A 226,980-nucleotide genomic window follows, 5' to 3' on the forward strand; every position below is an offset into this window, starting at 1 on the left:
AACATCGACTTGGTGGCGCTCAACCCCGAGCGCGACACCACCCTGCGTGCAGGCGCCGTGCCGGCCACCGTCAAACAGCCATTGGCTGCGTGAACGAGGCGACAACTACCTTGACGCGCACCGCCGAAACCAGGGCTCCGAGAGAGCCTGTCTTATCACCCAGGCGGCTTATCCAAGACAAAATGTTGCTCATGGTTTTGTACTCAGCGCTTGACGCTGGACGGATAGCCCGCGTCTTCGGTCGCCTTGGTCAGCTTCTGCACGCTGGTCTTGGCATCGTCGAAGGTCACGACCGCTTCGCGTTTCTCGAAGCTCACGTCCACCTGGCTGACGCCTTCGACCTTGGAAAGCGCCTTCTTGACCGTGATTGGGCAGGCGGCGCAGGTCATGCCGGGCACGGACAGAGTGACCGTCTGCGTCGCGGCCCACACGGGGGCAACAACGGCGGCGAGAACGACAGAGGCAAGCAACTTTTTAGCTTGCGCCCAAACAGGCGTTTTCATGGTGAACTCCTCATCAATAGAACAATGGCAACACGTAGGGGAAACCGAGCGCGACCAGCACGAGGGCGGCCACGATCCAGAACATCAGCTTGTAGGTGGTGCGAACCTGCGCAATCGCGCACACCTCGCCCGGCTTGCAGGCGGTCATTGGCCGGAAGATGCGCCGCCAGGCGAAGAACATGGCCACCAGCGCTGTGCCGATGAAGAGCGGGCGATACGGCTCCAGTGCCGTCAGGTTGCCGATCCATGCGCCTGAGAAGCCCAGCCCGACCAGGACCAGCGGCCCCAGGCAACAGGTGGAAGCCAAGATGGCGGCCAGTCCCCCGGCGGCGAGCGCGCAGCGCCCGCGTCGCGTCTCCGACATGAGGTTCTCCTTTCGAGATTTCGCTGGACACGGTAACGTTACTTCCGTAGTCATGTACGGAGTCAAGCGGAATGGAAAAAAAACCGGAGAGCCTGACCATCGGGGCCTTCGCCAAGGTCGCCGGGGTCAATGTCGAGACGATCCGCTTCTATCAGCGCAAGGGCTTGCTGGTCGAACCGGACCGGCCTTACGGCAGCATTCGCCGCTACGGCGGGGCCGACGTGGCGCGGGTGAAATTCGTGAAATCAGCCCAGCGCTTGGGCTTCAGCCTGGACGAGATCGGCGAGCTGCTGAGGTTGGAGGATGGCACCCATTGCAGCGAGGCGGCCCAACTGGCCGCTCTGCGGCTGGCCGACGTGCGTAGCCGCCTAGCCGACCTCACGCGGATGGAGGCGGCACTGTCAAAGCTGGTAAGCGAGTGCTGCGCTCATGATGGCCGCGTCTCCTGCCCGCTCATCGATGCCTTGCATAGCGGCTGAACGTCGAAACGGTGGCTGCTGGCACGACCAGATCATGAGTAGGCATGGACATCAGGGCAGTGCAGCCGACGCCTGATATCCCGTGCAATTGCCTTCTGAAAACGACAGCTGACCTTGCCAAAAAACATGCTATAGTGTCGAGCTTCTTAGGCGCGTAGCTCAGCTGGTTAGAGCACCACCTTGACATGGTGGGGGTCGTTGGTTCGAGTCCAATCGCGCCTACCAGATACAGAACCCGGTCAGTCGTTGAGATTCAACGGCTTTCCGGGTTTTTCGTTTTTCGCCACAACTGCTCGGGGAACTTCCAGGCCAATATCGGCTGTGCCTCCTGCGTGCGAGCGCGCCAGCTTGTCACGCTCGCTACCGCCGTCCGCGCCGGGGATCCAGCGAGCATAGGTGTCCAGCAGCATTCTTCAGGCTGTGACCCGTCTGGGAAGCGATGTATGCCGGGTTGCCGCCTGCCATGAGGGCAGTAGTGCAGTCGGTGTGGCCGGTGGCGTAGGTTCGGCCCGTGGCCGGGCAGGTACTCATGGACCCGGCGACCGTGCAGCTGATTGAACGAGACAATGCGCTGCCGGAGCTGGCCGTGCTTGGCGCTTATCGGGTTCGCGGACGCGAGATCTTCGTCAAGCTGGCCTACCGTTGGACAGGCAAGGCATGGGATGGGTGGTCGGCGTTTGCGCCAGACGCGAAGCATTGGGCCGGTTATGTCTCAGAGGGCGTGCCCATCTGGCGCAGAAGGTAAAAAACCCAGCGCGTCCGCACGCCTGGGTTCGTGGCCGGGTCTGGTTCGTTTGCGGAAACATCGCCCCCGACCGGCTTGCGCAGTATAGCGTGACTGCGACTACACAAGTCATGGCTTCAGAGATGAAGGGAGCCCCGGGACGGCCGTCCTTCTGCCTGGCATCTCGAATGCACCTCCACCGCATGTATGCCAGATCGCAAGCGCAAGGACAGCCTTCGCGGCAGACAGCGACGACTACCTGTACAACAAGCGGGACGAACTCTTGCGGAGGACAGCTTGGGTTCGGTGGGTGGAGATGTGATGAGCGCCGGCGGTAACCCTCACCCCAAGACGTCACTCGAATGACGTTAATCCGCCCGCATAAAGACGCCTTGTTACACGGCCTCAGTGTAGCGGGTCTCCTGCTTGGCAGCCAAGCCAAGGCTCCCATCGCCAGGCGTGAACCCGTTCCCGCTGCCTCAGCCTGAGCGCATCGCCACCATGCGCGCATGCAACCTCAGGTCCTCTCGATCACGTTTGCCGCCCGGGCCCAGCCCGATGCGCCGCGCCGGTTCTCCGGCGTGGCTTACTCCGGCGGGGTGATCCCGTAAGCTCCCCCCAAACGTAGACAGCTGAAACTGGAGAATGCGTCCTCGACAAGAAAGACTGGGAGCGGTGGGTGAGGGAAGTCAGCGCAGCAGCCGGCCGATGAGGGCCGCCGCAACGCCAAAGACCAGCGCTGCGCCCACCAGCAAGACAGGAACGGCCAGCAGCCACCCGGCCAGCCAACCCAGCGACGGGAACCACAGGGCCAGCACCAAACCCGCGCCAAACATCAGAGCCAGCGCTGGGCTCAGGGCCAGCAAGGGATCGAAGCGTTTGGGATGACCGAGCATGCTAAAACGGTAGCAAGGCTGAAGATCCAGATCAAGCTCGACAGCGCGGGCCGCATCGGCGCGCTTTGCCGACCTCGGCCGCATCAGCGGGGAGCTCAGGAGCCGCCTGGCCCAAGTCGGCGAGCAGATTGCCACCGCTTGCTGGATGCGATCGTGTCCCGCCGCGTGGTGTAGGTCCACAGCCCGGAAGGGCCGAGACGCACACGGGTCTCAGCGCTGCACAGCAGACAGCCGAGGCTGAGCAGTATCTTTGTAGCCAGTGTGCGCGGGGGAAGCCCATGTAGGCCAGCACTTCGTGCTCGGCGCTGGCCATGAGCGCGCCGATCTTGGGGAACTTGCCGCGCACTGAAGGACGTACACCACTTCCTGGGACGCCAGCCCGATCGCGCCTACCAGACACACGAGGTCCCGTTGGGTGATTCCGCGGGGCTTTGCTATTCGTCACGGGTGCGCCGTGGGGCGTGGCGAGTTGCGCACACACTCGTGCATACCGTGGGGAAACCCCCCTGCGGGCAGCGCCGGCCAGCCCCCTAGAATGATCTTTTACAGTGCACCGTCGTGCACCTGCCCGGTTGTTGGAGAACCCCATGGCACAGGCCAAACGTGGCGCCGCGTCTGCTGCGGGCGCTGGCGCCGCCCCGCAGTTGCGCACCCTCAAGAAGTATCCGAACCGCCGCCTGTACGACACGGCCACGAGCAGCTACATCACGCTGGCCGACGTGAAGAAGATGGTGCTGGCCGGCGAGGATTTCGTCGTGCGCGACGCCAAGACCAACGAGGACCTCACCCGCAGCATCCTGCTGCAGATCATCCTCGAGGAGGAAAGCGGCGGGGTGCCCATGTTCTCGACCCACATGCTGGCCGACATCATCCGCTTCTACGGCAACGCGATGCAAGGGCTGATGGGAGCCTACCTGGAGAAGAACATCCAGGCCTTCGTCGAGATGCAAAAACGCTTTGCCGAACAGTCACGCGGCATGGTCGAGGGCAAGGGCTTCTCGCCGGAGATGTGGACCCAGTTCATGAGCGTGCAGGCCCCCATGATGCAGGGGCTGATGAGCAACTACCTCGAGCAGTCGAAGAACATCTTCGTGCAGATGCAAGAGCAGATGCAGAAACAGGCCGAGACGCTGATGCCGCCGGGCTTTCCCGGCTTTGGGCCGCCCAAGCGCTGAACCCCGGGCGCGGCCGGGGCGGATCGGCGAAAATCCGTTCATGACGCAAGAATCCCTCGTGGTGGACGCCGCCGCCTCCCCCCCCAAGATCGGTTTCGTCAGCCTGGGCTGCCCCAAGGCGCTGACGGATTCCGAGCTCATCCTCACCCAACTGCGCGCCGAAGGCTACGAAACCTCCAAGACCTTCCAAGGCGCCGATCTGGTGATCGTCAACACCTGCGGCTTCATCGACGACGCCGTGAAGGAAAGCCTCGACACCATCGGCGAGGCCCTGGCCGAGAACGGCAAAGTCATCGTCACCGGCTGCCTGGGCGCCCGCGCAGGGGAGGGGGGCGGCAACCTGGTGAAAGAGGTGCATCCGAAGGTGCTGGCCGTCACCGGCCCGCATGCCACGCAGGAGGTGATGGATGCCGTGCACCAACACGTGCCCAAGCCCCACGATCCTTTCGTCGACCTGGTGCCGCCCACCGGCATCAAGCTCACGCCCAGGCACTACGCCTACCTGAAGATCAGCGAGGGCTGCAACCACCGCTGCACCTTCTGCATCATCCCCAGCATGCGCGGTGATCTGGTCTCGCGGCCCATCGGCGATGTGCTGGGCGAGGCCCGCCGCTTGTTCGAAGCGGGCGTGAAAGAGCTGCTGGTGATCAGCCAGGACACCAGCGCCTATGGCGTGGACGTGAAGTACCGCACCGGCTTCTGGGACGGCAAACCCGTGCGCACGCGCATGCTCGAACTTGTCCAGGCCCTGGGCGACTTGGCCGCCGCGCACGGCGCCTGGGTGCGGCTGCACTATGTCTATCCCTATCCGCACGTCGACGAGATCGTGCCCCTGATGGCCGAGGGTCGCATCCTGCCGTATCTGGACGTTCCCTTCCAGCATGCGCACCCTGACGTGCTCAAGCGCATGAAGCGCCCGGCCAGCGGCGAGAAAAACCTCGAGCGCATCCGGCGCTGGCGCGAGATCTGTCCCGAGATCGTGATCCGTTCGACCTTCATCGCCGGCTTTCCTGGCGAGACCGAGGCCGAGTTCGAGACCCTGCTCGACTTCATCCGCGAAGCGCAGATCGACCGCGCGGGCTGCTTTGCCTATTCCCCGGTGGAAGGCGCCGCGGCCAACGAGTTGCCCGGAGCGTTGCCGCAGGCCGTGCGCGAGGAACGGCGCGCCCACTTCATGGCCGTGGCCGAAGCCGTGTCCACTGCCAAGCTGCAGCAGCGCGTGGGCGCCACGATGCAGGTGCTGGTGGATGCCGCGCCCGCCATGGGCCGCAAGGGCGGCATCGGCCGCAGCTATGCCGACGCCCCCGAGATCGACGGCACGGTGCGCCTGCTGCCGCCCGAGAAGGCCTCGCGCACGCTCAAGGTGGGTGAGTTCACCCGGGCCCGCATCGTCGGCACGCAGGGCCACGACCTGATCGGACTGCCGGTCTGACCTGCGGCTTGGGGTATGGTCACGGGCATGAAGATCCTGCTGCTGACCCACCCGCTGCCTGCCGACCCCTATCTCGACGCCTTGCGCCGCCGTCGCCCGACCGACGAGCTCGTGGTCTGGTCGCGCGATCTGCCCGTGGCCCGCTGGGCCGACGCCGAGGTGGTGCTCGGCTGGCGGTTCCCAGCTGGTGTGGCCAACGCGCTGCCACGCCTGCGCTGGGTCTGTTCGGTGGCCGCTGGCGTGGAAAAACTGCTGGTGAGCGAGCTGCCGGCGGCCGTGCCGGTCTCGCGCATCGTCGACCCGGATCAGGCGCTGGGCATCGCCCAATATGTCACGGCCATGGCTCTGCGCTTCGCGCGCGAGCTGCCGCGTTATGACGTGCAGCAACGCGAGCGCCTCTGGAAGCGCCACCCGATGGCCGCGGCCCACCACCGCGTGTGCGTGCTGGGGCAGGGCGCCACGGGGCAGGAGATCTCGCGCATGCTGGCCGCCTGCGGCTTCGACGTGCAGGGCTGGCGGCGAAGCCAGGGCCGATCGCTGCACGAAGCCCTGCGCGAGGCGCAGATCGTCGTGTGTGCCCTGCCGCTCACGCCCGAGACCACCGGCCTGATCGACCGCGAGGCGCTGGCGTCGATGCCACGCGGGGGCGCACTGATCAACATCGCCCGGGGCGCGCACGTGGTCGAGGACGATCTCGTGGCGGCGTTGCGCAGCGGGCACCTGGCCTTCGCCGCGCTGGACGTGCAGGTGAACGAACCGCTGCCGCCCGAATCGCCCCTGTGGGACGCGCCGAACCTCGTGATCACGCCGCACATCGCGGCGCAGTCCTCGGTGGCGACCATCATCGCCCAGTTCGTCGAAGGCTTGGAGGCTCTGGAGGCCGGCCGGCCCTTGCCTCGCCCCGTGGATCGCCAACTCGGTTACTGACACCCCCACCCATGACCTCCCGCCCGCCCCGCCTGAGCACGCAGCTCATCCACCATCCCTACCGGCCGCCATCGGAGTTCGATGCGACGGTGCCGGGCGTGTACAAGGCCTCGTCGGTGTTCTTCCCCAACGTGGCAGCCCTGCGCCAGCGGCGCTGGGACGACAAGAGCGCCTACACCTACGGCCTGCACGGCACGCCCACCACCTTCATGCTGGAGGAGCGCCTGGCCACGCTCGAAGGTGCCCGCCACGTGCTGCTGGCGCCCAGCGGCCTGTCGGCCATCACCACGGTGGATATCGCGCTGCTGCGCCAGGGGGACAGGGTGGTGCTGCCCGACAACGTTTACGGGCCCAGCCTGAACTTCGTCGAGCACGAGCTCGCCCACTGGGGCATCGAGCACCGGCTCTACGACCCGATGGACGCGGCCTCGCTCGCCGCCGCACTGTCGCCCGAGGTGAAGCTGGTGTGGTTGGAGGCGCCCGGATCGGTGACGCTGGAGTTCCCCGACCTGCGCACCCTGGTGCGCACGGTGCGCGAGAAGGCGCCGCAGGCCGTGGTGGCGCTGGACAACACCTGGGGCGCGGGCCTGGCCTTTGCGCCCTTCGATCTGGGCGAGGGCCTGGGCGTGGACCTCACGGTGCATGCCTTGACCAAATACCCCTCGGGCGGCGGCGATGTGCTGATGGGCTCGATTGCCTGCCGCGACCCCGCGTTGTACCAGACCCTGGCCTGGGCCCACAGCCGCCTGGGTCTGGGCGTGGGCCTGAATGATGTGGAAGCCGTGCTGCGTTCGCTGCCTTCGCTGGAGCTGCGCTATCACGCCCAGGACCGTGCGGCACGGCGCATTGCGCAGTGGTGCAGCGCTCAGCCCGAGTTCGTGCGTGTGCTGCACCCGGCCACGCCGGGCTCGCCGGGCCATGAGCATTGGCAGTCGTTGTGTTCGGCTGCGGCCGGGCTGCTGACGGTGGAGCTGGACCCGCGCTTCACGCCGGCGCAGGGGGATGCTTTCGTGGATGCGCTGAGGGTGTTTCGCATCGCCTGGTCGTGGGGCGGGCCGGTGAGTCTGGCGGTGCCCTATCACGCCTCGCGCATGCGGCGCCTGCCCACGCCCTACCAGGGCACGCTGGTGCGCCTGTGCATCGGCCTGGAAGCCGTGGACGACCTGATCGCCGACCTGGCGCAGGCGAAGGACTCAGTCCTTCGGGCCGGATGAGACCTTGTGCCGCATCAGGCGGCCTTTCTCTCTTTCCCAATCGCGCTTCTTCTCGGTTTCGCGCTTGTCATGCAACTGCTTGCCCTTGGCCAGCGCGATCTCGGCCTTCACCAGGCCGCCCTTGTAGTGCAGGTTGAGCGGCACCAGGGTGTAGCCCTTTTGCTCGACTTTCCCGATGAGCCGCCGGATCTGGTCCTTGTGCATCAGCAGCTTCTTGGTGCGGTCGGCCTCGGGGCGCACGTGGGTGGAGGCGGTGCGCAGGGCGTTGATACGGCAGCCGATCAGGTAGAGCTCGCCGTCCTTGATGACGACGTAGCCGTCAGTGAGCTGCACCTGGCCGGCACGGATGGCCTTGACCTCCCAGCCGGACAGCACGATGCCCGCCTCGAATCGTTCTTCGATGAGGTAGTTGAAGTGGGCCTTGCGGTTTTCGGCGATGGTCATGACAGCGAAGGTGGGGGCACGGGGTCTCACTACAATCCCGGCATTGTATGAAGCACGTCAAGAAGTCCGTCCTGCTGTGGTACTCGCCGCGCGAGATGTACGACCTCGTCACCGGCGTGGCGCAGTATCCGGCCTTTCTGCCCTGGTGCGAGAAGGCGGAGATCCTGTCCGAGACCGAGCACGAAATGACGGCACGCCTGACGCTGCGTTACGCCGGCCTGCATCACGCCTTCACCACGCGCAACACCCATCAGGCGCCCGAGCTGGTGGTGGTCGAACTCGTGGACGGGCCCTTTTCGGAGTTGGCCGGCGAATGGCGCTTCCTGCCCCTGGGCAGTGGCCCATCCGGGCCTGCGGCCTGCAAGGTCGAGCTCGATCTGCGCTACGCCTTTGCCAGCACGGCGCTGCAGGCTCTGGTGAGCCCGGTGTTCGACCGCATCGCCAACACCCTCGTCGACTCTTTCGTGCGGCGGGCCGAGCAGGTTTACGGAGCGCGCTGAGGTGAGGGTCGAGGTGGTCTATGCCCGTGCCCCCCACGCCGTGGAACGGGTGATGCTCGACCTGCCCGAAGGCGCCACCGTGCGCCAGGCCTTGCAGGCCAGCGGCCTGCTGGAGCGCCATGACGGGCTGCTCGATCCCGTCCGACACCGCGTCGGGGTGTGGGGGCGCCTGGTCGGGCTGGACGATGCCCTGCGCGAGCGTGACCGGGTCGAGGTCTACCGCCCGCTCACGGTCGATCCGAAGGAAGCCCGGCGGCTGCGCTACCGCAAGCAGGCCCCCAAGCTTCGGAACGCCAAAGGCCGCCGCTCAACGCCGGCCTGATCAGTCGCAGTTGGCGGCGATGATCTCGCGGGTACGGGCCGCTTCCGCGGCACGGGCCTCATCCCCGAGAAACTCCCGCTCGCCTTTGGCATTGGTGCGCGCGATACGCACCCCGCTGTCGAGCGTCTGCATGTAGCTGCGAGCCCGGGTGCAGTTCTCGGCGCGCACCTGGGCCATGCGCTCCTTCTCGGCGCGTGCCTTGGCCTCGCGGTCCTGTTCTTCCTGCCGACGACGGGCCTCGAGGTCCTTGTCCACGCCGGTGGGGGATGCGGCCGGCGCTAGCGCGGCGGCGGCCTCTGCCGGCGGGGGCGCGATGCTGCGGGCATTCGAAGGGCGCTGCAGGATGTCGCGCTCCGGCACCGAGGCGGGCGGGGGACGGTCGCTGTACTGCACCTTGCCGGCGCTGTCCTTCCACTTCCACTGCGCCGCCGCCGGCAAGGCCGACGCCAGCCCCAGGGCCAGCGCAAGCCCGGCCCGCAGCACGAAAGACGTGGAATTTTTCATGTGGGCAAGTGTAGCCCTGGGCCGCGCCGCCGCCGCATGCCGGCGGCGCACACGGGCCGCGGTTCGTGACGGATCGCACATCCTGCGGCCGGCACGGTGGGGCCCTCCCACACGGCAAGGGGGAAAAGGGGGTTCCGTATAATCATGTTTTGCGTCTGGAGTTTTCCTCATGCGCCTCCTCGGTAAAGCGCTCACCTTCGACGATGTGTTGTTGGTGCCGGCGTTCTCCCAAGTCCTCCCGCGCGACACCTCACTCGCGACCCGTCTGACCCGCAACGTCACCCTGAACCTGCCGCTGGTGTCCGCTGCCATGGACACCGTCACCGAGTCGCGGCTGGCGATCGCCATCGCCCAGGAAGGCGGCTGCGGCATCATCCACAAGAACCTTTCGCCGCGCGAGCAGGCTGCCGAGGTGGCGAAGGTCAAGCGCTATGAATCGGGCGTGCTGCGCGATCCGATCACCATTTCGCCCGACACCACGGTGCGCCAGGTCAAGGCCCTGTCCGACCAGCACGGCGTCTCGGGCTTCCCGGTGCTCGAGGGCAAGACCGTGGTGGGCATCGTCACCGGGCGCGACCTGCGCTTCGAGACTCGCATGGATGCGCCGGTGCGCGAGATCATGACGCCGCGCGAGCGGCTCGTCACGGTGAAGGAGGGCGCTTCGCTCGAAGAAGGCAAGGCCCTCATGCACAAGCACAAGCTCGAACGCGTGCTGGTGGTGAACGACGCCTTCGAGCTGCGCGGCCTGATGACGGTGAAGGACATCACCAAGCAGACCAATTTCCCCAACGCCGCGCGCGATTCCCAAGGCAAGCTGCGCGTGGGCGCAGCCGTGGGCGTGGGCGAAGGCACGGAAGAGCGCGTGGAACTGCTGGTCAAGGCCGGTGTGGACGTCATCGTGGTGGACACGGCCCATGGCCACAGCGCCGGCGTCATCGAGCGCGTGCGCTGGGTCAAGAAGAACTTCCCCGGCGTGGACGTGATCGGCGGCAACATCGCCACCGGCGCGGCCGCCCTGGCCCTGGTGGAAGCCGGGGCGGATGCGGTGAAGGTCGGCATCGGCCCCGGCTCGATCTGCACCACCCGCATCGTGGCCGGCGTGGGCGTGCCGCAAATCACCGCGATCGACAACGTGGCCAGTGCTCTGCACGGCTCGGGCGTGCCGCTCATTGCCGACGGGGGGATCCGTTACTCGGGCGACATCGCCAAGGCCATCGCCGCGGGTGCCAGCACCGTGATGATGGGGGGCATGTTCGCGGGCACGGAAGAGGCGCCCGGTGAGGTCATCCTCTACCAAGGCCGCAGCTACAAGAGCTACCGCGGCATGGGCTCGATCGGCGCGATGAAGGCCGGCTCGGCCGACCGCTACTTCCAGGAAAACGACGAGACCACCAACCCCAACGCCGACAAGCTCGTGCCCGAGGGCATCGAGGGGCGCGTGCCCTACAAGGGCTCGGTGGTGGCCATCCTGTACCAGATGGCCGGCGGCTTGCGCGCGGCGATGGGCTACTGCGGTTGCGCCACCATCGAGGAGATGCGCAGCAAGGCCGAGTTCGTCGAGATCACCGCGGCCGGCATCCGCGAAAGCCATGTCCACGACGTGCAGATCACCAAGGAAGCCCCGAACTACCGGGTCGAGTGATCGGCGCCACAAACTCACACAGGCAGCACCGGGTGCTGCCTTTTTTCCTTTTCAGTACAGGCCCGAACCGTGCAGCACGACAAGATCCTCATCCTCGATTTCGGCTCTCAGGTCACCCAACTGATCGCCCGGCGCGTGCGCGAAGCTCACGTCTACTGCGAAATCCACCCCAACGACGTCTCGGATGACTTCATCCGCCGCTTCGCGCCCAAGGGCATCATCCTGTCGGGCAGCCACGCCAGCACCTACGAAGACCATGAGCTGCGCGCCCCGCAGGCGGTGTGGGACCTGGGCGTGCCGGTGCTGGGTATCTGCTACGGCATGCAGACCATGGCGGTGCAACTGGGCGGCAAGGTCGAGTGGAGCGACCAGCGCGAGTTTGGCTATGCCGAAGTGCGCGCGCGGGGCCACACCCGGCTGCTCAACGGCATCGAGGACTTCCGCACCGCCGACGGCTACGGCATGCTGCAGGTGTGGATGAGCCACGGCGACAAGGTCACCGAGCTGCCCCCGGGCTTCAAGCTGATGGCCTCCACCCCCAGTTGCCCCATCGCGGCAATGGCCGACGAGACGCGGGGCTACTACGGGGTGCAGTTCCATCCCGAGGTCACGCACACCGTGCAGGGCAAGGCCATCCTGACCCGTTTCGTGCGCGACATCTGCGGCGCCCGGGCCGACTGGATCATGGGCGACTACATCGAGGAGGCCGTGGCACGCATCCGCGAGCAGGTGGGCGACGAGGAGGTCATCCTCGGCCTGTCGGGCGGGGTCGATTCCAGCGTGGCTGCCGCGCTCATCCACCGTGCCATTGGCGACCAGCTCACCTGCGTGTTCGTCGACCACGGCCTGCTGCGCCTGAACGAAGGCGATATGGTGATGGACATGTTCGCGGGCAAGCTGCACGCCCGCGTGGTGCGCGTCGATGCGAGTGAGCTGTTCCTGGGCAAGCTGGCGGGCGTCAGTGACCCCGAGGCCAAGCGCAAGATCATCGGCGGCCTGTTCGTCGATGTGTTCAAGGCCGAGGCCGCGAAGATCAAGGAAACCCACGCCCGCCACGTGGCCTGGCTCGCGCAAGGCACCATCTACCCCGACGTGATCGAATCCGGTGGCGCCAAGACCAAGAAAGCCGTCACCATCAAGAGCCACCACAACGTGGGCGGCCTGCCCGAGCAACTGGGCTTGAAGCTCTTGGAGCCGCTGCGCGAACTCTTCAAGGACGAGGTGCGTGAACTGGGCGTGGCCCTGGGCCTGCCGCCCGAGATGGTTTACCGCCACCCCTTCCCGGGCCCCGGCCTGGGCGTGCGCATCTTGGGAGAGGTGAAGAAGGACTACGCCGACTTGCTGCGCCGGGCCGACGCCATCTTCATCGAGGAGCTGCGCAACACCAAAGATGAGGCCACCGGCAAGAGCTGGTACGAGCTCACCAGCCAGGCTTTTGCCGTCTTCCTGCCGGTCAAGAGCGTGGGCGTGATGGGCGACGGCCGCACCTACGACTACGTGGTGGCCCTGCGCGCGGTGCAGACCAGCGACTTCATGACGGCCGACTGGGCCGAATTGCCCTACAGCCTGCTCAAGCGCGTGTCGGGCCGCATCATCAACGAGGTGCGTGGCATCAACCGCGTGACCTACGACGTGAGCTCGAAGCCTCCGGCGACGATCGAGTGGGAGTGAAGTGGGCGGCCGCCTGTCGACGACGAAGAATTTGGCCCTGATCTGATCTGGCATGCGGCCCTGGGGCTGCAGCGTATCGGGTGTTTGTCCCGCCCGATGGGGAACCTGTGAGCTGGGTGGTGACACTAAGGCTCCTCAAGGAGAACCCTATGACCGCTGACGAAACCCGGGCGATCGTGACGATCAGCTTATTGGCAGCGTTTGCCGATGGCAGCAAGCACGAGCGCGAGCGCGCCGAGATCCGGCGCATTGCCGAGGGACTGGCGGGCGACGATGGCCTGCACGTGCCCACGCTCGTGCAGGACGTGCTGATGAAGCGCGTGTCATTGGCCTCGGCGGCTGCGTCCTTGTCCAGCGCTGAATCGAGGCAGCTCGCTTACGAGATGGCCGTGGGCGTGTGCGACGCCGACGGGGCCCAGTCGAGCGTGGAGCAGGCCTTCCTGGCCGATCTGGCCCGGGCTCTGGGCCTGGAGGCGGGCGTGGCCGCCACCATTTCACAGCAGGCCGAAGCCTTGGCGACCGTGCCGATGAGCGCACCCGCGCCTGCGCCGGCGCCGGCTGGCGCGGCAGCAACGGCCCGACCGTCCGTGAACGAGGCCGAACTCGACGCGGCCATCCTGAACGCGGCCATCCTCAATGGCGCGCTGGAATTGCTGCCGGAGTCGATCTCGACCTTGGCCATCATCCCGCTGCAGATGAAGCTCGTGTACCGCATCGGCAAGGCCTATGGCTACGAGCTGGATCGTGGGCATGTCAAGGACTTCCTGGCCACCGCCGGCGTGGGCCTGACCTCGCAGTACCTTGAGCAGGCCGGGCGCAAGCTGATCGGCGGCCTGCTGGGCTCGGTGGGCGGCGGGCTGCTGCGCGGCCTGGGCAAGCAGGCGGTCAGCTCGGGCATGAGCTTCGCGGCGACCTATGCGCTGGGCCATGTGGCCAAGCGCTACTACGCCGGCGGGCGGGCGCTGTCCGCACAGATGCTCAAGGACGCCTATGCTGGGATGACGCGCGAGGCCCAGGGTCTGCAGGCGCGTTACCTGCCGCAAATGCAGGAACGGGCACGCACGCTGGACGCCGCGCAGGTGATGAATCTCGTCCGCCAGGGTTGAGCATGGCGGGCACGCCGTCCCCGCCTTCGCCTCGGGGCGGCGACAATTTGTTCTTTGCCCTGCTGCCGGACGAGCAGGCGCAGGTTGGGATCCAGGCCGTGGTTGACCATCTGATGCGTCGGGGGGTGTTCCACCGCCGCCCGGTGCCGAGGCACTGCTGGCACATCACGCTGCTTTACATCGGTCGCTTCGATGGGCTGCCGGCCGAAGTGATCGAGGCGGCCGGCGTCGCGGCCCAGCGTGTCGTGATGGAGCCTTTGCGCATTTGCCTGGACCGGCTGTTGAGCTTCGACGGCCGGCCCGGCTATCACCCCCTGGTGCTGTGCCCGAGCCGGGACAATGCACCGCTGCGGCGTCTGCACGTGGCGCTGGCCGGGCATGGACGGCGGCTGGGGTTGGTGCGCCATCCCGGGTCTTTCACGCCCCACCTCACGCTCGGCCGCGAACCGGTGCATCTGCTGCCCGAGGACGTGGCGCCCATCTGCTGGCAGGCGCGGGATTTCGTCCTGGTGCACAGCCTGGCCGGGCTGCGCCGTCACGTCGTGCTTGGGCGCTGGGGGGGCTGAGTGCAGTGTCTGAGGCAACGACGGGACCCCTGCCGGGGTGAGCCCTGCGCCGGATCGTGCTAGAAACAGGGCTTTGCAAGAATCCGTCCCGTCGATGCGTGTCCTTTTCAGTCTCGCCGCCGTGCTGGCCGTTCTGGCCCTCGTGGCCGTGTTGGCGAAGAAATCGCTGACCCAGGTGGCGCTGCCTGCCTCGCCCGCCGCCGAGACGCCTGCGTCCGCGGCCCCCCGGGGCACCCCGTCGCAGCAGCTCCAGCAGTTCCGCCAGGGGCTGGATCAGGCCCTGCAGCAGCCCGCGCGCAAGGTGGATGAATGAGCGAGGAGCAGCGTCTGCAGGACGAGTACGCGATGCGCATCGCGCTGGACCAGGCCCACAATGCCTGGCTGGTGGGCGAAGTCCCGGTGGGTGCGGTGGTGATGCGTGAAGGCAAGGTGATCGCCACCGGCTACAACCGGCCCATCACCGAACACGATCCCACGGCGCACGCCGAGATCGTCGCGCTGCGCCATGCGGCCCAGTTGCTCGGCAACTACCGCCTGCCCGAGTGCGAGCTCTACGTCACCCTCGAACCCTGCGCGATGTGTGCGATGGCCCTGATGCATGCACGCCTCAAGCGCGTGGTCTTCGGTGCTGCCGACCCCAAGACCGGCGCGGCCGGCTCGGTGGTGGACCTCTTCGCCGAGGGCCGGCTGAATCATCACACCCAGGTTCAGGGCGGTGTACTGGCGCCGGCCTGTGGGCAGGTGCTGCGAGACTTCTTTGCCGAACGTCGTGCCGCCTACCGGCTGCGGCGCCAGCCCGAGTCATCGCAGCCTGGTCAGGATGAGCCTGCCACGGACGACGCCCCCATTCCGACCGGCGAGGTCAGCGAGTTTCCCGATCTGGAGCCCCCCCGTTGAAGTTTCATGAACACGCCCACGCCGCCCCGGCGCCCCGCAGCCTGGTGCTTTTCTCGCCCTCCGGTGTGGTGGCGCACCGTGCGGTCGCCCGCCGGGCGATGGCACGGCTGCGCCGGCTCGGTTTCGAAGTGAGCCTGGACGAGGACGCGCTGACGCGCCACCAGCGCTTTGCCGGCGATGACGACACCCGCCTGGCGGCGCTGTACCGCGTGGCCGACGGGGGCAGCGACATCGCGATGGCGCTGCGCGGTGGCTACGGCCTGACCCGGCTGCTGGACCGTCTGGACTACCGCCGCATCGGGCGCAGCGTCGAGCGCGGCACGCGTTGGGTCGGCCACAGCGACTTCACCACCCTGCAACTGGCCCTGCTGGCCCATGGGGTGGAGGGGGTGACCTATGCCGGACCGATGGCCTGCTTCGATTTCGGCGCCGAGGTGGTGGACGAGGTCACGCAGGACTGCTTCCTCGAGGCGATGCGCGGCGAGCTCGAGGCCGTGGGGTTTCGCACCGAGGCCGGTTTCGACGGGCTGGAGGTCAAGGGGCGCCTGTGGGGGGGCAACCTGTGCATGGTGAACGCCTTGCTGGGCACGCCGCACTGGCCCCGGGTCAAGGGTGGCGTCCTCTTCCTGGAGGACGTGAACGAGCATCCCTACCGGATCGAGCGCGACCTGCTGCAACTGCGCCAGGCTGGCGTGCTCGATGCGCAAAAGGCCATCGTCCTGGGGCGTTTCACCGACTTCAAGCCTTCACCGCTGGACCGGGGCTACACGCTGAAGTCGGTGGTGGCGCATGTGCGCGCCCTCACCCGCACGCCGGTGCTCACGGGATTGCCCTTCGGCCATGTGGCGACCAAGGTGACCCTGCCGGTGGGTGCCAAGGTGCAACTGGTGGTGCAGGGGCGAGATGCGCTGATCGCATGGTGAGTTTCTCCCGAGCTGCCCGCGTGGAGGAAGCCTGCGGGCTTCATGCAGAATGCGCCACATGAGATGCGTGTGGGGTCTGCTGCTGTGGTGCGTGGCGCTGCCGGTGTGGGCGGCACACGGATACGCATTGTGGGGCGACCTGAAGTACCCGGCGGGTTTTGCCCATTTCGACTACGTCAATCCCGAGGCCCCCAAGGGCGGTGAGCTGCGCCTGGTGAGCAACCTGCGCGTGTCCACCTTCGACAAGTACAACCCCTTCACCTTGCGAGGCAATGCGCCGGCCTACCTGTCGACCTTGATGTTCGAGTCGCTGCTGATCGGCTCGCTCGACGAGACGGCCAGCGGCTATGGTCTGCTGGCTGAAAGCGTGGACGTGGCCCCCGACGGCCTGAGCGCGACGTTCCGGCTGCGGCGCGAAGCCCGTTTTCACAATGGCTCGCCCGTGCTCGCCAAGGACGTCAAGCACAGCTACGACATCTTGATGGGGCCCCATACCTCGCCGGCTTACAAGACGCTGCTGGCCGATGTGGCGGGCCTGGACGTGCTGGACGAGCGCACTGTGCGCTATCGCTTCCTGCGGCCCAATCGCGAACTGCCGCTGACCGTGGGCGGCCTGCCGGTGTTCAGCCACGAATGGGGGCAGGGCAAGCCCTTCGACCAGGTGGTGATGGACACGCCCATCGGCAGCGGGCCCTACCGGATCGGCCCGGTGCGCTTCGGCAAGGACATCACCTATGTGCGCGACCCCGACTACTGGGGGCGCCACCTGAATGTGCGCCGCGGCACGGTCAATTTCGACCGCATCACGGTGAAGATCTACAAGGACAACACCGCCCGGCTGGAGGCGCTCAAGGCCGGCGAGTTCGACATGATGCGCTTCTTCTCGGCGGGCGACTGGACGCGGCGTGTCACCGGCCGGCGCTTCGATTCGGGCGAACTGGTCAAGGGCGAGTTCCGGCACCGCCTGCCTTCGGGCTTCCAGAGCTTCGTGCTCAACACCCGGCGCGACCAGCTCAAGGACATCCGCGTGCGCGAGGCCCTGGGCTTGGCCTTCGACTACGAGTGGATGAACCGGCAGCTCTTCTACAACAGTTACCAACGGGTGACGGGTCTGTTCGGCAACACCGCCTGCCAGGCCCAGAATGAGCCTTCGCCCGAGGAGCTGGCCCTGCTCGAACCCTGGCGCGGCCGGCTGCCCTCCGCCGTGTTCGGCCCCATGTACGTGCCCCCTCGCACCGATGGCGACCATTCGCTGCGAGGCAATCTGCGTCGCGCCAAGGCCTTGCTGGCCGAGGCGGGCTGGACGGTGCAAGACGGGGTGCTGCGCAATGCGCAGGGGCAAGCCATGGTGCTGGAATATTTGGACAGCAACGAAGCCGGCGCGCGCATTGTCATGCCCTGGGCCCGCAACCTCGAGAAGCTCGGCATCCGGCTGGTCTATCGCGCGGTGGATTTCGCTCTCTTCCAGCAGCGCCTGCGGGAGTTTGACTTCGACATCATGACGATCGCCTTCCAAGGGACGCACAACCCCGGCAGCGAGTACGCCGACCTCTTCGGCAGCCAGGCAGCCCGCACGCCCGATTCGGGCAACTACGCCGGCGTGAGCCATCCGGCCGTTGATGCCCTGATCGAGCGCATGAGTGCGGCGCGCACCCAGGCCGAATTGCTGCCGGCCTGCCGTGCGCTGGACAGGGTGATCGCGCACAGCCATTACCTCATCCCCCAATGGACCGCGCCCACCCACCGCATTGCCTACAACCAATGGCGCCTGGCACGTCCGCAGACGGTGCCTCCTTACATTCAGGGCGAGGATTGGGCCATGTTCACCTGGTGGGCCAAGTAAGCCATGTGGTCGTACATCCTCAAGCGAGTGCTGCTGATGGTCCCCACGATGCTGGGGGTGCTGCTCATTACTTTCATCGTGGTGCAGTTCGTGCCCGGCGGCCCGGTGGAGCAGTACCTGGCCGAAGCCCGTGCCGCGCCCGGCACCGGCGGTGAGGGCGGGGCCTTTGCCTACCGCGGCGCCCAAGGCGTGGACCCGAAGCGGCTGGAGGAGATCAAGGCGCTCTACGGCTTCGACAAGCCCGCCCACGAACGCTTTGTGCAGATGCTCGGCCAGTTCATCCGCTTCGACCTGGGGCAGAGCTTCTTCCAAAACAAGGACGTGTGGGCATTGATCGTCGAGAAGCTGCCGGTGTCGATCAGCCTGGGAATGTGGACCTTCCTGCTCAGCTACGGTGTGGCCGTGCCGCTGGGCGTGGCCAAGGCGGTGCGTGCCGGCACGCGCTTCGACCTCGTGACCACGCTGCTCGTGCTGGTGGGCTATGCGATTCCGGGCTTCGTGCTCGGTGTGGCACTGCTGGTGATCTTTGGCGGACAGCTCCAGTGGTTCCCGCTGCGCGGCTTGACCTCGGCCAACTGGGAGGAACTGAGCTGGGGCGCACGCATCGTGGACTATCTCTGGCACATCACGCTGCCGGTCACGGCGATGGTGCTGGGCAGCTTTGCAGTGACCACGATGCTCACCAAGAACGCCTTCCTCGAAGAGATCCGCAAGCAGTACGTGCTGACCGCGCGCGCCAAGGGCCTGGGCGAGCGCCAGGTGCTGTGGAAGCATGTCTTGCGCAATGCGCTGATCCCCATCGTCACGGGCTTTCCGGCGGCTTTCGTCGGCGCCTTCTTCACCGGCGCGCTGCTGATCGAGACGCTGTTCTCCCTCGACGGCCTGGGCCTCCTGAGTTATGAGAGCGTGATCCGGCGCGACTATCCGGTGGTGCTGGGTACGCTGTACCTGTTCACATTGATCGGCCTGGTCACCAAGCTGATCAGCGATCTCTGTTACGTCTGGGTGGATCCGCGTGTCAAGTTCGACTGACCCCGTGCGCGCCGTGGCTTCGAACAGCCCCACACGGCGGGCCTGGCGGCGCTTCCGCCACAACCGGCTGGGATTCTGCAGTCTGGTGATTTTCTGCACCCTGGTCGTGCTCAGCCTCTTCGCCGAGGTGTTGTCGAATGACCGGCCGCTGCTGGTGCGCTACGAAGGCCGGTTCTACGTGCCGCTCCTGCATGACTATCCGGAAACGGTGTTCGGTGGTGACTTCGAGACGCCCACCGACTACCTGGATCCCTTCATCCGCGAGCGGCTCAACCAGGGCAGCAACTGGGCGATCTATCCGCCCAACCCCTACGGCCCGCGCACGATCAACTACTTCGCCAAGGAACCCAACCCCTCGGGCCCGTCGCGCGACAACTGGCTGGGCACCGACGACCGGGGGCGTGACATGTTGGCCCAGCTCATCTACGGTTTTCGGGTGAGCGTGCTGTTCGCGCTGGCGCTCACGGCCATCGGCGTGGTGCTGGGCGTGGTCGCCGGGGCGGTGCAGGGCTTTTTCGGCGGGCGCATCGACCTGACGATGCAGCGCCTCATCGAGATCTGGGCCTCGATGCCGGAGCTGTATCTGCTCATCATCTTCAGCGCGATGTTCTCGCCCAGCCTCGGGCTGCTGCTGGTGCTGCTGAGCCTGTTCGGCTGGATGGGGCTGTCGGACTACGTGCGTGCCGAGTTCCTGCGCAACCGGCAGATGGACTACGTGCGCTCGGCGCGTGCGCTGGGCGTGAGCAATGCCCAGATCATCTGGCGTCACATCCTGCCCAACAGCCTCACCCCGGTGGTGACCTTCCTGCCTTTCCGCATGAGTGCCGCCATCCTGGCCCTGACCTCGCTGGACTTCCTGGGCCTGGGGGTGCCAGCCGACACACCGTCGCTGGGCCAGTTGCTCAACCAGGGCAAGGCCAACATCGATGCCTGGTGGATCTCGTTGGCCACCTTTGGCGTGCTGGTGCTGACCCTGCTGCTGCTGACCTTCATGGGCGATGCGCTGCGCAATGCCCTGGATCCGCGTGTGCCCGACCCGCCGCAACCGCAGCCCACACCCCCGGCAACGACCGCCCCCAAGGAGGCCCAGGCATGAGCGGGATGCTGCTGGAAGCGCGCGGCCTGCGCGTGAGCTTTGGCGGCAAGGCAGTGGTGCACGGCGTGGACCTGCACGTCAAGCCAGGCGAGAAGCTGGCGCTCGTGGGTGAGTCCGGCTCGGGCAAGACCGTCACGGCCCTGAGCCTGCTGCGTCTGCTGCCGTCGGCCCAGGTGGAGGGCCAGGCCTGGCTGCAAGGCGATGGCGGCCAGCGGCGCGACCTGCTCGCCCTGAGCGAGCGCGAGCTCAGGGGGGTGCGCGGCCAGGAGGTGGCCGTGATCTTCCAGGAGCCGATGACGGCCCTGAACCCGCTCTACACCGTGGGCGATCAGATCGTCGAGGTGCTGCAGCTCAAAAAGGGCCTCCCCCCGGCTGAGGCGTGGGAGCGGGCCGTGCAATTGCTGGCCGACACCGGCATCCCCGAGCCCGAACGCCGTGCGCGTGCCTACCCGCACCAGCTCTCGGGCGGCCAGCGCCAGCGCGCGATGATCGCGATGGCGCTGGCGGGCGAGCCCCGCCTGCTGTTGGCCGACGAGCCCACCACCGCGCTGGATGTGACCCTGCGCGGCCAGATCCTGGATCTGCTGAACGAACTGCAGCGCCGTCGCGGCATGGCGGTGCTGATGATCACGCACGACCTCCATCTGGTGCGCCGCTTCGCCGACCGGGTGGCCGTGATGGAGAACGGCCACCTCGTCGAGGAGGGCGCGGTGGCCGAGGTGTTCAGCCGGCCCCGGCATCCCTACACCCGCAAGCTCATCGACAGCCGGCCCGAGCGCGACGTCGTCGATGCGGTGGCCGCGCCACTTTCGCAGGACGGGCTGCTGCACACCCGCGACCTCCGGGTGGTCTACTCCATCCCACGGCCTGGCTTGCGGGGCTGGTTCGGCCGCGGCGAGTTCGTGGCGGTCAAGGGTGCGAGCCTGATGCTTGCGCCGCGGCAGACGCTGGGGGTGATCGGCGAATCGGGGTCGGGCAAATCCACCCTGGCCCTGGCGGTGCTGGGGCTGCTGCCCAGCGGGGGTGAACTGCGTCTGGCCGGGAAGTCCTGGCAGGGTTCGCCGCGGGCTGACCGTCCCCTGCGGCGCGTGGCCCAGGTGGTCTTCCAGGACCCGTTTTCCTCCCTGTCGCCGCGCATGACGGTCGAGGAGCTCGTCGGCGAGGGCTTGCGGGTGCATGAGCCCGCGCTGGATGCCGGCGAGCGCCGCGAGCGGGTCCGGCAGGCCCTGGCCGATGTGGGTCTCACCGAAGCCCAGTTCCCGGGTTTGCTGGCGCGTTATCCGCATGAATTCTCCGGGGGGCAGCGCCAGCGCCTGGCGATCGCGCGAGCGCTGATCGTGAAGCCGCAGTTGCTGGTGCTGGACGAACCGACCAGCGCGCTGGACGTGACCATCCAGAAGCAGATACTCGGTCTGCTGCAGAGGCTGCAGCGCGAGCACGGTCTGGCCTACTTGCTCATCACCCACGATGTGGACGTGATCCGTGCGATGGCCCACCGCGTCATCGTGATGAAGGACGGTGTGGTGGTCGAGTCCGGCGAGATGCATGAGGTGCTCGATGCGCCGCGCCATCCGTACACGCAGCGGCTCGTGGCCGCGGCCACCGTGCCCGTCTCCGCCTGAGCGTCGAGAGCACCCCGTCACCACGGCTCAGGCTGCCAGGGCTCAGGCTGCCAGGGGCCACCCCTCGTCTTCCCGGCGCGCCAGGCGCTCGAGTTCGTCACACACCTGGGCCAAGGTGCCGCACAAGGCCGTGCGGCGCCGGTCGGCCGGATCGACGGCCACCTTCAGAGCGGCCATGGGTGCGAGGCCCATTGGCGGCTTCACGCCGCCTTCGTCATCCAGCGACACCCGAACGAGCACCGCGGCCGCACTGGCCGGGGTCTGCACACGCACATCCCAGTGGCAGCCTCGGCCCGGCAGCAGGCTCAGACGAACCTCCGCCGGGCTGTCGTCCCAGCGCGTTAGGGCCGGACGTACGAGCAGCACATGGGCGGCGTGACGGCGGGCGGCACGCGAGAGCGCACGCCAGGCGGAGGCAGACATCTCCTGGGCCCACAGCAGCAGCAGGCCTGCGGGGTGGGCCTGAAGCCACTGGACGCCGGCCTGGACCGGGCTCTGCGGCGCGGCGCCCGGCCAGCAGCAGGTGAGAGGCCCGTCGAGCGACAGCAGCCCCGGGTGGTGGGGCAGGCTACGCGGCGGCTGGACCAGGGCCAGGGGGCGCCCCTCTTGCACGCCGCGTCGAATGGCGTTTTCGAACAATCGCCATTCGGCCTCACCGGCCTGGGGGGTGCACACTTCCAGCACTTGACCGGCCAGCCAGCCCCCGCCGGGCAAAGCGGCATCAAGGCGAGCATGGCCCGTGGGCAGGCAGCGGGGCAAGGCGGGCCGGGGCTGCAGCCGCATGCGTTGCCACCACGGTGTGGGAAAAGCCGAGTCGTTCATGTCCATCTCCGAAGATCAACCAACCACATGACATTCGGCAGGATTGGGACGGGTGCTGCGCCCAAGGCGCAGCGGGCCAGGCTGCAGGGCCTGTGCGAGGGGACACCCCTTCGCACCTGCGCCCACCACCTGCAGCAGGCCGGAAGCGGCAGCGGCTACATCAGCATGGTGTTGCGGATCAGGCCCACGGCGATGCCTTCGAGCTCGAAGTCCTGGCCGGGCTCGACGACGATGGTGGGGTAGTCGGGGTTCTCGGCCACCAGTTCGATGTGACCCCGTTGGCGGCGCAGGCGCTTGACCGTGACCTCGTCGCCCAGGCGGGCCACGACGATCTGGCCGTTCTTGGCCTCGCGCGTGGCCTGCACGGCCAGCAGGTCGCCGTCGAGGATGCCGGCGTCGCGCATGCTCATGCCGCGCACCTTCAGCAGAAAGTCGGGCTTGCGCTGGAACAGGCCGGCCTCGACGTGGTAAGTCTGGTCGATGTGCTCCTGCGCCAGGATGGGGCTGCCTGCGGCGACACGGCCCACCAGGGGCAGGGCGAGCTGGGCCAGGCCGGGCAGCGGCAGGCTGAACTGGCGGATGCGCGACTCGGCCAGCGATCGCAATGTGTCAGACTTCAGCCTGATGCCCCGCGAGGTGCCGCCTACCAGCTCGATGACGCCCTTGCGGGCCAGGGCCTGCAGATGCTCCTCGGCGGCATTGGGCGAGCGGAAACCCAGTTCGGCAGCGATTTCGGCCCGCGTGGGGGGAGCACCGGTGCGCTCGATCGCGCTCTGGATGAGCTCGAGGATCTGCTGCTGGCGGGCCGTGAGCTTGGGGGTCTCGAACGTGTCCATGGGCGTGGGTCGGGTGGTGGGTGGCGGCCATTGGCCGGGCTGATGGCGATCGCCCCGGCCCGGTGTACGTCCTGGCTGCACACTGACTGGTTGCGCATCCAGTATCTGTATTTTTATCCAGCTTCCAGAAAAATGCAAAACATGCACCAGACCGTCGTGGTCATCGGCACGGGCGGCACGATTGCCGGCACGGCCGCCAGCGCGGCCGACCATACCGGCTACACCGCGGCCCAGATTGGCGTGGCGCAGTTGCTGGCGTCCGTGCCAGCGCTGTCCGGCCAGCCTCTGGAGATGCTCCAGCTCGCCCAGGTGGACAGCAAGGACATGGACTTCGGTGTGTGGCGCGAGCTGGCCCGGGCCGTGGACCGTGCGGTGGCGCGGCCCGAGGTGGCCGGGGTCGTCATCACGCATGGCACTGACACCCTGGAGGAGACCGCCTGGTTCCTGCAGGCCGTGCTGGCGCCGGCCAAGCCGGTGGTGCTGACGGCGGCGATGCGTCCGGCCACGGCCTTGTCGGCCGACGGGCCACAGAACCTGGCCGATGCCGTGACGGTGGCGGCTTGGCCGCAGGCCCGGGGGGTGGTGGCCGTGCTGTCGGGCCGGGTGCACGCGGCGGCCGATGTGCGCAAGGCTCACACCTACCGGGTGGACGCTTTCGATTCCGGCGATGCAGGACCGGTGGCGCTGGTGGAGGCAGGCCGGTTGCGCATTCTGCGCCCCTGGCCGCAGGGACCTGCGCTGGGCCTGCAAGCCCTGCTGGCCCTGGAGCCCACGGCGTGGCCCTGGGTGGAGATCGTCACGAGCGGGGCCGGTGCGCGGGCACAGGCCGTGCAAGCCCTGGTGCGCGCCGGTGTGCGCGGCCTCGTGGTGGCGGGCACCGGCAACGGCACCATCCATGTGGCCCTCGAAGCCGCCTTGACCGAGGCCCAGGCGCAGGGGGTGACGGTGTGGCGTGCCAGCCGTTGTGGCATGGGGCCGGTGCTCGGGGAGCATCCGCGGCAATGGCCCTCGGCCGGCACCTTGACCCCGGCCAAGGCCCGCGTGGCGCTGATGCTGGAGCTGATGCGGGCCTGAGCCCGGGGCTCAGACCAGGTGCAGTCGCACGTCGATGTTGTTGCGCGTGGCGTTGGAATAGGGGCACACCTGATGGGCGGCATGCACCAGGGCTTCGGCCTGGGTGCGTTCCATGCCGGGAAGGGACACGGCCAGGTCGACCTCGATGCCAAAGCCCTGGGCCACGGGCCCGATGCCCACCGTTGCCGTGATGGCGGTGTCGGCTGGCAGGGCGATCTTGCGCTGGGCGGCCACGAACTTCATGGCGCCAATGAAGCAGGCGGAGTAGCCCGCCGCGAAGAGTTGCTCGGGGTTCGTGCCGGGGCCGCCGGCACCGCCGAGTTCCCTGGGAGTGCTGAGCCGCAGGTCGAGGGCGCCGTCGGAGGACACCGAACGGCCGTCGCGGCCGCCGGTCGAGGTGGCTTGGGCCTGGTAGAGCACTTTTTCGAGAGGCATGGTCTTCCTTTCAGTGGGTGGGTGGGAGGGCAGGGGGCTCAGGCGGCCCGCCGTTTCACGGGGGCGATGGCCGAGGGGGTGGTGTGCAGGCTCAGACGCTGGCGCAGCCCGTGCAGGCGTTGACGCAACTCGGCGATCTCCTCCAGGCTGCACCGGGTAGCACAGGCCACTTCGACGGGCACCTGGACGGCGGCTTCACGCAGGGCCTCGCCCGCCGGGGTGAGGTGGACGATCACGCGGCGCTCATCGGCGCTGTCACGGCGGCGGTCCACCAGACCGGCCGACTGCAGGCGCTTGAGCAGGGGCGTGAGCGTGCCGGAATCGAGGAACAGCCGCTCGCCCAGTTCGCTCACCGTCTGCTCGCCATGCTCCCAAAGGACCAGCATCACCAGGTACTGCGGGTAGGTGAGGCTCAGCCGGTCGAGCAGGGGTTTGTAGAGCTTGGTCATCGCCAGTGACGTGGCGTAGAGCGCAAAGCACAACTGCTTGTCGAGCTGCAGCAGGCCCTGGGTGTCGGCGATGGGAGGGGTGGAATTCGGCATGGCTCAATTGTAATGCGCAATTTAATTGCGCGCAATTTAATTGTCGACAGAGAGGCCTATACCGGCCAGCCCGGCACCGGCTGGTGCCCGGCGCCTCAGGCTTCCAACTGGTCCAGCTGTTCGCTGAGTTCGAGCCAGCGCGTCTCGAGTTGCTCTATCTGTTCGCCGATCTCTTTGAGCCGGCGGCCTTGCTGAGCCCATTGCTCCGGCGTGCCTTCGCCGCCGGACAACGCCGCTTCGAGGGCGGCCTTCTCCTGACCCAGGGCGGCCAGCCGTTCGTCGATGGCGACCCGTTCCTTCTTCAAGGGCCGGGCCTTTTCGAGACGTTGCTGACGTTGCGGGTCGCGCCGGTCCTGACGCGCAGGGCGGGCGGCCGCGGCCGTTGGTGCTGCGGCGGCCGGCGGCTGCCGGTGTGCCTGGGCCCGCTCGCGGCCCTGGTCCAGCAACCAGCGCTGGTAGTCGTCGAGGTCGCCGTCAAAGGGGGTCACGCTCCCGTGCGCGACCAGCCAGAACTCGTCGCACACCTCGCGCAGCAGTGCACGGTCGTGGCTGACCAGCATCACCGTGCCCTCGAACTCGTTGAGGGCCATGCTCAGCGCTTCGCGGGTGGTGAGGTCGAGGTGGTTGGTGGGTTCGTCCAGCAGCAGCAGGTTGGGGCGCTGCCACACGAGCAGGGCCAGCACCAGGCGGGCCTTCTCGCCGCCGCTCATGCTGCCCACGGGCTGCATCACCATGTCGCCCACAAAGCGGAACTGGCCGAGGAAGTCGCGCAGCTCCTGCTCGCGGGCCTGGGGGCCTACGTCGCGGGCGAGACGGATCATGTGCTGCAAGGGGGTGTCGGCCGGGTGCAGCACGTCCAGCTCCTGCTGGGCGAAGTAGCCGATGGCCAGGCCCTTGCCTTCGGTGATGCGCCCGCGCAGCAGCGGCAGGCTGCGGGCGATGGTCTTGACCAGCGTGGACTTGCCCTGGCCGTTGGCGCCGAGGATGCCGATGCGCTGGCCGGCCAGCACCGATCGGTTCACGTCGCGCAGGATGAGCGTGTCGCCCTCGGCGTTGCGATAGCCCATGCCGGCACCATCGAGCACCAGCATGGGGTTGGGCAGGTGGGCCGGCTCGCGGAACTCGAACTGGAAATCGGCCGCGGTGAGCACCGGGGCGAGCTTTTCCATGCGTGCCAGCGCCTTGACCCGGCTTTGCGCCTGGCGGGCCTTGCTGGCCTTGGCCTTGAAGCGCTCGATGAAGCGCGAGAGCTGCGCAATGCGCTCTTGCTGACGCTCGAAGGCGGCCTGCTGCTGGCTCATGCGCTCGGCGCGCATCTCCTCGAAACGGGTGTAGTTGCCACCGTAGCGGGTCAGGCGAGCGTCTTCCAAGTGCACGGTCACCCGGGTGACCGCATCGAGGAACTCGCGGTCATGGCTGATGACGATCAGCGTTCCCTCGAAGCGCTGCAGCCAGGCTTCCAGCCAGACCAGGGCATCGAGGTCCAGGTGGTTGGTGGGCTCGTCCAGCAGCATCAGGTCGGCCGGGCACATCAGCGCGCGCGCCAGCTGCAACCGCATGCGCCAGCCGCCCGAGAAGCTGTTCACCGGGGCATCGAGCTGTCCGGTGGTGAAGCCCAGGCCCAGCAGCAGCGCTTGCGCGCGGGCACGCGCGTCGAAGCCACCGGCCTGCTCGATGCGGTGATGGGCCTCGGCGATGGCCAGGCCGTCGTCGGCGGCCTCGGCCTGGGCCAGCGCTGCCTGTGCCGCCTGCAGCATGCGGTCACCGGCCAGCACGAAGTCGGTGGCGCCCTCGTCGGTCTCGGGCATGTCCTGGGCCACTTCGGCCACTTGCCAGTGGGCGGGCACCTCGGCATCGCCGGCATCGGCCTGCAGCCTGCCGGTGAGCAGGGCGAAGAGCGAGGATTTGCCGGCGCCGTTGCGGCCCACCAGGCCCACCTTTTCCCCGGGGTTCAGGGTGAGCCAGGCGCCTTCGAGCACGACCTTCGTGCCGCGGCGCAGGGTGAGGTTCTTGAGCTGGATCATCAGGGCAGGCTCTGGGCGGCCAGGGCTTCGCGTGTGAGCAGCACCACCATGTCGGGGCCGGCGCTGGTGTCGATCCACACGGCTTCGAGCAAGGGGAAGGCTGCCTCGAAATGGGCACGCTCGTGGCCGATCTCCAGCACGAGCACGGCGTGGTCGTTCATGTGGGCCGGGGCCTCGCGCAGGATGCGACGGATCAGGTCCATGCCATCCTCGCCGCCGGCCAGGGCCAGGTCGGGCTCGGCCTGGTATTCGGCCGGCAGGGCTGCCATCGACAGCGTGTTCACATAGGGCGGATTGCACAGGATGAGGTCGTAGCGGCCGGGCAGGACCTCGAAGAGGTCGCTGTGCACGAGACGGATGCGATCGGCCAGGCCATGGCGCTCGACGTTGATGCGCGCCACCGCCAGGGCGTCCTCACTCAGGTCGGCAGCATCCACGTGCACGTCCGGATAGGCCATGGCGGTGAGCACCGCCAGGCTGCCGTTGCCGGTGCACAGGTCGAGCACTGCGCGGGTGTGTTCACCCAGCCAGGGGTCGATGCTGCCATCGGCCAGCAGCTCGGCGATGAACGAGCGCGGCACGATGGCGCGCTCGTCGACGTAGAAGCGCACGCCTTGCAGCCAGGCCTCCTGCGTGAGGTAGGCCGCCGGCACGCGGCTGGTGATGCGCTCGTCGATCAGGGCGTTCACGCGGGCCTGGTCGGCGCGGTCGAGCTCACGTGCCGCGACGCTGTCGAGGTCGTCCAGCGGCAGGCCCAGGGCCCACAGCGTGAGCCAGGCGGCCTCGTCGCGGGCGTTGGTGGTGCCATGCCCAAATGAAACGCCCGCCTCGTCGAGGCGGGCGGCCATGCGCTCGATCATCTCGAGTACGGTCATGCGATCAGTGCTTCCAGGGTCTTGCGGTAGATATTCTTCAGGGGTTCGAGGTGGGCCACTTCCACGCCTTCGTTGATCTTGTGGATGGTGGCGTTGCGCGGCCCGAACTCGATCACCTGGGGACAGATCTGCGCGATGAAGCGGCCATCCGAGGTGCCGCCGGTGGTGGACAGCTCGGGCGTGAGGCCGGTTTCGGTGCGGATGGCGGCCACCACGGCTTCGCTCAGGTCGCCCGGTTCGGTGAGGAAAGGCAGGCCGCCCAGCGTCCAGGCGAGGTCATACTCCAGGCCGTGGCGGTCGAGCACTTCGTGCACCCGGGCCTTCAGGCCTTCGGGGGTGGATTCGGTGCCGTAGCGGAAATTGAAGTCGACGACGAGCTCGCCGGGGATGACATTGGTGGCGCCGGTGCCGGCGTGCAGATTCGAGATCTGCCAACTCGTGGGCGGGAAGTAGGCGTTGCCACGGTCCCATTCGATGGCCGCGAGTTCGGCCAGGGCCGGTGCGGCCTGGTGCACCGGGTTGCGCGCCAGGTGAGGGTAGGCGATGTGGCCCTGGAGGCCCTTGACCGTAAGCCGGCCCGACAGCGAGCCGCGACGGCCGTTCTTGATCATGTCGCCCAGGCGCTCGACCGAGGTGGGTTCGCCGACGATGCAGTAGTCCAGGCGTTCGCCGCGCGCGCGCAGCCAGTCGCAGACCTTGACGGTCCCGTCGTTGGCCGGGCCCTCCTCGTCGCTGGTGATCAGGAAGGCGATGGAGCCACGGTGGTCGGGGTGGGCGGCCACGAACTCCTGCACGGCCACCACCATCGCGGCGATCGAGCTCTTCATGTCGGCGGCACCGCGGCCATGCAGCAGGCCGTCGCGGTGGGTGGGCGTGAAAGGGTCGCTGAGCCAGCGCTCCAGGGGCCCGGTGGGCACCACATCGGTGTGGCCGGCAAACACCAGCAGCTTGCCCTCGTGGCCGGCGCGGCCCTCGCGCTTGGCCCACAGGTTGGTGACGCGAAAGTCGGACGGGCCGAAGACCAGCGTCTCGCAGGCAAAGCCCAGGGGCGTGAGCCGCTCGGCGATCAGGGCTTGGCAGCCGGCATCGGACGGTGTGACCGAAGGCCGGGCGATCAGGGCTTCGGTGAGGCGCAGGGTGTCGGTCATGGGGTGGGGGCCGCAGCGTGCCGGGCCTCAGCGCAGCACGCCGAAGCCGGTGGTGCCATAGCCGCTGGGGCGCTCGTCGTTGCGCACGTCCAGCGTGATCTCGGTGAAGGACGGTCCGTCCTCGACCTCTTCTTTTTTCGGGGTGAGCTTGCTCTGGGCGCTCATGTCGTTCTGCAGCCGCCACATCAGGTTGGTGGGCGAATCAGCGTAGGCCAGGCCTTCCTCGCGGGTGACACGGCCCTCGTTGATCAGGCGGGCGATATCGGCTTCGAAGGTCTGCGAACCCTCGGCCAGGGATTTCTCCATCGCCTCTTTCACGCCGGCGAGATCGCCCTTTTCGATCAGCTCGGCCACGAGCTTGGTGTTGAGCAGCACCTCCACGGCCGGGATGCGTCCGCCGGTGACCGCACGCATCAGGCGCTGCGAGACGATGGCCTTCAGCCCCGAGCCCAGGTCCGACAGCAGGGCAGGGCGCGCCTCGGGGGTGTAGAACGACATGATGCGGCTGAGCGCGTGATAGCTGTTGTTGGCGTGCATCGTCGACAGCACCAGGTGACCGGACAGGGCGTATGACAGGGCCGCGGTCATGGTTTCGCGGTCGCGGATCTCGCCGATCATGATGCAGTCGGGGGCCTGACGCAGGGCGTTCTTCAGCCCGATCTGCAGGGACTGGGTGTCCCGTCCGACTTCGCGCTGGTTGATCACCGACTTCTTGTTCGTGAACAGGAACTCGATCGGATCCTCGATGGTGAGGATGTGCCCGGCCAACTGCTGATTGCGGTGCTCGAGCATGGCGGCCAAGGTGGTGCTCTTGCCCGTGCCGGTGGCGCCTACCAGCAGGATCAGCCCGCGCTTTTCCAGGATCAGGCTGGTGAGGATGTCGGGCACGTTGAGCGATTCCAGCGAGGGAATCGTGCTCGGAATGCAGCGGAACACCGCGGCGACCGAGCCGCGCTGCTTGAAGGCGCTCAGGCGGAAGCTGGCCACGCCGGGTAGCACCACCCCCAGGTTCAGCTCGCCTGTTTCGTCGAGCTCCTCCATTTGGGCAGGGGTGAGCACCTCGGCGAGCAACTGGCGCGGCTGCTGGGGGGTGAGGGGCTGATCGCTGACTTGCAGGATCTGCCCGTGGATCTTGATGAGGATGGGCGTCTTGGCCGACAGATAGACATCCGAGGCCTGCTTGTCGGCCATCAGGCGCAGCACGCGCTCCATGTTGCCACCGCTCATCGCCATCCTCCTCGTCGTGGGTGTGTCGGGTGTGCCGCAGTGTGCCTCAGGCGCGCAGCAGGTCGTTGATGCTGGTCTTGGAACGGGTCTGGGCGTCCACGCGCTTGACGATCACCGCGGCATACAGGCTGTAGGCCTGGCCGGCAGCCGTCGTCTTGGGCAGGTTGCCGCTCACGACCACCGAGCCGGCCGGCACGCGGCCGTAGGTGATCTCGCCGGTCTCACGGTTGAAGATGGGGGTGCTCTGGCCGATGTACACGCCCATGCCCAGCACGGAGTTCTCTTCGACGATCACGCCTTCCACCACCTCGGAGCGCGCGCCGATGAAGCAGTTGTCCTCGATGATCGTGGGGTTGGCCTGCAGCGGTTCGAGCACACCGCCGATGCCCACGCCCCCCGAGAGGTGCACATTCTTGCCAATCTGGGCGCACGAGCCCACGGTGGCCCAGGTGTCGACCATGGTGCCTTCGTCCACATAGGCGCCGATGTTCACGTACGAGGGCATGAGCACCACATTCCTGGCGATGTAGCTGCCACGGCGCGCCACGGCAGGGGGCACGACACGCACACCGGTGGCTCGCATCTCCTCGTCGCTGAGGTGGGCGAACTTGGTGGGCACCTTGTCGAAGAAGCCCAGGTCGCCGGCGCGCATGGCGACGTTGTCGTGCAGGCGGAAGCTCAGCAGCACGGCCTTCTTGATCCACTGGTGGGTGGTCCAGGCGCCGTCGATCTTCTCGGCCACGCGCAGGCGGCCCTTGTTCAGGTCGGCGATCACGGATTCGACGGCCTCGCGCACCTCGGGGGCGGCAGCGGAGGGCGACAGGGCGGCGCGGTCGTCCCAGGCCTGGTTGATGACGGCTTCGAGGGCTTGACTCATGGATGCGGACTCTTGAGTGGATCAGAGGGAACGGACATAGGCGGCGATGCGTTCGGCGGCCTCGACGCATTCGTCGAGCTCGGCCACCAGGGCCATGCGGATGCGGCCGGCGCCGGGGTTCAGGCCGTGCGCCTGCCGCGCAAGGAAGCTGCCCGGCAAGACCGTCACATTGTATTGAGCGAGCACCCCCCGGGCGAACTCGGTGTCGCTTTGCCCCAGGGCCTCGGGCACCTTGGCCCACAAGTAGAAGCCGGCATCGGGCAGGGCCACCTCCAGCACCTCGGCCAGCAGGGGGGTGACGCGGGCGAACTTGGCGCGGTACTGCTCGCGGTTGGCCACCACGTGGGCTTCGTCGTTCCAGGCGGCGATGCTGGCCTGCTGCACCACCGGGCTCATCGCGCTGCCGTGGTAGGTGCGGTACAGCGAGAAGGCCTTCAGGAGCCGTGCATCGCCGGCCACGAAGCCCGAGCGCAGGCCCGGCACGTTGGAGCGCTTGGACAAGCTGGTGAAGGCGACGAGGTTGCGCAGATCCTGGCGGCCGAGCCTGGCGGCGGCTTCCAGCCCGCCCAGCGGAGGCTCGTCACGGAAGTAGATCTCGGAATAGCACTCGTCCGAGGCGATCACGAAGCCGTGCCGGTCGCTCAGCTCGAACAGCCGCGCCCATTCGTCCAGGGGCATCACCGCGCCGGTGGGATTGCCCGGCGAGCACACGTAGACGAGCTGGGTGCGCGCCCAGGTGTCGTCCGACAAGGCCGACCAGTCGCAGGCAAAGTTGCGCGTCGGGTCGCTGTTGGCAAAGGCCGTGTCGGCACCAGCCAGCAAGGCGGCGCCTTCGTAGATCTGATAGAAGGGATTCGGGCAGACCACGATGGGCCCGCCGGCCTGGCGGTGCCGCGTCGGGTCGATGACGGTCTGGGCAAAGGCGAACAGCGCCTCGCGCGAGCCGTTGACCGGCAGCACCTGGGTGGCCGGATCCAGGCTCACGCCGTAGCGGCGCTGCACCCAGCCGGCCATCGCCTCGCGCAGGGCCGGCTGGCCCACCGTGGCCGGGTAGTGGGCCAGGCCGTCGAGGGCATGGGCCAGCGCCTGGCGGATGAAGAGCGGCGTGGGGTGCCTGGGCTCTCCGATGCCCAGGCTGATGGGCCGCAGGGCCGGGTTGGGCGTGAGGTCCTGGGTGAGGGCGCGCAGCCGTTCGAACGGATAGGGCTGGAGGCGGGCGAGCAGGGGGTTCATGGACGGCGATTATCCCCGTTCGACGCACCGGGACACTGCGCTTGACGGCTCGCCGGGGGGCTCCGATCATGGATCCATGAACACGTTGCGGTGGCGCGATCTGCGTTTTGCGCTGGCCTGGGCCATGCCCTGGGGGATCGGTACGGCCGCGTGGTATTCGCCCTGGGCGGCCTGGGGTGTGGCCCTGGGCGTGCTGACGGGCGTGGCGGTGCTGGAATGGGTACTTCCCTCGTGGCGGCACTCGCCCGCGGCGCGCGAGCCGCATCCGTGGTTCGTGGCCTGCCTGCGCCTGCATGTGCTGTGGCAGGCCGGTCTGTTGGCCCTGGGCCTGCTCGTGGCCCGGGAGCAGTCCAGTGCGGCGGCGGTGCTGGCCCTGGGGCTGGCCGTGGGGACGACCACCGGGTCGCAGGGCATCACCTTCGCTCACGAGCTGGGCCATTCCCGCTCCCGGCTCGACCGCGCCCTGGGCTGGGCGCTGATGATCAGCGTGGGCTACGCCCACTTCATGGTGGAGCACTATCGCGGGCACCATGTGCGGGCGGCGACCGCCGACGATCCGGCCAGTGCTCGCGCCGGGGAATCGTTGTGGCGTTTCCTGCCGCGCACGCTGGCCGGCAGTTGGCGCAGCGCCTGGGCGCTGGAAGCGCAGCGGCTGGCGCGGCATCGCCAGGGCTGGGCGCACAGCCCGCTGGCCTGGGCGATGGTGGCGCAGGGGGCTTGGATCGGCGTGGTCGCGGCGGTGGCGGGCTGGCAAGGCCTGCTCTTCTGGGGGGTGCAGGCGGCCCATGCCGTGTGGCTGCTGGAGACCGTGAACTACATCGAGCACTATGGCCTGCAGCGCCGTGAGGTGCAGGGCCGGCCCGAGCGCTTCGGGGTGGAGCATGCCTGGAATGCCGACACCCTGATCAGCAACTGCCTGCTGGCCAACCTGCAACGGCATTCCGACCACCACATGCACGCCGGCAAGCCCTATGCCAGCCTGGAGCCCCTGCCGGGGCCCCAGTTACCTACCGGCTATGCGGGCTGCATCTGGCTGGCGATGGTGCCGCCGCTGTGGTTCCGTGTCATGCATCCGCGTCTGGACCGGTGGCGACTGTCGCCGGCCTGAGCCCTGCGCGGCCTTTCAGCCCAGCAGGCCCGATTCGGACGCATGCTGCGGCAGCTCGATGCGCGGTTGGGGCTTCCAGCCCTTCTTGCGATGCTCGACCACCACGTTGGTGTAGATGCCGCCGCGCACATACCACTTGGCCGTGATGCGCAGAAAGCGCGGCTCGATGGCCTTGACGATGTCGTCGAGGATGTCGTTGGTGACCTTCTCGTGGAAAGCCCCCTCGTTGCGGTAGCTCCACATGTACATCTTCAGGCTCTTGAGCTCGACGCACAGCTTGTCGGGGATGCAGTCGATCGTGAAGTGCGCGAAGTCGGGCTGGCCGGTCAGCGGGCAGTGGCAGGTGAACTCGGGGACCTGGAACTGGATGACGTAGTCGCGCTTCGGGCTGGGGTTCGGGAAGACATGCAGCTCCTTCGAAGGCGCCGAGGGCGGGTTGGGCGGCATCTCGCGCTGCCGGGGAGGGGTGCGGGCGGGGGAGGAAGGGCGTTTGGCCATGGCAGTGTGACGGTTGGAGACGAAGGGGCGCCCACGGGCTGGGCGGCAGGGGGGCGATGGTATCATCCGCGCTTCCGTGGAACCGGTCGATGGGTCGGTTTTCGTATACGAATCAACGACTTAGCGCGAGGCCGCCGGTGGCGGCCCGGCGCGGTGCCCCAAGCAGCCCATGCGCCTGAACTCGATCAAGCTGTCCGGCTTCAAGTCCTTCGCGGAGCCCACGCATTTCCAGTTGCCCGGGCAACTCGTCGGCGTGGTGGGGCCCAACGGCTGCGGCAAGTCCAACATCATGGATGCGGTGCGCTGGGTGCTGGGCGAGTCCAAGGCCTCGGAGCTGCGTGGCGAGTCGATGCAAGACGTGATCTTCAACGGCTCGGGCACCCGCAAGCCGGCCAGCCGGGCCAGCGTGGAACTGGTGTTCGACAACTCCGACGCGCGCGCCGGCGGACAGTGGAACCAGTTCACCGAGATCTCGGTGCGACGCGTGCTCACGCGCGATGGGACGTCGAGCTATTTCATCAACGGGCAGCCCGTGCGCCGCCGTGATGTCCAGGACGTCTTCCTCGGCACGGGCCTGGGGCCGCGGGCCTACGCGATCATCGGCCAGGGCACGATCAGCCGCATCATCGAATCACGCCCCGAGGAGCTGCGCATGTTCCTCGAGGAAGCCGCCGGCGTGTCCAAGTACAAGGAGCGCCGCCGCGAGACGGAGAACCGTCTGAAGGATACGCGCGAGAACCTCACCCGGGTGGAGGACATCCTGCGTGAGCTGGGCCACAACCTCGAGCGTCTGGAACAGCAGGCCGAGGTGGCGCAGCGTTACCGCAGCCTGCAGGAGCAGGGCACGCTCAAGCTGCATCAACTCTGGTTCCTCAAGCACCGCGATGCGGCCGCCGAGCAAGAGCGCGTGCACCGCGAAGTGCTGGAAGCCACCAATGCCCTGGAGGCGAGGCTGGCCGAGCTGCGCCACGTCGAGGCCGAGCTGGAGACCCTCCGGCAGGCGCATTACGCGGCCAGCGACGAGCTGCACGCCGCGCAGGGCGCGCTGGCCGAGGCCAGCCTCGAAGTCAGCCGGCTCGAGGAACGCATCCGCTATGTGGTGGAGGGGCGTCAGCGCGTCGAGCAGCGGTTGATCGAGCTGAAAGCGCACAGCGGCCAGTGGGCCGAGCGTCGCGCCCAGGCCGAAAGCGAGCTCGAGACGATCGCCGAGCAGATCGCGATGGCGCAGGAGCAGGCCGAGGTCCTGGCCGCCCAGGCCGAGGAGGAGGCAGCCAATCTCCCGGCTCTGGAGGACGCGGTACGCGCCGCCGTCACTCGGGCCAACGAGCAGCGCAACGCCGTCTCCGGCGTGCAGCAGCAGATCCAGTTGCTGGCGGTGGAATCGCGCAACCTGGACGAGCAGGGCCGGCAATTGCAGACGCGGCGTGAGCGCCTGGCCGCCGAGGCCAAGGGCCTGGCCGCCCCTGACGAAGCCCGGTTGGGCGAACTGCAGCGCCTGCACGAGCAGGCGGCCCAGGAGCAGGCCGTGGCCGACGAGCGCCTGCACGAGCTGACCGAGCGGGTGCCGCATCTGGACGAGGAGCGGCGCGCCCAGCAGGAGCGGGTCAATGCCGAGTCGGCCCGGCAGGCCGACCTGGCGGCCCGGCTGGAGGCTCTGAGGGCGCTGCAGGAGAAGGTGCAGACCGAGGGCAAGCTCAAGCCCTGGCTGGCCAAGCACGGCCTGGACGGGCTGCAGGGCCTGTGGACGAAGGTGCACATCGAGCCGGGCTGGGAGACGGCCCTGGAATCGGCGCTGCGCGAGCGGCTCAACGCGCTGGAGGTGGGCCGTGTCGAGACCGTGCGGGCTTTCGCCAGCGACGCGCCGCCGGCCAAGCTGGCCTTCTACACGCTGCCCTCGGCCGCCATCAGCAACACCCACCACACGCTGCCACGCCTGTCCGACTTGCTGCGCCTGCACGATGCCGGGCTCAAGGCCCTGCTGAACGACTGGCTGGAAGGGGTCTACACCGCCGGCTCCATCGATGAAGCCCTGGCCCAGCGCGACAGGCTCACCCACGGCGAGGTGATCATGACCCGCGAGGGCCATGCGGTGTCGCAGTTCGCGGTGGCGTTCTACGCCCCCGACTCCGAGCAGGCCGGCATGCTCGCCCGCGCCCAGGAGATCGAGAACCTGGAGCGACAGGTGCGCGCCCAGGCCCTGATCGCCGACGAGGCGCGCTCGGCCCTGGTGCGGGCCGAGGCGGCGTACACCGAGGCCTCCCAGCGTCTGGTCACGGCCCGCCGCGAGGCGGCCGAGCTGCAAGCGCGCACCCATCAGCTCCAGGTGGAGTTGCTGCGCCTGACGCAGCAGGCCGAGCAGACCAGCAGCCGGCGCGGCCAGATCGAGGAGGAACTGGCCGAGATCGATGCGCAGCTCGAGGAACTGGCCGAACGGCGAGCCACCGGCGAGGCGCGCTTCGAGGAACTCGACATGCTGCTGGCCAACGAGCAGGAGCGCCACGCCGAGCTCGAAGAGGCCGTGATCGAGGCCGAGCGCAAACTCAACCAGGCGCGTGAGCAACTGCGTTCACTCGAACGCGAAGCCCAGGAGTCGCAGTTCTCGGCCCGCGCCCTGGCCTCCCGCCGCGGGGAGCTGCAGCGCTCCATCGAGACGGCGGTGCAGCAGATCCAGGCCAACGAGCGCTCGGCCGAGCAGTTGCAGGCCGAGCTCGACGGCTTCAACGACGCTGCGGCCCAGGCCGGCCTGCAGGAAGCGCTGGCGCTCAAGATGGAGCGTGAGGCAGCGCTGGCGGCCAAGCGCAGCGAGTACGACGATCTGTCGATGCGACTGCGCCGGGCCGACGAGCAGCGCCTGGAGTTCGAGCGCAGCCTCGATCCGCTGCGTGAGCGCATCACCAAACTGCAGCTCGAGGAACAAGCCGCTTCGCTGGGCGGCGCCCAGTTCCTCGAGCAGCTCACCCAGGCCGAGGTCGATCTCGAGGCCCTGGCGCGCACGATCGAGGAAGGCGGGGTGCGACTGCACGGCCTGCAAAGCGAGATCGACCGCATCAACCGCGAGATCAATGCCCTGGGGGCGGTGAACCTGGCGGCTCTGGACGAGCTCACCGCCGCGCGCGAGCGCAAGACCTTCCTGGATGCCCAGAACGCCGACCTGACCGACGCGATCAAGACGCTCGAGGATGCGATCCACAAGATCGACATGGAAACCCGCGAGCTGCTGAAGAAGACCTTCGACTTCGTCAACGAGCACTTCGGCAAGATGTTCCCGAGCCTGTTCGGCGGCGGCACCGCGAAGCTGGTCATGACCGGCGACGAGATCCTCGATGCCGGTGTGCAGGTGATGGCCCAGCCGCCGGGCAAGAAGAACAGCACGATCCACCTCCTGTCCGGTGGCGAGAAGGCGCTGACGGCCATCGCGCTCGTGTTCGCGATCTTCCAGCTCAACCCGGCGCCCTTCTGCCTGCTCGACGAGGTCGATGCCCCGCTGGACGACGCCAACACCGAGCGCTACGCCAAGCTGGTGACCGCGATGTCCAAGGACACCCAGTTCCTGTTCATCTCGCACAACAAGATCGCCATGGAGATGGCCGAGCAGCTCATCGGCGTGACGATGCAGGAGCAGGGGGTCTCGCGCATCGTGGCCGTGGACATGGAAGCGGCCGTGGGCATGGCCGAGGCGGCCTGAGCATCATGGGCAGCCTGCAACTGGCCTTGCTCGTCCTGGGCGTGCTCGTCGTCGGCGCGGTGGTGGCCCATGGGGCCTGGCAGGCCCGCAAGGCGGGTGTGCGCCGAGCCACCCCCCGCAGCGAGGCCGTGCCCCAGCGTTTCGAGGAACCCGTGCTGCGACTCGAGGACTTCGAGCCACCGCCGGCCGACGCGCTGGAGAGCGCGCTGGCACCAACCCCCGCGCGGCGGCAGACCGGGCCGCGTCTGGACCCTTTGATCGATGCCATCGTCCCGCTGAGCGTGGAGCTGCGCTTCACCGGCGACAGTGTGATGCACCACCTGCCTGCCACCCGGCGTGCCGGCAGCAAACCCTTCTTCATCGAGGGGCTGAATGACGCCACCTCCGAATGGGAGCCGCCCCAGGCCGGTCAGACCTACCGCGAGTTCCAGGCCGGCGTGCAGTTGGCCAACCGCACTGGGGCGCTCAACGAGATCGAATACTCCGAGTTCGTGCAGAAGGTGCAGGCTTTTGCCGATGCGATCGGCGCGACGGCCGATTTCCCCGACATGCTCGACGTGGTCGCGCGCGCCCGCGAACTCGACCAGTTCGCCAGCCAGCACGATGCCCAGCTCGCCTGCCGTCTGGTGGCCCGCGGAGCGGCCTGGTCGGTAGCCTACATCCAGCAGCATGCGGCGCGCCATGGCTTTGTCTCCGGGGCCGTGCCGGGCCGTCTGGTGCTGCCGGGCAGCCAAGAAGGCGCTCCGGCCATGCTGATCCTGCAGTTCGACGCCCAGGCCGCCTTTGCCGAAGATCCCAACCGGGCGGCGGTGCGCGATGTGAGCCTGGCCTTCGACGTGCCTCAGACGAGCGCCGACGAGGCCCCCTTCCAGGCCTGGCAGGCCAGCGCGCAGGCCCTGGCCCTGGGCATGGAGGCCGCGGTGGTGGACGATGCCGGCCAGCCCCTGGGCCCCCAGGCGTTCGACGCCATCGGCCGCGAGCTCGAGCGGCTCTACGCCACATTGGAAGCGCGTGGCCTGCCGGCGGGTTCGCCGGCAGCGCGCCGCCTGTTCAGCTGAAGTCGCGCACCACGCGCGCGGGTTCGCGCATGAGCACGAATTCCTCGGCGGCAGTGGGATGCACGGCCAAGGTCCGGTCGAACTGGGTCTTTGTGGCACCGCAGCTCAGTGCTACCGCCAGGCTCTGCACGATCTCCGGGGCGTCGGTGCCCAGCATGTGCACGCCCATCACCCGGTCGGACACATCGTCGACCAGCAGCTTCATGTAGCAGCGCTCAGCGCCCCCGAAGAAGGCCTGGCGCATCGGGCGGAAGTCGCTCTCGTAGACCCGGTAAGGCTGGCGGCGCTGCCGCATCGCGGCCTCGGTGAGGCCGATCGTGCCCACGGGCGGCAAGGTGAACACGGCTGTGGCGGTCAGGCGCAAGTCGGGGAAACGATGGGTGGGGCCAAAGAGCGCATCGGCCAGCGCCCGTCCCTGGGCGATGGCCACCGGCGTGAGGTTGAGCCGGTCGGTCACGTCACCGATGGCGTAGACCCCCTCGGCTGGGGTCTGCAGCCGCTCATCGACCGGGACAGCACCGTGGCTGCCCAGCGGGATGCCCAGCGTCTCCAGACCCAGCCCGGCCGTGTTGGGCCGTCGGCCCGTGGCGTTGAGCACGAAGCTGGCCGCGAGGCAGCGGCCATCGGCCAGCACCACCTCCCAGCGGCCCGGCCCGCCGCGCACGGCCTTCACGCCCTGGCCCGAGATCCGCTCGATGCCCGCCTGCTCCAGGGCTGCCGCCAGGCGGCGCCGCACGTCTTCGTCGAAGCCCCGCAGGGGCAGGTCGGCACGGTGGACCAGCCGCACACAGACCCCCAGTCGGGCCAGCATGCTCGCGAACTCCAGCGCGATATAGCCGGCGCCGATCACCGTCGCGTCGGCCGGCAGCTCGCGCAGGTCGAGCAGCTCGTCGGAGGTGGGGCAATCGGCGATGCCCTCGATACTGTCGCGCACCGGCGAGGCCCCGGTGGCGATCAGCAGCCGTCGCGCGCGCAGCGTGCGCGCACCCACCTGCACCGTGTGCGGGCCCAGCACACGGGCCCGGCCTTCGAAGAGGGTCACGCCGGAGCTGGCCAGCAACTGGCGGTACACGCCTTCGAGGCGATCGGTCTCGGCCTTCTTGCGTGCAGCCCAGCGGGCCATGTCGAAGCGTGGGGCCCCATCGGGCAGCACCCAGCCGTATTCGGCCGCCTCGCGCAAGGCATCCCCATACTGTGCGGCGTACATCAGCAGCTTTTTCGGCACACAGCCGCGGATCACGCAGGTGCCGCCCACGCGGGAGGCTTCCACGATGCCGACCTTGGCGCCATGGGCTGCGGCCCGGCGCGAGGCCGCCACACCGCCTGAGCCGGCGCCCAGGGTCAGGAGGTCGAAATCGAAGGTCTCGGACATGGCAGGCTCTCCGGTGGCCATGCGCGCAGCTTAGCGCCCCCATGGCGAGGGCGTGCGCCGTGCGGGACAATGCCGTTCCATGAGCCAGCCTTCCCTGTTCGACCCGGCCCCGGCCTCCAGCGCCGAAGCGGCCCGGCGTGCCGCGTGGTTGCGCGAGCAACTGCATCACCATGCCCACCTGTACTATGTGCTCGATGCGCCCCAGATCCCGGATGCCGAGTACGACCGGATGTTCCAGGAGCTGCAGGCCCTGGAGGCCGCGCATCCCGAACTGTTGACGCCGGACTCGCCCACCCAGCGCGTGCTGGGCCGGGTGCTCGAGGGCTTCGAGCCGGTGCGGCATGCGGTGCCCATGCTGTCCATCCGCACCGAGACCGACACCGAACCCACTGGCGCCGCGAACTTCGACGCCCGCGTGCGACGCGAACTCAAGCTGACCGAGGCCGATCCGCCCATCGAGTACCAAGCCGAGCTGAAGTTCGACGGCCTGGCCATCAGCCTGCGTTACGAGGGTGGTGTGCTGGTGCGTGCGGCCACGCGGGGCGACGGCGAGGTGGGTGAAGACGTGACCCAGAACATCCGCACGATCCGCCAGATTCCGTTGCGCCTGAGCGGTGCGGCACCCGAGGTGCTGGAGGTGCGGGGCGAGGTCTACATGCGCCGGGATGATTTCGAGCGGCTCAACGCCCGCCAACGCGAGCTGGGCGAGAAGACCTTCGTCAACCCGCGCAACGCGGCGGCGGGCGCGGTGCGGCAGCTCGATCCGGCGATCGCAGCCCGGCGGCCTCTGAGCTTTTTCGCCTACGGCTGGGGCGAGGTGTCGGGCTGGCCTGAGCAGCCCGACACACAGTCCGGTGTGCTCGATGCCTTTGTGGCCCTGGGCCTGCCGGTGTGCGAGGAGCGTGCCGTGGTGCAGGGCGCGCAAGGCCTGATCGAGTTTCACCGTCGCATCGGCCAACGGCGTGATCAACTGCCTTTCGACATCGACGGGGTGGTCTACAAGGTGAACCGTCTGGACCTGCAGCGGCAGCTCGGCTACGTCACCCGCGAGCCGCGCTGGGCCGTGGCGCACAAGTATCCGGCGCAGGAGCAGATGACCACGGTGCTCGACATCGACATCCAGGTGGGCCGCACCGGCAAGCTCACGCCGGTGGCCAAGCTCGCGCCGGTCTTCGTGGGTGGCGTCACCGTGACCAACGCCACGCTGCACAACGAAGACGAAACCCGCCGCAAGGACGTGCGCATTGGCGACACGGTGATCGTGCGCCGCGCCGGCGACGTGATCCCCGAGGTGGTGGCCGTCGTCCTGGAACGCCGGCCGCCCGATGCCGGCGAGCCCTTCGACCTGTACCGGCGCCTGGCCGGCCGCTGCCCGGTGTGTGGCAGTGCCATCGTCCGCGAGGAAGGCGAGGTGGACTGGCGCTGCAGCGGCGGGCTGTACTGCGCGGCCCAACGCAAGCAGGCGCTGCTGCATTTCGCCCAGCGCCGGGCCATGGACATCGAGGGTCTGGGCGACAAGCTCGTCGATCAGCTCGTCGATGGAGGCCTCATCCGCACCCTGCCTGAGCTCTACACGCTGGGCGTGGCCAAGCTTTCGGCACTGGACCGGATGGGAGACAAGAGCGCCCGCAACCTGGTCGAGGCGCTGGAGAAATCCAAGCAGACCACGCTGCCGCGCTTTCTCTTCGCGCTGGGCATCCGCCACGTGGGTGAGGCCACGGCCAAGGACCTGGCACGCCACTTCGGCAGCCTGGACCGCATCATGGATGCGCGCGTGGAAGAACTGCTGGAGGTCAACGACGTGGGCCCCGTGGTGGCCCAGAGCATCCGCACCTTCTTCGATCAGCTGCACAACCGCGAGGTGGTCGAGCAGTTGCGCGCTGCGGGCGTGCACTGGCCCGAAGGCGAGGGCACGGCCAGCGACGCCCCGCGGCCGCTGCTGGGCAAGACCCTGGTGCTGACCGGCACCTTGCCCACGATGAGCCGGGACGAGGCCAAGGCCTTGATCGAGGCGGCCGGCGGGAAGGTGGCCGGCTCGGTGAGCAAGAAGACCCACTACGTGGTGGCCGGCGCGGAAGCCGGCAGCAAGCTGGCCAAGGCCGAGGAACTGGGCGTGCCGGTGCTGGACGAGTCGGGCCTGAAAGCCCTGCTGGATGGGAAGGACGTCTGAAATGGCTGTTCGAGAGATCCTCAAGATGGGCGACCCGCGCCTGCTGCGCGTGGCCAAGCCGGTGCTCGAGTTCGATACCCCCGAGCTGCGAGCCCTGGTGGACGATCTTTTCGACACCATGCGTGCCGCAAACGGCGCCGGGCTCGCCGCCCCCCAGATTGGTGTGGACTTGGCCGTGGTGATCTTCGGCTTTGCCCGCAACGAACGCTATCCCGAGGCGCCGCCCGTGCCCGAGACCGTGCTGGTCAATCCGCAGATCGAGCCGCTGGGCGATGCAGAAGAAGAAGGCTGGGAAGGCTGCCTGTCGGTGCCCGGCCTGCGCGGCGTGGTGCCGCGCTTTGCGCGCATCCGCTACAGCGGCTTTGACGTGCAGGGCCGGCGCATCGAGCGCGAGGCCGAGGGCTTCCACGCCCGGGTGGTACAGCACGAATGCGACCACCTGATCGGCAAGCTCTACCCGATGCGCGTGCGCGACTTCACCCGCTTCGGCTTCACCTCGGTGTTGTTTCCCGGCCTGGACGCCAGCGCCGAGGATTGACCGGGCTTACGCCACCGGCATCGGCGACGGTGGCTTGATCTCTTCCAGGCAAATGGTCGAGCGCACATTGTCCACACCGGGCACCTGCATCAGCCGGTCAGTGAGGAACTGCGACAGCGTCCGCAGGTCAGGAGCCACCACCTTGAGCAGGTAGTCGTGGTCGCCCGACACCGAGTGGCACTCGATGACTTCAGGGAAGTCCTGGAACACCTTCTCGAGCTCGCGCACGCGGGTGAACTGCTCGCGGTCGATGCTCAGGCCCACGAAGGCCATCACCGCCAGGCCCAGCGCCTCGCGGTCGACCTGCGCGGCATAGCCGCGGATCACACCACGGTCCTCGAGCGAGCGCACGCGGCGCAGGCACTGCGGCGCCGACAGATGCACCCGCAAGGCCAGATCGACATTGCTGATGCGACCCTCGGCCTGCAGCACCTCCAAAAGGCGCCGGTCGATGGCATCCAGGCCGCTTGCGGGGGTTGGTTGCATGAAACAGCCCTATCCATGAAATTTTGTTGTGCTTGCAAGGTTATACACACAACAAATGGAAATCAAATTTCCTGCCCACCGGCCTAGAGTGACGCTGAAACACATCCTTTCCACCTGGAGACACCATGTCCCTGCGTCCAGCCGAATTCACTGCCAGCCCGCGCGAACTGGAAGAGCGCTTTGGTGCACGCAACTACCACCCCCTGCCGGTCACCCTGGTGCGCGGTGAGGGCGTCTTCCTCTGGGATGACCAGGGGCGGCGTTACCTCGACATGATGTCGGCCTACTCGGCCGTCAGCTTCGGACACAGCCATCCGGTGCTCGTGCAGGCCCTGACCGAACAGGCCGCCCGTCTGGCCGTCACCTCGCGGGCCTTCCATACCGACCGTCTCGGACCCTTCCTGGCCCGGCTGTGCCGCCACACCGGCATGGACCGTGCCCTGCCGATGAACACGGGCGCCGAGGCCGTCGAGACCGCGATCAAGGCGGCCCGCAAGTGGGGCTACAAGGTCAAGGGCGTGCCCGAGGGCCAGGCCCGCATCCTGGTGGCCCAGGGCAACTTCGCGGGACGCACGACGACGATCGTGGGCTTCTCCAGCGAGCCGCAGTACCGGGACGGCTTCGGCCCCTTCGCCCCCGGCTTCGTCTCGGTCCCGTATGGCGACGTCGCTGCATTGGAGCGCGCCATCACCCCGCAGACCGTGGCCTTCCTGGTCGAGCCCATCCAGGGGGAGGCCGGCATCATCGTGCCGCCCCCGGGCTACCTGCGGGCGGCACGCGAGCTGTGCACCCGGCACCGGGTGCTGCTGATTTGCGACGAGGTGCAGACCGGCCTGGGTCGCACCGGGCGGATGCTGGCCTGCCAGCACGAGGACGTGGTGCCCGACGGCATCACGCTGGGCAAGGCCTTGGGCGGGGGGCTGTTGCCGGTGTCGGCCTTTTGCGCGCGCGAGGAGGTGATGGGAGTCTTCCGCCCCGGTGACCATGGCAGCACTTTTGGTGGCAACCCGCTGGGTGCGACGGTGGGCTTGGCCGCGCTGGAACTGCTCGAGCGCGAGGGGCTGTGTGAGCGGGCCTTGCATCTGGGCGAGCGCCTGATGCAGGGGCTGCGGGCTCTGCGTCACCCGGCCATCCGGGAGGTGCGTGGACGGGGTCTGCTCGTCGGGGTGGAGATCGACCGTGACTTTGCGCATGCCCGCAGCGTCTGCGAGGCCTTGATGCGCGAGGGCGTGCTGAGCAAGGACACGCACGACACCGTGGTGCGCTTCGCACCGCCGCTCACGGTGAATGCCGCCCAGGTGGACGAGGCCGTGGCCGCCTTTGGGCGCGCGCTGGTCGCGGTTCAGGCTCTGCGGCCGCAACCGGGTCGCAAGGCCGCCTGAGACATTCGGGCTCAATCATCGGGGTCGCCCGGGGCCTGGCCGTCGGGCGCGTCGGACGGCCGGCCCCGGCGCACCATGCGCTGGAAGAACAGGTTGTTGGGCACCTGCAACTTCGTGCCCTGGTCTTCCAGCAGCGTGGTGTAGACGACGTTGATATCGATCACCACGCCCTTGAGACCGGGCTTGTCGCCGCTTTCCAGCACTTCGATGTGGTCGTGCAGGCGGAACAGCCGGGTGCTGAAGATCAGGATCGTGCAGAAAATGTTCGACAGCACGCTCCAGGCGGCGAAGAAAGCCACCGCCGCCACGGCGGCAAAGCCGGTGAAGGCCGTCCACAGCACGCTGCCCGAGACGCCCAGCCGCTCCAGGATCAGCAGGATGGCCGCGGCGTAGACGAGGAAGCCCAGCACGCGCCGCGCGCCCATGTGCACCTCGGCGGGCAACTGGTAGTGCGAGCACACGCGCTTGATCGCCAGCCGCAGCGCGGCACGCAGCACATACGCGGCCACCAGGATCAGGAGCACCTGGCTGGCCGGGATGATGAGGTCCAGCCACTCCAGGATCCATTGCGGCAATTGCGTCTTCAGCTCAGCCAGCCAGCGCATCGAGCAGATCCGACTCCATGGAAAGTTGCACCTTGGACTGCTGCAGCGCCGGCCCGTCGATCAGGAAGGTGTCCTCGACCCGTTCGCCCAGCGTGGTGACCTTGGCCAGTTGCAGGTTGACGCGGTACTTGGCCAACACCCGGGCGATGGAATACAGCAGGCCCGAGCGGTCGCTTGCCGAGACAGTGAGCAGCCAGCGCTGGGCCCGCTCGTCCGGGCGCAGCAGCACACGCGGCTGCACGGGGAAGGACTTCACCCGCCGCGACAACCGCCCGCGGCTGGGCTCGGGCAGCGGCCCGCCGCGGGTCAGGGCCTGATGGAGCTGGTTTTCCACCAGCGAGATCAGGTCGCGGTGGTGCAGGTCGAGGCTGGGGGCGATCACCTGGAAGGTGTCCAGCGCGTAGCCGGTGCGCGTGGTGTGGATGCGTGCGTCCAGGATGTTGAAGCCGGCACTGTCGAAGTAGCCGCAGATGCGCGCGAAGAGGTCGTCCTGGTCGGGAGCGTAGACCACCACCTGCAGCCCTTCGCCCGCGGCCGACGGCCGGGCCTTGACCACCGGGTAGCCGGCATCCACGTGGCGCCACAAGGAGCGGGCATGCCAGGCGATGTCGGCGGCCTCGTGGCGGGCAAAATAGCTCAGCTCCAGGGTCTGCCACAGCGGTTCCTGCACCCCAGGCAGCATCGAATACAGCGCCAGCATCTGCAGGGCTTCCTGCTTGCGGGTCTCGATCTCGGCAGCCAGGTTGGGCTGCGCGCCGCCCAGGGAGCGCAGGGTCAGGCGGTAGAGGTCTTCGAGCAGCTTGCCCTTCCAGCCGTTCCACACCTTCGGGCTGGTGCCGCGGATGTCGGCCACGGTCAGCAGGTACAGCGCGGTGAGCCGGCGCTCGGTCTGAACGAGCCGGGCAAAGCCGGTGATCACCTCCGGGTCGCTCAGGTCCTCCTTCTGGGCCACGCGCGACATCGTCAAGTGGTGCTGCACCAGGAACTCGATGAGCCGCGCGTCCTCCTTCGGGACGTCATGGTCGCGGCAGAAGCGCCGCACCTCGACGGCGCCCAGGTCGGAGTGGTCGCCGCCGCGGCCCTTGGCCACGTCGTGGAAGAGGGCGGCCACGTACAGCACGTAAGGCCGGTCGAACTGCGAGGCCAGCTGCGAGCAGAAGGGGTATTCGTGCGCATGCTCGGGGATGAAGAAACGCCTGACGTTGCGCAGCACCATCAGGATGTGCTGGTCCACGGTGTAGACGTGGAAGAGGTCGTGCTGCATGCGCCCGACGATGCGCCGGAACACCCAGAGGTAGCGCCCCAGCACCGAGGTCTGGTTCATCAGCCGCAGCACATGGGTCTGGCCCAGCGGCTGCTGCAGGATCTGCATGAAGGTGGCGCGGTTGACCGGGTCGCGGCGGAACTCGGCGTCCATCAGCTCGCGGGCGTTGTACAGCGCGCGCAGCGTGCGCGCCGACAGGCCCTTGATGCCCGGGGTGCGCTGGTAGACCAGGAAAGTGCGCAAGATGGCATGACGGTCGCGCTCGTAGAGATCGTCGCTGACCACCTCGAGCATGCCGCCGCGGTCCAGGAAGTGCTCGTCGATGGGGCGCATGGGCGTGTTCTGCGAGCCCAGGATGCGCTCCTCGATGTTGAGCATCAGGATCAGGTTGAGCTGGGTTACCGCCTTGGCCGCCCAGTAGTAGCGGTGCATCAAGGCCTCGGAGGCGCGCCGGGCCTTGGTGGGCCGGTAGCCGAAGCTTTCGGCCACCGCGGTCTGCAGGTCGAACACCAGGCGGTCCTCGCGTCGGCCGGCCACCACATGCAGCCGCGCGCGGATCAGGCGCAGCAAAGCCTCGTTGCGCTGCACCTGCTTGAGCTCGAAGGGGGTCATCAGCCCGCTGGCGGCCAGGGCCGGCCACGTCCTGCCCAGCCCGGCCGCCTTGGCCACCCACATGACCACCTGCAGGTCACGCAGGCCGCCGGGACTTTCCTTGCAGTTGGGCTCCAGCGAGTAGGGCGTGTCCTCGTACTTCTGGTGACGCTGACGCATCTCCAGCGTCTTGGCGCGCAGGAAGGCACGCGCGTCCATGCGCGTGTCGAAGGCCTTGCGGAAGCGCTGGAACAGGCTGCGCGAGCCGCACAGCAGGCGCGACTCGAGCAAGGCCGTCTGCACCGTCACGTCGCGCGCGGCCTCGTCCAGGCAGTCCTGCACGCTGCGCACGCTGGAGCCGATCTCCAGGCCGATGTCCCAGCAGGCGGTGATGAAACCCTCGATGCTGGACTTCCAGGCCGCATTGTCCTGGACGCCTGTGCCCGGCTCGTCGGGCAGCAGCACCAGCACGTCCACGTCGGAATAGGGGTAGAGCTCACCTCGCCCGTAGCCTCCCACGGCGACCAGGGCCGCCCCTTGGGGCAGGTAGGCATGGGTCCACAGGCCGGTCAAGGTCTGGTCCACATGACGGCACAGCTCGCGCACCAGTCGGGTGGCCGCCGAGGTGGTGGGACGGCCGTCGCGGAAGGCCTGGAGCAGGGCCTGCTTGCGCTGTCGGAACTGCGTGCGCAGGTCGGCCACGCGGGCCGCGCCGTCCTGGGAGTGCGCCTCCGGGGGCGCTGTGCTCGCAACGGCCATGCAGACTCCCGGTCTCAGGCGTTGGCGCGGATGAAGTCGGGCAGGGGCGGGTAGCCCGCCGACAGCGTGAGGATCTCGTAGCCGGTGTCGGTGACGGCCACGGTGTGCTCCCATTGGGCCGACAGCGAGCGATCGCGCGTCACGATGGTCCAGCCGTCGGGCATTTCCCGGATCTCGCGGCGCCCGGCGTTGACCATGGGCTCGATCGTGAAGACCATGCCCGGTACCAGTTCGTCCAGCGTGCCCGGGCGACCGTAGTGCAGCACCTGCGGCTCCTCGTGGAACTTGCGGCCGATGCCGTGACCGCAAAACTCGCGCACCACCGAATAGCCGGCATTCTCGACGAAGGTCTGGATCGCATGGCCGATGTCACCCAGCCGGGCGCCTGGCCTGACCTTGGCGATGCCGCGCCACATGGCTTCGTAAGTGATCTGACACAGCCGCCGGGCGGCGATCGACCCTTCGCCGACGATGAACATGCGGCTGGTGTCGCCATGCCAGCCGTCCTTGATCACGGTGACGTCGATGTTGACGATGTCGCCGTTCTTCAAAGGGCGGTCGTTGGGGATGCCGTGGCAGACCTGGTGATTGACCGAGGTGCAGATCGCCGACGGGAAGGGCGGGTAGCCGGGAGGCTGGTAGCCCACCGTGGCCGACGTGGCGCCTTGGACGTTCTCGATGTAGTCCAGTGCCAACTTGTCGAGATGGGCCGTCGTGACGCCGGGCTTGACGTGCGGCGTGAGGTAGTCCAGCACCTCCGAGGCCAGGCGGCCGGCCACGCGCATGCCTTCGAGGTCTTCGGGCGTCTTGATGGTGATGCTCATGTCCGGATTATCTCAGGCCCATCCCCGGGCCGGGCGCCCCGGTAAAATCCCGGCTTTGCGTCCGGTGTCATCCGCCAATCCAGCGGACCGGGCGACCGCTCCACCCGCACGAGTTCCCCCACGTGACTGCCTCTGCCAAACACCTCCTGCACTTCGAGGGCGGCAATGCCCTGTCCGCCTTCCGGGCCCAGGCCCTGCTGCCGCGTCTGCAGGCGATCGCGGCGCAGATCGTGGGCGTGAGCGCCCGTCACGTGCACTGGGTGTGGTGTGACGCCCCGCTGGAGCGAGCAGCACAGGACAAGCTGGCAGCCCTGCTCGACTATGGAGACCCCTACACCGCTGGCTCGGACGGAGCGCTCGTGGTGGTGATGCCGCGTCTGGGCACCGTCTCGCCCTGGGCCTCCAAGGCCACGGACATCGCCCACAACTGCGGCCTGGCCGTCAAGCGCATCGAGCGGGTGACCGAGTACCGGCTGAAGCTCCAAGGCGGCCTGCTGCGCGGCCCCAAGCCGCTGGAGGCGACCACCCTGCAGGCCCTGGCCGCCGAGCTGCACGACCGGATGACCGAAAGCGTGGCCTTCGAACGCGAGGCCTGCGTCCACCTCTTCGACGAGCAGCCCGGCAAGCCCATGGAGCACGTGGACGTGCTGGGCCAGGGCCGCAAGGCGCTGGAAGCCGCCAACCGGGACTTCGGCCTGGCGCTGTCCGATGACGAAATCGACTACCTGGTCGAGGCCTTCCGCGGCCTGCAGCGCAACCCGAGCGACGTCGAACTGATGATGTTCGCCCAGGCCAACAGCGAGCACTGCCGCCACAAGATCTTCAACGCGAACTTCACGATCGACGGGCAGCCCCAGGAACGCTCGATGTTCGCGATGATCCGCAACACCCACCAGCTCGCGCCGCAGTACACCGTCGTGGCCTATGCCGACAACGCCGCGGTGATGGAAGGCGGCCCGGTGAGAGCCTGGCGCCCCCAGGGCTACACCAACGCGCCGCGCTATGCGGCCCACGACGAGGTGGCTCACGTGCTGATGAAGGTGGAGACCCACAACCACCCCACGGCCATCTCGCCCTTCCCGGGGGCCGCCACCGGCGCCGGCGGCGAGATCCGCGACGAAGGCGCCACCGGCCGGGGGGCCCAGCCCAAGGCGGGCCTGACGGGCTTTTCGGTGTCCAACCTGCACCTGCCCGGCACGGATGAACCCTGGGAACGTGCCCCCTACGGCAAGCCCGCCCACATTGCCAGCGCCCTGCAGATCATGATCGAAGGCCCGCTGGGCGGCGCGGCCTTCAACAACGAATTCGGCCGGCCCAACCTGGGCGGCTACTTCCGGGTCTACGAGCAGGATGTGGACGGCGTGCGCCGCGGCTACCACAAGCCGATCATGATCGCCGGGGGCCTGGGACGCATCCGCGAGGGACAGACCCACAAGCTGCCCTTCGGTGCGGGCACCTTGCTGATCCAGCTCGGCGGCCCGGGGATGCGCATCGGCATGGGCGGGGGAGCGGCCAGTTCGATGGCCGCCGGGGTGAATGCGGCCGACCTCGACTTCGATTCGGTACAGCGCGGCAACCCCGAGATCCAGCGCCGTGCGCAGGAGGTCATCAACCACTGCTTCGGTCTGGATGAGAAGAACCCCATCCTGGCCATCCACGACGTGGGAGCGGGGGGCATCTCCAACGCCTTCCCCGAGCTGGTGGACGGTGCCGGCGTGGGCGCCACCTTCGACCTGCGCAAGGTGCCGCTGGAAGAGAGCGGCCTGGCGCCCAAGGAGATCTGGTGCAACGAAAGCCAGGAGCGTTACGTCCTGGCGGTGGCCCCTGAGGGCCTGCCGCTGTTCGAGGCCCTGTGCGAGCGGGAACGCTGCCCGTTTGCCGTGGTGGGCGTGGCCTCCAGCGACAAGGCCCTGGTGCTGGAAGACGGCCCCGGCGGGGAGCGGGCCATCGACATGCCCATGGATGTGCTGCTGGGCAAGCCGCCGCGGATGCACCGCAACGTGCAGCGCGTCGCCCGGCACTCGCCGCCGCTGGACCTGACCGGCGTGAGCCTGCAGCAGGCCGCCTTCGACGTGCTGCGCCACCCCACGGTGGCCAGCAAGCGCTTTCTGATCACCATCGGCGACCGCACCGTGGGCGGCATGAGCCACCGCGACCAGATGGTGGGCCCCTGGCAGGTGCCGGTGGCCGACTGCGCCGTGACCCTGGCCGACTACACGGGCTTGCGCGGCGAGGCCATGAGCATGGGCGAACGCACCCCGCTGGCCGCGGTGGACGCCCCCGCCTCGGGCCGCATGGCGGTGGCCGAGGCGATCACCAACCTGTTGGCCGCCCCGATCGACCTGGCGCGGGTCAAGCTGTCGTGCAACTGGATGGCCGCCTGCGGCGAACCCGGCGAGGACGCGGCGCTGTACGACACCGTGAAGGCCGTGGGCATGGAGCTGTGCCCGGCGTTGGGCATCAGCGTGCCCGTGGGCAAGGATTCCCTGTCGATGCGCACGCGCTGGCATGACGGCGGTGTGGACAAGCAGGTGACGGCGCCGGTCTCGCTGATCGTCTCGGCCTTCGTCACGCTCGATGATGTGCGCGGCACCCTCACCCCCCAGTTGCAAGGGGGCGACACGACGCTGCTGCTGGTGGATCTGGGCCAGGGCCGCCACCGCCTGGGTGGCTCCATCCTGGCGCAGGCCCTGGGCGGCTTTGGCGGCGAGGTGCCCGACCTGGACGACCCGGCGCTGCTGAAGTCCCTGGTGGCCGCCGTCAACGAACTGCGCGCCCAGGGGTGGCTGCTGGCCTACCATGACCGCAGCGACGGTGGCCTGTGGGCGACGGTGTGCGAGATGGCCTTTGCCGGCCACCGCGGCGTGAGCCTGAACGTGGACCTGCTGGTGACCGAAAGCGACGGCATCGGCGACAGCCGGGCCGACTATGGCGACTCCAAGAACTGGGCCCAGCAGGTCAGCGAGCGTCGCAACGAGCTCACGCTGCGCGCGCTCTTCAACGAAGAGCTGGGCGTGGTGCTGCAGGTGCCCACGGCCCGGCGCGATGAGGCCTTCGCCGTGCTGCGCCGCCATGGCCTGTCGCGCCACAGCCATGTGATCGGCAAGCCCAACGACCGCGGCACCGTGGAGGTCTGGCGCGACGCGAAGTCGGTCTTCTGCGCACCGCTGCGCGACCTGCACCAGGCCTGGGACGAGGTGAGCTGGCGCATTGCGATGCTGCGCGACAACCCGGCCTGCGCACAAGCCGAGCACGATGCGGCCGGCGACCCGGCCGATGCCGGGCTGCAGGTCAAGCCGAGCTTCGACCCGGCCGAGGACGTGGCCGCACCCTTCCTGAACCTCGCGCGTCCCAAGGTGGCGATCCTGCGCGAGCAGGGCGTCAACTCGCATGTCGAGATGAGCTACGCCATGGACCAGGCGGGCTTCGACACCTACGACGTGCACATGAGCGATCTGCAGTTCGGCCGCGCTCGGCTGGACCAGTTCCAGGGTCTGGTGGCCTGTGGCGGCTTCAGCTACGGCGACACCCTGGGAGCCGGCGAAGGCTGGGCCCGCTCGATCCTGTTCAACCCCCGGCTGGCCGAGCAGTTCGCCGCCTTCTTCCAGCGCACCGACAGCTTCGCCTTGGGCGTGTGCAACGGCTGCCAGATGATGGCGGCCCTGTCGCCCCTCATCCCGGGCACGGCAGCCTGGCCGCGCTTCACGCGCAACCGCAGCGAACAGTTCGAGGCCCGCCTGAGCCAGGTCGAGGTGCTTGACAGCCCCTCGATCTTCTTCACCGGCATGGCCGGCAGCCTGCTGCCCATCGCGGTGGCGCATGGGGAAGGTTATGCCGACTTCTCCCGGCGTGGCGATGCCAAGGCTGTGCACGCGGCGATGCGCTTCGTCGACAGCCAGGGCCGGCCTACCGAGGCTTACCCGGCCAACCCCAATGGCAGCCCGGGCGGCCTGACGGCGGTCACCACCGCCGACGGGCGCTTCACGGCACTGATGCCGCACCCGGAGCGGGTGTTCCGCAACATCCAGATGAGCTGGACCTCGGGCGACCCGGCGGCCTTCAGCCCCTGGATGCGGATGTTCCGCAACGCGCGTCGATGGGTGGGCTGAGGTTCGAGCGGCTGGATGCCCTGCGGGCAGCCGCCATCGTCTGGATGGCGGCCTACCACTTCTGCTACGACCTCAACCTCTTCGGATTCATCCGCGAGAACTTCTACAGCGACCCGTTCTGGACGACACAGCGCACGGCCATCGTGTCGCTGTTCCTCTTCTGCGCGGGCCTGGGCCAGGCGGTGGCCTGGCAGCAGGGGCAGGGCTGGCCGCGCTTCTGGCGGCGCTGGGGCCAGGTGGCCGGCTGTGCGGTGCTGGTGAGCCTCGGCTCGTACCTGATGTTCCCGCGCAGCTTCATCTATTTCGGAGTGCTCCACGGGATCGCAGTGATGCTCATCGTCACGCGGCTGACCGCCGGCTGGGGACGCTGGCTGTGGCCGCTGGGCCTGGCCGCGATCGTGCTGCCGCAGTTCGTGCAGCATCCGTTTTTCGACACGCGATGGACGAACTGGTTGGGCCTCATCACCCGCAAGCCGGTCACCGAGGACTATGTGCCACTGCTGCCCTGGCTGGGCGTGATGTGGTGGGGCTTGGCCGCCGGGCAATGGATGCTCGCGCAGCGGCCCGGCTGGCTCGCCGGCGGCGTGCCGCGCACCCTGGCGCCCTTGGCGCGGCTGGGGCGGTGGAGCCTGAGCTTTTACATGCTGCACCAGCCGGTGTTCATCGGGGCCCTGGCGGCGCTCGTCTGGCTGTCGCGCTGAGCCCATGAAAAAGGGCGCCCCGCCAGGCGCCCCGATCTCAGGCGTGAAGCCGACTCACTGCTCGAACTTGTAGTCCGTGCGGGCTGCCTTGCGCAGGCCTTCGCGGAAGTCGATCATCTTTTGCTGTTGCAGGCGTTGCTGGATCTGCGGCTTGACGTCGTCCAGCGGCGGGAACTGGGCCTCGCGCACATCTTCGAGCTTGATGACGTGGTAGCCGAACTGAGACTTGACCGGCGCCTCGGTGACCTGGCCCTTGTTGAGCTTGACCATGGCCTGGGAGAACTCGGGCACGTAGGTGCTGGCCTCGGCCCAGTCGAGGTCGCCGCCTTTGGCCGCGGAACCGGGGTCTTTGGAGTTCTTCTTGGCCAGCTCCTCGAAGCTCGCACCGCCCTTGATCTGGGCGATCAGACGCTTGGCCTCATCTTCCTTCTCGACCAGGATGTGGCGGGCGCGATATTCCTTCTCGCTGCCGGCCTGGGCCTTGAACTTGTCGTACTCGGCCTGGATCTCGGCGTCCGTGACGGGGTTCTTCTTCTCGAAGTCCTGGAACAGCGCCTGGATCAGCACGTTCTGGCGCACCAGCTCCATCTGGCGGCGGTACTCGGGTGTGGCTGCCAGGCCACGACGCTCGGCTTCCTGCGTGTAGATCTCGTTGAGCACGATCTGGTCGCGGGCCAGGCGTTCGATGTCCGGAGGCAGGGCACGGCCGGACGCATCGGCCTGGCGCTTGACCTGCTCGAGCAGGGCATCCACGCGCGCCTTCGGCACGGCCTTGCCGTTGACGATGGCCACGTTCTGGGCCGTCGCCGTGGCCGGCAGCAGCGCAGCGCCCAGGGCCAGGCTCAACGCACCGATGGCGAAAACAGACTTCTTCATGCAGGAAACCTCGTGATTGGAAGGAAAGTGCGGGCGACAGCCGCGGCTCGCGCAGGGCCCAGGCGGCATCACCGCCGGGCTGGATCCTCAGACCTCGTCAGGGGCATGGGTTTGCAAGGCCAAAGCGTGGATGCCCTGAGGGATCAGTGGGGCGAGGGCATCATACACGAGGCGGTGCCGGGCCACACGTGACAAACCGTGAAACCGTGCGCTCACGATGCGCACGCTGAAATGACGGCCTTCACGCGCACCGGCGTGGCCCGCATGGAGGTGGCTGTCGTCCTGGACCGACAGGCTCAGCGGCTCCAGGGTCTCGCGCAGTCGGCTCTCGATCTGGTGGGCACTCACGGGCATCTCAGGAAGCTTCCTCGTTCTTCAGGTGGCGGCTCAGGTAGACCGCCTGGGCGAGCAGAAAAAGCAGCATCAGGCCGAGCGAGCCGAACACCTTGAAGTTCACCCAGACGTCCGTGGGGTAGCTGTAGGCCACGTACACGTTGAGCAGGCCCATCAGGCCGAAGAAGGCGATCCAGGCGAAGTTCAGGCGCTGCCACACCAAGGCGGGAAGATCGATCTGCCCGCCCATCAGCGCGTGGAGCAGGTTGTGGCGAAAGATGACATGGCTGACCCACAGGCTGGCTCCCATGATCCAGTACAGCACACTGGGCTTCCACTTGATGAAGGTTGCACTGTGGAACCACAACGTGGCACCGCCCAGCGCCAGCACGAGCACCAGGCTGACCCACAGCATCGCGTCTACACGCCGCCCCCGCGCCACCAGGACGCCGATCTGCACGGCCGTGGCCGCCATGACCACGGCGGTCGCGAGCAGGACGGGGGCGGTCTGCGCATCCACCGCCGGGCCCGTGCCCAACGGGCCGAACCAGGCCGTGGCCAGTTCGACGGCGGGCCCAGGCTGGGATTGCGCCAGCTTGTAGCTGCCAAAGAACAGGATGAGCGGCAGGAAGTCGAAGAACAGTTTCATCGGGTGGCAGCAGCAGGCACGGTTCAGTCCTGACGGGGCACGAAGTCCAACGCGGCCGAGTTGATGCAGTACCGTTCGCCGGTGGGCGCCGGCCCGTCGTCGAAGACATGGCCCAGGTGGGCACCGCAGCGGCTGCAGCGCACCTCCACGCGCACCATGCCGTGGCTGTAGTCCATCACCCGCTCGATGCGCCCCTCTTCGATGGCTTGGTAGTAGCTTGGCCAGCCGCAGCCCGCGTCGAACTTGGTGCTGGAATCGAAGAGTTCCGCATTGCAGCATATGCAGCGATAGACCCCGTCGGCATCGTGCCGCCAGTAGCGGCCGGTGAAGGGCGCCTCGGTGGCGGCCTGGCGGGTCACGCGGTAGACGAGAGGGTCGAGCTGAGCCCGCCACTCGTCATCGGACTTGCGGATTTCGTAGTCGCTCATGATGAACAGGACACCTCGATGCTGTGAGCCCAGTCGGGGGGCAGGGCAGCGTAGGCCTCGTGCTCGGGCTGCTCGTCGTAGGGGCGCTCGAGCACGCGCAGCAGCCGCCGCACCTCGCCGTCGTCCCCGGCCTGGGCTTGGCGGATGGCGATCTCGGCCAGATGGTTGCGCAAAATGTACTTCGGATTCACCCGGTCCATCGCGGCGCGTCGCTCGCCGTCGTGGCTGGACTCACGCAGCAGCCGTTGCCGGTAACGGGCCGCCCAGGCATCGAAGGCCGCGCGGTCGATGAAGAGGTCGCGCACCGGACCCGCCCCCCGCGCGGCGTCCACCGGGAACTGTCCCAGACGGCGCCAGGCCAGGGTGTGGTCCACCCGGTCGCGGGCCAGCAGGGTCAGCCAGGCGTCGACGAGCTCGGCATCGCCGTCCTCCCGCGTGCGCAGGCCGAGCTTGGCGCGCATCAGACGCATCAGCGCGTCCGGATAGGCGCTGCGGTAGGTCTCCAGTGCCGCCAAGGCCAGATCGGTGTCTTCGATCAGCGGCATCAGAGCCTGCGCCAGGGCGTGCAGGTTCCACAGGGCGATCTGCGGCTGGCGGTGGTAGGCGTAGCGGCCGTTCGTGTCGGAGTGATTGCAGATGTGGGTGGGATCAAAGGCATCGAGGAAACCGAAGGGGCCGTAGTCGATCGTCAGGCCCAGGATCGACATGTTGTCGGTGTTCATCACACCATGGCAAAAGCCCACGGCCTGCCACTGGGCCACCAACTCGGCGGTACGGCGCACCGCTGTCTCGAGCAAGGCCGCATACGGATGCGCCTGGCGCCGACATTCAGGCAGGTGGTGGTCGATCACGAAATCGGCCAGGCGACGCAGCGCTTGCGGCTGCCCATGGTGACAGAAATGCTCGAAATGGCCGAAGCGCACGAAGCTCGGCGCCAAGCGGGTCACGATGGCTGCCGTCTCGACCGTCTCCCGGATGACGGGTTGGGGCGAAGCCACCAGGCACAGGGCGCGGGTGGTGGGAATGCCCAGGGCGAGCATGGCCTGCGAGCACAGGAACTCGCGGATGGACGAGCGCAGCACCGCGCGGCCGTCACCCATGCGGGAGTAGGGGGTTCTGCCGCTGCCCTTGAGCTGGACCTCGATGCCGCCGTTCGGGGTCTGCACCTCGCCCAGCAGCAGGGCCCGTCCGTCGCCGAGCTGGCCGGCCCACACGCCGAACTGGTGTCCGCTATAGACCGTGGCCAGCGGATCCATCCCAGGCCACAGCGCGTTGCCACTGAACACCGACAGCGCGTCGGGCCAGGCCCACCAGTCCTGCGGCCAGCCCAGCTCCTGCGCTGCCGCGTCGCTGGTGGCCACCCAGCGGGGCTCGGGCAGGCCCTGGGCCGGCAACCGAGTGTGGAAGGCCTCGCCCAGGGCGGCGTAGCGGTTGATCCACTGCAGGCCGTTGGGCAGGCCAAGCTCACGGGGGGCGTTCATGCCGGCAGTGTAGCCACCGACCCAAGGCAGGGACGCACCCAGGGCCATGCCGGGCTGTCGTGACCGCGACAGTTCCTCAGGGAAAACCGCAGGCGCTGCAGTGCAGCACGGTTCCTATCATCGAAAACGAACGACCGTTCCACCCCGATTCCCCACCCGCCATAGCCAAGGAGTCCTCCGATGCCGCGCCTGATGGGCCAGATGATGCAGATGCCCCTGATGATCTCGTCGCTGCTGACGCACGCCGCGCGCCACAGCGCCGACACCGAGATCGTCTCCAAGAGGGTGGAGGGGGATGTGCATCGCTACACCTACCGCGACGCGGAGTTGCGCGCGCGCAAGCTGGCCCAGGCCCTGGCGCGGCTGGGCTGCGAGATGGGCGACCGCGTCGGCACCCTGGCCTGGAACGGGTACCGGCACTTCGAGATCTATTACGGCACGTCCGGCTCCGGGCTGGTGTGCCACACCGTCAACCCGAGGCTCTTTCCCGAGCAGATCGCCTGGATCATCAACGACGCCGAAGACCGCGTCCTGTGCTTCGACCTGAACTTCCTGCCGCTGGTCGAGAAGCTCGCGCCGTCGCTGCCGACCGTGAAGCACTTCGTCCTGATGAGCGACCGCGCCCACATGCCCGCCCAGACGACGTTGCCAGGGCTGCTGTGCTATGAGGAGCTGGTCGAGGCCGAGGACGGGCGCTACACCTGGCCGCAGTTCGACGAGAACACCGCCTCGAGCATCTGCTACACCTCGGGCACCACCGGCAACCCCAAGGGCGCGGTCTACAGCCACCGCTCTACCGTGCTGCATGCTTACGCCTCGGCCCTGCCGGATGCGATGGGCTGCTCAGCCCAGGACGTGATCCTGCCGGTGGTGCCAATGTTCCATGTCAACGCCTGGGGGCTGCCCTACTCGGCCGCGCTGGTGGGCGCCAAGCTCGTGATGCCCGGGCCGCACCTGGACGGCAAATCGCTGTACGAGCTCTTCGAGACCGAGAAGGTCACCTTCAGCGCCGGTGTGCCCACGGTCTGGCTGGGGCTGATCACCCATGCCAAGCAGAACAACCTGAAATTCAGCACCTTCAAGCGCACCGTGATCGGCGGCTCGGCCTGCCCGCCGTCGATGCTGCGCACGCTCGAAGACGAGTTCGGCGTCAACGTCATCCATGCCTGGGGCATGACCGAACTGTCCCCGCTGGGCACCCTGTCCAAGCTCAAGGCCAAGCACCTGGATCTGCCGCTCGAAGCCCGCCGCCGCATTTTGGAAAAGCAGGGCAAGGTCATCTATGGGATCGACATGCAGATCACCGGTGACGACGGCCAGCCACTGCCTTGGGACGGCAAGTCCTCGGGCAATCTGGTGGTGCGCGGGCCCTGGGTCATCCAGAGCTACTTCCGCCGGGACGAGTCGCCGCTGCAGGACGGCTGGTTCCCCACTGGCGATGTCGCGACGATCGACCCGGACGGCTACATGCAGATCACCGACCGCTCGAAGGACGTGATCAAGTCCGGTGGCGAGTGGATCAGCTCGATCGACCTGGAGAACATCGCCATGGCCCATCCCGCCGTGCACGAGGCGGCGGCGATCGCCTGCCGGCATCCGAAGTGGGACGAGCGACCGCTGCTGGTGGTGGTGCGCAAGCCCGGCGCCTCGCTCACACGCGAGGAAATGCTGGCCTTCTATGAAGGCAAGATCGCCAAGTGGCAGATCCCGGATGACGTGGTCTTCGTCGACGAGATCCCCCACACCGCGACCGGCAAGATGCAAAAGCTCAAGCTGCGCGAGCAGTTCGCCAACCACGTGTTGCCGAGCTGATCGAAGAGCTGTCGCGGACAGCCTGTCGCCAGTGAGACACCCGCTACGGGCATTCCCTGTACGAGCCGCAAACGAAGTTCTGTAGCCTCACGCTCACCCGCTGCCAACAGCTCAAGGAGACCTTCCATGATCAACCGCCGCACTCACATGAAACTGTCGATCCTGGCCGCGGCCGCGCTGTGCTGCGGTACGGCCTTTGCCCAAAAGGGCGAAACCGTGAAGATCGCCTGGATCGACCCGCTGTCCGGTCTGATGGCCACGGTGGGCCAGAACCAGCTCAAGAGCTTCCAGTTCATGGCCGAGTACTTCAACCGCAACAACCCGGCCGGCGTGAAGTTCGAGGTCATCGGCATCGACAATAAGCTCAGCCCGCAGGAAAGCCTGAACGCGCTGAAATCGGCCATTGACCAGGGCATCCGCTACATCGTGCAGGGCAACGGCTCCGGTGCGGCGCTGGCGCTGTCCGATGCCGTCACCAAGCACAATGAGCGCAACCCTGGCAAGGAAGTCGTCTATCTCAACTACGCTGCGGTCGACCCCGACCTCACCAACAGCAAGTGCAGCTACTGGCACTTCCGCCTGGATGCGGACACCTCGATGAAGATGGAGGCGCTGACCACCTTCATGAAGGACCAGGCCGACATCAAAAACGTCTACCTGATCAACCAGAACTACGCCCACGGCCACCAGGTCGCGCGCTATGCCAAGGAGAACCTGGCCCGCAAGCGCCCGGACATCAAGATCGTCGGCGAGGATCTGCATCCGCTGGCCCAGGTGCGCGACTTTGCGCCCTACATCGCCAAGATCAAGGCCTCGGGCGCCGATTCGGTGATCACCGGCAACTGGGGTTCCGACCTCACGCTGCTGATCAAGGCGGCCAACGATGCCGGCTTGAACGCCAAGTTCTACGTCTACTACGGCGGTGTGAGCGGCACCCCCACGGCCATCGGGGCGGCCGGTGAAGGCCGTATCTACCAGGTGTCGTACAACCACTACAACATGGGGGGCGAGGTCGCCAAGATCCAGGACGAGTTCCGCAAGCGCTTCAACGACGACTGGTACACCGGCGCCACCTACCATGCCTTCGCGTTGCTGAGCAACGCCATGGCCAAGGCCAAGTCGACCGATCCGGTCAAGGTGGCCGCCGCGATGAGTGGGCTGAAGTTCAAGAGCTTCAACGGCGAGGTCGAGATGCGTCGCGCCGACCATCAGCTCCAGCAAGGGCTGTACATCTCGCGTTGGCAAAAGACGGATGCAAAGAACACGTACAGCCCGGAAAACACCGGTTTCACCTTCGTGCCGGTCAAGTACTTCGAGCCCTATGTGTCCAGCACCCCGACGTCGTGCCAGATGAAGCGTCCCTCTTGATCTGCATCCAGGGCAGTCTCGCGCTCCCGGGCCCGATGGCATCTTCCTGTCGGGCCCTTTTCTTTGACCACCGCGCCCCTGGGCGCTGACCGTCGATGGACCTCCAGTTCCTCACGATCTCGATGCTCAACGGCCTGAGCTACGGGCTCTTGCTGTTCATGCTCAGTTCGGGCCTGACGCTGATTTTCAGCATGATGGGCGTGCTCAACTTCGCTCATGCCAGCTTCTACATGCTGGGCGCCTATTTCGCCTACACCACGATGCAGATCGTGGGCTACTGGCCGGCCTTGGTGGTCGCGCCCGTGCTGGTGGGCCTGTTGGGCGCCTTGTTCGAAAAATACTGCCTGCGCCGTGTCCACAAGTTCGGCCACGTGCCCGAGCTGCTGATCACCTTCGGGCTGAGCTATGTGATCCTCGAACTGGTGCAACTCGTGTGGGGCCGCTCGGCGGTGGACTACCGCGTGCCCGAGGCGCTGCAAGGGCCGCTGTTCACCATCGTGGGCTCCACCGCCGGGGCGCTGGACGTGGTTTGGGGCCTTGCCCCGACGGAGATGTGCCGCTCGGCCGAAGAGGGTGTGCGCATCGTCTGCACCCAGTTTCCGAAGTACCGCGGCTTCATGATGCTGGTGGCGGTGCTGATGCTGGTGTCGCTGTGGCTGCTGCTCACACGCACGCGCGTGGGCCTGGTGATCCAGGCCGCACTCACGCACCCTGAGATGGTCGAGGCCCTGGGGCACAATGTGCCCAGGGTGTTCATGCTCGTTTTCGGTGGCGGCGCGGCGCTGGCCGGGCTGGCGGGCGTGATCGGCGGCAACGCCTTCGTCACCGAGCCCGGCATGGCCTTCACGGTGGGGGCCATCATCTTCGTGGTCGTGGTGGTGGGCGGCATGGGCTCATTGGCCGGCGCCTTCTTGGCCTCGCTGCTCATCGGCATCATCCAGACCTTCGCCGTGGCCATCGACTACTCGTTCATCAACTTCTTCGCGAAGTTCGGCTGGACGATCACGCCCGAGACCTTCGGCTACCCCGTGTTCAAGCTGACGATCTCCCAGGTGGCGCCGATCCTGCCCTACCTTTTCCTCGTGCTGATCCTGATCTTCCGTCCCAAGGGTCTCCTGGGCACCCGGGAGGGCTGACCTCATGCAAGCGCATTCCCTCAACGCCCCCGGCTCGGCTGCCGCGACTGCCGCCCGGCCGGTCTACCACTTCAAGCCCTACAACGTGGGGCGCTGGATCATCTGGACGCTGTATGCCCTGGTTTTGCTGGTCAGCCCGCTGATCTTCACCAGCGGCCTGTCGATGACCATGCTTTCGCAGATGGGCATCGCCATCATCGCCTGCCTGGCCTACAACATGCTGCTGGGCCAGGGTGGCATGCTCAGCTTCGGGCACGCCGTCTATTCCGGGTTGGGCTCGTTCCTGACCATTCACACCCTCAACATGATCTCCGCGGGCACGCTGGCGGGCTTTCCCGTCAGCCTGCTGCCCTTGGTGGGCGGCCTCTCAGGGCTGTTCTTTGCGGTACTGCTGGGTTGGGTCACGACGAAAAAGGCCGGTACCCCGTTTGCGATGATCACGCTGGGCATCGGTGAGCTCGTGTGGTCGATGTCGCTGATGTTCCCCGAGTTTTTCGGTGGCGAAGGCGGCATCACCGGCAACCGCGTGACAGGCGCCCAGCCTTTTGGCATCACCTTCGGTCCGCAGGTGCAGTTGTACTACCTGATCGCCATCTACACCTTCATCTGCACGGCCGCGATGTATGCCTTCACGCGCACCCCGCTGGGGCGCATGCTCAATGCGGTGCGCGACAACCCCGAGCGTGTCGAGTTCATCGGCTACAACACCCAGGTGGTGCGTTACCTGGCCTTTTGCGCCTCCGGTTTCTTTGCTGGTATTGCCGGCGGACTGGGCGCGCTGAACTTCGAGATCGTGACCGCCGAGGTGGTCGGCGCGGCCCGATCGGGGGCTTACCTGCTGTTCGTCTTCCTGGGGGGGGCCACCTTCTTCTTCGGTCCAATCATCGGGGCGATTCTGATGGTGGTGGCCTTCGTGCTGCTGTCGGAGATGACGGCCGCCTGGCTGCTCTACCTGGGCCTGATCTTCCTCTTCATGGTGATGTATGCGCCCGGGGGCATTGCCAGCCTGATCATGATGAACCTGCGCGTGGCCGCCTTCGGCAAGCTGCGGCGGCTGTGGACGTCCTACCTCGCTCTGGGCGGCACGGGCGCGGTGGCCATCACCGGGGCGGCAGCCATGATCGAGATGATCTACCACATGCAGCTCAACGTGGCGCTGGGCCCTGAGCTGAAGTTCATGGGGGCCACGCTCAACGCACACAGCTTCGACAGTTGGTTCGGTTCGGTCTTCGTGCTCGCCACCGGCGTGGCCCTGTTCGAAGTGGCGCGCCGCAGCTTTGTCCAACAGTGGAACCAGATCCAGGAGGAGATCGAGTTGGAAATCCGTCGCCGGGAGGCCCTATGAGCTTCGCTGTCGAACTGAGGGACGTGCGCAAGAGCTTCGGCAAGACCGAGATCATCCGCGGGACCAGCCTGCAGGTGAAGGCCGGCGAGCGGGTGGCCATCATCGGTCCGAACGGGGCGGGCAAGTCCACGCTGTTCAACCTGATCAGCGGGCGTTTCGCCCCCACAAGCGGCGAGATCCTGCTCCATGGCGAGCGCATCGACGGGCTCAAGCCCTACGAGGTCAACCGCCGGGGGCTGTCGCGCAGTTTCCAGGTCTCCAACCTGTTTCACCGCCTCACGGTGTTCGAGAACGTGCGATGTGCCGTGCTGTGGTCCATGGGCTACCGTTACGCCTTCTGGAAGTTCCTGGCTGACCTTGAAGACGCCAACGAACGCACCGAAGAAGTGCTGGAGATGCTCAAGCTCGACCGCAAACGCGACACCCAAGTGATGAACCTCACCTACGCCGAGCAGCGTGCGCTGGAGATCGGCCTGACGATCGCCGGTGGCAGCAACGTCATACTGCTCGATGAACCCACGGCCGGCATGAGCAAGTCCGAGACCAAGCGCTTCATCCAGCTCATCCGCGAGGTCACCGAAGGCAAGACCCTGCTCACAGTGGAGCACGACATGGGCGTGGTCTTCGGCCTGGCCGACAAGATCGCGGTGCTGGTCTACGGAGAGGTGATCGCCTACGACGAGCCCGATGCGGTGCGCGCCAACCAGCGCGTGCAGGAGGCCTATCTCGGGTCGGTGCTGGCCGAGCAGCAGGCTGCCGCCGCCACTGCAGGAGCCTGAGACCATGCTGCACATCGAGAACCTGCATGCCTTCTATGGAAAGAGCCATGTGCTGCACGGGGTGCACATGGACGTCAAGCCCGGCGAGATCGTGAGTCTGCTCGGCCGCAACGGGTCGGGCCGATCCACCACCGTCAAGACGGTGATGGGCCTGGTCGAAGGGCAGGGGTCCATCCAATGGAAGGGCGAAGAGATTCTGGGCCGCCATGCCTTCGACATCGCCCACCGCGGCATCGGCTACGTGCCCGAGAACCGCGACATCTTCCCCAAGCTCACGGTGCACCAGAACCTGATGTTGGGCCAGAAGAAGCAGGGCCAGTCGGGGCGCTGGAGCTTCGACGACATGTACAAGCTGTTCCCGCGCCTGAAGGAGCGCCAGCACACTGAGGCCGGGGTGCTCTCGGGAGGCGAGCAGCAGATGCTCACGCTGTGCCGCACGCTGATGGGCGACCCCGATCTCATCATGATCGACGAGCCCACCGAGGGCCTCGCCCCCAAGATCGTCGAGCAGGTGGCCCAGTACCTCAACGAACTCAAGCGCCGCGGCGTGAGCGTGCTGCTGGTGGAGCAAAAGCTCACCATCGCGCTGGAAATCTCCACGCGGTGCTACGTCATGGGCCATGGCCGCATCGTCTTCGAGGGCACACCTGACGACCTGCGCGGCAACGCCTATATTCGCAAGGAATGGCTGGAGGTGTAGCACCCTTGGCTGCCGCGCCGCGACGGCATATTTGTCCTGTTCTGTCACGCCGGCGACAAAGCGCCGGCGTTCTTGTTTCTTACACTCGAACGATCGTTCTATTCGCAAGCATCTCCACCGCAAAGGGGCCTACCGATGAGTGCCAGTTATGAGCTTCACGGCGATGTTGCCGTCATCACCCTGAACAATCCTCCCGTCAACGGCCTGGGCTACGACACCCGCAAGGGCATCACCGACGGTCTGCAGCAGGCCCAGGACGACCCGGCCGTGCGAGCCATCGTGATCACCGGCGCAGGCAAGGCCTTCAGTGGTGGCGCCGACATCCGGGAATTCGGTTCGCCCAAGGCCGTGCAGGAGCCCAATCTGCTCAGTGTGATCAAGATGGCCGAGAACTGCGACAAGCCCGTCGTGGCGGCCATCCACAGCGTGTGCATGGGCGGCGGGCTCGAACTGGCGCTGGGCTGCCACTATCGCGTGGCGGCCCCAGGCACCCAGGTGGCTCTGCCCGAGGTGAAGATCGGGCTGGTGCCCGGCGCCGGGGGCACCCAGCGCCTGCCGCGCGTGATCGGTGTCGAGAATGCACTCAACATGATCGTCAGCGGTGACGCCGTCAAGAGCGAGGTGCTTGCCGGCATTCCCGGCCAGAAGCTCTTCGACCGTCTCATTGAAGGCGACCTGCTGGCCGGTGCGCTGGCCTTCGCGCGCGAAGTGGCCGACAAGCGCCCGCTGCCCCGCGTGCGCGATCTGAAGGCCGAGCATGCCCAGGGCCCGGGCTACTTCCAGTTCGCCCGCAACACGGTCAAGGCGATGGCACGCCACTTCCCGGCACCGGTCAAGTGCGTGGATTGCGTGGAGGCAGCCACCACCCAACGCTTCGACGAGGGCTTGGCCTTCGAGCGCGAGCAGTTCCTCAACCTGATGCTCACGCCGGAGTGTGCCGCGCTGCGCCACGCCTTCTTCGCCGAGCGGGCGGCCAGCAAGATTCCCGATGTGCCCGAGGACACCCCCACCCGCGAGATCCGCAAGGTGGCCGTGATCGGCGCCGGCACGATGGGTGGCGGCATCAGCATGAACTTCCTCAATGCCGGCATCCCGGTGGTCATCCTGGAGATGAAGCAGGAGGCGCTGGATCGGGGCGTGGGAGTGATGCGCCAGAACTATGAGTCTCAGGTCAAGAAGGGCAAGCTCAAGCAGGACAAGTACGAGCAGCGCATGGCTTTGCTGTCCACCACGCTGAGCTATGACGACATCCGCGACGCCGACCTCGTCATCGAGGCCGTGTTCGAGGACATCGGCGTCAAGGAGCAGGTGTTCAGGAAGCTCGACGAGGTGATGAAGCCCGGTGCCATCCTCGCGTCCAACACCTCGACGCTGGACCTCAACAAGATCGCTTCGTTCACGAACCGGCCGGCCGACGTGATCGGCATGCACTTCTTCAGCCCGGCCAACGTCATGAAGCTGCTGGAGGTGATCCGCGGCGACAAGACCGGCAAGGACGTGCTGGCCACCGTGATGAAGCTGGCCAAGGTGATCAAGAAGACGGCGGTCGTCTCCGGCGTGTGCGACGGCTTCATCGGCAACCGCATGATCGAGCAGTACAGCCGCCAGGCAGGCTTCCTGCTGGAAGAAGGCTGCACACCCGAGCAGGTGGACAAGGCCATCGAACGCTTCGGCTTTGCGATGGGCCCGTTCCGTATGGGTGATCTCGCCGGCAATGACGTGGGCTGGTACATCCGCAAGCGCCGCTACGTCGAAAAGCCGCACATGCGCTACAGCAAGACGGCCGACCTGCTGTGCGAGATGGGGCGCTTCGGGCAGAAGACTGGCGCCGGCTGGTACGACTACAAGCCGGGCAAGCGTGAGGCCATTCCGTCGCCGGTGGTCCTCGAGATGATCGAGAAGCACCGCGCCGAGCTGGGCATCACTCCACGCAAGATCAGCGACGAGGAAATCGTCGAGCGCCTGGTCTTTGCGCTGGTCAACGAAGGTGCTCGCATTCTCGAGGAGGGCATCGCCCTGAGGGCCTCGGACATCGACATGGTCTACCTCACCGGCTACGGCTTTCCGTTGTTCCGCGGCGGCCCGATGCGCTATGCCGACAGTGTGGGCCTGTTCAACGTGGTGCAGTCGATGAAGCGCTTTGCGAAGAACCCCCACGACGATGCGCAGTTCTGGCAGCCCGCCCCGCTGTTGGCGCGTCTGGCTGCTGAAGGCAAGACCTTCAACTGAGCCTGCCCGCACCCTTACAAGCCATCCGAGGAATTGCCATGACCGATGCAGTGATCGTTTCCACCGCCCGCACGCCGCTGGCCAAGAGCTGGAAGGGCGCCTTCAACATGACCCACGGCGCAACCCTGGGCGGCCATGCGGTGAAGGCCGCCGTCGAACGTGCGGGCATCGACCCAGCCGAAGTCGATGACGTGCTGATGGGCTGTGCCACGCCCGAGGGAGCCACTGGCAGCAACATCGCCCGCCAGATCGCGCTGCGCGCCGGCCTGCCCGTCACCACCAGCGGTGTCACCGTCAACCGCTTCTGTTCCAGCGGCCTGCAGACGATTGCGATGGCGGCCCAGCGCATCATCGCCGGCGAGGGCGATGTCTACGTAGCCGGTGGCGTCGAGAGCATCTCCTGCGTTCAGAACGAGGCCAACACGCACATGCTTCGCGAGAACTGGCTGATGCAGCACAAGCCCGAGATCTACTGGAGCATGCTGCAGACGGCCGAGCAGGTGGCCAAGCGCTACAAGATCCCGCGCGAGCGCATGGACGAGTACGGCGCCGCCAGCCAGCAGAAGGCCTGCGCGGCCCAAGAGGCCGGCAGGTTCCGCGACGAGATCGTGCCCATCACCGTGACCGCCGGCGTGGCCGACCCGGTGATGGGCCTGCGCACCAAGGAAGTCACCGTCAGTGCCGACGAAGGCCTGCGCCCGGGCACCACCTACGAGGCCGTGGCCGGGATTCGCCCGGCGCTGCCCGGCGGCGTCATCGCGGCTGGCAATGCCAGCCAGTTCTCCGACGGCGCAGGCGCTTGCGTGGTGATGAGCGCCAAGCTGGCCGAGCAGCGCGGGCTCCAACCGCTGGGTCGCTTCCTCGGCTTCGCGGTGGCCGGCTGCGAGCCCGATGAAATGGGCATCGGCCCGGTCTTTGCGGTGCCCAAGGTGCTCAAGCGCCTGGGACTGAAGATGGACGACATCGACCTGTGGGAGCTCAACGAGGCTTTCGCGGTGCAGGTGCTGTACTGCGCCGACACCCTGGGTATCCCCATGGACCGCCTGAACGTCAACGGTGGCGCCATCGCCTTGGGCCACCCGTATGGGGTGAGCGGCCAGCGCCTGACCGGCCACGCGCTCATCGAGGGCAAGCGCCGCGGTGCCAAGAAGGTGTGCATCACGATGTGCATCGGTGGTGGCATGGGGGCAGCCGGCGTGTTCGAGGTGCTCTGAGTCCGCAAAAAAGGGGGCGGCCATGACCATGCGAGCCACGCTCGACTTCCTGCTGCATGACTGGATCGATGCAGCCTCGTTGACCGCCAGGCCTCGCTTTGCCGACCACAGCCGCGAGACCTTCGATTCGGTACTGGACACGTGCGAGCGCATCGCCCGCGAGAAGTTCGCCCCGTACAACCGGCTGGCCGACACCGAGGAGCCTCGTTTCGACGGTGAGCGGGTCCACCTCCCGCAGGCCACGCATGATGCCGCGCGGGCCTATGCCGAATCGGGCATGCTCGCTTGCGCCCAGGACTACGAGATCGGCGGCATGCAGTTGCCCTGCGTGGTCGAGATGGCGGCCAACAGCTTCTTCTCGATGTCCAGCGTCTCGATGGGGGCCTATGCGATGCTCACCAGCGGCAATGCCAGCCTGCTGATGGCCCATGGCTCGCCCACGCAGAAGGCCGTCTTCGCGCGCAACGAGTTTGCCGGGCGTTGGTTTGGCACCATGTGTCTGAGCGAGCCTCAGGCCGGCTCCAGCCTGTCGGACATCGCCACCCGCGCGGTGCCCGATGGTCCGGACTTCCAGGACGATCCGCTGGGACCGCGTTACCGGCTCAAGGGCCACAAAATGTGGATCTCAGGCGGCGAGCACGAGATCACCGAGAACATCATCCATCTGGTGCTGGCCAAGATCCCCGGCCCCGATGGAAAGCTCGTTCCCGGCGTCAAGGGTATCTCGTTGTTCATCGTGCCCAAGCGGCTGGTCGATGCCGAGGGGCGACTCACCGGCGAACGCAACGACGTGGCGCTGGCGGGCCTGAACCACAAATGCGGCTACCGTGGCACCACCAACACGCTGCTCAACTTCGGCGAAGGACGTTTCCCGGTGCGTGGCGGTGCCGGTGCGATCGGCTACCTCGTCGGCGAGCCCGGGCGGGGTCTGGCCTGCATGTTCCACATGATGAACGAGGCCCGCATCGGGGTGGGCCTGGGCGCCACGATGCTCGGCTATGCGGGCTTCCTCGCCTCGCTGGACTATGCGCGCCAGCGTACGCAGGGCCGACCGGTGGGGCCAACCGGCAAGGACCCGGCTTCGCCCCCCGTGCCCATCATCGAGCATGCCGATGTGAAGCGCATGCTGCTGGCCCAGAAAGCCTACTGCGAAGGCGCACTGGCCCTGGCGCTGTACTGTGCCCGACTGGTGGACGAACAGCACACCGGCGAGAGCACGGCAGCCGACGAGGCAAGGTTATTGCTGGAAGTGCTCACGCCGATCGCCAAGAGCTGGCCCAGCGAGTGGTGCCTGGAAGCCAACAGCCTGGCCATCCAGGTGCTGGGCGGCTATGGTTACACGCGCGACTTCCCGGTGGAGCAGTACTGGCGTGACAACCGCCTCAACATGATCCACGAGGGCACCCACGGCATCCAGGGCCTGGACCTGCTGGGCCGCAAGGTGCTGATGGACGACGGGCGGGGGCTGAAGCTGCTGGGCCAGCGCATGCAGGCCAGCATCACCGCTGCCGGCGCCCTCCCGCCACTGACCGAGCCCGCCCAGGCGCTCGGTCAGGCGCTGGCGCGTCTGGGCGCGGCCACGCGCGCGGCCTGGGCGGGCGCTCAGCCCGACGAGGCCCTCGCCAATGCCACACCCTACCTGCAGGCCTTCGGACACGTCGTGCTGGCCTGGATCTGGCTGGACGTTGCGCGCTGTGCCCTGGTCTGCCGGGACCGGCTCGCTCCTGACTTTGTCGACGGCAAGCTCGCGGCGGCCCGCTATTTCTACCGCTACGAGCTGCCCCGCATCGAAGCCTGGCTGGGCGTGGTCGCCTCGCGCGACCGCACCTGCCTGGACCTGTCGCCACAGGCGCTGTGATGCGGCCGGGGCAGGTCGAGGCAGCCGCCTGGCTGCTCATCTACGGGGGATTGTTGGCAGCGGTGCTGGGGTGGTTCGTGTCCGATCGTGCCTGGGCCCTGGGGCTTGGGTTTATGCTGGCAGGCGCGGCGTGTGCGGTGGCCGGCGGGGTGCTGGTGTTCGTGCGTGCCCGGATGAAAGGCCCTTCCCAGGAGAACGAACCATGATCCGACACATCGTCATGTGGCGACTGCACGATCCGGCCGATGCCCCGAAGTTCAAGGACCTGCTGGACTCATGCAAGTCCGTCGTGCCCGGCATCCTGGAATGGGAGGTCGGCGTCCGCACCCCTCGGCTGGAGGCGTCGATGGATGTGGTGCTTGTCTCGGGTTTCGTCGATCAGGCGGCGCTGGACGCCTATCAGAATCACCCGCACCACAAGGCCGTCGGGGCGCAGCTTGCCGGGCTGCGTGCCGAGCGCGTGGTGCTCGACTATCCCAGCCTGGCGCCAGGCCTGGCCGATGTCGACCTGGCACAAGACCTGTCCTTTGCACCTACCGCGCCCGGCGCCCTCTGATCCCGCCTCCTTGCGCGAAAACCCCGAGTTGAGAACCCTTCCATCATGAGCGTGTCATCCCTGTTCGACCTCAGCGGCCGTGTGGCCCTCGTCACCGGCGGCTCCCGCGGTCTGGGCCTGCAGATTGCCGAGGCACTCGGCGAAGCCGGTGCCAAGATCATGCTCAGCGCCCGCAAGGCCCCTGAGCTCGAGGAGGCCGTCGCCCACCTGCAAGACCGCGGCATCGACGCCCGCTGGATCGCCGCGGACGGTGCCAAGGAGAGCGACATCCAACGCCTGGTCGACGAAACCCTGCAGCGACTCGGTCCGGTCGATGTGCTGGTCAACAATGCCGGGGCCACCTGGGGCGCGCCGGCGGAGGACCATCCGATCGAGGCCTGGGACAAGGTGATGAACCTGAACATCCGCGGGGTCTTCCTGCTCACCCAGGCCATCGGCAAGCGCTGCATGATCCCTCGCCGGCAAGGCCGCATCATCAACATCGCCTCGATCGCCGGGCTGGGCGGGCACCTGCCCACGATCATGAGCACCATTGCCTACAACACCAGCAAGGGAGCCGTGATCAACTTCACCCGGGCGCTGGCCTGCGAATGGGGGCGCTACGGCATCACGGTCAACGCCATCGCGCCGGGCTTTTTCCCCAGCAAGATGACACGCGGCACGCTCGAAGCCGTGGGGGCGGACACGCTGGCGGCCCACGCGCCATTGCAGCGCCTGGGCGACGACGAGGATCTCAAGGGCGCGGCGCTGCTGTTCGCCACGCGCGCGGGCAAGCACATCACCGGCCAGATCCTCGCGGTCGACGGCGGCGTCTCGGCACTGACGGGAGGTTGAGCCGGGCCATGCAGTTTCCCGTCCGCATCCCCTTCGTCGAGGCCCTGGGCTTCGAACTCGTACGCATGGCCGACGGGCAGGCCGAGATCGGCTTTGCCTTGCGCGACGAGCACTGCAATTCCTTTCACGTGGCCCACGGTGGCGCCCTGATGACCCTGCTGGACGTGGTAATGGCCCATGCGGCACGCAGCGTCAACGATCCGGCGGCCCACTACGGCCCCGGTGTGGTCACCATCGAGATGAAGACCAGTTTCCTGCGCCCCGGCGAGGGCCGCCTGCGCGCCGTGGGCACACTGCAGCACCGTACCGCCACGTTGGCGTTCTGCGAAGGCAGCGTCTATCGTGAAGACGGGACGCTGGCGGCCCACGCCACCGGCACGTTCAAATACGTCAGAGCCCTGCCCACGGGCGCGCGTGAGGTCAAGCCTTTGCAGCGCCGCCTGGATGGGGACGGCTCCGACTGAAACCCCTGCGAGGAAGCCTCCATGACCGTCAATCGCCAGATCCTGCTGGTGTCGCGCCCCCAGGGCGAGCCCAGCATCGACAACTTCCGCCTCGTCGAGGCGCCCCTGCCGGCACCCGGCGCGCTGGCCGAGGGGCAGGTGCTGGTGCGGCACCACTATCTGTCGCTGGACCCGTACATGCGCGGACGCATGAGCGAGGGCAAGAGCTATGCCCAGCCCCAGCCGTTGAACGAAGTGATGATCGGCGGCACCGTCGGTGAGGTGGTGGCCTCGCGGCATCCGCAGTATGCGGCGGGTGACAAGGTCGTTGGCATGGGGGGCTGGCAGGAGTACGCCGTCGTCGATGCCACGCGGCCCGGCGTGCTGCGCAAGGTCGACACCACCCACATCCCGCTGTCGGCCTACCTGGGCGCCGTGGGCATGCCCGGCGTGACCGCCTGGTACGGCCTGATGAAGATCTGCGAACCGCGCGCCGGCCAGACCATCACCGTCAGCGCGGCCAGCGGCGCCGTGGGCAGTGCCGTGGGCCAGCTCGCCAAGAGCCGCGGATGTCGCGTGGTCGGCTTTGCCGGCGGGCCCGACAAGTGCCGATACGTGGTGGAAGAGCTGGGCTTCGATGCCTGCATCGACTACCGCCGCCATCCCACGCTGGAGTCCTTGCATGCCGCCTTGCGCGAGGCCACGCCAAACGGCATCGATGGGCACTTCGAGAACGTCGGCGGCATGGTGCTCGACGCGGTGCTGCTGCAGATGAACGCTTTTGGCCGCATCGCCGTGTGCGGCATGATCGCCGGCTACAACGGCGAACCCATCCCGCTGCGGCATCCGCAGATGATCCTCACCTCGCGATTGCGCGTGGAAGGCTTCATCGTCAGCGAGCACATGGAGGTCTGGCCCGAGGCGCTCAAGGAGCTCGGCACCCTGGTGGCCAGCGGCCGGCTGAAGTACCGCGAGAGCATCGCCCAGGGCTTGGAGAGCGCCCCCGAGGCCTTCATCGGCCTACTCAAGGGGCGTAACTTCGGCAAGCAGTTGGTCCGGCTCGTCTGAGGACGATCCGTTTCATCCGCGAGGGGCACGCCATGGACGACATGACCCTCACCCACGAGGTCGTCAACCAGAGCTCCCCACTGGTTGACGTCAACCTCTTCGACGGCAACCTACCGCTGCGCGAGGGGCTGGCCGTGCACCTGCCGGCCGGGGCTCTGGCCGGTGCCGAAGACCGGCTCAGGGCGCTGGGCGCTGTGGCCGGTTCGGCCGCGATGCAGGCGCATGCCCGCTGGGCCAATGTGCATGGGCCCGTTCTGCGCACGCACGACCGTCAGGGGCGTCGCATCGACGAGGTCGAGTTCCACCCCAGCTACCACACGCTGATGAGCACGGCCATCGCTCATGGCCTGCATGCCAGGCCGTGGGCGCTGGGCCCTGGTGCCCACGTCGAGCGCGCCGCCGGCTTCATGCTCTTCACCGAGCTCGAGCCCTCGGTGCTGTGTCCTGTGTCGATGACCTATGCCGCCACACCCGCGCTGCGCGGCAACCCGGCCGTGCTGGCCGACTGGTTCCCCCGCCTGACCAGCACCGAGTACGACCCGCGCCTGGTGGTCTTGCGCGACAAGACCGGCGTGACCATGGGCATGGGCATGACCGAAAAGCAGGGGGGATCGGACGTGCGGGCCAACACCACCCGTGCCAGCTTCGAGTCCGACACCCCCTGGGGACGCTGCTACCGGCTCGTGGGCCACAAATGGTTCTTCTCGGCACCCATGTGCGACGCCTTCCTGGTGTTGGCCCAGGCCGAGGCGGGCCTGAGCTGCTTCTTCCTGCCCCGCGTGCTGCCCGACGGCCGGCGCAACGCCTTGCGCATCCAGCGCCTGAAAGACAAGCTGGGCAACAAGGCCAACGCCAGCTCCGAAGTCGAGTTCACCGGGGCGCAAGCCTGGCTGGTGGGCGAAGAGGGGCGCGGCGTGCCGCAGATCCTCGAGATGGGCACGCTCACCCGGCTGGACTGCGCCCTGGGCACCACCGGCCTGATGCGCCAGGCGCTTTCGCTGGCCTTGCACCACGCGCGCCAGCGCCAAGCCTTTGGCCGGCCGCTGGTGCAGCACGCCCTGATGCGCAATGTGCTTGCCGACCTTGCGCTGGAGAGCGAGGTCGCCACGGCCCTGAGCCTGCGGCTGGCACGAGCCTTCGACCGCCAGGACGACCCCTTCGAGGCCTTGATGCGCCGTGTGCTCACCCCGGTGGCCAAGTTCTGGATCTGCAAGCGCGGCAGCGGCTTTGCCCAGGAGACCATGGAGTGCCTGGGCGGCAACGGCTATGTGGAAGAGGGGGGTGAGGGCGTGATGGCGCGCATCTACCGCGAGATGCCGCTCAACTCCATCTGGGAAGGCGCCGGCAACATCATGGCGCTGGACCTGCTGCGCGTGCTGCAGCGCGCCGGCCCGGATGTGGCCGCTGCGGTCGCCGCCGAACTCGAGCCGCTGGCCGGCGTGAGCCCGGTGTGCGACGCGGCCCGAGCGCGCGTGCTCGACCGGCTGCAAGGCGTGGTGGACGAGCACGAAGCCCGCCGGCTCGCGCAGAACCTGGCCCTGGCCGTGCAGGCCGCCTTGCTGCGCCGCCATGCCCCGGACTTCGTCTTCGAAGCCTTCGTCGCCGCCCGGCTGGACGGCTCGCCGGGCCTGAGCTACGGCTGCCTGCCGGCTCGCGCCGATTTCGAACACCTGCTGCAGCGTGCGGCACCCGCATGACCCTTTCCCCCACATTCTCAGGAGACAGCATGAAGGAACTCAAAGGCAAGACGGCGGTGCTCACCGGCGCGGCCTCCGGCTTCGGCCTCGAACTGGCCCGTCTGGCGGCACACGAGGGCATGAACGTCGTGATGGCCGACGTGCAGCCCGATGCACTGGAACTGGCTGCCGCCGAGGTGCAGGCCCTGGGGGCCCCGGTGCTGGCCCACCGCGTGGACGTCTCCCGGGCCGAGCAGGTCGAGGCGCTCGCGGCCGCCACCTTCGAGCGCTTCGGCCCCCCGCATCTCGTGTTCAACAACGCGGGAGTGGGCGCCGGTGGTCTGATCTGGGAGCATTCCGTGCAAGACTGGGAATGGGTGCTCGGGGTGAACCTGATGGGTGTGGCCCATGGCGTGCGGGTTTTCACGCCGATGATGCTGCAGGCCGCGCGCGCCGATGCCACCTACGAGGGCCACATCGTCAACACCGCCTCCATGGCGGGCCTGCTCAACGCACCCAACATGGGGGTCTACAACGTCAGCAAGCACGCGGTGGTCAGCCTGTCCGAAACGCTGTACCAGGACCTTCGCCTCGTCACCGACCAGGTCACAGCCTCGGTGCTGTGTCCGTACTTCGTGCCCACCGGCATCCACCAGTCCGACCGCAACCGCCCGCCGCAGGCCCGCGGCACCCCGCCCACCCCCAGCCAGATGATTGCCCGCGCGATGAGCGAGAAGGCCGTGACCTCGGGCAAGGTCACCGCGGCCGAGGTGGCAGCCAAGGTCCTGGCCGCCGTGCGCGCGCGGCAGTTCTACATCTACAGCCACCCGCAGGCGCTGGGCATGGTGCAAAAGCGTCTCGAGGACGTCATGCTCGCACGCAATCCCAGCGATCCTTTCGGAGCGCGCCCGGAGATCGGCGACAAGCTGCGTGCTGCACTGCGGGAGGCCATGGGCTGATCTCCGCGAAGCCGTGGCCGAAGCCACAAGGCCGCGGAGTCTGGGCAAGCTGGTAAGCGCAGCTAAGCGCAATTACGTAGGCTTCAATACATTTTTCCGGGCTGTAATCCTGGCTCGGACAACGTTCAGAGCCTAGAACAACACAGGGCGTTGTGTTCTCAACCCGCTTCCTTGGAAACGGCATGAAACACAAAGACCTCCAGGATCTGATCGGCGGCGTCTTGCTCAGTGCGGTCGGACTGTTCTTTGCGCTCTATTCGCAACGCTACGACCTTGGCACGGCCGCCCGGATGGGGCCGGGCTACTTCCCGACGGTGCTGGGCTGGACGCTCACCGTTCTTGGCGTGCTCGTCGCCCTGCCGGCACTCTTTCGCAAAGGACCGCCGGTCAAGATCCAGTTGGGCAACTTTCTTTTCGTCATGGCCGCGCTGCTGCTGTTCGCGTTCAGCTTGCGCTCACTGGGAATGGTCGCGGCCACTTTCCTCGCCTCCTTCGTGGCCAGTCTGGCCGACCGCGACATCACATGGAAGGGCCGAGCCCTGATGAGTGCCGGCGTCACGGTTCTCACAGTGCTGGTCTTCAGCGTGGGACTGAACATGGTCCTGCCGCTATGGTGGTGGAACGCCTGAAGCCAACGGAGAGGGCACCATGGAGATCTTTGCAAACCTCGCGGCAGGCTTCGACGCAGCCGTCGCCCCCGTCACGCTCATGTACTGTTTCATCGGGGTGCTGCTGGGCACCCTGGTGGGCGTCCTTCCGGGCATCGGCGCGCTGGCGACCATCTCGCTGCTGCTGCCCATCACCTACCACATCCCTCCCGGGGCGGCCATCATCATGCTGGCAGGCGTCTATTACGGTGCCTGCTACGGCGGCTCCACGGCCTCTATCCTGCTGAACCTGCCGGGCACACCGTCAGCTGCAGTGGCCTGCCTGGACGGCTATCCCATGTCCAAGCAGGGGCGGGCCGGAGTGGCTCTCTTCATGACGACCATTGCCTCCTTCGTGGGCGCGTTCATCGGCCTGGTGATCCTGGCGCTGTTCACCCCCTCGATTTCCGAACTGGGCCTCAAGTTCGGGCCGGCCGAGTACTTCTCGATGATGCTGCTTGGCCTGATTGCGGCGTCGACACTCGCCTCGGGGTCGCCGGCCAAGGGCATCTCGATGGTGGTGCTGGGCCTGCTGTTGGGCATGGTGGGCACCGACGTGAATTCGGGTGTGCCGCGCTTCGACTTCGACATCCCTGAACTGATGGACGGCATCAACCTCGTGGCGCTGGCCATGGGTGTGTTCGGCGTGTCCGAGGTGATTGCCAGCATCAACAACATCCGTCGTGAGGGCAAAGCCGAGCGCATCACCATGCGCTCCATGATGCCCACCAAGGAAGACTGGAGGCGTTCGATCGCCCCCATGCTGCGCGGCTCGGGCATCGGCAGCTTCTTCGGCGCGCTGCCGGGCACGGGATCCTCGATTGCTTCCTTCATGTCCTACGCCCTGGAGAAGAAGGTGGCCAAGGAGCCCGAGCGTTTCGGAAAAGGAGCCATCGAGGGGGTGACGGCGCCGGAGTCGGCCAACAACGCCGCGGTGCAGACGGCCTTCGTTCCCACGCTGTCGCTGGGTATTCCGGGCGACGCGGTGATGGCCCTCATGCTCGGGGCGCTCATCATCCATGGCATCCAGCCGGGCCCGCTGATGATCACCGAGCAGCCGGTGCTGTACTGGGGCCTGATCGTCAGCTTCATCATCGGCAACATCATGCTGCTCATCCTCAACATCCCGCTGATCGGGGTGTGGGTCAGCATCCTGCGCATTCCCTACCGCGTGCTGTATCCGGCCATCCTGGTCTTCATCAGCCTGGGGGTCTACAGCGTCAACAACAACACCTTCGACATCGTGATGGTGGCCATCATCGGCGCCATTGGCTATGCAATGAGCGTGCTGCGTTTCGAGGCGGCCCCCCTGCTGCTGGGGTTCATCCTGGGGCCCATGATGGAGGAGTACCTGCGGCGAGCCCTGCTGCTGTCGCGCGGCGACCCCATGGTCTTCGTCGAACGTCCGATCAGCGCCACCCTGCTGGCCTGTGGTGTCGGCTTGCTGGTCTGGAGCATCTGGGGCGTGGTCAAGCGCACGGCCCGGGAGCGCGCTGAGGAAGCCGCGGGCACCTCTGCCGCGACCCAGTCCACCTGAGCGTCTGGCGCAACGAGTACCCGTCTGGCCCGCCTTGGCGGGCCGTTCCATTTCGTCCGGTACGCCTATGGCAAACTGCTAGGTTTCCTTTTGCCAGCCTGTACCGACTTGGACAAGATCCTTCAACAGATTGCCGCCGAGCTGAAGGTGCGGCCGTCGCAGGTCCGCGCGGCCGTCGAGCTGCTGGACGGCGGGGCCACGGTGCCCTTCATCGCCCGCTACCGCAAGGAGGCCACCGAGGGCCTTGACGACGCCCAGTTGCGCGAACTCGAGGTGCGACTGGCCTACTTGCGCGAGCTGGAGGAGCGCCGCGCCGCGGTGCTCAAGAGCATTGCCGAGCAGGGCAAGCTCACGCCGCAACTGCAGGCCGCCATCGAGACCGCCCCCACGAAGCAGGAGCTCGAGGACCTGTACCTGCCCTACAAACCCAAGCGACGCACCAAGGGCATGATCGCCCGCGAGGCCGGCCTGGAGCCGCTGGCCGACCGGCTGTTTGCCGACCCCTCGCTGGAGCCGCTGGTCGAGGCGGCCGCCTTCGTCAACCCCGATGCGGGCTTTGCCGATGCCCATGCGGTGCTCGACGGTGTGCGCGACCTGCTGTCCGAGCGCTGGGCCGAGGACGCCGCCTTGGTGGGCAAGCTGCGCGAATGGCTGTGGGAAGAGGGGCTCTTCCAGTCGCGTCTGATGGCTGGCAAGGACGAGAACCATCCGGACGTGGCCAAGTTCCGCGACTATTTCGATTACGAAGAACCGATCCGCACCGTGCCTTCGCACCGAGCGCTGGCCGTCTTCCGCGGGCGCACGCTGGAGATCCTCGACGCCAAGCTGGTGCTCGATGAGGACGTCGTGCCCGGTCAACCCACGCTGGCCGAGGGCCGCATCGCGCGCCACCTGGGCTGGAGTCATGCCCGGCGGCCGAGCGACGACCTCATCCGCAGGACCATCGCCTGGACCTGGAAGGTCAAACTCAGCCTCAGCCTGGAGCGCGACCTGTTTTCGCGCCTGCGCGAGCAGGCCGAGATGGTGGCCATCAAGGTCTTTGCCGAGAACCTGCGCGACTTGCTGCTGGCCGCGCCGGCCGGCAAGCGCGTGGTGATGGGGCTGGACCCGGGCATCCGCACCGGCGTGAAGGTGGCCGTGGTCAATGAAACTGGCAAGGTGGTGGACACCGCCACCGTCTATCCCCACGAACCCCGCAACGACTGGGACGGCGCCATCCACACGCTGGGCCGGCTGTGCGCCACCCATGGGGTGAACCTGATCGCCATCGGCAACGGCACGGCCAGCCGCGAGACCGACAAGCTCGCGGCGGACCTGATCAAGCGCATCCAGCAGATGGCCCCCGGCACCAAGATCGACAAAGTAGTGGTCAGCGAGGCCGGGGCCTCGGTCTATTCGGCCTCGGAGTACGCCAGCAAGGAGTTGCCTGATCTGGACGTGAGCCTGCGCGGCGCGGTGTCCATCGCGCGCCGGGTGCAGGACCCGCTGGCCGAACTGGTGAAGATCGAGCCCAAGAGCATCGGCGTGGGCCAGTACCAGCACGACGTGAACCAGGCCGAGCTGGCACGCAGCCTGAATGCGGTGGTGGAGGACTGCGTGAACTCGGTGGGCGTGGACCTCAACACCGCCTCGGCGCCGCTGCTCTCACGCGTGTCGGGCCTGAGCGCCAGTGTGGCGGCCAGCATCGTGCGTTGGCGCGATACGCACGGCGCCTTCCGCAATCGCCAGCAACTGCTGGAAGTCGCCGGCCTGGGCGCCAAGACCTTCGAGCAGGCCGCGGGCTTCCTGCGCATCCGTGACGGCGACAACCCGCTGGACATGTCCGGCGTGCATCCCGAGACCTACCCCGTCGTGGAGCGGATGCTCCAGCACCTCGGCAAACCCATCCACGACGTGATGGGCCGCGCCGATGTGATCCGCAGCCTCAAGCCCGAAGCCTTCGCCGACGAGAAGTTCGGCGCCATCACGGTCAGGGACATCCTGGGCGAACTGGAAAAGCCCGGCCGCGACCCGCGCCCCGACTTCAAAGTGGCCCGCTTCAACGAGGGGGTCGAGGACATCAAGGACCTGCAGCCCGGCATGGTGCTGGAAGGCACGGTCAGCAATGTCGCTCAGTTCGGTGCCTTCGTCGATCTGGGGGTGCACCAAGACGGCCTGGTGCATGTGAGCCAACTGTCCAGCAAGTTCGTCCAGGACGCCCGCGAGGTGGTCAAGACGGGCGACATCGTCAAGGTGAAGGTGCTGGAGGTGGACCTCACCCGCAAGCGCATCTCGCTGACGATGAAGCTCGATGCGCCCACAGGCGGGCGCGGGGGCAATGACTACCGGGCCCCGGCACGCCAGGAACGCGCAGGCGCCGGCCGCGGCGCCGCTCAGCCCCCGGTTCCATCGGCCATGGCTGCTGCGTTTGCGAAACTGCAGTCCAAGCGCTGAACAGGGCTGGCATTCCTGCCGAGGAAGGTCTATCGTAGGGACGGGTTCACCGTTGTGAAGGAGCCGCATCATGCGCAACTTCCATGTCCCTGTCGGCGGCCTGATGGCCGCCACCCTGGCTGCTGTGGCGCTGGGGGGCTGTGCCCGCCCCCACGGCGGCATGGGTCATGGCCGGATGATGAGCGCCCCTTCGGCCGTGGCCGTGCTGGAGCCCACACGCGGCCAGGCCGCCAGCGGGCGCGTGATGTTCCACCAGATGGGCGACGACCAGGTCATGGTCCACGCGAGGGTCAAGGGGCTCAAACCCAACGCCGAACACGGCTTCCACATCCATGAAAAGGGTGATTGCTCCAGCGGCGATGGCATGAGCACGGGGGGGCACTTCAACCCCGGCGGCCATCCTCACGGCCCCCCCGAAGGGCCACGCCATGCCGGTGACATGCCCAACCTGCGCAGCAATGCCAACGGTGAAGCCGACATGCGGTTCACCCTCATCGGGATGAGCATCGGACGTGGGGTTGCCGACATCGTCGGGCGCGGCGTCATCGTGCACGCCGACCCCGACGACTACCGCACCCAGCCCACCGGCAACTCCGGCGCGCGCATCGCCTGCGGTGTGATCACCGCCCACACGCGATAATCTGTCGGCTGCCTCTCGCAGCCCCGCAAGGCGCGGTCCCCCGCGCCTTGTTTTTTGCATCCCTTCATGCCCATGAAGTCTTTGCGTCTGTACGCCGGGCCGGCCGCGCGCCGCCACATCGAGCGCCACGGCCTGCCGCCGCAGGCCGTGCGGGTCGTGGCCGGCGCCGCCGGCGGGCCCAAGGGCCTGATCCTGAACCACCTGGACCGCCACATCTTCGGCCAATGGCTCGCATCGTCGCGCCAGACGGTGCACCTCGTGGGGGCCTCGATCGGCGCCTGGCGCATGGCCACCGGCATGCTCGACGAGGCCCCGGCCCGTTTCGCAACCCTGGCCCACGACTACATCCACCAGCGCTACGAACTGCCACCGGGCAAGACCTACCCCAGTGCGCAGGAGGTCAGTCGTGTCTTCGCGCAGGAGCTGCACGGGTTCTTCGACGGCCACGTCGAGAGCCTCGTCGCCCACCCCCGCTACCGGCTGCACATCGTGGTCTCGCGCGGCCGCCACGTGCTGGGGCGGGAAGGGCCGCTGCGCACCCCCATCGGCTACCTCGGCGCGGCGCTGAGCAACGCGGTGGCCCGTCCAGGCCTGGGGCTGTGGCTGGAACGGGTGCTGTTCTCCACACCGGGCGAACCCCTGCCCGTGGACCTGTCCGACCTGCGTCACCGGCGCGTCGTGCTCGACGCCGCCAACTTCGAGGCCGCCTTGCTGGCCTCGTGCTCCATCCCCTTCGTGCTCAAGGCCGTGCACGACATCGCGGGCGCGCCGCCGGGGGCGTACTGGGACGGCGGCATCACCGACTACCACCTGCACTGGAACTATCCGAGCATGGGCGGGGGGATTGTGCTGTATCCCCATTTCCAGCGGGCTATCGTACCGGGCTGGCTGGACAAGCCGTTGCGCCGCCGCCACCGGGCCACGTCGGCGCTCGACAACGTCCTGGTGCTCGCGCCCGACCCGTCCTGGGTGGCCACCCTGCCCGACGGCAAGCTGCCCGACCGCAGCGACTTCAGGCGCTACGGCACCGACACCGAGGCCCGGGCCCGGGCCTGGCAGCGCTGCGTGGACGAGAGCGAGCGCCTGGCCGAGGAGTGGGCACAATGGCTGGGGCGCGGCACCCCCGCCGATGTCCTGGAACCCCTGTGAGATCGAACTGCACGTCCGAAGCCGAGGAAAACCGATGGGTCTGACCACCAGCCTGATCGTCATCGTCTTGCTGATCGGTGTCAGCGCATTCTTCTCGATGGCCGAGATCTCCCTGGCCGCCTCGCGCCGCCTGCGCCTGAGCCAGATGGCCGACGAAGGCAACCTGCGTGCCGCCGAGGTGCTGGCCGTGCAGGACCAGCCCGGCAGCTACTTCACGGTGGTGCAGATCGGCCTGAACGCCGTGGCCATCCTGGGCGGCATCGTGGGGGAGGGGGCCTTGACGCCCTATCTTGCCGCAGGGTTGGCTTGGTTCCTGGATCCGGTCACCGCAGCGCGGATCGGCTTTGCCCTGTCCTTCCTGCTCGTGACAGGCCTGTTCGTCGTCTTCGCCGACCTGTTCCCCAAGCGCGTGGGCATGATCGAACCCGAGCGCATCGCCACACGGCTGATCGGCCCGATGCGCTGGTGCATGCGCCTGCTCAAGCCGCTGGTGTGGGTCTTCGACACCCTGGCCACCGGGCTGTTCCGGCTCTTCGGCCTGCCGGTGTCGCGCGACGAGCGCATCACCCCCGACGACATCCTGGCCATGGCCGAGGCCGGCACCCAGGCCGGACTGCTGGCCGAGCAGGAGCAGCAGGTCATCGAGAACGTCTTCGAGCTCGACACCCGCACCGTGGAGAGCGCGATGACCACTCGCGAGCGCATCGTGTACTTCCTGCTGGACGACGACGACGCCCTGATCCGCACCCGCGTCGTCGAGCAGCCGCATTCCACCTACCTCGTGTGCGACGGCCATATCGACAAGGTCGTGGGCTACGTCGATGCGACCGATCTCTTCCAACGTGTGCTGCGCAACGAGCCGATCTCGCTGCAGGGCGAGAGCGGCCAGTCCCTGATCAAAAAGGTCCTGGTCGTGCCCGATCGCCTCACGCTGTCTGAGATGCTCGGCCAGTTCCGCCAAGCCCACGAGGACTTCGCCGTGATCGTCAACGAATACAGCCTGGTCGTGGGTGTGATCACGCTCAATGACGTGATGAGCACCGTGATGGGCAGCCTGGTCGGCCACGACGACGAGGAACAGATCGTGCGGCGCGAGGATGGCTCCTGGCTGGCCGACGGGATGACACCGATCCCCGACCTGCTGCGGGCTCTGGACCTCGACGAACTGCCCCACCAGGGCCAGTACGACACGCTGGCCGGCTTCCTGATGGTGATGCTGCGCCGCATCCCTCGGCGCACGGATGCGCTCACCTGGGGCGGCTGGCGCTTCGAGGTGATGGACGTCGACAGCTACCGCATCGACCAGGTGATGATCACCCGCGTGGTCTGACGCTCCGCCGCACAGCACTCACATCGACGCCTCGAGCATCGCGCGGTAGTCCTCGGCGCTGGCCTCGCGCGGATTGGTCTTGTGGCAATGGTCGGCCAGGGCTCCTTGGATCACGTGGTCGAACAGCTCGGGTGTGACCCCCATCGCGGCCAGCCCCCTGGGCAGCCCCAGCCGCGCGTTCATGTCGCGGATGGCTTCGGGAATGTCCCCGGGCGAGCGCAGGCCCATCGCATGGGCCATGCGATCCAGCCGGGCCTCGGCGCGCACCGAATCGGCACCGGCGTTGAAGCGCACCACCGCGGGCAGGAACATCGCGTTGAGCGTGCCGTGGTGCAGCCGCGGGTCGACGCCGCCCAGGCTGTGGCTGAGCGAATGCACACAACCCAGCCCCTTCTGGAAGGCCAGGGCGCCCTGCATCGAGGCGCTCATCATCTGTCGGCGGGCCTCGCGGTCACGGCCATCGCGCGTGGCACGCTCGATGTGAGCCCAGCCACGCGCCAGGCCGTCGAGCGCGATACCGTCGGCCGGCGGGTTGAAGGCCGCTGCCATGAAGGTCTCCATGCAATGGGCGATCGCATCCATGCCCGTGGCCGCCGTGAGCAGGGGCGGCAGGCCCAGGGTGAGTTCCGGGTCGCAGATCGCCACCCGGGGCACCAGGTGCCAGGAATGGAAGCCCAGCTTGCGGCCGTCGTCGACGATCACGATGGCGCCGCGGGCCACCTCGCTGCCGGTGCCGGCGGTGGTGGGCACCGCGATCACCGGGGCGGTCTGCGCGGTGATGCGCGGGCTGCCGCCCTCGATGGTGGCGTAGGTCTTCAACGGTCCGTCGTGTGTGGCCGCAATGGCCACGCCCTTGGCCAGGTCGATGCTGGAGCCGCCTCCCACGGCGATGAGCCCGTCGCAGCCCTGGGCCTGATAGATCGCCTGCGCAGCGCGTACGGCCGCCTCGGTGGGATTGGACGGCGTCTGGTCGAACACCGCCACCGGCAGGTCCTGCAAGGCGTCCAGCGCACGCTGCAGCACCCCCGCGGCCTTCACGCCGGCATCGCTGACCACCAGCGGCCGGCGCATGCCGATGCGCTCACATTCGCCGGGCAGCAGGCGCACGGCACCGAAATCGAACTGGATCTGGGTGATGTAGTGGATGAGGGCCATGGCGGTGGGGCAGGGCGGCAGACCGTGGAAAGAATCAGTATGCTTGCGGCATTGTCCCGGAGCCATCCGGATGCACCATGACACCTGTGCGTCACCCGCCTGCGGGTCGCACGGCTCAGACCCCTCCCAACCCGTCCGTGAGCCCTCCTGCAGACGCCTCCTTGCTGACCCCCCGCATGCGCGACGTGATCGACCGCATCCGCCGCGCCAACTTCACGCCCTTTCACCAGCTCGAGGTGTCCGCGGCCCGCCAGGCCTATCTGGCCGCCGCGGAGATCCTTGACCTGCCGCGGGCCCCGCTGGCGCGCGTGGAGGACCGCCACCTCGCCGGCCATGGCGGCGCCGTGCTGCCCGCACGGCTGTACGCGGTCTCGGACCAACGGTTGCCGGCCATGCTCTACCTGCACGGCGGGGGGTTCACCATCGGCGGCATCGAGACCCACGACAGCCTGTGCCGTCAGATCGCCCGGCTCAGCGGCGCAGCGGTAGTGTCGCTGGAATACCGGCTCGCCCCGGAGCACCGCTTCCCGACGGCCGTGAACGACGCCTGGGCCGCCTTGCAGGACCTGCGACGGCAGGCGCCCGCCTGGGGGCTGGACGGCTCGCGCCTGGCGGTAGGCGGCGACAGTGCCGGCGGTACCCTGGCAGCGGTGTGTGCCCTGCTGGCCCGCGATGCCGGCTTCGAGCTGGCCCTGCAGGTGCTCATCACGCCGGGCACCGCCGCCCACCAGGACACCGAGTCGCACCGACGCTTCGCACAGGGCTACCTCCTCGAGCGACCGGCCATCGACTGGTTCTTCAACCACTACATCGACCCCCATCAGCGCACCGACTGGCGCTTCGCCCCCCTGATGGCCGACGATCTCGACGGCGTGGCTCCGGCCTGGGTCGGCCTGGCCGAGGCGGACCCGCTGGTGGACGAGGGCATCGCCTATGCCGACCGGCTGCGCATGGCCGGCGTGCCGGTGGATCTGGAGGTCTACCGGGGGGTGACCCACGACTTCATCAAGATGGGACGGGCCCTGCCGGAAGCCCTCCATGCCCATGCCGCCATTGCCGCGCGACTGCGCGACACCTTCGGGACCGCCCCATGAAACGCAGTGACTTCCGCTTCCTCCATCGCCTGCGGGTGCGCTGGGCCGAGATCGATGCCCAGAACATCGTGTTCAACGGGCATTACCTCATGTACTTCGACACGGCCATGGCCGACTACTGGCGGGCTCTGGCACTGCCGTATCCGGACGCCCTGAAACCCTTCGGCGGCGATCTGTACGTGAAGAAGGCCAGCATCGAGTACCACGCCTCTGCGCGCTATGACGACTTGCTCGAGGTGGGCGCGCGCTGTGCGCGTATCGGCAACTCGTCGATGCAGTTCACGCTGGGCATCTTCCGCCAGGACGAACACCTCATCAGCGGAGAGCTGATCTATGTGTTCGCCGACCCGGACACCCAGAGCGCCAAGTCCGTGCCACCGGCCCTGCGTGAAATCCTGCAGGCCTTCGAAGCCGGACAGCCGATGGTCGAAGTCCGGCTGGGATCCTGGGCGGAACTGGGCGAGCACGCTCATGCGATCCGCCGCGCCGTGTTCATCGAAGAACAGCGCATCCCCCCCGAGATGGAGTGGGACGAGGCCGACGCCACCAGCCTGCATGCCGTGGCCTACAACCGCTTCGGCATGCCGTTGGCCACCGGCCGCCTGCTCGAGCATGTGCCCGGTGTGGCCAAGATCGGCCGCATGGCGGCCTTGCGCACCATGCGTGGCGGCGGGGTGGGGCGGGCCGTGCTCGAGGCCTTGATGCAGGCCGCCCGCGAGCAGGGCTATCGTGAGGCCGTCTTGCACGCGCAGACCTCGGCCGCCTCCTTCTATGCACGCTCGGGCTTCGTGCCGCGAGGGCCGCAGTTTGACGAGGTGGGCATCCCCCACGTGGAGATGGTCAAGACGCTGTGAGGCTGGCGCCTCTCGGACGCCGCCTCAGGGCCCGGTAGACAGGCCCGACGTCAAGGGCTGACCGGCGCGTCCCGAGGCCTGTGCGGCCTCGACCGACCCGCGTGTGCGCACCGAACGGGGCGGCCAGCCTTTGAGCTGCGAGCGGCGCAGCAGCGCCACCCCGGGGCCGCGGGCGCTGCTGAAGCTGCGCTCGATCACGTGGGTCACCAGCCGGCGACCCACCCGCTCGGTGATGATCACCGTCGAGGCACGGGTGCCGTAACGCCCATCGGGGGTGCGGATGAAGGCCGGCGAGAGCCAGCGCTCCCACTCCGGCGACAGGCCGGTGTGGGGCAGGAACTCGTCAGCGATCACCGTGCGGTCACCCAGCGCAGCAAACAGCGCTTCGGCCAGGCCATCGGCCGTGTCGGCCTCGCGCAAGGCAGCGCGCAAGCGCTGCTTGAGACGCTCCACCTTCGGCCATGGCGTGTCGAGCAGGGCGTTGGACAGGCCGTACACCCCCCGCTCCAGCCGCTGTGGGAAACGCGCCCGGTTCGAGCCCCAGAAGCAGTCGCCCTCGGCAAAATCCGCCGCGATGACGTTGAAGCCGTTGTAACCCGACAGCCCCACCTGCATCCAGAAGCGGTCCATCGAGAGATCACCGCGCAACCACAGCGGCACGATCTCGCCGCGGGACGGGGCCTGCGGGTCGATGTCCTTCGGGTTGCGCACATTGGTCACCAGCGCGAACCTTCCGGCAGCCGTCAGCCCCATCCAGGTGCCGCCGGCCTTGAGGTCGCGTCCGGCAAGGATCTCCGGCCCCTGCGGCGACGGCTGCCACCAGCCCAGCCGGGCTGTCGGCCGGTCGAAGTACTCGTCGCGGTTGGCCGCCACCACGAACGGAAAGCGGCGGCTCGCATCGATGGCCAGGCCTACGAGGCACATGGCACAAAGACTTCCACATGCCGGGGCCCGCGGCACCAGGGGGCCAACGCACGGGCCTCGTCCTCGATGTGCGCCTGGACCTCGGCCGTGATGCCGCCGGGTCGGGCGTAGATCTCCATCCAGGTCTGCATGCCGTCCTTCTCTTCGGGGCGCCTCAGCCACTGGGCCTGCAGTCCGGGCCAGGTCTGGCGCAGGCGGGACTGCAGTTGCCGCACGGCCGCAGCGGCCGCCACGGCGTCTGCCGAAGCCACCCGATAGTAGATGAAAAGCCAGCGCTCCTCCGCAGGGGCGCCGCCCCCGCCGGCCGGCTGGGACGTGGAGGAAGTCACGCCATCTCCCGGGGACATGCCCGAGCGTCTGCGAGCCGACGGCGCCTTTCAGCGGCTTGGCGGCAGGCCGGCCGGCTGCGGGCCGGCTCAGACATCGGTCAGCAGCGGATAGGGCACCGGCGACAGCCGCAGCGCCGGCGCATCCATCGTGCCGGCGTGCAGCGTGCCGCCTTCGGTGGCCGACAGCTTCAGCTCGGCCAAACCGGCCCACCCCCCCCGCGGATCGGGCGCGGCCAGCACGACGAGCCCGCTGGGCTGAGCGGGGTCGTCGCTGTGGAAGATCTCCTGACCTGGCGCGAGTGCCGCCGGGCCGTGCACGAGGAAGCCGCGGCGCTTGAGCGTGCCCCGGAACTGGCTGCGGGCCACCACTTCCTGGCCGGGGTAGCACCCCTTCTTGAAGTGGACGCCGCCCACGCTTTCCAGGTTGACCATCTGCGGCACGAGCTGGTCGGCGGTGGCCGCCGTGATGCGCGGGATGCCGCTTTGCACCTCCAGCCATTGCCAGCCGGCCTCGTTGAGCGTGCCGGGGCTGTGCAGGGCGGGTGCAGCGGCCTCGGCCGGGCCCACCCACACAGCGCGTGCCTGGCCGCCCACCTCGGGCAGGCGGATCAGCCGCCCCCCCCAGGATTCAGCCATCGCCCAGGGTTGGGCCAACGGAACCTGCCGTGCCGGTCCCCCGGCCAGGCCCACCACGCGCCGCTGCGGCGAGGCCTCGCCGAGCCGCACCTTGGCACGCAGCACGAACATCGACAGCCGCTTCAGCACGGAGGGCAGAAGATCGGCGCTGCAGGCCAGCGCGATACAGTCGGCGTCTTCGCGCCAGACGACGAAGGTCGCCAGCAGCCGCCCCTTGGGCGAGCAATAGCCGGCCAGGCGGGCCTCGCCCGGGGGCAGGTGGGTGATGTCCTGGGTGAGCTGGGCGTGCAGGAAGCTGGCGGCGTCTTCGCCAGTGGCATGGATCACACCGAGGTGGGGCAGGGGAGTGGCGCCTTCCAGGCGCGCGGCGGCAAGGGCCAGGGTCTCGTCCGGGGCAGCAGTCATGCGTCTATTATGATCACGGCCCCGAGTCCCTGCCCGCCGCGGGGCGGGCCTGCCGGCCCTGGACCCCGATGAAACTGCTGCGACGCCTGCTGCTCCTGTGTGTGCTCGCCGCGCTGGCCCTGGCTGGTGCGGCGGTCTGGTGGCTGCATCGCCCGCTCAGCCTGGCGACGCCCACCGTCGAACTTTCGGTGGAGCCGGGCATGAGTCCGCGCGCCATCGCCGAGGCCTGGGTGGCCGCGGGCGTGCAGACCTCGCCGAGCCTGCTCTACGAATGGTTCCGCTGGTCCGGGCAGGCGCGCCGCATCCGCGCCGGCAGCTACGAAGTCGCCGCGGGCACCTCCCCGCGCGCGCTGCTGGAAAAGATGGTGCTGGGCGATGAGACGCTGGTCACCGTGCGTCTGATCGAGGGCTGGACCTTCCGTCAGTTCCGCGCCGAGCTGGCCCGCGCCGAAGGCCTGCGCGCCGACACGGCGGCCATGAGCGACGCCCAGGTGATGGCAGCCCTGGGACGCCCCGGCGTGCACCCTGAGGGCCGCTTCTTCCCGGACACCTACGCCTACAGCCGTGGCAGCAGTGATCTGGCCGTGCTGCGCCGGGCCCTGCACGCGATGGAACGCCGCCTGGCCGCCGCCTGGGAGCAGCGCGCGCCCGACCTGCCGCTGCGCACGCCCGAGGAGGCGCTGATCCTGGCCTCCATTGTCGAGAAAGAAACCGGCCTGGAGGCCGATCGCGGCCTGGTGGCCGGGGTCTTCGTCAACCGCCTGCGCATCGGCATGCGGCTGCAGACCGATCCGACCGTCATCTACGGCCTGGGGGCCTCCTTCGACGGCAACCTGCGCCGGCGCGACCTCGAGACGGACACCCCCTACAACACCTACACCCGCAGCGGCCTGCCGCCCACACCGATTGCGATGCCGGGCAAGCGCTCGTTACTGGCGGCGGTGAACCCGCAACCCACACGGGCGCTGTACTTCGTGGCACGCGGTGACGGCACCAGCGTGTTCAGCGAAACCCTGACCGAGCACAACCGTGCCGTCAACCGCTACCAGCGTGGAGGCCCCTGATGCCACCCGTGTCCACGACCGAGTGCCGTTTCATCACTGTTGAAGGGATCGACGGCGCCGGCAAGTCGACCCATGTGACGGCGATGGTCGAACGCCTGCGCGCCCGCGGGCGCGAGGTGGTGCACACGCGCGAGCCGGGCGGCACCGCACTGGCCGAGGCCCTGCGCGAGCTCATCCTGCACCGGCCGATGGATGCGCTGACCGAGGCGCTGCTCATCTTCGCCGCGCGGCGCGACCACCTGCGCCAGGTGATCGAGCCCGCCCTGGCCCGCGGGGCCACCGTGGTCTGCGACCGCTTCACCGATGCGACCTTTGCCTACCAGGGGGCCGGACGCGGCTTCGACACGGCCGTGCTGGCCCAGCTCGAAGCCTGGGTGCAAGAGGGCAGGCACCCCGATCTCACCCTGTGGTTCGACGTGCCGCCGGCGGTGGCGGCGCAGCGCCTGGCGCATGCCCGCGTGCCCGACCGCTTCGAACAGGAGCCGCAGCGCTTCTTCGAGCGGGTGGCCGAAGGCTACCGCGAGCGCGCGCGGGCGCATCCGCAACGCTTCGTCATGATCCATTCCGACGCCCCGATCGAGGCCGTGCGCGCGCAGGTGGAGGCTGCCCTGGCGGCCCGGGGGTTGTGACCATGCCCCTGCCTTGGTTGGAACCGTTGCTGCCGGTTGTCCTGCGCGGTCAGCGCGGCCACGCTCTGATGCTGCACGGCCCGGCGGCGGCAGGCCAATTCGAACTCGCGCTGGCGGTGGCCCAGGCTTGGCTGTGCGAGGCCCCGCGGGCCGACGCGACGGCCTGCGGCCGGTGTGCGGCCTGCACCTTGGTGCACTCGCGCACGCACCCGGATCTGCGCGTGCTCGTGCCCGAGGCCCTGGCCGAGACGCTGGGCTGGGTGCTTCCTTCCGAGGGTGACGCCGCCTCGAGCAAGGCCAAACCGAGCAAGGACATCCGTGTCGAGGCGCTGCGCGCCGCGATCGAGTTTGCGCAGCAGACGTCCTCGCGGGGCCGGGCCCAGGTGGTGCTGATCCACCCGGCCGAACGCATGAACGCCGTCTCGGCCAATGCCTTGCTCAAAGTCCTGGAAGAACCCCCGGGGCAAGCCCGCTTCATCCTGTGCACCGGGGCACCCGACCGCCTGCTGCCCACGCTGCGCAGCCGCTGTCAGCTCGTGCCGCTGCCGAGTGTGCCGCGCGATCAGGCCCTGGCCTGGCTGGGTGAGCAGGGCGTGGAATCTCCTGAGGTGCTGCTGGATGCGGCCGGGGGGCTGCCGCTGGCCGCGTTCGAACTGCACCGCCAGGGCGTGCGTCCCGAGGCCTGGACGCGCCTGCCCCGCGCACTCGCGGCCGGGGAGGTCGGGGCGGTGGCGGGCTGGTCGGTGCCGATGCTGGTGGACGCGCTGAACCGATGCTGCGAGGATGGCCTGCGACTGGCCGTCGGCGGCACACCGCGCTACTTCGCACCGCAGGCCTGGGCCGGCCTGCAGCCCCGGCTGGCCCCGATGTTGGCCTGGCACGCCGAGCTCAAGCGTGTGGCACGTCACGACGAGCATCCCTGGCACGCCGGCCTGGCCACCGAATCCCTTGTGAGCAGCGCAAGCCGCGCCTTACACTGCGCCGAATGAGCGAACCGAACAGCCGCCCACCCAACATCCTGACCCCGTCCGCCGTCGGGGGCTCGCCGGCGCGTCCGAGCGTGATCCAGTTGGTGTTTCGCGAGAAGGGCGCCCTGTATGCCGCCTACATCTCGGCGTTCGCCGACGGCGGTCTGTTCGTCCCCACGACTCGCGAGTACCGGCTGGGCGAGGACATCTACCTGCTGCTGTCGCTGCCCGACGACCCCCAGCGCTACCCCGTGGCGGGCAAGGTGGCCTGGATCACCCCGGCCAACGCCTCGGGCGGCCGCACCCAGGGGGTGGGCGTGCGCTTTCCCAGCGACGAGAAATCACGTCTGCTCAAGCTCAAGATCGAAGAGCTGCTGGGCACGGCGATCCAGTCGGCCAAACCGACCCAGACCCTCTGAGTGGGCGCGGGGCCCGGCCCGGTGTGTCCCCGCAGGGCCTGCGGGCGGCCGCAGCCCGCAGGTGCGGGCTGCGGCCGCCTGCGGCACACTGCACTCTGCACAGTCCGTGCCGAAGCCCTCCATGCCATGTTCGTCGATTCCCATTGCCATCTGAGTTTTCCTGAACTGCGTGAACACCTGCCGGCGATCCGTGCCGCCATGGCCGAAGCCCGCGTGGACCGGGCCCTGTGCATCTGCACGACACTGGAGGAGTTCGACGAGGTCCATGCGCTCGCGCGCGAGCACGACAACTTCTGGGCCACCGCCGGCGTGCACCCCGACAACGAAGGGGTGCGTGAGCCCACGGTGGACGACCTGATCGCCCTGGCCGCGCGGCCCAAGGTCGTCGCCCTGGGGGAGACGGGCCTCGACTACTACCGCCTGGGCACGCGCACAGTGGCCGACATGGCTTGGCAGCGCGAGCGTTTCCGCGTGCACATCCGCGCCGCACGGGCCACCGGCAAGCCGCTGGTGATCCACACCCGCTCCGCCGCCGAGGACACGCTGCGCCTGATCGACGAGGAGGGGGCGGCTGAGGTCGGCGGGGTCTTCCATTGCTTCACCGAAACCCGTGACGTGGCACGGGCCGTCCTGGAGCGAGGCTTCTACCTCTCGTTTTCGGGGATCCTGACCTTCAAGAACGCGGCCGAGCTGCGCGAGGTGGCCGCCGAGGTGCCGCTGGAGCGCTGCCTGATCGAGACAGACAGCCCCTACCTGGCCCCGGTGCCGCACCGCGGCAAGCAGAACAACCCCTCGTACGTGCCCTACGTGGCTGCCGAACTGGCCCGGCTCAAAGGCCTGAGCGTCGAGACGGTGGCGCAGGCGACCCGTCGCAACTTTGAGCGCCTGTTCGGCATCCCCGCGGCGGACTGATGCCTCGCAACCCCGGCAGTCAGATGCTCATGAATCACTTGAGAAGATTCATTTATCTCATTGTCATAACTTTATTTTCTTCCGCGAATGCCGACTCCTATGACGATTTTTTCCGCGCCATCCGTGCCGACGACCCCCGCAGCTTGAGCGCCTTGTTTGCCCGCGGCTTCGACCCCAACACGATCGACCCGCAAGGCCGAACCCCGCTGAGCCTGGCCTTCCACTACGAAGCCTATGCCGCGGCGCTGGCGCTGGTGAGCCACCCGGACTTCCGCTTCGACGAGCCCAACGCCGCGGGCGAGACTCCTCTGATGCTGGCGGCGCTGCGCGGGCAGTGGGAACTGGCCCGGGCGCTGCTGGTGCGCGGCGCCCGGCTGGAGCGGCCCGGCTGGACACCGCTGCACTACGCGGCGGCCGGGGCCGACCCCCGCCTGGTGCAGTTGCTGATCGGCCACGGCGCCCCCTTGGATGCGCGCGCGCCCAATGGCAACACCCCCCTGATGATGGCCGCGCGCCACGGCAGCGAGGCTGGCGCCTGGGCCCTGCTGCAGGCCGGGGCCGACCCGCGGCTGCGCAATCAGGATGGCCTGACGGCGGCGGATTTCGCGCGCTCGGTCGACCGCGTGAACCTGGCGCGGGACCTCGAGCGCCGCTCGTCCATGCGCTCTGGCGGGCCCGACAGCGTGTCGGAATCGCGCTGACAGCCGCTTTGGCAAGGCGTCCACTGTCGATGAGGCCATGGCCGGCCTACAGTGACGTCATGGTCAACGCCCGAGGAGCCGTCCCATGACCCGCCTGCACACCACCGCCAACCCCTTTGCCCTGATGATGGATCCGCAGTCCGTGCTCGACGCGATGGAACGGTCCGAGCGCCTCAAGCGCCTGCAAAGCCGGGTGTGTCGCCCGCTGGACAAGCCCCTGCTGGGCCCGGTGCGCGGGGAACTGGCTGCCTACGACGACGGGATCGACGCCGAGCCCCTCTCCGACGAGACCTGAACGGCCGTCGCCCCCCCTGGCCCCCGGGGCGCCACCGACCGGGCTGCCTGCAGGCCCTGGCGGAAATGGGCCTGAGTCAGCGCGCGGGCCGCCTCGGCATCGCGCCGGCGCAGGGCGGCCAGGATGTCCCGGTGCTCCTGCAGCGACTGGGCCAGGCGCCCCTCGCTGAGCAGCGAGTTGTGGCGGTTGAGCTTCATCACCTTGCGCAGGTCGGTCACGATCTGCACGCGCCAGCGGTTGTCTGCGATCTCCAGCAAGCGCATGTGGAAGGCCTCGTTTAGGGCAAAAAAGGCCTCGCGGTCGTGCACCGCCGCCTCCAGGCGGGCATGCAAAGCCTCCAGTTCGGCCAACTGCGCCGACGACGCCCGACCCGCCACCTCGGCGGCCGCGTCACTCTCCAGCAGCATCAGCAGGTGATAGACCTCCCGTGTGTCGCGCTCCGACACTTCGGTCACATAAGCCCCGCGTCGGGGCCGTATCGTCACCAGCCCCTCGGAGGCCAGCACTTTCAGGGCCTCGCGCAGCGGCGTGCGGCTGATGCCGTAATCGCGCACCAGGGCCTGCTCGTCGATCCAACTGCCCGGTGGCAGGTTGTGCGCCAGGATGCGCTCGCGCAAGCGCTCAGCCACCTGCTCATACAGGGGCCGATCGTGCAGTGAAGGCGGCGGGGCAGGGGCGCTCATACACGCATAGTGTCGCCGAAAGTGCTGGTTGGTGTCTATAATTCAATTTTGAATTATGATGCCATCCGCCACGGGGGCGCTCGGCGGTCTGCTTGGCCCACGCCGCCCCCGGGCGTATGCTGCACCGTCCCGGCCAGCGCCGGGGCCCCGACACGGAAGTCCGCCATGGCCGATCGCACCCCCGCGCCCCTTGCCCCTGCCGACCTCGACGCCTGGAAGAAGGCCGCGGCCAAAGCCGCTCCCGGCGGCCGGCTCGAAGCCCTGAACTGGGTCACGCCCGAAGGCCTGGTAGTCAAGCCGCTGTACACGGCCGAGGACCTGCAGGGCCTGCCCTACACCAACACGCTGCCGGGCTTTGCCCCCTTCGTGCGCGGGCCCCAGGCCACGATGTACGCCTCGCGGCCCTGGACGATCCGCCAGTACGCCGGCTTCTCCACGGCCGAGGAATCGAATGCCTTCTACCGCAAGTCCCTGGCGGCGGGCGCCCAAGGCGTCTCGGTGGCCTTCGACCTGGCCACCCACCGCGGCTATGACAGCGACCATCCGCGGGTCACCGGCGACGTGGGCAAGGCCGGGGTGGCCATCGATTCGGTCGAGGACATGAAGATCCTGTTCGACGGCATTCCGCTCGACAAGGTCAGTGTCTCCATGACCATGAACGGCGCGGTGCTGCCGGTGCTGGCCGGCTACGTGATCGCCGCCGAAGAGCAGGGCGTGGCGCAGGACCAGCTCAGCGGGACCATCCAGAACGACATCCTCAAGGAGTTCATGGTCCGCAACACCTACATCTACCCGCCCGAGCCGAGCATGCGGATCATCGGCGACATCATCGAGTACACGGCCAGGAAGATGCCGAAGTTCAACTCGATCAGCATCTCGGGCTACCACATGCAGGAGGCCGGTGCCAACCAGGCGCTGGAACTGGCCTTCACGCTGGCCGACGGCAAGGAGTATGTGAAGACCGCGCTGGCCAAGGGCCTGGACGTGGACGAGTTCGCCGGCCGGCTCAGCTTCTTCTGGGCCATCGGGATGAACTTCTATCTCGAGATCGCCAAGATGCGGGCCGCCCGTTTGCTGTGGCATCGCATCATGACCGGCTTCGGTGCGAAGAACCCCAAGAGCCTGATGCTGCGCACCCACTGCCAGACTTCGGGCTGGTCGCTCACCGAGCAGGACCCCTACAACAACATCGTGCGCACCACCATCGAGGCCCTGGCGGCGGTGTTCGGCGGCACGCAAAGCCTGCACACCAACAGCTTCGACGAGGCGATCGCGCTGCCCACCGAGTTCTCGGCCCGCATTGCGCGCAACACCCAGCTCATCATCCAGGAAGAGACTCATATCTGCAACGTGATCGACCCCTGGGCAGGCTCCTACATGATGGAGAGGCTCACCCAGGAGATGGCCGACAAGGCCTGGTCCATCCTCGAAGAGGTCGAGGCGATGGGGGGGATGACGAAGGCCGTGGATTCCGGCTGGGCCAAGCTCAAGATCGAGGCCAGCGCGGCCGAGAAGCAGGCGCGCATCGATTCGGGCAAGGACGTCATCGTCGGTGTCAACAAATACCGGCTGGACAAGGAAGATCCGATCGATATCCTCGAGGTCGACAACCTCAAGGTGCGGCAACAGCAGATCGAGCGGCTGCAGCGCATCCGCGCCACGCGCGACGCCCAGGCGGTGCAGGCCGCGCTCGAGGCGTTGACGCGCTGCGCTGAAACGGGCCAGGGCAATCTGCTGGAGCTGTCCATCCAGGCCATGCGCGTGCGGGCCACGGTGGGCGAGGTCAGCGATGCGCTGGAGAAGGTCTGGGGGCGCCACCGCGCCGACACACAGAAGGTGACCGGAGTGTATGCCGCTGCCTATGACTCGGCCGAAGGCTGGGAGCAACTGAAGGCCGAGATCGCCGCCTTCGCCGAGGAGGCCGGCCGCCGTCCCCGCGTGATGATCGCCAAGCTCGGGCAGGACGGCCACGACCGCGGCGCCAAGGTGGTGGCCACGGCCTATGCCGACCTGGGTTTCGACGTGGACATCGGGCCGCTGTTCCAGACCCCCGAGGAATGCGCCCGTCAGGCCATCGAAAACGATGTGCACGCCGTGGGCATCTCCACGCTGGCGGCCGGCCACAAGACCCTGGTGCCAGCCATCATCGAGGCGCTGCGTGCGCAAGGGGCAGACGACATCATTGTCTTCGTCGGCGGTGTGGTGCCGCGTCAGGACTACGAGTTCCTCTACGAGGCCGGGGTCAAGGGCATTTACGGGCCCGGCACGCCCATCCCGGCATCGGCCAAGGACGTGCTCGAGCACATCCGTGCCCAACTCCAGCGGGCCTGAGCGCCGTGAACGAGCGCAGCCCGTCCGAACCGCTGGTGCCGAACTTGCCGGCCGCGGATGCGAGGCTGCTGTCGCACGTGCTGGGCGAGCCCGGTGCCGCGCAGCGTCGGGCGGTGGCCAAGACGATCACGCTGCTCGAATCCACGCGGCCCGACCACCGTGAGCGTGCCGATGCCCTGCTCACGCAATTGCTGCCCTACAGCGGGCGCAGCTTCCGGCTGGGCGTCTCCGGCGTGCCCGGCGTGGGCAAGAGCACCTTCATCGAGGCCTTGGGCCTGTTTCTGATCGGGCAGGGGCACCGTGTAGCGGTGCTGGCGATCGATCCGTCCTCCAGCGTCTCGGGCGGCTCCATCCTGGGCGACAAGACACGCATGGAGCGGCTGTCGATGCATCCGCAGGCCTACATCCGCCCCAGCCCCTCCGGTGGGACACTGGGCGGCGTGGCCGAAAAGACCCGCGAAGCGATGCTGGTGTGCGAGGCGGCCGGCTACGACATCGTGATCGTCGAAACCGTCGGCGTGGGCCAGAGCGAAACCGCGGTGGCCGGGATGACCGACCTGTACGTGCTGCTGCAACTGCCCAATGCCGGCGATGACCTGCAGGCCATCAAGAAAGGCGTGATGGAGCTGGCCGACCTGGTCGTGATCAACAAGGCCGACCTCGACCCCGCCGCGGCCACGCGGGCCCAGGCGCAGATCACCTCGTCGCTGAGGCTGCTGAGCCAGCACGGCCGCCCGGACCATGCGCATCATGATGAGAAGATGTGGCACCCCCAGGTGATGCAGTTGAGTGCGCTGAAGGCCGAAGGCCTGGACCGCTTCTGGCAGGCGGTGTCGCGCTACCGCGAACTGCAGACGGCCAACGGCCGGCTCGAAGCGCGCCGCCGCCGCCAGGCCCTGGCCTGGATGTGGGACAGCGTGCATGCCGGGCTGCGCCACCGTTTCACCCACCACCCAGCCGTGGCGGCCCAGCTCGGCCGTGTCACTCGCGAGGTCGAAGCAGGCACCCTGCCGGCCTCCACCGCAGCGCGCCGATTGCTGGCTCTCTTTGCTCCCGAGCCTCCCTTGGCCCACTGACCCGACATCCCCGAAGACGGAGTCCTCATGCAACACATCCTCGAAGAACTGGAAAGAAAGCGTGCTGCCGCCCGCCTGGGCGGGGGCCAAAAGCGCATCGATGCCCAGCATGCCAAGGGCAAGCTGACGGCGCGCGAGCGCCTGGAGCTGCTGCTCGATGACGGCAGCTTCGAGGAATGGGACATGTTCGTGGAACACCGCTGTGCCGACTTCGGCATGGCCGACACCAAGATCCCCGGCGATGGGGTCGTCACCGGCTACGGCACCATCAACGGCCGCCTGGTGTTCGTGTTCAGCCAGGATTTCACCGTCTTTGGCGGCGCGCTGTCCGAGGCGCATGCCGAGAAGATCTGCAAGGTGATGGATCAGGCGATGAAGGTGGGCGCACCGGTGATCGGCCTGAACGATTCGGGCGGCGCCCGCATCCAGGAAGGCGTGGCCTCGTTGGGGGGGTATGCCGAGGTGTTCCAGCGCAACGTGCTGGCCAGTGGGGTGATCCCGCAGATCAGCCTGATCATGGGGCCGTGCGCCGGCGGAGCCGTCTACAGCCCGGCCATGACCGACTTCATCTTCATGGTCAAGGATTCGTCGTACATGTTCGTGACCGGCCCCGAGGTGGTGAAGACCGTCACGCACGAGGAAGTGACGGCCGAGCAACTCGGTGGCGCCACCACCCACACCACCAGGAGCGGCGTGGCCGACCTGGCCTTCGAGAACGACGTCGAGGCGCTGCAGATGCTGCGGCGCTTCTTCAACTACCTCCCGCTGAACAACCGCGAGAAGGCCCCCGTGCGACCCAGCGGCGACCCGGCCCACCGGCTGGACCATTCGCTCGACACCCTGGTGCCCGAGAACCCCAACAAGCCCTACGACATCAAGGAAGCCATCCTGAAGGTGGTGGACGATGGTGACTTCTTCGAGCTGCAGCCCGACTATGCGCAAAACATTGTGATCGGCTTTGGCCGCATGGATGGACAAAGCGTGGGCTTCGTGGCCAACCAGCCCCTGGTGCTGGCGGGCTGCCTGGACATCAAGAGCTCGATCAAGGCCGCGCGCTTCGTGCGCTTTTGCGATGCCTTCAACATCCCGGTGGTCACCTTCGTCGACGTGCCCGGATTCATGCCCGGCACCAGCCAGGAGTACGGCGGCATCATCAAGCACGGCGCCAAGCTACTCTATGCCTATGCCGAGGCCACGGTGCCCAAGATCACCATCATCACCCGCAAGGCCTATGGCGGCGCCTACGACGTGATGGCCTCCAAGCACCTGCGCGGTGACGTGAACCTGGCCTGGCCGAACGCCGAGATCGCGGTGATGGGCGCCAAGGGCGCGGTGGAGATCATCTTCCGCGAGGACAAGTCCGACCCGGCCAAGCTCGCCGCCCGCGAGGCCGAGTACAAGGCGCGCTTTGCCAACCCCTTCGTGGCCGGCGCGCGGGGCTACATCGACGACGTGATCCAGCCCCACGAAACCCGCAAGCGCATCTGCCGCAGCCTGGCGATGCTCAAGGACAAGAAGCTCGACAACCCCTGGCGCAAGCACGGGAACATCCCCCTCTGACCGCCCGGGAGTCTCAACATGTTCAAGAAGATACTGATCGCGAACCGGGGCGAAATCGCCTGCCGCGTCATCAAGACCGCCAAGAAGCTCGGCATCCAGACGGTGGCCGTGTATTCCGAGGCCGACAAGTACGCCTTGCACGTGGAGCTGGCCGACGAGGCCGTGCTGCTGGGCCCAGCGCCCAGCCGCGAGTCTTACCTGGTGGCCGACAAGATCATTGCCGCGGCCAAGAGCACGGGGGCCCAGGCCATCCATCCGGGCTACGGCTTCCTGTCCGAAAACGAGGACTTTGCCCGCCGCGTGGAAGAACAGGGCCTGGTCTTCATCGGCCCGAAGCACTATTCCATCGCTGCGATGGGCGACAAGATCGCCTCGAAGAATCTGGCCAGACAAGCCGGTGTCAACACCATTCCGGGCTGGAACGACGCGATCGAGTCGCCCGAGCGCGCCGTGGAGATCGCCCGCGAGATCGGCTACCCGGTGATGATCAAAGCGAGCGCCGGCGGTGGCGGCAAGGGCCTGCGCGTGGCCTTCAACGACAAGGAAGCCCATGAGGGCTTCACCTCGTGCCGGAACGAGGCGCGCAACAGCTTCGGCGATGATCGCGTCTTTATCGAGAAGTTCGTCGAGGAGCCCAGGCACATCGAGATCCAGGTGCTGGGCGACGCCCACGGCAACGTGGTCTACCTGTGGGAGCGCGAGTGCTCCATCCAGCGCCGCCACCAGAAGGTGATCGAGGAAGCCCCCAGCCCCTTCATCAGCGAGGCCACCCGCCAAGCCATGGGCGAGCAGGCCGTGGCGCTGGCGAAGGCCGTGAAGTACCAGAGCGCGGGCACGGTGGAGTTCGTGGTCGGCAAAGACCAGAGCTTCTACTTCCTGGAGATGAACACCCGGTTGCAGGTGGAGCACCCGGTGACCGAATGCATCACCGGGCTCGACCTGGTGGAGCTGATGATTCGCGTGGCCGCCGGTGAGAAGCTGCCGTTCGGCCAAGGCGACATCGCTCGCCGCGGTTGGGCGATGGAATGCCGCATCAACGCCGAAGATCCCTTCCGCAATTTCCTGCCCTCCACCGGACGGCTGGTGCGCTACCTGCCGCCACCCACCACGATGGAGGCCGCACAGTCCGTGCCCGACGGCGGCGGGGTGAGGGTGGATACCGGCGTCTATGAAGGCGGCGAGATCCCGATGTACTACGACTCGATGATCGCCAAGCTCATTGTGCATGGGCGCGATCGAGCCGAAGCCATTGCAAAGATGCGCGAGGCCCTCAACGGTTTCGTGATCCGCGGGGTGGCCAGCAACATCCCCTTCCAGGCGGCGCTGCTGGCACATCCCGATTTCCAAGCCGGACGCTTCAACACCGGCTTCATCGCGCAGCACTACCCCCAGGGCTTCTCCACCCGCAGCGTGACGCATGAGGATCCCCTGTTCCCGGTGGCGCTGGCTGCCGCGGCCCATCGCAAGTACCGGGACCGGGCGATGGGCATCAGCGGTCAGATGTCGGGCCATGAGGCGCGCACGGCGATCGACCATGTCGTGGTCGTCAAGGGCGATCAAGGGCAGCACGCCTACCATCCGGTGCGGGTGGCCGGCAACGGCGGCGGGGCGATCACGGTCCATATCGGTGAGCGCTGCTACGAGATCGACAAGGACTGGCGTTTCGGTGGGGTGCGCGCGAGCGGCTGCTGCAATGGCCAGCCCTTCACGGCACAGATCGAACGCCACGGCGTGTGGCTGCAGGTGATGCACAACGGTGTGCGCATCGACGCCCAGGTGCTGTCGCCGCGCGGGGCCGAGCTCTTCAAGCTGATGCCCTACAAGGCGCCGCCGGACACGAGCAAGTTCCTCCTCTCGCCGATGCCCGGCCTGCTCACGCAGGTGCAGGTGCAGGTGGGACAGGCCGTGCAAGCCGGCGAGCGCCTGGCGGTGATCGAAGCCATGAAGATGGAGAACATCCTCACCGCCGCGCGTGACGGCGTGGTGGCCGAGATCCTGGCGGCACCCGGCGAGAGCCTGTCGGTGGACCAACCCATCCTGAGGTTCGAATGAGCACCGCCCCCCTCGACAGACCTTTCCGGGTGCTGGGCATCCAGCAGATCGCCATCGGCGGGCCCGACAAGCAGCGCCTGCGTGCGCTGTGGGTGGACCTGCTGGGGCTGAACGTCAAGAGCCGCTTCGTCTCCGAACGCGAGAACGTCGATGAAGACATTTGTGAGCTCGGTCACGGCCCCACGGCGGTGGAGGTGGACCTGATGCAGCCGCTGGACCCCGACAAGAAGCCCGCGGTGCACACCACGCCGCTGAACCACGTGGGCCTGTGGGTGGACGACCTGCCCCAGGCCGTGGCCTGGCTGAGTGCCAAGGGATTGCGCTTCGCCCCCGGCGGCATCCGCAAGGGCGCCGCCGGTCACGACATCTGCTTCGTCCACCCCAAGGGCAATGACGAGTTCCCGCTGGGCGGGGAGGGCGTTCTGATCGAACTCGTCCAGGCCCCGCCCGAGGTCATCGCCGCGTTGTCATGAGCGGCATGCGGGGGCGGCTGCACGCGGATCGACCGCCGCGCCGGGCTGCACCCTCGCCCCCGCAGCCAGCCCAGAAAATGGATTTATGCTTGCCATGGGAGACACGGCCCATGGAACCTGCATTCACGGACCGATGGAAAGCGGGGGAACGACTTGCCGATCGGCTCGAAGACCTGCGGCACCGGCATCCGGTGGTGCTGGCCCTGCCGCGCGGTGGTGTGCTGGTGGCTGCGCCCATCGCGAGGCGGCTGGTAGCGCCGCTGGATCTGCTGCTGGTGCGCAAGATCGGTGCCCCGGGCCAGCCTGAGCTCGCGGTGGCTGCCGTCGTCGAAGGCAACCCGCCCCAGACGGTGGTGGATGAGGCCCTGTGCCTCCACACCGGGGCCGATGCCCGCTACCTTGCCGACCAGGAGCGCCAGGCGCTTGTGGAGATTGCGCGTCGGCGCGAACACTACCGCCGTGGCAAGCCCCTGCCCCCCCTGAAGGGCCGCACGGTGATTGTCGTGGATGACGGCATGGCCACCGGCACGACGATGCGGGCCGCCCTGCGCGGCCTGCGCGAAGCGCAGCCGGCCGCGGTGGTCCTGGCCGTGCCGGTGGCGGCGCCCGACAGCCTGGCCTTGCTGGAAGGGCAGGCCGAACGCATCGTCTGCCTGAGCCGGCCGGCAGGGTTCCGTGGGGTGGGAGCCCATTACCGGGACTTCCACCAAGTGCCCGACAGCGAAGTGATGGATGCCCTGGCCGCCCACGACCGTGCGGCCCGTGCCGGAGGACCACTCGATGCCTCGCCGGATTGACGTCTGCAATGGCGATGCCGACGGGCTGTGCGCCGTCGTGCAGTGGCGTCTGGCCCATCCGGCCCAAGCAGAACTGGTCACCGGGCTGAAACGCGACATCGAACTGCTGGAGCGGGTGCAGGCCGGCCCGGGGGACGACGTGCTGGTGTGTGACGTGTCCATGCAACGCAACGGCGCGGCGCTGCGGCGGCTGCTGGCGCAGGGAGCGCGCGTGCGCTATTTCGATCACCATCATCCCGGCGAGGTGCCCGTGCATCCGCACCTGCAGGCCCACCTCGACGGCGACCCGCGTCTGTGCACCAGCCTGTTGATGGATCGTTTCCTCCAGGGGCGCCATCGTGCCTGGGCGTTGGTGGGCGCCTATGGTGACAACCTGGGCGCCGAGGCCGACCGGCTCGCGCAGGCCGGTGGCTGGGATGCCACGCAACGGGCTGTGCTGCGACGCCTGGGCGAGGCCATCAACTACAACGCCTACGGCGACACCCCCGCCGATGTGCTGATTGCGCCGGCAGAACTGTTCGAACACCTGCGGTGCCATCCCGACCCTTTGCAGGCCTGGGCCGGCGACCCGGTGTTCGCACAGCTCGACGAGCGCCGCCGCAGCGACCTCGAGCAAGGCCTTCGGGCCCCGCTGCGCTGGGAGAGTGCGCAGGCCGTGGTGCGGGAACTGCCCGACACGCCCTGGAGCCGGCGCGTGGTGGGAGTGCTGGCCAACGAGATGGTGCTGCGCGATCCGGCGCGAGCGCAGGCCGTCCTCAAGGCGCAGGCGCAAGGCGGGTTTCTGGTCAGCCTGCGTGCACCTCGGGACTGCGCCGGCAGTGCCGAGGCACTATGCCGACGTTTTGGCGGTGGTGGCCGGGCAGGAGCCGGAGGCATCGATCACCTGGAACCCGACCGGGTGCCTGATTTCCTGACGGCCCTAGACCAGATGGATTGGCGGCTGCCGGTCTGAGCTCAATCCTGCAGTGCTGTACGCCTCGCCAGACGCACCACCGTCACGCCCGGGCGCAACTGGCGCAGCGAGGGCATCACCAGCGCGCAATCGTCATAGGGACTGAGGACCGGCTCGCCGGCATTGGTGCCGATGAGCGTGCCCTGGTGAGGCAGCACCTCGAGGTTGCGCCAGGGCTGCGCGAACTGGAAATCGAGGCTGCGCGCCACCACGGCGTCGGTCACCGTCAGGGACCAGCGTGCAGGTTCGGTGTCCAGGCGCCACTGCGGTGGCAGGGCCGTTTCGTCGACACAGCCCGCGCACTGCATCAGGCGGTAGACCGCATCTTCGGCCACATGGCGGCTGTACGGGTCACCGTGGTAGCCGCATTCGATCAGCAGCGACTGGGCCGAGCCCTGCGGCTCACCGAAGGCACCGAAGTCGCGCAGCCGGGTGCCCTCCGCATGCCCGGCGTCGATCACGATATGGCCGCCCAGGCCGAGCCGGCGCGCAAAGGCGACGTTCCGCGGCAGGGTGCCGGTGAGCAGCAACGGGCTGCCCGGCTCGTGCATGGAATGCAGGTCGAGCAAAAGGTCGGCGTCTTCCAGCCAGGGCCGCAACTGGGCGGCGCGGCGCCGCTCCAGGCTGCTGGCCGAGGCCATGCGATCCAGGCTCCACTGCCGATTGAGGTCTTCTTCGACGAAGCGCGAGGCATCGGGCGCGCCCGGGTCGAAGCGGTCGAAGGCGGCCAGGTTGCACAGCAGCAGGGTCAGCTGACCACGGCGCACGCGCAGACCGTGGGCCAACTGCTCCAGCAGGCCGGCCACCGCCCAGGCACCGCACAGCTCGTTGCCGTGGATGAGGGCTGCGACGGCCACCTTGGGGCCCGGTTGCGCCCCCTCGAAGCGCCAGACGCCTTCGGTGCCGGTGTTGCCGGCGCGCCAGCGGGACAGGTCGGGAGCGGGCAGCAGGAACTCGGTCATGGGCATCAGGGCTCGATCTTGGCCACTTCGGCCATGCGCTTGAACTTCGCGGATTCTGCGGTCATGAAGGCGCGCAGGTCCGGCTGGGCGTTCACCACGGTGGATCCGGATGCCTCGAGCTTCTGGCGCAGCGCCGGCGCCTTCAGCGCCTCGTCCAGGGCTGCCTGCAGGGTCTGAACGACTGGCTGGGGCAGACCCGGCGGGCCGACGAGCATGAACCAGGTGCTCACGTCGATGTCCTTCATGGCCGGGTGTTCGGACAGCGCGGGGATGTCGGGGGTGAGGGCCGAGCGCTTCGCCTCCGTGGTGCCGAGGGCCGTCACCTTGCCGGCGCGGATATGCGGCAGCCCCGACGAGAGCACATAGACGCCATATTCAATGGTGTTGCCCAGCAGGTCGGTCGTGAGCGGGGCCACGCCACGGTAGGGCACGTGGACCAGGTCCAGTCCGGCGCGTTCCTTCACCAGTTCACCGGCGAGATGCAGGGAGGTGCCCACGCCCGAGCTGCCGTAGCTGAACTGGCCGGGCTGACGCCTGACTTTCTCGACGAACTCGGCAGTGGTCTTCACCCCGGCCTTCGGCGAGGCCACCAGCACCAGGGGCTGGGAGGCCACCAGGCCGATGGGCGTGAAGTCCTTCAGCCCGTCGTACTTGATCTGCCGGTTGATGTGCTGGTTGATGATCAGCTCATTGTTGGCTCCCACCATCAGCGTGTAGCCATCTGCCGGTGCGGCGATGAGCTTCTGCGCCGCCAGAGCGCCACCGGCACCTCCAAGATTCTCTACCACGACCGTGGTCTTGAGGATGCGGGCCAGCTCGTCGGCCACGGTGCGTCCGGTCAGGTCGGTGCTGCCGCCCGGCGGATAGCCGATCAGCATCGTGATCGGGCGGCTGGGGTAAGGGCCCGACTGGGCCCAGGCGGGGGCGGAAAGCAGCACAGCCGTGGCAGCCAGGGCCTGGAAGGCGCGGCGGGTGAGTTGCATGGGGCGTCTCCTTCTGGTGGGTGGATGACGTCAATGATCGGTTCCGGCCACTTCGCGGATGTGCCGATCCGGCACATTGTCGTGCCTGTTCAGCACACTGCACCTTCACTCGGAAGTCATGTCGGCACTGGCTTCCCAGAGCGCCTCCACCCAGGCAGGCAGCCTTCGGCGTGGACGGTACAGGCGCACTTCCAGACGGATCTCGTCACTGCGGTCCCCCAGCTTGTGTAGCCGGCCGGCACGGCAGTCGGCCGCCACCATGGAGCGGGGCAGCCAGGCGATGCCGAAACCGCGCAGCGCAAACTCGTGGGCGGCATCGGCCGAGTCGCACTCGATGGCCGTGCGCAGCCGAGGCGGCTTGAGCTGGCTGTGCAGGTGGTCTTCCAGGAGCCGCCCCAGCGCCAGGCTGGTGGTGTACGGCAGCCAGGGAGACGGGCAGCGGCGCGACAGCGCATGCAGTGCACGCCCTTGGTCGTCGGGCGCGCTCACGGGCCACAAAGCTTCGTCGGCGAGGCGCAGGTGGGTGAAGCGGCGCGGGTCCAGCCGCAAAGCGAGCACGGGATGGAAGTAGGTGAGCATGAAGTCGGCGGCGCCGTTCTCAAGGAGGCTGGTCGTTTCCTGCACCACCCGGGTCGATACCTGCACCGGGCGCGATCCGATCAAGGGTGCCATGCGTGCGTACCACGTGGCGAACAGGGTGCGGGCAAGGGTGCGTCCCGTGGCAATGCGAAGCGGGAGGTCTTCTGTGTCACCGACAGGCCGCCGGCGTGCGGTCGCCAGGGCGGCAAGCGCCTCACGGGCGGCTTCCAGCATGGCCTGGCCCTCGGGTGTGAAGCGCAAGGTGGTGGCAGCGCGGTCGATCAAGGGCGTGCCCGCCCAGGCCTCGAGGGCACGGATGCGCCGTCCGAAGGCCGGGTGGGTGACGTGTCGTTGCTGGGCGGCTTTGGCCAGGGTACCGGCCTGCGCCAGTGCCAGCAGGTCTTCGAGCCATTTGAGTTGCATGGGACGCTTTCAGAGAGGACACGAAGTAGGGGCGGCTCATTACGACCGGAAACGATTGTGACGTCGCCGGGTCACTCACGCCCTTTTGGATGGGATAACCTCCCATTCATCGCACCATAGAACGGAGTCGTTGGCACCATGAAGCTCTTCTGGACGCATTTTCGAACGGCCTGCGCCGTTCTGTTCGTTGCCGCCTTTGCCGCCGCATGTGGTGGAGGCGGGGGCTCTTCGGCCTCGGGCGAAGGCAGCTTGCGTGTGGCACTGACCGACGCGCCCGCCTGCGGCTATGACGAGGTGAACGTGACCGTGGTGCGGGTGGACGTGCACCGCAGCAGCGATGCCAACGACAACGACGGCGGCTGGCAGAGCCTGGTGCTCGACCCGCCTCGTCGGATCGACCTGCTCACGCTCACCAATGGTGTGCTGGAAGAGCTGGGCACGACGACCCTGCCCGCCGGCACCTACACCCAGTTGCGGCTGGTGCTGGCAGCCAACGGTGCCACCCGCCCGCCGGCCAACTCGGTCGTCCTGACCAGCGGCGGCGAAGTGGCCCTCCAAACACCCAGCGGGCAGCAGACGGGCCTGAAGATCCCGGTGAACATCACCGTGGAGGAGGGCGAGAGGGCCGACGTGGTGCTGGACTTCGATGCCTGCAGGTCGGTGGTGCGGGCAGGGCAGTCCGGTCGCTATCTGCTCAAGCCGGTCCTGAGGGCCTTGCCCCGCATTGACAACGGCGGCCTGGCGGTGGAAGGTCATCTGGCGGGCCTCCCGCCCACCGGCGCGGCCGTCTCGCTGCAGCAGCAAGGTGAAGTCGTGCGTGCCACCGTGACGGATGCACAAGGCCGTTTCCTGCTGTCGCCTGTGCCGGCCGGCAGCTACGACCTGGTGATCGCCGCCGACGGGCGGGTCACGTTGGTCATGACCGGCGTTCCGGTATCGGACACTGCCCGCACGACGATCAACCCGGCCTCTGCGCCGATCGCCCTGACGGCCAGCGCCATGCGCAGGGTTTCGGGCACGGTTGGCCTCAGCGGCTCGTCCGAAGTGCCCGACGGCGCCTTCGTGCGTGCCCTGCAGGCGGTCGGCGGCCGCACCATCGAGTGGAGTGCCCGTCCGGTGGATGCAGACACGGGTGCATACGAGTTCAGCCTGCCGATCGCCGCACCGGCCCACACGGCCTACAGTGCCTCGGCCACGAGCTACACCTTCACCGCAGACACCGCTGCGGCTGCGCGGTACACCTTGCAGGCGCGCGCGCCCGGCAAGGCGGACCAGACGGCACCGGTCGACCTGTCCCTGTCGGAGCAGACCGTGGACTTCAGTTTCGCGCCCTGAACCCCAGGCGTTGACTCCCCTCAGGGCCGTCGCCCGTGCCGGGCCGCGGCCCTGTCTTCATCGGGGCGCATCGTCAGGGCGCCAACATTCGCTCGCGATCGACGGTCCCGCGGTCGTTGATCCGGACCTCGACACGCTCTGCGTATGCATTGATGGCGATCGCGTCCACGTAGCGCCGACCCCGGTGCACGATGGCAACGTCGCGGTACTTCAGCGCCACGAGCAGCTCGCGCACCTGCATGTCTGTCAGGCTGTGTCGATCGCTTTCATGCGCTCGCTCATATTTCAGCAGCCGGGCCAAGCGGTCGTATTCCACCTCGATACGGCTACCATCGCCCGCCTTGCCTTCGACGCTGATTTCTCCACGCGGCTTGATCGACACTTCGGTAATGACCTTCAGTTGAGCGAGTTCGCGCGCACGATGCAGCGAAGGTGGCAGCACGGCCTGCGCCGCGGTTGGAGGCACCGCCTCGCCTTGCACTTCGATGAGCCGTGTTGCTCGCACCTTGGCGCGTATCCAGCGGCCATCGCCCAAGCGCAGGTAATGATGCTCCTCGGCGCCATGACGGCCTGACTCTCGCCGCACGTGGTGCTGCTGCACGCCCAGGCCTTTCAGCTCGGGCGGCAGCGCGGCCGCGGGCGCGCCCGCACCTGAGGCTGGAGCGGCGGCAAATACCACAGGCGGTGGCGCGAGCATCGCGCCAGGTGGCGGCCCGGGTGCCGCCATCTGGGCTCTGGCCGTCGGGGCGATCAGAGCACCGCCCACGGCCACCATGACCAAGATGCGCTTCACTCGAAACTCCTTTTCGGGATGCGGACCGTCCAGCCGCAACCGGTCTGCATGGCCTTGGCGGGGCGGCGAACGACGCTCAGCGAGCACCTGGGTACAGCACAACAGGTGCACTGCCACGAACGGCGATCTGTACAGCCTCGATGGCCAATCCTTGCGGGCCTCGGCGGCCGTAGCCTTCGACCTGCAGTGGCGTGCCGGGTTGCAAGGACGAACCCAGCATCCACGCCGCATGCTTGGGCAGATGCACCTGCTGGCCCGCATCGAGCACCAGCCGTTGGGGTTCGCCACGTCGCCCAGCGATGACGTGCTGCAATGTGCCGCTGATCTGCAAAGGCTGCAAGGGGCCGATGCGCATCGAGGCAGGCATCTGCGGCCAGGGCCGTTCGGTGCGCACCAGGGTACGGTCTGCGGACGTGATGGACCAGGCCTTGAACTGCCCACGCTTGTGCCAGTGGCCGGCGAGCCGGACCGCCATGCCGGGCTTGACCAATGCGGCCAGTTCCTCACCTTGATGCTTGGGCCATTTCACCACCATGCCGTTGGCCAGCAACAACCCCTCGACCTCAGCGTGCGGGCTGAGCAGCAAGCTGCTGACCGTGGCTTCGATCGAAGGATAGCCCCACGCGCCCTGGGTCATGCCATGGCGGGCCGCCGCGCTCCCGATGGCTCCCATGGCCGGCGAGTGGTGGCCCGAGGGACCGGCGGCCCCGACCCCGGCGGCATTCGGTTCCGGCGGTTGAGCCGCCGCGGACGAGACCACGAACACGGCGCTGCAGGCAAAGATGGCAAGCAAAGTCTTCATCGCAATACTCCTTTCTTCGTGACGAAGTGCCGCCACGATGCCAGCGCCCGGCACAACCCAAGCGCAACATGCCGTTTGGTTTTCGTTGCGTTTGCAGTAGTACGCTTGCGAGGTGTTGCGCCATGCTTATTTGCTGATGTTTCTTGTGACAGGCCATGCCGCGGCCGATGCTGCGCTTGACGCTGCGCCACTGGATCCGGCCACTGCGATAGCCTGTGTGGCGGGCCGCTACCGCGGGCAGGCTCTTCGCGTCGAAAGCACCGACCGCGGCCTCGTACAGGAGATCCGATGGCGCACACCGGCAGGCAATGTCCTGCGCATACGGCTGACCGGCCCGGGGTGCCGCTTTCTCGAGGTGCATGGCGTGGGCCAAACAGACGCGCGTATTCTTCCGGGAGCTCGCTCGTGAAAGTGCTGGTGGCCGAGGACGATCGCGAACTGGCTGCCCAGATCGCTTCGGCGCTATCCGATGCGGGCCATGCAGTGCTGATCGCCCACGAAGGACGGGAAGCTGAGTTCCTGGGTGCCACGAGCACTGTCGGCGTGGCGGTGCTGGACCTGGGTTTGCCAGGCTTGGACGGTGTCGAAGTGCTCAGAAGCTGGCGTACTGCGGGGCTGACTTTTCCCGTGTTGATCCTGACCGCACGCGATGCCTGGGCCGACAAGGTTGCAGGCTTTCGTGCAGGCGCCGACGACTATGTGCTCAAACCGTTTCGTATGCAGGAACTGGTGCTGCGTCTGGCCGCGCTGATCCGCCGTGCTGCGGGCCATGCTGCGGCCGAGGTGGCGGCCGGCGCACTCGTGCTCGACACGTCCACCGGCCAGATCACGCTCGAAGGCCTGCCGATCCCCCTGACGGATTTCGAGGCCCGATTGCTGCGTCACCTGATGCTGAACAAGGGCAGGGTGGTCGCTCGCGCCGAGCTGGCCGAGCATGTGTACGACGGGGACAGCGAGCGCGACTTTCGCTCGCTCGAGGTGCTGATCGGTCGCATCCGGCGAAAAATCGGTGAAAGTCGGATCGAAACGCACCGGGGGGTCGGGTACCGGCTCTTGCCCGACGATCCGTCATGAGAACACGGTCGATTCACGCCCGCCTCATGGCCTGGGGAGCCGGCTTGACGGCAGCCGCTTTGCTGGCGGCCTGGGCGGGAATTTCGACCTTGCTGCAAGGGTTTGTGGAGCACCGGCTCGATGCCGAACTGGCGGCAGCCGCGCGGGCTGTGATGGCGGATTCCGAGTGGAGCGATTTGGAAGCCGGCAGCTTGACCGTCCATCCCGGCCCCTCGGATCCCCGCTTCGAAGCCCCATACTCGGGTTGGTATTGGCAGGTGACCGACGGCACCGCGGTGCTTGCGCGGTCGTCATCGCTGTTGGGTGCCGAGCTGTCGGCGCCGGGGCGGCAAGGGCCCGGCGGCGAGGTGTTGCGCGCACATGAGGAAACCTACACCGCACCGGGCGATGCCAGACCACTGCGCGTGACGGTGACATTGCCCAACGACGAAGTCCAGGCCGAGCTCTCCGCGATCCGCATGCCGCTGATGGTGTCGCTTTGGGTGCTCGGCAGTGCGATCCTGGCCGCGCTGTTGCTGGCCGTGCGCGTGGGACTGCGAGATCTGCGTGAATTCGCTGCAGGCCTTGCTGCCTTGCGTGAAGGCCGCAGCTCTGGCTTGCCTTCGACCCAAGTCGCCGAACTTCGCCCCTTGGCTGTCGAACTGCAGCGACTGCTGGACGTCAACGCCGAGCAGGCCGCACGAGCCAAGGCGCAAGCCGCCGACCTGGCGCATGCGCTCAAGACCCCACTGGCCGTGCTGGCCAACCGGGCCAGTGCCGAGGACGCTGCGCTGATCGCACGCATGGATGCGATGATCCGATGGCATTTGCGCCGCGCCCAAGCAACCAACGCTGGTCTGAACCCCGCCGCCCGCACTGCGCTCGGGCCGGTTCTGGAAGATCTGGCACTGGTCTTGCGCGCGCAAGCGGCACGGCATACGAAGACACTGACCATCGAAGCGGACGATGCCTTGATCTTTCGTGGTGAGTCCGAGGACCTGGCAGAAATCCTGAGCGCACTGGCCGAAAATGCGCTGCACTGGGCCCGTGCGCATGTTCGCATCACAGCGCGCGAACGACACGCGCGACTCGTCATCGAAGTCGCCGATGACGGGCCCGGCATCCCGCCCGAGCAAAGAGAACACCTCCTGGGCCGCGGTGCCCGTCTGGATCAATCCGGTACCGGTCATGGACTCGGCCTGGCCATCGCGGCCGATCGCATTCGAGCATACGCAGGCACGCTCACGCTCGACACCGCGCCAGAAGGCGGCCTGCTGGCCCGGGTGGAGCTGCCTGCAGCGCCGTCGCAAACTCGGCGACCGACGGTGCGCAGCTCCTCGGACCCCACCCCCTAGGATCGCCATGCTCTAGATTGTTGATAATGTATATTATGTCAAATTTATGATGCGCAGAAGGAGTGGGCGGCCGCGAGGTCGCGGCTCAACGTCGCTGCTGTCGAGCCTTCCACCGCTCGACCGCTTCCAAGGTGCCGTCCACATGCCCCTCTGGATTGGCGTGGTGGTGAACGTGAATGATGCGGCCTTCGGGGCTGATGACATACGAGATGCGATCGGCCATGTCCGGGCGTGAGGCGATCTGGGCTTTGTAGGCCCGTATGATGCGCCCGTCGGGGTCGGCGCCCACGGCGAACCGATCGCGACAGGCCTCGACGGAGAACCGCTTGAGCGTGTCGATGTCATCGCTGGACACCCCGATCACCGTGGCGCCCAAAGCGGCAAAGCGCTCACTGGCCTGGGCGAACAACTGGGCCTCATACGTACAGCCTGCCGTGAAGGCTTTCGGGTAGAAGTACAGGACCACGGGTCCTTTGGCCAAGGTCTGCGAGAGGTCGAATCGAAACTCCCGCCCCCCGAGGGCGGCTTGCAAAGTGAACACGGGTGCCGGCTCGCCCGGTTTGAGCTGGGCATGGGCCGTGGTCAGGGCCGAGGCCAAGACGCCCAAGACGAACATCCTTCGATCGACGGTGGCTGCACGCAGCATAGCGGCCTCTGTGAAAATGCAGTCATGGGCCATCATGCCAGCGACACGGGGCTCCGTTTCACGGGCATGGTTTTTCAAAGAATCTCCCCGTCTTGTCTTTCATGAGCGCTGCCTTGACCTCTTTGCTGGCTTTCGGTGCCGCCGCTGCGCTGCTGACGATCACCCCGGGTCTGGACACCGCTTTGGTGCTGCGCACGGCCGCCGTGGAAGGCCCGCGGCCGGCCTGGCGCGCGGCCCTGGGCATCGTGTGCGGCGTGCTGGCCTGGGGCCTGATCGTCGCCGCAGGCTTGGGCGCGTTGCTGGCGCTTTCGACGCTGGCCTACACCCTCTTGCAGTTCGCCGGGGCCGGGTATTTGTGCTACCTGGGGGGACGCATGCTGTGGACGGCGCTGAAGGCCCAGCCGGCTGCGCCTGGCGGCCTGCCGCAGGGGGCCAACGCGGGCGGCTCGGACTGGTTCGTGCGGGGGCTGCTCACGAATCTGCTGAACCCCAAGGTGGGGGTGTTCTATGTGAGCTTGTTGCCGCAGTTCGTGCCGCCCGGGGCCGATGTGTTCGTGTTCAGTGTCTTGCTCGCCGGCGTGCACGCGCTGATGGGCTTGCTGTGGTTTGCCGTGCTCATCGCCCTCACTGGGCCTTTGGCGCAGTGGCTGCGCCGCCCTCCGGTCGTGCGCGCGCTCAATGGGGTGACCGGTGCCGCCCTGCTGCTGTTTGGGCTGCGCTTGGCCCTGGCCCCGAGGCCGAGCCACTGAGGCTGCTCGCCGCTGCGGCTCAGCGGCGACGCTCGGCCACCGAGGTCTGCCGCATCAAACCTTCTTGCGCCACCGAGGCGATCAAGCGGCCATCTTGGGTGTAGATCTGCCCCCGGCTGAAGCCACGCGCCGCACCGGCCCACGGCGATTCGGTGATGTAGAGCAGCCATTCGTCCATGCGAAAGTCCCCATGGAACCACATGGCATGGTCGAGGCTGACCACCTGGACGTGGCCTTGGTAGAAGCTCAAGCCGTGAGGCATGAGCGCCGGGCGCAGCAGGCCGAAGTCCGACGAGTACGCCAGCATGGCCTGGTGCAGCACCGGATCATCCGGCAACCGGTCGGCCGCGCGCAGCCATGCATCGTGTCGCGGCGGTGCGGGTGGTGGATCGAATGCATCCAGCGGCGCAACAGGCCGGATCTCGATGGCGGTTTCGGCATGCAGCACGCCACGCAGCGACTCGGGCACTTTGTGCAGCCAAGCCTGGCGCAACTGCCATTCACTGACCAGGCCTTCAGGGCCGGGCACGTGTGGCATGACGCTGGCGTGGTGGGCACCCTCCTCCCTCACATGGAAGGACGCCGCGAAGTTGAAGATGGGCTGCCCGTGCTGGATGGCGACCACACGCCGTGTGGTGAAGCTGCCGCCGTCGCGGATGCGCTCGACGTCGTACACGATGCGGGCGTTCTTGTCCCCCGGCCGAAGGAAGTAAGCGTGCAAGGAGTGCACGCGGCGCGAAGGATCGACCGTGCGGGCGGCGGCCATCAAGGCCTGGCCCAGCACCTGGCCGCCGAAGACACGTGGGCTGCCGATGTCGCCGCTGACGCCGCGAAAGAGGTTGAGCTCGAGCTGCTCGACCTGCAGCAGCTCGACGAGTTCCTGGACGACGGGTTTCATGCCGGGATGATGGCATGGCAGCGCATCACGCGCTATCCATTTCGCGTCAGCAACTGCGCAAGCCCAGCTTGGCGAACAGGCGCTGGTCGCGCTCCCAGTCCGGGTTGCCGGTGGTGAGCAGCTTGTCGCCATAGAAGATGGAATTGGCCCCGGCGAGGAAGCACAGGGCCTGCACGGCTTCGCTCATCTGCTGGCGGCCGGCCGACAGGCGCACCCGGGCGGTGGGCATGGTGATGCGCGCCACCGCGATGGTGCGCACGAACTCCAGCGGGTCGAGCGGGTCCAGGCCATGCAGCGGCGTGCCCTCCACCTGCACCAGATGGTTGATCGGCACCGATTCGGGGTAGGGGTCCATGTTGGCGAGCTGGGCGATCAGCCCGGCGCGCTCCTCGCGCGACTCGCCCATGCCCACGATGCCACCGCTGCACACGTGCATGCCGGCGGCACGCACACGCTCCAGGGTGTCGAGGCGGTCCTGGTAGTCGCGCGTGCTGATGATGCGGCCATAGGCCTCAGGGGCGGTGTCGAGGTTGTGGTTGTAGTAGTCCAGACCCGCCGCCTTGAGCGTGCGCGCCTGGCTGTCGGTGAGCATGCCCAGGGTGCAGCAGGCCTCCAGGCCCAGGTCCTTCACGGTGCGCACCAGCTCGGCCACTTTTTCGATGTCTCGGTCTTTGGGCGCACGCCACGCTGCTCCCATGCAGAAACGGCTGGCGCCCTGCTCCTTCGCAGCCGCCGCGGCACGGCGCACCTCGTCCACATCGAGCAGCTTGCCGGCTTGCACGCCGGTGTCGTAGTGCACCGACTGGGGACAGTAGCTGCAGTCCTCGGGGCAACCGCCGGTCTTGATCGACAGCAACGTGGAGCGTTGCACCTCGTTGGCATCGAAGTGCTGGCGGTGCACCTGCTGGGCCCGGTACAGCAGATCGTTGAAGGGCAGCTCGAACAGGGCCAGCACGGCCTGACGGGGCCAGCGTGGCGCGTGCGGCTCGGCCGGCGTGCCGGGGCGGACCCAATGGACGGGCTGGGGCGAGACGGTGGCTTCGGTCATCGTTCGAGGGAGTGTGGGTCGGCGAAAGCCTGCAGTGTATCGCCCGGCATGAGCGGGACCGGGCCGGGCAGACTGGGACGGGCGCGGGACGGCGCCGGTCGGCGCGGGCCCCAGGCGCCCTCCATGATGGCGGCGTGCAGGCGCTGCAAGGTCGCCGGCAGGTCGGACGCCTGCCCGAGGCCGCGCAGCACCGCCACGCCGGCGGCACCGCAGCGCGCGGCTTCGCGGGAGCGGGTCTCGTCCATCCCGGCAATGGCCACCACCGGACAATCGAGCAACTGGCACCAGTAGGCCAGGTTGTCCTCGCCCTGTGGAATCCAGGGCATCTCCTTGGTCGTGGTGGGATGGATGGGCCCGCAGGCGATGTAGCTCGGCCGCAATGCCAGGGCGCGGCAGACCTCCCAATGGCTATGGGTGCTCAGCCCCAGGCGCACTCCGGCACGGCGCAGGGCGCTTAAGGCCTGTGCGTCCAGCGCCAGCAGATCCTCCTGCCCCAGATGCACGCCATAGGCGCCCTCCTCCAGAGCCAGCGCCCAGTGGTCGTTGATGAAGAGCTGGGCACCCACCGCCCGCGCCGCGCGTACGCTGCGCCGCACGGCTTCGCGCAGAGTCGCTGCGCAGGCCCCTTTGATGCGCAGTTGCACGGTCCGCGCCCCGGCGGCCAGCAGGCGTTCCACCCCCTCGGCGCTGTCCACGATGGCATACAAGCCCAGGGCCGGCCGTTCCAGCGGCGCAAAGCCCGGCGTCTCGTCCACTGCCCAGTTCGGAGGCCGCAACCGAGGCAGGTTCTCCAGTCGCCGGGCGAAGCCGGAGCCCGGGCGTACCGGGCCGGCCCCCTGCCCCGCCGGATGGCTGCGACGCAGGGCCTCGGCCGTGGCCATCTTGGCCAGCACCAGGGCATCGGCCTCGCAATGGCCCCAGGCCAGCGCCGCTGCGGCCGAGGCCGCAAACACGCAGCCGCTGCCATGGTGGTGGGCGGTGGCCAGGCGCGGCAGGTCCAGCCAGCCCTCGGCCTGGGGCGTGGCGATCCAGTCGCGGGCGAGCAGGCCGCCCGCGTCACCGCCGGTGATGGCCACCGCCTGCGCGCCCTGCGCTCTCAGGGCCTGCGCGGCTTGCCCCAGATCGGCCTGGCCGAGCCGCTCCCGACCGAGCAGCCAGGCCGCTTCGTCCCGGTTGGGTGTGATCAGGGTCGCGCGTGGCAACAGCTCATCGACAAACACCTGGCGCAGGGCATCATCGGCAAAACAGGCCCCGGTGGTCGACGCGCGTACCGGATCGAACACCAGGGCCACCGGGTGACGCGAGCGCAGGCGGTCCACCCAGCGGGCCACGCACCGCGCGTTGTCGACGCTGCCCAGCAGGCCGAGCTTGATCGCCCGGGGCGGCAGATCCTGCGCCAGCGCGGCCAACTGGGCTTCGAGCACCTCGGTCTCCAACACGTCGATGCGGCACACCGAGCGCGAGTGCTGGGCCGTGATGGCGGCCACGGCGGTGCAGCCATGCACGTCGAAGGCGTCGAAGGCCTTAAGGTCGGCCTGCAGGCCCGCCCCGCCGCCGGAATCGGAGCCGGCGATGCTCCAGACGATGGGCGGCGTCACAGGTCGAAGGGCCGACCGGCCACGGGGGTGGAAGCCACGGCCATGTCTTGCTGCGCCATCAGGCCGCTGCACCAGCCCCGGCGCCCTGCGTCGATCGCGTGACGAAAAGCGGTGGCCATGCCCACCGGATCGTGGGCATGGGCCACCGCGGAATTGAGCAGCACGGCATCGAAGCCCAGCTCCATCGCCTGTGCGGCATGCGAGGGCGCCCCGATGCCGGCATCGACGATGAGCGTGGCCTCCGGCAGCCGCGAGCGCAGCGTGCGCAGGGCCCAGGGGTTGAGCAGGCCCTGGCCCGACCCGATGGGAGCCCCCCAGGGCATGAGGATGCGGCAGCCCACATCGAGCAGGCGCTGGCAGGTCACCAGATCGTCGGTGCAGTAGGGGAAGACTTCGAAACCGTCTTTCACGAGCTGCTGCGCGGCCTGCACCAGTTCGAAGGGATCGGGCTGCAGGGTGTGCTCGTCGCCCACCACTTCGAGCTTGATCCAGTGGGTTTGCAGCAGCTCGCGCGCCATGTGGGCCAGGGTGATGGCCTCGCGGGCGCTGCGGCAGCCGGCGGTGTTGGGCAGCAGGCGCGCGCCGCTTTCGCGCACGATGTCGATGAAGCCGTTGTCCCCGGCGCCGGCGGCGAGCTGGCGCTTCAGGCCCAGAGTCACCACCTCGGCGCCCGAGGCGGCGATGGCCTCGCGCAGCACCTGGGGCGAGGGATAGCCGGCCGTGCCGAGCAGGAAGCGGCTGCGCAGGCGCACACCGGCCAGGAGGAAGTCGTCTGCAGACATCTCTAACCTCCGACGATGGGTTGGAAACAGGTCACGTGATCACCGTCGCGCAGCACGCGGCCGGCCCGGTCGTTTCGCGGCACGAAGTCGCCGTTGAGCGCGGTGGCCACGCTGTGCGATGCCAGGCCGAGCGATATCAGCAGCTGCTCAAGCGTGGTGCCCGCCGCGACCTGGTGGATTTCGCCATTGACCCGGACCCGGCAATCCGAAGAGGGGGTATCGGTTGGCATCATGCGAGATCCGCCTCGGTGTGCGGCGCCATCGCCGCCAGGGCCTGCTCGACGAGCGCGGGCGCCAGCAGCCAACCGTGGCGAAACAGCCCGTTGATGCGCGTGAGCCCCGGCATCACGTCCAGGCGAGGCAGGTTGTCGGGCAGTGCGGGGCGCAGGTTGACCTCGCTGTGCACGATGCGCGCCTCGGCCAATTCGGGCAGCACGCTGTGGGCCGCCGACAGCAGGGCCAGGGTGCTGCGCACGGACACCGGCGAGCGATCTTCCGACTCGATCTCGCTCGCACCCACCACGATCAGATCGCCGGGGCGCGGCACCAGATAGACCCGCCAGCGCGGATGCAGCAGCCGCAAGGGGCGATGCAGCACCACACCCGGTGCGTGCAGCCAGAAGATCTCGCCGCGTACGCCGCGTACAGGCAGCTCGGGGCGCGCGCCGAGCCCGCGCACGTCGAAGACCCAGTCGTAGGGCTGCCCGTCGATGCGTCCGGGCTCAATGCCGTGCACCGCCTCGCCCCAGCACCACTGAACACCCCGCTCACCGGCCCCTGCGGCCAGCGCCTGCATGGCCTGCACGGTGTGGATGCGCCCTTCTTCGTGCAGCAGCCAGGCATGGGCGGGCCCGTGCACGGCGGGTTCGAGCTCCCGCAAGCGTTCGGGTGTCAGCGGTTCGGGCCGCCGGCCTGCGGGTGCCTTGGCCGTCAGCAGATCCACCAGACGCCGCGCTGCGCCGAGGTCGCTGCCGTGGGCCAGCAGCAGACTGCCGTCGATGCGCAGATCCACGGGCATGGGCAGCTCCGCCACGATGCGCGGCCACAGCGCCAGCGAGCGCAGGCCCAGCCGCGCCAACTCGGTGTTGGCGCATTCGAGTTCCGCCAGGGGGCTCAGCATCCCGGCTGCCGTCCAGCCCGCCGCACCCCGTGCCTGCGGCCCCTCGGCGGGGTCGAAGACGGTGACGCGGTGCCCGGCGCCCGACAACTGCCACGCCAGCAACCGCCCCAGCAGGCCGGCACCGGCAATGCCGATGGACATTGCCGCCATGGCTCAGCCCTGTGGATGCAGCGGGACGTAGAGCTCGCCGCCGGCTCGGCGGAACTCCTCGGACTTCGCCGCCAAGCCTTCAGCCAAGGCCTGATCCTCCGCGACCCCTTGCTTCGCGGCGAATTCGCGCACCTCCTGGGTGATTCTCATCGAGCAGAACTTGGGGCCGCACATCGAGCAGAAGTGCGCCACCTTGGCACTGTCTTTCGGCAGGGTTTCGTCGTGGAACTCACGAGCGGTGTCCGGGTCCAGGCCCAGGTTGAACTGGTCGGTCCAGCGGAACTCGAAGCGCGCCTTCGACAGTGCATCGTCGCGCGCCCGGGCCCCGGGGTGCCCCTTGGCGATGTCGGCGGCATGGGCGGCGATCTTGTAGGCGATCAGGCCCTGCTTCACATCGTCGCGGTCAGGCAGGCCCAGGTGCTCCTTGGGCGTGACGTAGCACAGCATGGCCGTGCCGAACCAGCCGATCATGGCCGCACCGATGGCCGAAGCGATGTGGTCGTAGCCCGGCGCGACGTCGATGGTGAGCGGCCCCAGGGTGTAGAACGGCGCTTCGTGGCAGTGCCTGAGCTGCTCTTCCATGTTGGCCTGGATCAGGTGCAGGGGCACATGGCCGGGGCCTTCGATCATGGTCTGCACGTCGTGCTTCCAGGCGATCTGCGTGAGCTCGCCCAGCGTGCGCAGTTCGGCAAACTGCGCTTCGTCGTTGGCATCGGCCAGCGAGCCCGGGCGCAGGCCGTCGCCTAGCGAGAAGCTCACGTCGTAAGCCTTCATGATCTCGCAGATCTCTTCGAAGTGCGTGTAGAGGAAGTTTTCGCGGTGATGGGCCATGCACCACTTGGCCAGGATGGAGCCGCCGCGCGAGACGATGCCGGTGCGCCGCCGCGCCGTGAGCGGGATGTAGGCCAGCCGCACGCCGGCGTGGATGGTGAAGTAGTCCACGCCCTGCTCGGCCTGCTCGATCAGGGTGTCGCGGAAGATGGACCAGGTGAGGTCCTCGGCCACCCCGCCCACCTTCTCCAGCGCCTGGTAGATGGGCACGGTGCCGATGGGTACCGGTGAATTGCGCAAGATCCAGTCGCGGGTGGTGTGGATGTTGCGACCTGTGGACAGGTCCATCACGGTGTCCGCTCCCCAGCGGATGGACCATACCAGCTTCTCCACCTCTTCCTCGATGCCGGAGGTGACGGCCGAGTTGCCGATGTTGGCGTTGACCTTGACGAGGAAGTTGCGCCCGATGGCCATGGGCTCGAGCTCGGGGTGGTTGATGTTGGCCGGGATGATCGCGCGGCCGCGCGCCACTTCGTCCCGCACGAACTCAGGCGTGATCACCTCCGGCAGTCGCGCCCCGAGCGGCTGGCCCCGCAGGCGGGCCTCGCGCTCGGCATCGGCCAGGTGCTCGCGCATCCACTCACGCCGGCCGTTCTCGCGGATCGCGACGAATTCCATCTCGGGCGTGACGATGCCGCGCCGTGCATAGTGCATCTGCGTGACGTTACCCCCCGCGCGCGCGCGGCGGGGCTGGCGCTGCAAGCCGGCGGCCTGGGCGCGCAAGGCTTTCAAGCGCTCGTGAGCCTCGTCGCGCAGGCCGTCATCCACGGCCTGGGCGGTGCGGCCCTCATAGACCTGCGTATCGCCGCGCGCCTCGATCCAGGGTTGACGCAGGGCCGGTAGGCCGCGGCGCACGTCAATGACGGTCTGCGGATCGGTGTAAGGGCCCGAGGTGTCGTAGAGCGTGACCGTCTCGCCGTTGGTGAGCCGCACCTCGCGCATGGGCACCCGCACGCCGGGATGCAGCGCGCCCGGCATCCAGACCTTGCGGGATGCGGGAAACGGCTCGCGGGCCTGGGCGAGCAACTGCGAAAACTTGTCGGGGGCGTTCATCGAGGGGCTCCTTTCCGGTTCATGGGTGCTCCGGAAAGTGCCCCTGGGAGGAGGCCCGGACCCGCCTGGGCCAGGACACGAGGGACAGATTCAGCTCTTCTTCCGCCGGTATTAACCGGATCAAGTTCATCGGGTTTGGCGTTTCACGCCATCTCAGCACACGGTGCACCCCGGAGCGCGTTGCAGTTTAGGACCCGGCAGCCTCCCGCGTCAAGGCAATGGCGCCCCGTGGCTGGCTATAGTGGCCGCCACCGACATCCCGGACTTCCTGCCGCCGACCATGCGACTGCCGCTTGCGAGCAAGTTGTCGTTCCGCCAGTTGCTGCTGGTGGCCTTCCTGCTGATCACCGCGCTGCTCGGCGCGGTGTTGCTGCGTGGCCTGTACACGCTGGAGGAACTGGTCAACCAGACCCAGGCCGGTGCCCAGCGCGCCGTCGTGCTCAGCACCGAGACCCAGGCCCTGGGCGAGCGCCTGGCCGCGATGGAACGCTCGGCCCGCCAGTTCCTGGTGCTCGACGATCCGGCGCTGCTCGAGCGCTTCGAGCAGGCTGCGGCCGAGGCCGAGGCGGGCCTCGCACGCCTGGACGAGGAATTGGGCGCCCCCCAGGTGCCGGCGTGGCCGCAAGCCGTGGCCCGGGTGCGGCAGGCCTTGCAGGGGCCGCGGGACATGCTGGCGCTGCGTGAACGCACTGTGGGCGAGGCCTTCGCCGAACTGGCCGACCTGCACACGGCACGCGCCATCCAGGTGCGTGCCGCCAACGAGGCCCACAACCGTGCCGTCCAGGAGGCCCTGGACGGCAGCCGCGCCCTGCTGGCGCGCCAGGTGCTCGCCGCCATCGTGCTGGCCGTGGGGCTGGCGCTGGTGTTCGGCTTGTGGCTGGCCCGGCCGCTCAAGCGCCTGGAACGCGCGATCGTCCAGCTGGGGGAAAACCGGCTGGACGAGCCCATCGAGATCCGTGGCCCGGCCGACGTGCGCGAGGTCGGCCGCCGCCTGGACTGGCTGCGTCTGCGGCTGGCCGAACTCGACGCCGACAAGGCACGCTTCCTGCGGCAGGTGTCGCATGAACTGAAGACGCCGCTGGCGGCGATGCGCGAGGGCGTCTCCCTCATCGAGGACGGCGTGACCGGCGCGCTGACCGACAGCCAGCGCGAGGTGGTGGCGATCCTGCGCCAGAACACCCTGATGCTGCAGCAGCAGATCGAAGACCTGCTGCGCTTCAACGCCGCCGCGTTCGAGGCCCGGCGACTGCAACGCGAACCCACCGACCTGCGCGAACTGCTGCAGGCCCGCATCGAGGAGCAGCGCCTGCAGTGGCAGGCCCGACAGTTGCACATCGAGCTGTCAGGGCAGGTCCCGCCTGTGGCGGTGGACCGCGACAAGCTGGGCACGGCGTTTCGTAACCTTTTGTCCAACGCCATACGCTACAGCCCCGTCGGCGCTACGATTCGCATCTTGCTGGCGCAAGACGGCGACCGCATCTGCCTCGACATCCTCGACGAAGGCCCCGGCATCCGCGAGAGCGACCGCGCCAGGGTCTTCGAGCCCTTTTACCGCGGCGAGATCCAGCCCGCCGGCGCCGCCCGTGGCACCGGCATCGGCCTGTCGATCGTGCAGGAGTACGTGGCCGCCCATGGCGGGCGGGTCGAGGTCCTGCCCAATGCGCCTGGCGCCCACTTCCGCATCGAACTCATCCATGCTCCCTGAACGGCTTCGGACCCTGCCCGCATTCGTCGGTGTGCTCATGGCGGCCTGCGCGCCCCTGCCCCAGGTGACCGAGGTCCGCACGGTGTCGGTGCCCCTGCGCGTCGAAGTGCCCGTGGCCGTGCCGGTCGTCGAGCCGGCCGATGCCGTGGCGCGACGCTTCGCGGCTCATCATGACCGTGTGCGCCTGCTCTCGCCGGCCGAACTGCAGCAGGAGATCGCCCGCATCGGCGATCCTGCCGCCTCGCCGGCGGCCACAGTGGAACTGGCGCTGGCGCTGGGATACACCCGGCAGCCGGCGGATCTGGCGCGGGCCATCGGTCTGCTCGATGCCCTGCTGCGCTCGGCGGCTCCCGAGGCCGCACCGTGGCTGCCATGGGCCCGCCTGCTGCGCTCGCGTTACGCCGAGCAGCGCCGAGCCGAGGAAGCGGCTGAACGCCAGGCCCAGCAGTTGCGCGACACCCAGCGCCGGCTCGAGCAGGCCCAGCAGCAGCTCGAAGCCCTGAAGGCCATCGAGCGCAGCCTCACCCAGCGCCCCCCGATGACCACCCCGGGCGGTGCGGAGACGCGCCCGTCGCCCTGAGAGCGCCGCCATGAGCCGGATTCTGCTCGTCGACGACGATCCCGACCTGTTGCGGCTGCTGTCGATGCGGCTGACGGCCGCCGGCTACCATGTGCAGGGGGTGGACAGCGCCGAAGCCGCGCTGGCCCAGCTGGCCATCGAGCGGCCCGACCTCGTGCTCAGCGACGTGCAACTGCCCGGCATGGACGGCCTGGCCCTGTTCGATGCCATCCGCGCACGCCATCCGGCGCTGCCGGTCATCCTGCTCACCGCCCACGGCACCATCCCCGATGCGGTCGAGGCCACGGCACGCGGGGTCTTCACCTACCTCACCAAGCCCTTCGACGGCAAGGTGCTGCTCGACCGTATCGCCCAGGCCCTGGCCCTGGCCGCTCCGGACCCGCGCGACCAGACCGCCCGCGAGCCCTGGCGCGAGGCGATCGTGAGCCGCTCTCCCTTGATGGCCGATCTGCTGTCCGAAGCCAAGCTCGTCGCGGCCTCGGACGCCAGCGTACTGATCCGCGGCCCCAGCGGCTCGGGCAAGGAGCTGCTGGCCCAGGCCATCCACAAGGCCAGCGCCCGGGCCGGCCGGCCGTTCATCGCGGTCAATTGCGGCGCGATCCCTGAAGCGCTGCTCGAATCCGAGCTCTTCGGCCATGTCAAAGGCGCCTTCACCGGCGCGGTGAACCACCACCGCGGGCTCTTCCAGGCCGCCGACGGCGGCACGCTCTTCCTCGACGAGATCGGCGACATGCCGCCGGCCCTGCAGGTGAAGCTGCTGCGCGTACTGCAAGAGCGCAGCGTGCGACCGGTCGGCGCCAGCCAGGCGGTCCCGGTGGACGTGCGCATCGTCTCGGCCACGCACCGCGATCTCGATGCCGCGCTGCTGGAGGGGCAGTTCCGCGAGGACCTCTATTACCGGCTCAACGTCGTCACCCTCACCCTGCCGCCGCTGGCCGAGCGCCGCGAGGACATCCCGCTGCTGGCGCAGCACTTCGTCGAGCGCCTGGCCCGCAAATACGGCAAACAGATCAACGGCTTCGCGCCCGAGGCCCTGAAAGCCCTGGCCACCGCCCCGTGGCCTGGCAATGTGCGCCAGTTGCTCAACGTGGTCGAGCAGGTCTGCGCGCTGTCGACCACCCCGCTCATCCCCCTGAGCCTGGTGCAGCGGGCCCTGCGCGTGCCCACGGTGGAGGTGCTCGGCTATGCCGAGGCGCGGCGTCGCTTCGAGCGCGACTACCTGGTGGGCCTGCTCAAGCTCACCGACGGTCACGTCGCCGATGCCGCGCGCCTGGCCGAACGCAACCGCACCGAGTTCTACCGCTTGCTCCGCAAGCACGGTCTGACGCCAGAGCTGTTCCGCAACGACGCGCCTGTCGCCACCGAGCGACAGGAAAAATCTCCCGACTGACAGGCACTTGGCCGATGCATCGGCAAATGCGTCGCCAGATGGCGACGCCGGCCCGGCGTTTGCCCCGGTTGTCGCCCTCTCAACATCAAGTATCACTTGAGTTTATTGATATATCTATCTGTCAAATCACGTTTTTCTTCAATTGGCACATGGTTTGCATGACAGGGGCGACCGCCCGCAGCTTCGCGGGCTCCATGCGGAGTCTTCATGCCCATGCTGGATCCTTCCACCTTGGACACGGTCCTGCCCGTCACCCCTGAGGCCCCACGCGCTGCCACCGCCCCGCCGCTGGTGCGGGGCCACATGCCGGCCCGTCCCTGGCTGGGCCTGCGCGCCGGGCTGTCGCAGGCCTTGCGGCTGCTGTGGCGAAGGGGCTCGCCGGCGGCGGCTGCGCAGCCGTCCGCCCCCTGGGAACATGCCGCGGCGCGGCGCCGTCGCATCTTTCTCTGCAGCGTCCTGACCCTGACCGTCCTGGCCACGGGGTGGCTGGCCCTGGAACTCCCGACGGCGCCCGACACCGCGACGCAGGCGGTGCAAATCTTGCAGCTGAGCCTGTTTGCGCTGCTCTTCGCCTGGGTCTGCGCGGGCTTTGCCACCGCGCTGATGGGTTTCATCGTGCGGCTGCGCGGCGACCGGCATGCGCTGTCGGCCGCTGCGGTGCGACACCGCCCGCTGCCCGAGGACGCGCGCACTGCCCTGGTGATGCCGATCTGCAACGAACATGTGCCCACCGTCTTTGCCGGGCTGAGGGCGACCTGCGAGTCCTTGGCGGCCGTGGGCGCGCATCGCCATTTCGACCTCTACATCCTGTCCGACAGCGCCGATCCCCGGCTGTGGGAGGCCGAGCATGCCGCCTGGGGCCGGCTGCGGGCCGCGCTGGCAGCGTCGGGCATCACGATGCAGATCTATTACCGCCGGCGCAAGCTGCGCACCCGTCGCAAGGCGGGCAATGTGGCCGACTTTTGCCGCCGCTGGGGCCGCCGCTACCGCTACATGGTCGTGCTCGATGCCGACAGCGTGATGAGCGGCTCCTGCCTGACCGACCTGGTGCGCCTGATGGAGGCCCACCCGCGCGCGGGCATCATCCAGACCCTGCCCCAGGCCGTGGGTCAGACCACGCTGCATGCCCGGGCCCAGCAGTTCGCCTCGCGCGTCACCGGCCGTCTGTACACGCTGGGCATGCAGTACTGGCAACTTGGCGAATCGCACTACTGGGGGCACAACGCCATCATCCGGGTCGAGCCGTTCATGGCGCACTGCGGCCTGGCCGATGTCCCTGGCCACGGCCCGCTGGCCGGTGAGATCCTCTCGCACGACTTCATCGAGGCCGCCTTGATGCGCCGCGCCGGCTACCACGTCTGGCTGGTGTCGGACCTGGGCGGCAGCTACGAGCAGAACCCGCCCAACCTCGTCGAGGAATTGCAGCGCGACCGGCGCTGGTGCCAGGGCAACTTGCAGAACTTCCAGCTCATTGCCGAGCCCGGGCTTCACCCCGTGCATCGCGTGATGCTGGCCACCGGGGCCATGGCCTATGTCTCGGCTCCCCTGTGGTTGTCCTTCCTGGCGCTGGGAGTGGCCCACTGGCTGCACGCCGCCTCCGGCGACGCCGGCCTGCCGCCCCACCACCTGCTTGCGCTGTGGGGGGTGAGCTTCGCATTGCTGATGCTGCCGCGCGTGCTGGCGGTCGTGGCCGTGTGGCTGCGCGGCGAACAGCGGGACTTCGGCGGCATGCCCGCCTTGATCCGCAGCGCCTGTGCCGAGGCGGCGCTCTCGGTGGCCCAGGCCCCGGTGCGCATGGTGGCCCACACGGGGTTCGTGATCGCCGCCCTCACCGGTTGGCGCATCGGCTGGACCTCCCCGGCCCGCGAGGCGCTCACCCTGCGCTGGCGCGACGTCCTGCGCCGCTTCGGGCCGGCCGGCGCGCTGGCCGCGTGCACCGTGCTGGCCCTGGGCAGTGCCCACTTGAGCGCCCTGCCCTGGCTGCTGCCGGTGGCCCTGCCCTTGCTGCTGGCGGCCCCGCTGGCCGTGTGGACCAGCCGCTCGGGACGGCGGGCGGTCACGCTGATGATCCCCGAGGAGCGGTCGGCCCCCCGCGTGCTGCGCAGCGCCTGGCGCTACGCCCGCGACCCCGTGTTGCGTGTCGCCTGAGCCCCCCAGGCTCAGCGGGCCGGCTCCAGCCTCAGGGTGGGCCCCTGGGCCTGCGGCGGCGCCCACAGCGGGACGTAGTCCACCTTCGTCCAGCGTTCGAGGAAGTCGTGGTAGTGGCGTGACAGCACGATGCCGGACTGGCCGCTCGAGTGCATCACGCGCGAGCGCGACGGGTCGTGCACGTCGTACAGGGCGCGCAGGCTCGGCCCATGCTCGTTCAGGTAGCGCTCGCCGGTGGTGGCATCGGCACGCAGGCTCACCCGCGCCACGTTCACCGTGTAGGTGTCCCCGCCCACCGGCGCACGCAACTCGAACAGCGGCGCCAAAGCCTTGACACGGCTGAAGGGGCGGTGCTCGGCACGGGCCTGGTGGGCCTGCCCCCACTGCCAGCGGGCCGGATCGGGGCCCTGCAAGGCCTCCAATTCCGCCAAGGCCTTGTGGAAGGCCGCATCGACCTGGTCCTGGCAGCTTTCGGTCACCTGTGGCGTGCGCTTGTCGTCGCACCACCAGGCATCGTCGCGCGCCAGGATGCCCTCCACCGCGTCGCGGTAGTTGCGCGAGCCCACCATCGTGCGCTCCAGGAGCTCGGGGCCCACCTCGTCGGCCAGCAGCCCCTCGGTGAGATGGCGGCTCCAGGCCCAGAACACCAGCGGTTCGGGACGCTGCGCGGCCATCGTGCCATCGAACTGCGCCAGCAGCGCCTGCACGGGCGCTGCCAGCCGATGCGAGGACTGCGCACGGCGCAGGAACGGCATCAGCTTCACGGTGGCCAGCGACAGCTCGTCGGCCTGCATCTGCGCAAAGCTGTCCAGATCGTGCCGCTGCCGGGCCTGCAGCAGCGCCTCGATGCGCTCCTGACGGTAGGGCAGCGCCCATTCGCTGCCCAGGTAATGCGGATAGTCCGGTCCGTGGATGCGCTGGTTGGCCGTGGCGATCCAGCCGCGCGCGGGGTCCACCTCGCGCGGGGTCAGCGCCGGGTCGAGGTAGCCCACCCAGTCATAGCGGGCCTCCCATCCCGGCGCCGGCACCTGGCCCTTCAGGTCATGGTCGGGCCCGCGCAGTGGCACCCGACCGGCAGCCACCCAGCCGATGCGGCCCTCGCGGTCGGCCACCACCATGTTCTGCATCGGGGCGATGTTCAGCGCGGCGGCTTCGATGAACGACTGCACGCTGGACGCCCGGTTCATCGCCAGCGCCGCCTCCACCGAGGTGTTGGGCACGTCCAGGGCCGTCCAGCGCATCGCCAGTGCATAGCGGGGAGCCTCCCTGGGCCCCGTCAGACCGTCCGTGCCGGCCGAAGGCGCGTCCGAGATCACCGGGCCATGGCGTGTCGCGCGCACGGTGAGCTTCACCTCGGGCCGGCCGCGCACCCGGATGGTCTCCTCGTAAGTCTCGAAGCGCGCCCAGCCCTCGGGGGTGCGGTACAGGGCCGGGTCGTCGGCGTGGATCTCTTCGAGGTACAGATCCTGCACATCCGGCCCGGTGTTCGTGAAGCCCCAGGCGATATGCTCGTTCTGCCCCAGCACCACGACCGGCAGGCCCGGCATCGTGGCCCCGGCCACCTTGAAGCCCGGAGCCTCCAGCCGCGCGAAGTACCACAGGGCCGGCGCGCTGAGCTTCAGATGCGGGTCGTTGGCCAGCAGAGGGTGCCCCGTCTCGGAACGTTGCCCCGACACCACCCAATTGTTCGAGCCCAGGCCCTCGATGCCCGAGGGCGGCGCGGCGTTCAGGGCGTGTTGTCCGAGCTTGCCGTCCACCTTCAGGGACCGATACAAGGCAGCATAGTCGGCCAGCGGCAAGGGCTGCTCACCCGGGTACGGCGGCATCAGCTCTTGGATGCGCTGCACCGGCAGGCTCAGCGCCAGACGCATGCGGATCAGCTCGGCATTCCAGTTGGCGCCCAGATCCCAGGCCATCATCGTCGCCCAGGCCAGGGTGTCGGCAGGCTCCCACCGCCCCGGCTGCAGACCCAGCACCAGGAACTCCGGCGGGCGGGCATCCATGTGCTGCTCCACGAAGGCATTGATGCCCGCTGCGTAAGCCTCGATGACGCGGCGCGTCTCGCCCTGCACGGCCTCCCACTGCGCCTGCGCCGTGCGCCGCACCCCCAGGGCACGCAGGAAGCGGTCGGTCTCCAGTGCCGACTCCCCGAAGGCTTCAGCCAACTGGCCGCTGCCAATGCGGCGGTGGGTTTCCAGTTGCCACAGGCGGTCCTGGGCATGGACGAACCCCAGAGCGAACATCAGGTCCTCCACATTGTCGGCGCGCAGGGTCGGAATGCCGTGGGCATCGCGGCTGATGCTCACCGGGGCGGACAGTCCGGACACGCGCAACTCGCCCTCGGTCTGGGGCAGCACCAGCACCCGGTAAGTCCACACGGTCGCGATCAGTGCCACCACGAGCAGCAACATGGCCGCCAGCATCCCTCTGAGCCACTTCACGGTCTTGCCTCCTTCGGTCGATCGTTCCGGACGCGGCCCAGTCATCGCGGGGCCGCGGTGTGCAGTGTGGCACAGCCGTGCAGGCTCCCCTGGGGGCCCCGTTGCGCCCTGTTGCGCGCCGGTGCGGCGATGGGCCGCGGATGGATGCAGAATCCCGATGCATGAACATCATCATCCTGGACGACTATCAGGACGCCGTGCGCAAGCTGCGTTGCGCGGCCATGCTGGAGCCTTACCACGCGAAGGTCTTCACCAACACGGTCAAGGGCATCGGCCAGCTCTCGGTGCGGCTGCGCGATGCCGACGTGCTGGTCCTGATCCGGGAACGCACGCAATTCCCGCGGCAGTTGTTGGAAAAACTGCCCCGGCTCAAGCTGATCTCCCAGACCGGCCGGGTGGGCCCGCACATCGACATCGAAGCCTGCACCCGGCTGGGCATCGCCGTGGCCGAGGGCGTGGGCTCACCGGTGGCGCCGGCCGAGCTCACCTGGGCGCTGATCATGGCAGCCATGCGCCGGCTGCCCCAGTACATCGGCAATCTCAAGCACGGGGCCTGGCAGCAGTCGGGCCTGAAGGCCGCCTCCATGCCCCCCAACTTCGGGCTGGGCATGGTGCTCAAGGGCAAGACGCTGGGCGTGTGGGGCTACGGCAAGGTCGGCCAGCTCGTGGCCGGCTACGGCCGGGCCTTCGGCATGAAGGTGCTGGTGTGGGGCAGCGAGGCTTCACGCCAGCGCGCCCAGGCCGACGGCTTCGATGCCGCCTTCAGCCGTGAGGCCTTCTTCGAATCCAGCGACGTGCTCTCGCTGCACCTGCGCCTGGTGCCCGAGACCCGCGGCATCGTCAAGCTCGACGATCTGCTGCGCATGAAGCCCACGGCGCTGTTCGTCAATACCGCTCGGGCCGAGCTCGTGGAGGACAACGCCCTGGTCAGCGGTCTGAACAAGGGCCGCCCGGGCATGGCCGCCGTGGACGTCTACGAGACCGAACCCCCTCTGCCCGGGCATCCGCTGCTGCGCCTGGAAAATGCCGTGTGCACCCCGCACATCGGCTACGTCGAGCAAGACAGTTATGAGCTGTACTTCAGCGCGGCCTTCCAGAACGTCATCAACTTCATCCAGGGCCAGCCCACCAACCTGGTCAATCCCGATGCCTTGAAGGTCTTTCGCGGATGAGCCCGCCCCCTGCCCCGGGACCGCAGGCGCTGGGCTCGACCCGGCGTGTGCTGATGCTGGGCAACTTCGTCATCGGCTGCGGTGTGATGGTCGTGGGCGGCACACTCAACGACCTGGCACACTCCCTACAGGTCTCGGTGGCCGTGGCCGGCCAGCTCATCGCGATCGCCGCCGTCGTGATGGCGGTGGGGGCGCCAGCGCTGGCTGTGTGGGTCTCGGGCTGGGACCGCCGCCGCCTGCTGGTGGGCGCCCTGCTGTGGTATGCCGTCGGCCATGGCCTGTGCGCACTGATGCCCGATTACGGCCACCTGTGGCCGGTGCGGGCCCTGACGATGCTGGCCGCCGCCGTCTTCACCCCCCAGGCGGCGGCCGCGATCGGCCACATGGCCCCGCCGCCGCAGCGCGGGCGCAGCATCACCACCGTGTTCCTGGGTTGGGCCTTCGCCTCGGTGCTGGGCATGCCCCTGAACGCCTGGATCGGCGAAACCTACGGCTGGCGTGCCGCGATGGCCTTCGTGGCGGTGCTGTCGCTGGGGGCGGCCCTGCTCGTCCACCGCCGCATGCCGGCCGGGATCCAACCGCCGGGCCTGAGCCTGCGCGCCTGGCGGGGCGTGATCGCCAGCCCGGTGCTGATGGCCATGGTCGGCGTGACGGCCCTGGCCGGAGCCGGGCAGTTCACCGTCTTCTCCTACTTTGCCCCCTACTTCCGCGACGTGTTGCAGGCCACGCCGGGCCAGCTCGCGCTCATCTTCGGCTGGTTCGGCCTGTGGGGGCTGGCCGGCAACCTGGTGCTCTCGCGCACGGTGGACCGCATCGGGCCGCACCGGGCGGTGGCCTGGCTGGTTGGCCTGATCGTGCTGAGCATGGCCTTGTGGCCGCTGGGCCGTGGCTTGGGCCTGACGCTGCTGGTGCTGGTGCCCTGGGGCCTGAGCTGCATGGCCTCGAACTCGGCCCAGCAGGCCCGGCTCGGTCATGTGGCCCCGTTGCTCGCCCCGGCCCTGATGGCGCTGAACACCTCGGCGATCTACGTCGGGCAGGCGGTGGGGGCCGCCACCGGCGGTTGGCTGGTCGCCCGCTCAGGCTATGGCGGGTTGCACTGGGTGGGTCTGGTCATGGTGGTTGCCGCCCTGGGCCTGAGCCTGTGGGCGCAGCGGGCCTGCGCACGTGCGGCGCCCCTGCCCGGCGCCCACGGGTAGCCAGCAAGGCTCAGCCCAAGGCCGACTGCAGCAGCGCCGGCAGCGGGCCGATGGCTTTCAGCGCATCGGGCGACGCATCGGCCGCCACCTCGGTCCACGGCCAAGGATCGTGAAAGCGCACCTCGGTGCGCCCGTCGGGTCCGCGCACCACGTCGATCTGCAGGGGCAGTTCGATCTCGCGGCTGCCATCGTCCATCACCACCGGGGTGACGCCGCCGGACAAGCCCAACACCAACGTGGCCCCGGGCCGCTCGTGCGGGACCCGCTTGGCAAAGACGACCAGGCCGTGAGACGAGGCGGCTGCCTCGATCTTGGAGACCGTCTCCTCGACATCGTAGGGACTGACCAAGGCATGGCGGCCAGGGCGTTCGACGGCTTCTTCCGTCTTGCCGCGCGCCAGGGGAGAGCTCAGGGCGGCCATCACGACGGCCACACAACCGGTCATCCACAGACGCAGGGGTGCACGGCGTTGCAGGGAACGTGGCATGGACTCCTCCTTGCGATACGACATACGACCGGTGTGACGACCCGCAGGCGCAGGTGCGCACACACCTCTCGCGGGCATCCCAGGACCGGCATCGGCCGCCGTGTGGGCGGCGTGCCCGGGGCTCGGGCGGCCAGGCCGGTGGGGCCGCCCGCCCAGGGGATGCCCTGGACAACGACGCTGTTTTACAACGAATTGGAGGCGTCTGTGTGAATTTCTATTGACAGTTCGATATTTTTACAATTGGCTGCGAAAGCCGTCGGTCATCGATCAATCGTGCTTGGTGCCGAAGATCTTGTCCCCGGCATCGCCCAGGCCGGGGATGATGTAGCCGTGCTCGTTGAGATGGCTGTCGATCGCGGCCGTCCAGCAGCGCACGTCCGGATGGGCGGCATCCAGGGCCCGGACGCCTTCGGGGGCCGCCACCAGCACCAGGGCCCGGATGTCCTTGCAGCCTTTGCGCTTGAGCAGGTCGATCGTGGCGTTCATCGAGCCCGCCGTGGCCAGCATGGGGTCGATGATGAGGGCGGTGCGCGCCTCCAGGTTGCCCACGAAGTTCTCGAAATAATGCTCGGGCTGCAAGGTGTCGTGATTGCGCGAGAGCCCCACGACACTGATCTTCGCGTTGGGAACCATGTCGAGCACGCCGTCGAGCATGCCGATGCCCGCCCGCAGCACGGGCACGACCGTGACCTTCTTGCCCTTGATGCGATCCACCTCGGTGGGGCCGCTCCAGCACTGCAGCGTGACCTTCTCGAGCGGAAAGTCGGCGGTGGCCTCGTAGGCCAACAGTCGGGCCACCTCGGAGGTCAGCTCGCGGAACTTCTTGGTGGAGATGTCGGCCTCGCGCAGCAGGCCGATCTTGTGCTTGACGAGGGGGTGCTGGACTTCGATGACAGGCATGGGACTCACCGGGAAGAAGACTTCGGCCCGGCAGTGCCGCCGGGCCGGCATGCCCGCAGTGTAGCGAGCCCCGCCCGGCGGGCAGGCTCGGGGGCTCAGCGCCTCTGTCGCAGCGCCTCGTACAGGCAGATGCCGCTGGCCACCGACACGTTCAGGCTCTCGACGGCGCCGCGCATCGGGATCGAGACCAGTTCGTCGCAAGTCCTGCGGGTGAGCTGGCGCAGGCCCGGCCCCTCGGCCCCCAGCACCAGGGCCACCGGACCCTTCAGATCGACGTCATAGACGGTCCGTGGCGCCTCCCCGGCCGTCCCCACCACCCAGATGTGGCGCTCCTTGAGCTCGCCCAGCGTGCGCGCCAGGTTGGTCACCATGAAATAAGGCACCGTCTCGGCCGCGCCGCTGGCCACCTTGGCCACCGTGGCGTTCACACCCACGGCATGGTCCTTGGGGGCGATCACCGCATGGGCGCCGGCACCATCGGCCACCCGCAGACAGGCCCCGAGGTTGTGCGGATCGGTCACGCCGTCGAGCACGAGCAACAGGGGGGGGCCGTCCAGACCGTCGAGCAGATCGTCCAGCGAGCGCGCCATGGGCAGCGGCTGCACCCTGGCCACCACCCCCTGGTGCCGGTGCGTGCCGCACAGCCGTTGCAGCCGATCGTCATCGCTTTCGATCAGCCGCACCCCGGCTTCCTGGGCCCGGGCCAGGAACTGGCGCATGCGCTGGTCGCGCCGACCGGCATCGGCATGGATCTCGATGATGGATTGCGGCGCGGTCTTCAGGCGCACCGTCACGGCATGGAAGCCGAACAGAATCTTCGCAGGGCTCAAGGTCGGGACTTTCGTGGACAGCGGCTCCATGGTAGCCGCGCTGCGCGGCCGCACGTGCTCAGACGGCTTCGGCCGCCGGCATCAGGCGGCCGGCTTCGAGGCGGATCTGGCGGTCGCAGCGGGCGGCGATGCCGCGGTCGTGCGTGACGAGCACCAATGTGGTTCCGCGCTCGCGATTGAGGGTGAACATCAGTTCCATCACGGTTTCGCCGGTGGCGAAGTCCAAGCTGCCGGTGGGCTCGTCGGCCAGCAGCAGCTCGGGCTCGACGACAAAGGCGCGGGCCAGGGCCACGCGCTGCTGCTCGCCCCCCGAAAGCACCCGCGGATAGTGGCGCAGCCGCTCGCCCAGCCCCACGCGCTCGAGCATCGCCGTGGCGCGCTGGCGGGCATCGGGCCGGCCCTGCAGCTCCAGCGGCAGCATCACGTTTTCCAGCGCCGTCAGATTGGTCATGAGCTGGAAGCTCTGAAAAACGAAGCCGACCTTGGCTGCGCGCACCGCGGCGCGCCGGTCTTCGTCCAGGGTGAAAAGGTCCACCCCGTCCAGACGGACCGTGCCTTCGCTGGGGGTGTCCAGGCCGGCGATGATGGACAGCAAGGTCGACTTGCCCGAGCCGGAAGCTCCGACGATGGCCACCGATTCCCTCGGGGCCAGTGCGAAATCGATATCGTGGAGAATCGTCAGCGTGCCGGTGGAGTCCGTCACCCGCTTGGTCAGACGCTCCACGGCGATGATGGGTTCAGTCATGATCGTGCGCTTGCCAGGACGCCGCCACTTTATCGCGGCCACCACATTCCTCGCCTTTGCCGGGTTATCGCACCCCGTCGCGGCCTGGGCCGATGCGCCCGCGCGCATCCTCGTGGTGGGCGACAGCATGTCCGCCGAGTACGGCATCGCCCGCGGCAGCGGCTGGGTGGCGCTGCTCGAGCAGCGCCTGCAGCGCGAAGGCATCGCCGCCACCGTCGTCAATGCCAGCATCAGCGGCGACACCTCCGCCGGAGGCCGCTCGCGCCTGCCCGCGCTGCTGCGCCAGCACCAGCCCACGCACGTGGTGATCGAACTGGGCGGCAACGACGCCCTGCGCGGCCTGCCGCTGGAGTCCACCCAGCGCAACCTGGCCGAGATGACCCGGTTGTCGCGCCAGGCCGGCGCCCGCGTGCTGCTGGTGGGCATCCAGGTGCCACCCAACTACGGCCGGTCCTACACCGAACGCTTCGCCGCGGTCTTCGAGCAGGTGGCCTCCGACGAAAAGGTGCCCCTGGTGCCCTTCCTGCTGCGCGGGGTGGCCGATGTCCCGGAGGCTCCCCGCTTCTTCCAGCCCGACCGCATCCATCCGAACGAAGCGGCCCAGCCCCTGCTGCTGGACAATGTGTGGCCCGCCTTGCGCCGGCTGCTCAAGCCTTGAGGCGCCCGGGATGCCTGTCGTTCCCGTCTGCGCGGCCGACGCGATCGCGCGCCTGGACCGCTTCGATGCCATCATCGATGCTCGCTCACCGGCCGAGCACGCCCTGGATCACCTGCCCGGGGCGCTGAACTGGCCCTCGCTGGACGACGAACAACGGCGCATCGTGGGCACCTGCTACAAGCAGGTCTCGGCCTTCGAGGCCCGCAAGATCGGGGCCGCCATGGTCGCCCGCAACATCGCCGCGCACATCGAGCGTGAGGTGATGGACAAGCCCAAGGACTGGGAGCCGCTGCTCTACTGCTGGCGCGGCGGCCAGCGCTCCGGGGCGCTGGCCCTGGTGCTGGGGCAGATCGGCTTTCGCGTGCATCTGCTGGAAGGCGGCTACAAGGCGTGGCGCCGGCAGGTGGTGCACGACCTCGAGGCCCTGCCCGCCCGCCATGCCTGGCGGGTGCTGTGCGGACGCACCGGCTCTGGCAAGAGCCGCCTGCTGCAGGCCCTGAAGGCCCAGGGGGCCCAGGTGCTGGACCTGGAGGCCCTGGCCGAGCATCGGGGTTCGGTGCTCGGCCTCCTGCCGGGGCGCCCCCAACCCTCTCAGAAGCAGTTCGAGACCCGCATCTGGCAGGCCCTGCGGGGGTTCGACCCGGGCCGGGTGGTCTATGTGGAAAGCGAGAGCCGCAAGATCGGGCAGTTGCAGGTGCCGCCCGCGTTGATCGAGTGCATCCGCGCCGCCCACTGTCTGAGCATCGACCTCGCCCTGCCCGAGCGCATTGCATTGCTGATGGAGGACTACGACTTCTTCGTCCGCGACGTGGACGCCTTGTGCCGGCAGCTCGACCACCTGGCCGCCCTGCGGGGGCGGGCGACGGTGGACGGCTGGAAGCAGGCCGCGCGAGAAGGCCGCATGGCCGAGATGGTGGAGGCCCTGCTCGTGCAGCACTACGACCCGAACTACGAGGCCTCCACACAGCGCAATTTCGTGCGCCACGCGCAGGCCCGCCGGCTCGCACCCGCATCATCCTCGCACGAGGCCTTCATGGCCTTGGCCCGCGAGCTGATCGGTGGCGGCGACTCGCCCTGAAAACCACCCCACGGCCGGGCTTTTGCATGCCCGGCCGGTTCGCCAGGCACCAGGCCGTCCGCAGGGACGGCATCGATCAGGCCACCCCACGGCCGGGCTTTGCATGCCCGGCCGGTTCGCCAGGCACCGGGCCGTCCGCAGGGACGGCCCGGTGTCCTGGCTCACCCCATGTGCAAGCCGCCGTTGATGGAGAAGTCGGCGCCGGTGGCAAAGCCCGAATCGTCAGAGGCGATCCAGGCCACGATGGAGGCGATCTCCTCCGGCGTGCCCAGGCGCTTGACCGGGATGGTGGCGATGATCTTCTCGAGCACCTCGGGCTTGATCGCACGCACCATGTCCGTGCCGATGTAGCCCGGGCTCACCGTGTTGACCGTGACCCCCTTGGAGGCGAGCTCCTGTGCCAGGGCCATCGTGAAGCCATGCATGCCGGCCTTGGCGGCCGAGTAGTTGGTCTGACCGGCCTGGCCCTTCTCGCCGTTGACCGAGGAGATCTGGATGATCCGGCCCCAGCCGCGCTCGACCATGTCGGGCACCACCTGCTTGGTGACGTTGAACATGCTGTTCAGGTTGGTGTCGATCACCGCATGCCAGTCCTCCGGTGTCATCTTGAGGAACATGCGGTCGCGGGTGATGCCGGCGTTGTTGACGAGCACATCGATCGGGCCGTGCTCGGCCTTGGCCTTGGAGAATGCCTGCACGGTCGAATCCCAGTCGGCCACATTGCCGACCGAGGCGTAGAAGGTATAGCCCTGTTCCTTTTGCTGGTCGAGCCACTTTTGGTAGTCGCGGCTGGGCCCGCAGCCAGCGATGACTTTGAACCCGCTCTTGGCCAGGCGCTGGCAGATCGCGGTGCCGATGCCGCCCATGCCGCCGGTGACGTATGCGACTTTCTGACTCATGTGATGCTCCTGATGAAGTTTATGCGGCCCGGATCCAGCGTCGACCGAAAGGCCTTGCCGGTCAACCCGTACTCTCCCTGTGCACCCGGGCCTGGACGTTGGGATTCCTCAGCGTTCGACGGTCAGTGCAACTCCCATGCCACCGCCGATGCACAGCGAAGCCAGGCCCTTGCGGGCATTGCGCCGCTGCATTTCGTGCAGCAGCGTGACCAGGATGCGGCAGCCCGAGGCGCCGATCGGGTGCCCGATCGCGATGGCTCCGCCGTTGACGTTGACCTTGCCCGTGTCCCAGCCCATTTCCTTGTGCACGGCACAGGCCTGTGCGGCGAAGGCTTCGTTGATCTCGAGCAGGTCCAGGTCGGCCGGCTTCCATCCGGCACGCTCCAGGGCCTTGCGGGCTGCGGGCACCGGCCCCATGCCCATGTAGGCCGGGTCCAGGCCGGCGCTGGCATAGGAGGCGATGCGCGCCAGCGGCTTCAGGCCGAGCTGGTCGGCCTTCTTCGCGCTCATCACGACCACGGCCGCTGCACCGTCATTGATTCCCGAGGCGTTGCCGGCCGTCACGCTACCGGACTTGTCGAAGGCCGGACGCAGACCAGCCAGGGCCTCGGCGTTGGTCTTGCGGTTGATGAACTCGTCGGCGTCGAAGACGATGGGATCCCCCTTCTTCTGGGGAATGTTCACCGCGACGATCTCGTCGCGGAACCGGCCGGCATCCTGCGCTGCGGCGGCCTTCTGCTGGGACGCCAGGGCCAAGGCGTCCTGCTCCTCGCGGCTGATGCCGTACTTCTTGGCCACGTTCTCGGCGGTGATGCCCATGTGGTACTGGTTGTAGACGTCCCACAGGCCGTCGGTGATCATCGAGTCGATCATCTTCCAGTCGCCCATGCGCTGGCCCTCGCGCGAGCCCAACAGCACGTGCGGGGCCAGGCTCATGTTCTCCTGGCCCCCGGCCACGACGATCTCGGCATCGCCGTCGCGGATGGCCTGCGCGGCCAGCATCACCGCCTTCAGGCCCGAGCCGCAAACCTTGTTGATGGTCATGGCCGGCACCGCCTGGGGAAGCCCCGCCTTGATGACGGCCTGGCGTGCCGGGTTCTGCCCACAGCCGGCCTGCAGCACCTGACCCATGATGACCTCGCTGACCTGCTCGCCCGAGATGCCGGCACGGCGCAGGGCCTCGGCGATCACGATGGCCCCGAGTTCGGCCGCCGGCGTGCGCGCCAGTGTGCCGCCGAACTTGCCCACCGCGGTGCGGGCCGCGGAAACGATGACGATGTCGCTCATGATGTTCTCCTGCTGTGAAACGGTGTCAGGCCTTGGCCTTCACATAGCGGCCAGGGGCGGGTTCGATGGGTTTGTACCGGCGGTTGCCGGGGGCGCGGGCAGCGGCGACCTGCCGGCCTGCATGGTCGGCGAGCCAGCGTGCCCAGCCGGTCCACCAGCTCCCAGGGTGTTCGGTGGCACCGGCCAGCCAGGCCTGCGGATCGGCCGGCAGCCGGGCATTGGTCCAGTGGCTGCGCTTGTTCTTGGCCGGCGGGTTGATGACGCCGGCGATGTGCCCGGAGGCTCCCAGGACGAACTGCTTCTTGCCCTTGAGCAGCCGGGTCGATGCGTATGCGCCTTGCCACGGCACGATATGGTCTTCGCGTGACGCGTAGATGAAGGCGGGAGCCTGGATGCGGCCGAAATCCACGGGCTCGCCGCAAACCGTGACCTTGCCTGGCACCGCCAGGTTGTTCTCCAGGTAGGTGTTGCGCAGGTACCAGCAGTACATCGGTCCGGGCAGGTTGGTGCTGTCGGAGTTCCAGTAAAGCAAATCGAAGGGCGGCGGGGTCTCCCCCTTGAGGTAGTTGCCCACCACATAGTTCCACACCAGGTCGTTGGGACGCAAGAAGGAGAAGGTGGCCGCCAGTTCCTGGCCCTTGAGCAGGCCTGGCCCGGTGGGGCTGCGCTGTCCGATGGTCATCTCGCGCAGCTGCACGGAGGCTTCGTCGACGAAGATGTCGAGCACACCGGTGTCGCTGAAATCGAGGAACGAGGTCAGGAGTGTCAGGCTGTGGGCCGCCTGTTCGCCGCGCGCGGCCAAGACGGCCAGCGCCGTGGCCAGGATGGTGCCGCCGATGCAAAAGCCCAGCGTGTTGATCTGCTCGCGCCCGCTCACCTCCTGCACCACGCGCATCGCGCGGATCGCGCCGTCGTCGATGTAGTCGTCCCAGGTGAGGTGCACCATGCTCTCGTCGGCATTGCGCCAGCTCACCACGAAGACACGGTGTCCCAGCTCCACCGCGTAGCGGATGAGCGAGTTGTCCGGCTGTAGGTCGAGGATGTAATACTTGTTGATGCACGGCGGCACGATCAGCAGCGGCCGTTCGTACACCTTGGCCGTCAGCGGTTTGTACTCGATGAGCTGAAAGATCTCGTTTTCGAAGATCACCGAGCCCTCGGTGGTGGCCACGTTGCGTCCCACCTCGAAAACGCTCTCGTCGGTCTGGGACAGGTGGCCCTGGCGGATGTCGGCCAGCAATTGGCGCAGACCCTGGGCGATGCTCTGGCCGCCGGTCTCGAGCGCGCGCCGCTGGGCCTCGGGGTTGAAAGCCAGGAAGTTGCTCGGCGCGGTCGCGTCGATCCACTGCTGCACCGCAAAACGCAGGCGCGCCCGGGTCTTCTCATCGGTCTGCACGCTGTCGGCAAGGTTGAGCAGGGTGCGGGCATTGAGCAGGTACACCGAGGCCAAGTAGGCCGCCATCGGGTTCTCGGACCACTCCCTGGCGGCAAAGCGCCGGTCCGCAGGCTTAAGCGCGCCGTCGCCGCCGGCGCCGATGAAGCCGTTCCACAGAGCCGTGGCTTCCTTCAGGTATTCCGCCTGCAGGGCGGACAGCCGCTCGGCCGGGACATTGAGCCGGGCCAGGGCCGCCATGGCATCACCCACGTTCTCTGCGAAGGCCTGGGCAGGGTCGTGTGCGGTGGAGGTGGGTCGCTTCATCTGCTCCTCGAGGGGTCGTCGCGTGCGGGGCCGTCGACGTCGGGGCCTCGCAGCAGGGTTGCCAATGCCGCTTTTGTACACCGGCCGCATGGCGAAACCGGACATACCGGAGCGCGCATAATTGGCGGTTGTCTTTTTGCTTGACGAATGCCAGAGGGCCCCGCCCCAGGCCGCGTCCGGATCTGCCCCCATGTCCATGTACCTCGTGGCGATTGCCTGGCTGTATGTCGCGCTGATGATGGCGGTGGCCGAAGCCTCCAGCACGCAGGGCTCGGTGCTGGGTGCGGTGGTCACCTTTCTGTTCTACGGGGTGGGTCCGGTCTCGCTGGTGATGTACCTGCTGGGCACGCCTGCGCGCAGACGGGCGCGGCGGGCCGCGCTGGCCCGTGAGCAGGCGCCCTCCCCCTCTTCAGCCGACCCAGACGAGCGCAGCCATGCGGCCCGTGCGGCCGTCGCGCCGGAACGAGAAGAACCGTGAGCTCTCCTCGACCGTACAGGCGCCTAGGGCGCTGATGCGTGTCACCCCGCAGGACGTCAGTCGGTCGCGGGCCAGGCCCGGCAGATCGGCCAGCCACTTGCCGGCTTGCGCGCCCGGGCGGAAACGGGCGGCCGCGCCGGTGTGCACCCGGCAGAAGGCCTCCCGCACCTCCGCCCCCACCTCGAAGCGTCGGGGGCCGATGCACGGTCCCAGCCAGGCCACGAGTGAGCCGGGATCGCATCCGGTGGCCTGGCACAAGGCCGCCACCGTGTTCTCGAGCACACCACCGGCCAGTCCACGCCAGCCGGCATGGGCCGCCCCGACGCCGCGGCCGCCGTCGTGGGCCAGAAGCACCGGCAGGCAGTCGGCCACCAGAATCGTGCAAGCCAAACCCGGCGTGGTGCTCACGGCTGCGTCGGCCACGACCGGGGGCTGGCCCCTGCATCCCTCGCTCAGATGCACCACATCGTGGCCATGCACCTGCTGCAGGTAGACGGGGGTGACGCCCAGGGCCTGCGCCAGCCGCTCCCGGTGGCGCCGGACCGTCGCGGGATCGTCGCCCACATGGTCGCCCAGGTTGAAGCTGTCATAGGGGGCATGGCCTTGGCCGCCCCGGCGCGTGGTCATCACGGCCCCGACACCGGGCGGAGCCGGCCACTCGGGCGTGAACCAGCTTTCCGTGCTCACGCCTGGGCGTCCGGGCAGTGAGACGGCTGGGCGGCGACGAAGGCCGGAAGCTGCATGCAATGCTCGAAGATCCGCATCACGGTGGGCACGTGGTCAAGCCGGCAGTCGAAGCGCTGTGCATTGAAGATCTGCGGCACCAACACGCAGTCGGCCAGCGTCGGCTGGTCGCCATGGCAGCAGCGCCCGGTGGCCGGTGAGCCGGCGAGCAGGCGTTCCACGGCCTCCAGGCCGGTCTCGACCCAGTGACGGTACCAGGCGTTCTTGGCCTCTTCGGAGACGCCGAGTTCGCGCACCAGGTAGCGCAGCACACGCAGGTTGTTCAGCGGATGGATCTCGCAGGCGATCGACTGCGCCAGCGCCCGCACGCGCGCCCGGCCGGCCGGATCGGCGGGCAACAGCGGCGGCTCGGGATGGGTTTCGTCCAGATACTCGATGATGGCCATCGACTGGGACAGGGTCAACGCCCCGTCCTGCAACACCGGCACCAGCCGCTCGGCCGACACCTCGGCGAACGGCGGCGAGAGCTGCTCGTTCTTGACGAGGTGGACGGGCACGTAGTCGTAGCGCAGGCCCTTGAGTTCGAGAGCGATGCGTACGCGAAACGACGCGGAGGAACGAAAGTAGTTGTACAGCTTCATGACGGGTTTGGCACCGGACACTCACTCGATGATGCGCACCTGCAACTCGGGCAGGCCTTCGATGCGGCCCACCAGCAGATCGCCCGGAACGACCGCTCCCACACCTTCGGGCGTGCCGGTGAAGATCAGGTCTCCAGGGGCCAGGGTCCAGGCGCTGGACAAATGCTCGATGACTTCGGCCACGCTCCAGATGAGCTTGCTGGTGCGGCTGGACTGACGCACCTGCCCGTTGACACTCAGCTCGATGACGGCATCCAATACCCCCGGCGCCTGATCCGCCGGCACGATGGGCCCGATGGGGGCGGATTCCTCAAAGCCCTTGCCGATGCACCAGGGACGCCCCTGCTTCTTCATCTCGTTTTGCAGGTCGCGCCGTGTCATGTCCAGGCCGGCGGCATAGCCCCAGACGTGCGACAGGGCCTGCGCCGCGGGAATGTGGCGACCGCCCCGGCCGATGGCCACGACCAGTTCCATCTCGTGATGCAGGTTGCGCGTCAGACCGGGATAGTGCATTTGGCCCACCTCACCGGCGCGCACCGGCAGCACGGCGTCGGCGGGTTTGAGGAAGAAGAACGGCGCCTCGCGCCCTGTGTGCCCCATCTCGATGGCGTGCTCGACGTAGTTGCGGCCCACGCAGTAGATGCGGTGCACGGGAAAGGTGTCGGCCGAGTCGGCCACGGGGACACGCGCGATGGCCGGGGTGGCGATGACGTCGCTCAAGGGAAACTCCGCAGGACAAGGTGCGGGGATGCTACACCGGTGCGGGCCGTCGCGGGTACAGGGGCGCGCTACACTGCCGCCCATGCTCCATGCCCGCCAGATCAAGCACTGCAGAGCCTGTGGCACCGCGGTCGAGTACCTCGTCCCTGCCGACGACAATCGCGAGCGTGCCGTCTGCCCGGCCTGCGGGACCGTGCATTACGTCAACCCGCTGAACGTGGTGGGCACGATCCCGGTCTGGGGCGACCAGGTGCTGCTGTGCCGCCGCAACATCGAACCGCGCTACGGACTGTGGACCTTGCCCGCCGGCTTCATGGAGCTGGGCGAGACCACCGAGCAGGGCGCCTTGCGCGAGACCGACGAGGAGGCCGGCGCCCATGTGGCGCTGGAGGGCCTGTTCTCGGTGCTCAACGTGGTGCGGGTCGGGCAGGTGCACCTGTTTTACCGGGCCCGCCTGCTCGACACCGATTTCCACCCGGGCCCCGAGACGATCGAGGTACGCTTGTTCACCGAGCACGAGATCCCCTGGGACGAGCTGGCGTTTCGTACGGTGCGCGAGACCCTGCGGCGCTATTTCGAGGACCGCCGGCGGGGTCAGTTCCGCGTCCACACGGCCGATATCACCTGAAGCCCGCTGCCACAGCCCCTGCGCATGACCGTCACGCCCGCCTCCACCACCGCCCAAGCCTCGCCGGCCTCCCCCGGACCGGCCGCCGAGCGGGCAGCCCGCCTGCGCGAGGACCTGGTCCATGCCGACCCCCTGCTGGACTGCCTGATCGAGGTGTGCCGCCTGCACGGCCAGTCGGCCACCCGCGCCAGCCTGTCGGCCGGATTGCCGCTGGTCTCAGGCCGGCTGACGCTGGCCCTGGCCGAACGCGCCGCCGCCCGGGCCGGCATGGCCTGCAAGCTGCAACGCCGCTCGCTGGACGACATCGATCCCGCACTGCTGCCAGTGATCGCGCTGCTCAAGGGCGACGAGGTCTGTGTGCTGCTGGGCTGGGATGAGGGCAGAGAACACGCCCGGGTGCTGCTGCCCGAATCGGGCCAGGGCGCGGTCAGCTTCACGCGCGCGGAACTTGCCGAGCGCTACAGCGGACTGGCGCTGTTCGTGCGGCCGCACTTCCGCTTCGACGAGCGCACGCCGCCGATCCGCCCGCCGCGTTCGCGCCATTGGTTCTGGGGGGCCGTACTGGAGCAGCGCTTCGTCTATCGCGATGTCCTGTGGGCCGCGTTGCTGATCAACCTCTTCGCCCTGGTCTTCCCGCTGTTCGCGATGAACGTGTACGACCGCGTCGTGCCGAACCACGCCGTCGAAACCCTGTGGGCCCTGGCCATCGGCGTGGTGCTGGTGATTGGCGCCGACCTGCTCATGCGCACCCTGCGCGGGCGCTTCATCGACGAGGCCAGTGCGCGCATCGACGTGCAGATCTCGGCTTCGCTGATGGAGCGGGTGCTGGGCCTGCGGATGGAGCACCGGCCCGAATCCGTCGGCTCCCTGGCTGCCAACCTGCGCAGCTTCGAGCAGGTGCGCGACTTCATCGCCTCGTCCACCGTCACGGCCCTGATCGACCTGCCCTTTGCCATTCTTTTTCTCGGACTCATCGCCTGGATCTCGCCGTGGCTGGTGCTGCCGGTGCTGCTGGCCTTCGGCGGCGTGCTGCTGCTCGGCGTGGTGCTGCAGGGGCGACTGCATGCCCTGGCCGAGCAGACTTACCGCGCCAGCGCCATGCGCAATGCCACGCTCGTGGAAAGCCTGACGGGTCTGGAGACGATCAAGACCCAAGGCGCTGAGAGTGTGATTCAGAGCCGCTGGGAGCGCGCGAACCAGTACCTGGCCGGACTGAACGTGCGCATGCGCCGGCTGTCGGCCGGCGCCCTGCACGGCACGGCCAGTGTGCAACAGCTGGTTTCGGTGCTGGTCATCCTCGTCGGCGTGTACCTGATCGGCGAGCGCGAGCTGACCATGGGCGGACTGATCGCCTGCACGATGCTGGCCTCGCGCGCCCTGGGTCCGGCCGGCCAGATCGTGGGGCTGCTCATGCAATACCAGGGCGCACGCACCGCGCTGGAGTCGCTCAACAAGATCATGGCCCAGCCGGTGGAGCGTCCGGCCGGCGCCCATTATGTGCAGCGCAGGGAGTTCAAGGGCGAGATCGAGTTCCGCGACGTGCACTTCGCCTACCCCAACCGGCAGGACCGTGCGCTGGACGGCGTGAGCTTCAAGATCGCCCCGGGCGATCGTGTGGCCCTGATCGGGCGCGTGGGCTCGGGCAAGTCCACCATCGAAAAGCTCATCCTCGGCCTGTACCGCCCCGAGCAGGGCGCCGTCTTGCTCGACGGTATCGACGTGCGGCAGCTCGACCCGGCCGACGTGCGGCGCAACGTGGCCTACGTCTCCCAGGACGTCACTCTGTTCTACGGGACATTGCGCGAGAACATCACCCTGGGCCTGCCCTATGCCGACGACTCCACCTTGCTGGCCGCGGCCGAGGTCGCCGGGTTGCTGGAGTTCGTCAACCGCCACCCGCTGGGCTTCGACATGATGGTCGGCGAGCGTGGTGAATCCCTCTCCGGCGGCCAGCGCCAGGCGGTGGGCATCGCCCGGGCGGTGTTGCACAACTCGCCGGTGCTGTTGCTGGATGAGCCCACCAGCGCGATGGACTTCTCCAGCGAAGCCCACATCAACGCGCAGATCAGCCGTTTCGCCCAGGGCAAGACGGTGGTGTTGGTGACGCATCGTACGTCCCTGCTCTCGCTGGTCAACCGGGTGATCGTGGTGGATGCGGGCAAGGTGGTGGCCGACGGGCCGCGCGATCGCATCCTCGAGGCGCTGTCCACCGGCAAGATTGCGAGGGCCGCATGATCCGGCGCTGGTGGACCCTGTGGCGCAGCGCGGGCCAGTCGACCGAGACCGCAGCGCCGGCGCGCCCCTTCCAGGGATTCGAATTCGAAGCCGAAGAGGTCATGAGCCGACGGGCCACGCACCGTGCCCAGCGCATCGTGCGCGTGGCGGTGGTGATCACCGTGGTGCTGGTGGCCTGGGCCGCGGTGGCACGCGTGGACGAGATCACACGCGGCGAAGGCCGGGTCATCCCTTCACGGCAACTCCAAGTGGTGCAGTCGCTCGACGGCGGGGTGGTGGCCGAGATCCTGGTGCGCGAAGGCCAGGTGGTGGAGCCCGGCCAGCTCCTGCTGCGTATCGACGAGACCCGGGCCGTGTCCGGCGTGAACGAAAGCCGAGCCCAGGCCTTTGCCCTGCGCACGCGGGAAGCCCGGCTGCGCTCGATCGCCGAAGGGGTGCCGTTTTTGCCGCCCAGCCCGTCGGCGGGCAATGCTGAGGAAGCCCGCATCGTCGAAGAGGAACGACGTCTGCTCGAATCCCGTCAGGCCGAGCTGCGCAACTTGCTGTCGATCAACCAGCAGCAGTTGCTGCAGCGTCAGCAGGAACTGGCTGAAATGCGCGCGCGCCGCGTCTCGGCCCAGCAAGCCCTCGATCTGGCCCAGCAGGAACTGAACAAGACCCGCCCGCTGCTGGCTTCGGGGGCCGTCTCCGAGGTCGACGTGCTGCGGCTGGAACGCGACGTGGCCCGGCTGCGCGGCGAGACCGAGCAGGCCACCGCCCAGATCGCCCGCGTCCAGGCGGCCATCGGCGAAGCCCAGCGCAAGATCCAGGAAACGGAAATGACCTTCCGCAACGAGGCCCGCAAGGAACTGTCGGAGGTGCTGGGCACGTTGGCCGCGCTCAACGAAAGCACGGTGGCGCTGGCCGATCGGGTGGACAAGACGGCCGTGCGCTCGCCGGTGCGCGGCACTGTGCAGCGGCTGCTGGCCAACACCGTCGGCGGCGTGATCCAGCCCGGACGCGACATTGTCGAGATCGTGCCGCTGGACGACGCCCTGCTGCTCGAAGCACGCATCCTGCCCAAGGACATTGCCTTCATCCGGCCGGGTCAGGAGGCCATCGTGAAGTTCACGGCCTACGACTTCGCCATCTACGGTGGCCTGAGCGCCAAGGTCGAGAACATCAGTCCGGACACCGTCGTGGACGAACGCGGCAACGCCTACTACGTGATCAGGGTGCGCACCGACCGCCCCTCCCTCGGCGAGCACCTGCCCATCATCCCGGGCATGACCGCCGAGGTCGATATCCTGACCGGCAACAAGACCGTGCTCGACTACCTGCTCAAGCCCATCCTGAGAGCCAAATCGGTGGCACTGACCGAACGCTGAAGAAGCGACGTCACGTCGGCGGCGAACGCTCGTTCAGACCGTCTCTTGCGTGATCTTCATCACGAAAAGCTTCCGATTCCGGCTGTTTCTGCACGAGCGCCTCGTCCAGGGCAACCGAACGAAACCGTCCTGGTCGATCGGCGTGCAACAAATCGCTGAAAACCGCCCCCTTTTGTGGGCTTTGTCACACATCACTCGGTCCAATAAGCCCCATTGAGCTCAGGGCCCTCGGTATCCTGAAGTCACAACAAACAATCGTCACCAACTGCAACAACGACTGAGAGGATTGATCGAGATGGCCACTGCGACTGCTCCCGTGATCGGAACTGTGTCCTCCATCGTTGGACAGGCCTTCGCCCGTGATCCGTCGGGACGGTTGCGTCCCTTGAAAGTGGGCGATGTCCTGCGGGAGGGCGAGGTCCTGGTGCTGGCCGAAGGTGCCCACGTGGAGCTGGAGGATGCCTCGGGCGCCCTGTTCGTTCCGCGCACCGCAGAAATCCTCGAATCCGGTGTCTCGCAACCCGCAGCTGCCGCCACGCGGTCGCCGGCCGGTGGCAGCGAAGAGATCGACCGGGTCATCCAGTCGCTGGAACCGGGGAGTGCTAACGACGAGGACGCCCCGGCCGCAGGTCTGAACGCCGATGCGGCCGGCAGCGAGGGCCTGCCACCCGGACTGCGGGTAGAACGTGTGGCCGAGACGGTCGAAGGCCAGCGCCTCAGTCTCCCCGCCTCGCCCCAGGAAAGCAGTGGTGCCGAGCCTGAGTCAACGCAGCGACCGGTTGTGGCGTCAGTGCGCCCTGCACCAGAGGGCGACACTGAAGCGCCGACGGTCACCATCATGCCGGGCCACAGCCTGCTGCCCTCGGGCGGATCGACCTCCATCACTTTCGAGTTCAGCGAACCTGTCTCCGGCCTGACCGTCGATGCCATCCTCACCACAGGCGGCATCCTGAGCAACCTCGTCCAGACCGGCCCTAGCACCTGGACCGCGACCTTCACCCAAGCAGGCACCGAGGCGCCGAGCATTTCCGTCGTCGGTGGCAGCTACACCGATCTGGCTGGCAACGCCGGTGCCGGGGCTTCGCTGGCCATGACCGCCGACACTGCCGCCCCCACCCTCACGATCACCGCGGCTGACACCTTGCTGGCCGCTGGTGAGTCCACGACGGTGACCTTCAGCTTCAGTGAGCCGGTGACCGGCTTTGACGCTTCGGACATCACGGTCACGGGCGGTACGCTCTCCGGTCTGACCCAGACTGGGCCCTCGACCTGGACGGCCACCTTCACGCAGTCGGGCACGGATGCCCCGAGCATTGCGGTTGGCGCGGGCAGCTACACCGATGTCGCGGGCAACGCAGGTACAGGCGCCTCGCTGGCCATGACCGCCGACACTGGCGCGCCCACGCTGTCCATCACCGCGGCTGACACCTTGCTGGCCGCCGGTGAGTCCACCACCGTCACCTTCACGTTCTCGGAAGCCGTCAGCGGGTTTGACGTATCTGATATCACGGTCACGGGCGGCACGCTCTCGGGTCTGACCACGAGCGACAACATCACCTGGACGGCCACCTTCACGCAATCGGGCACCGATGCGCCGAGCATTGCCGTCGGTACCGGCTCCTACACCGATCTGGCTGGCAATGCCGGTGCCGGAGCTTCGCTGACGCTCTCCGCCGACACCGCTGCACCCACGCTCACGATCACTGCGGCCGACACCTTGCTGGCCGCTGGTGAGTCCACGACGGTGACCTTCAGCTTCAGTGAGCCGGTGACCGGCTTTGACGCTTCGGACATCACGGTCACGGGCGGTTCGATTTCCGGCCTGACCCAAACTGGGCCCTCGACCTGGACCGCCACCTTCACGCAATCGGGCACCGATGCGCCGAGCATCGCTGTGGCCGGTGGCAGCTACACCGATGTCGCGGGCAACGCTGGCACAGGCGCCTCGCTGGCCATGACGGCCGACACCGCTGCACCCACCCTCACAATCACCGCGGCTGACACCTTGCTGGCGGCTGGCGAGTCCACGACGGTGACCTTCAGTTTCAGTGAAGCGGTGGCCGGCTTTGACGCTTCGGACATCACGGTCACGGGCGGTTCGATTTCCGGCCTGACCCAAACTGGGCCCTCGACCTGGACCGCCACCTTCACGCAGTCGGGTACGGATGCTCCGAGCATCGCGGTCGGCGCGGGCAGCTACACCGATCTGGCCGGCAACAGCGGCAGCAGTGCCTCCCTCACTCTGGCGGCCGACACCGCTGCGCCCACCCTCACGATCACCGCGACCGACACCTTGCTGGCCGCTGGCGAGTCCACGACGGTGACTTTCAGCTTCAGCGAGCCGGTGGCTGGGTTTGACGCTTCGGACATCACGGTGACCGGGGGCACGCTCTCTGGTCTGATCCAGACCGGACCGAGCACCTGGACGGCCACTTTCACGCAGTCGGGTACGGATGCTCCGAGCATCGCGGTCGGCGCGGGCAGCTACACCGATGTCGCGGGCAACGCAGGTACAGGCGCCTCGCTGGCCATGACGGCCGACACCGCCGCACCCACGCTGTCCATCACTGCGGCTGACACCTTGCTGGCCGCCGGTGAGTCCACGACGGTGACCTTCAGTTTCAGTGAAGCGGTGGCCGGCTTTGACGCTTCGGACATCACGGTCACGGGCGGTTCGATTTCCGGCCTGACCCAAACTGGGCCCTCGACCTGGACCGCCACCTTCACGCAAGCGGGTGCCGCTGCCCCGAGCATTGAGGTTGCCGGTGGTAGCTACACCGATCTGGCCGGAAATGCCGGTGCCGCTGCATCCTTGAGCATGACGGCGGACATCGTTGCCCCAGTGATCGACCTCGACGCATCCGAGGCCGGCACGGGATATCAGGCTGCGTTCATTGAGAACGGAAGCCCGATTGCCATCGGCGATACCGATCTGTCGATCAGTGACGTCGATTCTCCGACGCTGACCGGTGCAACCGTGGCCTTAACGAACCCGCAACCCGGCGATGTCCTCAATCACGGTGCGCTGCCGCCGGGCATCATTGCCTCGCTGTCGGGTCACACGATTACTTTCAGTGGCACCGCGTCGTTGGCCGACTATGAGGCGGCCATCCGGTCCGTGACCTTCTCCAACACGAGCGAAAACCCTGCCACTGTCGATCGGATCGTGAATGTCACGGTCATCGACCGCAATGGCAACGTCTCTTCTCCCGCCACGGCCGTCATCGAAGTGCATGCGATCGACGATGCTCCTCAGCATTTCTTGCCGGGTTCCGTGACGATGGCAGAGGACTCCTCCGTCTATCTGCTGCCAGGCACGTACCTGGATGACGTCGACAGCGCCTCCGTTACCACCACCATCAGCACGGCCATGGGCACCCTCACCCTGGGCTCGACCGCCGGCGTGACCGTCTCGGGCAACGGTACGGGCAGCGTCACCCTCTCGGGCTCCCCGGCGGCCATCAATGCTGCCTTGGTAGGCACCACCTATGTCCCGCTCGCCGACTATCACGGCCCGGCTTCCATTACCGTCACCACCACGGACGGCACCAGCACCGTCACCGATACGCTGTCTCTGACCATCACGCCGGTGAGCGACATCGTCGACGACAGCTTCACGATCAACGAGGACACCTCAGCCACCCTGGACGTGCTGGCCAACGACACGTTCTCTGATCCGGGCCGCACCATCACCGCCGTCGATGGTCAGCCCATCGTCGCCGGCGGCCCTGCGGTGGCCGTGGCCCACGGCAGCGTGAGTCTCACTGCGGGTGGGATGCTCGTTTTCGTGCCCGAGGCCCATTATCACGGTCCGGCCAGCTTCAGCTACACCGTTACTTCTGGAGGGACGACGGAGACAGCCTCGGTGTTCTTGAGCATCACTGCGGTCAACGACGCGCCCGTCGCTGCCAACGTCTCGAGCTCCGGCAACGAAGATGGCGGGGCCATTGCGATCACTCTCTCGGCCTCGGATATCGACGGCTCCGTCGTTGGCTACACACTTACCAGTGTGCCGACCAACGGCACGCTGTATGCCGATGCCAGCCTCAGCACGGTGATCCATGCGGGCGAGACGGTTAGCTCGCCGACCCTGTATTTCGTCCCAGCCTCTCATTGGAGCGGCTCGGTCAGCTTCACATACACGGCGTCGGACAATGACGCAGCCACTTCTGCGCCGGCCACGGCCAGCATCGATGTCGTCGCGGTGGCCGATGCACCCGCCTTGAGCTTCACACCGCCCACCGCCGTCAGTCCGGCCCCCAGCACCGACACGGCGTCGGGCCGCGGGCTGATCATGAACCAGTACACCAACGTCGCCGCCGCAGGCTCAGGCGCCACCGAGCGCTTTGCCGACAATCTGCCCGGGATCATGGCCGGCATGACGCCCACGTCTTCGACCGTTGTCAGCGACTTTGATTTGTACAACAACTCCCAGGACAGCAACTCGCAAAACGCAGTCGCCACCGGCAATGGCGTGAGTCTGCTCGGCCTGGTATACCTCGAAGGCGGCCGCAGCTATACCTTCACGGGCTATGTGGACGACACCTACTCCCTGCGCATCGGTGGCACCGTCGTCGCCTCCGAAAACCACGACAGTTGGGGCAATCGAACCTGGAACTTTACCCCGTCTCAAAGCGGTTACTACAGTTTTGAGATGTACCTCGCCAACAACTCGGGGGCCGGGGCGGTCGAAATCAAGGTTCTCAACGGCGACGGCTCGACGTCTGCGCTCAGTTCGCTGCCTCTATTCACCAGCATCGATGTGGTCGACGCGCAAGCCATGCCCCACGGCCCCTTCGTGAGCGTAGGCTCTGGTGGCTACTATCCGCTGGTTGCAAACGAAGGCAGCCCAGACAGCTTCATCAGCCTGAGTGGCATCAATGCGACCCTGAACGACACCGACGGATCGGAATCCATCTCGTCGATCATCCTGTCGGGCCTTCCGGTGGGGTCTACGCTCACCGATGGCAGCTCGAGCTTCACGGCCACTGCCACGCAAACCTCTGTGGATGTCTTGGGTTGGAACCTGGCCACGCTGAGGTTGCGTCCGCCCGCCGGTTACACAGGACTGATCGATCTGGAAGTCAGCGCGACATCGCAGGAAAGCGCCAACGCGCACACCGCCACCGCGAACGCTTCCTTGCAGGTGCGCGTCCATGCTCAGCCACAGATGTACGTGCCCCAAGCCTTGACCGTCGTCGATCGACCGGGCTCCAACACCGATGCCGAGTACCGGACGATCAACTTCCCCATCCAGATCGCCAACAGTGCGAACGTGCACACCATTCGAATCAGCGGCCTGCCGCAAGGCACGGTGCTCCAGTCGGGCGCGCAATCGGTCACCGTCGGTGCCACCGGCGAAGTCGCCTTGAGCTTGAGCAGCTGGGATCTTTCCCAACTGACCGCACTGTTCCCACAGATCACAACGGCCAATTCGACGAACTATTCGACCGTCGTGGTCACGGCCGAAGACGGCTCTGCCTACCCCGCCAGACACCAGATCGACCTGTATCGATCAGTCACCACGACGGGCACAGCCTCTGCCGGGAATGCCGACAACAACTTCATGACAGCCACTGGTGCAAGTGGCGGCGACGGCGATGACCTGATCAACGGCAACAACAGTGCCAACACCCCCAGCGGCGGCAATGGCAACGACCTCATCTTCGGACGTGGCGGCAACGACACCTTGACCGGCGGCAATGGTCACGATCGCCTCCTGGGTGGAGACGGCAACGACATCCTTCAAGGCGATGCAGGCCATGACATGCTCGTCGGCGGCGCAGGTAACGACACCCTTTATGGCGGAGCGGGCCACGATGTCTTGATAGGTGATGCAGGCGACGATCGACTCGAAGGAGGCGATGGCGACGATCTGCTGATGGGTGGCGACGGCAACGACACGCTGATCGGTGGTGCCGGGCACGATTTTCTCGCCGGCGGCGCCGGCAGCGACACCCTGACCGGCGGTGCCGGCGCCGACGTCTTCGCCTGGCGCTTGGCCGACCGTGGTACGCCCGGCTCAGCCCCCACGGACATCATCACCGACTTCAACAACGCGCCCGGTGGGGATGTGCTCGATCTGCGCGATCTGCTGGTCGGCGAGCATTCGGGCAACCTGGCGAACTATCTCCACTTCAGTTCGTCGGGCGGCAACACCACGATCTCGATCAGCTCGACCGGCGGGTTCGCCAGCGGGTTCAACAGCGCCGCGGTCGATCAGGTCATTCAGATCACCGGGGTCGATCTGACAAACGGGTTCACCAGCGACCAGCAGATTGTCCAGGACCTCCTGCAGCGCGGCAAACTGATCAGCGACTGATGCGGCATCACCCGGGGGCGGCCTCTTCCACCCCCGGGTTCATGACACCACGGCCGGCCCCGTCGCTCCGTCGACGCCACAGTCCCACAACACGGCCAGGTCGTCGGCCTGGGCCACGCCCTCGGCATAGACCCGCAGGCCCAGTCCATGCGCCAGCATCACCGTGCTGCGCACGAACCGCACCTGCTCCGGCTGCACGGCCATGCCGCGCGTGAAGCGGGCATCGATCTTGATGAAATCCAGCCCCATCTCGTAGAGACGGTCGATGCGAGCCAGGTGCTCGCCGGCATGCTCCAGCCCCAGCCGAACCCCCGTGCCCTTGAGCTGCTGTGCCAAGTCGCGCACCAGGTCCGGATACTGCCAGGCCGCTCCCTCGGGCAGGTCCAGCCACAGCGACCGCGTTGCGGCCCCTGCCGCAACGAGCCGCTCGCGCAACCGGGCAGCAAAGCCCGCTCCATGCAGCGAGGCTGCAGCCAGATTGACGCCCCGCGGCAACCCATCGGATACGATCTCGCGCAGCGCCTCGCCCACTGCGCACAAGTCCACCGCCTGCGTGCCCTGCGTGCGCAGCGCCAGCGGCAGCCAGACCGCCGCCGGCTCGAACGGACCGCCCTCCACGAGCTGTAGCCGCAACGGGCATTCCAGGTGCACGAGCGTGCCCCGGGCATCACACAGCGCAAAGCGGCCCAGTCGCACACGCCCAAGGGCCAGGGCCTCATCCAGCGCGCGCTTCCAGGCGCCCTCCCCGCCCGAAGGGGTGGCTGGCGCCGCTTGCACCTGCACGTGCCACCCGAAGGGCCCCTGAGCCTCGGCGTGCGCGAGCCCTTCGTCCGCACGGGCCAGCACCTCCGAGGGCTTCTCCCCCCGCCGCCATCCCGTGGCGGCCAGCGCCACCCCGGCCGCAGCCCCCGCCTCGACGCACACCGTGCGCAGGGCCTGGCTCCAAGCCTGCATCTCCTCGCTGCGCACCTGCCGGTTCGGCAACACGAGCGCGAAGTCCGATCCATTCAGGCGTCCGGCGCCCGCGTCCTCCACCCCCTCGCCCCATGCCTGCACGGCCTGCGCCAGCGCCACGATCAGCCGATCGGTCTCCCGCCGTCCCAGGCGGGCGTTGAGCCCGGCCAGATCGAGCAGCCGCACCAGCACCAGCGCCCCCTGGGGCGCAGCGTCGTCACGCTCCAGGGCGAGCTCGAAGGCCGTGAGGAAATGCTGGCGCTGCCACAGCCCCGTCAGCGCATCACAGCTGGCCTGGCGCCGCAAGGCGTCCACCTGCCGGGCCTGCTCCTCGAACGCCTGCCGTACCCGTTGGACCATCGCGTTCATCGCCCGCGTCAGGCGCCGCAATTCGGGCACCCTGGGTTCTTCCACGGTCAGATACCGGCCATCGACCAGGGCCTGGGCCTGCCGCACCGTCGAACCCAGCGGACGCCGGATGCCCCCCACCATCACGTGCCCGGCCAGGCCGGCCAGCACCCCCACCACCGCCAGCCACACCCCGGCCTGCACCGTCGCACGCCACAAATCGCGGTAGGCATAAGCCGCATGGCTGACCACACGCACCGTGCCGATCGCGCGCCATCCGTCCGACACCTGGGCCGTCCCCGGTTCGGAGTCCAGGGGCACCATCCGCACGAACCATGACGGCGCCTGCACCGCCACCTCGCGCATGTGCCGCTCCACCACCCGCCCATCCACCCCGCGCAGGCTCACCTCCTGGTAGTGCCCCGTGTCGAACTGTGCGGCCACCAGCAACTCCATCAGCTCCCAGTCCCCGCCCTGCTGTGACAACGACAAGGCCAGCGCTGCAGCGTTGTCGCTGTTTTTTACGCTCAACTGCGTCTGCACGTAGTGGCGTGCCGAAACGATCGTCACGGCGAAACTGCCGGCAAACGCCAGCACCACGGTGGCCACCACCACCAGCCACACCTGTCGGATCAGCGACATGCGCGTCCTCCCCCCGTTGCATCCTTCATGGCAGAAAACCCTCCTGGGCGGCCTTGAGCAGCACCTCGCGCCAGCGCGACAGGCGAGCCACAGGATCGCCGGCCGACACCGGTCCCACCCCCTGCCACAGGCCTTCGGTGTTGAAACTGAACACCGGCGTGAGATCCGGGCGGCGCGAGGCCGGCCGGATCTCGTCGATCAGGTTGTCCAGGATCAGCGGCTCGGCCTGAGGTTGCGCATAGTAGGCCAGGACCATGTGCGCCTGACTTACTCCCGAGGCCCCCCCGATGCGTGCTCGCACATACACCAGTCGCATGCGCTCGGCAGGGACACCGGCGGCCAGCAGCGTGAAGTACTTGGCGATCGCGAAGTCTTCGCAGTCGCCCGCCCCCTTGGCCAGGGTTTCGAGCGGGCTGGCCCAGTGATCCCCTGCCGCCCAGACCTCGCGGTCATCCCGGAAGCTCACACGACGATTGAAGAAGCGGTTGACCTCTCCCAGCGCCTGATCGGTATCGCGCAGATCCAGCAGACCCATCATCGACAGCAAGGCTGCGGCCCCTTGCTCGGCCTGAGGTCCCAGCGCCCTGGCCGAGCGTTGCAGACGCTGCGCATCGGGTGCCGACAAAGCCCAGGCCATCAGACCGGCAGCCAGCAGACCGGCCATGCTCCGCCATGCGGCCCACCCTCCTCGGGCGTGCCGTCCAGGGGTGCAGGACTTGAGAACACTGGCAGACATGGAGCCGCAAGCCTATCGTGTTCCGGCCCCGCCCAGCCGGGGAGGAGCCCCTCAGCAGCCCCTCTATTTCCCCGGGACTGGCCAGGCCCGCCCCCCGGTGGCCGAGAGACCACACGCCGGTCGAAAATTTTCGTGACGGATTCCACGAACCCCCCTCAAGCAAGGGGGGTGCATCATTTTCATGATCGATAGACTGCCCCGGCCCTCCACTGTCGAAGTCCCATGACACGCACACCGCTTCGTTTCGCCATGGCCTGGCTCCTGGCTTGTACCGGGGTCCAGGCCCAATCCCCTGGCCCGCTGCCCGCCCCGCTGCAGGACGTGGCGCGCCAGGCCGTGCAGAGCAACCCCGAGGTCGCCGCACGCCTGAACGCCTACCGTGCCGCAGGCCATGAGAGCGATGCCGCCCGCGCCGCTTATCGCCCGCGGCTTGACCTGAACGCCAATGCCGGCCGTGAGCGGGACCGTTTCGACAACCGCACCCCGGCCACCGACACGCTCGACCGCACCGGTGTCAGTCTGTCGCTCACCCAGGTGCTCTGGGATGGCCTGGCCGGTCACCACGACCGACGCCGCGCCGACCACAGCCGGCTGGTGCGCTACTTCGAACTGGTCGACACCACCGAGCAGATCGCCCTGGAGGCCCTGCGCGCCTACTACGACGTGGCCCGCTACCGCGAGCTGGTCCGCCTGGCCGAGGACAACTACGTCCAGCACAAGGCCTTTTTCGACCAGATCCAGTCCCGCTTCAAGGCCGGTGTGAGCCGCGGCGTGGATCTCGAACAAGCCGCCGCCCGCCTGGCCCTGGCCGAGTCCAACCTCAACACCGAGGTGGCCAACCTGCACGATGTCACTGCACGCTACCTGCGCATCGTCGGTGCGCCGCCCCGACAGGCGGGGCCGGCCGTCACGCTCGACCAGATCCCCCTGCCCGACAGCGCTCAGGACGTGCTGACGGCGGCGCTCGGTCGCAGCGCCGCCATCTCCGCCGCCGTCGAGAGCCTGCGTGCCGCCCGCGCCCAAGCCTCGGTGCGCGAGGCCGCCTACCAACCCCGTGTCGAGGCCCGGGTGCGCACCGGTGCCGGCCACAACTACGAAGGCCTGGCCGGCCAGAAGCGCGACACCATCGGCGAGATCGTCCTGAACTGGAACCTCTACAACGGCGGTGCGGACCACGCCCGGGTGCAACAGGCCGCACGCCTGATGGACCAGGCGGCCGACCAGCGCGACGCCGTGTGCCGCGGGGTCTGGCAAACGGCCAGCATCGCCCACAACGACACCCGCAAGCTCGTCGAGCAGCTCCAGTACCTCGATGCCAACCAGATCGCCATCGAGAAAGCCCGCGATGCCTATCGGCGCCAGTTCGACATCGGCCAGCGCAGCCTGCTGGATCTGCTCAATGCCGAGAACGAGCTTTACACCGCGCGGCGGGCCTACGCCAACGCCCGCCACGATCTCGACGTGGCGCGGCTGCGCACCCGTGCCGCGATGGGCGAACTCCTGCCCGCGCTGGGCCTGAGCCGGCCGCTGGACGAGGCTGCACCCGATGCCGGCTGGAGCGCCGCAGACGACGGGGCACAGCGCTGCCCCATCGTCACCCCTGCCGTCGAAGTCACCCCTCGCTCGGAACTCGACGAGCGTGCCCGCAAACTGATGAGCAGCAGCGCCGCCCCGGTCCCGCAGCCCCCCGTGGCCGCACCGGCCCCGCCAGCGGCCGCCCCGTCAAGCACCGCACCGCAGCCCGAAGGCGACAAAATCTCCAACGTGCTGCGCCAGCTCGATGGCTGGGCGGCGGCCTGGCGCGCGAAGGACCTGCCACGCTACATGGGCTTTTACTCACCGCGCTTCCAGCCCACGACGATGAGCTACGACCAATGGGTCGCCCAGCGCCGCCAGCGCGTGACCAAACCCGGGCCCATCGGACTCGTGCTCGGGCCGGTACGCACCCGCGCCCTGACGCCCGACACCATCGAAACCGCCTTCGAGCAGACCTACACCTCGCTGGACTACAGCGACAAGATGCACAAGGTGCTGACCTGGCGTCAAGAAGACAGCTCGCAGTGGCTGATCCACCGCGAGACGAACCGCTGAGGCTTGGCGCGCTCGGCCGCCCGAAACCGGGCCGTCGCCCCTTCCATCTCACACCGGCGATGAGCGCAAACCATACACCTTGCCGTCCAGGAAGAGGTATTCCGCCCGCACGAGCGGCGGGCCCTGCTCGCCCTTGAAGCCAAACCCCACCACCTCCACAAAGCCCCCCACGGCAGGTGGCGTCAACTGCCACTGATTCAGACGGAACAGCGGGGCCAGTTCGATCTCCCAGCGCGTGTCGCGCCGCGTTGGCACCACGGCCCGGGCCAGCAGGCCGGCGCCGTCGACCGCAGCACTCTGGCGCGGCAGTTCGCGCCGTGCCAGATCCTGCGGCACGGTCAAGCCCTCGGGCCGCTCCAGCACCAATTCGGCATGCGGATTGCGCCAGCGCACCTCCACCATCCGGCCTGCCAGATACAGCGGCCGGTCCTGATCGAAGCTGCTCCAGCCGTGGTGCGCCTGCACGGTACGCCCCCACAGACCCCCGGCCAGCATGGCTCCTGCGCCCAGGACATCTCGTCGTTTCATGCGCTCGCTCCTTTCGTCACCAGTAGGCGATCCAGCGTCCACAGGCCACCACCAGCAGCCAGATCAGCGTCGACACCCCCATTGACACCTTGGCCGCCGCGTCCAGCCGTTCGAGCGAACGCCGGGTGTGGAACCAGGCGGCATTCAGGCCGGCCAGCACCAGCAGCAGCATCTTGACTAGGAAGGCCCGGTTGCCCAGGAGTTCCGACGCCTGAGTGCCGAACATCAGCAGGCCGGAGCCGGCCGCCAGCGCGAACCCGCTCAGCGCCAGGCCAAGGCTCAACCGCGCCAGAGCCGGTACCGGCAAGGCACGAGCACCCCCCCACACCCGCACTTCCAGAGCCAACAGATTGCCCAGCAGCAAGGCGATGCCCACGATGTGCACCACTTCGAGCATGGGATAAGCCCAGGGATGGGCCGCCAGCGCCGCGAACATACTCAGCGGACCCGGCCGCACTGCGCGCGCGGGCGGTCGTCGTTTCCTTCCTTCATGGACGACGACTTTAGCCAAGCCGCGAGGCCAGCCGCACGCCCAAAGCAAAAAGCCCGGTGCCTTGTGGACACCGGGCCGTTGCGTTCAATGGTCGGGGTGGCGGGATTCGAACTCGCGACCCCTTGCACCCCATGCAAGTGCGCTACCAGGCTGCGCTACACCCCGACGAAGCCTTGTATTATAGACAGAAAATTCACTCTTGTGCCAGAAGCGCACGAATCGATCGCAACTCCTCGCGCAGCTGCTGCAAGCTGTAGGGCGAGCCGGCACCGAGGGTCGGCTGTGGGGCGGACGCCGGCGACACCGTAGCCTGGGCTGACGCGTCTGGCATCACCGCGTCCATCGCTGATGCTGCTGCCGGTGGCGGCCCGGCACGGCTGTCCAACCCCTCGGGCACAGTGGTGGCCGCCGGGGCGCGGCCAGGCAGTCCCATCTCTGCGAGCCGGTTGCGCGCCCCGCTGATCGTGAAGCCGTGTTCGTAGAGCAGTTCGCGGATGCGGCGAATGAGCAGCACCTCGTGGTGCTGGTAATAGCGCCGGTTGCCGCGCCGCTTCATCGGCTTGAGCTGCGTGAACTCCTGCTCCCAGTAACGCAGCACATAGGGTTTGACGCCACACAGCTCGCTGACCTCACCAATGGTGAAGTAGCGTTTGGCAGGAATGGCTGGGAGCGCCTTCTCCATTGAAAATCAATGAGATCGCAGGGGAAAGCTCAGACTTTACTCGAAGTCCTCTCCTGATGGGGGCTCGCCTTGCACGAGGCCCTTGAGCTTGTGACTGGCGTGGAATGTGACCACATTGCGCGCCTTGATCGGGATGGACTCGCCAGTGCGCGGGTTGCGTCCGGGCCGCGGCGCCTTGCGCCGGATCTGGAAGTTGCCAAAACCCGAGAGCTTCACATCCTCGCCACGGCTCAGGCTGGCATGGATGATCTCGAAGAAGGCCTCCACCATGTCCTTGGACTCGCGCTTGTTCAGCCCCAGGCGTTCGAACAGCAGGTCGGCCAGTTCGGCCTTGGTCAAGGTCGGCGTCTCGATCACCGGCAGGATCACTCGGTCCATCACATCCTCCATCCTTCCAACGTTGCGTGGGGGGCGGCCCGGACCTGGGCCTGCCCGGCACCAAGCGGCCTGGGCTCAGGCCCGCAGCCTCGCGCCCAGGCGCTGCGCCAGGGTGTCGACCACCGCCCGCACGGCGGCATCGATGCGCTCGTCCGTCAGGCCGCCGCGCTCGTCCAACAGTTCCAACCGCAGGGCCAGACTGCGCTCCCCCTCCCCGATCTCCGGCGTGGGGTTCTTGGGCCGGTAAACATCGAACAGCACGGCCTGGCGCACCAGCCCGTCGGCCGGTGCCTCGGCCACGGCCTGCATCAATGCATCGTGCGTCACCCCTTCGCGCACGATGACCGCGATGTCGCGCAGCACCGGCTGATGACGCGCAATCGGCCGGTAAGCCGGCAGCGCGCGCTGCAACAAGACCTCGGCCTCCAGCTCGAAGACCACCGGCGCGAGTGGCAGCTCATAGCGCTGGCGCCAGCGCGGATGCAACTCCCCCACATGGCCGACGCACCGGCCATCGACCAGCACACGCGCACAGCGCCCCGGATGCAGGGCCGGGTGCTCCCCGGGTTCGAAGCGGGCCTGGCGAGGCGCCAGCAGGGTCTCCACATCGCCCTTGACGTCGAAGAAATCGACCACGCGCTCCTCGTGCCCCCACTGCAGCTCGTCCACCGGGCCGTAGGCCAGGCCACTGACGAACAGCGGCTGACGCAGACCGGCCACCGTGGTGTCCGATTCGGCCACCGAAGCATCACGCAGGAACACCTTTCCGGCCTCGAACACGCGCACCCTCGGCGCCTTGCGCGCCAGATTGAAACGCAGCACCTGCACCAGGCTGCCGATCAGGCTGGAGCGCATCACGCTCAAGGGCGCAGCGATGGGGTTGAGCAATTCGATGGGATGCTCATTGCCGGCAAAGTCGCGTTCCCACTGCGGTTCGACGAAGCTGAAATTCAGCGTCTCCTGGTAGTCCAGCGCGGCCAGGGCGTGGCGCACCGCATGCAGGCTGCGGCGGGCCTCCGAACGCACCTTCGCCACCGTGGGGGCCAGGGGCGGCGTGTCGGGCAGCCGGTCGTAGCCCAACACGCGAATCACCTCCTCGATGAGGTCTTCCTCGATCTGCAGGTCGAAGCGCCAACTGGGGGGCTGCACAGTGAGGCGCCCCGGTTCCTGTGTGACCTGCAGTCCAAGGCGCTCGAACACGCCGGCACAGTCCTCCTGTGTGACCGGCATGCCAATCACCTTGCAGGCCCGCTCCACACGCAGCGTCACGGGGGCCCGCTCGGGCAGACGCAGCACATGGTCGTCCATCGGGCCAGCCTCACCACCGCAGATGTCCAGCACGAGCTGCGAGATGCGCTCGATGTGCTCCACCGTCAGTGCCGGATCCACGCCACGCTCGAAGCGATGCCCGGCATCGGTCGAGAAGTTGTAGCGGCGCGAACGGCCCGCGACGGCCTTGGGCCACCAGAAAGCCGCCTCGACATAGATGTTGCGCGTCTGGTCGGAGGTGGACGTGCGCTCGCCCCCCATGATGCCGGCCAGCGATTCGACCGCCAGCTCATCCGCGATCACGCCGACTTGGGCGTCCACCTCGATGGTGTCGCCATTGAGCAGTTCCAGTCGCTCGCCCGGGCGACCCCAGCGCACCGTCAGTCCGCCGTGGATCTTGTCGAGATCGAAGATGTGCGAGGGCCGGCCGTACTCGAACATCACGTAGTTAGAGATGTCCACCAAGGCGTTGACCGAACGCTGGCCGCAACGCGCCAAGCGCTCGACCATCCAGGCCGGCGTGGCCGCACGCGGGTTCACGTTGCGGATGATGCGGCCCGAAAAGCGACCGCACAGGTCCGGTGCCTCGATGTGTACCGGCAGCCTGTCCGAGTGGCTCACTTTCACGGGCGGGAAGACCGGTTGCTTCAACGGCGCGCCCGTCAGCGCCGACACCTCGCGCGCGATGCCGTAGACGCTCAGGCAATGCGCCAGGTTCGGCGTGAGCTTGAGCGTGAACAGCGTGTCATCCAGCGCGAGGACGTCCCGCAGGTTGCGCCCCACCGGCGCATCCTCGTCCAGCACCAGCAACCCTTCGTGATCGTCGGAGAGCTTGAGCTCGCGTGCCGAGCACAGCATGCCCTGGCTCTCCACGCCGCGCAACTTGCCGAGCTTGATGCGCAAGGGCTCGCCACCGTCGTGCGGCGGCGGCAGCTCGGCGCCCACGAGGGCACAGGGCACCTTCAGCCCCGCGCGCACGTTCGGCGCACCACACACGATCTGTAGCATCTGCCCCGTGCCGGCATCGACGCGGCAGACGTTCAGCCGATCGGCATTGGGATGGCGCTCCACCTCCAGCACCCGGGCCACCACCACCGAGGAGAACGGCGGGGCCACGGGGCGCAGATCCTCCACCTCCAGGCCGGCCATCGTCAGCAGTTCGGCCAGGGCCTCGGTGCTCAGCGGCGGGTTGCAGAACTCGCGCAACCAGGACTCGGGAAATTGCACGTCGTCTTCCTTGCAGACAGAGTCGAACGATGGACGGGTCAGCGGAACTGCGACAAGAAACGCAGGTCGCCGTCGAAAAACAGGCGCAGGTCGTTCACGCCGTAGCGCAGCATGGCCAGGCGGTCGATGCCCGAGCCGAAGGCAAAGCCGATGTAGCGCTCAGGGTCCAGGCCCATGTTGCGGATCACCTGCGGATGCACCTGGCCCGAGCCGGACACCTCCAGCCAACGGCCCTCCAAGGGCCCGCTGCCGAACATCATGTCGATCTCGGCGCTCGGCTCGGTGAATGGGAAGTAGCTGGGCCGGAAGCGGATGCGCATGTCCGTGGTCTCGAAGAACTCCTGCAGGAAGTTGACGTAGACCGACTTCAGGTCCTTGAAGCTCACGTTCTCGCCCACCCACAGGCCCTCGACCTGATGGAACATTGGCGAATGGGTCGCATCGCTGTCGACCCGGTAGGTCCGCCCCGGAGCGATCACGCGAATGTCCGGGATCGGACGGCCCGCATCGAGCAGCGCCTGGTGGCGCTTGACATGCTGCACCGCATGCCGGATCTGCATCGGGCTCGTGTGGGTGCGCAGCAAGTGGCCGCCCTCCACGTAGAAGGTGTCGTGCATCGAACGGGCCGGATGGTCCTGCGGCGTGTTCAGCGCCGTGAAATTGAACCAGTCCGACTCGATCTCCGGCCCGTCGGCCACGTCGAATCCCATCGAACCGAAGATCGCCTCGATGCGCTCCATGGCCCGGGTCACGGGATGCAGGCCAGCCGGACCACGGCGGCGCCCCGGCAGGCTCACGTCCAGAGCCTCGGTGCGCAACTGGCGTTCCAGCTCAGCATCGGCCAGGGTCTGCCGGCGGGCGTTGAGCAGGGCCTCGACCCGCTGCTTGACCTCATTGATGGCCGCTCCGCGCGTCTTCTTCTCCTCGGGCGGCAGTGCGGCCAAGCCCCTGAGCAGCTCCGTCAGACGGCCGGACTTGCCCAGGTAGCGGGCCTTGGCGTTCTCCAGGTCGGCCGGGGTCGGGGCGGCGTCGAAGTCCGCACGGGCGCTGTGGACCAGTTGTTCGAGCTCGTTCATGCGTGGATGGCGTCAGGTTCCGGTGCCGGGCTCGCCAGGCAAGCCCTGCGGCAATAAAAAAAGGCCGAACCCGGTGTCGGCCTTTCCGGCTGCCCGGCCTCCAGGCCGGGGAGCTGCAATGTCGGGCCCGCACCCTTGCGGACCCATCACGGCAATCAAGCAGCGAGTTGAGCCTTCACCTTGTCGACGATGCTGCCAAAAGCCGCCGGATCGTGCACGGCCAGATCGGCCAGCACCTTGCGGTCGATTTCGATCGCCGCCTTCTTGATGCCGTTCATGAACTTGCTGTAAGTCAGACCGCGCTCACGCACCGCCGCGTTGATGCGGGCGATCCAGAGCTGGCGGAATTCGCGCTTCTTGGCGCGACGGTCACGGTAGGCATACTGCCCGGCCTTCATCACCGCCTGTTTGGCGATGCGGAAGACGTTCTTGCGACGCCCCCGGAAGCCCTTGGCCAGGGCCAGGACCTTCTTGTGACGAGCGCGCGCGGTGACACCACGTTTGACGCGAGGCATGTGCTTTCTCCTTCAACCCGAGCGTTTACAGACCAGCAAAGGGCATCATCTGAGCGATGTGACCCATGTTGGTGTCGTGCACGTTGACCGCGCCGCGCAGTTGGCGCTTGCGAGTGGTCGACTTCTTGGTGAGGATGTGGCGCTTGAACGCCTGACCGCGCTTGACGGTGCCACCCGGGCGAACGCGGAACCGTTTGGCCGCGCTCTTCTTGGTCTTCATCTTGGGCATGACTGCTCCTTCTTCGTTGTGCCCGCAAGGCGCCGCGAACCTTTCGCGGGCTTGTCGGCCCCGGGCCACTTGCCCCGGCGTGGCGACCCACCACCGCCGGGCTGCCGATCACCCGAGGGTGATCACTTTTTCTTCTTCGGCGCCAGGATCATGATCATCTGGCGCCCTTCCAGTTTGGGCATGTTCTCGACCACGCTCACATCGGCCAGGTCATCGCGCACGCGCTCGAGCAGCCGCATGCCGATCTCCTGGTGCGTGATCTCACGTCCGCGGAACCGCAGCGTCACCTTGCCCTTATCGCCATCTTCGAGGAAACGACGCAGATTGCGCAGCTTGATCTGGTAGTCGCCCTCGTCGGTGCCGGGGCGGAACTTCACCTCTTTGATATCGATGACGTGCTGCTTCTGCTTCGCCTCGTGCGCCTTTTTCTGCTCCTGGTACTTGAACTTGCCGTAATCCATCAGGCGGCACACCGGAGGGTTCGCCGTGGCCGCGATCTCGACCAGATCGACATCAGCCTCAGCGGCCATGCGCAAAGCCTCAGCGAGGCTCACGATGCCCAGCGGCTCGTTGTCAGGCCCGTTGAGCCGCACCTCGGGCGCGGTGATCTCACGGTTCAGGCGATGCTTGCGCTCCGCGTTCGGGATGCGACGGTCAAGAAAAGTAGCGATGGTTCAAATCCCCAGGGGCCAGACCCCAATAACAATCACACACGCACCCTGCGGCCACGGGGGTGGAGCCCCACCCCGCGTCACAGCTTCTGGGCAATGTCGCTCGCGATCTTCTGAATGAAGGTATCGAGGGCCATCACACCGAGATCCTGGTTGCCTCGGGCGCGCACCGCGACGGCTCCGGACGCCTTTTCCTTGTCACCCACGACAAGGATGTACGGAACCTTCTGCAAGGAATGCTCGCGGATTTTATACGTGATCTTTTCGTTACGCAAATCGGTCGCGATCCTAAGTCCTTGTTTTTGCAGCATTTTGGCCACTTCCCGGACATAGTCGGCTTGGGCGTCGGTGATGTTGGCCACCACCACCTGCACCGGCGCCAGCCACACCGGCAGTGCCCCGGCATGCTGCTCGATCAGGATGCCAATGAAGCGCTCCAGGCTGCCCACGATGGCCCGGTGCAGCATCACGGGTGTGCGACGCGAGCCGTCCTCGGCCACATACTCGGCCTCCAGGCGCTGGGGCATCGAGAAATCCACCTGTATCGTGCCGCACTGCCACTGGCGCCCCAGGGCGTCCTTGAGCGTGTATTCGATCTTCGGCCCGTAGAACGCCCCGTCGCCCGGAGCAATCTCGAACTCGCAGCCGGCCCTGCGCAGGCTTTCCATCAGGGCATGCTCGGCTTTGTCCCAGGACTCGTCCGAGCCGATGCGCGCCTCGGGCCGTGTGGCCACCTTGTAGATGATCTGCTCGAAGCCGAAGTCTTTGTAGACCTTTTGCAGCAGGGCCGTGTAGGCCACGCATTCGTCGAGGATCTGGTCCTCGGTGCAGAAGATGTGGCCGTCATCCTGCGTGAAGCCGCGCACCCGCATGATGCCGTGCAGACCGCCTGTGGGCTCGTTGCGGTGGCACTGGCCGAACTCGCCATAGCGCAGCGGCAGGTCGCGGTAGCTCTTGATGCCCTGCTTGAAGATCAGCAGGTGGCCCGGGCAGTTCATGGGCTTGAGCGCGTAGTCGCGCTTTTCGCTTTCGGTCGTGAACATGTTGTCCCGGTACTTGTCCCAGTGGCCGGTCTTCTCCCACAGCGTCCTGTCCAGGATCTGCGGGCCCTTGACCTCCTGGTAGCCGTTGTCGCGGTACACGGCACGCATGTACTGCTCCACCTGCTGCCACAAGGCCCAGCCCTTGGGATGCCAGAACACCAGGCCTGGTGCATGGTCGTCCAGGTGGAACAGGTCGAGTTCACGACCGAGTCGGCGGTGGTCGCGCTTCTCAGCCTCCTCGAGCATGCGCAGGTACTGCTCGAGTTCTTCCTTCGTGGCCCAGGCCGTGCCGTAGATGCGCTGCAACTGCTCGTTGCGGTGGTCGCCCCGCCAGTAGGCGCCCGCCACCTTCATCAGCTTGAAGTGCTTGAGCTTGCCCGTACTGGGCACGTGCGGGCCGCGGCACAGGTCGGTGAAACGGCCTTCGCTGTAGAGCGACACTTCCTCGCCGGCCGGGATGCTCGCGATGATCTCGGCCTTGTAGTGCTCGCCCAGGCTTTTGAAATAGGCCACCGCCTCGTCGCGCGGCACGACCTTGCGCTCCACCGGCTCATTCTTCCTGGCCAGCTCGGCCATCTTCTGCTCAATGGCGGCCAGGTCTTCCGGCGTGAAGGGGCGCTTGTAGGCGAAGTCGTAATAGAAGCCGTTCTCGATCGTCGGCCCGATGGTCACCTGGGCGTCAGGGAACAGCTCCTTCACGGCATAGGCCAGCAGATGTGCCGTGGAGTGGCGCAGGATGTCCAGGCCGTCGGCATCCTTGTCGGTGACGATGGACAGGGGCACGTCCTGACCGTCGATCACGAAACTGGTGTCGACCAGTCGGGCCTGCTCACCGCGCCCGACACGCCCGGCCAGCGCGGCCTTGGCCAGGCCGGGGCCGATCGATGCGGCCACTTCGGCCACCGAGACCGGTGCAGGGAACTCGCGGCGCGAACCGTCAGGGAGTTGAACGCTAACCATGGGATCTCCGGAAACGAAAAAGCGCGGGGGTCGCCGCGCTTTTCATCCAGGAAGAACAAAGACAAACGAAAGCCGCGGCCGACCGACTAGACCTCAAGGGTAAAAGGGGTCGAAGTTCGCGGTGTCATAACCCGTCGTGCCTTTCTCGCTCTTGCTGGTAAAAGATGGCCTCATTGTACTGCAAGACCCCAAAAAAACGCCCGCGGGCCGTGAAGCCTGCGGGCCAAGAGCATCCACCAGGATGCGGGAGCTTTTCCAGCCGCCGGCCTTGCAGACCGGCGATCGGCATGGGGGTTCACCCGTGCTTGTGGTCGAAGAACTGCTCGTCCTCGGTCGAGCCCTTGAGCGCGGCGGTGGACGCCTCGCGCTCGATAGTCGTGGTCACGGCGTCGAAGTAGCCGGTGCCCACCTCGCGCTGGTGCTTCACGGCAGTGAAACCCTTCTCGGCGGCGGCGAATTCCTTCTCCTGCAGCTCGACGAAGGCGCTCATCTGGTTGCGGGCATAGCCGTAGGCCAGCTCGAACATCGAGTAGTTCAAGCTGTGGAAGCCGGCCAGCGTGATGAACTGGAACTTGTAGCCCATGGCGCCCAGCTCGCGCTGGAACTTGGCGATGGTGGCGTCGTCCAGGTTCTTCTTCCAGTTGAACGAAGGCGAGCAGTTGTACGCCAGCAGCTTGCCGGGGAACTGCTTGTGGATGGCCTCGGCGAACTTCTTGGCGTACACGAGGTCGGGCTTGCCGGTTTCACACCAGATCATGTCCGCATAGGGCGCGTAGGCCAGACCACGCGCCACCGCCTGATCCAGGCCGGGTTTGGTGCGGAAGAAGCCTTCGACCGTGCGCTCGCCGGTGCAGAAGGGCTTGTCGTTGTCGTCGATGTCGCTGGTGATGAGGTCGGCCGCCTCGGCGTCGGTGCGGGCGATCAGCACCGTGGGCGTGCCCATCACGTCAGCCGCCAGACGGGCAGCGACGAGCTTGGCCACGGCCTCGCGGGTGGGCACCAGCACCTTGCCGCCCATGTGGCCGCACTTCTTCACCGAGGCGAGCTGGTCCTCGAAGTGCACGCCGGCCGCGCCCGCCTCGATCATGGCCTTCATCAGCTCGAAGGCGTTGAGCACGCCACCGAAGCCGGCTTCGGCATCGGCCACGATAGGCGCAAAGAAGTCGATATCGTTCTTGCCCTCAGACCACTGGATCTGGTCGGCGCGCTGGAAGGTGTTGTTGATGCGGCGCACCACGGCCGGCACGGAGTTGGCCGGGTACAGCGACTGGTCGGGGTACATCTCGCCGGCCAGGTTGGCGTCACCGGCGACCTGCCAGCCCGACAGGTAGATGGCCTTCAGGCCGGCCTTGACCTGCTGCATCGCCTGGTTGCCCGTCAGCGCCCCCAGGGCGTTGACGAAGGGCTCGGTGTTGACCAGGTTCCACAGCTTCTCGGCGCCACGCTTGGCCAGCGTGTGCTCGATCTGGATCGAGCCGCGCAGACGCACCACGTCGGCGGCGCTGTAGCCGCGTTTGATCCCCTTCCAACGGGGGTTCTCGGCCCAGTCCTTCTCGAGGGCGGCGGCTTGTTGTTCGCGGGTCAAGTTGCTCATGAGAGGCTCCGTTCTGACAAAGAGACAAGGGGTTGCAATGGACTCAAGCATAGGGAGCCGTCGAAGTCTCGCCAAGACTTATGTCTTATATAAGACTGAAAAATTTTGTGAGTTAAATCAATGACTTGATGGCTTGATTTCTCAATACGAAATAGTAACTACCACAATGAAAAATTCTGGCGCGGTGCAGCAGAGCTTTATTTCACATCACAAAAACAGATTTCCGTCATGTGGAAGCTCAGGGGCGACCACCGGTCGCGCCTGCATCGCCCGCCGGTGTCGGTGCAACAGGCGCATGGCGCAGCCAGTCGGGCGGGCTCAGCACGCGGCGTCCCTGGACATAGCGCGGATGGATTTCATAGATCAGGCAATCCAGCATCCGCCCCGCCACCTCCACCGCCACACGACGCTTGACGTATTCGTCGCGCTGCTGGGGGTAGAGCTCCTCGATGCCGTCGAGCACACGCTCGAGCACGGGGTCGAGGGCATACACCTCCCCCACCACCGCCGGTCCCTGCGCGTCCAGGAGGAGCCCGGGATAGCTGCCCAGGCTGTACAGCCAACCGCGCACCGTTGCCGCGCCGACGAAGCGGCCGGGCGGGTCCAGGCGGGTGATGTCATTGGCCCCACCCCGACGCAGGGTGCCGTAAACGAAGACATGGTCCAGCCCGCTGGGCTGATACAGGGTGCTCATGGGGTTGTTCAAGCTCAGATCTCCAAGGCTGTGGTGTGCTTGACAGTGCGCAGCACCAGCATGGAATTCAATCGCACGACTCCGGGCAGTCGTGACAACACCGTTTCATGGAAGGACTCCAGATCCGCCGCATCGCGGTAGGTGAAACGGACCAGATAGTCATGGCTGCCGGCCACGTAGTAGCAGTCCAGAATGGCCGCCTCGGCCCGCACGGCATCCTCAAAGGCCTGCCGGGTCTGCGGCGTGATGCTCTCCAGATTGACGATGGTGAAGGACGTCCCCGGCTGCCCCACCGCCCGCGGATGGAGCAAGGCTACGTACCGGGCGATCACCCCCTCCTCCTCCAGGCGCCGCACGCGCCGCAGGCAGGCCGAGGGCGACAGGTGCACACGTTCGGCCAGATCCTGATTGGAGATGCGGCCATCGTCCTGCAGGATCCTCAGGATCTGCCGGTCGATGGCATCGAGTTGCACGGCGGCGTCGGGTCGTTGCATCGTCTGCGAATAATGTCCGTCCTGGCGGCATGATATTGCGCCAGCGGGCTCTCAGCCCTGTCGACTCGCATGCACATTGCGCGGCCGGCTCACTAGACTAGGGTCCCTGCCCTGGCCACCGAGGAGAACATCATGCGCCCTGAGCTCGACGCCTACTGGATGCCGTTCACGGCCAACCGTCAGTTCAAGAAGGCACCCCGGCTGCTGGCCCGTGCCGAAGGCATGCATTTCTGGACCCCGGAGGGTCGCCAGGTGCTCGATGGCGTGGCCGGGCTGTGGTGCGTCAACGCCGGCCATGCGCGACCCAAGATCGTGCAGGCGATCCAGCAGCAGGCCGGTGAACTCGATTACGCGCCCCCCTTCCAGATGGGCCATCCCAAAGCCTTCGAGCTGGCCGAACGGCTGGTGAAGCTCACGCCCCCCGGCCTGAACAAGGTGTTCTACACGAACTCGGGCTCGGAGTCGGTGGAGACGGCGCTGAAGATGGCGTTGGCCTACCACCGAGTGCGCGGCGAAGGCCAGCGCACGCGGCTGATAGGTCGCGAGCGGGGTTACCACGGCGTGAACTTCGGCGGCATCTCGGTGGGTGGCATGGTGGCCAACCGCAAGATGTTTGGCACCCTGCTGGCGGGGGTGGATCACATCCGCCACACGCATGACCCGGCGCGCAATGCCTTCTCGCGCGGCCAGCCGGCCTTTGGCGCCGAGTTTGCCGACGATCTCGAGCGCTTGGTGGCCCTGCATGACGCCTCGACGATCGCCGCCGTGATCGTCGAGCCGGTGGCCGGCTCCACCGGGGTGCTGATCCCGCCGCAGGGCTACCTGCAGCGCCTGCGCGAGATCTGCGACAAACACGGCATCTTGCTGATCTTCGACGAGGTCATCACTGGCTTCGGTCGCACCGGTCAGCCTTTTGCAGCGCAGACCTTCGGCGTGACGCCCGACCTGATGACGGTGGCCAAGGGCATCACCAACGGCTGCGTGCCGATGGGCGCGGTCTTCGTCAAGCAGGAGATCCACGACGCCTTCATGCAGGGGCCCGAACACCTGATCGAGTTCTTCCACGGCTACACCTACTCGGCCCACCCTCTGGCCTGCGCCGCCGCACTGGGGACACTGGACACCTACGCACAGGAGGGCCTGCTCACACGGGCGCGTGAGCTGGAGGCGTACTTCGCCGATGCCGTGCACACGCTGCGGGGGCTGCCGCATGTGATCGATGTGCGCAACATCGGGCTGGTGGGCGGCATCGAACTCGCCCCCCGACCCGAGGAACCGGCCAAGCGCGCGTTCGAGGTCTTTCTCGACTGCTGGGAACAAGGTGTCCTGATCCGCACCACCGGCGATACGATCGCGCTGTCGCCGCCCCTGATCATCGAGAAGGCACAGATCGACCGGATCGTCGAGACCGTGGCCGCGGCCATCCGGCGGGTGCGCTGACCCATGTGCCACGCTTGCCGCATGCGCGCCACTGAGGCGAGGACGTCGCTTTGAGCGCTGCCGTCCCCATGGCGGCCTACGCCAGCTTGGCCCTGAGCATGGCCCTGGTGGGCAGCTACGTGGCGCTGTCCAAGATTCTGGTGCTCGTCTTCCCGGTGATGCTGCTGGCCTGGCTGCGCTTTGGCATCGCCGCGGTGGCCATGGCCGGCTGGGTGCGCCGCCGGCCGGGCGAGCGGCCGCTCTCCCCGGCTGACCGCCGGCTGCTGTTCTGGGAGTCCTTCTTCGGCAACTTCCTGTTCTCGGTGTGCATGCTGTTCGGTGTGTCGCTCACCTCGGCTCTGGCCGCCGGCGTGATCATGGCGTCCATCCCGGCCGTGGTGGCCGTGCTGTCGTGGTGGCTGCTGGGCGAGCGCATCACCCCCAGGGTGCAGGCCGCCATCGTGTTGGCCGTGGGCGGAATCGTCCTGCTCTCGGTGGCCAAGACGGCCGACTCCAGTTCCGGGATGGGAGGACTGCGCAGCCTGTTGGGCAATGCCCTGCTCTTTGCCGCCGTCTGCTGCGAAGCGCTGTATGTGGTCATCGGCAAGAAGCTCACTGGCAACGTCTCGGCCCAGCGCATCAGCGCCCTGGTGAACCTCTGGGGCTGGGCTCTGGTCACGCCCTTCGGGCTGGTGGCGGCGCTGCAGTTCGACTTCAGCGGCGTCGCGCCCGGTCACTGGGGGCTGCTGGTCTTTTACTCGCTGGCGGCCAGCATGATCACCGTGTGGCTTTGGATGACAGGACTGCGCCACGTCCCGGCCGCATCGGCGGGCATTTTCACGGTCTTTCTGCCGATCAGCGCAGGACTGGTCGGGGTGCTGGCCCTGGGCGAGCGCTTCACGCCCTTGCATGCGGTGGCCTTCGGGCTGGCCCTGGCCGGTGTGGTGCTCGCCACCTGGCCGGCGCGACGGCCGGCGCTGGCCGCCTGAACGGGAATCGGACCTCAGCCGGCGACCACACCCTCGGGCTCTCGTGCCGCCGCAGCGGCGCGCGCCATGGCCTGGTGAGCCAGGACCATGACTTCGGCCGGAGCCCGCTGCCGAAGCCGGTGATCAGACCACACCTGGCGCCATCGACGTGCACCCGGCACGCCGTTGTACAGGCCCAGCATGTGCCGCACGATGTGGGGCCAGGGCACGCCGTGCCGGGCCTGCTGGCGTTCGCAATAGGCCACCATCGCGGCTTCGATGGCCGCCCGGTCGGGCGCTGGCCCGGCCTGCCCGAAGAACCGGGTGTCCCAATGGGCCATCGCATAGGGGTTGTGATAGGCCTGGCGGCCGATCATCACACCGTCCACGTGTGCGAGCTGGGCGGCCATCGCCTCGTCGTCCTTCAGGCCACCGTTGATCGCAATGGTCAAGTGGGGGAACTCGCGCTTGAGGCGGTGCACGATCTCGTAACGCAGCGGCGGAATCTCGCGGTTTTCCTTGGGGCTCAGTCCCTGCAGCCAGGCGTTGCGGGCATGCACGATGAAGACTTCGCAACCGGCCTGCGCCACGGTGCCCACGAAATCGCGCACGAAGTCGTAGCTCTCCTGCTGGTCCACACCGATGCGGTGCTTCACGGTCACCGGGAGATCCACCGCATCGCGCATGGCTTTGACCGCATCGGCCACGAGGTCGGCCTCCTTCATCAAGCAGGCGCCGAAGGCCCCGCGCTGCACACGCTCGCTGGGGCAGCCGCAGTTCAGATTCACCTCGTCATAGCCCCAGCGTTGCGCCAATCGGGCACAGGCGGCCAGATCCTCGGGCTCGCTGCCCCCCAATTGAAGCGCGACCGGATGCTCTTGCGCGTCGTGGTCCAGGTGCCGGGCCACGTCCCCATGCAGCAGCGCGCCGGTGGTCACCATCTCGGTGTACAGGCGCGTGTGCCGGGTGATCAGCCGATGGAAATAGCGGCAGTGCCGGTCCGTCCAGTCCATCATCGGGGCGACGGACACTCGCCAAGGGCTGAGATCGAATGGGGTCTGGGTCACGCGCGCGAGCAGGCAAAAATGAGATTGTCGCAGCGCGGCGGCGTCCGTGCCGGCGCGGGGAATTCAAAGGTCGAGCACGTAGACCTGGGCGGTCTGGCGCTCCTGCTCGTTGTGGCCGGCCAGGGCCAGGCCCCACTCGTTGCCCAGCGCACCGACGCTGGGCTGCAGCCCGGCAGTCATCACGGCCACTTCCTCCGAGCTGGCATCGAAGTCGAGCAGGTGGCGGCGCTCCCGGTCGAAGAGGCGGGCCACCATGGCGCCGCTGTGCTCGATGATCAGCAGGTACTTCGCGGGGGCTTGCATCGCGTCACTCCCGGACCTCGCATTGCCGCCCAGCGTAGCACGCGGCCCCAGCTCGCGCGATGGTTCAGCGCAACCCGTTCAGGGGGTGGGCATGGGCTGGCCAGGGGCTCACGAAGAAAGCCTGCACCATCGCCGGGGTGACGTCCTCGACGCGTGGCGGGTTCCAGCGCGGCGCGTGGTCCTTGTCCACGGCCAGGGCACGGATGCCCTCCACCGTCTCGCTGGCAGCGCCCGGGCGCAGATGGAAGCAGTGGCGCACCAGGTCGCGCTCCATGCGCAGGTCCTCGGCCAGCGTCATGCGACGGGCACGGCGCACCTGCTCCAGCGTGACCGCCAGCATCAGGGGCGAGCGCTTGCGCAGGGTGGCCGCGATCTCGGCCGGCCAGGGGCCGTCGGTCTCCCCGTCCAGCGCCGCCAGGATGGCTGCAACGTCTGCGCCGGCAAAGCAGCGATCGATGGTCGCCCGGTGAGCCTGCAGCACGGGCGTCGGTGCGTCGCGCAAGCGCGACCGGGCCCGCTCCAGCAGACTCACGGCATCCGCATCGACAGACAGCGCCTCGACCAGACCGTCCAGTGCCTCGCTGGGCAGGTAGCCATCGGCCAGCCCCCAGGCGATCGCGTCGCCTGCTCCGATCACCTGGCCGGTCAGCGCCAGGAACTCACCGACCCGCCCCGGGCAGCGCGACAGAAACCAGCCCCCGCCCACATCGGGAAAGAGGCCGATGTTGGTCTCGGGCATGGCCATCTTTGTGCGCTCGGTGACGATGCGCAGCGCCGCCCCCTGACTGATGCCCATGCCTCCGCCCATCACGATGCCGTCCATCAACGCGATGTAGGGCTTCGGGTAACCATGGATCAGGTGGTTGAGGGTGTACTCCTCGGTGAAGAAATCCTCCAGCCGCGGATCGCCCGCCAGGGCGGCCTGGTGGAAGAAGCGGATGTCCCCGCCGGCGCAGAAGGCCACCCCCTTGCCTTCCCGGGTGGCCCCACGCACCAGCACGGCCTGCACCGCGGGATCATCGCGCCAGGCCAGCAGCAAGGCGGTGAGGTCGCGGATCATCGACAGCGACAGGGCGTTCAGCGAGAGCGGACGGTTGAGCGTGATCAGGCCCAGGCTGCCGCGGCGTTCGGCCAGGACCAGGCCCTCGCCGCTCAGTCCGGGAAGGGTCGGGGACATCATCATCGGTCTCCTTGTCGTGTGATGGAAGCATCGGGAACCGGCACGGGTGTTGCACGGCGTGATCGACGCAGACCCAGGGCCTCGTTGACGACCAGCGCCCCCAACACCAGCAATCCCCCCTGCAAAGCATGGGTGGACGGCACCTCGTTGGCGCCCAGCCAGGCCCAGGCCACGCCGAAGATCACCTCCAGCAGGGCCAGCAGGGCGACCTCGGGGGCCGGCAGCACGCGCGCCAGTTGAACCGCGATCAGGCAAGGCACGGCCAACTGGAACACCCCCAGCGTCGCCAGCAGCCTCAGATCATGCGCAGAGGCCTGCAACGGCCAGGCCAGCGGCAGCGTCACGGCCGCGGAGATCACGGCGCCGATCAGCACCGCCGGCAGCAGGTCCTGACGCCGGGCATAGGTGGGCTGGTGGGTCGTGCGCTGGATCACCGTCCAGTTGACGGCCGCCGCCAGCGGTACGCCCAGTGCGACGAGGGTGCCGAGCAGGTGGCGCAACTCGGCCCCGGCCAGCTCGCGGCCGTACATCCACGCGATCCCGGCACCGGCCACGGCAATGGCGCCCCAGGTCCGCTCAGGCAGGCGGTGGCCGAGCGCCAGGCGTGCCAGCAGCGCGGTCATCAATGGGCCCAGGGCCATCGTCACCAGCACATTGGCCACCGACGTGAGCGTGAGCGCCACCATGAAGCAGGTGTACATGATGGACCACATCACGCCCGACACCCACAGCGGCCAGCCACCATGGCGCAGCTCCTCCCACAAGCCTCGCCCCTTCCACAGGAGCAGGGCCACGGCCATGAAGGCCGCATTGAAGAAGCTGCGCCAGAAGGTCACTTCGAAGGAGCGCGCCGCCTCGAGCTGACGCGTGACCACCCCGGCGATGCTCCACATCAGCGTCACCAGCACCATCAGCGCGACGGCACGGCCGTGCGTCATGTCCTTGCCCCCTCGTCGTGCCCTGCGGGCGGCCGCTCAGGCGGCCTCGCGCTGCGCGCGCTTGCGCTCGTGCTCTTTCAGCAAGCGCTTGCGCAGACGGATCGACCTCGGGGTGATCTCGACCAGTTCGTCGTCCTCGATGAACTCGACGGCGTACTCCAGCGTCAGCTCGATCGGCGGGGTGAGCCTGATCGCATCCTCTTTGCCCGAGACGCGGAAGTTGGTGAGCTGCTTCGTGCGCACCGCATTGACGACGAGGTCGTTCTCGCGGCTGTGGATGCCCACGATCATTCCTTCATAGACCGGATCCCCCGGCTTGACGAACATGCGGCCCCGGTCATCGAGCTTGCCCAGGGCGTAGGTGACGATCTCGCCGTCCTCCTGGCTGACCAGCACGCCGTTTTTGCGTCCCTCGATCTCGCCTTTGTAGGGTTCGTAGCCATCGAAGATGTTGCTCAGCAGGCCGGTGCCGCGCGTGAGGTTGAGGAACTCGTTCTGGAATCCGATGAGGCCCCGTGCCGGGATGCGGTACTCCAGGCGCACCCGCCCCATGCCGTCGGGCTCCATGTTGACCAGTTCTCCCTTGCGCAGGCCCAGGGCCTGCATCACACCGCCTTGGTGCTGCTCCTCCACGTCGGCGGTGACGAGCTCCATCGGCTCGCAGCGCTGGCCGTCGATCTCGCGGAAGACCACGCGGGGCTTGGAGACGGCCAGCTCGTAGCCCTCGCGGCGCATGTTCTCCAGCAGGATGGTCAGGTGCAGTTCGCCCCGCCCTGAGACCTCGAAGACGCCATCTTCCCCGGTTTCTCGCACGCGCAAGGCCACGTTGGACTGCAGTTCCTTCTGGAGACGGTCCCAGATCTGGCGGCTCGTGACGAACTTGCCCTCGCGTCCGGCCAGCGGCGAGGTATTGACGCAGAAGTTCATCGTCAGTGTCGGCTCGTCGATTTTGAGCATCGGCAGCGGCTGCGGTTGATCGATCGACGTCACGGTCACGCCGATGCCGATGTCCTCGATCCCGTTGATCAGCACGATGTCTCCGGGCCCGGCGGACTCGGCCTGCCGGCGCTCAAGCCCTTCGAACTTCAGGACCTGGTTGACGCGTCCACGGTAGGAGCGGCCGTCCGGCCCCTCCATGACCAGCACGTCCATCGCCGGACGCAGCGTGCCGGCATTGATGCGACCCACACCGATGCGGCCCACATAGGTGGAGTAGTCCAGCGAGGAGATCTGCAACTGCAGCGGCGCATCGGGATCGCCCTGGTGGGCCGGCACATGGCTGAGGATCGTTTCGAAGAGCGGGCTCATGTCCTCACCCCAGCGCGTCCCGGGCTCCCCCTCACGGAGGGAGGCCCAGCCGTTCAGACCCGAGGCATACACCACGGGGAAGTCGAGCTGCTCTTCGGTGGCGCCGAGTTTGTCGAACAGATCGAAGGCGGCGTTGATGACATAGTCCGGGCGTGCACCGGGCTTATCGACCTTGTTGACGACCACGATCGGCTTGAGGCCCAGCGCCAACGCCTTCTTCGTCACGAAGCGGGTCTGCGGCATGGGGCCCTCCTGTGCGTCGATCAGCAGCACGACGCCATCGACCATCGACAGCGCGCGCTCGACCTCGCCGCCGAAATCGGCGTGCCCGGGGGTGTCGACGATGTTGATGTGCGTGCCCCGCCAGCTCACCGCGCAGTTCTTGGCCAGGATGGTGATGCCGCGCTCGCGCTCGAGGTCGTTGCTGTCCATCACCCGCTCGCCGACCTGCTGGTTCTCGCGGAAGGTGCCGGACTGGCGCAGCAACTGGTCCACCAGCGTGGTCTTGCCGTGGTCGACGTGCGCAATGATGGCGATGTTGCGGATGGGCTTGCTCATGATGGGAGGACAAAGGCGACCCGGTCGACGGGTCAGGACTTGTTGAAGGAGACCCCTAGGGCCAGGACTTCGGGGGGGCTCAGCAGCCGCATGGGAATGAGTTCACCGGCACGGACCTGCGCGCTGCCCAGGAAGGCGCCGGCTTGCGGGCCGTAAACGCGCACGGCAGGTGCATCGCGATGGTCCACGCGCCGGCGCATTCCGGCGAGAAAGCGCCCAGCCTCGTCGGCCGTCAGGTGCACCGCCGGCCAGTGTGCGACGAGCACGTCGGGGGGCAACAGGCGCGCATCGCGCCCGGTCTCGTCCATCTGCTCGAGCATCTCGAGCGTGATGGCCTGTTCGACGGACAACGGGCCACTGGCCGTGCGGCGCAGGGCCACCAGGTGGGCACCGCAGCCCAGCGCTTCTCCGAGATCCTCGGCCAGCGTGCGTACATAGGTACCCTTGCTGCACAGGACATCGATCTCCAGCCGGTCGTCCTGCCAGGCCACGAGGTCCAGGCGATGGATCCTCACGCGCCTGGCTGCTCGCTCCACCTCGACTCCGGCACGGGCATACTCGTACAGTGGCCGGCCCTCGCGCTTGAGGGCCGAGTGCATGGGGGGGACCTGGTCGATCTCACCGACGAACCGGGCCAGCGCAGCGTCCACCTGGGCCGCCGTCAGCGACACGGGCCGCTCGTCGAGCACGGCCCCCTCGGCATCGCCCGTGGTGGTGCGGCGCCCCAGTTGCAGCACGGCACGGTAGGCCTTGTCGGCTTCCAGGCTGGCCTGCGAGAACTTGGTGGCCGCCCCGAAGCACAGCGGCAACAGGCCGGTGGCCATGGGGTCCAGCGTGCCGGTGTGACCGGCCTTTTGCGCCCGCAACAGCCGTTTGGCCTTCTGCAGGGCCTCGTTGCTGCTCAGCCCCAGGGGTTTGTCCAGCAGCAGCACACCATGCACCACACGGCGCTCGATGCGTGCGCGCGGCGGCGCAGGGGTGGCAGCAGCCGGCATGGCAGGCTCAGTCCTTGGCACGGGTGGCATTGGCCTGGGCGATCAGCGCGTTCAGGTCGGCGGCCCGCTCGGTCGTGCGGTCGAAGACGAAGTGCAGCGTCGGCACGGTGTGGATCTGCAGGCGCTTGAACAAGCCGTTGCGCAGGTAGCCGGCCGCCTCGTTCAGGGCGGCCTCGGTCTCCTGAGGATCCCCCACCAGCAGCGAGAAGTAGACCTTCGCGTGAGCATAGTCGGGCGTCACCTCCACCGCATTGAGCGTGACCATGCCGATGCGCGGATCCTTCAGCTCGCGGATGAGCTCGGCCACGTCGCGCTGGATCTGGTCGGCCACACGGTGGGCCCGGTTGGGAATGGATCGCTTGTGTCGCATGGTGAGACTCCGGTTGGTGCCAGAAACACAAACCCCGCCCATCTTTCGATCGGCGGGGTCCGAGCGCGTGAGCGCCTCCGCCTTTACAGCGTGCGTGCCACTTCCTTGATCTCGAAGAACTCCAGGTGGTCACCTTCCTGGATGTCGTTGTAGTTCTTGATGTTCAAGCCGCATTCGAAGCCTTCCTTGACCTCGCGCACGTCATCCTTGAAGCGCTTGAGCGACTCCAGCTCTCCGGTGTAGATGACGACGTTGTCGCGCAGCAGACGCAAACGGGCGTTGCGGCGGACCACGCCAGACAGCACCATACAACCGGCGATGGCTCCGACCTTGGAGATGCGGAACACCTGGCGGATCTCGGCGGTACCGATGACCTCTTCCTTCTGTTCCGGTGCGAGCAGGCCCGACATGGCCGCCTTCACTTCGTCGACCGCATCGTAGATGATGTTGTAGTAGCGGATGTCCACCCCATTGTGCTCGGCGAGCTTGCGAGCACCGGCATCGGCCCGGGTATTGAAGCCGATGATGACCGCCTTGGACGCCAGCGCGAGGTTGACGTCGCTCTCGCTGATGCCGCCGACGGCCGCATGCACGATCTGCACCTTGACCTCGTCGGTGGACAGCTTGAGCAGCGAAGACGCGAGCGCTTCCTGCGAGCCCTGCACGTCGGCCTTGATGATCAGCGGCAGCGTCTTCACGTCGCCTTGCCCCATCTGCTCGAACATGTTTTCGAGCTTGGCAGCCTGCTGCTTGGCCAGCTTCACGTCACGGTACTTGCCCTGGCGGAAAGTGGCGATCTCGCGGGCACGGCGCTCGTCGGCCAGCACCATGAACTCGTCGCCGGCCTGGGGCACCTCGGTGAGGCCCTGAATCTCGACAGGGATCGACGGCCCGGCTTCCTGGGTGGGTTTTCCATTCTCGTCGAGCATCGCCCGCACACGACCGTAGCTGGCACCGGCCAGCACGACATCGCCACGCCTGAGCGTGCCCGACTGCACCAGCACGGTGGCCACCGGGCCACGGCCTTTGTCCAGTTTCGCTTCGATGACCAGACCCTTGGCGGGCGCATCCACCGGGGCCTTGAGCTCGAGCACCTCAGCCTGCAGCAGCACGTTTTCCAGCAGGTTGTCGATGCCTTCGCCGGTCTTGGCCGACACCAGGCAGAAAGGGGCATCGCCGCCGTATTCCTCGGGCACCACCTCTTCGGCCACCAGTTCCTGCTTCACGCGATCGGGGTTGGCATCGGGCTTGTCGATCTTGTTGACCGCCACGACGATGGGCACCCCTGCCGCCTTGGCATGGTGAATGGCCTCACGCGTCTGCGGCATCACGCCGTCGTCGGCCGCCACCACCAGGATCACGATGTCGGTGGCCTTGGCGCCACGGGCCCGCATGGCCGTGAAGGCCTCGTGACCGGGCGTGTCCAGGAAGGTGATCGTGCCGCGGGGGGTGTCGACGTGATAGGCGCCGATGTGCTGGGTGATCCCCCCGGCTTCGCCCGCAGCCACGCGCGAGCGGCGGATGTAGTCCAGCAGCGAGGTCTTGCCGTGGTCGACGTGACCCATCACGGTCACCACGGGCGCACGCGTCAACAGCTCGGCCTGCTGGGCAGCCTGGCTTTCCTCGAGGAAGGCCTCCGGGTCATCGAGCTTGGCGGCGAAGGCCTTGTGTCCCATTTCCTCGACCACGATCATCGCGGTTTCCTGGTCGAGCTGCTGGTTGATCGTGACCATCTGGCCCAGCTTCATCAGCTGCTTGATCACTTCGGAAGCCTTGACCGACATCTTGTGGGCCAGGTCGGCCACACTGATGGTCTCGGGCACATGAACCTCGTACACCTGCGGCTCGGTGGGCGCCACGAAGGATGAGGCGCTGTCGCCACGCTCACCCCGGCGGCCACCGCCCTTGGTGGGCGCCCGCCAGCCGCCACGGGTGCCGGCGACGGTGTCGCCGCGGGTCTTGAGGGCGCGCTTCTTCGCCGCATCGTCGGCCCAGCTCGACGACAGCTTTTCGGATTTCACCGACTTTTTGTCGCCTGGTTTGGCTGCGCTCGCAGGTGCCGCCGGCGCGGCAGTGCCGGGTGCTCCGGCCTTCGGCTTGTGGATGGTGCCTTTGATGCCTTCCTTGCTGGCGTCGGCCTTGGGCTTGTCTTCCTCGGGCTTCTTGGCCGTCATCACGCCACGCTTGGGCGCGGCCATCATGGCCCGGATCGCGGCAGCTTCGGCTTCGGCCGCCTTGCGCCGCTTCTCCAGGTCGGCCATGCGCTGCTTTTCCTCGGCCTCGACATCGACGGCCTTGACCACGCGCACGGCCGGCTTCGCAGGCTCGACCGGGGCGGGCGCCTCGGCGGCCGGTGCCGGCGCGGGCGCTTCGGCCGCCCCATCGCCGGCTGCGGCCAGTTCGGCCTGGCGCGCCTGTGCGGCGCGGGCCTTCTCGGCCGCTTCGCGCTCGGCCGCCTCGCGCGCACGGGCCTCGGCCTCCTCGCGCTGACGCCGTTCCTGTTCCTCGCGCTGCCGGCGCTTCTCGGCCAGTTCCTCTTCCTGACGGCGCAGGAGCTCGGCTTGGCGACTGGCTTCCTCCTCGCGGCGGCGCAGCTCCGCGTCATCGACAACGGGCTTGGCAGCAGCCACTTCCTCCACCGGCGCGGTGCTCTCGTCACGCTTGACGAACACGCGCTTCTTGCGCACCTCCACCTGGATCGTGCGTGCCTTGCCCGAGGCATCGGCCTGCTTGATCTCGGTGGTGGACTTCTTGGTGATCGTGATCTTCTTGCGCTCGGTGCCGGCGGTCCCATGCGCCGTGCGCAGGTAGTCCAGCAGGCGCTCCTTGTCGGACTCGGTCAGCGAGTCTTCCGGAGAGGCTTTCGCCACCCCGGCGGACTTCAACTGCTCGAGCAGCGTCGCCGCGGGGCGGTTCAGCTCGGAGGCGAACTGTGCGACTGTGGTAACGGCCATTGTGTGTGATCCTTGACGAGCTTGCAGTGGCTGGACGGGCGGAACCTCTGTACAGCCCCTCAGGCCGTGAACCAGTGTTCTCGGGCCTTCATGATGAGCGCCTTGGCCTGTGCCTCATCGACACCGGTCATTTCGGTCAGCTCATCGACAGCCAGGTCGGCGAGGTCATCGCGGGTATGGATGCCGGCATCGGCCAGCTTGGCGATCAGCTCCGCATTCAGGCCTTCGAGGTCGCGCAGGTCCTGCGACACCTCCTCGACCTTCTCCTCGCGGGCGATCTCCATCGTCAGCAGCGCATCCTTGGCGCGGGTGCGCAGCTCGTTGACGGTGTCTTCGTCGAAAGCCTCGATCTCCAACATCTCCTGCAGCGGCACATAAGCCACCTCTTCGAGACTGGTGAAACCTTCCTCAATGAGGATGTCAGCCACTTCTTCGTCGACGTCGAGCTTCTCGACGAACAGGCGGCGGATCGCACTGGTCTCCTCGGCCTGTTTGGCCTGGGACTCCTCGGCGGTCATGATGTTGATACGCCAGCCGGTCAACTCCGAGGCCAGGCGCACGTTCTGGCCGCCGCGGCCGATGGCGATTGCGAGGTTCTCCTCGTCGACCACGACGTCCATCGCATGGCGCTCCTCGTCCACCACGATGGAGACGACGTTGGCCGGAGCCAGCGCCCCGATCACGAACTGGGCCGGGTCCTCCGACCACAGCACGATGTCCACACGCTCGCCGGCGAGCTCATTGGTCACGGCATTCACCCGCGAGCCGCGCACGCCCACGCAGGTGCCGATAGGATCGACACGCTTGTCATGCGAGAGCACGGCGATCTTGGCTCGCGAGCCGGGGTCGCGGGCGCAGCTCTTGATCTCCAGCAGACCCTGCTCAATCTCAGGCACTTCCTGGCGGAACAGCTCGATCATGAACTGCGGCGAGCTGCGCGACAGGATGATCTGCGGACCGCGCAGCGTGGGATCGACCTCCTGGATGACCGCACGCACACGGTCGCCGGTGCGCAGGTTCTCCTTTGGGATCATCTCGCTGCGCTTGAGGCGCCCCTCGACGCGGCCGGACTCGACGATGAGGTCGCCCTTGTCCAGACGCTTGACGGTACCCACGAAGATCTTGTCGCCACGGGCCAGGAAGTCGTTGAGCAACTGCTCGCGCTCGGCATCGCGGATTTTTTGCAGGATCACCTGCTTGGCCGCCTGCGCGCCGATGCGACCGATGGGCACGGACTCGACCGGCTCCTCGATGTAGTCGTCGACCTCGATGTCGGGGATCTGTTCACGCGCCTCGAACAGCAAGATCTCGGCGTCGGGCTGCTGCAACCCGGCCTCGTCAGGCACGACGTGCCAGCGACGGAAGGTCTCGTACTCACCGGTCTCGCGGTCGATCACCACACGGATGTCGACCTCGCCCTCATAGAGCTTCTTGGTGGCAGATGCCAAGGCGGCCTCGACCGCGCCGAACACGACATCGCGTTCCACATTCTTCTCGCGCGAGATCGCGTCCACCAACATCAACAGCTCGCGGTTCATGATTCCTGACCTCCGTCTTCTTGTGCACTGTCCGCAGGTGCGGCCGCGGCCTGCCCCTTGCGCCGACCTTTGAAGTCGATCACGGGCACCAGGCGGGCTTCACGCACCTCGTCCAGAGAAAAATCCAATGCCTGATCTTGGGCGCCCTCGCGCAGGACGAGGCGCCAGCCTTCACCCAGGGATTCCAGGATGCCACGGTATTTCTTGCGCCCCTGGAATGCCTGCCTGAGGGTGATGTCCACCTCCTGGCCGGCAAAGCGCCGGTAATCGGCCTCTTTGCGCAAGGGCCGATCCAGTCCGGGGGACGAGACCTCCAGCCGCTGGTAATCGACGTTCTCGACCTCCAGGACGTACTGGAGCTGACGCGTCACCTTCTCGCAATCGTCGACGGTGATGAAGGCACCATTCGGGTCGCCGGCCACGCGATCGATGAACACGCGCAGCAAGCCGCCTGCGCTGCGCTCGCATTCGACGAAGTCGTAACCCAACCCCGTCACCGTGTGCTCAACCAAGGCCTGCCAACCCATTGCGTACTCAACACTCCCGCAGCAACACCACCCACACCCTGCAACCGCACCAGGCACCTGCGCCCCGCGGCACAACGAGCCCCGCCAAATCACCTGCAAAGCAAACGGGGCCAAGCAAAAAAAATGGGCTGGATGTCTCCGCCCATTATTTGCAATGGCTCACAATCACTTAGCGAAAGTCGAATTGTACTTCGCCCGGCAGGACCAAGCAAGTCCCGGGCCCGTTGCAGCGTTGCCGGCGGCGCTGCCCGCGCCAACTGGCGCCGTCCTGGAGCTGCATGCCAAAATCTTCCTTCTTTGACCTTTTCGGAGACACCATGGGATTTCTCGCCGGCAAGCGCTTTCTGATCACCGGCCTGCTGTCCAACCGCTCGATTGCCTATGGCATAGCGCAGGCCTGCCGCCGCGAAGGCGCCGAACTGGCGTTCAGCTATGTGGGCGAGCGCTTCAAGGACCGCATCACCGAGTTCGCCCGCGAGTTCGATTCCGACTTGGTCTTCGATTGCGACGTCGGTGACGACGCGCAAATCCAGGCCCTGTTCGACCGACTCGGCGAGGCCTGGCCCAGCTTCGATGGCTTCGTGCACTCGATCGGCTTTGCACCCCGGGAAGCGATCGCCGGCGAGTTCCTCGACGGCCTGTCGCGCGAGGCCTTCCGCATCGCACATGACATCTCGGCCTACAGCTTTCCTGCCATGGCCAAGGCCGCGTTGCCCCGCCTGAATCCCAAGGCCGCGCTGCTCACCCTGAGCTACCTGGGGGCGGTGCGTGCGGTGCCGAGCTACAACACGATGGGGCTGGCCAAGGCGTCGCTGGAGGCCAGCGTGCGCTACCTGGCTGCCCAGCTCGGCGCCCGGGGCATCCGCGTCAACGGCATCTCCGCCGGTCCCATCAAGACGCTGGCCGCCTCGGGCATCAAAGGCTTTAGCAAGATCCTGGAGATTGTCGAGTCCAACGCCCCCTTGCGGCGCAACGTGACGATTGAGGACGTCGGCAATGTCGCAGCTTTCCTGCTGTCCGACCTCGCCTCGGGCGTGACCGCGGAGATCACCTATGTCGACGGGGGATTCAGCCAGGTCATGGGTGGCATCCCGCCGGGGCTGCTCGACAACTGAGCCCCAAGCCCGGTGGCGGCAAGCCCCCACCGGGTCAAGACACGAGGCCGCCCGCTACCGCCAGGCCGCCCCTGCCCCTGAAGGCGTTCACAGCAGTTGCAAGATCTCGCGGCGCTTGCGCTGGAACTCCTCGTCCGTGATCAGCCCCTGGTCGCGCAGCCGCTGCAAGCCCCGCAGGCGCTGCTCCTGCTCCTCATAGAAGCGCTCATCCCGCCGCGCGGGCGCGGCCGCAGCGGCCGGTCCGGGCGCCACGGCCGGCACGGCCACCGTCGCCGGCGCCGGCGACGCGGCCACGGGATGCAGGGAGAAGACCAGCCAGTCGGCGCGCCGGGCCTGGCCCTGAGGACTCGCGACGGCCGAAGGCCCCGCCTGCGCGCGCGAGCCGTGCTGGAAGCGCGGCAGCACCTTCGTGGCACGGTAGGCGTGGAAGAAATCCAAACGTGCATCGTGCACGATCAGGTTCAACCCCTCCTCGCTGACGAACAGCCGTGCCGTCACGCCATAGGGCGTGCTCAGAAAGTTTCCATGGCGACGGGCCGTGCTGAGCAGCTCCACATCCTGCCCCGGACCGGCCGCCGCAAGGGCCTGCACCAGCGGGCCGATCAGGTCGTCGAGCTCGTCGTTGCTGAACAGGTTCTCCGTGCGCCCCCGCACGACGGTGGTGATGCTGCCCAGCGCACGGCGCAGGACCTCCGGCGCCACGGCGGCAGGATGGGCGTTGGGTGCGTCGCTGCCAGGCTCCCGCGGGGCCAGCCGCACGACAGTGAGTTCATGGATGCGCCACTCGCGCCACTCGCGCGCCCGTGGCGAGATCGAAGCATCGGTCGCGGCCGCCTGTGCCGCCGCCAGTGGGGTCCCCCCCGCCATCAGGGCGAGCAGCACGACCGCAGCGGCCGTCATGCGGGGTCCGACAGGGACTCGGGTTCTGGAAATGGGGTGCTGCACGCTCGTCTCCTCATCCACATCATCAGCTCAATTCATCCAGGGCCCGCGCCGCCCCCAGCAGGGCCGGATGCTGCGCCTGCACGACGTAGGTCGGGATCCCGGCCAGGTAAGACCTGAAACGCCCCTTGTCCTCGAACCGCCGCCGGAACGCGGAGCGGTCGAACCATGGTCCCAGGCGCGGCACGATGCCGCCACCAATGTACACACCCCCGCGCGCGCCCAGCGTGAGCGCGAGATTGCCCGCCACATTGCCCAGGAAGCTGCAGAACAGCGCCAGCGCTTGTTCGCAGGCGGGATCCTGGGCGGCCAGGGCCGCATGCGAGACGTCCGCGGGCGTCAGGGCTGCCGGCGCCACGCCACGCAGCTCGCACACGGCGTCGTAGAGATGAACCAAGCCCGGGCCGGACAAGGCCCGCTCGGCGGAGGCATGCCCGAAGCGCCGCCGCAGCAGACGCAGGACCGCCTCCTCGTCCTCGTCGGCGGCCGCCAGCGTCACATGCCCTCCCTCGCCATTGACCGGCACCAGCCGCCCTCCCCCCGAGGACAGTAGGCCCGAAACACCCAGCCCCGTGCCGGCGCCCAGCAGGGCTCTGGGCTCGCCCTCCACAGCTTGCCCGCCGCCCACGGGCCGCAGGTCACCTCCGGCCAACGAGGGCAGCGACATGGCCAGCGCCGTGAAATCGTTCAGCACGAGCAGGCGCCGCAGCCCAAGGCTTTCGCGCATGGCGCGGATGGAGAAGGCCCAGTGGTGGTTGGTCATCTGCACCCGGTCACCGGTCACGGGATTGGCAATGCCGATCGCACACCATGGCGGGATGTCCAGACCCTCTTGCTCCAAATAAGCCCGGATCACCGACTCCAGCGACTCGTGAGCGGCGCAGGCATAGGTTCTCACACGCTCGGGCAGACGGCCCGGCGCCGCCACCCAGGCCAGGCGGGCATTCGTCCCGCCGATGTCCCCGACCAGACGGGGGTAGGTTTGATCCACGATGTTGTCTTCCTCGATGAGCCCCGCGGCACGACTCTTGGCCGGCCGAGGTGTAGGCAAACTACATCATCATGCTAGATGAGTTCAAGCACCCTGTCCATGCTTGTCACGGCTTGAAGCGACTGCCTCCGACCGTTTGTCGCCGGCACAACACTCGCAATCAAGGGTTATCCCTGGTTCAGTAAACGTAGTTTCATTACTAGAGTTCCGCCTGTTATCAAACTACATCAATACTTGTAGTGATTCTACAGACGGCCATGACGGACAAGACTTCCCTGGCGGTGTTCCGCCCGCAACCGTGGTGGCCCAGCGGTCTTCAAAGCGAGCGAGTTCGCGGCGCCCGGCCGGGCGCCGCCTCTTTTTCGCCGCCCCTCGGTTTTCCCCAACCGCTGTGAAGCGGCCTCGGCCGTACGCAGCATGACACCACCAAGCCACAACCCATGAGGAGTTCCACCATGCATCACAAGTTCAAGCTGCTGGCTGCCGCAGCAGCCGTGGCAGGCGCCTTCGCCGCGCCGGCCGCGTTCGCACAGGGCATCGAGTTCCACGGCTACGTGCGCACCCAGGTCGGCGGCACCAGCGAAGGCGGCAACCTGCAGTGCTTCCGGCTGGGCTTCCCGGCGCAGGCCAAGTACCGCCTGGGCAACGAATGCGACAACTACGGTGAGGCGGCGGTGTCGGTGCCGTTCGGCAAGTCCGACGGTGCCTGGGCGAAATACAACCTGCGCCTGGCGCTGCGCGAGAAGGGGGTCCAGGACTATGAAAGCGTGATCGACCAGAACCCCTCGAGCGACGGCAAGAGCTTCGACATCGCCAGCCGCGAAAACTATGTCATCGCCGGCGGTTTCTTCCCCGAGGGCGCCCTCGAAGACGCCAAGCTGTGGGTGGGCAAGCGCTTTTACAACCGCCACGACGTCCACATCAACGACTACTACTACTGGGCCAACACCGGCCCCGGCGCCGGCATCGAGGACATCGGCGTGGGCCCGGCCAAATTCGCCTTTGCCTACCACCAAAACGGCGGCAACTCCGGCCTGGACGGCGCGCCGGGCAGCTTCGTGTTCGGTGGCGGCGTGGGCGTGAACGCCGCCAAGCGCTATGAGTTCCGCTTCTATGACATCGGCGTCAACCCGAACGGCAAGCTGGAACTGGCCGCCCAGGTCATCCGTGGCAGCAACGCCGTGGCCAGCGACGAGAAGACCGGTTACCTGCTGACGGCTCAGCACTTTCAGGGCGGCATCCTCGGCGGCTTCAACAAGCTCGCGCTGCAGTACGGCCGCGGCAATGGAGCCGGCATGAACTGGATCCCGGCCTACGCCGGGGGCAACAACAGCACCAAGGGCGAATCGATCCGCCTGGTCGAGCAGCTCTACATCGCGCCGGCCGGCAGCAACTGGTCAGGCATGGGCACCTTCATCTGGGACAACCTGAAGAAGGCCCCCTGGGACCTGGAGCAGCGCCAGTGGATGAGCTTCGGCGTGCGTCCGCAGTACAACTTCAGCGACAACTTCTCACTGGCGGTGGAGCTCGGCGTGGACCGTGCCAAGGATGACAGCCAGACCAATCCGAAGTGGGCCACGCTGACCAAGCTGACCATCGCGCCGCAGTTGTCTCTGTCGCGCGGCTTCTGGTCGCGCCCGGTGCTGCGCGGCTTCGTGACCTACGCTACCTGGAACGAAGCCGCCCGCAATGGCGTGAATGCCAACTCGAACAACGTGTTCGCCGACAAGAAGTACGGCATCACCTACGGCGTGCAGGCAGAGACCTGGTGGTGATCGGGCCGGTGCCGGCCTGCGCCGGCACGGCGGCTTGATTGCACAGGCGGCTGCGCGCCGCCTGCAAGGCGATGGGCATCGACATGCCGTGCCCATCGCCTTGCACCTGGGCCCCGAACCGAAACTGCAAATTGACGGACCTTCCGACGTGACCACTGCCTCGTCTTTGCACGCCCGCGCCACCGACTGGTGGCGAGGCGCCATCATCTACCAGATCTACCCCCGCAGCTTCGCCGACAGCAACGGTGACGGCATCGGGGACCTGCCCGGCATCGTCGAGCGCCTGCCCTACGTGGCCAGCCTGGGTGTGGATGCCATCTGGATTTCACCCTTCTTCCGCTCGCCGATGAAAGACTTCGGCTACGACATCGCCGACTACCGCGACGTCGATCCGATGTTCGGCACCCTGGCTGACTTCGACCGCCTGGTGGCGCGAGCTCACGAGCTGGGCCTGAAGGTCATGATCGACCAGGTGCTCTCGCATACCTCGGACCAGCACCCTTGGTTCGTCGAAAGCCGCGCCAGCCGCGACAACCCCAAGGCCGACTGGTATGTGTGGGCCGATCCCCGGCCGGACGGCACCCCCCCCAACAATTGGCTCAGTGTCTTCGGCGGTTCGGCCTGGCAGTGGGATTCGCGCCGGCGCCAGTACTACCTGCACAACTTCCTCACGAGCCAGCCCGACCTGAACTTCCACCACCCGGCGGTGCAACAGCAGGTGCTGGAGGACATCCGCTTCTGGCTGGAACGCGGCGTGGACGGCTTCCGTTTCGACGCCTGCATCTTCCACTTCCACGACCGGCAATTGCGCGACAACCCGCCGGCGACCCGTCGCGACACCAAGACGGTCATGGAGACCAACCCCTACGGGATGCAACGCCACCTGTACGACAAGACCCAGCCGGAGAATCTCGCCTTCCTGCAGCGCGTGCGTGCACTGCTGAACGAGTACGGGGCCGCCAGCGTGGGGGAGATCGGCGACGACGATTCGCTCAAGACCATGGCCGCCTACACGGCCGACGGCGACAAGCTGCACATGGCCTACAGCTTCAACCTGCTGACGGCCGAGCACAGCGCCGCCTACATCCGACAGCAGGTCGAGGAGCTGGAAGCCCAAATGAAGGACGGTTGGGCCTGCTGGTCCTTCGGTAACCACGATGTGGCCCGTGTGATGACGCGCTGGGGCGGCTCGGATGCCTCGCCCGATTACATCAAGGTGGCCGGCGCGATGCTGATGAGCCTGCGCGGCAGCGTGTGCTGGTGGCAAGGTGACGAACTGGCCCTCACCGAAGCCGACATCCCCTTCGAGAAGCTGCAGGACCCCTACGGCATCGCCTTCTGGCCCGAGTTCAAGGGTCGCGACGGCTGTCGCACCCCCATGCCCTGGTCGAGCATGCAGCCGCATGGAGGGTTCAGCGGTGAGGCCACGGTGGAACCCTGGCTGCCCGTACCGCCCGAGCATCTCGCTCGGGCGGTGGACGTGAGCGAAGCCGATCCTGCATCGCCCTTGCAGGCGCTGCGCCGATTCATCGCCTGGCGCAAGACGCAGCCTGCACTCGTGACCGGCGATATCCGCTTCTTCGACGCCCCCGAGCCTGTGCTGGCGCTGGTGCGTACCCCGGCCGCCGGCCAATCTGGCGATGCAGTGCTGGCCCTGTTCAACTTGGGCGCCAAGCCGGTGAGCTTTGAGCTGCCGCAAGCGCCGGCCACCTCGGCGCTGGAAGGCCATGGCTTTGCCGGAGCGCATCGCCAGGCTCAGCGTTTCACCTTGCCCGCCCACGGCGCCTACTTCGGCAAGATGGCGTGATGTCCGAAGCCTGAACCGACCCGAACCATGGCCCACCTCCAACTCAAGGCGCTGCGCAAATCCTACGGCGAGATCGAGACCCTGCACGGCATCGATCTGGACATCCACGACGGCGAATTCATCGTCTTCGTCGGCCCTTCGGGCTGCGGCAAGTCCACCTTGCTGCGCTGCATTGCCGGCCTGGAAGACATCACCAGCGGCGAGCTGTACATCGGCGGCCAGCTCGTCAACGAGGTTCCGCCCGCCAAGCGGGGCATCGCGATGGTCTTCCAGAGCTATGCCTTGTACCCTCACATGACGGTGGCCGAGAACATGGCCTTTGGGCTGCGCTTGGCCGGCGTGAAGAAGGACGACCAGGCGGCTGCCGTGAAGCGTGCCGCGCAGATCCTGCAGATCGAGCATCTGCTGGACCGCAAGCCCAAGGCTCTGTCGGGCGGACAGCGGCAGCGTGTGGCGATCGGCCGTGCGATCGTGCGCAAGCCGGGTGTGTTCCTGTTCGACGAGCCGCTGTCCAACCTCGATGCCGCGCTGCGGGTGCAGATGCGGGTGGAACTGGCCCGGCTGCACCGCGAACTGAAGACCACCATGGTCTATGTGACCCACGACCAGGTCGAGGCCATGACCCTGGCCCACCGCATCGTGGTGTTCCATGCGGGCCGCATCGAGCAGGTGGGCACGCCGATGGAGCTCTACCACCGCCCGGCCAACCTCTTCGTGGCCGGCTTCATCGGCTCGCCCAAGATGAACTTCATCTCGGCCACGCTGGAATCGGCAGCCGCCACGCAAGCCCTGCTGAGGCTGGCCGACGGACGTGCCATCCGTGCCGCCGTCGATGCCACCGGTCTGGCCTGCGGCACGCCTGTGACCGTGGGCGTGCGTCCCGAACACATCGACACCCAGACTGCTGAGCCGGCCAACGAGCTGCGCGGCACGGTGCAGGCGGCCGAACATCTGGGGGACGTCACTTACCTTTATGTGGACGTTCCCGGCGCCCAGGCGCCGGTGGTCGTGCGTGCGGCTGCGGACAACCCGCTGGTCATCGGCGACACCGCCCACCTGGACCTGCCGCCGCAGCGCTGCCACGTCTTCGATGCCGACGGACAGGCCCTGCCCCGCACGGAATGACCGTCTCACCCTTTCCCCAACCGTGTCATTGGACATACCCAAGCGCCCGATCAGGCCGAAACCAAAGGAGCAAGCCATGAACATTCAACGTCAACGCATCAAGTTGGTGGCCGCGGCCGCCATGCTGGCCCTGTCGGCCGGCTTCTCGGCGCCAGCCCTGGCCGTCGAGCCCGGCAAGCTGCTGATCTGGATCAACGGTGACAAGGGCTACAACGGCCTGCAGAAGGTCGGTGACGAATTCGAGAAAAAGACCGGCGTGAAAGTGACGGTCGAGCATCCGGAAGATGCCCCGGGCAAGTTCCAGCAGGCTGCAGCCGCTGGCAAAGGACCCGACATCTGGATCTGGGCGCATGATCGCGTGGGCGAGTGGATCCAGGGCGGCCTGCTGCAGCCGGTGACCCCGTCGAAGAAGATCGTCGACGACATCGATCCGCTGGCCTGGAAGGCCTTCAACATCGGTGGCCGCACTTGGGGCTACCCCATCTCGATCGAGGCGGTGGCCCTCATCTACAACAAAGACCTGGTGCCCACCCCGCCCAAGAGCTTCGAGGAAGTGATTGCGCTGGACAAGAAGCTGTCGGCCCAGGGCAAGAAGGCCATCCTCTGGGACTACAACAACACCTACTTCACCTGGCCGCTGCTGGCGGCCAACGGCGGCTACGCCTTCAAGCAGAAGGCCGACGGCACCTACGACCCCACCGACACCGGTGTGAACAATGCCGGGGCCCTCAAAGGGGCCGAGCTGATCGCCAGGATGATCAAGGACGGCGTGATGCCCAAGGGGGCCGGCTACGCGGACATGGAAGCCGCCGTCAACCAGGGCAAGGTCGCGATGATGATCAACGGCCCCTGGGCGTGGGACAACCTGAAGAAGTCCAAGATCAACTTCGGCGTGGCCAAGATCCCCACCGTGGCCGGCAAGAAGGCCGCACCCTTCGTGGGCGTGATGGGCGCGATGATCAACAAGTCTTCTCCGAACCGCGACATCGCCATCGAGTTCATCGAGAACCACATGCTGAGTGTGGCGGGTCTGAAGACCATCAACGACGATGTGCCCTTGGGCACGCCGGCGTCCAAGACCTTCTTCAACCAGCTCAAGAGCGACCCGAACATCCAATCCACGATGGCCAGTGCCCAGGACGGCGCCCCCATGCCCAATATTCCGGAGATGGGTCGCTTCTGGTCCTCGATGGCCTCGGCACTGCAGAACATGACCGAAGGACGCCAAAGTCCCAAGGAGGCCCTGGACGCCGCAGCCAAGCGCATCACCGCCAAGTGATCTGACTCGCGGCTCGCAAGGGCCGCACCCTGGTGGTCCGGCACCGTTGCCGGACCACCCACCAATTCCGTATGACTCAGACTTCCGTCCTGCAGCGTTGGGCTCCCCGGGCCGCCGGCATCGTGCTGGCCCTGGGGGCCCTCTACCTCGTCACCCTTGTCCACGCTGCCGGCGAAACGCTGCTGGCAGGCACCTTGCTCGTGGTGACCGCCCTGGCAGCCTGGATCTACACCTCACAGCGCCTGTATGCCTGGCGCTACCTCTTCCCTGGCATCGCGGCCGTGGTGATCTTCGTGGTCTTCCCGATGCTGTATACGGTGGCCATCAGCTTCACCAACTACAGCTCGCGCAACCTGCTCAGCTTCGAGCGTGCCACCGCCTACCTTCTGGACGAGACCTACCAGGCCGAGGGGCGCAGCTACAGCTTTGCCTTGCTGAGCGACGGTCAACGCCATGTGGGCCGCTTCGAGGATCCTGACACCGGCGAGATCTTCCTCAGTCCCGACCTTGATCTCGACGATCCGACGCCGGCCTCGGTAGCCGCTGTGGCGGCCCAGGGAGACCCGCCGGGCCTCGCCCCCGTCGAACTGCGCGAACTCATCCGCCTGCAGCCCCGCCTGCGCACCCTCACCGTCACCATGCCCGACGGCACGGCGGTGCGCATGAGCGGCCTGCGCCGGTTCGGTCCCGTCCAGAAGCTCTACGTGCGCAATGCTGACGGCAGCCTCACGAACCGGCAAGACGGTTCGGTGCTGCGTCCGAATTTCGACACCGGCTTCTACCAGAACGAGGCCGGCGAGAACGTGGCTCCGGGTTTCCAGGTGAACATTGGCGCGGCCCACTACCTGCGCATCTTCACCGACGAGGCCTTCCGCGAGCCCTTCGTGCGCATCTTCATCTGGACGGTCGTCTTCGCGGCGCTGACCGTGCTGTTTGCCACCTCGGTAGGCATGGTGCTGGCCGTGCTGCTGAGCTGGGAGGCCCTGCGTTTCCGCGGGATCTACCAGACCCTGCTCTTCCTGCCCTACGCCGTGCCGGGCTTCATCTCCATCCTGGTGTTCAAGGGCCTGTTCAACAACAATTTCGGCGAGATCAACCTCATCTTGCACGGCTTGTTCGGCATCAAGCCCGCGTGGTTCTCGGATCCTTTCCTGGCCAAGGTGATGCTGCTCATCGTCAACACCTGGTTGGGCTATCCATACATGATGGTGCTGTGCATGGGGCTGCTCAAGGCCATCCCGTCCGACCTCTACGAAGCCTCGGCCGTGGCGGGTGCCGGGCCGCTGACCAACTTCTTCCGCATCACGCTGCCGCTGGTCATCAAGCCGCTCACGCCGCTGCTGATCGCCTCCTTCGCATTCAACTTCAACAACTTCGTGCTGATCAACCTGCTGACTGGCGGACGGCCCGATTTCCTCGACACGCAGGTCCCAGCGGGCACCACCGACATCCTGGTGTCGTACACCTACCGCATTGCCTTCGAGGATTCGGGCCAGAACTTCGGCCTGGCCGCCGCCATCTCCACGGTGATCTTCACGATGGTGGCTCTGCTGTCGTGGTTCAACCTGCGCGCCACGCGCATCACCAAGGACGAAGCCCGCTGAAGCAGATCCCAGGAGCACTCCCCACCATGGCCATCGTTCTCGACAAGTCCCATCGCTGGCGTGTGCTGGCCGCCCACGCCTTCCTGATCGCACTCATCGCGGTCATCATCTTCCCGTTCCTGATGATCCTGTCGATCTCGCTGCGTCCGGGCAACTTTGCCGCCGGCAGCCTGATCCCTGATCAAATCAGTCTGGAGCATTGGAAGCTCGCGCTGGGCATTTCCTACGAGGGTCCGGACGGCCGCATGGTCGAGCCCCCCTTCCCCGTGCTGCGCTGGCTGTGGAACTCGGTGAAGGTGGCCACGCTGTCGGGGATCATCACCCTGCTGCTGTCCACCACCGCGGCCTACGCCTTCGCCCGCATGAAGTTCCGCGGTCGGTCGCAGGCCCTCTCTGCGCTGCTGCTGATCCAGATGTTCCCGGCCGTGCTGGCGCTGGTGGCCATCTATGCCATCTTCGACCGCATCGGCAATATCTTCCCCTTCTTTGGCATCGACAGCCATGCCTCGCTGTTGCTGGCCTATGCCGGAGGTATCGGCCTGTTCACTTGGACGATCAAGGGCTACTTCGACACCATCCCCTCCGAGATCGAGGAGGCCGCCAAGGTGGACGGCGCTTCTGCGTGGCAGGCCTTCCGGCTGGTGCTGCTGCCCATGGCCGTTCCGATCCTGCTGGTCGTCTTCCTGCTCGCTTTCATTCACGCCATCATCGAGTATCCGGTGGCATCGGTGCTGCTACAGGGTCAGAACCAGCTCACGCTGGCGGTGGGCTCCAAGCTCTTCCTCTACGAACAGCGCTACCTGTGGGGCGACTTTGCCGCCGCCGCCATCCTCTCGGGTTTACCCATCACCGTGGTCTTCATCCTCGCCCAGAAATGGATGGTCTCCGGCCTCACGGCCGGCGGTCTGAAAGGCTGATGACTGCACGACGAATCCCCAACCGCTCCTCAACCACCTGCAAGGAGACATCACGATGAAGCGCATCACTTCCCTTCTGAAGGCAACCGTCGCCGCCACCGTGCTCGCAGCCTGTGCCGGGGCCCTGGCCCAGAGCTCCGCACCGCCGGCCGGATACGTGTCCATCCATTACAACCGCTGCGACAACAACTACGACGGCTGGGGGGTGCACCTCTGGAAAGATGGGGGTATTCCATTGCCGGGGATCGAGTGGCAAAAGCCCATGATGCCCACCGGCAAGGACGACTTTGGCGTGTACTGGCACACCAAGCTCGACGACTACGTCAATGGCCGGGTCAACTACATCATCCACAAGGGCGATACCAAGGACCAGGGGGGCCGTGACATGGCCTTCGATGGCAAGCTCCACAAGCAGATCTGGGTGAACAACGGCGACCGCACCATCTACACCTCGCTGGCCGATGCGAAGAAGGCTCGCGAGGCCAAACCCTGCAAGTGAACTGACGCCCTCGCCTAGCGTTCCCCGCCGCTTGCGTACCGCGCGCGGCGGGGCCGTTCAACATCTTGCGGCCTGTGCCACCGCCTCGGCGCAGGCCCGTGCTGCCTTCTGCCATGAAACTGCTTCACCCGGCCCTGCTGCTCGCCCCCTTGCTCGTCGCCTGCGGCACCGCGACCCCGCCGCCTGCGTCCGCTCCCGCCGTCGCGGCCCCGCAGGCCAGCACCGCCGCGCCGCATGCCGTGCCGGGCCGCTTTGCCGACAACCCCATCGTCTACTTCGTCATCACCGACCGCTTCTTCAACGGCAACCCCGGCAATGACCACAGCTACGGACGCCAGCGGGAGGCCAACCCCAAGGACGACGTGGGCACTTTCCACGGCGGGGATCTCAAGGGCCTGACGATCAAACTCAGGGAAGGCTATTTCAAGGCGCTGGGGGTGAATGCCCTGTGGATCACGGCCCCCTATGAGCAGATCCGCGGCTGGGTGGTGGGTGGTGACAAGGAATTCAAGCACTACGCCTACCACGGCTACTACGCGCTGGACTACACCGTGCTCGACCGCAACATGGGCACCGCGGAGGAACTGCGTGAGATGGTCGACACCGCCCACGCACAAGGCATTCGGGTGCTTTTCGACGTGGTCATCAACCATCCCGGCTACCTGGACCTGCGAACGGCCGCCGAACTGGTGCCCAAGGTTCTGTGGCCCGGCCACGAGCAGGCCACGCTGCGCAACTACCACAGCTTCATCGACTACAACAGCTTCGCGTTCGGGCAATGGTGGGGGCGGGACTGGGTGCGTGCCGGACTGCCCGGCTACCTCGACGGCGGCCGAGACGACCGCACGATGCAACTGGCCTACCTGCCCGACTTCCGCACCGAGAGCAAGCAGGCCGTCCGGCTGCCCACCTTCCTGCGCAACAAGCCGGACACGCGAGCACGAGACCTGCCCGACACCACGGTGCGCGGCTATCTCATCCGGTGGTTGACCGACTGGGTGCGCGAGTATGGGATCGACGGCTTTCGCGCCGACACCGTCAAGCATGTCGAGCCCGAAGCCTGGGCCGAACTCAAGCGCGAAGCCACCAAGGCCCTGGCCGAATGGAAGGCCAGGAACCCGGACAAGAAGATCGACGACGAGCCCTTCTGGATGGTGGGTGAGTACTGGGGTCATGGGCCCGAGCGCAGCGCGCTGCACGACGCCGGCTTCGACGCGATGATCGACTTCCACTTCCAGCAGCAGGGGCGTCGCTTCAGCGAACCCGAACCCCTCTTTGCACAGTACGCACGCGTCTATGCCGGACGGCCCGGCTTCAGCAATCTCGCTTACATCTCCTCGCACGACACCGAACTCTTCAACCGCAAGCGTCTGTTCGAGGCCGGCACCGCGTTGATGCTGGTGCCCGGCGGCGTGCAGATCTTCTACGGCGACGAGACCGGGCGGCCGGAAGGACACCGCCCACGCACCGACCCCCAGCAATCGACCCGCTCGTTCATGAACTGGGACAGCATCGATGCAGAGCTGCTGTCCCATTGGCGCAAGCTCGGGACCTTCCGGGCCCGCCATGTGGCGCTGGCCCGTGGCGTGCATGAGCTCTTGCAGGCCACACCCTACGTGTTCAGCCGCGTCGATGCCGAAAGCGCAGACCGCGTCGTGGTCGCCCTGACCAACCCAGGGCCAGTCACCCTGCCAGTGGGACAGGTCTTCCGCGAAGGTGAGCGCCTGCGCGATGCCTACACCGGTCGGCCGGTGACCGTCAGCAACGGGCGGGTGAGTCTGGAGGCCGGCCGCGTCGTGCTGCTGGAGCGCGACCCGGCAGCGGCCGGGCGTTGAGCAGGAACCGCGCATGACGCCTTGCAGCCCCAGCCCGGCCCGGCTGCCCGCCGGGGGCCCAATCTTGGGTACAGTGTGCATGGAAAATGCCTGCCATGCCCTCGTCCCCATCCAACGCTGCCGGTTCGGTCCTCACCACGCCCATGCTCGTGGCCACGGGAGGACCTGACATGCCGGGCTTCACCCCTCCCTACCCCGACCCGCGCCTGCTGGCCGACATCGGCGCCACGTACGCCCGCTTCTGCCTGGAACAGCAGCCCGGCCGCTTCGACTATGTCACGGTGCTGCCTTGCGCCGACTACCCTGGCTTCGTCGAGGTGGTGCAGGCCTATCTCGACAGCCTGCCTCCCGGCCTGAAGCCCCGCCATGCGGCCGTGGCGATCGCCAACCCGATCGAAGGCGACTGGGTGCGCATGACCAACCGCGACTGGGCCTTCTCGATCGCCGGTGCGCAGCGCTTGCTGGGCCTGTCCACCTTGCTGGTGGTGAACAACTTCACCGCGCTGGCAATGTCGCTGCCGCGGGTGGGCGAGCAAGGACGTGAGCAGATCGGTGGTGGAGAACCCCAGGCCAACGGTGTGATCGGCCTGCTCGGACCGGGCACGGGCCTGGGCGTTTCGGGGCTGGTCCCCGTGGGGGACCGCTGGGCCACCCTGGCCACCGAAGGCGGCCATGTGAGCTTTTCGCCGGCCGACGAGCGTGAGCTCAAGGTGCTGCAATACGCTTGGAGGTCGCTCACCCACGTCTCAGCCGAACGGCTGGTCTCAGGCCCGGGCATCGAGATCATCTATCAGGCCCTCACCGAGGGCCGCACCGACCTGCCGGCCCGGCTGAGCACCACCCACATCGTCCAGCGCGCGATCCAGAACCTGTGCCCCTGGTGCGTCGAGACCGTCGAGACCTTCTGCAACATGCTGGGCACGGTCGCCTCGAACCTGGCCCTCACTCTCGGGGCCACCGGCGGCATCTACATCGGCGGGGGCATCGTGCCGCGACTGGGCGAGTTCTTCCTGCGCTCGGGGTTCCGGCAGCGCTTCGAGGCCAAAGGGCGCTTCTCGGGTTACGTGGCCCGCATCCCCACCTATGTGCTCACGGCCGAGAACCCGGCCTTCCACGGCGTGTCCTCGCTGCTGGCCGAGCATGTGCCCGCCCATGAAGGCGGCAACCCGCTGATGGAGCGGGTGCGCGCAGCCCGGCCCAGCCTGACGCCGGCCGAGCGACGGGTGGCCGACTTTGTGCTCGACAACCCGCGCACGGTGCTCAACGATGCGATCGCCGTGATCGCCCAGATGGCCGAAGTCAGCCAACCCACGGTGATCCGCTTCTGCCGGTCGCTCGGCTTCCAGGGGCTGGCCGACTTCAAGCTCAAGCTGGCCTCCGGCCTGACCGGCAACATCCCCGTGCAGCGCACCCAGGTGCGCCGGCAAGACGCGACCCCCGACCTGTGCGCCAAGGTGCTGGACAACACCATCTCGGCCATCGTGCAGTTCCGCGAGTCTCTCAACGTCGAAGCCGTGGACCAGGCCATCGAACTGCTGCGCCAGGCCAAGCGCGTGGAGTTCTACGCGATGGGCAACTCGGCCGTGGTCGCCCTGGATGCCCAGCACAAGCTTTTCCGTTTCCGCATCCCCTCGGTGGCGCACACCGACGCATCGATGCAGTCGATGGCGGCCGAGCTGCTGGGGCCGCAGGATGTGGCGGTATTCATCTCCAGTTCGGGCCAGCCGCCCGAGCTGGTGCGCGCCGCCACTCTGGCCCGCGACCGTGGGGCGGCCGTGCTGGCCATCACGGCCAGCAAGTCACCGCTGGCCAAGAAAGCCACGGTGTGCATCCCGGTGGATCATAACGAGGACAGCGCCACGTTCCTTGCGATGATCTCGCGCATCCTGCACTTGCTGGTGGTGGACATGGTGGCCGTGGGCGTGGCCGTGCGCCGCGAAACGGGCAGCAGCGTGCCCCGGCCAGCCCAGGCCGGCGACGCCGGCCCCGACCATCCTCCGGGCATGCTCATCTCCCACGTGCTCTGAGGGCTCCCGTCAACGCACGCAATCGACGTAATAGCGCCGGTTGCCGCTGGCGTCGTCCTCCTCCACCAGGCCGTGCACGTCGGTGTCGAAACCCGGGAAGGCCGCATTGAACTCTCGGGTGAAGCGCAGGTAATCGCAGATCTTGCGGTTGAAGCGCTCGCCGGGGATGAGCAGCGGGATGCCCGGCGGATAAGGCGTCAACAAAGAGGTCGTGATGCGGCCTTCGAGCTTGTCGATCTCCACGCGCTCGGTCTCGCGGTGGGCGATGCGTGCATAGGCATCGCTGGGCTTCATCGCCGGCTGCAGATCGGACAGGTACATCTCCGTCGTCAGGCGGGCGATGTCACGCTTGGCATACATCTCGTGGATGCCCTGGCAGAGATCACGCAGGCCCATGCGCTCGTAGCGCGGGTGCTGGGCGCAGAACTCCGGCAGGATGCGCCACATCGGCTGGTTCTTGTCGTAGTCGTCTTTGAACTGCTGCAGGGCCGTCAGCATCGTGTTCCAGCGTCCCTTGGTGATGCCGATCGTGAACATGATGAAGAAGGAGTACAGCCCCGTCTTCTCGACCACCACGCCATGTTCGGCCAGGTACTTGGTGACGATCGAGGCCGGGATGCCGGTCTTCGCAAACTTGCCGTTCAGATCCAGCCCCGGGGTGACGATCGTCGCTTTGATCGGATCGAGCATGTTGAAGCCTTCAGCCAGCTTGCCGAAGCCATGCCACTTGGCCGTGCCCTTGATCATCCAGTCTTCGCGCTGGCCGATGCCCGATTCGACCAGCTTGTCCGGCCCCCAGACCTTGAACCACCAGTCGGATCCGAACTCCTTCTCCACCTTGCGCATGGCCCGACGGAAGTCCAGGGCTTCGAGGATGCTCTCCGCCACCAGGGCCGTGCCCCCCGGAGGCTCCATCATTGCCGCAGCCACGTCGCACGAGGCGATGATCGCGTACTGCGGCGAGGTGGAGCTGTGCATCAGGTAGGCCTCGTTGAACAGCGCCCGGTCGAGCTTGCGGGTCTGCGAATCCTGCACGAGGATCTGCGAGGCCTGCGACAGGCCGGCCAGCAGCTTGTGCGTGGATTGCGTCGCGAACACCAGCGACTCCTTCGTGCGGGCCCGGTGCTTGCCCATCGCGTGCATGCCCGAGTAGAAGTCATGGAAAGCCGCATGCGGCAGCCAGGCTTCGTCGAAGTGCAGTGTGTCGATGTAGCCGTCGAGCATCGACTTGATGCTCTCGGTGTTGTAGAGCACGCCGTCATAAGTGCTCTGCGTGATGGTCAGCACGCGCGGCTTGACCTTCTTTGGGTCCACCCCCTTGAGCAGCGGGTTGGCGGCGATCTTCTTCTGAATCGCCTCGGGCGTGAACTCGCTTTGCGGAATGGGCCCGATGATGCCGTAGTGGTTGCGCGTGGGCGTCAGGAACACCGGCACGGCGCCGGTCATCGTGATGGCGTGCAAGATGGACTTGTGGCAGTTGCGGTCCACCACCACCACGTCGCCCGGGGCGACGGTGTGGTGCCATACCATCTTGTTGGACGTCGATGTGCCGTTGGTCACGAAGAAGCAGTGGTCGGCATTGAAGATACGCGCGGCATTGCGCTCGGAGGCAGCCACCGGGCCGGTGTGATCGAGCAACTGGCCGAGCTCCTCCACCGCATTGCACACGTCGGCGCGCAGCATGTTTTCCCCGAAGAACTGGTGGAACATCTGCCCGATCGGGCTCTTCAGGAAGGCCACCCCACCGGAATGGCCGGGACAGTGCCAGGAGTAGGAGCCGTCCTGCGCATAGCCCACCAAAGCGCGGAAGAACGGCGGCGCCAGCGAATCGAGGTAGCTCTTGGCCTCGCGGATGATGTGGCGTGCCACGAACTCCGGTGTGTCCTCGAACATGTGGATGAAACCGTGCAACTCCTTGAGCACGTCGTTCGGGATGTGCTGCGAGGTGCGTGTCTCGCCGTACAGATAGATGGGGATCTCGGCGTTCTTGAAGCGGATCTCGCTGACGAATGCACGCAGGCTCTTCAACGCCGCATCCACCTCCTCACTCGAGCCCGAGCCGAACTCCTCGTCATCGATGGACAGGATGAAAGCGCTGGCCCGGCTCTGCTGTTGGGCGAACTGGGACAGATCGCCGTAGCTGGTCACGCCCAGCACCTCGAAGCCCTCCTTCTCGATCGCATCGGCCAGGGCCCGGATGCCCAGGCCCGAGGCGTTCTCGGAACGGAAATCCTCGTCAATGATCACGATGGGAAAGTGAAAGCGCAGCATGGCAGGCCCCCCAAGGGCGCAAATCGGAAATGGAAACCGGCAAGTGTAGGGCCTGCGCCGGTCCCGGGCCGTGACGCGGTACCGGCTGTCCCGTCGGTACCACATCCATCCCGCAGCAGGCAGGCACGGTGCACACCGCGACGTACACTGCCAGCGGCCCGTCATTGAGACCGGAGGACACCTGCGATGGATTTTCACGACGCCACCTGGTGGTGGCTGCTCGCCGGCCTGGCCGTGGTCGCCGAATTGCTCACCGGCACCTTCTACCTGCTGATGATCGCCATGGGCCTGGCCGCCGGTGCCGTCGCCGCCCATGCCGGGCTGGGCTTCAGCGGCCAGCTCGTGGCGGCCGCCATCGTCGGCGGAGGGGCTGTCGCCCTGTGGCGCTGGCAGCGCAACCGCCACCCCGCGCGCGATGCACACGGCCGGCCTGACCACAACCAACTCGACATCGGCAAGCACGTCACCATCGAACAATGGCGGCCCGACCAGACCGCCCGTGTGAACTACCGCGGCGCCATCTGGACGGCCCGCTATGCCGGTACAGGCACGCCCGAACCCGGCACTTACACCATCCGCGCCGTCGAGGGCAACCACCTGCTCGTCGACCGCTGAATCCCCCCATCGCTCCCGGAGGAACCATGGAAATCGTTGCCATCGTCTTGCTGTTCATCGCAGTCATCTTCATCGCCCAATCCATCAAGGTGGTGCCGCAACAGCATGCCTGGGTGGTCGAGCGCCTGGGCCGCTTTCACGGTGTGCTCAGCCCGGGCTTGAATATCCTCGTGCCCTTCATCGACCGCGTGGCTTACAAGCACTCGCTGAAGGAGATCCCGCTGGATGTGCCCAGCCAGGTTTGCATCACCAAGGACAACACGCAGCTCGCTGTCGATGGCATCCTGTACTTCCAGGTCACCGACCCGATGCGTGCGAGTTATGGCTCGTCGAACTACATCATTGCCATCACCCAGCTCGCCCAGACCACCCTGCGCTCAGTGATCGGCAAGATGGAGCTGGACAAGACCTTCGAGGAGCGCGAGGCGATCAACGTCGCCGTCGTCAATGCCCTGGATGAAGCTGCGCTGAACTGGGGCGTGAAGGTGCTGCGCTACGAGATCAAGGACCTGACCCCGCCCAATGAGATCCTGCGCGCGATGCAGGCCCAGATCACGGCCGAGCGCGAGAAGCGCGCCCTGATTGCCGCCTCCGAAGGACGCAAGCAGGAACAGATCAACATCGCCGAAGGTGAACGCCAGGCCTTCATCAACAAGTCCGAGGGAGAGCGCCAGGCCGAGATCAACATCGCCCAGGGTCAGGCCGCTGCCATCGTCGCCGTGGCCGAGGCCACGGCCGAGGCCATCCGCAAGATCGCAGCGGCGATCCAGCAACCCGGCGGCGCGGAAGCCGTCAACCTGAAGGTGGCCGAGAAGGCGGTGGAAGCCTACGCCCAACTCGCCCAGAAGAACAACACGATGATCGTGCCCGGCAACATGACCGAGGTGTCGGCCCTGATCGGAACCGCAATGACGCTCATGAAAAGCGCCCCTGCCGCGAGCCGCTGAGTATCAGGCTCCAGGCTGAGGCGGGCTTTCGCAAGTCAGATCAAACTTGCTACAATCCGAGGTTTCGGCCAACAGGCCCCACGAACACCCCGGAGAGGTGGATGAGTGGTTTAAGTCGCACGCCTGGAAAGCGTGTGTGGGTGAATAGCCCACCGCGGGTTCGAATCCCGCCCTCTCCGCCAGAACCCCGCACGGAGCCATGCTCTGCGGGGTTTTGTGTTTTTGGGCGGCTCACCGCCCGTGATGTAGAGAGAAATAGAGAGAAACCCAACAAAAAGGGCGTCCCGGAGGACGCCCTTTTTTTGAGGGTTCGGCCGCTCGGCGATCAGCGGATCACGGCGAGCTGCTCGCGCTGGCCGCCCTTGTAGGTGTACAGCGTCAGCGCACCGTTCTTGATGTCGCCCTTCTCGTCGAAGGTGATGGTGCCGGTCACACCTTTGTACTCGATCTTGGCCAGCTCCGGCAGGTACTTGGCCGGATCGGTGGAGTCGGCCTTCTTCATGGCCTCGGCCATGACCATGGTGGCGTCATACACGTACGGAGCGTAGATCTGCACGTCCACGCCGAACTTCTGCTTGAACTTCTCCTTGAACGCGTCCAGGCCCGCCTTTTGCTCGCCTTCGACACCACCGGCCTCGGCGCAGTAGACCTGCTCGTCACCCATGCTGCCGGCGGCCAGCTTGGGCAGCTCGCCCGTGCAGATGCCATCGCCGCCCATGAACTTGGCATTGATACCCAGCGACTTCATCTGGCGCAGCATCGGGCCGGCCACGGCGTCCATGCCGCCGTAGAAGACGACGTCGGGGTTCTTGCCCTTGATGGTGGTCAGGATGGCGGTGAAGTCCGTCGCCTTGTCATGGGTGAACTCGCGCGCGACGACGTTGCCACCGGCGGCCTTGACGCCCTTCTCGAACTCGTCGGCCACGCCCTGACCGTAGGCCGTGCGGTCGTCGATCACGGCAATCGCCTTGCCTTGCAGGGTGCTGACGGCATAGCGGCCCAGCGTGCCGCCCAGATGGACGTCGTCAGCCACCACGCGGAAGGTGGTCTTGAAGCCCTGGCGGGTGTAGCGAGGGTTGGTGGCCGAGGGCGAAATCTGCGGGATGCCGGCGTCGCTGTAGATCTTCGACGCGGGGATGGTGGTGCCCGAGTTCAGGTGGCCGATCACGCCCTTGACACCCGAATCGACGAGCTTCTGGGCCGCTGCAGTGCCCTGCTTCGGATCGGCCGCGTCGTCTTCGGCCAGCAGCTCGAACTTGATCTTCTTGCCGCCGATGACCAAACCCTGGGCGTTGAGCTCATCGATGGCCAAGCGCGCGCCCAATTCGTTGTCCTTGCCCAGGTGCGCAATCGCGCCGCTGGTCGGGCCCACATGGCCCAGGCGGACCACCTCCTCACTGACAGGGGCCGCGGCCGGCGCGGCGGCGGCGGGCGCCTCTTCCTTCTTTCCACATGCGGCCAGGCCAGCCAGGGCGACCGCAGTTGCCAAGAGAGTCAGCTTCTTCATAGATGTCCTTGAAAAATGAGCTGCGAACTTGAATCCGGGCACGGCCACGCCGCGCCTTGGGTTGGAACCGCAAACTGTATATCAACCTGCGTGGAAAACTCCATGGCGTTGCCCCTGATTGCTGTTGCATCGGCGTCACGTGCCGCGAGCGTCTGCACGTCCGTGGTGCGCGGGGGACCCGAAGCCCGGGCCGCCTCCGCGGGGGCGGTCTTCAGCCGCCGCCCACCTCGTGCCGCTCGACAGCGTAGCCGCAGGACTGGTAGTGCTTCCAGCGCAGGCGGGCCTGCCGGCGATCGTCCTCGTCGAGACCGACCAGTTCGATGAGGCGCCCGAAGGCGTCGAAAGAGGCCGGCACCTCGTCTCCCAGGTTCACCAGCACCTCGCGGTGTGGCAGCTCGGTGGGGCTCGACGCCAGCCACAGGCGGGTGTGGGAGGCCAGACGCCGCCCGGCCTCGCCCTCGGTCAGGGGCAGGCGGACATGGGGCAGGAAGTCGACCGGGTCGAAGACCCACAGGGCCCGGTCGAGCGCCGCCAGGTCGGTATCGCGGCCCACCACACCGACCTGGGCGCCGGCACGGCTGGCCTTGCGCAGCAGCCGGCAGGCATAGGCCAGCTTGTCGGGCATGTTGAAGTGGAAGGCGATGGCCGTCACGGCGCTCGCGACGCTCAACGCGCTTGGCTCAGCAGGTAGCGCGCCAGCAGGGCCACCGGGCGGCCCGTCGCCCCTTTGGCCGGGCCGCTCTTCCAGGCCGTGCCGGCGATGTCCAGGTGCGCCCAGCGGTACTTGCTGGTGAAGCGGCGCAGGAACATCGCCGCGGTGATCGCGCCGCCTGCGCGACCGCCGACGTTGCCCATGTCGGCGAAATTGCTTTTCAGCGCCTCGTCGTACTCCTCATCCAGCGGCATGCGCCAGCAGGTGTCCAAGGCTTCCCGGCCGGCCGTCTGCAGGGCCTCGGCCAGCGCATCGTCGGCCGTGAACAGACCGCTGTGGTGGTGCCCCAGTGCGATCACGCAGGCCCCCGTCAACGTGGCGACATCCACCACCGAGGCAGGCTTGAAGCGCTCCGCGTAGGTCAGTGCGTCGCACAGGATCAGCCGCCCTTCGGCATCGGTGTTGAGGATCTCGATCGTCTGGCCCGACAGGCTGGTCACCACATCACCCGGCTTGACCGAGCGGCCGTCAGGCATGTTCTCGCAAGCCGGGATCAGGCCGATCACGTTCAGGCGGGGTTTGAGTTCGGCCAGGGCCCGCATGGTGCCCAGCACGCTGGCGGCCCCGCTCATGTCGAACTTCATCTCGTCCATCTCGGCGGCCGGCTTGATCGAGATGCCCCCGGTGTCGAAGGTGATGCCCTTGCCCACCAGCACATGGGGCGCCTCGCCGCGGCGGCCGCCGTCGTAGCGCATCACGATGAAACGCAAGGGCTGCTCCGAGCCCTGGGCCACGGCCAGGAAGGCCCCCATGCCCAGCTTCTCGACGGCCTTGCGATCGAGCACATCGACCTTGAGCCCGTGGGCCTTGCCCAGTCGGTGCGCCTCGTCGGCCAGGTGGGTGGGGGTGCAGTGGTTGCCGGGGCGGTTGGCCCACTCGCGGGCCACGGCCACCCCGAGGGCAATCGCGCGGGCCTGGGCGAGGTCGTGCTGGACGGCCTTGAGCCCCTCCTTGCCCACCAGCAGGCTCACCTTCGACACCACCGGCGCCGGCGGTGCACTGGGCTTGGTGTGACGATAGACGTAGGTGGCCTCCTCGACGGCGCCGACCAGGGCGTGGGCGTGCGCAGGCGACCAGGTCGCCTGCGGCGCCAGCGTCACGGCCAGGTGGCGCGCTGCGCCGCTCTTGAGCACTTGCATCGCGGCGCTCAGCGCAGTGCGGTAAGCCTTGGCCGATCCGTCAGCCGCCACCGTGAATACCAGGCGAGGCGCACGCAGTCCGGCCGGACGATGCAGGTACAGGCTGCGGCCGGCCTTGAGGGCGAGGTCTCCCGTCTTCAAGGCATCGGCGAGCAGCCCGGCCACGGGTTCGGCCAGGTCCTGCGCCGGCTGGGCCGCGTTCAAGACGACCACCAGCGCGTCGCAGGGCGTTTCGGCCCACAGGGCCGGCGAGGAGGAAAGAGCTCGAAAGTCCATAATGCGAACGTTCATTCGGTGCGCCGATGTTATTCGATTCCTCCGTCCGCAAAGAGCTGAGCCGCAGTTTCGGTGCCACCTTGGTGGTGCTGCTGACCATCGTGCTCACGATGATGCTGATCCGCACCCTGGGCCAGGCGGCCAGCGGGGCGGTCTCTCCGCAGCACGTGGTGCTGCTGCTGGGTTACACAGTGCTGGGTTACCTGCCCTCCATCCTCGCGCTGTCGCTGTTCGTCGCCACGGTGAGCACGCTGTCACGCATGTACCGCGACAGCGAGATGGCCGTGTGGTTCGCCAGCGGGGTGCCGCTGAGCCGATTCGCCCGGCCGGTGCTCAGGCTCGCAGCCCCGGTCCTTGCCGCGATCGCGGTGCTGGCGCTGCTGGTGTGGCCCTGGGCCAATCAGAGCATCTCGGAACTGCGCACGCTCTACGAGCGACGCTCGGATCTCTCCCGGGTCACGCCCGGCCAATTCCAGAGCTCCAGCGACGGCCGGCGGGTCTTCTTCATCGAGCGCAACACCGACGAGGGCCGCGTCGGGCGCAACGTGTTCGTCCTCACGCGTGAGGAAGGACGCGAGACCGTGACCACCGCGAGCGTGGGGCGCATCGAGTTCGAGGGCGAGGACCGCTATCTCGTGCTCGAGGCCGGGCAGCAGACCGACCACGATCTGCGCACCGGCGAGCGGCGCATCGCGCAGTTCGAGACCTATCGCATCTTGGTCGATGAGAAGGTGCGCCCGCAGGAGCCGGCGCTGCCCCCGCGGGCGCGCTCGAGCCTGTCGCTGTGGCTGGACCCCCAGCCGCGCCATCTGGGGGAGCTGACCTGGCGGCTCGGCCTGCCGCTGACGGCCTTCAACCTCGTTTTGCTCGGCGTGGGCCTGTCGGCGACCTCGCCTCGGCGAGGGACGAGCTGGAACCTGATGTTCGCCCTGTTGACTTTCGTCGTGTACTACAACCTGCTCAACCTCTCGCAGGCCTGGGTGTCCATCGGGCGCCTGAGCCCACCGGCCGCCCTGCTGGCAGTGCATGGCAGCGCCACGGCACTTGCGCTGGGCCTGCTGCGCTGGCGGGTGCATGGGTTGCGCGGCCTGCTGCCGGGACTGGGTCGCCCGGCCGCCTCGGGGGCCCGGGCATGAAGACCGTCCGCCGCCTGCTATACACCGATATCTTGACGTCCATCGCCTTCGTCGCGGTGGCCTTCCTGGCGCTGTTCTTCTTCATCGACGCCGTGGACGAACTGGAGCGGGTGGGTCGAGGCGGGTACCAGCTGCACCAGGCACTGCTGTACTGCCTGCTGCTGCTGCCCGGCCACCTCTATGTGCTGATGCCGATCGCCGTGCTGATCGGCACCATCTACTCAATGGCCCGCATGGCGCAGTCCTCGGAATTCACGATCCTGCGCGTCAGCGGCCTGGGGCCGCAGCGCGCGCTGGCCCTCCTGCTCGGACTGGGGCTGGTGTTCGCCGCCCTCACCTTCGTGCTGGGGGATTACCTCGCGCCCTACAGCGATCGGCAGGCCCATGCAATGCGGACGATGGCGCGCGGACAGACGGTGTATGGCCAGGCCGGGACCTGGCTGAAAGACCGACAGGCCACGCCCGATGGCGAGCGCAGCTACTCGGTGCAGGTCACCGCGGCCGGGCCCGACGGCCGCCTGCAGCAGGTGCGGCTCTACGAGTTCGATGCCCGGGGACGCCTGGTGGGGCAGTTGCAGGCACAGTCGGCCACGGTGGACGAAGAGGGCCGGTGGATGATGTCCGGCGTGCAACGCAGCCGCTGGCAGCCCGACCCGGGTTCGCGCGACCTGGAGGTCTTCGAGGAGCGGCTGGACCGGTTCGAATGGCGCAGCACGCTCACGCGCAACGTCGTGGTGGCCGCGGTGCGGCCGCCCAGCGAGATGTCGGCGCTGGACCTGTTCCGCTACATGACCCACTTGGCCGACAACGAGCAGGCCGCGCAACGCTATGAGATCCAGTTCTGGAAGAAGGTGCTCTACCCGCTGGCCTGCCTGGTGATGGTGATGCTCGCGCTGCCTTTTGCCTACCTGCACAGCCGCTCGGGCGGGATCAGCCTCAAGGTCTTCGGCGGCATCATGCTGGGGATCAGCTTCGTGCTGCTCAACAACGTCTTCACCCACATCGGCCTGCTGCAGGACTGGACGCCATGGCTGGCGGCAGCCACGCCCAGCGCAGTGTATTTCCTGCTGTCGCTGCTGGCCTTCCACTGGCTGGTGCGTTATCGCTGAAGGCTCGACCATGACACGAATCGGCATCGTCCTCTTTGCCCACGGGGCGCGCGACCCGGCCTGGGCCCGCCCCTTCGAGGCCGTGCGCACGCGACTGGCCGAGCTGCAGCCGCGGGCGGCCGTCGCCCTGGCCTACCTCGAGTTCATGAGCCCCGACCTGCTGCAGGCCGGCCAGGCGGTGGTGGCCCAGGGCTGTACTGAAGTGCGCGTGGTGCCCCTTTTCCTCGGCGCCGGCGGCCACGTGCGCAAGGATCTGCCGCAGCTCATCGACGAACTGCGCCGGCGCCATCCGGATGTGCAATGGACCCTCGCACCGGCCGTGGGTGAGCACCCGGCGGTGGTCGAGGCGATGGCCCGCGTGGCGGCTGAAACGCCCGGGCCCTGAGCCCGGCACATGTCATGCGCCAGTGACATAATTCGAGACTTCTTCAGACGGTCTCGAAATATGAACCTGCACCAGTTCCGCTTCGTCCAAGAGGCCGTGCGGCGCAACCTCAATCTCACCGAGACCGCCAAGGCCCTCTACACCTCCCAGCCGGGCGTGTCCAAAGCCATCCTCGAACTGGAGGAGGAGCTCGGTGTGGACATCTTCGCCCGCCACGGCAAGCGTCTCAAGCGCATCACCGAGCCGGGCCAGGAAGTGCTCAAGTCCATCGAGATCATCATGCGCGAGGTGGGCAACCTCAAACGCATCGGCGAAGAATTCTCCAAGCAAGACGCCGGGACGCTGTCGATCGCCACCACCCACACCCAGGCGCGCTACGTCCTGCCCGCCCCGGTGGCGCAGTTGCGCAAGCGCTTTCCCAAGGTGAGTGTCAGCCTGCACCAGGGCACGCCCGAGCAGGTGGCGCAGATGCTGCTGCAGGAAACCGCCGAGGTGGGCCTGGCCACCGAGTCGCTGGCCGGTTTCGAGGAGCTGGTGACCCTGCCCTGTTACGAATGGACGCATGTGGTGGTGCTGCCGGCCCAGCACCGGCTGGCCGCTCAGGAGCGGCTCTCGCTCGACGATCTGGCCGGTGAACCACTGATCTCCTATCACCCCTCCTTCACCGGCCGCACCAAGATCGACCAGGCGTTCGCGCTGCGCCGGCTCAAGCCCAACATCGTGCTGGAGGCGATCGATTCCGACGTGATCAAGACTTACGTCCGCCTGGGCCTGGGTGTGGGCATCGTGGCCGAGATGGCCGTGCGTGACGACCCGACCTTCACCACCCCGGGTGGCGATCTGGTCTGGCGGCCGGCGGGTCATCTCTTCGGCCAGAACCTCGCGCGCATCGCTTTCAAGCGTGGCGCCTACCTGCGCAATTTCGTCTATGCCTTTGCCGAGCTGACCTCCGAGCGCTTGAACCGCAACCTCATCATGCGCGCGATGGGCGGCGAGTCCAGCTCCTACGACCTCTGAGTCTGCCCATGAACGCCGTTCCCCCACTCACCACCCGGCTGCCCAAGGTGGGCACCACCATCTTCACCGTGATGTCGGCCCTGGCCCAGGAGCATGGCGCCGTCAACCTCGGCCAGGGATTCCCGGACTTCGATTGCGACCCCCGGCTGCTCGATGCGGTGAACACCGCAATGCGCACGGGCCATAACCAGTACCCGCCGATGGCCGGCGTGCCCTCGCTGCGCGAGGCCGTTGCCGCCAAGATCCAGGCGCTGTACGGCCGCACCTACGACCCGGGCGCCGAGATCACCGTGACGGCTGGCGCCACCCAAGCCATTCTGACGGCCATCCTCGCCGTGGTCCATCCGGGCGACGAGGTCCTCGTGCTCGAGCCCTGCTACGACAGCTACGAACCCAACATCGAGCTGGCGGGCGGGAAGGCCGTCTTCGTGCCGCTGGGCCGCTCGGGCCAGGCCGGGGATTTCCGGCCCGACGTCAAGCGCATCGCGGCAGCCATCACGCCACGCACGCGGGCGCTCATCCTGAACACCCCGCACAACCCCAGCGCCACCGTGTGGACGGCCGAGGATATGCGCGCGCTGGCCGAGCTGCTGCGCCCGACCGACATCCTCGTGATCAGCGACGAGGTCTACGAGCACATGGTCTTCGACGGGCAGCAACACGAGAGCGTGGCCCGCCACCCGGGGCTGGCCGAACGCAGCTTCATCGTCTCGAGCTTCGGCAAAACCTACCATGTGACCGGTTGGAAGGTGGGTTACGTGGCCGCGCCGGCTGCCCTGATGGCCGAGTTTCGCAAGGTGCACCAGTTCAACGTGTTCACGGTGAACACCCCGATGCAGCATGCGCTGGCGGCCTACATGGCCGACCCCGCACCGTACCTCGAATTGCCCGCCTTCTACCAGCGCAAGCGCGATCTCTTCCGGGCCGGGCTGGCCGCTACCCGGCTGCGGCTGCTGCCCAGCCAGGGAAGCTACTTCCAATGCGTGGATTACAGCGCCGTCAGTGACCTCGATGAGCCGGCCTTCTGCCGCTGGCTCACCACCGAAGTGGGCGTGGCGGCGATCCCGCTGTCGGTGTTTTACAGCGACGGCACCGATCGCAAGCTCGCGCGCTTTTGCTTCGCCAAGCGCGACGAAACCCTGCACCACGCGCTGGAACGGCTGTCCCGGCTGTGAACACCCGAGGCCCGGCACGGGGCCGCCTGCTCAGCCGGTACGGTCTTTGTCCTCGGGATTGGGCGCCGGAAGTTCGAGGGGTTCGAACTCGATGAGACGGGAATCGTCCGGGCCCACCGGTCCCGAGGGAGCAGCCGGCGGCTGGGCCGCCTCGGCCGCGAGATCGAGGTGCACGTCGATGGACTCGCCCCGCCTCTCGGGGGGAACGCCGGCCCCGGCCGCCATCGACCCGCTGGGCTCCAGCCGGGTCGCGTAGGGATCCTGGGGTTCGTCCAGCGGCAGCAGCAGGTCGACGGCCTCGCCGGTGGACTCCAGTTGCACGCGCTCGCGCGCGATCCCGTACAGCATCAGCAGCTCACGGTAGGCGGGCAGGTCGAACGGCTTGGAGCTTTCGTCGCCCCGCAACAAGGAGGCCTGCAGCACCTCGATGGCACGCACCGGGGTCTCCCACAACCCTTGCAAGCGTTCGATCACGGCCGGATAGTCCTCCAGCGACCGCCCGATGCCCAGGTCCTCGTCCCAGGACGGGACGTAGGCATTGAAGCGACGGTTGAACTCCTCGCGGACCTCCTCGTAGGCCATCCGATCGCCCCGGCGCTTGTGGATCTCCAGCAGCTTCATGTAGGGCAAGGGGCTGGGATCGCGATGCTCGCGCAGGTGACCGCGCAGCAGCTCGATGGCCGATTCATCCTGCCCGAGGACGATGAAGAACTCGGCCTGCTGCTCCAGGTCGATGAGCTCCTCCACTGCCACCTTCTCCTGGGCCCCTTCGCTCCCCGAGGCGGGCAGCACCGGCGTCGGCCTGGCAGGGGCTGCCGGCGCCTCGCGCACCACAGGCACCGATGGGGCCGATGGCGCCGGGCTGGGAGGGGTCACTGGCGGCGTCGCGACAGGGGGCGTCGCCGCAACCGGGGCCTCGACCGGCGCCGCTGCGCCCGCCGCCAGGTCGGCAGGCAAGCTGCCCGCCGCCGAGGGGCGCCACCATGCGCCGGCGCCACTGCCACGTTGTCGCGCGATCCAGACCAGGCCCGCGGCCAGCGCGAGGCTCAGCACCAGCAGCGCGTAGACCAGGGGGTTGGCATAGCGCTCAGCCTGCGCCTGCCGCAGGCTGGCCTGCAGTCCTTCGAGAGCCTGTCGTGTGGCCGCCGATTCCTGGCGCAATGCCTCCAGGCTCTGCTCCAACTGGCGCAGGCGCTCGGCTTCGAGTGCCGCCTGCTCGGGCGTGGTCCTCAGGGCCCGCCACAGCGCGGCTGCAGCTTGACGGTCCTCGGCGCGGGCCGGATCGGCCTGCCCCAGGGACATCGACAACTGCAGGCTGGGCGTGCTGAACAGTTCCGCATCGAGCGGATCCAACCGCAGGCGCGGCTGCTCGACCGTGGCAGCGCGGGGGGCGGCCGGTCGAGCCGCTGGGCGCTGCGCTCGCGGCGGCGCGGCGCGGGCACCTTCCGGGCGGGACGCGCTGCGACGCGAAGCCTGGGCACGGGGCGATGCGGCCGGTGCCGGCACGTCGGAGGCTGCGGCTTGCGCCACTTCCGGGCCGGCCTGCCGGGACGCTGCGGCCGTCGACGCCTTCTGCGACGGGGCGCGGTGAGACGACGGCGGCTGCGCGCCGGCTGCACTGGTCGGCGCCTGCGTCTCCGGTGGCGTGCGCACCGTCGGTGGGTCGGCAAAGGCCACGAATTGCCGGGACAGTCGCGCCTTGCAACCCACCGTGAGGTCCACGGTGATGATGGGCTCGTTCACCGGTGCCAGGGTGGTCACACGCGCCGTGCGTTGCGGCCCGGCAGAGGCCGGATCCCATTGCACACGCACCTGACTCGTCCCCAGCTGCACGTCGCCAAAACGCACCTCGGCCCGCAGGCATTCCGCATCGGCCTGTTCGTCGGGCTCGACACGTACTGCCACGGCGAAATCCAGCGGCAGGCCCAGCACGGCCTGGGACCCGGCCTGCCCGAACCCCAAGGCCTGGACGCCCCCGTGCAGCCCCAGCAGGGCCAGGCAACAGGCGGCAAGCGGCAGGCGTGGAATGCGGGCGGGGCGGCTCTTCATGCGATGGATGTCACGCAGGCCTGGAGACTCTAGCATGCCCGCCCCGCAGGTCCGCTGCGTGGTGCTCCGGATGACGACACCGCGCGCCCCTTCGGCCGGCCAGACGGGGCATCATCACAACGGGCCCGACCGGGATGGCGCGGCCGCCTCCCCGGGACGGCTCGTGCACAATGAACGCCCAGCCCCCCAACCCCCCCCAGCCGCCTGCGCGCGAGACCGCCATGCCCAGTGAACTCCTGACCGAACGCATCGACCGCACCCTGGTGCTCACGCTCAGCGACCCAGACACGCGCAATGCGCTGTCCGAGGAGATCACCGCCGCCGGGGTGGAGGCCCTCAACGTGGCCGAATCGTCCGACGAGGTGCGCAACGTGGTGATCACGGGGGCGGGCGGCGCGTTTTGCGCAGGCGGCCATCTGCAGCAACTGCAGCGCAACGCCCAGCTCGGCCCGGAGGTTCAGACGGCGCGGCTGGAGCGCTTCCACCGCTGGATCGAGGCGATCCGCACCTTCCCCAAACCGGTGATCGCTGCCGTGGAAGGCGTGGCAGCCGGGGGCGGCTGCTCGCTCGCCCTGGCGTGCGATCTCATCGTCGCCTCGCGCGAGGCCCGCTTCACGCTGGCCTACAACCGCATCGGGCTGTCTCCCGACGGCGGCGCCACCTGGCATCTGATGCAGATGCTGCCGCGGCCGGTGGTCACCGAGCTGCTGTGGCTGTGTGAGCCGGTGGCGGCCGAACGCCTGCACGGCTTCGGCCTTGTCAACCGGGTGACAGACAAGGGCCGCGCGCTGGCCGAAGCTCTGGCCCTGGCAGGCCGCCTGGCCGAGATGGCCCCCAACGCGCTGGCCAGCAGCAAGGAGCTGCTCAACCACTGGCCCTCGCGCACCCTGCCCCAGCAACTCGACGCCGAACGGGACAGCTTTGTCGACAACCTCCTACACCCCAACGCCCGCGAAGGCATCGCCGCCTTCTTCGACAAGCGCCCTGCGCGCTTTCGCTGAACCTCGCACGAGCGCGATCAGGAGTCGGCGATGAAGCCGCGTCTGCCCCGGCGCCGGCGCATCTACCTAATGCGCCATGGTTCGGTCGACTACTTCCTGCCCGATGGCACCCCGGTGCCGCCGGACACCGTGCCGCTCAATGCCGCAGGCCGCAACCAGGCGGATGCCGCAGGCGCCCTCTTCGGCCAGGCGGGCGTGCGTTTCGACCGCGTCTGGGCCAGCGGCCTGCCGCGCACCGTCGAGACGGCCGAGCGCGTGCTCTCGGCCTGCGCGCAGCGCGTGCCGGTCGAGATCGACGAGGCCCTGCAGGAGATTCGCCCGGGCCGCCTGGCCGACATCCCGCGCGACCGCGTGCGCGAGGCCTTCCTGGGTGCTTTTCAGGGCGTGACCGATGAATCCGCACGCTTCCTCGGGGGCGAGTCGGTCGGGGAGATGCTCGACCGCATCCTGCCCGCGTTCCAGGCCGTGCTGGCCGACGCCTCCTGGGACCAATGCCTGCTGGTGTTGCATGGCGCCGTCAACCGCGGCCTGCTCTCGTATGCCCTGGCGGGCCGGCGCTGCTTCCTGGGCCGTCTGGAGCAGGCGCCGGCGTGCATCAACATCCTCGACGTCGGCGAAGACGACCTGGTCGTGCGTGCCATCAATCTGGCGCCCACGCAGTGGCTGCACGCCGACGAACGCCTGACCACGATGGAAAAGCTGCTCGCCCAGTACCTGCGACTGGATGCTGCCGTCGTGGACCGCGGCGTTCAGCGCGCGTAGCCCGGGTTGCGGCGGTCCAGCCGCCGCAGCAGCCCGGGCCAAGCCAGCCTGCCGGCGCCCTGCCCGCGCGTGACCTGACGGGCCTGCTGGGCCGACGTGCGGATGATCTCCGGATCGACCGTCACCAGCTCCCCGCCGCCGGCCTGCGCACGGACCTGGATCGCGCACACCGTCTCGAAGAGATACATCGCCAGGAAGGCGTCGGCCACCGTCGGCCCCACCGTCAAAAGGCCATGGTTGCGCAGCATCAGGTAGGTGTGGTCGCCCAGATCATGCACGAGCCGTGGCTTTTCGTCGTCGCGCAAGGCCACGCCCTCGTAGTCGTGATAGCCCAGACTTGCGAGCACGAAGATCGACTGCTGCGACAGCGGCAGCACCCCATGCTTCTGGGCCGACACCGCAATGCCGTTGAGGGTGTGCGTGTGCAGCACGCAGTGCGCATCGTGGCGTGCCGCATGGATGGCGCTGTGGATGGTGAAGCCTGCCGGGTTGATCTCGAACGGCGTGTCGTCGAGCTTGCGACCGGACAGGTCGATGCGCACCAGGCTGGATGCCGTGATCTCCTCGAACAGCAGACCATAAGGGTTGATGAGGAACTGATCCTCGGTGCCCGGCACGCGGGCCGTGATGTGGGTGAAGACGAGGTCGTCCCAGCCGAACAAGGCCACCAGCCGGTAGGCCGCGGCCAAGTCCACACGGGTGCGCCACTCGGCTTCGCTCACACGGCCTTGGAGCGAAGGCAGATCGTCGATCGAGGGGCTCGTCACAGGGCTCGCAGCCATGGCTAGTCTCCGGGTTGTCAGGTGGATGGACAATAGGGGCAGCATCGACAGCCGTTCTGTCACGTCAGCGACAAAACATGCAGACCCCCATTCTTACAATCGCCGAACGCAACACCATCGAGTCCGGCCCTTGGTTTTCCAAGCTCTCTCCCGCCCTGCGCCAGGCCATCCTGTCCCGGGCCTCGGTGCGCCGTCTCGGCGATGGTGCACTGCTGTCCTCGCGCGGCGAACCGGCCAGCGAATGGATCGGCGTGGCCAAGGGAGCGGTGCGTGTGAGCTCGGTGTCGCTGTCGGGCAAGCAGGTCACGCTCACCTATGTGGAGCCGGGCGTGTGGTTCGGCGATATCGCCCTCTTCGACGGCCTGCCGCGCACACACGATGCACACGCGCATGGCGACACGACGTTGCTGGTGGTGCGCAAGCCCGACTTCAAAGAACTGCTGTCACAGCACGTGGAACTCTACGAGGCCTTGCTGCGACTGAACTGCCGGCGTCTGCGCCTGATGTTCAACATCGTCGAGGACCTCAACACCCTGCCGCTGGCCGCACGTCTGGCCAAGCAGCTCCTGCTGCTGGTGCGCACCTATGGCGTGCCCCAGGGCGAGCACGAGATCCGCATCGGCCTGCAGCTCGCCCAGGAGGACCTGGCCCAGTTGCTTGGCGCGTCGCGACAGCGGGTCAACCAGGAACTCAAGGCCCTGGAACGCGAAGGCGCCGTGCGCATCGAGCCCACGCGGCTGATCGTGCTTTCGCGCGAGAAGCTGCTGGCCATCGCCGAACGCTAGCCGATCACGCCTCATCCGGTGGCCGGCTCGCATCGAACCTCGACAGGAACGCCTGATGGAAGCCAACACCGGAACCCGCCCCGTGGCCGAGCAGCACCGGTTCGACGTCGCTGCCCTCGAAGCCTACCTTCGCGCCCATCTGCCGGGTTTTGCCGGCCCCCTGAGCGTCGAGCAGTTCAAAGGCGGGCAGTCCAACCCCACCTATAAGCTCACCACGCCCTCGTGCCTCTACGTGATGCGCGCCAAGCCCGGGCCCGTGGCCAAGCTGCTGCCTTCGGCCCATGCGATCGAACGCGAGTTCACCGTGATGCGTGCACTGCACGGCACCGACGTGCCGGTGGCACGCATGCACGTGCTGTGCGACGACGAATCCGTCATCGGCAGGGCCTTCTACATCATGGAGTACGTCGAGGGCCGGGTGTTCTGGGACCAATCCCTGCCGGCCCTGTCCGCAGCCGAACGCGGCGCCATCTACGACGAGATGAACCGGGTGATCGCCGCGCTGCACAGCGTGGACTTCCTCGAGCGCGGGCTGGCCGACTACGGCAAACCGGGCAACTACTTCGAGCGCCAGATCGCCCGCTGGACCAAGCAATACCAGGCCTCCATCACCGAGCCGATCGAGGCGATGGACCGCCTCATCGAGTGGCTGCCGGCCCACATCCCCGACAGCGCTCGCGACGAATCCCAGGTGTCGATCGTGCACGGCGACTACCGTCTGGACAATCTCATCTTCCATCCGACCGAGCCGCGTGTGCTGGCGGTGCTGGACTGGGAACTGTCCACCATCGGTCACCCACTGGCCGACTTCAGTTACCACTGCATGTCCTGGCACATTCCGCCGGGTGCCTTCCGGGGCATCGGAGGCCTAGACCTGGCCGCGTTGGGCATTCCCAGCGAGAAGGACTACGTGCGCCGCTATTGCGAACGCACCGGGCGCACCGACCCCGACGCGGTGATGGCCGACTGGAACTTCTATCTGGCTTACAACCTGTTCCGCATCGCCGGCATCCTGCAAGGCATCGCCAAGCGGGTGGTCGACGGCACGGCATCGAGCGCACAGGCCCGGCAGGCGGCTGCCGGGGCCCGTCCTCTGGCGGAAATGGGCTGGCACTTCGCCACGCGCCGCTGAGCATCGACGACCCCCTGACGGAGACACCATGGACTTCGCTTACACCCCTAAGACCCAGGCCCTGCGCGAGAAGCTGCTGGCCTTCATGGATGAACACATCTATCCAGCCGAGCCCCGCTATGACGAGGAGCTGGCTGCCAACACCGCCGCTGGCAGGCGCTGGACGCCGTTGCAAGTCATCGAGGAGCTCAAGGTCAAGGCCCGGGCGGCCGGCCTGTGGAACCTGTTCCTGCCCGAAAGCGAATACGGTGCCGGCCTGCTCAACCAGGAATACGCGCCGCTGGCCGAGATCATGGGGCGGGTGCCCTGGGCTAGCGAGGTCTTCAACTGCTCGGCGCCCGACACCGGCAACATGGAAACCATCGTGCGCTACGGCACGCCCGAGCAAAAGAAACAGTGGCTCGAGCCGCTGCTCGACGGCAAGATCCGCAGCGCTTTTGCCATGACCGAACCGGCCGTGGCCTCTTCGGACGCCACCAACATCGAATCGCGCATCGAGCGCCAGGGCGACGAGTACGTCATCAACGGCCGCAAGTGGTGGACCTCGGGCGCCGGGGATCCCCGCTGCAAAATCTACATCTTCATGGGCAAAACCGACCCGACGGCGCCCAAGCACAGCCAGCAGTCGATGATCCTGGTGCCCGCCGACACCCCGGGAATCACGGTGCTGCGCCCCTTGCACGTGATGGGATACGACGACGCCCCCCACGGCCACATGGAAGTGCTGTTCGAGAACGTGCGTGTGCCGGCGAGCAACATCCTGCTCGGCGAGGGCCGCGGCTTCGAGATCGCCCAGGGTCGCCTGGGCCCCGGGCGCATCCACCACTGCATGCGCCTGATCGGCCTGGCCGAGCGTTCATTGGAACTCATGTGCAAGCGCGCCTCCTCGCGCGTGGCCTTCGGCAAGACCATCGCCCAGCAGACCGTCACCCAGGAGCGCATCGCCGAGGCCCGCTGCATGATCGAGCAAGCCCGCCTGCTGACGATGAAGGCCGCCTGGATGATGGACGTGGCCGGCAACAAGACGGCCAAGCTGGAGATTGCGATGATCAAGGTCGTCGCCCCCAGCATGGCCTGCAAAGTCATTGACTGGGCCATGCAGGTGCACGGTGGCGCGGGCATGTGCCAGGACTTCCCGCTGGCCAACTTCTACGCCCACGCCCGCACGCTGCGCTTTGCCGACGGCCCCGACGAGGTCCATCGCAACGCCATCGCCAAGTGGGAACTGGGCCGCCACGCCGCCTGAACACGCGCGGCGCCCCGGCATCGACGCCCGCCTTCGTGCGGGCGTTTTCTTGGGGACACTGCCACACGGCGGGCCCGGATCGGCTAGATTGGCGGCTCTTGCACGAACAATCATCCCAACCGACGGAGGTCTGTCCATGATCGAGGTGTATTCCTGGGCCACGCCCAACGGCCACAAGGTCCACATCATGCTCGAGGAGTGCGGGCTGCCCTATCGGGTCGTGGCCGTCGACATCGGCGCGGGCGACCAATTCAAGCCCGAGTTCCTGGCCATCAGCCCCAACAACAAGATCCCAGCGATCATCGACCCCGACGGGCCCGACGGCCGGCCCATCTCGCTTTTCGAATCGGGCGCCATCCTGTTGTACTTGGCCGGCAAGACCGGACGCTTTCTGCCCGCAGACACTCGCGGTAAGTACGAGGTGCTGCAGTGGCTCATGTTCCAGATGGGCGGCGTGGGCCCGATGCTGGGCCAGGCCCACCACTTCCGCCTTTACGCCCCCCAGAAAATCGACTATGCGATCGACCGCTACACCAACGAGGCCCGGCGCCTGTACGGCGTGATGGACAAGCGCCTGGCCAACAGCCGCTACATGGGAGGGCCCGAGTACAGCATCGCCGACATCGCGATCTTCCCCTGGCTGCGCTCATGGAAGAACCAGGGCATCGACTGGAACGACTATCCGCACCTGAAAGGCTGGTTCGATGAGATCTCTGCGCGACCAGCGGTGCAGCGCGGGGTGGAGGTGCTGGCCGACCGGCGCAAGCCCATCACCGACGAGCGCGCCCGCGAGGTGCTGTTCGGCACCGAGCAATACCGGCGTCACTGATCCACCCGCCGTGCGCCTTGCCGCCTGCCTGATCGCCGCCCTCCTGTCCTGGCCGGCCTTGGCCGCCCCCCAGACCGTCGTCGCTGCCGCCGGGGAGCCATCGCGTCCGCGTATCGGTCTGGTGCTCTCCGGGGGCGGCGCCCGTGGAGGGGCCCACATCGGGGTGCTGCGCGCACTGGAAGAGCTGCGCGTGCCGGTGGATCTCATCGTGGGCACCAGCGCAGGAGCCATCGTCGGTGCCGCCTATGCCAGCGGACTGCCACTGCCGGACATCGAGCAGGAGATGCAGGGCCTGAGCACCGGCAGTCTCTTTCGGGATCTGCGCCGCACCGACGAACCCTATCGACGCAAGCTCGACGACAGCACGAACTACATCGGCCCCGAAGTGGGCGTGCGTGCCGACGGGCTGGCCCTGCCCAAGGGGGCTGTCTCGGGCGTGTCGCTGGAGGCCGTGCTGCGCCGGCTCACCCGACGCCAAACGCAGGACGACTTCGACCACCTGCCCGTGCCCTACCGTGCCGTGGCCACCGACCTGGTGAGCGGCGAGATGGTCGTGCTGTCCCGCGGCAGTCTAGCCCAGGCTGCACGGGCCAGCATGGCCGTACCCGGGGCCGTGACACCCGTGGAGATCGACGGGCGGCTCCTGGTGGACGGCGGGCTCACCCGCAACCTGCCGGTGGACCTGGCACGGCAGCTCGGTGCCGACATCGTCATCGCCGTCAACGTGGGCACGCCGCTGCTGCGGCGTGAGGACATCTCGTCCATCCTGTCGGTGACCGAGCAGGTGATCGGCATCCTCACCCATGCGAACGTGAGGCAATCCCTGTCCGAGCTGAAGGAAAGCGACATCCTCATCACCCCGGACCTCGCCGACCTCAGTTCGGCCCATTTCGACCGCCTGTCCGAAGCGGTACAGCGGGGCGAATCCGCCGCACAGGCCGCACGCGAGCGCCTGTCCCGCCTGAGCCTGCCGCCGCCCGTCTACGAATCGCTGATGATCGCGCGCTTCCAGGGCGAGCGGCGCACCCCTGCCCGCATCGACGAGATCCGCGTGACCGGCACCGACAAGGTCAACCCGGCCGTCGTGCGTGCCGCCATGACCACCCGCGAGGGCGACGCCTTCGACAGCCGGCGCCTGGACGACGACATGAAGCGTATCTATGCCCGTGGCGACTTCGAGAGCGTGAACTACACGCTCGTCGAGGAGAACGGCCGCAGCGTGCTCGTCACCGAAGTCACCGAAAAGCCCTGGGGCCCCAACTACCTGCGCTTCGGACTGGCCCTATCGTCCGACTTCCGGGGCAATGCCTACTTCAACCTGCTGGGCACCCATCGCTGGAGCTGGCTGAACGAGCGGGGCGCCGAATGGCGCAACGACATCCAGGTGGGCCGCAACGACCTGGTGCGCAGCGAGTGGCACCAACCCCTTGACACCCGTCAGACGGTCTTCGCCTCGGTGCATGCCCTGCTGCAACGCGACCCGCTGGACATCTTCTCGAGCGGCGGCCGCAAGCGCCTGGTGCGTCTGCGCCGCACGCTCAGTGGCGCAGGTGCGGACCTCGGGCTCACGCTGGGCACTGCCGGTGAAGTGCGGCTGGGCCTGTTCCGCGGCCGGCTGCGCCTGAGCGATGACACCAACGTGCTGGCGGGGCTGATCGCACTGCCCCAGGCCCAGATGGGGGCGACCCGCCTGCAGCTCGGGCTGGACACGCTGGACAATTCTCGCTTCCCGCGCACAGGCTATGCCGCAGAGTTCTCCGTCTATGCCTCGCATCCCCGACTGGGGGCCAGCGACCGCTACACCAAGGCATATACCGCCGCCACCAAACCCCTGACCCTGGGTGTCCACACGGTGATGCTCTCGGGCTTCCTCGGACGCGCGCTGGGAGACCACGCCCTGCCCGACTACGAACTGTTCACCCTTGGCGGGTTCCAGCGTCTGTCGGGCTACCAGACGGGTGAACTCACCGGCACGGAAGTGGGTTACGGCCGCATCAACTACAACGTCCGTCTGACACAGGCCGACCTCTTCGACGGCGCCTACATCGGGCTCTCGCTCGAAGCCGGCCGCATCGGTGAGTCCGCCTTCGGTGCCAACCGGACCTCGCTGCGCCGAGGCGGGTCGATCTACTTCGCGTTCGACTCCCCGCTCGGCCCGGTGTACCTGGCCTACGGCCAGGCTGACGGAGGTCGGCGGGCCGCCTACTTCTTCCTGGGCCGGCCCTGAGCCTGCGCACGCCGCACCCGTGTGCGATGATTGGCGTCTCGCGAGCGATGACACAGCATGCGCAGCCTCTTCCATCTGGCCTACCACGTGCACGACCTTAACGCCGCACGCCGCTTCTACGGCGGTGTGCTGGGCTGCCGCGAAGGCCGCTCCACCGACACCTGGATCGATTTCGACTTCTTCGGGCACCAGATCTCGCTGCATCTGGGCGAGCCCTTTGCCACCACGAACACCGGGCGTGTCGGAGCGCATCTCGTGCCCATGCCGCACCTGGGTGTGGTGCTGGAGTTGCCTGACTGGCAGGCCCTGGCCGAGCGCCTGCGCGCTGCCGGCATCGAGTTCGTGCTCGAACCCCAGGTGCGCTTCGCGGGCGAGCCCGGCGAGCAGTGGACGATGTTCTTCCGCGACCCCTCGGGCAACCCGATCGAAGTCAAGGGCTTCCGCTCTTTCGACGCGGTCTACGACCACTGAATCGCGACGCACGCCACGTAGAATCCCGGCCATCTGCCCGTAGCTCAACTGGATAGAGCAGCTGCCTTCTAAGCAGCAGGTCGGGGGTTCGAGTCCCTCCGGGCAGGCCAACCCTTATCGATAGTGCGCCAGGAAGGCAGCGGCTGAAACGCTGCCCGTGCCTCCTCCCATGCCAGATGGAACGGGGACTCGCGCAGCGGCTCCGGCAGGAGATCGCCGAGCAAGGTGCCCGACCACGTATCAGCCACGCAGGCGATAAAGCGTTGCAGCGGCTTGCGGCCTGATCTCACCGATCCACAGATCCTGTGGACAGCCCTGTGAACACGCCGGGGATGCCCTGGACGAGCCCCGTATCCATCGGGCTTCCGGCTGGATTGCCTGAATTTTCAGCAAAGGACGGGCGCTCAGTGCGTACCCGCATCGGCGAACCGCGGCACAAGCGGCTCCTTGCGCGCGAAGGCGACCCGTTGAACAGTTCTCGAACAGTTGGACACCCCAAAGTGCCCGCTCACGCGTGAAGCTGCGTCGATTGGTCGGGGTGACACGATTCGAACGTGCGACCCACTGCTCCCAAAGCAGTTGCGCTACCAGGCTGCGCTACACCCCGAAGGCGCACATTGTAGTGCGCCGCCGGGGGCGGATGCTCACCCCACGACCTGGGCCCAGGCCTTCTCCAGGCGCTTGACCGACACCGGCTGGGGGGTGCGCAGTTCCTGCGCGAAGAGACTGACGCGCAATTCTTCGAGCAGCCAGCGGAACTCTTCGAGCCGGGCATCGCCTTGGCCCTTCAGTTCCGCCAGTCGCCGTTGATAGCGCTGCTCCAGCGGTTTGACTTCGGCCAGCCGCGCCGCATCGCGCGCCGGGTCCCCGCGCAGCTTGTCCAGCCGCATGACGATGGCCTTGAGGTAGCGCGGGAAATGCACCAACTGGGCGTAGGGCGTGACAGCCAGGAAGCGCTTGCCCATGAGCCGCTGCAATTGCCCGGCCAGGTCATCGGCCACCTCCTTGGGCGGCCTGCTGTCCTTGAGCTTGCGCAGGGCCGCCTGGTACTCGGCCAGGACCATGCCCGCCAGGCGCGCCACCTCCTGTGCAATGAGGTTCAGGCGGGGCCGCCCCTGCTCGATGCGGGCCCGGAACGCGGCCTCGTTCTGTGGCAAGGGGTCGTGCAGGAAGGCGCGGTCCAGCGCCACCTCGATGATCTGCTCGCGCAATTCGTCGGACGTGCCCAGGCTCATGTAGGCCACGGCCATCTTCTGCAGGTCCGGGATGTTCTTCTCCAGGTACTTTAAAGGCTCCCTGATTTGCAGGGCCACGAGGCGCCGCAGCCCCACTCGATGCCGGACCGCGGCCACCTCGGGCTCGTCGAAGACCTCGATCTCCACATGGCTGCCTTTGTCGATCAGCGCCGGGAAGCCCACCAGGCTTTGTGAGCCACGCTGCAGCTCCATCAGCTCGGGCAACTCACCAAACGTCCAGTCGGTGTAGCGAGTCGATGCCACCACCGCCGGGGCGGGTGCCGCCGTGGCCTGGTCCGGCGCCCGCGCCACGGCCCGGGGGGATGCCACCGGCGCCGCCGCTGGGGCCGCCCCCAATTTCAGCGCCGCCAGGGCCTGAAAGGCCCCACGCGCCTGGGTCCCCAGCTCGGCCTTGAGTGCGGCAAGGTTGCGGCCCATGCCCAGTTGGCGGCCATGCTCATCGACCACCCGGAAATTCATGAAGAGGTGGGGCGAGAGCATGTCCAGTTTGAAGTCGCCGCGTTTGACATCGAGCTGGGTGCGGTCACGCACCGCCTGCAGCAAGGATTCCAGCAGCGAGCCCTGGGCGAAGGGGTGGCTGTCGATGAAGGACTGGGCAAACTCGGGCAGCGGCACCAGGCGCGCACGCGGCTTCTGAGGCAGACTCTTGAGCAGCGCGAGCACCTTGTCCTTGAGCAGGCCCGGCACCAGCCATTCGCAGCGCTCTTCACCGACCTGGTTGAGCGCGTAGATCGGCACCGTCACCGTCACGCCATCTTTCGCATCGCCCGGGTCGTGCAGGTAGCTCGCGGTGCAGTCGATGCCGCCTACGCGCACCGTCCTGGGAAAGGCCTCGGTCGTGATGCCCGCTGCCTCGTGACGCATCAGCTCATCTTTCGTGAGCATCAGCAGCCTGGGGTTGCGCAGGCTTTCCTGCCGATACCAGCGCTCGAAGCTGGCCCCGCTGCACACCTCGGCCGGGATCTGCTGGTCATAGAAGGCGTAGATCAGCTCGTCATCGACGAGCACATCCTGACGGCGCGACTTGTGCTCGAGGTCCTCGACCTGGCGGATCAGCTTGCGGTTGTGGGACAGGAAGGGCAGTTTCGTCTCCCACTCGCCCGCGACCAACGCCTCGCGGATGAAGATTTCGCGCGCTGCCGCTGGATCGACCTTGCCGAAGCTCACCCGCCGTTGGTTGTAGACCACCAGGCCATAGAGGGTGGCGCGCTCCAGCGCCACCACCTCGGCGGCCTTCTTTTCCCAGTGCGGGTCCAGCAACTGGGTCTTGAGCAGGTGGCCGGCGACCCAGGGAATCCATTGCGGGTCGATCGCCGCCAGCCCCCGCCCGTACAGCCGCGTGGTCTCGACCAGCTCGGCGGCCACCAGCCAGCGTCCCGGCTTCTTGCTCAGGTGTGCTCCGGGGTGACGCCAGAACTTGATGCCCCGGGCCCCCAGGTACCAGTCGTCCTCGTCACTCTTGCAGCCCACATTGCCCAGCAGTCCGGCCAGCATTGCCACGTGGATCTGCTCGTAGGTGGCCGCGCTGGCGTTGAGCTTCCAGCCGTGCTCGGCCACCACCGTGTGCAGTTGGGCGTGGATGTCACGCCACTCGCGCACGCGGCGAGGGGAGATGAAGTGCTCGCGCAGCAGTTGCTCGTATTTGCGGTGCGACAGGCGGTGCTCGCCATGGCCGCCACGGCTGTCCTCCAGCCATTTCCACAGCTTGAGATAGCCCATGAACTCCGACTTCTCGTCGTCGAACTTGCGGTGCTTCTCGTCGGCCGCCTGCTGCTGGTCCAGCGGGCGGTCGCGCACGTCTTGCACGCTCAAGGCCGAGGCGATCACCAGCACCTCGGCCAGGGACTGGCGCTGCCGCGCCTCCAGGATCATGCGTCCCACGCGAGGGTCCAGCGGCAGCCTGGACAACTCTTTGCCGATGGGGGTGAGCTCGTTGGCCTCATCCACCGCGTTGAGCTCGCCCAGCAGCGCATAGCCGTCGGCGATCGCCTTGCGCGGCGGCGGCTCCAGGAACGGGAAGTCCTCCACCTGCCCCAGGCCCAGCGCCTTCATGCGCAGGATCACACCGGCCAGCGAGGACCGCAGGATCTCCGGATCGGTGAACCGAGGCCGACCGGCAAAG

200 protein-coding genes, 5 tRNA genes, 1 pseudogene and 1 riboswitch (1 of these 207 only partly in view) are annotated in these 226,980 nt (G+C 67.6%); of the genes and pseudogenes, 113 read left to right on the top strand and 93 right to left on the bottom strand.

All coding sequences use genetic code 11. The annotated features are described in order from the left end of the window. Positions 1-203 precede the first annotated feature (203 nt). Positions 204-503, bottom strand: coding sequence for a mercury resistance system periplasmic binding protein MerP (gene merP / locus AC1ECW_RS06850; protein WP_481201492.1), 300 nt, complete (start codon positions 501-503; stop codon positions 204-206). 13 nt (positions 504-516) lie between these two features. Next, positions 517-867 carry a mercuric ion transporter MerT gene (merT, locus tag AC1ECW_RS06855; RefSeq protein ID WP_481201493.1) on the bottom strand — a complete coding sequence of 117 codons (351 nt, stop codon included), beginning with the start codon at positions 865-867 and terminating at the stop codon, positions 517-519. A 71-nt stretch (positions 868-938) separates the two neighbouring features. Between merT and merR the strand changes: the two genes are divergently transcribed. Then, the gene (merR, locus tag AC1ECW_RS06860) at positions 939-1,346 is read left to right on the top strand and encodes an Hg(II)-responsive transcriptional regulator (protein ID WP_481201494.1); all 408 of its coding nucleotides are present in this window, start codon (positions 939-941) and stop codon (positions 1,344-1,346) included. 148 nt (positions 1,347-1,494) lie between these two features. Continuing rightward, positions 1,495-1,571, top strand: a tRNA-Val gene (locus tag AC1ECW_RS06865). Positions 1,572-1,585: 14 nt separating this feature from the next. Here the strand turns inward: AC1ECW_RS06865 and AC1ECW_RS06870 are convergent. Then, the gene (locus tag AC1ECW_RS06870; protein ID WP_409703282.1) at positions 1,586-1,756 is read right to left on the bottom strand and encodes a hypothetical protein; all 171 of its coding nucleotides are present in this window, start codon (positions 1,754-1,756) and stop codon (positions 1,586-1,588) included. Between the two features lie 119 nt (positions 1,757-1,875). Between AC1ECW_RS06870 and AC1ECW_RS06875 the strand changes: the two genes are divergently transcribed. Continuing rightward, on the top strand, positions 1,876-2,091 hold the full coding sequence (locus AC1ECW_RS06875; protein WP_409703285.1) for a hypothetical protein: 216 nt from the start codon (positions 1,876-1,878) through the stop codon (positions 2,089-2,091). Between the two features lie 668 nt (positions 2,092-2,759). Here AC1ECW_RS06875 and AC1ECW_RS06880 read toward each other — a convergent pair. Continuing rightward, positions 2,760-2,966, bottom strand: a complete 207-nt coding sequence (locus AC1ECW_RS06880) for a hypothetical protein (protein WP_409703288.1) — start codon at positions 2,964-2,966, stop codon at positions 2,760-2,762. A gap of 587 nt (positions 2,967-3,553) precedes the next feature. Between AC1ECW_RS06880 and phaR the strand changes: the two genes are divergently transcribed. From phaR to AC1ECW_RS06900, 4 genes are read left to right on the top strand one after another with little or no spacing between them, the layout of a single operon-like run. Next, positions 3,554-4,141: a polyhydroxyalkanoate synthesis repressor PhaR gene (gene phaR / locus AC1ECW_RS06885; RefSeq protein ID WP_409703291.1), complete on the top strand. Its 588-nt coding sequence runs from the start codon at positions 3,554-3,556 to the stop codon at positions 4,139-4,141. Between the two features lie 40 nt (positions 4,142-4,181). After that, complete coding sequence (gene rimO / locus AC1ECW_RS06890; RefSeq protein WP_409703294.1) at positions 4,182-5,573, top strand: 30S ribosomal protein S12 methylthiotransferase RimO; 1,392 nt, start codon at positions 4,182-4,184, stop codon at positions 5,571-5,573. 27 nt (positions 5,574-5,600) lie between these two features. Continuing rightward, positions 5,601-6,500 (top strand): NAD(P)-dependent oxidoreductase, encoded by a 900-nt coding sequence (locus AC1ECW_RS06895; protein ID WP_409703297.1) that lies wholly within the window; start codon positions 5,601-5,603, stop codon positions 6,498-6,500. Positions 6,501-6,511: 11 nt separating this feature from the next. After that, positions 6,512-7,714, top strand: coding sequence for a PLP-dependent transferase (locus AC1ECW_RS06900; protein ID WP_409703300.1), 1,203 nt, complete (start codon positions 6,512-6,514; stop codon positions 7,712-7,714). On the opposite strand, the gene smpB is transcribed toward AC1ECW_RS06900, so the two are convergent. Beyond that, a complete protein-coding gene (smpB, locus tag AC1ECW_RS06905) occupies positions 7,694-8,158 on the bottom strand; it encodes an SsrA-binding protein SmpB (RefSeq protein ID WP_409703304.1) in 465 nt (154 codons plus the stop codon). The genes AC1ECW_RS06900 and smpB overlap by 21 nt on opposite strands. A 47-nt stretch (positions 8,159-8,205) precedes the next feature. Between smpB and AC1ECW_RS06910 the strand changes: the two genes are divergently transcribed. Continuing rightward, positions 8,206-8,658, top strand: coding sequence for a type II toxin-antitoxin system RatA family toxin (locus tag AC1ECW_RS06910; protein WP_409703307.1), 453 nt, complete (start codon positions 8,206-8,208; stop codon positions 8,656-8,658). A 1-nt stretch (position 8,659) separates the two neighbouring features. Then, positions 8,660-8,980 carry an RnfH family protein gene (locus tag AC1ECW_RS06915; protein ID WP_409703310.1) on the top strand — a complete coding sequence of 107 codons (321 nt, stop codon included), beginning with the start codon at positions 8,660-8,662 and terminating at the stop codon, positions 8,978-8,980. Here AC1ECW_RS06915 and AC1ECW_RS06920 read toward each other — a convergent pair whose 3' ends face one another. Beyond that, a complete protein-coding gene (locus AC1ECW_RS06920; protein WP_481201495.1) occupies positions 8,981-9,484 on the bottom strand; it encodes a DUF4124 domain-containing protein in 504 nt (167 codons plus the stop codon). A gap of 169 nt (positions 9,485-9,653) precedes the next feature. Here AC1ECW_RS06920 and guaB point away from each other — a divergent pair, with 169 nt between their 5' ends. From guaB to AC1ECW_RS06975, 11 genes are all read left to right on the top strand, one after another. Beyond that, a complete protein-coding gene (gene guaB, locus AC1ECW_RS06925) occupies positions 9,654-11,126 on the top strand; it encodes an IMP dehydrogenase (protein WP_409703316.1) in 1,473 nt (490 codons plus the stop codon). 69 nt (positions 11,127-11,195) lie between these two features. Continuing rightward, a complete protein-coding gene (gene guaA, locus AC1ECW_RS06930; RefSeq protein ID WP_481201496.1) occupies positions 11,196-12,797 on the top strand; it encodes a glutamine-hydrolyzing GMP synthase in 1,602 nt (533 codons plus the stop codon). A 149-nt stretch (positions 12,798-12,946) separates the two neighbouring features. Next, positions 12,947-13,903, top strand: a complete 957-nt coding sequence (locus tag AC1ECW_RS06935) for a YcjF family protein (RefSeq protein WP_481201497.1) — start codon at positions 12,947-12,949, stop codon at positions 13,901-13,903. A 47-nt stretch (positions 13,904-13,950) separates the two neighbouring features. After that, positions 13,951-14,469, top strand: coding sequence for a 2'-5' RNA ligase family protein (locus AC1ECW_RS06940; RefSeq protein ID WP_409703325.1), 519 nt, complete (start codon positions 13,951-13,953; stop codon positions 14,467-14,469). A gap of 94 nt (positions 14,470-14,563) precedes the next feature. Then, the gene (locus AC1ECW_RS06945) at positions 14,564-14,782 is read left to right on the top strand and encodes a hypothetical protein (RefSeq protein ID WP_409703328.1); all 219 of its coding nucleotides are present in this window, start codon (positions 14,564-14,566) and stop codon (positions 14,780-14,782) included. Further along, on the top strand, positions 14,779-15,366 hold the full coding sequence (tadA, locus tag AC1ECW_RS06950; protein ID WP_409703331.1) for a tRNA adenosine(34) deaminase TadA: 588 nt from the start codon (positions 14,779-14,781) through the stop codon (positions 15,364-15,366). Before AC1ECW_RS06945 ends, tadA begins: the two co-directional genes overlap by 4 nt. Continuing rightward, on the top strand, positions 15,363-16,289 hold the full coding sequence (locus tag AC1ECW_RS06955; RefSeq protein WP_409703334.1) for an LD-carboxypeptidase: 927 nt from the start codon (positions 15,363-15,365) through the stop codon (positions 16,287-16,289). Before tadA ends, AC1ECW_RS06955 begins: the two co-directional genes overlap by 4 nt. Positions 16,290-16,347: 58 nt before the next feature. After that, positions 16,348-18,132, top strand: a complete 1,785-nt coding sequence (locus tag AC1ECW_RS06960; protein WP_409703337.1) for an extracellular solute-binding protein — start codon at positions 16,348-16,350, stop codon at positions 18,130-18,132. A gap of 3 nt (positions 18,133-18,135) precedes the next feature. Continuing rightward, a complete protein-coding gene (locus AC1ECW_RS06965) occupies positions 18,136-19,164 on the top strand; it encodes a microcin C ABC transporter permease YejB (protein ID WP_409703340.1) in 1,029 nt (342 codons plus the stop codon). Then, entirely contained in the window at positions 19,148-20,260 is a 1,113-nt protein-coding gene (locus AC1ECW_RS06970) for an ABC transporter permease (protein WP_409703342.1), read from the top strand. Before AC1ECW_RS06965 ends, AC1ECW_RS06970 begins: the two co-directional genes overlap by 17 nt. Then, the gene (locus AC1ECW_RS06975) at positions 20,257-21,882 is read left to right on the top strand and encodes an ABC transporter ATP-binding protein (RefSeq protein WP_481201498.1); all 1,626 of its coding nucleotides are present in this window, start codon (positions 20,257-20,259) and stop codon (positions 21,880-21,882) included. Before AC1ECW_RS06970 ends, AC1ECW_RS06975 begins: the two co-directional genes overlap by 4 nt. 42 nt (positions 21,883-21,924) lie before the next feature. On the opposite strand, the gene AC1ECW_RS06980 is transcribed toward AC1ECW_RS06975, so the two are convergent. Together AC1ECW_RS06980 and lexA are read right to left on the bottom strand one after the other, a co-directional pair. Continuing rightward, positions 21,925-22,704 (bottom strand): hypothetical protein, encoded by a 780-nt coding sequence (locus tag AC1ECW_RS06980; RefSeq protein WP_481201499.1) that lies wholly within the window; start codon positions 22,702-22,704, stop codon positions 21,925-21,927. Positions 22,705-22,859: 155 nt separating this feature from the next. Continuing rightward, entirely contained in the window at positions 22,860-23,540 is a 681-nt protein-coding gene (lexA, locus tag AC1ECW_RS06985) for a transcriptional repressor LexA (protein ID WP_409703351.1), read from the bottom strand. A gap of 141 nt (positions 23,541-23,681) precedes the next feature. On the opposite strand from lexA, the gene AC1ECW_RS06990 reads away from it, so the two are divergent. Beyond that, complete coding sequence (locus AC1ECW_RS06990) at positions 23,682-24,614, top strand: asparaginase (RefSeq protein WP_409703354.1); 933 nt, start codon at positions 23,682-23,684, stop codon at positions 24,612-24,614. 9 nt (positions 24,615-24,623) lie between these two features. Here the strand turns inward: AC1ECW_RS06990 and AC1ECW_RS06995 are convergent, their stop codons facing one another. The 8 genes from AC1ECW_RS06995 to dapC form a co-directional block, all read right to left on the bottom strand. After that, the gene (locus tag AC1ECW_RS06995; RefSeq protein WP_409703357.1) at positions 24,624-25,049 is read right to left on the bottom strand and encodes an organic hydroperoxide resistance protein; all 426 of its coding nucleotides are present in this window, start codon (positions 25,047-25,049) and stop codon (positions 24,624-24,626) included. Between the two features lie 38 nt (positions 25,050-25,087). Further along, positions 25,088-25,591, bottom strand: a complete 504-nt coding sequence (locus tag AC1ECW_RS07000) for a MarR family winged helix-turn-helix transcriptional regulator (protein ID WP_481201500.1) — start codon at positions 25,589-25,591, stop codon at positions 25,088-25,090. A gap of 95 nt (positions 25,592-25,686) precedes the next feature. After that, the gene (locus AC1ECW_RS07005) at positions 25,687-27,615 is read right to left on the bottom strand and encodes an ABC-F family ATP-binding cassette domain-containing protein (RefSeq protein ID WP_481201501.1); all 1,929 of its coding nucleotides are present in this window, start codon (positions 27,613-27,615) and stop codon (positions 25,687-25,689) included. Next, positions 27,615-28,490 (bottom strand): 50S ribosomal protein L3 N(5)-glutamine methyltransferase, encoded by an 876-nt coding sequence (prmB, locus tag AC1ECW_RS07010; protein ID WP_409706947.1) that lies wholly within the window; start codon positions 28,488-28,490, stop codon positions 27,615-27,617. The genes AC1ECW_RS07005 and prmB overlap by 1 nt, the downstream gene beginning before the upstream one ends. Further along, on the bottom strand, positions 28,487-29,638 hold the full coding sequence (dapE, locus tag AC1ECW_RS07015; RefSeq protein ID WP_481201502.1) for a succinyl-diaminopimelate desuccinylase: 1,152 nt from the start codon (positions 29,636-29,638) through the stop codon (positions 28,487-28,489). The genes prmB and dapE overlap by 4 nt, the downstream gene beginning before the upstream one ends. 27 nt (positions 29,639-29,665) lie before the next feature. Further along, positions 29,666-30,865: a PilT/PilU family type 4a pilus ATPase gene (locus tag AC1ECW_RS07020; RefSeq protein WP_481201503.1), complete on the bottom strand. Its 1,200-nt coding sequence runs from the start codon at positions 30,863-30,865 to the stop codon at positions 29,666-29,668. A gap of 46 nt (positions 30,866-30,911) precedes the next feature. Next, positions 30,912-31,742: a 2,3,4,5-tetrahydropyridine-2,6-dicarboxylate N-succinyltransferase gene (gene dapD, locus AC1ECW_RS07025; RefSeq protein ID WP_409661688.1), complete on the bottom strand. Its 831-nt coding sequence runs from the start codon at positions 31,740-31,742 to the stop codon at positions 30,912-30,914. A 21-nt stretch (positions 31,743-31,763) separates the two neighbouring features. Then, positions 31,764-32,975, bottom strand: a complete 1,212-nt coding sequence (gene dapC / locus AC1ECW_RS07030) for a succinyldiaminopimelate transaminase (RefSeq protein WP_481201504.1) — start codon at positions 32,973-32,975, stop codon at positions 31,764-31,766. Between the two features lie 76 nt (positions 32,976-33,051). Between dapC and AC1ECW_RS07035 the strand changes: the two genes are divergently transcribed. Next, positions 33,052-34,083 (top strand): alkane 1-monooxygenase, encoded by a 1,032-nt coding sequence (locus tag AC1ECW_RS07035; protein ID WP_481201505.1) that lies wholly within the window; start codon positions 33,052-33,054, stop codon positions 34,081-34,083. A 15-nt stretch (positions 34,084-34,098) separates the two neighbouring features. Here the strand turns inward: AC1ECW_RS07035 and queF are convergent, their stop codons facing one another. Then, positions 34,099-34,581 (bottom strand): preQ(1) synthase, encoded by a 483-nt coding sequence (queF, locus tag AC1ECW_RS07040; RefSeq protein WP_481201506.1) that lies wholly within the window; start codon positions 34,579-34,581, stop codon positions 34,099-34,101. Positions 34,582-34,750: 169 nt separating this feature from the next. Here queF and smc point away from each other — a divergent pair, with 169 nt between their 5' ends. Together smc and AC1ECW_RS07050 are read left to right on the top strand one after the other, a co-directional pair. Continuing rightward, the gene (smc, locus tag AC1ECW_RS07045; RefSeq protein ID WP_409706926.1) at positions 34,751-38,266 is read left to right on the top strand and encodes a chromosome segregation protein SMC; all 3,516 of its coding nucleotides are present in this window, start codon (positions 34,751-34,753) and stop codon (positions 38,264-38,266) included. A 5-nt stretch (positions 38,267-38,271) separates the two neighbouring features. Then, entirely contained in the window at positions 38,272-39,324 is a 1,053-nt protein-coding gene (locus tag AC1ECW_RS07050; protein WP_481201507.1) for a cell division protein FtsZ, read from the top strand. On the opposite strand, the gene gorA is transcribed toward AC1ECW_RS07050, so the two are convergent. After that, positions 39,317-40,696, bottom strand: coding sequence for a glutathione-disulfide reductase (gene gorA, locus AC1ECW_RS07055; protein WP_409703915.1), 1,380 nt, complete (start codon positions 40,694-40,696; stop codon positions 39,317-39,319). The genes AC1ECW_RS07050 and gorA overlap by 8 nt on opposite strands. A gap of 79 nt (positions 40,697-40,775) precedes the next feature. On the opposite strand from gorA, the gene ligA reads away from it, so the two are divergent. Together ligA and def are read left to right on the top strand one after the other, a co-directional pair. Next, positions 40,776-42,866: an NAD-dependent DNA ligase LigA gene (gene ligA / locus AC1ECW_RS07060; protein WP_409703917.1), complete on the top strand. Its 2,091-nt coding sequence runs from the start codon at positions 40,776-40,778 to the stop codon at positions 42,864-42,866. A 1-nt stretch (position 42,867) separates the two neighbouring features. Continuing rightward, positions 42,868-43,404, top strand: a complete 537-nt coding sequence (def, locus tag AC1ECW_RS07065) for a peptide deformylase (RefSeq protein WP_409703919.1) — start codon at positions 42,868-42,870, stop codon at positions 43,402-43,404. Positions 43,405-43,410: 6 nt separating this feature from the next. Here def and AC1ECW_RS07070 read toward each other — a convergent pair whose 3' ends face one another. Continuing rightward, the gene (locus AC1ECW_RS07070) at positions 43,411-43,890 is read right to left on the bottom strand and encodes an Lrp/AsnC family transcriptional regulator (protein ID WP_409703921.1); all 480 of its coding nucleotides are present in this window, start codon (positions 43,888-43,890) and stop codon (positions 43,411-43,413) included. Positions 43,891-44,015: 125 nt separating this feature from the next. On the opposite strand from AC1ECW_RS07070, the gene rocD reads away from it, so the two are divergent. After that, positions 44,016-45,272 carry an ornithine--oxo-acid transaminase gene (gene rocD, locus AC1ECW_RS07075; RefSeq protein ID WP_409703923.1) on the top strand — a complete coding sequence of 419 codons (1,257 nt, stop codon included), beginning with the start codon at positions 44,016-44,018 and terminating at the stop codon, positions 45,270-45,272. 11 nt (positions 45,273-45,283) lie between these two features. Here the strand turns inward: rocD and AC1ECW_RS07080 are convergent, their stop codons facing one another. Genes AC1ECW_RS07080 through map form a run of 3 tightly spaced genes read right to left on the bottom strand, consistent with a single transcriptional unit; the run spans position 45,284 to position 49,315 of the window. Continuing rightward, a complete protein-coding gene (locus AC1ECW_RS07080) occupies positions 45,284-45,877 on the bottom strand; it encodes a mechanosensitive ion channel domain-containing protein (protein WP_409703925.1) in 594 nt (197 codons plus the stop codon). Further along, on the bottom strand, positions 45,861-48,491 hold the full coding sequence (locus tag AC1ECW_RS07085) for a [protein-PII] uridylyltransferase (RefSeq protein ID WP_409703927.1): 2,631 nt from the start codon (positions 48,489-48,491) through the stop codon (positions 45,861-45,863). The genes AC1ECW_RS07080 and AC1ECW_RS07085 overlap by 17 nt, the downstream gene beginning before the upstream one ends. A gap of 14 nt (positions 48,492-48,505) precedes the next feature. Next, positions 48,506-49,315: a type I methionyl aminopeptidase gene (gene map, locus AC1ECW_RS07090; protein WP_409703929.1), complete on the bottom strand. Its 810-nt coding sequence runs from the start codon at positions 49,313-49,315 to the stop codon at positions 48,506-48,508. A gap of 122 nt (positions 49,316-49,437) precedes the next feature. On the opposite strand from map, the gene purL reads away from it, so the two are divergent. After that, positions 49,438-53,424, top strand: coding sequence for a phosphoribosylformylglycinamidine synthase (gene purL, locus AC1ECW_RS07095; protein ID WP_481201508.1), 3,987 nt, complete (start codon positions 49,438-49,440; stop codon positions 53,422-53,424). Continuing rightward, a complete protein-coding gene (locus AC1ECW_RS07100; protein ID WP_409703933.1) occupies positions 53,412-54,125 on the top strand; it encodes an acetyltransferase domain-containing protein in 714 nt (237 codons plus the stop codon). Before purL ends, AC1ECW_RS07100 begins: the two co-directional genes overlap by 13 nt. Before the next feature lie 54 nt (positions 54,126-54,179). Here AC1ECW_RS07100 and AC1ECW_RS07105 read toward each other — a convergent pair whose 3' ends face one another. The 5 genes from AC1ECW_RS07105 to AC1ECW_RS07125 form a co-directional block, all read right to left on the bottom strand. Then, entirely contained in the window at positions 54,180-55,001 is an 822-nt protein-coding gene (locus tag AC1ECW_RS07105; protein WP_409703935.1) for a peptidylprolyl isomerase, read from the bottom strand. Positions 55,002-55,088: 87 nt separating this feature from the next. Continuing rightward, on the bottom strand, positions 55,089-55,355 hold the full coding sequence (locus tag AC1ECW_RS07110; protein WP_409703937.1) for a BolA family protein: 267 nt from the start codon (positions 55,353-55,355) through the stop codon (positions 55,089-55,091). Position 55,356: 1 nt separating this feature from the next. Beyond that, complete coding sequence (locus AC1ECW_RS07115; RefSeq protein ID WP_409703939.1) at positions 55,357-55,983, bottom strand: septation protein A; 627 nt, start codon at positions 55,981-55,983, stop codon at positions 55,357-55,359. 23 nt (positions 55,984-56,006) lie between these two features. Beyond that, the gene (gene msrB, locus AC1ECW_RS07120) at positions 56,007-56,411 is read right to left on the bottom strand and encodes a peptide-methionine (R)-S-oxide reductase MsrB (protein WP_409703941.1); all 405 of its coding nucleotides are present in this window, start codon (positions 56,409-56,411) and stop codon (positions 56,007-56,009) included. Then, on the bottom strand, positions 56,408-57,892 hold the full coding sequence (locus AC1ECW_RS07125) for a protein adenylyltransferase SelO (protein ID WP_409703943.1): 1,485 nt from the start codon (positions 57,890-57,892) through the stop codon (positions 56,408-56,410). The genes msrB and AC1ECW_RS07125 overlap by 4 nt, the downstream gene beginning before the upstream one ends. 180 nt (positions 57,893-58,072) lie before the next feature. Here AC1ECW_RS07125 and AC1ECW_RS07130 point away from each other — a divergent pair, with 180 nt between their 5' ends. From AC1ECW_RS07130 to paeA, 21 genes and pseudogenes are all read left to right on the top strand, one after another. Then, complete coding sequence (locus AC1ECW_RS07130) at positions 58,073-59,704, top strand: 3-(methylthio)propionyl-CoA ligase (protein ID WP_481201509.1); 1,632 nt, start codon at positions 58,073-58,075, stop codon at positions 59,702-59,704. Positions 59,705-59,851: 147 nt separating this feature from the next. Beyond that, complete coding sequence (locus tag AC1ECW_RS07135) at positions 59,852-61,072, top strand: branched-chain amino acid ABC transporter substrate-binding protein (protein WP_481201510.1); 1,221 nt, start codon at positions 59,852-59,854, stop codon at positions 61,070-61,072. A gap of 95 nt (positions 61,073-61,167) precedes the next feature. Continuing rightward, positions 61,168-62,208: a branched-chain amino acid ABC transporter permease gene (locus AC1ECW_RS07140; RefSeq protein ID WP_409703949.1), complete on the top strand. Its 1,041-nt coding sequence runs from the start codon at positions 61,168-61,170 to the stop codon at positions 62,206-62,208. Positions 62,209-62,212: 4 nt separating this feature from the next. Further along, entirely contained in the window at positions 62,213-63,553 is a 1,341-nt protein-coding gene (locus AC1ECW_RS07145; RefSeq protein ID WP_409703951.1) for a branched-chain amino acid ABC transporter permease, read from the top strand. Further along, positions 63,550-64,332, top strand: coding sequence for an ABC transporter ATP-binding protein (locus tag AC1ECW_RS07150; protein WP_481201511.1), 783 nt, complete (start codon positions 63,550-63,552; stop codon positions 64,330-64,332). Before AC1ECW_RS07145 ends, AC1ECW_RS07150 begins: the two co-directional genes overlap by 4 nt. A 4-nt stretch (positions 64,333-64,336) precedes the next feature. After that, complete coding sequence (locus AC1ECW_RS07155; protein ID WP_409703955.1) at positions 64,337-65,032, top strand: ABC transporter ATP-binding protein; 696 nt, start codon at positions 64,337-64,339, stop codon at positions 65,030-65,032. A 135-nt stretch (positions 65,033-65,167) separates the two neighbouring features. Continuing rightward, the gene (locus AC1ECW_RS07160; protein ID WP_481201512.1) at positions 65,168-67,261 is read left to right on the top strand and encodes a 3-hydroxyacyl-CoA dehydrogenase NAD-binding domain-containing protein; all 2,094 of its coding nucleotides are present in this window, start codon (positions 65,168-65,170) and stop codon (positions 67,259-67,261) included. Between the two features lie 38 nt (positions 67,262-67,299). Further along, on the top strand, positions 67,300-68,475 hold the full coding sequence (locus tag AC1ECW_RS07165) for an acetyl-CoA C-acyltransferase (protein ID WP_409706185.1): 1,176 nt from the start codon (positions 67,300-67,302) through the stop codon (positions 68,473-68,475). A 22-nt stretch (positions 68,476-68,497) separates the two neighbouring features. Continuing rightward, positions 68,498-70,333, top strand: coding sequence for an acyl-CoA dehydrogenase (locus AC1ECW_RS07170; RefSeq protein WP_481201513.1), 1,836 nt, complete (start codon positions 68,498-68,500; stop codon positions 70,331-70,333). Positions 70,334-70,535: 202 nt separating this feature from the next. After that, positions 70,536-70,808 (top strand): annotated as a pseudogene (locus AC1ECW_RS07175) (Dabb family protein); the annotation flags it as partial. Between the two features lie 126 nt (positions 70,809-70,934). Beyond that, positions 70,935-71,723 carry an SDR family oxidoreductase gene (locus AC1ECW_RS07180; protein ID WP_409706194.1) on the top strand — a complete coding sequence of 263 codons (789 nt, stop codon included), beginning with the start codon at positions 70,935-70,937 and terminating at the stop codon, positions 71,721-71,723. 8 nt (positions 71,724-71,731) lie between these two features. Beyond that, positions 71,732-72,187 carry a PaaI family thioesterase gene (locus tag AC1ECW_RS07185; protein ID WP_409706197.1) on the top strand — a complete coding sequence of 152 codons (456 nt, stop codon included), beginning with the start codon at positions 71,732-71,734 and terminating at the stop codon, positions 72,185-72,187. A 21-nt stretch (positions 72,188-72,208) separates the two neighbouring features. Further along, positions 72,209-73,234, top strand: a complete 1,026-nt coding sequence (locus tag AC1ECW_RS07190) for an NADP-dependent oxidoreductase (RefSeq protein ID WP_409706200.1) — start codon at positions 72,209-72,211, stop codon at positions 73,232-73,234. Positions 73,235-73,275: 41 nt separating this feature from the next. Beyond that, the gene (locus AC1ECW_RS07195; RefSeq protein WP_481201582.1) at positions 73,276-74,931 is read left to right on the top strand and encodes an isovaleryl-CoA dehydrogenase; all 1,656 of its coding nucleotides are present in this window, start codon (positions 73,276-73,278) and stop codon (positions 74,929-74,931) included. Positions 74,932-74,960: 29 nt separating this feature from the next. After that, complete coding sequence (locus AC1ECW_RS07200; RefSeq protein ID WP_481201514.1) at positions 74,961-75,869, top strand: SDR family oxidoreductase; 909 nt, start codon at positions 74,961-74,963, stop codon at positions 75,867-75,869. Positions 75,870-76,051: 182 nt separating this feature from the next. Beyond that, on the top strand, positions 76,052-76,498 hold the full coding sequence (locus AC1ECW_RS07205) for a tripartite tricarboxylate transporter TctB family protein (RefSeq protein ID WP_409706206.1): 447 nt from the start codon (positions 76,052-76,054) through the stop codon (positions 76,496-76,498). 19 nt (positions 76,499-76,517) lie between these two features. After that, on the top strand, positions 76,518-78,053 hold the full coding sequence (locus AC1ECW_RS07210) for a tripartite tricarboxylate transporter permease (protein WP_409706209.1): 1,536 nt from the start codon (positions 76,518-76,520) through the stop codon (positions 78,051-78,053). 108 nt (positions 78,054-78,161) lie between these two features. Beyond that, positions 78,162-80,486, top strand: a complete 2,325-nt coding sequence (locus tag AC1ECW_RS07215; protein WP_481201515.1) for a Tex family protein — start codon at positions 78,162-78,164, stop codon at positions 80,484-80,486. A gap of 70 nt (positions 80,487-80,556) precedes the next feature. Beyond that, a complete protein-coding gene (locus AC1ECW_RS07220; RefSeq protein ID WP_481201516.1) occupies positions 80,557-81,126 on the top strand; it encodes a superoxide dismutase family protein in 570 nt (189 codons plus the stop codon). Positions 81,127-81,198: 72 nt separating this feature from the next. Then, positions 81,199-82,275 carry a patatin-like phospholipase family protein gene (locus tag AC1ECW_RS07225; protein WP_409709716.1) on the top strand — a complete coding sequence of 359 codons (1,077 nt, stop codon included), beginning with the start codon at positions 81,199-81,201 and terminating at the stop codon, positions 82,273-82,275. A 34-nt stretch (positions 82,276-82,309) separates the two neighbouring features. Further along, entirely contained in the window at positions 82,310-83,605 is a 1,296-nt protein-coding gene (gene paeA / locus AC1ECW_RS07230) for a polyamine export protein PaeA (protein WP_481201517.1), read from the top strand. Between the two features lie 18 nt (positions 83,606-83,623). Here the strand turns inward: paeA and AC1ECW_RS07235 are convergent, their stop codons facing one another. Beyond that, positions 83,624-84,760, bottom strand: coding sequence for an iron-containing alcohol dehydrogenase (locus AC1ECW_RS07235; protein ID WP_481201518.1), 1,137 nt, complete (start codon positions 84,758-84,760; stop codon positions 83,624-83,626). Between the two features lie 176 nt (positions 84,761-84,936). Between AC1ECW_RS07235 and AC1ECW_RS07240 the strand changes: the two genes are divergently transcribed. Further along, a complete protein-coding gene (locus AC1ECW_RS07240) occupies positions 84,937-85,854 on the top strand; it encodes an alpha/beta hydrolase (protein WP_409707282.1) in 918 nt (305 codons plus the stop codon). After that, positions 85,851-86,708: a YbgC/FadM family acyl-CoA thioesterase gene (locus tag AC1ECW_RS07245; RefSeq protein WP_409707249.1), complete on the top strand. Its 858-nt coding sequence runs from the start codon at positions 85,851-85,853 to the stop codon at positions 86,706-86,708. Before AC1ECW_RS07240 ends, AC1ECW_RS07245 begins: the two co-directional genes overlap by 4 nt. Positions 86,709-86,732: 24 nt before the next feature. Here AC1ECW_RS07245 and AC1ECW_RS07250 read toward each other — a convergent pair whose 3' ends face one another. From AC1ECW_RS07250 to ygfZ, 3 genes are all read right to left on the bottom strand, one after another. Then, complete coding sequence (locus AC1ECW_RS07250; protein ID WP_409707252.1) at positions 86,733-87,632, bottom strand: NRDE family protein; 900 nt, start codon at positions 87,630-87,632, stop codon at positions 86,733-86,735. After that, positions 87,620-87,961 (bottom strand): DUF4936 family protein, encoded by a 342-nt coding sequence (locus AC1ECW_RS07255; protein WP_409707255.1) that lies wholly within the window; start codon positions 87,959-87,961, stop codon positions 87,620-87,622. Before AC1ECW_RS07255 ends, AC1ECW_RS07250 begins: the two co-directional genes overlap by 13 nt. 87 nt (positions 87,962-88,048) lie before the next feature. Continuing rightward, on the bottom strand, positions 88,049-89,002 hold the full coding sequence (ygfZ, locus tag AC1ECW_RS07260; RefSeq protein ID WP_481201519.1) for a CAF17-like 4Fe-4S cluster assembly/insertion protein YgfZ: 954 nt from the start codon (positions 89,000-89,002) through the stop codon (positions 88,049-88,051). A 68-nt stretch (positions 89,003-89,070) separates the two neighbouring features. Between ygfZ and mltG the strand changes: the two genes are divergently transcribed. The 7 genes from mltG (at position 89,071) to AC1ECW_RS07295 (ending at position 93,990) form a co-directional block, all read left to right on the top strand. Next, positions 89,071-90,066 carry an endolytic transglycosylase MltG gene (gene mltG, locus AC1ECW_RS07265; RefSeq protein WP_409707261.1) on the top strand — a complete coding sequence of 332 codons (996 nt, stop codon included), beginning with the start codon at positions 89,071-89,073 and terminating at the stop codon, positions 90,064-90,066. Then, entirely contained in the window at positions 90,066-90,695 is a 630-nt protein-coding gene (gene tmk / locus AC1ECW_RS07270; protein ID WP_481201520.1) for a dTMP kinase, read from the top strand. Before mltG ends, tmk begins: the two co-directional genes overlap by 1 nt. 26 nt (positions 90,696-90,721) lie before the next feature. Next, on the top strand, positions 90,722-91,684 hold the full coding sequence (gene holB, locus AC1ECW_RS07275) for a DNA polymerase III subunit delta' (RefSeq protein WP_409707267.1): 963 nt from the start codon (positions 90,722-90,724) through the stop codon (positions 91,682-91,684). Next, positions 91,681-92,082, top strand: coding sequence for a PilZ domain-containing protein (locus AC1ECW_RS07280; RefSeq protein ID WP_409707270.1), 402 nt, complete (start codon positions 91,681-91,683; stop codon positions 92,080-92,082). Before holB ends, AC1ECW_RS07280 begins: the two co-directional genes overlap by 4 nt. A 126-nt stretch (positions 92,083-92,208) precedes the next feature. Continuing rightward, positions 92,209-92,994: a TatD family hydrolase gene (locus tag AC1ECW_RS07285; protein ID WP_409707273.1), complete on the top strand. Its 786-nt coding sequence runs from the start codon at positions 92,209-92,211 to the stop codon at positions 92,992-92,994. Between the two features lie 29 nt (positions 92,995-93,023). Beyond that, positions 93,024-93,695 carry an ankyrin repeat domain-containing protein gene (locus AC1ECW_RS07290; RefSeq protein WP_481201521.1) on the top strand — a complete coding sequence of 224 codons (672 nt, stop codon included), beginning with the start codon at positions 93,024-93,026 and terminating at the stop codon, positions 93,693-93,695. Between the two features lie 85 nt (positions 93,696-93,780). Beyond that, positions 93,781-93,990 (top strand): hypothetical protein, encoded by a 210-nt coding sequence (locus AC1ECW_RS07295; RefSeq protein ID WP_409707279.1) that lies wholly within the window; start codon positions 93,781-93,783, stop codon positions 93,988-93,990. Here AC1ECW_RS07295 and AC1ECW_RS07300 read toward each other — a convergent pair. Then, complete coding sequence (locus AC1ECW_RS07300; RefSeq protein ID WP_481201522.1) at positions 93,945-94,673, bottom strand: GntR family transcriptional regulator; 729 nt, start codon at positions 94,671-94,673, stop codon at positions 93,945-93,947. The genes AC1ECW_RS07295 and AC1ECW_RS07300 overlap by 46 nt on opposite strands. 165 nt (positions 94,674-94,838) lie before the next feature. On the opposite strand from AC1ECW_RS07300, the gene scpA reads away from it, so the two are divergent. The 7 genes from scpA to AC1ECW_RS07335 all read left to right on the top strand — a co-directional run bounded on the left by scpA (position 94,839) and on the right by AC1ECW_RS07335 (position 103,914). Next, positions 94,839-97,004, top strand: a complete 2,166-nt coding sequence (gene scpA, locus AC1ECW_RS07305; protein ID WP_409704491.1) for a methylmalonyl-CoA mutase — start codon at positions 94,839-94,841, stop codon at positions 97,002-97,004. A 44-nt stretch (positions 97,005-97,048) separates the two neighbouring features. Then, positions 97,049-98,080 (top strand): methylmalonyl Co-A mutase-associated GTPase MeaB, encoded by a 1,032-nt coding sequence (gene meaB, locus AC1ECW_RS07310; protein ID WP_409704497.1) that lies wholly within the window; start codon positions 97,049-97,051, stop codon positions 98,078-98,080. 27 nt (positions 98,081-98,107) lie between these two features. Continuing rightward, positions 98,108-99,640, top strand: a complete 1,533-nt coding sequence (locus AC1ECW_RS07315) for an acyl-CoA carboxylase subunit beta (protein WP_409704489.1) — start codon at positions 98,108-98,110, stop codon at positions 99,638-99,640. A gap of 18 nt (positions 99,641-99,658) precedes the next feature. Beyond that, positions 99,659-101,692 (top strand): acetyl-CoA carboxylase biotin carboxylase subunit, encoded by a 2,034-nt coding sequence (accC, locus tag AC1ECW_RS07320; protein ID WP_481201523.1) that lies wholly within the window; start codon positions 99,659-99,661, stop codon positions 101,690-101,692. Further along, positions 101,689-102,165, top strand: a complete 477-nt coding sequence (locus AC1ECW_RS07325) for a VOC family protein (protein WP_409704485.1) — start codon at positions 101,689-101,691, stop codon at positions 102,163-102,165. The genes accC and AC1ECW_RS07325 overlap by 4 nt, the downstream gene beginning before the upstream one ends. A gap of 110 nt (positions 102,166-102,275) precedes the next feature. Further along, positions 102,276-102,962 carry a phosphoribosyltransferase gene (locus AC1ECW_RS07330; protein WP_481201524.1) on the top strand — a complete coding sequence of 229 codons (687 nt, stop codon included), beginning with the start codon at positions 102,276-102,278 and terminating at the stop codon, positions 102,960-102,962. Further along, positions 102,946-103,914, top strand: coding sequence for a hypothetical protein (locus tag AC1ECW_RS07335; protein ID WP_481201525.1), 969 nt, complete (start codon positions 102,946-102,948; stop codon positions 103,912-103,914). Before AC1ECW_RS07330 ends, AC1ECW_RS07335 begins: the two co-directional genes overlap by 17 nt. A gap of 2 nt (positions 103,915-103,916) precedes the next feature. Here the strand turns inward: AC1ECW_RS07335 and AC1ECW_RS07340 are convergent, their stop codons facing one another. The 3 genes from AC1ECW_RS07340 to AC1ECW_RS07350 form a co-directional block, all read right to left on the bottom strand. Then, positions 103,917-104,882 (bottom strand): M14 family metallopeptidase, encoded by a 966-nt coding sequence (locus AC1ECW_RS07340; RefSeq protein WP_481201526.1) that lies wholly within the window; start codon positions 104,880-104,882, stop codon positions 103,917-103,919. Then, positions 104,882-105,859, bottom strand: a complete 978-nt coding sequence (locus AC1ECW_RS07345; protein WP_481201527.1) for a Bug family tripartite tricarboxylate transporter substrate binding protein — start codon at positions 105,857-105,859, stop codon at positions 104,882-104,884. The genes AC1ECW_RS07340 and AC1ECW_RS07345 overlap by 1 nt, the downstream gene beginning before the upstream one ends. A gap of 105 nt (positions 105,860-105,964) precedes the next feature. Next, positions 105,965-106,861, bottom strand: a complete 897-nt coding sequence (locus AC1ECW_RS07350) for a LysR substrate-binding domain-containing protein (protein WP_481201528.1) — start codon at positions 106,859-106,861, stop codon at positions 105,965-105,967. Between the two features lie 138 nt (positions 106,862-106,999). Here AC1ECW_RS07350 and AC1ECW_RS07355 point away from each other — a divergent pair, with 138 nt between their 5' ends. Then, the gene (locus tag AC1ECW_RS07355; protein WP_481201529.1) at positions 107,000-108,196 is read left to right on the top strand and encodes a DUF4382 domain-containing protein; all 1,197 of its coding nucleotides are present in this window, start codon (positions 107,000-107,002) and stop codon (positions 108,194-108,196) included. A 73-nt stretch (positions 108,197-108,269) separates the two neighbouring features. Here AC1ECW_RS07355 and AC1ECW_RS07360 read toward each other — a convergent pair whose 3' ends face one another. Both AC1ECW_RS07360 and AC1ECW_RS07365 read right to left on the bottom strand, forming a co-directional pair. Continuing rightward, a complete protein-coding gene (locus tag AC1ECW_RS07360) occupies positions 108,270-108,989 on the bottom strand; it encodes a hypothetical protein (protein WP_481201530.1) in 720 nt (239 codons plus the stop codon). Positions 108,990-109,065: 76 nt separating this feature from the next. Next, a complete protein-coding gene (locus AC1ECW_RS07365; protein WP_481201531.1) occupies positions 109,066-109,791 on the bottom strand; it encodes a hypothetical protein in 726 nt (241 codons plus the stop codon). Positions 109,792-110,196: 405 nt separating this feature from the next. Between AC1ECW_RS07365 and AC1ECW_RS07370 the strand changes: the two genes are divergently transcribed. Both AC1ECW_RS07370 and AC1ECW_RS07375 read left to right on the top strand, forming a co-directional pair. Further along, positions 110,197-110,865, top strand: coding sequence for a response regulator transcription factor (locus tag AC1ECW_RS07370; RefSeq protein ID WP_481201532.1), 669 nt, complete (start codon positions 110,197-110,199; stop codon positions 110,863-110,865). A 59-nt stretch (positions 110,866-110,924) separates the two neighbouring features. Beyond that, positions 110,925-112,199: an ATP-binding protein gene (locus tag AC1ECW_RS07375; RefSeq protein WP_481201533.1), complete on the top strand. Its 1,275-nt coding sequence runs from the start codon at positions 110,925-110,927 to the stop codon at positions 112,197-112,199. Positions 112,200-112,284: 85 nt separating this feature from the next. Here the strand turns inward: AC1ECW_RS07375 and AC1ECW_RS07380 are convergent, their stop codons facing one another. Continuing rightward, a complete protein-coding gene (locus AC1ECW_RS07380) occupies positions 112,285-112,845 on the bottom strand; it encodes a peroxiredoxin (RefSeq protein ID WP_481201534.1) in 561 nt (186 codons plus the stop codon). A 101-nt stretch (positions 112,846-112,946) separates the two neighbouring features. Here AC1ECW_RS07380 and AC1ECW_RS07385 point away from each other — a divergent pair, with 101 nt between their 5' ends. Continuing rightward, positions 112,947-113,594 (top strand): LysE family translocator, encoded by a 648-nt coding sequence (locus tag AC1ECW_RS07385; protein ID WP_409704469.1) that lies wholly within the window; start codon positions 112,947-112,949, stop codon positions 113,592-113,594. A 19-nt stretch (positions 113,595-113,613) separates the two neighbouring features. On the opposite strand, the gene tesB is transcribed toward AC1ECW_RS07385, so the two are convergent. Genes tesB through thiC form a run of 7 tightly spaced genes read right to left on the bottom strand, consistent with a single transcriptional unit; the run spans position 113,614 to position 121,074 of the window. Then, positions 113,614-114,492 (bottom strand): acyl-CoA thioesterase II, encoded by an 879-nt coding sequence (tesB, locus tag AC1ECW_RS07390; RefSeq protein ID WP_409704467.1) that lies wholly within the window; start codon positions 114,490-114,492, stop codon positions 113,614-113,616. Between the two features lie 46 nt (positions 114,493-114,538). Further along, the gene (bioB, locus tag AC1ECW_RS07395; RefSeq protein ID WP_409704465.1) at positions 114,539-115,540 is read right to left on the bottom strand and encodes a biotin synthase BioB; all 1,002 of its coding nucleotides are present in this window, start codon (positions 115,538-115,540) and stop codon (positions 114,539-114,541) included. Then, positions 115,537-117,138 (bottom strand): bifunctional hydroxymethylpyrimidine kinase/phosphomethylpyrimidine kinase, encoded by a 1,602-nt coding sequence (gene thiD, locus AC1ECW_RS07400; RefSeq protein WP_409704463.1) that lies wholly within the window; start codon positions 117,136-117,138, stop codon positions 115,537-115,539. Before thiD ends, bioB begins: the two co-directional genes overlap by 4 nt. Then, complete coding sequence (locus tag AC1ECW_RS07405) at positions 117,135-117,920, bottom strand: thiazole synthase (protein WP_409704461.1); 786 nt, start codon at positions 117,918-117,920, stop codon at positions 117,135-117,137. The genes thiD and AC1ECW_RS07405 overlap by 4 nt, the downstream gene beginning before the upstream one ends. A gap of 2 nt (positions 117,921-117,922) precedes the next feature. Continuing rightward, positions 117,923-118,153, bottom strand: a complete 231-nt coding sequence (thiS, locus tag AC1ECW_RS07410; RefSeq protein WP_409704459.1) for a sulfur carrier protein ThiS — start codon at positions 118,151-118,153, stop codon at positions 117,923-117,925. After that, positions 118,150-119,181 carry an FAD-dependent oxidoreductase gene (locus AC1ECW_RS07415; RefSeq protein ID WP_481201583.1) on the bottom strand — a complete coding sequence of 344 codons (1,032 nt, stop codon included), beginning with the start codon at positions 119,179-119,181 and terminating at the stop codon, positions 118,150-118,152. The genes thiS and AC1ECW_RS07415 overlap by 4 nt, the downstream gene beginning before the upstream one ends. 12 nt (positions 119,182-119,193) lie before the next feature. Then, the gene (thiC, locus tag AC1ECW_RS07420; RefSeq protein WP_481201535.1) at positions 119,194-121,074 is read right to left on the bottom strand and encodes a phosphomethylpyrimidine synthase ThiC; all 1,881 of its coding nucleotides are present in this window, start codon (positions 121,072-121,074) and stop codon (positions 119,194-119,196) included. An 80-nt stretch (positions 121,075-121,154) separates the two neighbouring features. Further along, positions 121,155-121,257, bottom strand: a riboswitch (TPP riboswitch). 97 nt (positions 121,258-121,354) lie between these two features. On the opposite strand from thiC, the gene AC1ECW_RS07425 reads away from it, so the two are divergent. From AC1ECW_RS07425 to AC1ECW_RS07435, 3 genes are read left to right on the top strand one after another with little or no spacing between them, the layout of a single operon-like run. Next, positions 121,355-122,779: a sensor histidine kinase gene (locus AC1ECW_RS07425; RefSeq protein ID WP_409705606.1), complete on the top strand. Its 1,425-nt coding sequence runs from the start codon at positions 121,355-121,357 to the stop codon at positions 122,777-122,779. Then, a complete protein-coding gene (locus AC1ECW_RS07430; protein WP_481201536.1) occupies positions 122,769-123,359 on the top strand; it encodes a hypothetical protein in 591 nt (196 codons plus the stop codon). Before AC1ECW_RS07425 ends, AC1ECW_RS07430 begins: the two co-directional genes overlap by 11 nt. Positions 123,360-123,369: 10 nt before the next feature. Further along, on the top strand, positions 123,370-124,749 hold the full coding sequence (locus AC1ECW_RS07435) for a sigma 54-interacting transcriptional regulator (protein ID WP_409705612.1): 1,380 nt from the start codon (positions 123,370-123,372) through the stop codon (positions 124,747-124,749). Positions 124,750-124,841: 92 nt separating this feature from the next. Here AC1ECW_RS07435 and AC1ECW_RS07440 read toward each other — a convergent pair whose 3' ends face one another. Continuing rightward, a complete protein-coding gene (locus AC1ECW_RS07440) occupies positions 124,842-124,964 on the bottom strand; it encodes a hypothetical protein (RefSeq protein ID WP_481201537.1) in 123 nt (40 codons plus the stop codon). Here AC1ECW_RS07440 and mdoH point away from each other — a divergent pair. Beyond that, positions 124,963-126,897 (top strand): glucans biosynthesis glucosyltransferase MdoH, encoded by a 1,935-nt coding sequence (gene mdoH, locus AC1ECW_RS07445; protein ID WP_481201538.1) that lies wholly within the window; start codon positions 124,963-124,965, stop codon positions 126,895-126,897. The two genes, AC1ECW_RS07440 and mdoH, sit on opposite strands and share 2 nt — an antisense overlap. Before the next feature lie 11 nt (positions 126,898-126,908). On the opposite strand, the gene AC1ECW_RS07450 is transcribed toward mdoH, so the two are convergent. Next, complete coding sequence (locus AC1ECW_RS07450) at positions 126,909-129,338, bottom strand: penicillin acylase family protein (RefSeq protein ID WP_481201539.1); 2,430 nt, start codon at positions 129,336-129,338, stop codon at positions 126,909-126,911. Between the two features lie 161 nt (positions 129,339-129,499). On the opposite strand from AC1ECW_RS07450, the gene AC1ECW_RS07455 reads away from it, so the two are divergent. After that, the gene (locus AC1ECW_RS07455; RefSeq protein ID WP_409705618.1) at positions 129,500-130,510 is read left to right on the top strand and encodes a D-2-hydroxyacid dehydrogenase family protein; all 1,011 of its coding nucleotides are present in this window, start codon (positions 129,500-129,502) and stop codon (positions 130,508-130,510) included. Then, a complete protein-coding gene (locus AC1ECW_RS07460) occupies positions 130,507-131,706 on the top strand; it encodes an MFS transporter (protein ID WP_409705621.1) in 1,200 nt (399 codons plus the stop codon). Before AC1ECW_RS07455 ends, AC1ECW_RS07460 begins: the two co-directional genes overlap by 4 nt. Positions 131,707-131,716: 10 nt before the next feature. Here AC1ECW_RS07460 and AC1ECW_RS07465 read toward each other — a convergent pair whose 3' ends face one another. The 4 genes from AC1ECW_RS07465 to AC1ECW_RS07480 all read right to left on the bottom strand — a co-directional run bounded on the left by AC1ECW_RS07465 (position 131,717) and on the right by AC1ECW_RS07480 (position 134,668). Then, positions 131,717-132,193, bottom strand: coding sequence for a DUF302 domain-containing protein (locus AC1ECW_RS07465; RefSeq protein ID WP_409705623.1), 477 nt, complete (start codon positions 132,191-132,193; stop codon positions 131,717-131,719). A 267-nt stretch (positions 132,194-132,460) separates the two neighbouring features. Next, positions 132,461-133,093: a uracil phosphoribosyltransferase gene (gene upp, locus AC1ECW_RS07470; RefSeq protein WP_409705626.1), complete on the bottom strand. Its 633-nt coding sequence runs from the start codon at positions 133,091-133,093 to the stop codon at positions 132,461-132,463. 95 nt (positions 133,094-133,188) lie between these two features. After that, complete coding sequence (gene rlmB / locus AC1ECW_RS07475; RefSeq protein ID WP_409705629.1) at positions 133,189-133,923, bottom strand: 23S rRNA (guanosine(2251)-2'-O)-methyltransferase RlmB; 735 nt, start codon at positions 133,921-133,923, stop codon at positions 133,189-133,191. A gap of 58 nt (positions 133,924-133,981) precedes the next feature. Next, complete coding sequence (locus tag AC1ECW_RS07480; protein ID WP_409705632.1) at positions 133,982-134,668, bottom strand: ABC transporter ATP-binding protein; 687 nt, start codon at positions 134,666-134,668, stop codon at positions 133,982-133,984. Here AC1ECW_RS07480 and AC1ECW_RS07485 point away from each other — a divergent pair. Together AC1ECW_RS07485 and mnmH are read left to right on the top strand one after the other, a co-directional pair. Then, the gene (locus tag AC1ECW_RS07485) at positions 134,667-135,326 is read left to right on the top strand and encodes an arylesterase (RefSeq protein WP_481201540.1); all 660 of its coding nucleotides are present in this window, start codon (positions 134,667-134,669) and stop codon (positions 135,324-135,326) included. The genes AC1ECW_RS07480 and AC1ECW_RS07485 overlap by 2 nt on opposite strands. 10 nt (positions 135,327-135,336) lie before the next feature. Further along, the gene (mnmH, locus tag AC1ECW_RS07490) at positions 135,337-136,404 is read left to right on the top strand and encodes a tRNA 2-selenouridine(34) synthase MnmH (protein WP_481201541.1); all 1,068 of its coding nucleotides are present in this window, start codon (positions 135,337-135,339) and stop codon (positions 136,402-136,404) included. A gap of 161 nt (positions 136,405-136,565) precedes the next feature. Here mnmH and phbB read toward each other — a convergent pair whose 3' ends face one another. The 3 genes from phbB to phaC all read right to left on the bottom strand — a co-directional run bounded on the left by phbB (position 136,566) and on the right by phaC (position 140,289). Continuing rightward, positions 136,566-137,303, bottom strand: coding sequence for an acetoacetyl-CoA reductase (gene phbB, locus AC1ECW_RS07495; RefSeq protein WP_481201542.1), 738 nt, complete (start codon positions 137,301-137,303; stop codon positions 136,566-136,568). Between the two features lie 108 nt (positions 137,304-137,411). Continuing rightward, complete coding sequence (locus AC1ECW_RS07500; RefSeq protein WP_409706362.1) at positions 137,412-138,590, bottom strand: acetyl-CoA C-acetyltransferase; 1,179 nt, start codon at positions 138,588-138,590, stop codon at positions 137,412-137,414. Positions 138,591-138,615: 25 nt separating this feature from the next. Continuing rightward, positions 138,616-140,289: a class I poly(R)-hydroxyalkanoic acid synthase gene (gene phaC, locus AC1ECW_RS07505; RefSeq protein ID WP_481201543.1), complete on the bottom strand. Its 1,674-nt coding sequence runs from the start codon at positions 140,287-140,289 to the stop codon at positions 138,616-138,618. 190 nt (positions 140,290-140,479) lie between these two features. Here phaC and AC1ECW_RS07510 point away from each other — a divergent pair, with 190 nt between their 5' ends. After that, on the top strand, positions 140,480-140,767 hold the full coding sequence (locus tag AC1ECW_RS07510; RefSeq protein WP_409706368.1) for a hypothetical protein: 288 nt from the start codon (positions 140,480-140,482) through the stop codon (positions 140,765-140,767). Here the strand turns inward: AC1ECW_RS07510 and pgeF are convergent. Genes pgeF through AC1ECW_RS07525 form a run of 3 tightly spaced genes read right to left on the bottom strand, consistent with a single transcriptional unit; the run spans position 140,699 to position 142,812 of the window. Beyond that, complete coding sequence (gene pgeF, locus AC1ECW_RS07515) at positions 140,699-141,454, bottom strand: peptidoglycan editing factor PgeF (RefSeq protein ID WP_409706372.1); 756 nt, start codon at positions 141,452-141,454, stop codon at positions 140,699-140,701. The genes AC1ECW_RS07510 and pgeF overlap by 69 nt on opposite strands. Then, entirely contained in the window at positions 141,451-142,092 is a 642-nt protein-coding gene (gene maiA, locus AC1ECW_RS07520; RefSeq protein WP_481201544.1) for a maleylacetoacetate isomerase, read from the bottom strand. Before maiA ends, pgeF begins: the two co-directional genes overlap by 4 nt. Positions 142,093-142,113: 21 nt before the next feature. Further along, a complete protein-coding gene (locus AC1ECW_RS07525) occupies positions 142,114-142,812 on the bottom strand; it encodes a fumarylacetoacetate hydrolase family protein (RefSeq protein WP_481201545.1) in 699 nt (232 codons plus the stop codon). Positions 142,813-142,894: 82 nt separating this feature from the next. Here AC1ECW_RS07525 and AC1ECW_RS07530 point away from each other — a divergent pair, with 82 nt between their 5' ends. The 4 genes from AC1ECW_RS07530 (at position 142,895) to AC1ECW_RS07545 (ending at position 153,364) form a co-directional block, all read left to right on the top strand. After that, positions 142,895-143,440, top strand: coding sequence for an NUDIX hydrolase (locus AC1ECW_RS07530; protein ID WP_409706381.1), 546 nt, complete (start codon positions 142,895-142,897; stop codon positions 143,438-143,440). Positions 143,441-143,464: 24 nt separating this feature from the next. Then, positions 143,465-145,675, top strand: coding sequence for a type I secretion system permease/ATPase (locus AC1ECW_RS07535; RefSeq protein ID WP_409706384.1), 2,211 nt, complete (start codon positions 143,465-143,467; stop codon positions 145,673-145,675). After that, positions 145,672-147,042, top strand: coding sequence for an HlyD family type I secretion periplasmic adaptor subunit (locus AC1ECW_RS07540; RefSeq protein ID WP_409706387.1), 1,371 nt, complete (start codon positions 145,672-145,674; stop codon positions 147,040-147,042). The genes AC1ECW_RS07535 and AC1ECW_RS07540 overlap by 4 nt, the downstream gene beginning before the upstream one ends. 295 nt (positions 147,043-147,337) lie before the next feature. After that, entirely contained in the window at positions 147,338-153,364 is a 6,027-nt protein-coding gene (locus AC1ECW_RS07545) for a retention module-containing protein (protein WP_481201546.1), read from the top strand. Positions 153,365-153,403: 39 nt separating this feature from the next. On the opposite strand, the gene AC1ECW_RS07550 is transcribed toward AC1ECW_RS07545, so the two are convergent. Together AC1ECW_RS07550 and AC1ECW_RS07555 are read right to left on the bottom strand one after the other, a co-directional pair. Beyond that, positions 153,404-155,308, bottom strand: a complete 1,905-nt coding sequence (locus tag AC1ECW_RS07550) for a bifunctional diguanylate cyclase/phosphodiesterase (RefSeq protein WP_481201547.1) — start codon at positions 155,306-155,308, stop codon at positions 153,404-153,406. A gap of 25 nt (positions 155,309-155,333) precedes the next feature. Beyond that, positions 155,334-155,972, bottom strand: coding sequence for a transglutaminase-like cysteine peptidase (locus AC1ECW_RS07555; protein ID WP_409706617.1), 639 nt, complete (start codon positions 155,970-155,972; stop codon positions 155,334-155,336). A 294-nt stretch (positions 155,973-156,266) separates the two neighbouring features. Between AC1ECW_RS07555 and AC1ECW_RS07560 the strand changes: the two genes are divergently transcribed. After that, positions 156,267-158,135, top strand: a complete 1,869-nt coding sequence (locus AC1ECW_RS07560) for a TolC family outer membrane protein (RefSeq protein ID WP_409706620.1) — start codon at positions 156,267-156,269, stop codon at positions 158,133-158,135. A 48-nt stretch (positions 158,136-158,183) separates the two neighbouring features. Here AC1ECW_RS07560 and AC1ECW_RS07565 read toward each other — a convergent pair whose 3' ends face one another. From AC1ECW_RS07565 to AC1ECW_RS07630, 14 genes are all read right to left on the bottom strand, one after another. Next, positions 158,184-158,663, bottom strand: a complete 480-nt coding sequence (locus AC1ECW_RS07565; protein WP_409706623.1) for a DUF6152 family protein — start codon at positions 158,661-158,663, stop codon at positions 158,184-158,186. 16 nt (positions 158,664-158,679) lie between these two features. Then, positions 158,680-159,099 carry a hypothetical protein gene (locus AC1ECW_RS07570; protein WP_409706626.1) on the bottom strand — a complete coding sequence of 140 codons (420 nt, stop codon included), beginning with the start codon at positions 159,097-159,099 and terminating at the stop codon, positions 158,680-158,682. Between the two features lie 145 nt (positions 159,100-159,244). After that, positions 159,245-159,321, bottom strand: a tRNA-Pro gene (locus AC1ECW_RS07575). Positions 159,322-159,349: 28 nt separating this feature from the next. Next, on the bottom strand, positions 159,350-159,838 hold the full coding sequence (locus tag AC1ECW_RS07580; RefSeq protein ID WP_409706628.1) for a MerR family transcriptional regulator: 489 nt from the start codon (positions 159,836-159,838) through the stop codon (positions 159,350-159,352). A gap of 36 nt (positions 159,839-159,874) precedes the next feature. Further along, positions 159,875-160,216, bottom strand: coding sequence for an integration host factor subunit alpha (locus tag AC1ECW_RS07585; protein WP_409706631.1), 342 nt, complete (start codon positions 160,214-160,216; stop codon positions 159,875-159,877). 75 nt (positions 160,217-160,291) lie between these two features. Continuing rightward, positions 160,292-162,712 (bottom strand): phenylalanine--tRNA ligase subunit beta, encoded by a 2,421-nt coding sequence (gene pheT / locus AC1ECW_RS07590; RefSeq protein ID WP_481201548.1) that lies wholly within the window; start codon positions 162,710-162,712, stop codon positions 160,292-160,294. 38 nt (positions 162,713-162,750) lie between these two features. Beyond that, positions 162,751-163,788 carry a phenylalanine--tRNA ligase subunit alpha gene (pheS, locus tag AC1ECW_RS07595; RefSeq protein WP_409706637.1) on the bottom strand — a complete coding sequence of 346 codons (1,038 nt, stop codon included), beginning with the start codon at positions 163,786-163,788 and terminating at the stop codon, positions 162,751-162,753. 155 nt (positions 163,789-163,943) lie between these two features. Then, positions 163,944-164,303 (bottom strand): 50S ribosomal protein L20, encoded by a 360-nt coding sequence (rplT, locus tag AC1ECW_RS07600; RefSeq protein ID WP_409660318.1) that lies wholly within the window; start codon positions 164,301-164,303, stop codon positions 163,944-163,946. A gap of 25 nt (positions 164,304-164,328) precedes the next feature. Next, positions 164,329-164,532: a 50S ribosomal protein L35 gene (rpmI, locus tag AC1ECW_RS07605; RefSeq protein WP_047195226.1), complete on the bottom strand. Its 204-nt coding sequence runs from the start codon at positions 164,530-164,532 to the stop codon at positions 164,329-164,331. A 122-nt stretch (positions 164,533-164,654) separates the two neighbouring features. Next, the gene (infC, locus tag AC1ECW_RS07610) at positions 164,655-165,203 is read right to left on the bottom strand and encodes a translation initiation factor IF-3 (RefSeq protein WP_409706643.1); all 549 of its coding nucleotides are present in this window, start codon (positions 165,201-165,203) and stop codon (positions 164,655-164,657) included. Between the two features lie 80 nt (positions 165,204-165,283). Continuing rightward, the gene (thrS, locus tag AC1ECW_RS07615; protein ID WP_481201549.1) at positions 165,284-167,206 is read right to left on the bottom strand and encodes a threonine--tRNA ligase; all 1,923 of its coding nucleotides are present in this window, start codon (positions 167,204-167,206) and stop codon (positions 165,284-165,286) included. 295 nt (positions 167,207-167,501) lie between these two features. Further along, positions 167,502-168,791: an isocitrate lyase gene (aceA, locus tag AC1ECW_RS07620; protein ID WP_409702387.1), complete on the bottom strand. Its 1,290-nt coding sequence runs from the start codon at positions 168,789-168,791 to the stop codon at positions 167,502-167,504. A gap of 247 nt (positions 168,792-169,038) precedes the next feature. Continuing rightward, positions 169,039-169,494 (bottom strand): gamma-glutamylcyclotransferase family protein, encoded by a 456-nt coding sequence (locus AC1ECW_RS07625; protein ID WP_409702379.1) that lies wholly within the window; start codon positions 169,492-169,494, stop codon positions 169,039-169,041. Positions 169,495-169,508: 14 nt separating this feature from the next. After that, the gene (locus tag AC1ECW_RS07630; RefSeq protein ID WP_409702377.1) at positions 169,509-169,988 is read right to left on the bottom strand and encodes an Lrp/AsnC family transcriptional regulator; all 480 of its coding nucleotides are present in this window, start codon (positions 169,986-169,988) and stop codon (positions 169,509-169,511) included. A 132-nt stretch (positions 169,989-170,120) separates the two neighbouring features. On the opposite strand from AC1ECW_RS07630, the gene aptA reads away from it, so the two are divergent. Continuing rightward, positions 170,121-171,428, top strand: a complete 1,308-nt coding sequence (gene aptA, locus AC1ECW_RS07635) for an omega-aminotransferase AptA (protein WP_481201550.1) — start codon at positions 170,121-170,123, stop codon at positions 171,426-171,428. Positions 171,429-171,496: 68 nt separating this feature from the next. Continuing rightward, positions 171,497-172,396, top strand: coding sequence for a DMT family transporter (locus tag AC1ECW_RS07640; RefSeq protein WP_409702385.1), 900 nt, complete (start codon positions 171,497-171,499; stop codon positions 172,394-172,396). A gap of 14 nt (positions 172,397-172,410) precedes the next feature. Here the strand turns inward: AC1ECW_RS07640 and dusA are convergent, their stop codons facing one another. The 10 genes from dusA to rimP form a co-directional block, all read right to left on the bottom strand. Beyond that, positions 172,411-173,442: a tRNA dihydrouridine(20/20a) synthase DusA gene (dusA, locus tag AC1ECW_RS07645; protein WP_409702373.1), complete on the bottom strand. Its 1,032-nt coding sequence runs from the start codon at positions 173,440-173,442 to the stop codon at positions 172,411-172,413. A 63-nt stretch (positions 173,443-173,505) separates the two neighbouring features. Continuing rightward, entirely contained in the window at positions 173,506-173,745 is a 240-nt protein-coding gene (locus AC1ECW_RS07650) for a hypothetical protein (RefSeq protein ID WP_409702371.1), read from the bottom strand. Positions 173,746-173,809: 64 nt separating this feature from the next. After that, a complete protein-coding gene (locus tag AC1ECW_RS07655) occupies positions 173,810-174,922 on the bottom strand; it encodes an enoyl-CoA hydratase/isomerase family protein (protein WP_409702383.1) in 1,113 nt (370 codons plus the stop codon). 2 nt (positions 174,923-174,924) lie between these two features. Then, positions 174,925-175,863: a DMT family transporter gene (locus AC1ECW_RS07660; RefSeq protein ID WP_409702369.1), complete on the bottom strand. Its 939-nt coding sequence runs from the start codon at positions 175,861-175,863 to the stop codon at positions 174,925-174,927. Between the two features lie 36 nt (positions 175,864-175,899). Then, positions 175,900-177,729: a translational GTPase TypA gene (gene typA / locus AC1ECW_RS07665; RefSeq protein ID WP_409702367.1), complete on the bottom strand. Its 1,830-nt coding sequence runs from the start codon at positions 177,727-177,729 to the stop codon at positions 175,900-175,902. A 32-nt stretch (positions 177,730-177,761) separates the two neighbouring features. Then, entirely contained in the window at positions 177,762-178,724 is a 963-nt protein-coding gene (truB, locus tag AC1ECW_RS07670; RefSeq protein WP_481201551.1) for a tRNA pseudouridine(55) synthase TruB, read from the bottom strand. Positions 178,725-178,731: 7 nt separating this feature from the next. After that, positions 178,732-179,094, bottom strand: coding sequence for a 30S ribosome-binding factor RbfA (rbfA, locus tag AC1ECW_RS07675; RefSeq protein WP_481201552.1), 363 nt, complete (start codon positions 179,092-179,094; stop codon positions 178,732-178,734). An 83-nt stretch (positions 179,095-179,177) separates the two neighbouring features. After that, positions 179,178-182,048: a translation initiation factor IF-2 gene (infB, locus tag AC1ECW_RS07680; RefSeq protein WP_481201553.1), complete on the bottom strand. Its 2,871-nt coding sequence runs from the start codon at positions 182,046-182,048 to the stop codon at positions 179,178-179,180. Between the two features lie 59 nt (positions 182,049-182,107). After that, positions 182,108-183,586 carry a transcription termination factor NusA gene (gene nusA / locus AC1ECW_RS07685; protein ID WP_409702361.1) on the bottom strand — a complete coding sequence of 493 codons (1,479 nt, stop codon included), beginning with the start codon at positions 183,584-183,586 and terminating at the stop codon, positions 182,108-182,110. Then, the gene (gene rimP / locus AC1ECW_RS07690) at positions 183,583-184,113 is read right to left on the bottom strand and encodes a ribosome maturation factor RimP (RefSeq protein ID WP_409702359.1); all 531 of its coding nucleotides are present in this window, start codon (positions 184,111-184,113) and stop codon (positions 183,583-183,585) included. Before rimP ends, nusA begins: the two co-directional genes overlap by 4 nt. Before the next feature lie 317 nt (positions 184,114-184,430). Here rimP and fabI point away from each other — a divergent pair, with 317 nt between their 5' ends. Further along, positions 184,431-185,228: an enoyl-ACP reductase FabI gene (gene fabI / locus AC1ECW_RS07695; RefSeq protein ID WP_481201554.1), complete on the top strand. Its 798-nt coding sequence runs from the start codon at positions 184,431-184,433 to the stop codon at positions 185,226-185,228. 87 nt (positions 185,229-185,315) lie between these two features. Here fabI and AC1ECW_RS07700 read toward each other — a convergent pair whose 3' ends face one another. Then, positions 185,316-186,128 (bottom strand): SHOCT domain-containing protein, encoded by an 813-nt coding sequence (locus tag AC1ECW_RS07700; protein WP_481201555.1) that lies wholly within the window; start codon positions 186,126-186,128, stop codon positions 185,316-185,318. A gap of 67 nt (positions 186,129-186,195) precedes the next feature. Further along, on the bottom strand, positions 186,196-187,161 hold the full coding sequence (locus tag AC1ECW_RS07705) for a glucokinase (protein WP_409702351.1): 966 nt from the start codon (positions 187,159-187,161) through the stop codon (positions 186,196-186,198). A gap of 455 nt (positions 187,162-187,616) precedes the next feature. Between AC1ECW_RS07705 and AC1ECW_RS07710 the strand changes: the two genes are divergently transcribed. The 9 genes from AC1ECW_RS07710 to AC1ECW_RS07750 all read left to right on the top strand — a co-directional run bounded on the left by AC1ECW_RS07710 (position 187,617) and on the right by AC1ECW_RS07750 (position 200,029). Continuing rightward, positions 187,617-188,936, top strand: a complete 1,320-nt coding sequence (locus AC1ECW_RS07710; RefSeq protein WP_481201556.1) for a carbohydrate porin — start codon at positions 187,617-187,619, stop codon at positions 188,934-188,936. A gap of 148 nt (positions 188,937-189,084) precedes the next feature. After that, positions 189,085-190,743 (top strand): alpha-glucosidase, encoded by a 1,659-nt coding sequence (locus AC1ECW_RS07715; protein ID WP_481201557.1) that lies wholly within the window; start codon positions 189,085-189,087, stop codon positions 190,741-190,743. Positions 190,744-190,770: 27 nt separating this feature from the next. Next, complete coding sequence (locus tag AC1ECW_RS07720; RefSeq protein ID WP_481201558.1) at positions 190,771-191,868, top strand: ABC transporter ATP-binding protein; 1,098 nt, start codon at positions 190,771-190,773, stop codon at positions 191,866-191,868. 76 nt (positions 191,869-191,944) lie between these two features. Then, the gene (gene malE, locus AC1ECW_RS07725) at positions 191,945-193,147 is read left to right on the top strand and encodes a maltose/maltodextrin ABC transporter substrate-binding protein MalE (RefSeq protein ID WP_481201559.1); all 1,203 of its coding nucleotides are present in this window, start codon (positions 191,945-191,947) and stop codon (positions 193,145-193,147) included. A gap of 71 nt (positions 193,148-193,218) precedes the next feature. Continuing rightward, on the top strand, positions 193,219-194,751 hold the full coding sequence (gene malF, locus AC1ECW_RS07730; RefSeq protein ID WP_481201560.1) for a maltose ABC transporter permease MalF: 1,533 nt from the start codon (positions 193,219-193,221) through the stop codon (positions 194,749-194,751). Between the two features lie 26 nt (positions 194,752-194,777). Next, on the top strand, positions 194,778-195,668 hold the full coding sequence (gene malG / locus AC1ECW_RS07735) for a maltose ABC transporter permease MalG (protein WP_409702340.1): 891 nt from the start codon (positions 194,778-194,780) through the stop codon (positions 195,666-195,668). Positions 195,669-195,723: 55 nt separating this feature from the next. After that, entirely contained in the window at positions 195,724-196,167 is a 444-nt protein-coding gene (locus AC1ECW_RS07740) for a pullulanase-associated domain-containing protein (RefSeq protein WP_409702338.1), read from the top strand. A 113-nt stretch (positions 196,168-196,280) separates the two neighbouring features. After that, positions 196,281-198,002, top strand: a complete 1,722-nt coding sequence (locus AC1ECW_RS07745) for an alpha-amylase family glycosyl hydrolase (protein ID WP_409702336.1) — start codon at positions 196,281-196,283, stop codon at positions 198,000-198,002. Positions 198,003-198,088: 86 nt separating this feature from the next. Beyond that, on the top strand, positions 198,089-200,029 hold the full coding sequence (locus AC1ECW_RS07750) for a glucokinase (RefSeq protein WP_409702334.1): 1,941 nt from the start codon (positions 198,089-198,091) through the stop codon (positions 200,027-200,029). A gap of 9 nt (positions 200,030-200,038) precedes the next feature. Here the strand turns inward: AC1ECW_RS07750 and AC1ECW_RS07755 are convergent, their stop codons facing one another. Further along, positions 200,039-202,300: an Orn/Lys/Arg family decarboxylase gene (locus AC1ECW_RS07755; protein ID WP_409702332.1), complete on the bottom strand. Its 2,262-nt coding sequence runs from the start codon at positions 202,298-202,300 to the stop codon at positions 200,039-200,041. Positions 202,301-202,486: 186 nt separating this feature from the next. On the opposite strand from AC1ECW_RS07755, the gene AC1ECW_RS07760 reads away from it, so the two are divergent. The 3 genes from AC1ECW_RS07760 (at position 202,487) to AC1ECW_RS07770 (ending at position 204,044) form a co-directional block, all read left to right on the top strand. After that, entirely contained in the window at positions 202,487-202,915 is a 429-nt protein-coding gene (locus tag AC1ECW_RS07760; protein WP_409702330.1) for an NfeD family protein, read from the top strand. 26 nt (positions 202,916-202,941) lie between these two features. Then, complete coding sequence (locus tag AC1ECW_RS07765; RefSeq protein WP_409702328.1) at positions 202,942-203,862, top strand: SPFH domain-containing protein; 921 nt, start codon at positions 202,942-202,944, stop codon at positions 203,860-203,862. A gap of 91 nt (positions 203,863-203,953) precedes the next feature. Then, positions 203,954-204,044, top strand: a tRNA-Ser gene (locus AC1ECW_RS07770). Between the two features lie 143 nt (positions 204,045-204,187). Here AC1ECW_RS07770 and AC1ECW_RS07775 read toward each other — a convergent pair. From AC1ECW_RS07775 to AC1ECW_RS07785, 3 genes are all read right to left on the bottom strand, one after another. Continuing rightward, positions 204,188-205,369: a branched-chain amino acid ABC transporter substrate-binding protein gene (locus AC1ECW_RS07775; protein WP_409702326.1), complete on the bottom strand. Its 1,182-nt coding sequence runs from the start codon at positions 205,367-205,369 to the stop codon at positions 204,188-204,190. A gap of 211 nt (positions 205,370-205,580) precedes the next feature. Next, positions 205,581-206,039, bottom strand: a complete 459-nt coding sequence (locus tag AC1ECW_RS07780; protein ID WP_409702324.1) for a DNA polymerase III subunit chi — start codon at positions 206,037-206,039, stop codon at positions 205,581-205,583. Further along, positions 206,036-207,496 carry a leucyl aminopeptidase gene (locus AC1ECW_RS07785; protein ID WP_481201584.1) on the bottom strand — a complete coding sequence of 487 codons (1,461 nt, stop codon included), beginning with the start codon at positions 207,494-207,496 and terminating at the stop codon, positions 206,036-206,038. Before AC1ECW_RS07785 ends, AC1ECW_RS07780 begins: the two co-directional genes overlap by 4 nt. A 26-nt stretch (positions 207,497-207,522) precedes the next feature. Between AC1ECW_RS07785 and lptF the strand changes: the two genes are divergently transcribed. Genes lptF through AC1ECW_RS07810 form a run of 5 tightly spaced genes read left to right on the top strand, consistent with a single transcriptional unit; the run spans position 207,523 to position 212,318 of the window. Next, the gene (lptF, locus tag AC1ECW_RS07790) at positions 207,523-208,632 is read left to right on the top strand and encodes an LPS export ABC transporter permease LptF (RefSeq protein ID WP_409702322.1); all 1,110 of its coding nucleotides are present in this window, start codon (positions 207,523-207,525) and stop codon (positions 208,630-208,632) included. Next, complete coding sequence (lptG, locus tag AC1ECW_RS07795) at positions 208,629-209,741, top strand: LPS export ABC transporter permease LptG (protein ID WP_481201561.1); 1,113 nt, start codon at positions 208,629-208,631, stop codon at positions 209,739-209,741. Before lptF ends, lptG begins: the two co-directional genes overlap by 4 nt. A 10-nt stretch (positions 209,742-209,751) precedes the next feature. After that, a complete protein-coding gene (locus tag AC1ECW_RS07800; protein ID WP_409705564.1) occupies positions 209,752-210,126 on the top strand; it encodes a sirohydrochlorin chelatase in 375 nt (124 codons plus the stop codon). A 60-nt stretch (positions 210,127-210,186) separates the two neighbouring features. Continuing rightward, positions 210,187-211,143, top strand: coding sequence for a CysB family HTH-type transcriptional regulator (locus tag AC1ECW_RS07805; protein ID WP_409660383.1), 957 nt, complete (start codon positions 210,187-210,189; stop codon positions 211,141-211,143). Between the two features lie 8 nt (positions 211,144-211,151). Further along, positions 211,152-212,318, top strand: a complete 1,167-nt coding sequence (locus AC1ECW_RS07810; protein WP_409705567.1) for a pyridoxal phosphate-dependent aminotransferase — start codon at positions 211,152-211,154, stop codon at positions 212,316-212,318. A 30-nt stretch (positions 212,319-212,348) separates the two neighbouring features. Here AC1ECW_RS07810 and AC1ECW_RS07815 read toward each other — a convergent pair whose 3' ends face one another. Next, entirely contained in the window at positions 212,349-214,367 is a 2,019-nt protein-coding gene (locus AC1ECW_RS07815) for a type IV pilus assembly protein FimV (protein ID WP_481201562.1), read from the bottom strand. A gap of 221 nt (positions 214,368-214,588) precedes the next feature. On the opposite strand from AC1ECW_RS07815, the gene AC1ECW_RS07820 reads away from it, so the two are divergent. Next, positions 214,589-215,368, top strand: a complete 780-nt coding sequence (locus AC1ECW_RS07820; RefSeq protein ID WP_409705573.1) for an oxepin-CoA hydrolase, alternative type — start codon at positions 214,589-214,591, stop codon at positions 215,366-215,368. A gap of 30 nt (positions 215,369-215,398) precedes the next feature. Further along, positions 215,399-216,130, top strand: coding sequence for a histidine phosphatase family protein (locus tag AC1ECW_RS07825; protein WP_409705576.1), 732 nt, complete (start codon positions 215,399-215,401; stop codon positions 216,128-216,130). On the opposite strand, the gene AC1ECW_RS07830 is transcribed toward AC1ECW_RS07825, so the two are convergent. Next, entirely contained in the window at positions 216,118-216,912 is a 795-nt protein-coding gene (locus tag AC1ECW_RS07830; protein WP_481201563.1) for a class II aldolase/adducin family protein, read from the bottom strand. The two genes, AC1ECW_RS07825 and AC1ECW_RS07830, sit on opposite strands and share 13 nt — an antisense overlap. A gap of 77 nt (positions 216,913-216,989) precedes the next feature. On the opposite strand from AC1ECW_RS07830, the gene AC1ECW_RS07835 reads away from it, so the two are divergent. The 7 genes from AC1ECW_RS07835 to AC1ECW_RS07865 all read left to right on the top strand — a co-directional run bounded on the left by AC1ECW_RS07835 (position 216,990) and on the right by AC1ECW_RS07865 (position 223,712). Beyond that, a complete protein-coding gene (locus AC1ECW_RS07835; RefSeq protein ID WP_409705582.1) occupies positions 216,990-217,697 on the top strand; it encodes a Crp/Fnr family transcriptional regulator in 708 nt (235 codons plus the stop codon). A 55-nt stretch (positions 217,698-217,752) separates the two neighbouring features. After that, entirely contained in the window at positions 217,753-218,829 is a 1,077-nt protein-coding gene (locus AC1ECW_RS07840; protein ID WP_481201564.1) for a phosphotransferase, read from the top strand. Between the two features lie 28 nt (positions 218,830-218,857). Then, positions 218,858-220,075: an acyl-CoA dehydrogenase family protein gene (locus AC1ECW_RS07845; RefSeq protein ID WP_409705588.1), complete on the top strand. Its 1,218-nt coding sequence runs from the start codon at positions 218,858-218,860 to the stop codon at positions 220,073-220,075. Between the two features lie 136 nt (positions 220,076-220,211). Continuing rightward, complete coding sequence (locus AC1ECW_RS07850) at positions 220,212-220,904, top strand: glutathione S-transferase N-terminal domain-containing protein (protein ID WP_409705591.1); 693 nt, start codon at positions 220,212-220,214, stop codon at positions 220,902-220,904. A gap of 10 nt (positions 220,905-220,914) precedes the next feature. Beyond that, a complete protein-coding gene (locus AC1ECW_RS07855) occupies positions 220,915-223,131 on the top strand; it encodes a patatin-like phospholipase family protein (protein WP_409705594.1) in 2,217 nt (738 codons plus the stop codon). A gap of 57 nt (positions 223,132-223,188) precedes the next feature. Then, positions 223,189-223,602, top strand: a complete 414-nt coding sequence (locus AC1ECW_RS07860; protein WP_409705597.1) for a VOC family protein — start codon at positions 223,189-223,191, stop codon at positions 223,600-223,602. Positions 223,603-223,635: 33 nt separating this feature from the next. Continuing rightward, a tRNA-Arg gene (locus tag AC1ECW_RS07865) sits at positions 223,636-223,712 on the top strand. 420 nt (positions 223,713-224,132) lie between these two features. Here AC1ECW_RS07865 and AC1ECW_RS07870 read toward each other — a convergent pair. Beyond that, positions 224,133-224,209: transfer RNA gene (locus AC1ECW_RS07870), tRNA-Pro, on the bottom strand. A 37-nt stretch (positions 224,210-224,246) separates the two neighbouring features. Continuing rightward, on the bottom strand, positions 224,247-226,980 hold the 3' portion of the coding sequence (gene hrpA, locus AC1ECW_RS07875) for an ATP-dependent RNA helicase HrpA (RefSeq protein WP_481201565.1). 1,121 nt of this gene lie beyond the right edge of the window; 2,734 of the gene's 3,855 nt are visible here — the last part of the coding sequence; the start codon falls outside the window, past its right edge — the gene reads right to left on this strand; the stop codon is at positions 224,247-224,249.

The sequence above is a fragment of the Caldimonas hydrothermalis genome, assembly GCF_056746695.1.

What these genes read in the sequence shown, in the direction of transcription:
- merP (WP_481201492.1), bottom strand. Translation starts at nt 503, where the DNA reads ATGAAAACGCCTGTTTGGGCGCAAGCTAAAAAGTTGCTTGCCTCTGTC.
- merT (WP_481201493.1), bottom strand. Translation starts at nt 867, where the DNA reads ATGTCGGAGACGCGACGCGGGCGCTGCGCGCTCGCCGCCGGGGGACTG.
- merR (WP_481201494.1), top strand. Translation starts at nt 939, where the DNA reads ATGGAAAAAAAACCGGAGAGCCTGACCATCGGGGCCTTCGCCAAGGTC.
- AC1ECW_RS06870 (WP_409703282.1), bottom strand. Translation starts at nt 1,756, where the DNA reads ATGCTGCTGGACACCTATGCTCGCTGGATCCCCGGCGCGGACGGCGGT.
- AC1ECW_RS06875 (WP_409703285.1), top strand. Translation starts at nt 1,876, where the DNA reads ATGGACCCGGCGACCGTGCAGCTGATTGAACGAGACAATGCGCTGCCG.
- AC1ECW_RS06880 (WP_409703288.1), bottom strand. Translation starts at nt 2,966, where the DNA reads ATGCTCGGTCATCCCAAACGCTTCGATCCCTTGCTGGCCCTGAGCCCA.
- phaR (WP_409703291.1), top strand. Translation starts at nt 3,554, where the DNA reads ATGGCACAGGCCAAACGTGGCGCCGCGTCTGCTGCGGGCGCTGGCGCC.
- rimO (WP_409703294.1), top strand. Translation starts at nt 4,182, where the DNA reads ATGACGCAAGAATCCCTCGTGGTGGACGCCGCCGCCTCCCCCCCCAAG.
- AC1ECW_RS06895 (WP_409703297.1), top strand. Translation starts at nt 5,601, where the DNA reads ATGAAGATCCTGCTGCTGACCCACCCGCTGCCTGCCGACCCCTATCTC.
- AC1ECW_RS06900 (WP_409703300.1), top strand. Translation starts at nt 6,512, where the DNA reads ATGACCTCCCGCCCGCCCCGCCTGAGCACGCAGCTCATCCACCATCCC.
- smpB (WP_409703304.1), bottom strand. Translation starts at nt 8,158, where the DNA reads ATGACCATCGCCGAAAACCGCAAGGCCCACTTCAACTACCTCATCGAA.
- AC1ECW_RS06910 (WP_409703307.1), top strand. Translation starts at nt 8,206, where the DNA reads ATGAAGCACGTCAAGAAGTCCGTCCTGCTGTGGTACTCGCCGCGCGAG.
- AC1ECW_RS06920 (WP_481201495.1), bottom strand. Translation starts at nt 9,484, where the DNA reads ATGAAAAATTCCACGTCTTTCGTGCTGCGGGCCGGGCTTGCGCTGGCC.
- guaB (WP_409703316.1), top strand. Translation starts at nt 9,654, where the DNA reads ATGCGCCTCCTCGGTAAAGCGCTCACCTTCGACGATGTGTTGTTGGTG.
- AC1ECW_RS06935 (WP_481201497.1), top strand. Translation starts at nt 12,947, where the DNA reads ATGACCGCTGACGAAACCCGGGCGATCGTGACGATCAGCTTATTGGCA.
- AC1ECW_RS06945 (WP_409703328.1), top strand. Translation starts at nt 14,564, where the DNA reads ATGCGTGTCCTTTTCAGTCTCGCCGCCGTGCTGGCCGTTCTGGCCCTC.
- tadA (WP_409703331.1), top strand. Translation starts at nt 14,779, where the DNA reads ATGAGCGAGGAGCAGCGTCTGCAGGACGAGTACGCGATGCGCATCGCG.
- AC1ECW_RS06960 (WP_409703337.1), top strand. Translation starts at nt 16,348, where the DNA reads ATGAGATGCGTGTGGGGTCTGCTGCTGTGGTGCGTGGCGCTGCCGGTG.
- AC1ECW_RS06965 (WP_409703340.1), top strand. Translation starts at nt 18,136, where the DNA reads ATGTGGTCGTACATCCTCAAGCGAGTGCTGCTGATGGTCCCCACGATG.
- AC1ECW_RS06975 (WP_481201498.1), top strand. Translation starts at nt 20,257, where the DNA reads ATGAGCGGGATGCTGCTGGAAGCGCGCGGCCTGCGCGTGAGCTTTGGC.
- AC1ECW_RS06980 (WP_481201499.1), bottom strand. Translation starts at nt 22,704, where the DNA reads ATGAACGACTCGGCTTTTCCCACACCGTGGTGGCAACGCATGCGGCTG.
- lexA (WP_409703351.1), bottom strand. Translation starts at nt 23,540, where the DNA reads ATGGACACGTTCGAGACCCCCAAGCTCACGGCCCGCCAGCAGCAGATC.
- AC1ECW_RS06990 (WP_409703354.1), top strand. Translation starts at nt 23,682, where the DNA reads ATGCACCAGACCGTCGTGGTCATCGGCACGGGCGGCACGATTGCCGGC.
- AC1ECW_RS06995 (WP_409703357.1), bottom strand. Translation starts at nt 25,049, where the DNA reads ATGCCTCTCGAAAAAGTGCTCTACCAGGCCCAAGCCACCTCGACCGGC.
- AC1ECW_RS07000 (WP_481201500.1), bottom strand. Translation starts at nt 25,591, where the DNA reads ATGCCGAATTCCACCCCTCCCATCGCCGACACCCAGGGCCTGCTGCAG.
- AC1ECW_RS07005 (WP_481201501.1), bottom strand. Translation starts at nt 27,615, where the DNA reads ATGATCCAGCTCAAGAACCTCACCCTGCGCCGCGGCACGAAGGTCGTG.
- prmB (WP_409706947.1), bottom strand. Translation starts at nt 28,490, where the DNA reads ATGACCGTACTCGAGATGATCGAGCGCATGGCCGCCCGCCTCGACGAG.
- dapE (WP_481201502.1), bottom strand. Translation starts at nt 29,638, where the DNA reads ATGACCGACACCCTGCGCCTCACCGAAGCCCTGATCGCCCGGCCTTCG.
- AC1ECW_RS07020 (WP_481201503.1), bottom strand. Translation starts at nt 30,865, where the DNA reads ATGAGCGGTGGCAACATGGAGCGCGTGCTGCGCCTGATGGCCGACAAG.
- dapD (WP_409661688.1), bottom strand. Translation starts at nt 31,742, where the DNA reads ATGAGTCAAGCCCTCGAAGCCGTCATCAACCAGGCCTGGGACGACCGC.
- dapC (WP_481201504.1), bottom strand. Translation starts at nt 32,975, where the DNA reads ATGAACCCCCTGCTCGCCCGCCTCCAGCCCTATCCGTTCGAACGGCTG.
- AC1ECW_RS07035 (WP_481201505.1), top strand. Translation starts at nt 33,052, where the DNA reads ATGAACACGTTGCGGTGGCGCGATCTGCGTTTTGCGCTGGCCTGGGCC.
- queF (WP_481201506.1), bottom strand. Translation starts at nt 34,581, where the DNA reads ATGGCCAAACGCCCTTCCTCCCCCGCCCGCACCCCTCCCCGGCAGCGC.
- smc (WP_409706926.1), top strand. Translation starts at nt 34,751, where the DNA reads ATGCGCCTGAACTCGATCAAGCTGTCCGGCTTCAAGTCCTTCGCGGAG.
- AC1ECW_RS07050 (WP_481201507.1), top strand. Translation starts at nt 38,272, where the DNA reads ATGGGCAGCCTGCAACTGGCCTTGCTCGTCCTGGGCGTGCTCGTCGTC.
- gorA (WP_409703915.1), bottom strand. Translation starts at nt 40,696, where the DNA reads ATGTCCGAGACCTTCGATTTCGACCTCCTGACCCTGGGCGCCGGCTCA.
- ligA (WP_409703917.1), top strand. Translation starts at nt 40,776, where the DNA reads ATGAGCCAGCCTTCCCTGTTCGACCCGGCCCCGGCCTCCAGCGCCGAA.
- def (WP_409703919.1), top strand. Translation starts at nt 42,868, where the DNA reads ATGGCTGTTCGAGAGATCCTCAAGATGGGCGACCCGCGCCTGCTGCGC.
- AC1ECW_RS07070 (WP_409703921.1), bottom strand. Translation starts at nt 43,890, where the DNA reads ATGCAACCAACCCCCGCAAGCGGCCTGGATGCCATCGACCGGCGCCTT.
- rocD (WP_409703923.1), top strand. Translation starts at nt 44,016, where the DNA reads ATGTCCCTGCGTCCAGCCGAATTCACTGCCAGCCCGCGCGAACTGGAA.
- AC1ECW_RS07080 (WP_409703925.1), bottom strand. Translation starts at nt 45,877, where the DNA reads ATGCGCTGGCTGGCTGAGCTGAAGACGCAATTGCCGCAATGGATCCTG.
- AC1ECW_RS07085 (WP_409703927.1), bottom strand. Translation starts at nt 48,491, where the DNA reads ATGGCCGTTGCGAGCACAGCGCCCCCGGAGGCGCACTCCCAGGACGGC.
- map (WP_409703929.1), bottom strand. Translation starts at nt 49,315, where the DNA reads ATGAGCATCACCATCAAGACGCCCGAAGACCTCGAAGGCATGCGCGTG.
- AC1ECW_RS07100 (WP_409703933.1), top strand. Translation starts at nt 53,412, where the DNA reads ATGGGTGGGCTGAGGTTCGAGCGGCTGGATGCCCTGCGGGCAGCCGCC.
- AC1ECW_RS07105 (WP_409703935.1), bottom strand. Translation starts at nt 55,001, where the DNA reads ATGAAGAAGTCTGTTTTCGCCATCGGTGCGTTGAGCCTGGCCCTGGGC.
- AC1ECW_RS07110 (WP_409703937.1), bottom strand. Translation starts at nt 55,355, where the DNA reads ATGCCCGTGAGTGCCCACCAGATCGAGAGCCGACTGCGCGAGACCCTG.
- AC1ECW_RS07115 (WP_409703939.1), bottom strand. Translation starts at nt 55,983, where the DNA reads ATGAAACTGTTCTTCGACTTCCTGCCGCTCATCCTGTTCTTTGGCAGC.
- msrB (WP_409703941.1), bottom strand. Translation starts at nt 56,411, where the DNA reads ATGAGCGACTACGAAATCCGCAAGTCCGATGACGAGTGGCGGGCTCAG.
- AC1ECW_RS07125 (WP_409703943.1), bottom strand. Translation starts at nt 57,892, where the DNA reads ATGAACGCCCCCCGTGAGCTTGGCCTGCCCAACGGCCTGCAGTGGATC.
- AC1ECW_RS07130 (WP_481201509.1), top strand. Translation starts at nt 58,073, where the DNA reads ATGCCGCGCCTGATGGGCCAGATGATGCAGATGCCCCTGATGATCTCG.
- AC1ECW_RS07135 (WP_481201510.1), top strand. Translation starts at nt 59,852, where the DNA reads ATGAAACTGTCGATCCTGGCCGCGGCCGCGCTGTGCTGCGGTACGGCC.
- AC1ECW_RS07140 (WP_409703949.1), top strand. Translation starts at nt 61,168, where the DNA reads ATGGACCTCCAGTTCCTCACGATCTCGATGCTCAACGGCCTGAGCTAC.
- AC1ECW_RS07145 (WP_409703951.1), top strand. Translation starts at nt 62,213, where the DNA reads ATGCAAGCGCATTCCCTCAACGCCCCCGGCTCGGCTGCCGCGACTGCC.
- AC1ECW_RS07150 (WP_481201511.1), top strand. Translation starts at nt 63,550, where the DNA reads ATGAGCTTCGCTGTCGAACTGAGGGACGTGCGCAAGAGCTTCGGCAAG.
- AC1ECW_RS07155 (WP_409703955.1), top strand. Translation starts at nt 64,337, where the DNA reads ATGCTGCACATCGAGAACCTGCATGCCTTCTATGGAAAGAGCCATGTG.
- AC1ECW_RS07160 (WP_481201512.1), top strand. Translation starts at nt 65,168, where the DNA reads ATGAGTGCCAGTTATGAGCTTCACGGCGATGTTGCCGTCATCACCCTG.
- AC1ECW_RS07165 (WP_409706185.1), top strand. Translation starts at nt 67,300, where the DNA reads ATGACCGATGCAGTGATCGTTTCCACCGCCCGCACGCCGCTGGCCAAG.
- AC1ECW_RS07170 (WP_481201513.1), top strand. Translation starts at nt 68,498, where the DNA reads ATGACCATGCGAGCCACGCTCGACTTCCTGCTGCATGACTGGATCGAT.
- AC1ECW_RS07180 (WP_409706194.1), top strand. Translation starts at nt 70,935, where the DNA reads ATGAGCGTGTCATCCCTGTTCGACCTCAGCGGCCGTGTGGCCCTCGTC.
- AC1ECW_RS07185 (WP_409706197.1), top strand. Translation starts at nt 71,732, where the DNA reads ATGCAGTTTCCCGTCCGCATCCCCTTCGTCGAGGCCCTGGGCTTCGAA.
- AC1ECW_RS07190 (WP_409706200.1), top strand. Translation starts at nt 72,209, where the DNA reads ATGACCGTCAATCGCCAGATCCTGCTGGTGTCGCGCCCCCAGGGCGAG.
- AC1ECW_RS07195 (WP_481201582.1), top strand. Translation starts at nt 73,276, where the DNA reads ATGACCCTCACCCACGAGGTCGTCAACCAGAGCTCCCCACTGGTTGAC.
- AC1ECW_RS07200 (WP_481201514.1), top strand. Translation starts at nt 74,961, where the DNA reads ATGAAGGAACTCAAAGGCAAGACGGCGGTGCTCACCGGCGCGGCCTCC.
- AC1ECW_RS07205 (WP_409706206.1), top strand. Translation starts at nt 76,052, where the DNA reads ATGAAACACAAAGACCTCCAGGATCTGATCGGCGGCGTCTTGCTCAGT.
- AC1ECW_RS07210 (WP_409706209.1), top strand. Translation starts at nt 76,518, where the DNA reads ATGGAGATCTTTGCAAACCTCGCGGCAGGCTTCGACGCAGCCGTCGCC.
- AC1ECW_RS07220 (WP_481201516.1), top strand. Translation starts at nt 80,557, where the DNA reads ATGCGCAACTTCCATGTCCCTGTCGGCGGCCTGATGGCCGCCACCCTG.
- AC1ECW_RS07225 (WP_409709716.1), top strand. Translation starts at nt 81,199, where the DNA reads ATGAAGTCTTTGCGTCTGTACGCCGGGCCGGCCGCGCGCCGCCACATC.
- paeA (WP_481201517.1), top strand. Translation starts at nt 82,310, where the DNA reads ATGGGTCTGACCACCAGCCTGATCGTCATCGTCTTGCTGATCGGTGTC.
- AC1ECW_RS07235 (WP_481201518.1), bottom strand. Translation starts at nt 84,760, where the DNA reads ATGGCCCTCATCCACTACATCACCCAGATCCAGTTCGATTTCGGTGCC.
- AC1ECW_RS07240 (WP_409707282.1), top strand. Translation starts at nt 84,937, where the DNA reads ATGCGCGACGTGATCGACCGCATCCGCCGCGCCAACTTCACGCCCTTT.
- AC1ECW_RS07245 (WP_409707249.1), top strand. Translation starts at nt 85,851, where the DNA reads ATGAAACGCAGTGACTTCCGCTTCCTCCATCGCCTGCGGGTGCGCTGG.
- AC1ECW_RS07250 (WP_409707252.1), bottom strand. Translation starts at nt 87,632, where the DNA reads ATGTGCCTCGTAGGCCTGGCCATCGATGCGAGCCGCCGCTTTCCGTTC.
- ygfZ (WP_481201519.1), bottom strand. Translation starts at nt 89,002, where the DNA reads ATGACTGCTGCCCCGGACGAGACCCTGGCCCTTGCCGCCGCGCGCCTG.
- mltG (WP_409707261.1), top strand. Translation starts at nt 89,071, where the DNA reads ATGAAACTGCTGCGACGCCTGCTGCTCCTGTGTGTGCTCGCCGCGCTG.
- tmk (WP_481201520.1), top strand. Translation starts at nt 90,066, where the DNA reads ATGCCACCCGTGTCCACGACCGAGTGCCGTTTCATCACTGTTGAAGGG.
- AC1ECW_RS07280 (WP_409707270.1), top strand. Translation starts at nt 91,681, where the DNA reads ATGAGCGAACCGAACAGCCGCCCACCCAACATCCTGACCCCGTCCGCC.
- AC1ECW_RS07285 (WP_409707273.1), top strand. Translation starts at nt 92,209, where the DNA reads ATGTTCGTCGATTCCCATTGCCATCTGAGTTTTCCTGAACTGCGTGAA.
- AC1ECW_RS07290 (WP_481201521.1), top strand. Translation starts at nt 93,024, where the DNA reads ATGAATCACTTGAGAAGATTCATTTATCTCATTGTCATAACTTTATTT.
- AC1ECW_RS07295 (WP_409707279.1), top strand. Translation starts at nt 93,781, where the DNA reads ATGACCCGCCTGCACACCACCGCCAACCCCTTTGCCCTGATGATGGAT.
- AC1ECW_RS07300 (WP_481201522.1), bottom strand. Translation starts at nt 94,673, where the DNA reads ATGAGCGCCCCTGCCCCGCCGCCTTCACTGCACGATCGGCCCCTGTAT.
- scpA (WP_409704491.1), top strand. Translation starts at nt 94,839, where the DNA reads ATGGCCGATCGCACCCCCGCGCCCCTTGCCCCTGCCGACCTCGACGCC.
- AC1ECW_RS07315 (WP_409704489.1), top strand. Translation starts at nt 98,108, where the DNA reads ATGCAACACATCCTCGAAGAACTGGAAAGAAAGCGTGCTGCCGCCCGC.
- accC (WP_481201523.1), top strand. Translation starts at nt 99,659, where the DNA reads ATGTTCAAGAAGATACTGATCGCGAACCGGGGCGAAATCGCCTGCCGC.
- AC1ECW_RS07325 (WP_409704485.1), top strand. Translation starts at nt 101,689, where the DNA reads ATGAGCACCGCCCCCCTCGACAGACCTTTCCGGGTGCTGGGCATCCAG.
- AC1ECW_RS07330 (WP_481201524.1), top strand. Translation starts at nt 102,276, where the DNA reads ATGGAACCTGCATTCACGGACCGATGGAAAGCGGGGGAACGACTTGCC.
- AC1ECW_RS07335 (WP_481201525.1), top strand. Translation starts at nt 102,946, where the DNA reads ATGCCTCGCCGGATTGACGTCTGCAATGGCGATGCCGACGGGCTGTGC.
- AC1ECW_RS07340 (WP_481201526.1), bottom strand. Translation starts at nt 104,882, where the DNA reads ATGCCCATGACCGAGTTCCTGCTGCCCGCTCCCGACCTGTCCCGCTGG.
- AC1ECW_RS07345 (WP_481201527.1), bottom strand. Translation starts at nt 105,859, where the DNA reads ATGCAACTCACCCGCCGCGCCTTCCAGGCCCTGGCTGCCACGGCTGTG.
- AC1ECW_RS07350 (WP_481201528.1), bottom strand. Translation starts at nt 106,861, where the DNA reads ATGCAACTCAAATGGCTCGAAGACCTGCTGGCACTGGCGCAGGCCGGT.
- AC1ECW_RS07355 (WP_481201529.1), top strand. Translation starts at nt 107,000, where the DNA reads ATGAAGCTCTTCTGGACGCATTTTCGAACGGCCTGCGCCGTTCTGTTC.
- AC1ECW_RS07365 (WP_481201531.1), bottom strand. Translation starts at nt 109,791, where the DNA reads ATGAAGACTTTGCTTGCCATCTTTGCCTGCAGCGCCGTGTTCGTGGTC.
- AC1ECW_RS07380 (WP_481201534.1), bottom strand. Translation starts at nt 112,845, where the DNA reads ATGCTGCGTGCAGCCACCGTCGATCGAAGGATGTTCGTCTTGGGCGTC.
- AC1ECW_RS07385 (WP_409704469.1), top strand. Translation starts at nt 112,947, where the DNA reads ATGAGCGCTGCCTTGACCTCTTTGCTGGCTTTCGGTGCCGCCGCTGCG.
- tesB (WP_409704467.1), bottom strand. Translation starts at nt 114,492, where the DNA reads ATGAAACCCGTCGTCCAGGAACTCGTCGAGCTGCTGCAGGTCGAGCAG.
- bioB (WP_409704465.1), bottom strand. Translation starts at nt 115,540, where the DNA reads ATGACCGAAGCCACCGTCTCGCCCCAGCCCGTCCATTGGGTCCGCCCC.
- AC1ECW_RS07405 (WP_409704461.1), bottom strand. Translation starts at nt 117,920, where the DNA reads ATGTCTGCAGACGACTTCCTCCTGGCCGGTGTGCGCCTGCGCAGCCGC.
- thiS (WP_409704459.1), bottom strand. Translation starts at nt 118,153, where the DNA reads ATGATGCCAACCGATACCCCCTCTTCGGATTGCCGGGTCCGGGTCAAT.
- AC1ECW_RS07415 (WP_481201583.1), bottom strand. Translation starts at nt 119,181, where the DNA reads ATGTCCATCGGCATTGCCGGTGCCGGCCTGCTGGGGCGGTTGCTGGCG.
- thiC (WP_481201535.1), bottom strand. Translation starts at nt 121,074, where the DNA reads ATGAACGCCCCCGACAAGTTTTCGCAGTTGCTCGCCCAGGCCCGCGAG.
- AC1ECW_RS07425 (WP_409705606.1), top strand. Translation starts at nt 121,355, where the DNA reads ATGCGACTGCCGCTTGCGAGCAAGTTGTCGTTCCGCCAGTTGCTGCTG.
- AC1ECW_RS07430 (WP_481201536.1), top strand. Translation starts at nt 122,769, where the DNA reads ATGCTCCCTGAACGGCTTCGGACCCTGCCCGCATTCGTCGGTGTGCTC.
- AC1ECW_RS07435 (WP_409705612.1), top strand. Translation starts at nt 123,370, where the DNA reads ATGAGCCGGATTCTGCTCGTCGACGACGATCCCGACCTGTTGCGGCTG.
- mdoH (WP_481201538.1), top strand. Translation starts at nt 124,963, where the DNA reads ATGCTGGATCCTTCCACCTTGGACACGGTCCTGCCCGTCACCCCTGAG.
- AC1ECW_RS07440 (WP_481201537.1), bottom strand. Translation starts at nt 124,964, where the DNA reads ATGGGCATGAAGACTCCGCATGGAGCCCGCGAAGCTGCGGGCGGTCGC.
- AC1ECW_RS07455 (WP_409705618.1), top strand. Translation starts at nt 129,500, where the DNA reads ATGAACATCATCATCCTGGACGACTATCAGGACGCCGTGCGCAAGCTG.
- AC1ECW_RS07460 (WP_409705621.1), top strand. Translation starts at nt 130,507, where the DNA reads ATGAGCCCGCCCCCTGCCCCGGGACCGCAGGCGCTGGGCTCGACCCGG.
- AC1ECW_RS07465 (WP_409705623.1), bottom strand. Translation starts at nt 132,193, where the DNA reads ATGCCACGTTCCCTGCAACGCCGTGCACCCCTGCGTCTGTGGATGACC.
- upp (WP_409705626.1), bottom strand. Translation starts at nt 133,093, where the DNA reads ATGCCTGTCATCGAAGTCCAGCACCCCCTCGTCAAGCACAAGATCGGC.
- AC1ECW_RS07485 (WP_481201540.1), top strand. Translation starts at nt 134,667, where the DNA reads ATGATCGTGCGCTTGCCAGGACGCCGCCACTTTATCGCGGCCACCACA.
- AC1ECW_RS07480 (WP_409705632.1), bottom strand. Translation starts at nt 134,668, where the DNA reads ATGACTGAACCCATCATCGCCGTGGAGCGTCTGACCAAGCGGGTGACG.
- mnmH (WP_481201541.1), top strand. Translation starts at nt 135,337, where the DNA reads ATGCCTGTCGTTCCCGTCTGCGCGGCCGACGCGATCGCGCGCCTGGAC.
- phbB (WP_481201542.1), bottom strand. Translation starts at nt 137,303, where the DNA reads ATGAGTCAGAAAGTCGCATACGTCACCGGCGGCATGGGCGGCATCGGC.
- AC1ECW_RS07500 (WP_409706362.1), bottom strand. Translation starts at nt 138,590, where the DNA reads ATGAGCGACATCGTCATCGTTTCCGCGGCCCGCACCGCGGTGGGCAAG.
- phaC (WP_481201543.1), bottom strand. Translation starts at nt 140,289, where the DNA reads ATGAAGCGACCCACCTCCACCGCACACGACCCTGCCCAGGCCTTCGCA.
- AC1ECW_RS07510 (WP_409706368.1), top strand. Translation starts at nt 140,480, where the DNA reads ATGTCCATGTACCTCGTGGCGATTGCCTGGCTGTATGTCGCGCTGATG.
- maiA (WP_481201544.1), bottom strand. Translation starts at nt 142,092, where the DNA reads ATGAAGCTGTACAACTACTTTCGTTCCTCCGCGTCGTTTCGCGTACGC.
- AC1ECW_RS07530 (WP_409706381.1), top strand. Translation starts at nt 142,895, where the DNA reads ATGCTCCATGCCCGCCAGATCAAGCACTGCAGAGCCTGTGGCACCGCG.
- AC1ECW_RS07535 (WP_409706384.1), top strand. Translation starts at nt 143,465, where the DNA reads ATGACCGTCACGCCCGCCTCCACCACCGCCCAAGCCTCGCCGGCCTCC.
- AC1ECW_RS07540 (WP_409706387.1), top strand. Translation starts at nt 145,672, where the DNA reads ATGATCCGGCGCTGGTGGACCCTGTGGCGCAGCGCGGGCCAGTCGACC.
- AC1ECW_RS07545 (WP_481201546.1), top strand. Translation starts at nt 147,338, where the DNA reads ATGGCCACTGCGACTGCTCCCGTGATCGGAACTGTGTCCTCCATCGTT.
- AC1ECW_RS07550 (WP_481201547.1), bottom strand. Translation starts at nt 155,308, where the DNA reads ATGTCGCTGATCCGACAGGTGTGGCTGGTGGTGGTGGCCACCGTGGTG.
- AC1ECW_RS07555 (WP_409706617.1), bottom strand. Translation starts at nt 155,972, where the DNA reads ATGGCCGGTCTGCTGGCTGCCGGTCTGATGGCCTGGGCTTTGTCGGCA.
- AC1ECW_RS07560 (WP_409706620.1), top strand. Translation starts at nt 156,267, where the DNA reads ATGACACGCACACCGCTTCGTTTCGCCATGGCCTGGCTCCTGGCTTGT.
- AC1ECW_RS07565 (WP_409706623.1), bottom strand. Translation starts at nt 158,663, where the DNA reads ATGAAACGACGAGATGTCCTGGGCGCAGGAGCCATGCTGGCCGGGGGT.
- AC1ECW_RS07570 (WP_409706626.1), bottom strand. Translation starts at nt 159,099, where the DNA reads ATGTTCGCGGCGCTGGCGGCCCATCCCTGGGCTTATCCCATGCTCGAA.
- AC1ECW_RS07580 (WP_409706628.1), bottom strand. Translation starts at nt 159,838, where the DNA reads ATGGAGAAGGCGCTCCCAGCCATTCCTGCCAAACGCTACTTCACCATT.
- AC1ECW_RS07585 (WP_409706631.1), bottom strand. Translation starts at nt 160,216, where the DNA reads ATGGACCGAGTGATCCTGCCGGTGATCGAGACGCCGACCTTGACCAAG.
- pheS (WP_409706637.1), bottom strand. Translation starts at nt 163,788, where the DNA reads ATGAACGAGCTCGAACAACTGGTCCACAGCGCCCGTGCGGACTTCGAC.
- rplT (WP_409660318.1), bottom strand. Translation starts at nt 164,303, where the DNA reads ATGCCTCGCGTCAAACGTGGTGTCACCGCGCGCGCTCGTCACAAGAAG.
- rpmI (WP_047195226.1), bottom strand. Translation starts at nt 164,532, where the DNA reads ATGCCCAAGATGAAGACCAAGAAGAGCGCGGCCAAACGGTTCCGCGTT.
- thrS (WP_481201549.1), bottom strand. Translation starts at nt 167,206, where the DNA reads ATGGTTAGCGTTCAACTCCCTGACGGTTCGCGCCGCGAGTTCCCTGCA.
- AC1ECW_RS07625 (WP_409702379.1), bottom strand. Translation starts at nt 169,494, where the DNA reads ATGAGCACCCTGTATCAGCCCAGCGGGCTGGACCATGTCTTCGTTTAC.
- AC1ECW_RS07630 (WP_409702377.1), bottom strand. Translation starts at nt 169,988, where the DNA reads ATGCAACGACCCGACGCCGCCGTGCAACTCGATGCCATCGACCGGCAG.
- aptA (WP_481201550.1), top strand. Translation starts at nt 170,121, where the DNA reads ATGCGCCCTGAGCTCGACGCCTACTGGATGCCGTTCACGGCCAACCGT.
- AC1ECW_RS07640 (WP_409702385.1), top strand. Translation starts at nt 171,497, where the DNA reads ATGGCGGCCTACGCCAGCTTGGCCCTGAGCATGGCCCTGGTGGGCAGC.
- AC1ECW_RS07650 (WP_409702371.1), bottom strand. Translation starts at nt 173,745, where the DNA reads ATGCAAGCCCCCGCGAAGTACCTGCTGATCATCGAGCACAGCGGCGCC.
- AC1ECW_RS07655 (WP_409702383.1), bottom strand. Translation starts at nt 174,922, where the DNA reads ATGTCCCCGACCCTTCCCGGACTGAGCGGCGAGGGCCTGGTCCTGGCC.
- AC1ECW_RS07660 (WP_409702369.1), bottom strand. Translation starts at nt 175,863, where the DNA reads ATGACGCACGGCCGTGCCGTCGCGCTGATGGTGCTGGTGACGCTGATG.
- typA (WP_409702367.1), bottom strand. Translation starts at nt 177,729, where the DNA reads ATGAGCAAGCCCATCCGCAACATCGCCATCATTGCGCACGTCGACCAC.
- truB (WP_481201551.1), bottom strand. Translation starts at nt 178,724, where the DNA reads ATGCCGGCTGCTGCCACCCCTGCGCCGCCGCGCGCACGCATCGAGCGC.
- rbfA (WP_481201552.1), bottom strand. Translation starts at nt 179,094, where the DNA reads ATGCGACACAAGCGATCCATTCCCAACCGGGCCCACCGTGTGGCCGAC.
- infB (WP_481201553.1), bottom strand. Translation starts at nt 182,048, where the DNA reads ATGGCCGTTACCACAGTCGCACAGTTCGCCTCCGAGCTGAACCGCCCC.
- nusA (WP_409702361.1), bottom strand. Translation starts at nt 183,586, where the DNA reads ATGAACCGCGAGCTGTTGATGTTGGTGGACGCGATCTCGCGCGAGAAG.
- rimP (WP_409702359.1), bottom strand. Translation starts at nt 184,113, where the DNA reads ATGGGTTGGCAGGCCTTGGTTGAGCACACGGTGACGGGGTTGGGTTAC.
- fabI (WP_481201554.1), top strand. Translation starts at nt 184,431, where the DNA reads ATGGGATTTCTCGCCGGCAAGCGCTTTCTGATCACCGGCCTGCTGTCC.
- AC1ECW_RS07700 (WP_481201555.1), bottom strand. Translation starts at nt 186,128, where the DNA reads ATGACGGCCGCTGCGGTCGTGCTGCTCGCCCTGATGGCGGGGGGGACC.
- AC1ECW_RS07710 (WP_481201556.1), top strand. Translation starts at nt 187,617, where the DNA reads ATGCATCACAAGTTCAAGCTGCTGGCTGCCGCAGCAGCCGTGGCAGGC.
- AC1ECW_RS07720 (WP_481201558.1), top strand. Translation starts at nt 190,771, where the DNA reads ATGGCCCACCTCCAACTCAAGGCGCTGCGCAAATCCTACGGCGAGATC.
- malE (WP_481201559.1), top strand. Translation starts at nt 191,945, where the DNA reads ATGAACATTCAACGTCAACGCATCAAGTTGGTGGCCGCGGCCGCCATG.
- malF (WP_481201560.1), top strand. Translation starts at nt 193,219, where the DNA reads ATGACTCAGACTTCCGTCCTGCAGCGTTGGGCTCCCCGGGCCGCCGGC.
- malG (WP_409702340.1), top strand. Translation starts at nt 194,778, where the DNA reads ATGGCCATCGTTCTCGACAAGTCCCATCGCTGGCGTGTGCTGGCCGCC.
- AC1ECW_RS07740 (WP_409702338.1), top strand. Translation starts at nt 195,724, where the DNA reads ATGAAGCGCATCACTTCCCTTCTGAAGGCAACCGTCGCCGCCACCGTG.
- AC1ECW_RS07745 (WP_409702336.1), top strand. Translation starts at nt 196,281, where the DNA reads ATGAAACTGCTTCACCCGGCCCTGCTGCTCGCCCCCTTGCTCGTCGCC.
- AC1ECW_RS07750 (WP_409702334.1), top strand. Translation starts at nt 198,089, where the DNA reads ATGCCTGCCATGCCCTCGTCCCCATCCAACGCTGCCGGTTCGGTCCTC.
- AC1ECW_RS07755 (WP_409702332.1), bottom strand. Translation starts at nt 202,300, where the DNA reads ATGCTGCGCTTTCACTTTCCCATCGTGATCATTGACGAGGATTTCCGT.
- AC1ECW_RS07760 (WP_409702330.1), top strand. Translation starts at nt 202,487, where the DNA reads ATGGATTTTCACGACGCCACCTGGTGGTGGCTGCTCGCCGGCCTGGCC.
- AC1ECW_RS07765 (WP_409702328.1), top strand. Translation starts at nt 202,942, where the DNA reads ATGGAAATCGTTGCCATCGTCTTGCTGTTCATCGCAGTCATCTTCATC.
- AC1ECW_RS07775 (WP_409702326.1), bottom strand. Translation starts at nt 205,369, where the DNA reads ATGAAGAAGCTGACTCTCTTGGCAACTGCGGTCGCCCTGGCTGGCCTG.
- AC1ECW_RS07785 (WP_481201584.1), bottom strand. Translation starts at nt 207,496, where the DNA reads ATGGACTTTCGAGCTCTTTCCTCCTCGCCGGCCCTGTGGGCCGAAACG.
- lptF (WP_409702322.1), top strand. Translation starts at nt 207,523, where the DNA reads ATGTTATTCGATTCCTCCGTCCGCAAAGAGCTGAGCCGCAGTTTCGGT.
- lptG (WP_481201561.1), top strand. Translation starts at nt 208,629, where the DNA reads ATGAAGACCGTCCGCCGCCTGCTATACACCGATATCTTGACGTCCATC.
- AC1ECW_RS07800 (WP_409705564.1), top strand. Translation starts at nt 209,752, where the DNA reads ATGACACGAATCGGCATCGTCCTCTTTGCCCACGGGGCGCGCGACCCG.
- AC1ECW_RS07805 (WP_409660383.1), top strand. Translation starts at nt 210,187, where the DNA reads ATGAACCTGCACCAGTTCCGCTTCGTCCAAGAGGCCGTGCGGCGCAAC.
- AC1ECW_RS07810 (WP_409705567.1), top strand. Translation starts at nt 211,152, where the DNA reads ATGAACGCCGTTCCCCCACTCACCACCCGGCTGCCCAAGGTGGGCACC.
- AC1ECW_RS07815 (WP_481201562.1), bottom strand. Translation starts at nt 214,367, where the DNA reads ATGAAGAGCCGCCCCGCCCGCATTCCACGCCTGCCGCTTGCCGCCTGT.
- AC1ECW_RS07820 (WP_409705573.1), top strand. Translation starts at nt 214,589, where the DNA reads ATGCCCAGTGAACTCCTGACCGAACGCATCGACCGCACCCTGGTGCTC.
- AC1ECW_RS07825 (WP_409705576.1), top strand. Translation starts at nt 215,399, where the DNA reads ATGAAGCCGCGTCTGCCCCGGCGCCGGCGCATCTACCTAATGCGCCAT.
- AC1ECW_RS07830 (WP_481201563.1), bottom strand. Translation starts at nt 216,912, where the DNA reads ATGGCTGCGAGCCCTGTGACGAGCCCCTCGATCGACGATCTGCCTTCG.
- AC1ECW_RS07835 (WP_409705582.1), top strand. Translation starts at nt 216,990, where the DNA reads ATGCAGACCCCCATTCTTACAATCGCCGAACGCAACACCATCGAGTCC.
- AC1ECW_RS07840 (WP_481201564.1), top strand. Translation starts at nt 217,753, where the DNA reads ATGGAAGCCAACACCGGAACCCGCCCCGTGGCCGAGCAGCACCGGTTC.
- AC1ECW_RS07845 (WP_409705588.1), top strand. Translation starts at nt 218,858, where the DNA reads ATGGACTTCGCTTACACCCCTAAGACCCAGGCCCTGCGCGAGAAGCTG.
- AC1ECW_RS07850 (WP_409705591.1), top strand. Translation starts at nt 220,212, where the DNA reads ATGATCGAGGTGTATTCCTGGGCCACGCCCAACGGCCACAAGGTCCAC.
- AC1ECW_RS07860 (WP_409705597.1), top strand. Translation starts at nt 223,189, where the DNA reads ATGCGCAGCCTCTTCCATCTGGCCTACCACGTGCACGACCTTAACGCC.